Here is a 230,686-nt window from a genome sequence, read left to right on the forward strand (position 1 = left end):
GCCTAAGTAAGTATTACGAGCTGAAAATGGCTCGCTGGTATCGTCATGTTCAAAGCCTTTTACTTGAACTTCGTATTTGAATACTGCTTTTAGCGACTCAGTTAGTTTGTGGCTACCTTTAATACCAATACGAGAAAAAGGTGCTTCTATTTGCGTACCTTCATCTGCATAGCGCATAACGCCTGTATCTGTGTTTGCTATTTGAACTTCTGCTTTACCGTATACCGCGTAGTCTGCTGCCATTGCTGAGCCAGCTGTGCTCGCTAAAATCACAGCCGCTGCTACGCGTGTTTTTGTATGAGTGAATATTGTTGTCATTATGCGCCCCTTATTAGGTTCAAATTGTTGTTCCTAACTATTAAGGCAAGTTGGTTGCCAACTTAGTTAATTTTAAAAAAGCTGTTAAATAACAGTAAATTAACTTTATTGACGTAAAAGAGGCTGTGTTTTATGGGTGGATATCCACACATTTTTAAAAATATGCTGTCACCAGTTCCACCCATTGTGAAGAGTTTAATATGAGAGGGCTGCTCAGTCTTTGAACATTTCGCGATTAATACCGTACTTGGTCATCTTGTCGTAAAGGGTTTTACGGGCAATTTGTAATGTAGCCATAGTCTCTTTTATGCTGCCGTTGTTACGCTCGAGCGCTTCTTCGATGAGTGATTGCTCATAAAAACTAATTTTCTCGGCAAGGCTTAAGTCCTGAGCAAGTTCGTTTTCATTATTTGCATCACTGTACGAGGCAAAGGCCAGATCAGAGCCCAGCAATACCGCACGTTCGGCCTGATTTCGAAGCTCTCGCACATTACCCGGCCAGTCATAAGCAAGTAGTCGCTGCTTTGCTTCACTACTGAGTGGTGCAGGTGGTTTATGAAAACGTGTCGCTGCTATCGAGCTAAAATGCTTAAACAACAGTGGAATATCGGCCTTTCTGTCTCGTAATGCGGGGATACTCACTTTAACTAAGTTTAAGCGGTAATATAAATCGGCTCTAAACTCCCCTGCTTCGACTAGTGTCATTAAGTCTACTTTGGTGGCAGCAACAATACGCACGTCTAAATCAATAGCGTGGTTATCACCTACAGGCGTTACTTTACGCTCTTCAAGCACCCTTAATAACTTTACTTGTAAACTTGCAGGCGTTGACTCTATTTCATCTAAAAAGACAGTACCGCCTTTAGCAAATTCAAATTTACCTTGTCGAGATTGCGTAGCACCTGTATATGCGCCACTGGCTGCACCAAATAGCTCACTTTCAATCAGTTGCTCGGGGATTGCGCCGCAGTTAATGGCAACAAAATTAGCCGCTGATCTGTTACTTTGATCATGTAAGTAACGGGCAACTAATTCTTTACCTGTGCCTGTTTCTCCTTCTATTAGAACATCGGCAGGAGTATCGATTACCGCATTGAGTAAATGCATCATTTGTTGCATTTGCTCGGTTTCACCTAAAATTCGCACACCGGGCGCAGAGGTTTTCTCTACTGCTATTTTTAAGGCGCGGTTTTCCATCACTAGAGCACGTTTTTCTAAAGCGCGGGCGATACAATCTAACAATTGCTCTGTCAGTGGCTTTTCGAATAAGTCATAGGCGCCTAGTTGCATGGCTTTCACGGCCACAGATACATCTGCAAAGCCGGTAAGAAAAATAACCGGTAATTCACTATCAAAGGCTTTCACTTGTTCTAAAAATGCCAAGCCATCCATTTTTGGCATGTTTATGTCGCTTAATACAATTCCCTCAAAACGACGACTCAATTTTGAAAGTGCCGCTGTAGGCTCACTAAAACACTGAACTTGATAACCTTCAATCTCAAGGAGTTGCTTTAATGAATCGCGGATCACCGCTTCGTCATCAATAACGATTACCTGATTACAGGTCGCTGCAACTACACTCATGATGGTTCCTTATTTGTTTGTAAGGTTATTATAAATTGTGCGCCGCCTTCAGGGCGGTTATGCGCCGATAATCGACCGTTAAATGAGTCGATAATTTGTCGTGAAATAGATAAACCCAAACCTAAACCGTTGCTGGTTTTAGTACTGTAAAATGGCTCAAAGATATTACCCAATGCATGTTGATCAATACCCGGCCCTGTATCAAGAATTGATAGCTTAACTCGGTCGTCGAATAGTTCGAGATCAAAACTTAATTCACGCTTTTCAGATTCACTCATTGCTTGGCTAGCATTGGTGATCACGTTAACCAATACTTGTTCAAACTTAACGCTATCGACCCACACTGTTATATTTGCATCAATATCAGCAGCTTTTACCTCGATATCGTCTTGCTTTAACTGGGCGCTGGCGATCATTAACGCATTTTTTAACATGCTCGCTAAGCTTTGCTGCCTAAGTTGAGTTTGCGCCGGTTTACTAAAATGCTTAAGTTGCGCGACAATCTTATGAACACGCTCTATGAGTGACTGCACTAATACCAGATTTTCGCTGGCTTGCTCATTATTGCCTTTGATAAGTAACCGTTTTGCGCTCACTAAATAAGTATTCATAGCACTTAAAGGCTGATTGATTTCATGGTTAATGCCTGCACTTAACTGACCTATCGTTGCAAGCTTGGCTGTTTGGATCAGTGCTTTTTGTGCTTTTTCAAGCGCTTGGGTTCGTTCTATTACTTCTTGCTCAAGGCTATGTCTTGAAAACAAGAGCTTTTTGTAGCCCGCAAAGCGCACCATCGCCATATGAATAAGCACAACAGCAATAGCATAAAACACACTAAACCAAAGCAGCCGAGGTATTTGTGCAAGCTCCACATTAGTTACATCCACCAGCACACTGGCTTTGGCGTTTATAATGTCTATTGTTTCGGTGGCGCTAATGAATCGCGCTTGCTTGCCATTAAGCTGAATGTTTTGCTGTGCGGTTTGTTCACTTAAAGGCTTATGATTATGATTAAGTAAGCTCGGTTTATGAGACAAGTAGCGGCGAGACTTAACCAAAGCAGCCATTTGTTCGTCGTTAAGCGATTCAAGTGACTTTAAACGCCAGTCCTCAACGTCTGACATCACAATAACGCTATCTTCTAGTGCGATATAAAAGTGAGTGCTGTCTGATGCATTAAGTAGCTGACGGTCTTGTTCAAACTTTTTCGCATTCACTTTTAAAGTGACAACAGCAATAACTTTACCCTTATCAATAACCGGCTCTGAAAAGTAGATGCCCCGCTCACTTGAGCGCATGCCTAAAGCAAAATAAGCCACTTTTTCACCTTGCTTGGCTAAATAAAAATAAGGCCGAAAAGCAAAATTACTGCCCAAAAAGGTGTAATCAACTTGCCAGTTACTACTTGCCACAACAGAGCCTGTTAAATCCATTAAATAGACATCTGATGCACCACTGGCACGTTGGATATCTTCTAAATAATAATTAACGGCTTGCTCGCCAATCCCTTGCTTAACCACAAAAGATTTAACTAAATCATTGGCACTAACTAGGGTAGGAATTGTTTTAAAGCGGGCTAATTCGCTTGAAAAATAATGACTTAACTGAGTAGCTTGAACACGGCTTTGTTGCTCTGCTTGTTGATAATCGTGAGCGCGTCCAACGTAAAAAACTAACACAAGCAACAATAAAAGCATTGCACCTGCAATTACTAACTTTTTACTTAATGACGACATTCAAACCTTTGAGATCAGCGCAACTAGAAATTGAACTGGTAGTGTAACGATAAATCTTCTGTTGTACCAGCGACAGCGCCATTGTCCATACGTGGATCAAACACATTATATTTTTTGCCTAACAGGTTTTCTGCTTTAAGCATTAGTTGACTGTTTGCGTTTAACTGCCATTTCAAGCTGCCACCTAATAAGCTATAGGCAGACTGTTCAAAGTGAGCACCTGTAACTGAACTTACCTCTACTTTATCACGCCACAATAGGTTTAAACTCACTTGCCAGCTGTCAGATAGGTTATAACTACTCACTAAGCTTGCAAAACGCTTAAAGCTCGCATTAATTGGATCTTCAAAGTATTGCGTATAGGTACCTGTTACAGAGAACTCTTTACTTGATTGCCAAGTACCATCAAGCTCAATACCACTATTTTGAGTATTAAATGAATTTGTAAAAGTAAATAGTGCATCATTAGATTGCGTTGGCTCAATGTTTATGAAGTCATTGAGTTCATTATAAAAAAGCACCGCATTAGCCTGTAACTCTGAGGTTTGATAATGCCAAACAAGCTCAGTGGTTTTTACCGACTCAGAGCGAAGTGACGGGTTGCCTACGGTGACATCATCATTCGAAAAAAGCTCATTAGTAACTGGGGTTCTGAACGATTCGCCATATTGCACTTTTACGGTATGCTCTGGGTTTATTACATAAACACCCGCAAGGCGAGGCGAAAGTTTACTGTCGATGTCTTTCACATCGTCGTAACGTGCCCCAAAAAATAAATTAAGTGCATCTGAATAAGGTATTTTTAACTGCCCGTAGGCGCTAAATGTTTCGAAGGTATATTTAAGTGATGCAAATTCAGGAAAGTCCATCACAGTCACAATACCTTGCTGATAATAAGCGGGGTCAATAATGACTAACATAGACTCATCATCATAGTAATTAGAACGTACCCCAGCTTCGACTTGTTTAGCCTCTGCGTATTCTATACCCGCTGCAAGCTGCCATTGATTTTCAAATTGATAACTCAGTTCAGTCTCAAATTTGCTATCGGTTGTTTGCCAAGCTGGGCCAAGTAAAAAATCAGGTATATCGTCAAATGAAGCGATTAAACCTGCACTAGCGATATTATGTTTAGTGTACGAGTAACTAGAGTCTAGCTTTAACTTGTCATTATTAATCCAGTTATATTTAATGCCAACAAAGGTGTTATCACTGGTGTGTTGATTTTGCGTTGAATAGCCAGCAAGGTTTAAAAATTCATCGAGGGATGTTTCGTTGTAACGAGCACGTAATTGCAGCTTTTTGTAATCAACACCTGCTTCTAGGTATATTGCTTCAAGAGGGTCCTTTACACCTTGCGGATAGCTTTCGCCATCTTTTTGATCATAAGAAAAACTCGCAAAGAGAGCGGAATCATCACTTAAAGAGGTATTGAACTGCCCTGTTGCCCCGTAGCGACCATTGTTGCCAACAACTAATTGCAGTGCATTTCGCTCTTTAGAGGTAACAATATTCATCACCCCTAAAAACGCATTACTGCCATAAAGCGCCGAGCCAGGACCACGAATAAACTCTATTTTTTCGATAACTTCAATAGGTATATAAGGCATGTAAACAGAAGCTTTACCGAATGATGATTCATTGACACGCTCACCATTAATCATCACCAGCACATTACCGCTATCAAGGTATACACCTCGAGCATGATCTTTAGGCACGGCACCAACCCAATCGCCACGAGTAGATTGCATACCAGGCACAAAGTTCATTACCTCATAGGCGTTATCAACACCCAGAGCTTGAATTTGTTTACGGCTAAATATACTCATGGTTGATGGAACAGATGACAGGGTTTCGCTGGTTTTACTAGCAATATCAACTTGCACATTAAGCAAGTCTTCAAAACTCAAAGAGAATAAGTCTTGTTCTTCAGTCGCGTTTGCAACCAGTGGTATGGTTGAGGCAACTGCAATTGAAAAAAGTGCTGAACATCTTAAAACCTTCACGCTGCGAGATACCTGTACTAATAGCCCATGCTGCAAAAGCAACACCTTGTTTACACTATTAATACAAAAGTTTGGCAAGCTTGCAATGTTTTTATAGTTTTAGTTGAAGAGTTCTCGAAAGTAGATACAAAAAAACCCACTTTCAGCTAAAAATGGGTTTTAATTTTATTGAGCCAACCTTAATTAAGCTGTTTCAACATTAGCAGTACGCTTTGCCTTGATGTACTTATATAAACCAATAAGTGACGCCGCTATCCAGAAAATTTCGATAACAAAACTAGCAAGGTTAAAGTTATAACAAAGACTAATCAGTAACAGAATCGCGCCTGTTAAGTTCATCATGTTATACACAAGGCCGGTTGGCGATGCTTTATTCAGTTGTAATAAAAAGAAAGCACCAACCACTAAGAATGTGCCTGTCATGCCAATAATATCAAATAAAAGTGCTATCACGTGCGTGAGTCCATTTTGTTCAAGTGTTTATACCCATACAACTGGCCCAATCCATGGGGAGGGTTGTTTTCATTCATTGAAACAGCAAACCGGTCAATAGTATCAGAGCATAAGGAATAAACGAGGATAAATGTCCTTAGTTAAAACTAATAATTGGTACACATATCACCCAGCTAAAAGGCTTAGGCATATCTAATTGAACAATTAAAAAACATCATTTTATATATGAATTTTATATTTAAATTTGTAATTCAAATATAAAATGTTAACATCATTTTAACGCGAGTGAGTTTCTAATGCATAAATTGCATAAAAGCTTTTGCAACTTTGTAATTGCAGTCTCTTGCGTAATTGCTGTTTATAAAGAGGAAAAAAAAATGCCGATAGATATGAAGTTATTTATGTATTCAACAGCTCTACCCGTGTTGATGAGTACTCCATTACAAGTTAATGCAGAAGAAACCGAAAATAAAACCAACTCAGAACAGGTAGAAATTATTGAAGTCACTGGTATTAGGGGGAGTTTAGAAAGGTCATTAGATAATAAACGAACAGCTTCATCTGTTGTTGATGCAATCAGTGCAGAAGATGTAGGTAAATTTCCAGATTTAAATATTGCAGAATCTGTTCAGCGTATTACAGGGGTTCAAATTAGTAGAAACCGTGGCGAGGGGGAAGCAGTTAATATTAGGGGCTTACCATCAGAATTTACGATGGTAACACTCAATGGTCGTGCACTACCTAATGCTATTTCGCCTGGTGATTACACCATGACTCGCTCTTTTGACTTCACAATTTTACCTTCAGATTTCATCCGAACGTTAGAGGTTTATAAATCACCAACTGCTGATTTAACTGAAGGAGGATTATCTGGAACAATTAATATAGAAACTCCTAAAGCCGGTGATTTCAGTGAACAAGTTTTCCAATTTTCACTTGATGGTGAATATTCTGATTATGCAGAAACAACTTCCCCACGTGCTTCGGTATTTTTCGCAGATCAATCAGAAGATGGGCGATTCAGCTATGCTGTGGGAGGTGCTTATCAAAAAAGAGATTTCGAAAGTCATTCACATTGGTCTTTTTATATCCCGTACAATGAAGCTGGCGGTTTAGGTGGTGCTGGCCCACAAGATTTAAATTCTAATGGTATTATAGAAGACGGATCTGATGGTAATGACCCTACAACAGTTCGCGCACCGATTAATTTTTATAATCTATACCCTGTTCAAAGTAACAGAACAAACTTATTGGGCTCATTAGAGTTTCAACTGTCGGATGAAGCTAATTTTTATATGGAAGGTCTATATAGTAAATTAGATTTTGAATCTACAAGATATGAGTTCCTTCCTTTTTTAGGTAATTCTAGTGACTTAGTAAGTAGTAGAGCCATAATGATGGAAGGTGCTGATACTGCGGTAGACTTAAGAGTCGCAAATCTTGATTTAAGAAGCGGTGGTCGGTTTGAAGACCGTTCAGGTGACCTTTGGAATATAGTAACAGGTATCAATGTAGACACTGGTGCTTGGCAAGCTAATCTTGAGTTTTCACACTCAGAATCTGCACAGATCCGTAATAATTTAAATCTTGAAAATACAGCAGCCATAGATATTGATGGTGAAGCACTTGTAGCTCAGGGCGATAATGTTGTTAGTCAAATTTTCCATGGTGATTCTGCAAGTAAAATTTTAGACCCTAACAGCTATAAATTATTAAGTTTAAATGGTGAGTTTCTAAAAGAAACCTCTGATGAAATTAATGATATGCGCTTGGACTTAAAATACCTTTCTGATTGGGATATGTTTACTAGCTTATCTTTCGGCATTTCTTATTCTGATCGAAGACAATACCAGGATGCAAAACGCTTAGTTGTTGATGCAAAACAGATAAATGATATTCTGGCAAATGGCGCATTAGAGGTGTCCAATGGAGACTCTGTTTATTACACAGCTGCTCCTTATATGATTCCTATCGAAGCTGCAAATGGCGACTTCCTAGGTAGCTCTGGCGCGGATGTTGTCAAAGCCTGGATTGGTTCAGATACACAAGGGTTTCTTTCTAACTTCAGTAATGACGAACTTATTGCTGCAGGTAGCTTTACTAATAGCGCTACTGGGATTATTGATGTTAGTGAACAAATTGCTGCAGCTTATATACGTACTGACTTTGAATTAGATAATGGCTTTAGTGGTAACATTGGTTTAAGGGTTGTTGAAACAAATCAAAGTAGTGTTGGGGTAAGTCCAGATCTCAACGGTATATCTGTTAACCCAAGTGCAGGTAACGTCACAACGGTTCCTGCTGCAGAAGCTATTGAAGTTAAACGCAGCTATACTGAATTATTACCTTCAGCCAATTTGCGATGGGATCTAACTGATGATCTTTTAATGAGAGCATCAATGTCTAGAACAATTGCCCGCCCTAATTTATCAGATGTATCGCCAACTACGTTCGTTGACGGTGTCACTGCAACAATTACACGTAAAAATCCATATTTGGACCCATTCAAATCTGACAACTACGACTTTACAGCAGAATGGTATTTTGACGAAGGCTCGTTAGCTGGTGCAGCATTATTTTATAAAGATATAAAATCACTTATAAGTGGAAATACTACAAGTGAAACATTACCAGTCACTATCATTAATGGCGATGGTTCAACAACGCCTAGCTCAATCGTTTTCGCAACAAATGAGCTAACCAATGGTTCAGGCGTAAATTTAAAAGGTATAGAACTATACTACCAAACATACTTTAACATGTTACCTGAGCCTTTTGATGGATTAGGCATGCAGGCAAACTACACTTATATTGATAACTCTGACCCAGAGCAATTAACAGCGGCTTCAAAAAACAATGCTAACGTTTCTGCATTTTATGAAAAAGGACCTCTAAGTGTCAGATTTTCATATACTTGGCGTGATAGTTACTTAAACTCATCGCAAGGAGGGTTTAATATGGGAACAGAAAGACAAGCTTATGGAACACTAGATGGTAGTATCTCATATGATATTAATGATAACTTAAGCCTTTCGCTTCAGGCTGTTAACTTAACCGACGAGGCAGATAATTTGAAATTTACAACTAACTTGCCTAACCAAATCACCTATTCGGGTCGCCGTATACTGTTTGGTATCAGAGGTAAACTATAAAGCTTTTCCAATCTCTAGTTATACCGGTTCGCTTACTTAAGTGATCTACTTTGAGGCATATTACCTCGTTTATAACAAAGCAAAAATTTCGTTATTTAGTTGTTCTAAATAACGAAATTTTTTTACGTAGTTAGCGACAGGTTCCATCCTCGAAATGAATAAGGATTTTGCTGGTTTAATTAAATGCAATATACAATGAACCACTTTTAGACATCAAAGTAGCTATATCTATAAAGCTATGTATACCATCACAGTTAAATTCTTCTCTTAGGATCTATAAGTTTTTGAAGCAAATGCATGTTTAACCAAGTTAATGTTTTCCTTCTTGATTTTTTTCCAGTAAGGCCCATCCACAGCAATAGTATTAAATACTCTTTAACTAACATTAAATTAAACATCAAAAATGTGGCAAATACTAATCACTTATGCGTTACCTTACCACCGATGATCTTTAAAGCAGGTGCGCCGCGTATCATAGTTTCGCGGGCGAATTGACGTTGGCAGTCAGGGCAAATACCTGTTTCATTGGTAAAGTCTTGGCTAATACGTTCAACAAAACATTTAACCAATGCCCCTTTACCGCCTTTGCGGTATTTAAATAATTGGCTTTTACATTGTGAGCAAAAAATATCGACTGTTTTGGTCGGGCCTTTTTTGTTTGGTTTTGCCATTACAACTACATTGCTAAAATAAAACCTTAGCTTAACATGTTAAGGCCAGAGCCCCAAAACTAAGCCGATAACAGAAAACTGTAATATTGAATAACTTGCATTAACTAAAAATAATTTTAATGGGCGTTGTTCAAAAATATAGCCAATACCTAAGGCACAGCTAACCCAGCACAAGCCAATAATAAAGCCAGTACCAACAGCCACTCCTACATTGACATTTGCGCCAATAAATAACGATAAACTAAATGCAATTAAACAACATAAAACAAAGCTGCCGCCAAATACCATAACCGGATTAATGCTCTGTAGGTCAAGCTCTGTTAAACCACAGCTTTCCATCCAAATACGTTTAAAAAGCCAAGGTGAATACCACACAGCGCCCAATAGGAAAGATGCAAGGGCAGCAAAAAAGATAGCGAAGTAATTAAGTTCTGAAAAATGCATACGCCAGACTCATACAACTAACAGGTTTAATTTGACTTTAGTTAAGGATCAGCGATGCAGCAAATCAAAAAGGCTGAGTTTTGTACCTATTTATATCTAAATCATACTTTAGGATTAACCGCAGAATTATTTCAGTTTAATAAATAATCAATTTAGTGTTGTACGGGTTTTTTCTGTAATTTGCGTTGAAGGGTTCTTCTGTGCATATTCAGTTGGCGTGCTGTTTCAGAGATATTGCCATCATTGCTATGGAGTACATGTTGAATATGCTCCCACTCAAGACGCTCTGGCGACATTATTTGGCTTGGCTCTGGGTTTTCCAACGAGGCACATGCTTCAACATCACCCAAGATTGTTTTCAATAATGAATTAAAATCGACAGGCTTTGGTAAGTAGTCATCTGCACCGAGTCGTATCGCTTCTACCGCACTGGCTATACTGGCAAATCCCGTGAGCAATACGATACGCGCTGAAGGAAATTGTTCTCTTAAAGGTTTAATTAGCGCAAGGCCGTTATCATCCCCGAGCTTTAAATCCACCAGAAAGTGGCTTGCCTCAAAAGTGGTTGTTTTTTGTAAAGCTTGCTCAGCGTTATGAGCAAGTGAACATGTGAAGCCTTGTTTTGTAAAGCGCCTCGCAAGCGTGCTGGCTAGGTTTACATCGTCTTCAATAATTAAAAGTTTCATACAATTTTTAAACTAACCATCGCAATCGCGCCTTGCTGTGGGTGATTACTTAGTGTTAATGAGCCATTTAAGCGCTCTAAGGTTACATTAGAAAGCATAACTGCCATTCCCATTCCATCGCTACTAGGCATGAGCTGACCGCCTAATGATGCCATTTGTTGCTCGCTAAATCCTTGACCGAAATCACGTAATGACAATGAAAGTATTTGCTCATTGATTTGCCACTTAGCTTCGATGTTGTGTTGCTGATTATGGCTATTTGCCGATACGGCGTTTTGCAACAAGTTTAAGATAGCCGGTAACAGCATAGCATCACTCAAAATCGAACAATCAGGGGCGTCATTTAGCCACTGTAAGCTTTGCTCAGGAAAATGCAGTGTCATCGCATCTTGAATAGTGTTTTGCAGTGTTTGAGCACTAATCACCTGTTGCATTTCACCGGTTCTTAAGGCATTTGAAAGTGATCTAAAATGAGCAAGCTGCTCTTTACACTGGGCTAATGGCTTAGCCATTTCTTGTACAATGGGATCATCAGCTTGTTGCTCTTTAAGCTCTTCAAATAATAGCTGTAAGTTTGCTATCGGCGTTGCAAGTTGGTGCGTTACTTGTGCGGCAGCGCCATCAAGCGTTAATAATTGCTCATGTCTTAATTGTTGCTCGCGGGTACGAGCAATAGTGGCCTCTCTGGCTCTTAACGTGCTGTTTAATGTGCCAATCACAAAAGCAATAACGATGGCGCTGATAACAAAGTTGATCCACATACCAATGAAATGATGAGTCATCTGCATCTGATGCATGGTGTGTTCGGGCATTTTTATCAGTAAAAAACTATAAGCGGCGATTGCCAGCACAGCAGTGTAAGCAAGCCCTTTTGCATTAACAGACACCGCCGCTATCATTATCGGTAACAGTAATAACGAAACAAATGCATTGGTTGCCCCACCACTTAATGAGAGCAAAATAGTTAGAAACAATAAGTCGGCTGTAAGCTGCATCAACACAGCTGCTGGCCTTGCTTTCGTGACATTTCGGTAAGCGAATATACTTAACAGCTGAAAGATTGCTTCAACACAAATTACAGCAAGTAAAGGTAATAATGGAATTTGATATTCAAATAGAAAATATACCGCAATAACAGCAACAAACTGCACGGCGATTGCGGCGCTTCTTAAAATTAGTAGGCGACTGATCGCCGGATCGGTTTGCATAGCGGACTCTTTAAAGCTTAATCATCGTCCATTGAAATTGTAAAAACAGCACAAGGCGTTCCTTGATGAAACACCATTTGCCATTGTTTACCATTAAAACGCCACAGTGACATACGAACTGAGTAGTTAAACTCTGAGCGAGCTGAACGTCTAAAGGCCGCTTGATAGCTTAGCTGTGCAATATCATCACTAAGCATTCGGCCTTTAAAATGTTGATTATAAAACTGCGGTACCACCTCAGTTGGTAGGCGGGTTAAAACTTGGAACTTATTAAATGACGTGCCATCAGCGGCTATTTCAATAAAATCATCATCAAGTAATGCATCAAGCGCTTCAGCAGATTGACGTACCTCTGGCTCAAGGAGCTGTCGCTCTGCATCAATTAAATGATTAAATAACGTCTCTTTAATTTTACCGCCCATAGTAACCCTTACTGTTTGAGCACTTTACCGCCCTTCATAACAAACTGAACCTGACTAAGTTCACTAATGTTATCAAGTACATTCATATTCACGCTGATAATATCTGCTTGTTTACCAACACTCAAGTCACCGAGGTTATCACTTTGACCTAATAGTTTAGCAGCTTCAACGGTGGCTGATCTAATTGCTTGTTTTGGTGTCATGCCGTATTTAACTAATAACTCAAACTCTTTAGCATTATCACCATGCTTAGATACGCCTGAATCTGTACCAAAGGCTATTTTAACCTTGTTTTTTAACGCTAATTTAAATGATGCTTCCATTTTTGGCGCTACTACTTCAACCTTATCAGCAATTGCTTTTGGCATATTTGGGTTATTTAGCACTTCTTCTTTTACTGTCGCGCCAGCGAGTAAGGTTGGAACTAAATACGCGTCTTGCTTTTTGAAAAGCTTAACCGTGTCTTTATCTAAAAAAGAGCCATGCTCGATTGAATCAACACCCGCTCTAAGTGCTGCTTTTATACCTTCTGTGCCATGAGCATGAGCGGTCACTTTGCGGCCTAAATGATGGGCTGTGTTTACAATGGCACTGAGTTCTTCATCAGTAAATTGCTGATTAACCCCTGCCGCTGTATTACTTAATACACCACCTGTCGCGGTAATTTTAATCACATCGGCACCGCTTTTAATTACATCGCGTACTGCACGAGTACAATCGGCTGCGCCATCACACACACCTAAGCCACCCCCTTCTGTCGCTTTGGTAATATCACGACGATAGACATGCATATCACCGTGACCACCGGTCGGTGTGATCATATCGCCTGCAGCAAAAATGCGCGGGCCAACAATGTCTCCACGTTCAACTGCTCGCTTTAATGGGAAGATAACTTGATAGCTGCTACCTAGGTCACGCACAGAGGTAAAACCTGCATCAACCGTACGTTGTAAGTATTTTAGAGAACGCAGAGCGTAATCGGCTTCGTATTCAGTTGTCCACTGGTGTGGGTTACGTTTTGCATCTCGCTCAAAGGTAACATGAACGTGCATATCAATCAGACCTGGCAATACCATCTGATTTTTTAAATCAATAACATCTGCATCACTGAGGTTTAATTGCTGCTTTGTTAGAAAACCAGCTTTTATTTCCGTAATTTTACTGTTTTCAATAACCAGTGTTTGCTGTTCTTTGACATCTTGATCAGTGCCTACCAGCATCTTTCCAGCATGAATAATGGTGGTTTGTGCATTAACCGCAAACGTAGATAATAAAGACAGTACCGATAATGTGCTTATTTTTAGGTTTATTTTTTTCATAATCGCCTCTTTTTTATACTAGGTTTAACTTAAATACTGAGTAAATGCCATTATTTACGACATAGCGCGGTTATGAACTAGTGTTAACAAGTGAATTTTGATATAACTTCGGAAAAATTTAACAAGTCTGACCACATAAAGAGAACACATTATGTCTTATGCCCAAATTACTGGCTGGGGTAAATGTATACCACCAGCAAGCATCAGCAATGATGAAATTAGCAATATTGTTGATACCAATGATGAATGGATCACAACACGTACAGGCATCAAATCTCGCCGTGTCAGCCATGTTTCTACTGCTGATTTAGCGACCGTTGCCGCAAAGCAAGCGCTTGCTTGTGCTGGTGTTGATGGTAAAGACATTGATCTTGTGCTTCTTGCGACTTGTACACCATCAACTATGGTGGCAAATACGGCGTCTTTAGTACAAAAAAATATTGGTGCGGTAGGCGCAGCAGCAATGGATACTAACGCTGCATGTTCAGGCTTTTTATATGCATTACAAGCAGCCACTGCGCAAATTCGTGCTGGTATGATCAAAAAAGCGGTCGTTATCGCTGCTGAGCGGATGACTTGGTACATCAACTGGGAGCGTCGCGACAGTGCTGTATTATTTGGTGATGGTGCTGGTGCCGTTGTGCTAGAAGCCTCAGATACGCCATCTGGCTTACTTGCAACTAAAACAGGCTGTGACAGTGAAGACCGCGATATCTTGCACATCGAAAACTTTGGTAGCGATTTAAATAAATACGAGCCAATTGGCCCGTCTAACCTATTATTCGAAGGTCGCGAAATATTCAAGCGTGCTGTTAAAGGTATGAGTGAAGCTTGTGATGACGTACTAAACCAGGCACAGTTAGAGCTTGATGATATTGACGTATTAGTTCCTCACCAAGCAAACTTACGTATTATCCAAGCTATTCAACAACGCTTGAAAGTAGCTGATGAAAAAGTCATGGTGAACATTGCCGATTACGGAAATACGTCTGCTGCAACAATTGCGATTGCAATTTGTGAAGCTGTTGAGCAAGGCCTTATCAAACCTAACTCAAACATTATGTCAGCAGCTTTTGGTGCTGGATTAACTTGGGCGGCAAGTTACATTAAATGGGGCGAGCGTGTAACACCTATTTCAGTGTCTGATGCAGCTTTACCTGAGTGTGATAAAACAGGTCTTGAACTTGTAGCACCAGCTGTTGCTGCATGTAAAGCGGCAGAATAATACCCTACACTCATTTTGAGAAAGCGCGGCTTAGTCCGCGTTTTTTTATGAGCAAAAAAAGGACTACATAATGGAGCTATTAGGCATACATCACGCTGCAATCATCTGTAGCAACTACGAGAAATCAAAGCATTTTTATAGTGAAGTATTAAAACTGCCGATTCTCCACGAACTATATCGCACTGAACGTAACTCGTATAAGTTAGATTTAGCACTTCCTGATGGCAGCCAATTAGAGTTGTTTTCGTTTCCTGAAGCGCCACAAAGACCAAGCTATCCTGAAGCACAAGGGTTACGCCATTTGGCGTTTAAAGTTGCCGATATTGCAAAATCTAAACAATATTTAGAACAACAAGGCATTTCGGTTGAAGAAATAAGAGTAGATGAAATCACCGGGAAGCAATTTATGTTTTTTGCCGATCCCGATGATTTACCGTTAGAGCTTTACCAACTCTAACTTATTGGAAGCGATCTTGTAGGTAGTTAAATACAGCGCGAATACCCAATGCCTCACCACCTGTAGGGCGACCCGGTAATGCACGTAAGTTCCAAGCCATGACATCAAAGTGAACCCAAGGTGTGCTTGGCTCGACGAACTCTTTTAAGTAAAGAGCAGCAGTGATCGCACCACCAAATGGAGTGGAAGCACAGTTAGCAATATCAGCTACGTCACTTTTTAATAGTGCTTTGTATTGCTCAAATAACGGCAGTTGCCAAACAGGATCATGGCAGCTTTCGCCTGCATCCATCAATTTGTTAGCCACTTCACGGTTGTTTGCGAAAAAGCCAGGTAATTCAGTACCTAGGGCTACACGACAAGCACCAGTAAGGGTTGCAAAGTCAACGATAAGATCGGGGTTATCGTTTTGTGCTTCGGCAAGTGCATCACACAGCACTAAACGACCTTCAGCGTCCGTGTTATCAATTTCTACAGTGATCCCTTTGCGAGTTTTGATCACATCACCCGGTCTAAATGCATTTCGAGAAACCGCATTTTCAACCGCAGGTACCAATACTCGTAAGCGAATTGGTAAGTTAGCAGCCATAATTAACTGCGCAAGACCAATAACATGAGCAGCACCACCCATGTCTTTTTTCATATTACGCATACCTGAGCTTGGTTTTAAATCAAGACCGCCAGAATCAAAACAAACACCTTTACCGACTAAGGTAATTTGCGGTGCATCTTTTGCGCCCCAGCGTAAGTCAAGCAAGCGAGGTTTATTCTCAGATGCACGACCAACCATATGGATCGTTGGGTAATTTTGCTCTAGTAATTCATCACCAACCCACTCGCTAAACTCACCCTCAAAGGTGTCGGCTAAATCTGCCATCACTTGTGATAGATGTTGCGGCATCATATCTGCAGCAGGCGTATTAACTAAATCACGGACTAAATTAATTGCACTTGCATGCTGCGATAAACGTTTAACTAAGCTTTCATCTTCAATAGCAAGTGTGGCACGTGGCGATGGTTTTTCTTTATATTCACTAAACTCGTAACCACCTAACACAAAACCCAGCGCTACTTGCTCTACAAACTTGTCATCGCCTTGAATTTGATAACAACCTGCTGGCAGTTTTGTTGATAAGTCACCCGCTAACCAAAAGTCTTGTAAATCATTAACTAAACAATACACATGCTCAAGTGAACCCGATTCACTATCAGCAATTAAAGCCATGCCTTTGTTTTTGAAATCACAATTTGTTAGCCAATTTTGTAAGGCTTGCGGCTGCTCGGTTAACCAGGTTGATAGGTCAGCTTTAGCAATAAATGACAGGGGAATTCCCGTAGAAGAATGGCGAATTAATGAACTCATTAAACGACTCGATATAAAGAAAAGGTATTTAAGCATACCAATATCTTGATACAAAAGGTATAGGCAAAATCAGATAAGCAAAACCAAATCAGTCTTTGTTTTGCTTCTCTTTTTCTTCTTTTTCTACTTGTTGATCAATCTCTTTAATCGACTTATTGATATTGAATGAACTAGGTAGCACATCAACACCAACCCATTGACCCAGTTTTACAACCAAAGGAATTGTCACTGGCGCAAAGGGTAATACAGCAAATACGCCCAAACCAAGTCCTTTTAATATATCTAAAAATTGTTCATTGGCAGTATGCAATTCTTCTTTAGTAGCTTGGCCTTGGGTGTATCGCCTATAGATATGAAGCATCTCTTTGGTTTCTTGCTTTTCTTGGGCAAGTGCGATTTTAAGTGCTACCATAGCGCGCTTGAAACGTAGTGTCTGACGCTTTTTGGTAATTTTAGCCACTCTGAATGGGGCTCGGTGAATAACTTTGTATAATCGCATTTGGTTATTTTCACACAGCTGAAGAAGTTCACAAAGCACAATTTACTTATATTAGTTTTTGTTCTATTCTTCATACTCTATTCTTAATTATTTTTCAGTATCAAAAATGAGCACACCCGCACAACAGGCCGAGTCAAAACCCCAAAAGCCGGCCCCAGATGAATGTTGTGGTGGTGGTAGCTGTTGCCCATGTGTTTGGGATGAATACCGAGAAAAATTAAAGCAATGGCAATTAAACAACATTCCGCAACAAGCCTAATAGACCGTTCCAAATCCAATTTCGCTTAAAAACCAATCAAAAAATTCCTTTTTTAAAATATTTTTAGATATTTTATATACTTTCTCACACATAAAAGAAAAAATAAGAATAAATTATCCCCTTTAATTTCATACACATAATTAAAAAAACAATAATAACGCGCAAATAAAAACGCCCAAAACAACATCACATTAACAATTTGCAAAATAAATTTACAGGCTGTATAAGAGATTTACACCGAGTTTATTATTTAACTTCGGTGACATAATCATAAATATTCTAACTGGGGAAGTCAGAATGAAATTCAAAAATAATGCGCTACAACAAGCAATTAAATTTGCTTTAGCGACAACAACAGCAGGTCTGTTTGTGTCGGGTTCGGTTGTTGCTGCAGAGCAAGCAGCAGAAGAAACGAAAGTTAACAAAAACGTAGAAAAAATTGCCGTGGTAGGTACTCGTTCTGCGCCACGTTCAATCGGTGATTCACCAGTACCAATTGATATCATTGGTGGTGAAGAGCTAGATAAAGGCGGCAACACTGATATGCTAGAGCTTTTAAAAGGCTCAGTTCCTTCTTTTAACGTTCACCAAAACCCAATTAGCGATGCAGCGTCACTTGTACGCCCTGCTAACTTACGTGGTCTTCCTTCTGACAGCACGTTAATACTTGTTAATGGTAAACGCCGTCACCGTGCATCAGTTATTGCCTTCTTAGGTGGTGGTATTAACGATGGTGCTCAAGGTGCTGATATCTCAGTTATCCCAAGCATTGCCCTAAAGCAAGTAGAAGTACTTCGTGATGGTGCTGCGGCACAATACGGTTCTGATGCAATCGCAGGTGTAATGAACTTTGTTCTAAAAGATGCCTCTGAAGGTGGTTCATTCGAAATTCGTCAAGGTGAATATTACGAAGGCGATGGCGATACAACGCAAATTTCAGGTAACGTGGGTTTACCATTTACCGATAGCGGTTTTGCTAACCTAAGCTTCCAATACAAAACAGCTGATGCAACTAGCCGCTCAGTACAACGCCCTGATGCAGCGGCACTAGATGCTGCAGGTGTGCCAGACGTTTCTTCTTTAGCACAAGTTTGGGGTGCACCAGAAGTAGATGATGATATTACAATCTTTGGTAACATTGGTCTTGAGTTAAGCAATTCATCTGAATTCTACATGTTTGGTAACTACTCTGAGCGTGACGTTCGTGGTGGTTTCTACTATCGTAACCCTCACACTCGCCCAGGTGTTTACTCAAATGACGGCGGTGAAACACTGCTTGTTGGTGATTTAACTGGCGATATGAGCGGTAACTGTCCTACCGATATCATGATTGATGATAACGTTTTAGATAACCAAAGATACATCGATCTAGTTGCTAACAACCCAGACTGTTTTGCATTTAACGAAATGCTTCCGGGCGGTTTTACACCTAACTTCGGTGGAAACATCACAGATACTGCATTAACAATTGGTACTAAAGGTGAATTCACTTCAGGTTTCCTTGAAGGTGCTTACTATGACTTAAGCGGTACAGTTGGTTACAACGAATCTCGTTACTTCATCTATGACACAATCAATGCGTCATTAGGTCCAGAAAGCCCGCGCGATTTCAGCCCTGGTAAATACTCACAGTTAGAGAAAAACTTTAACGCCGATTTATCAAAAGGTTTTGACTTTGGCTTAGCTTACGATGTAAACGTTGCCGGTGGTCTAGAATGGCACGAAGAAACCTTCACTGTTGTATCTGGTGATGTAGCGTCTTTCACAGCAGGCCCACTAACAGAACAAGGTTTTGGTATCGGCTCGAATGGTTTCCCTGGTTTTAAACCATCTGATGCGGGTGAATACACACGCCGTAACTATGCTGCATACGTTGATGTTGAAGCACCATTCACTGAAGACTTCCTAATGGGCCTAGCGCTACGTTATGAAGACTATGACACGTTTGGTTCAACAACTAACTACAAATTAACTGGTCAATACCACGTAACTGAAGACTTGAACATTCGTGGTTCAATCAGTACGGGTTTCCGTGCGCCAACTGTTGGTCAAGCAAACGTAAGTAACGTTCAAACAAACCTAAGCAGCGGTGTACTTGTTGACTCTGCACTTTTACCACCAACAAACCCAATTGCTGTTCAATTAGGTGGTACAGAGCTTGAACCTGAAGAGTCGCAAAGTTACACATTCGGTGCAGTTTGGACCCTTGGCGACTTATTCTTCACAGTTGACTACTACAACATCCAAGTTGATGACCGTATCAGTCAATCAGATAAAATTGAGTTAAGCCAAGCTGACAAAGACACGCTAGAAGCGGCGGGTGTACCAAACGTACAAAACTTAGCACAAGTTAGTTTCTTCACGAATGACTTCGATACAACAACGCAAGGTGTTGATGCTGTTGCTAACTATTCAACTGAATTGTTAGGTGGTAGCTCAACATTCAGCTTAGCGTACAACTGGAACGACACTGAAGTAACTAAGTCGAGCCCTATTACTGGTGAATTTAAAGTAAGCCGTTTAGAAAATGACTTACCAAACCACCGTGCAACACTTAGCTGGGCACAACAATGGGAAAACTTCTCTGCATTTACACGTGTTAACTACTATGGCGAATACCAAGGTGTTCACGTAGATTACGATGCAACAGCGAAAACAGCTGATGCAGCAGTAACTATTGATGCAGAAGTAACTTACTTCCTAACTGAAGAGCTTAGCTTCTCTGTTGGTGCGCAAAACTTATTCGACCAAGAAGCAGAGAAACTTGATTTCGTAGATAGTACTGGCATCCCTAATAACAACTGGGGTGGTAAATACTACGAAACGTCGCCATATGGTATCAACGGCGGCTTCTATTACGTGAAAGCAACGTATACTTTCTAAATAGAATAGCTTTCTAGGTTGAGCAATCAACCTAGAAAGTCGATACCCCGGATATATTCTGGATATTTATAGTTAACCAAGGCGAAAGACATTTCGCCTTTTTCGTTTTATAGTAAATAAAAATAACAAATAACCCGCCATTACTATGCTGTTACAAAAAGCGAATCAACTACTGAATGAAAACAAGCTTAAAGAGGCTGAATTTCATTTTAAAACCATTCTCGATTCAGATCCTGAAAATGGCGAAGCGTTATTTGGATTAGGCCGCATTGCACTGCGTTTAGAACGTTATGATGCTGCGGTTTACCTTTTACAAAGAGCCTGTGAACGATTACCTCACATGCTTGAACCGCTCCATGCCCTTGCCGATGCTTTTAATGGCGTGTATTCACCGCAAGATGCCTTAACCGTACTCGAATATGCTAAATCAATTGCCAGCCATAATCCTGAGCCACATTACTATCTTGCCCAGCATTATTTAACCTATGGTGAGCTAGACAAAGCGTACAGTATTTTGAATCATGCCCTTGGTATGGGAAATTACCCTGTAAAAGCGTACATTTTATTTGAGTTAGTGCAGTTTGGACGCTTTAACAACGAACAAAATTACATAAATGAGCTACACCAGTTTTTAACTTTAACCAATAATCTGCGGTTAAAAATGGTGTGTTATTATGCCCTTGGTAAAAGTTACGATCAGTTAAATGATACAGAACAAGCTTTTAACTACTTCAGCCTAGCTAATAAGCTACAAACAAAGCTCACTCAGTTTAAAACCCGTGACTTAGTGCCCTTTTATCAGCGCATCATAGAGCAAAATACGACCGATCTAATTGATGCCAGAGACAAAACGTTTACCGGTACAATTACACCCATTTTTATTATTGGCATGCCAAGAAGTGGCTCAACCCTAGTAGAACAAATGCTGGCAAGCCACGATGATTTTGCCAGCCTTGGTGAAGATGCCAGTATCAGTAATCAGGTTGTTGCATACCTTGAACAACAAACACAACTCCCTTACCCAGATTGCTTAGCAGAGCTGAACCAAGGGCTAATTAACAATGCCCGCAATATTTATATTGAACGAATTAAACAAGCGCCAGTTGTGCGCCCTTTTATGATCAATAAGCTGCCTGCTAACTATCAGACACTCGGATTGATTTATTTACTCTTTCCTAACGCCAAGTTTATTAATATGCAGCGCGAGTATGATGCAATTGCTTGGTCGGTGTTTAGCAACTATTTTGCTGAAAACGAACCTTATTTTTGTTCACTCCCAGAGTTTAAACAGTACTTTGATTTGTATCAGCAGTTAATGGAACATTGGCAAAACGTGATGCCAGAGGCGGTTTTTGATTTAAGCTATGAAGCACTTATCAGTGACAGCGAACAAACACTAACAGCCTTGTGTAAGTTCTTAAACATTGAGTACAGCACACAGTTTTTAGATTTTTATAAGTCAAAAAAACCGGTGGCAACGCTCAGCAAAACGGCTGTAAGACAGCCGTTAACTGATAAAGCATTAGAGAAATACAAACGCTACGAGAGCGCAATGCACACGCTTATGCGTGAGTCTCAAACCAGTTCAACAAGTCAACAAACTGATCAAAACGCGCCTGTGGGTGAGTAAGCATATTAATGTGATCATAATCGACCTTATGGCCAAACTTACGGCCATAAATGGTCATCGTTTGCTTTCCGATGCCCGACTCTTCCATAAATTTTTCAATATCAATCGGCTGGCATAGGGCTTTATCTTTAACACCCGCCACATGGATAATGGGTGGAAGTGCCTTATCAGCTAATGCGTTGGCGTAATCAAAGCCATCGTCAGTATCGACCCAAGGTTTACGCTTAGCCCACTGCATACTTTGATAATGTGACTTACGGGTTTCATCATCACTGCCCCATTTCAGTTTTTTAGCAGGCACAAAACCATGCTTACGAGCAACTAATGGCGCCAAGCCATACCAAATCAAATTACCTTGAATATACTTGCTTGGATGATGGTTATACAAGGACCGTTTAGAACCAAAATAGCCGCAGGCTTTCACATCATCAATCAACTCAGGAAAACGGGCAAACACACTGTTCATTAACACCCCACCCCATGAGTGCGCCACCCAATAACGCGCAGGTTCGCCTTCAACCTGCTTAATTTTATCTAAAAATGCGGGGATATCTTCTAAAATAGCCTCGGTTTGACCATACTTTGCATGCTTTGAAATCGCAGGTTTACTTTCACCACGACCGCGTAAATCAGCCACATAGCAAACATAGCCATGCTCAGCTAAAAATGGTGCTAAACCTTTATTGCTGTGGGTGTAAAAGATTTTGCCATTTTCAACGGCACCATGCATAAAAAACACCGCAGGGCCTTTCGCATCAGTCTTACTGATACGACGTAAATGTAAAGTTTGGCTTTCGGCGAGTTTAATAAACACCGATTCTTGTTTAATCGTCACGTTTGACCTTTTTATTCTTATAGACTCATCGTACCAGTGTTAAGTTACGCCAGTCTATTTAGCAAAGCAAGTTTTTGGCGTGGCGATTGCCATTCAAAATGAGAATCTCAGGCACGATGAGATTTTGATTAAATAATAACACCAATGCAGAGCCATTATTCATTAATGTTAGAAATTCTAGTTACAGAAGCCTTTGGCTAAATGAGCGCTAATAAAAAGGCTATGAAAAAGTGCTGAAGAAGTTTGTTTGATGATTTCTATATTACGTAATTAACATATGCGGAGGAGACGGCCTTTTGCCATTCGTGGTCTTAAGTTTATCATTGAGTGTGAACAGACGTTGAGCATGATAAATATCTGGACAGAAACGTTTTAGGTCGTTGGCTGTATTAGGTGAATTTCTATGGGCTAACGAGACTGTAGAATAACTCCAACAGCCAAAATTAACTAAAAAACGAGTTCCTGTAATCAATCCTAAGCGCATTTAAGGCATTAGGTAATGCTTTTAGAACCCAAAAAACAGGCTGTTTTTCTTAAAAAATAGTAATTCTACAGCCTCAACGCCGCGCTCACAGGAAAATTGGGAGCGAAGCGAGTAATTTATCCTTGTGCAGCGCCTTGTTATGTGCGCATTATTTGGTGGCGCATTTCAATTAACTGATGTTCACCCACAATCTCTACTTCTTTGATGAACTCAAAACCAAACCTTTCATAGTAACTTTTGAGATAACCATGAGCGTGAATTTCAATAGACTGGATACCAATATTCTGTGCATGGTTCATTAATGCTTGAACAACTTTTGACGCAACTCCAACCCCACGATAAGCCTCAGTAACCGCTACCCTCGCCAGAATAGAGGAACCATCTTCTTTTATGTTGAGGCGAGCAGTAGCAATAGATGCACCTTGTTTCGTTACTAACGCGTGGATTGACTCTTCATCTAATCCATCAAAGTCTAATTCTGTAGGGATCTGCTGTTCAAGTGTAAATACCTGATAACGGATAGATTTAGCCTTCCTTATCAACTCAAAATCATTGCCGATAGTTATTTCCATTACTATTTCCCTCTAAGCACATAACAATTTTATAGTGCGCTCGTCGCGCATATTTCTGCCGATGTTACGCGCATGTATTAATAAATTTATTTTTAACAAATAACGCAATGCATTGCCAACTTTAATTTTTTATTGGTACTAAAGATATTCAGAAAAAAGAAAATGCGCTAGTCGCTCATTTTCTTGAATATGGGAGCACAACAAGAAAACAGTATATTAATATAGTTATTTATGTCATCACCAACATAAAAGTTAGTGGAATATCAGATTATGGAGTAGAGCCAATATCATTAGATGAATAAAAATGTATCTGATAGCTCATAGCCGCCCTTAGAGCATTTACGTTAACTCGTTTTGGGGCAGAAACAAGTTAGCTTTATCATCTGTCCGCTGTTTAGAATCTGACAAATAGTACCGCACGCTCAAAAAATGATGCTTCATAACACCCATATTGCTCAATGACTTGTAGGATTTTTTTCTCTGCTTCATTCATAGTTTAAACTAACTCCTTATTCATAAAGCATTATTTAACGTAACGGCTGCTTCGTATTTCTAACATCAATCAACTGTCGCTATTCTCTATTAGTCTTTACACTCAAAACCTTTAGAGTCGACTTTAGCGATGTTGTCTTTATTGCCACACTCTTTAATTGCCATCTCTGTGTGATTGTGCTCATTGTATTGTTTAGCAATTGCGCCAAGGCTTAGCACAATTACTACAGCTATCACTATTTTTTTAATTTTAGACATAAACATTCCTTTGAAAATAAACTATTTAAATACAACGCGGTTCATCTTTTGATGGGGCATAGAGGTCCACATTACCATTTGCTTGAGACGTAAAAGGTAATAGAACAAAGAAAAATACTATTAGTCATTTTTATAAGCTCCCTTGGTGTTTTTAATATTCAATTAAAATACACACAAACTCGATTCCTTCCATTGTTTTTAGCTAAATAAAGTGCTTCGTCTGCATTTTTAATTGTTTTATCGAGGTTTTTCAAGTTTAAATCAATTTCAGCAACACCAAAACTAGCTGTGAACTTAAGTCTGTTAATAATAAGCTTTTCGGTTTCTGTTCTTAATCGTTCCGCTAGTTTTATTGCATCACTCTGTTGTATTTCAGAAAGCATGATAACGAACTCTTCACCACCAAACCTTGCTAGTAAATCTTCTTTTCGCACAATACTTTTTAAAGTATCAGCAAAGCTTATGATCACACTATCACCAACATCATGCCCATAAGTGTCGTTAATATTTTTAAACTTATCAATATCACACATAATAAAAAAGCCTTCACGATTCTCTCTTTTTAAGTGGTTCAGCAAAATAAGGCTTTGTTCATTAAAGTAGCGCCTGTTAAACAATCCTGTCATTGGATCTTTGATTGAAGTTAGGTAGATATTATTTATCTGATCGTATAAATAGCTGAGTAAAATTGCACAAAACAACAGCAAAAGCATCAGTGAATTACTAGCAATAACTTGATACCAATATTGTGTCTTGTCTTCAATTAGATTTATAGCAACTGGAAAGTAAATCAATGATAAAACTGAAGCATAAGTTAACGCTGTAATTGAATACTTTTCACCGCTATTCTTAAAATTCGCATATTTTATTATTACTATTGTTGCCCAAAGGCAATTTATTCCCATTAAAATCCATGTGCTCTCGGCTGTGAATTTCTTAAAAATTAAACCATTGAAAATACAGAATAGTATTTGAATAGTGAAAACGTAGAACATATACATATGATAAGGTTTTGAATAGCGGGAATAAAATGCTACAACAAGTAACTGAGAACTCAATATGGCAATTATATTTATTAGCCAAACAAAATCTTTAAGCAGCAAGTTGAGTGTTGTTAACCAAAAGAAAGTTGCAAAATAGAGTAATGCTTTTTTATTGTCGTTTTTTTCTTTTAAATAAACAGTGGTGATCGCTATTGAACCTACAATACTAATCAGGAACAGAAAATAGAATGTGTATTTTAAATCAATCATGCCCATCAATCCCTGTTATTTCAGCATTACTATATTTGTAGAATCAGTCTAGTAGATAATTTTATTTAGTCTAACTTTCAGTTACATAGAACATATTGGGTACAAAAAATCATGCCAACTTCGAGTTAAGTCACCTTATTTCGTTTGGACTCATACTTACAATACATTCTATAAAATACACTAAGCAAAAATATCCACCGCAAACTAACTCAGAGCAAAGATTTATTTGGTACAATCAGCCCTTGATATGGCTAACAGATAGGTTTTCCTTAATGCATCCGCGAAATCGCCACTTAAATGGCTACGACTTTACTTTGCTATGCAAAGATACTCCTGCCCTAACACCTTATATAACGCAAACGCCAGCGGGCACTGACACCATTGATTTCACCAATGCATTAGCGGTTAAAACCCTCAACCAAGCGTTATTAAAAAGCCATTATAAAATCGATTTTTGGGACTTGCCCGACAACTACCTTTGCCCGCCGGTTCCTGGCAGAGTAGATTACATTCATCACGTGGCCGATTTATTAGCAAGCGATAACCAAGGTCATATTCCGACGGGTAAGCAAGTAAAAGTGCTTGATGTAGGCACCGGTGCAAATGTGATTTACCCGCTTACTGGTAATCACGAATATGGCTGGCACTTCACAGGCTCAGATATTGATGCCTTGTCTGTTAAAATTGCTAAACAAATCGTGCAATTCAACCGCCTTAAAATTAATGTTAAGCAGCAAAACAATGCCGATAAAATGTTTACGGGCGTGATATCGAATAAAGATGTTTTTCACCTAACTTTATGCAATCCACCGTTTCATGCCAGCGAGCAACAGGCCAAAGCAGGTACTGAGCGTAAATGGAAAAACCTAAACAAAGCGCCACAAAAAGCGCTTAATTTTGGTGGCCGTCAAAACGAGCTTTGGTGTGAAGGCGGTGAGCGCGAATTTATCAGTAAAATGTGCATTGAGAGCCAAGAGTTTGCAGAGCAATGTATTTGGTTTACATCGCTTGTTTCTAAGTCTGACACTTTGCCGCATATAAAAAAGTTGCTTAGCACACTTGATGTGAAAGAAGTAAAAGTTATAAAAATGGCACAAGGCCAAAAAATGAGTCGCTTTATTGCTTGGAGCTATTTTGACCAAGCCGACCGCGAAGCCATTCTTAACGAACTAGTATAAGGATAATAAGATGATCGACTTTCGTTCAGACACAGTTACAAAACCAACAGCAGCCATGCGCGCGGTCATGAATGACGCCCCAGTAGGCGACGACGTTTATGGCGACGACCCAAGCGTTAATCAGCTTGAACAATTTGCTGTTGAGCGTCATGGCTTCGAAAGCGCCCTTTATTGTAGCTCTGGCACGCAAGCAAACTTACTAGCATTGATGGCACATTGTGAACGTGGCGACGAATACATTTGTGGTCAACAAGCGCATAACTACAAATTTGAGGGTGGCGGTGCCGCTGTATTAGGCTCTATTCAGCCGCAACCAATTGAAAATAATGCCGATGGCAGCATAGATTTAAACAAAGTTGTGGCTGCAATTAAAGCTGATGACTTTCACTTTGCTAAAACCAAACTACTTAGCTTAGAAAACACCATTGGCGGCAAAGTTCTCCCGCTAAGTTATCTAAAAGAAGCCAGAGAATGTGTTGATAAACATAACCTTGCTCTGCACTTAGACGGTGCCCGCGTGTATAACGCTGCGGTTAAGTTAGGTGTTGATATCACTGAGATCACTCAGTATTTTGATTCAGTGTCTATTTGCTTATCAAAAGGACTCGGTGCGCCTGTTGGCTCACTATTATTAGGTAGCAAAGCACTGATTGATAAAGCGCGCCGCTGGCGTAAAGTCCTTGGTGGTGGTATGCGCCAAGCGGGTATGCTGGCAGCCGCTGGCCAGTATGCACTTGAGCATCACGTAGCAAGGCTTGCTGAGGATCACGATAACGCAGCGTATTTAGCAGAGCAGTTAAACACGTTAGCTGGTTTTGATACGTCAACTTTTCAAATCGATACCAACATTGTTTACGCAAATGTTGCCGAACATATCGATTTAAAAGCAGTGGCACATGCGTTAAAAGAGCAAAACATGCTGTTTTCACCGGGTAAACCACTGCGCTTAGTGACCCATTTAGGCGTCACTAAGCAAGATATTGATAGCTTTATCTCGGCATTAGCGGCCGAGATTTAACGCTTCTTTATAATGTTTGCGGCACACCGATACATATCGGTCGTTGCCGCCAATTTCTACCTGATTACCATCTGCAATCGCATTGCCATGCTTATCAGTACGCAGTACATGGTTAGCTTTACGACCGCAATGACACACTGTTTTCAACTCAATTAGTTTGTCAGCCCAGGCAAGTAGGTATTGTGAGCCACTAAATAACTCGCCTCTAAAATCGTTACGTAAGCCATAACACAGCACCGGAATACCAAGTTCATCAACCACGTCTGTTAATTGCATTACTTGGTCTTTTGATAAAAACTGACACTCATCAACTAAAATACAATGGCGCTTTTGCTCTGCATTTAATGATTTGATTAGCTCAAATACATCTTTATCTGCATCAAAAATATGCGCATCAGCCTGTAAACCAATACGTGAAGACACCTTGCCAACACCTGCTCTATCATCAATAGCCGCTGTTAAAATAACCGGTTCCATACCACGTTCGCGGTAGTTAAATGCAGATTGTAAAAGTGTGGTAGATTTGCCTGCATTCATTGCAGAATAATAAAAGTACAGCTGTGCCATGATGTTGCCCAAATTTTAAAGTCGCAATATGCTACCTTAATCACGCGACAACATCATCTATTACCTTACTCTTATTACCTCAATCATTGTCCCAGTAAAATTGCTGTTTTATAACAAGCCTTCGTGTTTAAGTAACCACTCTTTTCTTTCAAGGCCACCTGCATAGCCTGTGAGTTTACCGTTTGCGCCAATAATCCGATGGCACGGCACAATAATACTAATGGGGTTTTTACCATTTGCAGCGCCTACTGCACGCACCGCTTTTGGGTTATTCAAAGCAATTGCAATATCTTGGTAACTTTTGCTTTGACCAAACTCAACATCTATCAGCGCACGCCATACTTGCTTTTGAAAGTGGGTACCTTGGGTATCAAGGGGAACTGTAAAACGTGTACGCTCACCGTTAAAGTACTCATTAAGCTCACTTATACAAATTAAAATGGGTGTAAGAGTGTGCTCATCAACAACCTCTGTTTTCATTGTAACCACCGGGTAGAAGCCAACGTAACTGACGCCTTTTGATGTACTTTGAATGGTAATATCGCCAATCGGGCTTGGCATAATAACTTGTTGCATACTCATAATTGTTGCCATAGTTGAAAAGTTAAATAAGAGCGAAATGGCGCGCAGTGCTCGCTATTAAATTCGCTGATTCCAGCGAGGGCTTTTTTAACCCCTAAGTCGCCCGCCAATAGAATATCGGGGTGGCTTTGACCGCGTAGCTTGGCGTAATTAACTGTCCACGGGCCAATACCTTTGAGCTCTAGCCAATTATCAAGCTCTTGATTATCTGGGTTTTGCTGACAATAGGCACTTAAACGCCTTAGCGCATCTTTGCGTGATTGTGGCATTTTAAAAAAATCGAGTTCAGAATTGGCAACCCATTCAGGGCTTGGAAAATAGTGGTTATTACTTTGCTGATTAAACTCACTTACAAGCTGTTTAACAAGATTGTGAGCCGCAGTAACACTCACTTGCTGACCAAGTACCGCACGTATGCCCGCTTCATAGTCTGACCAAATTCCCGGCAAACGCAGCCCAACACAAAGCGGCATGGCGCCTTTAAGCTCTGCAATTAAATGCTGTTCAATAGTGTGCGTGTCGGCGTCTAAATCAAGCACACGGCGAATATTATGGATCACTTGCTGTAAATAACGAGTGTTATCGATATCAATAACCACTTTAAAATGATTTTTATGCTCAACAAAATGCGCTGTGAATTGCCCTTGGCAATATTTGTCTTTAAAAGTGCGACCATAGCTCGTTGCGCTCAACCATTCTAGACCACTAATTAAACGGCGCTGTAAAAAGTCATGGAGTGCTTGCCAGTTATAAGGCGGCCTAAATGCCAGTGTTAGAGTTAATGTTGAGGCTGGTTTTTTATCAGACTTACGTAACTTTGAAGGGGCAATATTTAACTGCTTTAAAAAAGCATCGTTAAAACGGCGAATACTATTAAAACCAGAAGCAAATGCGATATCTGCCACTGATAAGTCTGTTTGTTGTAATAGCTGCTTGGCAAAATTGCATTGGTTAAATAATCGATATTGGGTGATCGAGAGTCCAAAATGTTGGTTAAACAAACGACGTAAATAGCGGCTAGACACGCCGAGTCTGTCGGCTAAAACCTCACAGTCGTAAGCCTCACCTTTATCAATCAGTTGTTTGGCGCGTAATGCAGTGGTTTTAGTACCTAGCCAAGCTGGGCTATTCGGTGCACTATCTGGGCGGCAGCGAATACATGGCCGAAAACCATCTTGCGCAGCCAAGTGCGCGTATTGGTAGTATTCAACGTTCTTTTCTTGTGCCGTTGGTGCAGGGCAAATGGGTCTGCAATAAATGCCAGTACTTTTCACCGCCACAAAAAACACCCCGTCAAATCGTGGGTCGCGGCTTTGCCTTGCTGTTTGCCATTGTTGGCTAGTCATAATTATTCTCGTTACACGCTAATACCGTTAGCTTAACTGAATATTATTTTTTGACTAGCCAGTTTCGGACCTTAACTATTTAAACAGCTATTTAACTGCGGCTAAATATCGGCGTTCAACTTCCGGCCAATTGATCACTTCGTAAAATGCCGCAATATATTCAGGGCGACGATTTTGATACTTCAAGTAATACGCATGTTCCCACACATCAAGCCCTAAAATAGGCGTATGATTATGCATTAATGGGCTATCTTGATTGAGGCTACTTTCAACGACCAACTGGTTATTTTCATCAACACATAACCACGCCCAGCCACTGCCAAAGCGGCTTACCGCGGCATTAGTAAATTGCTCTTTAAATGCGTCAAAGCTACCAAATGTATCAACTATTGCAGTGTTTAACTCTGCACTTGGCGTACCGCCGCCATTAGGAGACATAACTTGCCAAAATAATGAGTGATTATGATGACCACCCACATGCTCTTGCACTGCTTTTTGTAAAGACTCAGGCATTGATGAAATAGTGCGTAGTAATGTTTCAGCATCATGCTCAGAGTAATGACTGCCCTCTAGTGCAGCATTCGCTTTATTGATATAGGTTTGATGATGCAAGGTGTGATGTATTTCCATGGTTTTCGCATCAATGTGCGGTTCAAGTGCATCATAGTCATAAGCTAAATCGGGTAATGTAAAAGGCATACTGATTCCTTATCGTTAATGTAATAACTGCGTTTTATGGGGATAGTCAGCTAATAGCTGGTTGATTCGGTTAATGAGTGTCGGAAATGCCGATGCCATGCTCGCAAACTTAACCAGCTCATAATAGGTTTTATGATGATGGTGCAGCACCAAGGTGCGAACTTGCTGCTCTGGGTGATTTAATAGCACGCTTAATCGTTGATGAGCATGACAAAGCCAGGTGCAGGCTTTATCTGGTTTTTGCATGACTTTAAAAGTGTCGGCAAGATTCAAAGTGGCAACAACAAATGCTGCATTACAATGCTCTAACGAGCGAGTTACCGACTGGTTGATTGGGATATTAGAAAATTGCGCGAGTAGTGTTTCGGCGCAGCTGCTGGCAACCGTGTAATGATCACGCGCAGTAATAAGCTCGCCAGATTCAAATGCTAAGTTGCCTTGATAAATTGCACTTTGCCAAGGGGCCAGCGCGTCATCAATGGCGTTCGAAGTTAACGGTGTGTGGCGTGTTGTTTGAGTCATAAAAATCACCTGCACTTATACCAATCATTCTATGTGTATTTAAACTACACACAGAAAAGGTTAAATGCAAATGATTTTTATTTATATTGTTACTTGCTGATTTTAAGCTATATCAACATTACTTATTGATGCGCAAAGTCGATAAGCTCTTGGCCTGTTAGGCGGTAAATAATCCATTCGTTTTGCGGTTTAGCACCTATGCTGTCGTAAAAATCAATGGCTGGTTTATTCCAATCAAGTACCACCCACTCAAAACGACCACAGTCTTTTTCGAGTGCTTGCTTAGCAAGATATTGCATAATTTGCTTACCAGCGCCTTTACCGCGGCTGTCAGCACTGACGTAAAGGTCTTCTAAATACAAACCATTTTTACCAAGCCAGGTTGAGTAATTATAAAAATACACAGCAAAGCCAATTGGTGTATCGCCCTCTAAACAAATGACACTATGCGCCGTTGCGCCTTCACTGAACAATGTTTTTAAAATAGCTTGCTCGTCTGTTTTAACTGCGTCAGGCTCTTTTTCGTAGATAGCAAGTTCGGTAATAAAATGTAGGATTGTTGCAGCATCACTTGCGACTGCCGGACGAATTGTAATTGCGTTACTCACTCTGTATTCCTTTTTTACATCATTATTGTAACGCCCAGTTTATAAGGGCTTTAGCATGGTGTAAACGCCCTTTACAGAAATACACGGCATTAAAAAGGGGATACATCCAATTAATATTCATTAGTGTTAATTGAGCACTAAATCAAATTCAAGAAACATTATTTATGATCATTAACTGGGGTAAGTTTGCTTTTAATTATGGGCAATTCAATTAAGTTATCAGTTACGTTATGCTAGTGTTTTCATTTAATGAATAAGAAAAGGAATTTTAATGACTATATCTTTAAGAGCTGTTGATGGAACTCCCATTAAAGAAAGACATAAAGCGACGTGTCATTGCGGTAGTGTAGTAATTGAACTCCATTTACCAAATGGTGTTGAGGACATAAGGCGCTGCGATTGTTCTTTATGTAGAAGAAGGGGCGCTATAGTAGCTTCGGTGCCGTTGTCAGGTATAAAAATCATAAAAGGTGAAGAAAAATTAAAGTTATACCAATTCAACACTAAGAAGGCCAAGCACTACTTTTGCAGTGAATGCGGTATATATACTCACCACCAAAGACGGTCTAACCCTAGTCAATATGGTTTCAATGTTGCTTGCCTTGAAGGAGTTAACCCACTAAAAGTAAGTGGGATTCCAACTTACGATGGTGTAAACCATCCCTCAGACATCAAAAAGTAGTTCTATTTTACGTTCAGCATTACCACTGGCATGACACAGTAAAAGGAGAGCATGGCTCTCCTTTTAATTTACTTACTCATCGACTTATAAAGTACCGGAAGTACAAATAAAGTTAAGAAGGTTGCACTGACCAAGCCGCCAACAATCACCGTGGCAAGGGGCTTTTGTATTTCTGCTCCTATTCCTGTGCTAAGGAGCATTGGAATTAGTCCAAGCATTGAAGTAAGCGCGGTCATGAGTACGGGCCTTAGCCTTGAAACAGCGCCATCAAATACTGCTTTGTCTTTGCTATCTCCTGCATTAATCCTTTGATTAATACTTTCGACCATCACCACACCATTCAATACAGCAACACCAAACAGTGTGATAAACCCTACTGAACTGGGTACAGATAAGTATTGCCCAGACACATACAATGCAATCACCCCACCAATCACAGCCAAAGGAACATTGACAAGAATAAGCACCACTTGCGATAGGTTACTAAAAGCAAAATAAAGTAATAACGCAATGAGTAACAAGGCTACAGGCACTACTATCATAAGCCGCTGTTGTGCCCGTTGTTGGTTTTCGAACTGCCCGCCAATCGCCACACTGTAACCACTAGGTAACTGCATTTTATCGGCAATGGTAGCGCGTATATCGGCAACTACAGATCCCATATCTCGCCCCTGCACATTCGCTTGAATAACCACCCGCCTTTGAACATCATCGCGACGAACTTGCGGAGCTCCAGACTCAATTTGTACATCGGCTACATCCCCCACCCTTACAATGGCACCCGTGGGGGTTTGCAATCTAAGATCAGCAATCACATTTGGGTTTTGCCGAAAGCTTTTTGCTATACGCACATAAATATCATAGCGCTCATTGGCATTAATGATTTGCCCTGCAGATTGCCCGCCAATACCGTGCTGAACTACATCCATCAAATCAGCCACCGATAAACCAAAGCGCGACAATGCCAAACGGTTAGGTTTGACTATCAGCTGTGCTTCACCGCCTATTTGCTCCATCGCGACATCTTTAGCACCAGGTATTTGCTGAACTAACTGCTCAATTTGTTGGCCTTTTTCAGTTAAAACGCCTAGGTCACTACCAAATAATTTTATTGCCAATTGCGCTTTAACACCCGATAAAAGCTCGTCTACTCGGGTTGCTATAGGCTGTGAAAAGTTAAACAAAAGTCCAGGGAACTGCTCAAGCTTGGCTTCCATTAGTTGCTGTAATTCGACCCGCGTTTTCGCGTTTACCCATTGCTCATGAGGTTTTAAGCCTAAATAGATTTCAATGTTGTTAACTGGTTCAGGATCGCCCCCCACTTCAGCCCTACCGATTCGGCTCAGCGCATATTCCACCTCACTAAATTCAAGCAACATGGCTTCAAGCTTAGGCGCCACTGAGATTGCCGTATCGAGACTTGCAGATGGGGCAAGTGTCACACGTAGGTTAATAGTGCCTTCTTCAAGCTCTGGCACAAATTCAGTACCCAGCCTAGGTAGCATAACGGCCGCTATAATGAGTAATAACCCTGCTGTAGCTAAAACGCTACGCTTAGCCTGCAATGCTTTTTGTAAAGCCCGTTGATAAAGCATATCGATAGGTTTTAACAAAATACTTTGCTTTACTGTCACGCCTTTAGCAAATAAGTACACACACAGAGCTGGCACCACAACCAAAGCAACAATCACAGCGCTAATAATCGCAAGCATAATACTCACTGCCATTGGCTGAAATAACTTCGCCTCAACGCCTTCAAAGCTAAACAGCGGTAAAAATACCGTTAGAATAATCAAAGAGGCAAAAAAGATGGGCCGTGCGACTTCTTTTGCAGCAATAGCAACCAGCTCCGAAGAATGCTTATGTTGATTATGCTTAAGCCCTAAGTGCCTAAATACATTCTCAACCATCACAACAGAGCCATCTACCAGCATACCGATTGCAACAGCAATCCCACCTAACGACATTAAGTTTGCCGACAAGCCAAGCCATGCCATTACACTCAGTGCTAAACCAATCGAAATAGGGATCGACAACAACACCAAAAATGTTGCTCTTAAATCCAACAAAAATAGCGCCAATACAATGATAATAAACACAAAAGCTAGAAGCAGTGCATCAATAACCGTTTGTACCGCTTGGCTAATAAGCTCTGCTTGGTCGTAAATGGCTTTAAATTCAACCCCCTTTGGCAGTGCTTGATTTATCATCTCGACACGCGCGTTAATGCCATCAATTGTTTGCTTGGTATTAGCGCCCATTCTTTTCAGCACGATACCAGTCACCACTTCACCACGATTGACTATTTCGCCTTGTTCATTGCGTTTAGATAAGGTGACAGCGCCTTGGCGAATTTCACTACCAAGCTCAACATTCGCAACATCAGCCACTTTAACGACCGTCCCATCAATGGTTTTGATAGGTGTTTGCGCAATCTCAACAAGCCCTTTTTCGCCTGGGGTAAACCAACCTGTACCACGAATAACAAGCTGCTCTTGACCACGGTTCATATACCAGCCACCCACATTACTGTTGTTAGCATCTAGTGCGTTACTAACATCTTGCTGTGTTAAGTCATAAGCAAGTAATTTATTCGGGTTTATGTTCACTTGATACTGCTTTACCTCACCGCCAAATGACAGAATATCGGTCACACCATCAATGGGTAATATAAGTAATTTAACAACCCAATCATTTAAACTACGCAGTGCCATGCTATCTATGTTTGCATCTGGCTTTGCTTCAAGTAAATATTGGTAGACTTGTCCAAGCCCTGATGTATTAGGGCCCATGGTTGGCATACCGACACCATCTGGGATCAACTCTTTAGCAGACTGCAAACGCTCAAAAACCAGTTGCCTAGCAAAGTAAATATCAACACCTTCTTTAAACACCACAGTGACACCTGATAACCCCGTCTTAGATATAGAACGCACCTGCTCTACATCGGGCAGCGCATACATAACCGCTTCTATCGGGTAAGTTATCAGTTGCTCTACTTCTTCAGCCGCAAGCCCTGGCGCTTCGGTATTCACCGCAACTTGAACATTCGTCACATCAGGAAAGGCATCTAAATTAAGCTTTGGGATCATAAATGCACTCACTGCAATCGCTGCAAGCAAGGCCAATACAACCAGTAGTCGGTTCTTTATTACCGCCTCTATTAATAAATTAAACATGCGTCACCTCTAGTGGTTATGCGGATCGAATCCGCCTTTAGCTAGCTGTGATGCAATAAAAAAAGCACCTTGGGTTACAACTTCAACCCCGGCTTTAATACCTGTCACCTCACGATAATCACCAAAACTTCTGCCAAGGGTTACTTCTTGGGCAACAAAGCCACCATCGTCATCAACGACAAATAACTGCCAATCACCATCTGCACTGCGTGTTAATGCATTTTCAGGTACGCCGAGCACTGCTTGATCTGTTTCAAAATGAAAATACACATCCGCAAACATGCCTGGATGCAAACTATGCTGCGTGTTTTTTACCTCTAGCCTAACGGTTCGTGAGCGTGTTTGTTCATCAATGGTATGTGCTTCTTGAATAACCCTTGCTTGATAGCGATTGCCGTTAACTTCTAACAGCGCCGTAGATCCATTACTGATAGTACGGTCTTGATTAGCTGAAAGCTGAGCAGCAACCCAAAGCGCAGATTCATCGGCAATCAGCATCAGCTCAATCCCCGAATCAACTCGCTGACCTTGGGCAAAGTTATCGGTTAAAACAGCCCCCGATGTTTGTGCAAACAAGGTGTATTCACCGAGTTTTTCTGGGCTTATGGTGAGTGTTTGTGCAATAGCTTGTTTTGATAAACCAAAGGCAACTAATCGGCTATAAGCCACTTCATACTCGGCTTTGGCAGTTAAGATTTGTTTTTCGCTGACTGTACCCGCGGTCATTTTAGTAACACGTTGCCACTGTGCTTCTGCTAATCTAAATTCTGTTTGCTGGCTGGCTACTTCGCCACTAAATAAAGTGACTAAAGAGTCTCCTTTATTTACATGCTGCCCTAATAAGGCATGGCGTTTTACAACGATAGAATCAACACGCGGTGACACCACATAACTGGCGTAGCCATTGGCTTTAATTTCGCCCGGTGCATACAAGGTTTGATTGTGTTTTTTCAGTACAAGGCGCTCAACCTTGATATTAGCTAGTTGCTGTTGCTGCTCAGTTAAACTGACTTCATTAGCATGTTCAGCTTGCTCATTTTCTTGATGGTTATGCGCTTGCTCTGTCGCATAAATATTTGTCACAGCCATATAGCATACGCACAGTAATGCGTAACGCATAAAATTTCTTAAATACATAGAGTGTCTCTTACTTAAAATGGGCTAAGCCCAAAAAATCTAAAAAGGGTTTTGGATTAAGTAAGAGCTAAAATAGGTGGGCGATGAAGCGGTGCTAAGTCAGCCGATTTGAAGTTGAAATCAAGTGATTCAATTTTAGTGAAATAGACATCTGTAGGTTCAGACAATTGCAGCGAATCAACAAATGCAGGGCTGTGACAAACATGACAATGGCCTTTTTCGGCTGAGTCAGACAACTGTTTGCTAAGCTCGGCATGCTCTGATTGATGTAACAGGTGATCGCCATTGGCTGCGCAATGGGCTTCAAGGTCAATTTCTTCTGATAGCAATACCGAGGTGTGATTAAACGCAGCATTATGATCGGCCACATCAAAGCTATCCAGCAGTGGCTGGAGCAATAATACGCTAATCAAAATAATAAATGCAGCTTTCACATTGAGCCTAAAAATTGGTACAACGGCGCTAAATTAACAAATCCACCCGCATTTGAACAGTAAATTATAATCTGTACACGAACAAATCATTACAAACATTTCAATACCACGGCACGCGTGGTATAAAAATAAAGCAAATCAATAACTCGGTATTTTTATGGGACACGGACATCATCATCACGATACAAATAACCAAAGCACCCGCCAACTCATGCTGGCAGTTGCAATCAATGTGTTATTAACTGTCGCTCAGGTGATTGGCGGCCTTGTTTCTGGCAGCTTGTCGTTAATTGCTGATGCACTGCATAATTTAAGTGATGCCTCGTCGTTATTCATTGCCCTAATTGCCCGAAAAATTGGCGCCAAACCTGCCAACGATCGTTATCAATACGGCTACAAACGCGCTGAAATTTTAGCAACTCTATTTAACAGCTTAAGTTTAATTGTGATTGGTGGTTACTTAATTGTTGAAGCCATCTCCAACTATTTAAATCCTGAGCCCATTGATGGTTGGATCATCATTTGGGTCGCTGGACTTGCGCTCATTATTGACCTTGTCACCGCCCTTTTAACTTACAAAGCAGGTGCTAAAGACAGCATGAATATTCGTGCTGCGTTTATACATAATGTGTCTGATGCATTAGCTTCTGTAGTGGTGATCATAGCAGGTACCTTAATCATTCTTTATCAATGGTATATTGTTGATTTAATTGCCACTATGCTCATTTCTGTGTATGTCATTTACCATGGTATTTTGCTATTAATGGCGAGCAGTAAAATTTTGATGCAGGCAGCCCCTGATAATTTTGCTTTAACAGCAGCTATTACTGAGCTTAAAACCCAATTTGCAATCACTGATATTGATTACCTCAAAACATGGCAGGTAGATGATCATCACGTTCATTGCGAGCTTAAGTTCAGTGCCAAGCACAACATCAATAACGATGAAATACGTCACTTTTTGCATGATAACTTTGCAATTGAAAGCTGCACCATAGAACAAGTTTTAGTGTAAATGTTACGCGTTATCATTTACCATTCAGTTTTGTTTTAACAGCAAACTGAAGGAACAAACCTTGTTGAAGTTGTGGTTACGTCGTACGCATTTATTACTTGCCTTAGTAAGTGGTTTATTTTTAATTTGTTTAAGTTTGACCGGTGCGTTGCTTATTTACGCAAAAGACATTCAATACCTTACTCAAAGCGATAAATGGACTGTAACGCCAGCGGCTTCAGCACTAGATTTCGATAGCCTCATAAAACATGTTTCAGCTTCAACCAAACAACCGGTTACCCTGTTGATGCCTGAGCAGCGCAGGGATCTTGCCTGGCAATTACAGTTAGCAAACAACCGCTATGTCAGTGTTAATCCATACAACGGCCAAGTGTTACATGAGTACGATTACTACACTACGATTTATGGCTTTACCATGGCTTTGCACCGCTGGCTGCTTTATGAAGATGGCGATAAAAACCGCCCGCTAAGAAACTGGGTATCTGTGTGTGCGCTCATTCTTATTTTTGAAATTCTGCTCGGCTTTTATATTTGGGTTAAACCAAAAAATCGTATTAAACGCTTGGCTATTAAGCGTAAAGCAAAATTTAGAGTGCTGATGTATCAGCTGCATACCGTTCTGGGTGTGTACTTTTTAATTCCACTCATTTTAATTGCCTACACAGGTATGGCGTTTAACTGGAAACCACAAACCAAAGCCGTATTAGAATTTGTGATGCAAGGCACTGTTGAAGATAGACCTAAACCACCAGTAGTTATTCCTCCTTCAGCGGATACGCCTTTTCAAGTGCAAAAAGCGTTTGATAACGCAAAAACTGTATTTCCTAAGGGTAAGTTATTTAGAATTTATTTACCGAAAAAGCCAACTGATAACATTGGTTTCAGAATAGAGAACCCAGGTGAAAGCCATGCCTATAGTTGGGTATGGGCAAACCCATATTCTGCAGATATTGTTGCAAGCTATGATGCCAGCCAAAGTTCTTGGACCACGCAAACATGGAACTTTAAATATAAGTTTCATATTGGTGATTTTGCAGGCCCTATTGTGCAATTACTGTGGTTACTATTTGCTTTGTCACCGTTATTTTTCACGATTTCAGGTGTTTACTTTTGGTACAAACGGCACTACAAATAAACAACTGTATCGAAAATACCATTCGCCATGAATAGTGAGCTCAAAAATGCCTTTAACACCGAAATGATATTGGCTAGGACTAGTTACGAGAAAGCAGATTACACAACCGCTTTTTACCACTTAGAGCGAGCTCATATTCTGGGTCAAAGCTATATCATTGCGCATACTTACTCTCATTGGTGGATGTGTAAAATTGGTTTTAAAACCCATAATACCAAGGAAATAGTTGGCCAAATTGCTCGCATGGCAGCTTCAATTGTATTTTCGCGTATTTGGGTCCCTCTCGGTAACACCGGCGGCACTAATGTTAGCCCTTTCAAACCAATGCCTATTCCAGACGACTTAAAACGTTTTTTAAACTAGCGACAGCTAATACCAACCCGCAATAATACTTAATCATTTTGAGGGATTAAGCCTGTCGCTAACTGCGTTAAAAATTTCTCATTTAGAACAACTAAATAACGAAATTTTTGCCTTGTTATCAACGAGGTTTTATTGCCTCAAAATAGACGACTTAATTAAGCGGATTGGTATAAAAACACAGCTACAGTCCAGCTAATCCTAATAGCTATTTGCTTAATAACTAATTTAAATAAGCAGGTACAAAACGACATAATGTTTATTGCAAATAATTATCATTAGCCTTGCCTTTACACTTCTTTACATTTAGACTGCCCCACAATCACATAATAAATACCGATTTAACAAGGACAAGCATGTTAAAAACTTCACTGACTCTGGTCGCTCTTGCAATTAGCAGCCAGGCATTTGCTGATGATGCCATCAATAAAAAACTTACCGCAGAAGAAATGGAACACGTTGTTGTGTCAGGCAGCCGTGTATTTGAAAGCATTGATGAAGTACCCGCTTCTGTAACGATTATTAGCCAACAGCAAATTGAAGAGCATTTAAAAGTTAATCCAGAGCTACAAAGCTTACTTGCGCAAATGGTACCAGGCCTTGCACCAGATACAGGTAGTTCGAGTAATACAGGTCAGAGTTTACGTGGCCGTGCACCACTTGTGATGATTGATGGTGTGCCACAATCTACACCGCTCAGAAACGGCTCTTTGGGAGTTAAAACACTCGACCCAAGTGCCATTGCGCGTATCGAAGTGATCAAAGGTGCTACCTCTGTTTATGGTAATGGTGCATCGGGCGGTATTATTAATTACATCACAAAGCAGGCAACAAGTGATGGTCAGCCAGAAGGTGAGATCAGCCTATCGTCACGCTTTAGTGCAGTTAAGTTAGAAGAAAGCGCCGGTGCGCGAGTCTCTGCTGCGGTTAATGGCCGAGCAGATAAACTCAGCTATTTATTTACTGCAAGTTATGAAGAAAATGGTGTTCAACGTGACGCCGAAGGCGATATTCTTGGCTTACAATATGGTTTATCTGATGCAGTAACAGAAAACTACTTCACCAAACTTGGTTATGACTTTGACGATGAAAAACAACTGCAATTTAGCTATAACTACTTTAGTTCTCAACAAAAAACCGATTTAGGTGACGTTGTTGGTAACCTAAATGATGGCGAAAAAACATATGCCATTCATGTACCTAAAGAGCTGCAAAAGCAAGGTAAACCACAAGGCCCAGATGGTAACGAAAACATTACCATAAAGTACACAGACTACGCCCTGTTTACTAATACCCAAATGACGCTCGACCTTTACATGCAAGATATCGAGAATGTGTTTTTCTTTTCTACAAACTTAGCTAACCCAGACGAAGGCTACGAAGGCGGCCAATCAATTATTCGTTCTGAAAAGAAAGGTGCACGCGCTACATTTAATACCCTTGTTGATTTTGACAATGTTGAAGCTACCTTCATTTATGGCCTAGATGCACTGAATGATGTGACGTCTCAACCACTTGTAGATGGCCGTGTTTGGGTTCCAGAAATGGATATGGAAAGCCTTGCTGGCTTTTTACAAACAAAATGGGTAATCGATAATGATTTAGTCATTAAAGCGGGTGTGCGCCAAGAGAGCATTGATTTAACCGTTGATGATTACAACACCTTAAAGCTTTGCCGCTCTGAAACACAGTGCTCTGTGCCGCTTAGCGTAAAAGGCGACACCATTGATTACGATGCAACCACTTACAATGTTGGTATTAAATACAATTTACTGGATGCTTTCAGTCCGTTTGCCAATTATTCACAAGGGTCTGATATCTCAGATATTGGTCGCCTACTACGTTCAGCGACAGTGAATGATATTGGTCTAATTCAAACAGAAGCATCAATCATCGATAACTATGAAGTTGGTTTTACCTCACAGTTTGATAACTTACGTTTTGAATTTGCAGCTTACCGCAGTACATCAGAGTTTGGCACCACAAATAGCTTTAATGAAGTAACGGGTGTTTATGAGCCGGTACGTGCACCGCAAGAGATTTGGGGTTACGAAACATTGGTTGATTATAAAATTAATCCAACTCTAAAACTGGTTGCAACTTACAGCTATGTTGAAGGTAAAAATACCGAAGACGACATTTACTTAGGTTCGCGCCAAATAAGCCCACCAAAAGGCACTGCTAACTTAAACTGGCAACCTAATGATGAGTTATCACTTACGGTGAGTTATTTATATGTGGGTTCACGTAAACGTTTTGAACCAAATGCAGACGGCGACTATGTTGGCGACCAAGGGCCAATTAGCAGTTACAACCTATTTAACCTAAGCGGTCGTTATAACTTTAGCGATAACTGGCAAGCGTTTATGGGCGTAGAAAACCTATTTAACAATGATTACTACCCTGCCCGCGCTCAGTCATACACCTACGGTGGCTATAACATTAAAGGTTTAGGTACCACTGTTACACTTGGTACAACCTATAGCTTCTAAACTAACTTTTGTTTAGAACAACAAGCCCTTCTTAGTAAGGGCTTTTTTCATTTAAGAATAGAAACGATAAATTGTTCATTTATCAACCATTAACGCAAACTTAAACGAGAATCACACTCAATAGTAAATAACTGATTTACAAAGGAAAAAGTTTGCAATCTTGTTTTAATATACTACAATTACCGCAACTTGGAATTTGAGGACAGCATTATGAAAGGTAATCAAAAAGTCATAGATAGTTTTAACAAACTACTCGCAAACGAATTAGCTGCTATAGATCAATACTTTATTCATTCTCGTATGTATGACGATTGGGGCCTAAATAAGCTGTATGAGCGTCTTAACCACGAAATGGAAGAAGAAAAAGACCACGCTGATTGGTTAATTAAACGTATTCTATTTTTAGAAGGCGTACCAAACATGACTAAGCGTCGTGATCTGTTAATTGGCTCAGACGTGAAAAGCATGATGCAAAACGATTTAACACTTGAACTAGAAGTGGTTGATTGTGTTAAAGAAGCAATTGCAATCTGTGAACAAGAAAAAGACTATCAATCACGCGAAGTGCTTGAAAAGCTATTATTTGATACAGAAGAAGATCATGTTTACTGGTTAGAACAACAGCTTGGTCTAATCGACAAAATTGGTAGCCAAAACTACCATCAATCTCAAATGGGCGAATAGAGGCTAATTGTATGAAAGGCGATAAAAGCGTCATTGCTGCACTTAATAAAGTATTAGCGAATGAATTAGTAGGTATTAACCAATACTTTTTACACGCTCGTATGTTTAAAGATTTTGGCTTTTCAAAATTAGACAAAGCTGATTACAAAGTATCTATTCAAAAAATGAAAAACGCCGACCGTTTAATCGAGCGTATTTTGTTTTTAGAAGGTTTACCAAACCTACAAGATTTAGGTCGCCTACGTATTGGTGAAAACTCTGAAGAAATGATCGAAGCTAACATGAGCTTTGAACTTGATTCATTACCTGATCTTAAAGCGGCAATTAAACTTGCTGAAGAGAAAAAAGATTACATCAGCCGCGAAGCGCTAGATAACATCTTAAATGAGCAAGAAGAACAGATTGATTGGCTTGAAACACAGCAGCAGTTAATCAAAACCGCAGGGCTTGAGAATTACCTGCAATCTCAAATGTAATTTGCTAAAACTTAAAAAAGCAGCCTAGGCTGCTTTTTTTATGTCTAAAATTTGTGATTAATCATCTTCGCGATCAATGATTGACACTTTATTACTTAAAATTAAAGAGTTAGGAATTAAATGCACGGCTCCCTCGCCTTTAATTGTGATATAGCGCAAATTAAGGTCAATCACTGTGCCCTTTGAATTACTCACTTCAATGTAATTACCAAGCTTAATGGGCTTATAAAGCACAATCATCACACCTGCTACTAGGTTTGAAATAGCATCCTTCAACGCAAAACCCAAAGCAAAGCCTGTTAGGCCTAAGCCGGCAACTAACGCGGCTACGTCAAAACCCAGTTTCGATAACGCAAGCACAATACCAATAAATAATAAAATAGCGCGCTGCGAGTTAGATATAAGCCGGAAAGTTTCAAGAGCGGTTGAATCAAAGCGACGTTGAAACTGTTTAATAGCACGGTCAATAATAAGGCTTGCTATGTAAAAAGCAGCTAGTACTAAAAATGCTTGAATAAATTGGCTAGTCATAAGATTTACAAGTAAAAATAAAGCCCATCATAGGCTTAAAATTGCGCGAGGCATACAATTATTGCTTTTCAAACACACAAGAAACGTTAGGTTTACTCAGTGTATAAGTAATATTGCCATTATCTTTAAAACGCAGATCTTCAGTTGTTGAACCGTTGTCGCCTTCATTATCACAGCGAAAGTAGCGCTTAGTTCTAACAATGCCATTTACGAAGTATTTTAACTTCGAACTGACAACGCAAAAGTGTGGTATCTTCTTTACCTGCGTGCCGTTATGTAGGTCACTAAAGTCGATTAACGTACCTAAGCTAAAGCCTTGCGTTGGTTCTTTTATCAATGAAAAAGATGCGTTTTGACAAACCGCATCACTACCCTCTTTTGCTTTGTAGTCACCTTGTTTGTCTTTAATTAAAGTCAAAAATTGGGTTTTATTACTCGGCTTTACATCCAGCAGAGCGCTGGCAAATGACGATGTTGAGAGTAAAAAAGCCACTAAACAAAAGTAATATCTCATTGAAAATCCATAAACTTATAGACACTTTAGTAGCATAGCATGCTGATTAAGGTTGGTGAATTTATAACGTAGTAGTTAATACGATTAAAAAATGCTTTTGGTTCTATTTTATGAACTTTGCATAGGCAACCAATCTGTTTATATGCTATAAATTTTAATGATGATAATTTTTGGAGGGAATCAAATGAAAATAGTCAAACTCATCGCTTTAACCACATTTTTAGCCTTAACCAGTACTCAAAGCCTAGCTGGTGATGACGACTGGAAAACAATCGCAGAAAAAAAAGTTAGTTATAAAAGCGAAACCGATACCGTTAACCCTATCACCAGCAGCCACTACAGCCATATTAAAGTTAAATGCACCCATGGCACAGTGAACCTTAAAAGCATTAAAGTCGTCATGAATAATGGTGAAGAAAAAGTATTTGAAAACCTGGGTGTTCTAACCAAAGGAATGTCATCACGTAGCTTAAATTTGCCAGACAAAAACGACGCCAAACTCGATAAAATTAAACTTGAATATGAATCAGTAGGCAGCACAGCCCTCAGTATGGCAGGTGTAACCGAAAAAGCCGAAGTTGAAATTCTCGCGAAAAAAGCAAAGAAAGATGATTAAAGTTGCGAGCCAATGATGTTTGAGGCCATACACTTTCATAAGTAGCAGCGGCTTTATGCCGCGACTATTTTTAAACAAACGCGCTAAAGCACGACCTACAAACGCGCGAAACAAGTTTCACGCCTACGATGGTGCCCTTGTAGTTCGTCATTTATGGCGACAAAAACCGTGGAGATTTTCAAGTAGGAACGGCTTCAGCCGTGAACCTTAAATGTTCGGCGTTGAAACGCCTCCTACAAGCTTTATTATCGTACCTTGCTTACTTTACTCTTTTAACGCGCTAAAGCACGACCTACAAACGCGCGAAACAAGTTTCACGCCTACGATGGTGCCCTTGTAGGTCGCCATTTATGGCAACAAAAACCGTGGAAATTTTCAATTAGGAACGGTTTCAGCCGTGAACCTTAAATGTTCGGCGTTGAAACGCCTCTTACAAACTTTACTCTCCTATCTTGCTAACTCTCTCAACGCTTATAAAGCGCCTCAATTGTTGCTGAATCAAGCGAATAAGCATTGATCATATAGCCTGCTAACGCACCTGATGCGTTTTCTGGTAATTCAAGTTTTTGTGATAATGCATGTAGTGTAAATTGATATCTGTGAGCGCCATGTCCTTCTGGAGGGCAAGCGCCGCCAAAGCCTTTGAAACCATAATCATTTGTTATCTGCACACTGCCTTTTGGCAATTTGTTCTTCTCTTCACTGCCCGCACCGCTTGCTAAACTTGATACCGACTTAGGAATATTCACAACTTGCCAATGCCACCAGCCACTACCTGTAGGCGCGTCAGGATCATAAACGGTCAATGCGAATGCTTCAGTTCCTTTAGGTGCATTTTGCCAAGCGAGTTGTGGAGAAAGGTTATCGCCATTGCAACCAAAGCCTTTAAATTCTTGCGCACTCCCCATAAAGTCACCATGGGCAATGTCTTTGCTTGTTAGAGTAAATGTCTCCGCGAATGTGGTGCCAGATAAGCATAGTAGAAATAACGGTGTAGCAATTTTCAATGTTGATGATTTCATAATATTCTCCGATTAATAAGAATAATCATAATACCTAGCAAAGACAGATCAAATTAGTGCCAAAACTGTCAATTATTAGCCTGCTTCGCTCATTATTGTTTTACGAAGGGCTGTTGGAGTCGTATTAAACAAAAGTTTAAACTTATCGGTGAATCTAGATTGCGACGAAAAACCACATTGCTGTGCAATGCTGCCAATAGACTGTGAGCTACTTTGAATCAAGTGTAGTCCATGGCTTAAACGCGCGTTATCTTTAATTAACTGAAAACTACTGTCTTCTGCGGTTAACTTTCTTCTGAGTGTCGATTCGCTCATCGCTAACGTAGCTGCAATACTGCTTGCATCCCAATCATGCGTTAAATCACCAGCGATGATAGTATGTACTTTGTGAGTCAGTGTTGGTGGCTCAATAATTGAACCTAAGTCTCTGAAACCCTGAGAAAATAACACTTGCAGCAGCTCTTGTCTTCTAATTGGCCATAATTGAGGTGGCGTTACTGCAGCCCATTCAATAAATTGTTTTAAGGTCATTTTAAACAGTGAATCGACTTGCCCTGTAATAAACTTTTTCTTTGCGCCGGCTTGATATTTCAAACACTCAAAGTCGGTGTAATCAAATTCAATCAATAAAGCAATATAGCCAAAGTTTTGCGGAATGTTACGCATTGCGACCTGCGGTGTATTTGCCATAAAAACAAAATCACCTGCATCGCAGTTAACTTCTTCTGTATCAATTAACGTTTTGCTGCCAGATAACACAACGACAAGTAATGGGTTTGCGATAGGCACATTAACAATATGCTGTTCATCATTAGCGCAGTAAATCGAAAACGGTAAAGACTGATGTTGCTTTACTGTGCTTAAACCTACCTCTATCAATTCATTCATAATTTATAGTGTTTTTTCATTGCTCTGAGCGGAACGGCATCATCCGTGAATTTTAGTTATTCGGCGTTGAAACACCTCCTACAAACAAACTTTTTCGATTATTCCTGTCTTATTTAATATAGGTTGTGCCCATTGATAATAATCAGAAGTACCTTCATCCCATGGCCATAAACCTTTTGTTGTTGGCCATACCATTTGAAGCATCTTAAAATTACTTTCATTATGTAACCACAGGCCATAACCTAAGTATTCTTTATAATGTGAACTATCTACATAGATGAAAGTCACATCGAAGCCTTCAAGAAAATCACTATAAAATTTACCTACTTCAAAAACCTCACCTTTAAGCAATCTATCTTTGTAGTTATTAATCATTGAGTGAGCCAATGAACTATCTAAACCTAGAATGATTAAGTCCGGTTTCTTCTGTTTTTTATTAATACCAATCGAATAAGTAAATTCAGGCGCATCTTCCCCTTCCATAACTTTCAATACATGGCATCCAAAGTGTTCAATGTTGTTTAAAGCAACCTGATCTTGTTCGTTCATGGTAACCTTTGATTTAAGTAATTTTTTTACGGTCGAAAATAAACTATAAAATTTAAACATTATTTGTAAAAAGCAGGCAATCTCTTTGCTCTAAAGTTTTTAGCGTATATCCACCATTTAACTCCTACATCATCAATTAATTGATAAAAGTTAAAATTTATTTCTAGGTAATTCTCATTTAGGTAGCTTGATACAAGCTCATTTGCGATAACAATTTTAATAGGCCCAACTAAACTAAATGCTAAACTTAAAGAATCAACATCTAAAAACTCTACTTCTATTTCCCCGTTGTCTCTAGTACCAATATCACCATTAAACTTTATTTTTAAGGAACCAGAAGCTTGTTCTGTTGGTACATTAATTTTTTCAACTGTTGCCTGCCCATGCAACCTTGCGAGGTAAGCATTTAATTCATCTAAATCCATTTGTGCATTAACCTTTAAATTTATACCTTACGCGCTAAAGCACCACCTACAAACGCGCGAAACAAGTTTCACGCCTACGTTATAAAACATTAGGCACTGGGATTCAGGCTCATGGACGCGATGTAAAATCGCTGCTACTTGTTCGGCGTTGAAACGCCTCCTACCAACTTGTAACTCGCAAACTTTACCCTTGTATGTCGCTAACTTTAACCCAATTAAACAAGCATATTGTTTAACATTATTCCTGGCATTAAAAATACCATTGCAAAAGAGAATGATCCGGTGAATGCAACTGCAAGACAGCAAAATGCCGTTTGCATTAAAAAGACGTTGGGTTTACCAGAGGCACTTTTTTGAAATGACACATAGGCAAGTAGCAGGTTTTCTTTAATTTTTAGAAAATAAGAACGCACTACTCTGATGATAGGCAAGCTGTACATTGCTAAAAAAGCAAATACAACTTCTATTCCACCAAAATGAAATAACAGTGCAATCTCAGGTGAGAACCAACCAACAATAGCGATCAAACACCAAAATGCAGCTTTTTGATATTTATTCAGTTCGTGCCATTTGATCATCGTCTTCCTTGTATTTTCAATTATACTTAAATTAAGTGAGCAGCTGATTCGTCTAATTTAGTTACATAAGCTTTGAGCGCTGCAAGCTGAAGTTTTTCGCCTTGGTGAGCATTCATCGCTTTGGCAAAATAGCTATTGGCTTGCTGCTGATCACCTGCATGCTCATGAATGATTCCAATTCGAAGATAAGTAAAAGCAAGATTATTAGGGCCTAATTCTGTTTGCAGCGTTTTAGCGCTATCAAGCTCAAGAATTCTTGCAAGTGCATTTAACGCATAGAGCGCACTATCGTTCGAACCTTTGATGTACTGAGAATGAGCAAGTTCTAGCTCTTTTTTAAGAAACTCGGCTGTAATTTCATTTGCATTTGTAGGTACTGCTACTGAGACTAAAGCAGCTAAGGTTAAAACTTTAAACATATTAAACCTCCTTTTAAATTGAGTTTTACAGATTAATCAAATTCGATTAACTGGTCAAATTTCACTCTCGTAGCTCGCTAAATTCTCTTTTAACGCGCTAAAGCACGACCTACAAACGCGCGAAACAAGTTTCACGCCTACGTCAGAAAACATGAGGCACTAGGATTCAGGCACTGGGACGCGATGTAAAATCGCAGCTACTTGTTCGGCGTTGAAACGCCTCCTACAAACTTGTGACTCGCTAACTTTACTCTTTAATCAGACTTAATCGCGACCAAAACCAATCAGTTTTTTGCCATTTAAACCTTTTTTATGCCATTCGGTTTGCTCTTCGCAGAATATTTGCGCGTCTAATTCTTTACTTGGCTCTTCATTTAAACTGCCTGCAGGTACAAGTAGATATTTACTGTCTTGTGATTCAAATGGCAGCGCTGAGCCACAGGTTTTACAAAACGCTCTAGACAATGCACGTCCAGGGTAATTAAACCGCGTGATGTGATGTTGACCTTTAACCCATTCGATAGCATCAGGCGAGGTAAACAAATTTGCAGCGTGAGCAGTGCCAGTCAGTTTGCGGCATTGTTCGCAATGACAGAAGAAAAAACGTCTAAAGTTATCAGCGACTTTAAAACTCACTTCGCCGCAGCAGCATCCGCCTGTAAGTAATCTAGTCATATCTATCTCCTTATTCGCCAAGCTAAAAATTTATTCCCTAAACGATGCGCTATTTAATAATTTTTGGCAATAAAAAAGGCCATGTTGCGCTTACAACATGGCCTTTTTGCATTAACACAACTTAGAAATCTAAGTTTGATAAAACCTCATCATCAACGTTATTAGACAAGGTCACTTTAAGTTTAGGGGTACGAGCCATTTCACGTTTAATCGCAAAATTAGCTTCTTCGTTACGCGCCCAACTACGACGAGCAATACCGTTGTTTACATCAAATAATAGCATAGATTTCAAACGACGCTCGGCAGCTTCACTACCATCTAGTAGCATACCAAAACCACCGTTGATCACTTCGCCCCAGCCTACACCGCCACCATTGTGAATAGATACCCAAGTAGCACCACGGAAACCATCACCAATTACATTGTGAATCGCCATGTCTGCTGTGAAGCGGCTACCATCATAGATGTTTGATGTTTCACGGAAAGGTGAATCTGTACCACTTACGTCATGGTGGTCACGCCCAAGTACAACCGGACCAATTTCGCCACGATTAATGGCATCATTAAACGCTTTAGCGATTTCAGCGCGGCCTTGTGCGTCTGCATAAAGGATACGAGCTTGCGAACCAACAACTAGTTTGTTCTGCTTCGCATCTTTGATCCACGTGATGTTGTCTTGCATTTGCTGTTGGATCTCTTCAGGCGAGTCCGCCATGATTTTATTTAAAACGTCTGCAGCAATCGCATCTGTTTTATCAAGATCTTCAGGTTTACCTGACGTACATACCCAGCGGAACGGGCCAAAACCGTAGTCAAAACACATTGGGCCAAGAATATCTTGTACGTACGACGGGTATTTAAAATCAATACCGTTTTCAGCCATTACATCGCCACCAGCGCGTGATGCTTCAAGCAAGAACGCATTGCCGTAATCAAAAAAGTAAGTACCTTTTGCCGTGTGCTTGTTTACAGCATCGGCGTGACGCTTAAGCGTCGCTTGTACTTTTTCTTTAAATACTTCTGGCTCTTCACGAATTAAACGATTTGACTCTTCATAGCTGATATCAACCGGGTAGTAACCGCCTGACCATGGGTTATGAAGTGAAGTTTGGTCTGAACCTAAGTGAATGAAAATATCTTCTGCTAAGAAGCTTTCCCATACATCAACCACGTTACCAATAAAGGCAATCGAAACCACTTCTTCATTTTGCTGAGCAGAACGTACACGCTCAACAAGCTCTGGCATATTATCGATTAGCTCATCAACCCAACCTTGTTGGTGACGCTTAATAGCCGCCTTAGGGTTAACCTCGGCACATACGGTAATACAGTTAGCAATGTTACCCGCTTTAGGCTGAGCACCACTCATACCACCTAAACCAGCAGTTAAGAAGACCTTACCTTGTGGTGATTCGCCTTTTTCGAGCACTTTACGGAATGCATTCATTACCGTAATAGTTGTACCGTGCACGATACCTTGTGGGCCAATGTACATAAATGAACCCGCAGTCATTTGACCGTATTGAGTTACACCCAACGCATTGAATTTTTCCCAGTCATCCGGCTTTGAATAGTTCGGGATCATCATACCGTTAGTCACAACCACGCGCGGTGCTTCAACTGATGATGGAAATAACCCCATAGGGTGACCTGAGTACATGTGTAGTGTTTGGTCTTCTTCCATTTCGCTTAAGTACTTCATGGTTAGTAAGTACTGCGCCCAGTTTTGGAATACCGCACCGTTACCACCGTAAGTGATTAGCTCTTCAGGGTGCTGTGCTACTGCAGGATCAAGGTTATTGTCGATCATTAACATGATAGCGGCAGCTTGTTCGCATTTAGCCGGGTAATCACTGATTGAGCGCGCTTTAAGTTCATAGTTAGGCTTAAAGCGATACATGTAAATACGGCCAAATTGCTTAAGCTCAGCGGCAAATTCAGCGGCTAATTCTTTGTGCCATTCTTTAGGGAAATAACGCAATGCGTTACGAATAGCTAATTGCTTTTCGTCAGCCGATAAAATGTCTTTACGTTTTGGAGCACGGTTTGCATCACTTGGATACGGTTTTGGCTCGGGTAATACACTCGGGATACCTTGCTTAATTTGTTCTTGAAAAGTCATTATTTGCTCCCTTAGTTAACTTTAAACGCTTGCGATTTAACAAGTTCTACCATAGCGTCGATGTCTGGCTTAAGTAAGCGGTCTTCTTCTAGTTTGGTAACTTTGCTACGAATTAGCGCAAAGTTTTCTTCAATGATGTCAGAACACTTGTTAGGACGTCTAAATTCGATTGCTTGCGCTGCATACATCAACTCAATAGCAAAGATTTTATCAAGGTTACCTAAAATCTGGTTTAACTTACGACCAGAAATACTACCCATAGATACGTGATCTTCTTGGCCCATTGATGTTGGTACGCTGTCTGCTGATGGCGGGAAACACAATGATTTATTTTCTGTTACCAATGCCGCAGTCACATATTGCGGGATCATCATGCCAGAGTTTAAGCCACCCGATGTTGTTAATAAACGTGGTAAGCCGTGTAAGCCCTCAAGCAGTAAGTAACAACGACGATCAGCAATGTTACCTAGCTCTGCCGCTGCGATTGATGCGTAATCTAATACCATAGCAAGTGGTTGGCCGTGGAAACCACCGCCTGAAATGGCTTCTTCTTCGCTGATCACAATTGGGTTATCTGTTACAGAGTTCATTTCTGTTTCAGCAAGCTCTTTTAAATGGTTATACGCGTTACGTGATGCACCATGAACTTGTGGAATACAACGCAGTGAGTAAGGGTCTTGAACACGGTCACAATCAGTATGTGAAGCCATGTTTTCAGAGCCTGAAAAAAAGCTACGCATGCGCGCTGCAACTTCAACGTTACCTTTAAAAGCACGAATTGCGTGTAATTCTTCACGGAACGGTGATTCGCTACCTTGCATACCTTCAATACTCATAGCACCTGCGATATCAGCAAGGTCTAATAAGTAACGCATTTTAGTAAGCGCAGTAATGGCATGCGATAAAATAAACTGAGTACCGTTAATTAATGCTAGGCCTTCTTTTGCATGTAAATCTAAAGGCGCTAAACCGTGCTCTTTTAATACGTCTGCTGCTGGCTTGATTGTGTCGTTAACCCAAAACTCACCTTCACCTAAAAGAGGCAAGAATAAATGTGATAACGGTGCTAAGTCGCCCGATGCGCCAACTGAGCCTTGCTCTGGTACAACAGGGATAATATCAAGTTCAATAAACTTAAGCATACGCTCAACAACAGTTAAACGAATACCTGAAAAACCTTGGCTTAATGCATGTACTTTGGTGATTAGCATCAGCTTTGAAATAGGTTTAGCGATTGGCTCACCCACACCAACAGCGTGTGTGATCAATAAGTTCTTTTGTAATAAGTTGGTTTCTTCTGGAGAAATTTGTGTATCACACAATGGGCCAAAGCCCGTATTGATACCATAAATGGCTTTATCTGAGGCAGCCATTTTGTCTACGTTTTGGCGGCTTTTATTAATTTTATCAATTGCTTCTTGGCAAAGCTCTGCCTGTAACGTACCGGCTGCAATAGCATTAACGCTGTCTAACGTTAATTGGTCAACACCATACTTAAATGTCATTTATAACTCCTAAAGAACAGGATTAAGTTTTATTTAGATGGAGTCTAGCTTGCTCTAGTTGTTTTACAAATGCATAATTATCGTTATTCATTCCAGATTTACCGAACTAAAAGAAGAGCTATGCAAGTTCATGACGTAGACCTGCGCTTATTGCGCGTTTTTGTAGCAATTGTTGAGTGTGGCGGGCTTTCAGCCGCAGAGTCACGTTTGAATATTGGCCGCTCAACCATCAGTGCGCATTTATCAGACTTAGAAGTAAGGCTTGGTATTAAATTATGCAAACGTGGCCGCAGTGGTTTTGAAATTACAGACGCTGGCGCCATCACATATCAGGCATCGATTGAACTGCTTCAGCAATGCGAAGCCTTTGCTAATACCGTAGCAAGCTCTAAAAACGAGTTATCGGGGCGTTTAAGTATTGCCATGATAGATACCATGGTTAGTGACCCTCGTTGTGCCATTCCCCGCGCGATAGCAAGGTTAAAAGGCAAAGGTAAAAACATTCAGTTCGATATTAACGTGTGCGAGGCACGAGAGGTAGAAACATCAGTAGCCAATGGCCGCTCGTTGGTGGGGATTGGTGTTAGCCGCCATCATATTCGCGGATTAGATTACACCCCCCTACACAACGAAACTAACTTTTTGTATTGCGCAGTCGGTCACCCATTATTTGAGTGTGAAGACAAACAGATAAATGAGCTCATTAAAGAAGCCGAAGTTATTACCAGTAACTACATGCGCGATAAAGAAAGCCGAAACGACGGTTTAAACTACCAAAACAGTGCTGTTGCTTATCACGATGAAGGTATCGCACATTTAATTTTATCGGGTGAATTTATTGGTTATTTACCCGATCACTACGCACAGTTCTGGGTTGATAAAGGTATTTTTAAAGCTATTCAACCGAGTAAATATCACTACGATATTCCAGTGGTCTTGATCACCTCAAAAACAAATGCCAGCTCGCCTTTAGCAAATGCTATGCTTGACGAAATTAAGCGCTGTTACGCGGTCTAGTGTTTTTGTTTAAAGCTTTTTGCTCATTTATAAGCACTAGACTAAACGCGATAACTGCAAGGTTTGTAGTCACAGGATTAAACGCTTCGATTAAAAGTGCGGGCTGTAAAACAGCAACAAACAGCATTAGCCCAACTAAAGCAGCTATATTGAGAATATTGATTAAGATTGAACGGTAGAAGATAAAAAACAGCACAGCAAATATAATTTCACCTATGCCAGCTGCTCGGGTAATAAGCGTTGAGATTTCAGCATTAAAACCAAAACTTGCCGTCATTTTTAGTTCAAGGGGGGCAATGTGAATAAGTTTTGGCATCAGCCCATGATAAAGCCAACTAAAGCTGATAATAAATCGAGCGATTTGAATCGTAGTTAAATGCTTCATTGGTAAGTTTACTTTGTGTGCTCTGTTATTCAGAGCACACAGTATAGCTTATAAGCTAGTAGGTTGACCGAAACGGTTCTCAGCTTCATCACCTGCTAAAAAGCCATTTTCGATTAACGCCCAGATAGGACCAATTAATGGCACAAAACCAATTAATACCCACCAACCTGATTTATTACGGTCGTGCCAGCGTTTCACTTGAATCGCAAGCGAAATCCATATTAGCGGAATATAAAGAATAAGCATGATTACAGAAATAGCTGACTCATTACCACCTGTTAATAATGCTACTAAAAACATAAGAACAAATGAGGCTAAGATCATACCTAATACTGAATACCAATAAGTCTTACGAGGAATACGACCTTTAAAAGAAAACAAAATTTCTTTGATGCTTAAAGTGGTTGTTTCTGTTGATGCTGAAGCAAGGTTTGATTCTGGGGCTTGATATACGTTTTCTGACACTGTCATTTCCTTTGATATGTGTTGTTGCAAACCAAATTAATCTAGTCTGCTGATTTATGTTGTTAATAGTGCTGAATTAAGCATGAATAAGATAACACAAAATGATTGGATTTGGGTACTAAGAAATTGCTGAAAAACTACGAACAAGTAACCTTAAGACATAAAAAAAGCACCCTTGGGTGCTTTTAATTAACTCGGTTGTTGCCAATATTTGGCGTATAAATTTGGGTAGGTTTGTTTTAAAAACTTAGCTTTATCTTTAAAGCGTTTACCTTTTGGTTGCTCAAGCCCTGATGGCACAAAAGGTAATTCATCATCATTACGTTCTTCGTAAAGCATACCGGCAATTAAATCGTACTCATCTAAATACGGGTAAGGCTGTTCGTTTAAATGATAAACTGGCGTACACTCGGCAATTGAGTCTGGGTTTTCAAGCGCCTTTAAAAAAGCCTGTTCACCACGTGAAATAAGCCAACATAAAAACTCAGAAAAACCATAATCATCGTTACAACCGGCCATTACATAAGCGGCACCAAATAAGTCCCAGGTATAGGCTTTGCGCATACGTAGGTTAAACTGCTTATCAAACTCCATCAGCTGCTGGTCAGATAAATCAGTCAGCTTTGCTTTTAATGCATTACAAACAGACTCAGGCTCGGCAGTTTTATCTTCGGCGGTCACGAGTTGCCAAAAATCACTTTCGCTTAAAACACTCATGATAAAATCTCTTTCACACGCCCTACTTGACCATCATCAAGTTGAACTTTAATACCATGTGGGTGATTCGGTGATTTAGTTAAAATACGTGACACCACACCTTGAGTTAACTGACCTGTTCGTTGATCTTGTTTTAAAACAATGTTGACTTCGCAGCCAATTGAAATTTGTGAACGCGTAGGCACTGCCATTGCTATATCTCTTTCAATAATTTTTGCCGATTATAGCCATTTGCAGCTGGCTTACCAAATTAAACCTGTGTGATTGGGCTGTTTTTAAGCAGCGCCTTTGGCAATATCTCATTTAAACGTTCAATGATTGATTCAGCTTTGCCTTTTATTTGAAAGTCATAACCTTGACCGTTGCCATCTAATATGACGGCTAAATAGTTATCAGCAACTTTCAGTTGCGTAATACGGCTTAATTCAAGAGTCTCTTCTTTATCGCCATAATAAACCTGCTTAACCGTTAAGCTCGTGCCTGTTGCCGTGAGTGTTTTACTAAGCGCTGTTTTGGCTGCAAACTTTTCTGTTGAGCGATAGGCCTGCACCATAAAAGCGATAGCAAATATAAAACCGGTAAAACTTGAAATAGGTAATGAGTCTGATTGCAAGCTGTACACACCTATACAAATAAATAACATTGCAAGGGCTAGATTTAACATAACCATCTGTTTAGGGGTTAAATTTAAGTACATTATTATTCCTTTAAAAACGCAATTGCTTTTGCATTGATAGCTAAATCTATAGTGCTCAATTCTTTGATAATTAAACTTATAATTAACTGGGTTTGTTCAGCGGTTATCGGAAGCTCTTTACAATAACAACTTACTTTTAGTGATTGCGGTAGCTTTTTTAGGTCAGCAGTATGCGTTAACCATGAAAATTCGTGTACTTGTTCTTTTGCTTGTTCGCACGCTTGCGTTAATGCAACTCGAATAGCCTTATCTAGACGTTTTTCAGTTTTAGTCATGTTCTGCTTGTTGTTTTTTAAATTCTTCGTAGCTGTCTTGCTGGCGCTTTACACACTCATGGTACTCTTTATCTGCCATATGATTGCATTCACTTAAACGCGCCGATTGAATTTCATGATAACGGGCATCAGAGCTACAAGCAGATAAAAGCACTGCAAGGGTCGCAATCACGGCCAATTTTAAGGCATTTAAAAACATTAAATTTCCTTTATGTAGTTATACATTGGTGCTGCGTTTTCCTGTATATTGCGTGGGTTTAAATATTATTACCAAAGGGTTCTATATGATGTTGTCGCAGTTACAACAGCTGTTTCAGCGTATCGATAAAAGTAAAATTTTTCAATCATTTGTTATTGCTGTCATTGTTATTTCAGCGCTAACAGTGGGTGCACACACCTACTCTTTACATCCAACTGCTGAGCTTGCCTTACATTGGATGGACTTAGGTATCACCGTTTTCTTTTTAGTTGAACTGGTGATCCGCTTTATCGCAAGCCGTGGTTTTAAAGACTTTTTCACCAAAGGCTGGAATATCTTCGATTTTATAATCGTGTTGGGTAGCCTTTACCCCGCTGCTGGCTCTACGATTTTTATCGCTCGATTACTGCGTATTTTCCGCGTGTTACGACTTGTATCTATGATCCCAGAGCTAAGACTACTGGTTAACTCGCTTTTAAAAGCCATTCCACAAATGGGCTATATCGCCCTGCTCATGTTCGTGATCTTCTATATTTATGCCGCCATGGGTAGCATGCTGTTTGCTGATATAAACCCTGTACTGTGGGGCGATGTGTCTATTTCTATGCTCACATTATTTAGGATTGCCACGTTTGAGGATTGGACCGATGTTATGTATGAAACTATGGCTGTGTATGAACTCAGCTGGATTTTCTACCTAACGTTCATCTTCTTAACAGCCTTTGTATTTTTAAACATGATGGTTGGTGCAATTTTAGAAGTTATGTCTGAGGAGCACCGTAACGCCCGTGAAGAGCAAACATCTGATGCCGACATGCCAGCAACCAAAGGGCAAATTGCTCAGCTGCAAGCTGAAATGGCTGAACTCAAACAACTATTGAAAGAAAAGCAGTAAGGTTTTTAGCGATTAGGCGCTAGGACCTAGCGCCTAGCGCCTAGCGCCTACATTTTAAAACTTACAAATATCAAGCAGCTTTTTGCAATCTAACTCAACCTGAATATTTACGATCCAACTCGATAATCTCTTCTTTTATTGCTTTCACTTTCTCTTGAGCAGCTGGATGCTCTAGCAAACCCAATTCAATAATGCCTGTGCATTTATTTATAAATGTTTCAGTAGAATTATTTTTCGGTATAAAAATTACATATGCAAACCCAGGCATCAAACTTGGTGTACAACCACCTGGTTTAAGCAATATATTTTTAGGTATAGATTTATTAGCCGATAGAGTGTCAGTTAAATCAAAATCAACTTTAACGTTATTAGTCTCAGAGGCTTTTATTAGTTTTAAATTTGTGACCTTGATTAAGTGAACTGACTTAGATTTTTCGTAAAAATGTTCTAATGAATACCCACAATTACAAGCAATAGCTGAAAATGATTCAAAGCTGAGTAATAAAAAAAGCACCCGCCAAACAATTCTTTTAAATGTTATTAAGCCCACCATTTAACCTCAAAGCACTTGTTTAAATTCATGGATTACTCTCAAAATAAGCTTGATATCTGGCCTTCTGCTATTTTTGTATGACATATAAACAATTCAATAGGCATACCAATATACATACCTTGATGAGCAGATGAATCCAACACTTCTATAAATATATCAGCAGTTCCTCCATCAAAGAACTCTTTACTCTCTTCAAAAATAAGTCTACAGCTGGTATCAACACGGTTCAAATATGAAATTCGAGGGTAACAACCACTTCCAGTATATCTAAATGCATGAGGCGGGCGCTCTAAGAATAAGAATGTAACTTTTGCTGTAATATTCATTACACATTACCCTCTTTTTTCTACCTTCCATGGCGGGTTTAAGCGGTTTTCTCCGGCCCAATATAATTTAATTTTATTTCCTGATGGATCTTTTAGAATTGCTTCCGTCCATAAATAACGTTGGGGGGTAGGCGGCTGTTCAAAGCTAATACCTTTTTCAACAAGGCTTGCGTAGAGCTCATCGAGCTGCTCATGTTCAAAGTAAATTACCGCATGATTATTATAATTATCGGTTTCTAATGACAGCGAAAATGTGGCATCACCATCTGGGCATTGAAAGCGTGCGTAATGCGGGGTATCCACAATCTGAATCATTCCCAGCTTTAAGTAAAAAGCCACCGCTTCATTCATATCCTTTACAGGTAACGTCACCTGATTGAGATTCATTTGCTACTCCCATGTAATGCTTTATTCGTTACATCAGCATATCGCGTTCATTAAATTAAGCAAAAGATATGTTATGAGTTAGCGAGTTGCGAGAGTAAAGTTAGCAAGTTAGAAAGCTACAAGGTGAAAGTTTCTAGGATACGTTTCAACGCCGTACATTCATCTTTCCGGTTATTGTTGCCATAAATGATGACCTATACGGCTGCAGCCGTTCCTACACGAACTCCATATGCAATATTGGAAATGGTTTACCCATATCATCTAATGGCGAGCGTGAGGCAACTTTAAAGCCCAAATGCTGATAAAACCCAACTGCAAGTGGGTTTTGCTCATTAACATCCACTTTGTTGGCTGCTAATTGCTCAACCGCATAGTTCAAGAGTGTTTTACCTATCCCCATCCCCATTGCGGCATTTAAAATAAACAACATTTCTATTTTGCACTCATGTACGCCAATAAAGCCTAAAATTACCTGATGCTCATCCTTAATGCACTTTAAAGTAACACTAGGAAACGCTTGCTCAATGATGATTGGCTTAAAAAAGGCTATGTCGTCTTCAGTTATAAAATCATGGGTTGCTCGAACTGAGTTTTCCCATACAGCGAGTAGCTCTGGGTAATCTTCAGCGTTCACACTATGTATTTCCATTGTTTTCCATTTTGTTCTACAGCGATTGCCGGTTAAATACTAATGTGAAACAGCAAAATAAATCTAGAGCGTTTGAGCATTGTCATTACCAACCAAAGCATTTTGTAACTCTTGCAAAGACAATGATTTATAAAAATACCAACCTTGTATTTGGTAATCCTCGTTATGACTCTCGATAAAATTGTACTCGTCCTCAGTTTCAACCCCTTCAAATATAACAGCTCGGTTCAGCTCTGAGACTAATGACATTATCGCCAAAACCATTTTTTGCTTTACACCATCTGTAATTGATTGGGTAAATACCTTATCTATCTTGATTACATCAAAGTTGATTTCTGTAAGCCACACAAGATTAGATACTCCGGTACCAAAATCATCGAGCGCTATTTTAAAGCCATATTTTTTCGCCTTTAAAGCGAAGCAAGCTAATAACGTTAATGGCAAGCCAATGCGCTCTGTTATTTCTATCTTTACTTGCTCATTCCTTAGCTCATACTTACCGCAAAGCTGATGCAAGTAATCTAGAAATTCGGGGTTTTCAATTTCATATGCATTAACATTAATTGCGACAGAAAAACCATGATCGGTTTTCATAATCGGTGCTAATTCTTGAAGGGCCTTAGTCGCGCATTCATAGGCCAATACTGGATACAAAGATAACTGCTCAGCAATACCTAAAAATAGTTCCGGTGAAACCTGGCCATGTATTTCGTCTTTCCAGCGGACTAAACTCTCAACACCAATTATTTTGTTAGTTTTAACATCAATGATTGGTTGATACTCAAGATACAACTGTGCATTTTTGATTGCACTTCGAAGTCTGAATTCCATTGAGTTTCGCTTATCTAAATATGAGCTCACAGAATAGGCTATTAAAAAGCTAATTAAACCAAGCATACATATGATCAATACAGATATGTACAGCGGGAAATACAAAATACCTGGTCGATTATTCTCAGTGATAACACAATAAGAAAATTGTGTACTACACATTTCTACCTGTTGAGTTGGCAATAATGTTTTGCTGTTAAATTGATATTGGGTTTCATAGTGATGAAAAACATACTCTTTATTTTTAGAAATAATTTTAAATGCAAAGTGCTTATTTAATTCATCAATATGTTTAAAAGGTTTGTTTACAGTGAATGCGATGACATCGTCACGTTTAGTGACGTCATACTTTGTTTTTACCGGAAAAACACCAGCAACCTCTGATGCAAAATCATACCCTGAAGATGAATTATATAATTGCTGAGTAAGTAAAGCTGTTTTGTCTAACTTCCCCCAATTTGCAGAGCACTTAACCTTACCTTTTTTAATTAAACCTAGATCATGAACGTATTCATAATTGGCCAAGATTACCCGTAATTTATTAATAGTTTGAGTGTCACATTGACGAGATGATATCTGTGAAGCGGTATTTATTGCTGATGAGATATCTGCAGAGATATGCTCAGCCTTATTTAATAAAACGTTCGAAAATTGCTCTTGGTGTCTTACCTGAAAATAACTTACCGATACATGAAAAATGCAGGTTAGAAAGAACATTAGTAAACAGACAATAAATGGCAATTTGTTAAAGTTGAATGTTCTTCCCTGCATAACTCATTACTGTGTTGTTGGTTGCTGTTAAAAACTTAATCATATTGTATTATTAAATCAAGTCCCAGAACCTAAAACGGGTAATTTTTTGATAAATTGATCCTGCTCGTAAGTCTGCTTAACAACAAATAACAACGAGGTTTCAATAAAGCCTTACTTACACCTTAAACTTACCCACTAAATCAGTCAGATTATTCGATAACAGGTTTAGTTTTTCTCCATTGCCTCTTGCACTATCGGCAATTTCGCTTACATCATCAGCCGCATTTTTTATTTCAACAACATTGCGGTTAATATCTTCAGCTACGTGCTGTTGCTCTTCGGCTGCAGTGGCAATTTGTGTATTTAAATCGCTAATATTGACGATAGACGCGGTTATTTCGCTAAATTGTTGCTGTGCTGAATGAGCTAACTCAACAGTTTTGTTTGTACGGTTTAAGCTGGTTGTCATCTCTTTTGACACTTGATCAGACATTTTACGCAACGTATCTAACTGACTTGCTATTTCTTCTGTTGATTCTGAGGTTCTTTGTGATAACGCACGCACCTCATCTGCAACAACCGCAAAACCTCGACCATGATCGCCTGCCCTCGCCGCTTCAATTGCTGCATTTAAGGCTAACAAATTGGTTTGCTCTGCAATACCTCTTATCACGCTTAATATCGACATGATATTTTCACTTTCAGCGTCGAGTTGGTTTATATCTTGGGTTGCTTTGGTTATCACCTCAGACAAAGATACAACGCTATCAACCGTTTCAGATATAACACTTTGCCCAAGCTCAGAGGCCTGCTGTGTTTGCGATGCAAGTTCGGCTGCATTGGCACAATTAGCAGAAACTTCATTAGCAGTCGCTGCCATTTCATTAATCGCTGTTGCCGCCATTTCAAGGGCTTGTTGTTGCTGTGATGTTGAGCCAGATAATTGCGCCGCCTGTGATGATGTTTGCGCTGAGGTATCACTAACATTTTGCGCACAATCATTAATTTGCGTGACTAAATCCGATATTAGATTCAAAAATAAGTTAAAGCTGTTAGCCAGTTTGGCCGTTTCATCGCGTGTTTTAATCACTAAACGTTTAGTTAAATCACCACCACCTTGCGATATCTCGGTAAGGCCATCACTTACTTCAACAATAGGTGCAGAAATTAATTTAGAAATATAGCTAGCAACTAAAATGAACACAGCAATCAAGATTGCACTGATGACTAAAATGGTAATCGTCATTGCGTTTGCAGCACTCATCACTTCAGATTTTTCAACTAAACCTATAAATTTCCAGCCTAGTTTTTGCGAGGTGTAAATATTCGCTAAGTAATCTTTGCCATTAATGTCAATTTCAAATTGCCCGTGATTATTATCAGCGAGCTGTTTGTATTTTCCGTTATTGACTTGTGCTAGCTGCTTAAACCTGTAATCAGCATTTTTAACGTCAACCAGTACATTGCCACTGTCTTCAATCAACATTAAATAGCCAGTTTCACCAAGTTTAATGTTCGCAATAATATCGGTAAGGCCCTGTAAGGATACATCCATGCCCTGAACACCAATAAACTCACCCGCTTGTTTAATCGCTTTAACAGTAGAAACAATCACCATGTCATCTGCTGCCCAATAATAGGCATTGGTTCTTACCGTTTTACCATTTGCTGCTTTGCCTGTTTCGTACCAAGGCCTCACTCTTGGGTCATAATTCGCTGTGACTTCACCCTCTGGCCATTGAATATAACCGCCTTGCTCATTACCCATGTAGATATAAGCAAGTCCCGGATGGGTGGCGCCAAAGTGATCAAATAAATTAAAGGCGGTTTTTTCGTTGCTGCTACCACTTAAATGATCAAGCATCGCTGCACTAGTTGACTGCATATGAGTTTTAACGCCTTGCTTGGCGTCTAATATAGCGGCATGGGATGCAAGGTAATCGACGTTTTTCTCAATTTCAGCAAAAAACATACTGATACCGTTATCAACTTGTCTCGCTTCTCTTTCACTAAGTTCGGCAAAATTATCGAGGGCTTGCTGTCTTGTTTGTGTAATCACAAGCACTGCAATGATGATGAGCGGCAGAGCAATGGCTGACGCAAAGGCGAGTTTTAATTTTTTTGAAATGTTCATAGCCAACTTCCAACTAAGCACTTAAGAAAATATAGTGAGGCCTTGGAGGTTCGGCAAATAATTAAGTGTTTATTTTTACGGAGCAAAGTAGATTAGGATAAATAAGAACAATGAGTTTTTCATACCTTCTTAGATTGCCTTAACTCGAAACTTACCTTCTATAAATATGACATTTAGTTGACAGACACATGGAATGTACTAACTTTAGCTTTAGTAGTTAACATGCTTTTAACAAAGCAGTGCTTGATACTTTCCAACCAATTGGCAGCATTTGCGGGATGCAAATTAGCTGCCTATTCCTACTTCATGTTTAAGCATATAGCTAAGTAAAGCTTGGGCGTCTGGGTGTTTATCTGATTTTAACCCTGTTACAACACCTTGTTGATCCGCTGCCGATTTATGCTGGCCTAACTTCTCTTTTGCCTGAATTGAATCAAGTTCGATTTTAATACCAACAATGCCACGGAGTAACTTGGCTTGATAATCAACTGGCAACAAACTGCTGTCGTTTAAAATACTAGGCTCGTATTGGCTAATTAACTCATCTAGGCAAGCTAAGGTGTTGTCATCATCGAGGTATTCTACTGTGCCCTTGGCATGCACCGCAGCGTAGTTCCAAGTCGATACAGCTGGCTTCTCGCTATACCAATTGGGAGATATATAACTATGAGGGCCATTAAAAACCACTAAAACACAGGTATCTTGCAAGCTTTTGCCATGACGATTTGCCCGTGACACATGACCATATAAGGTACCAAACTCACCCTCATCGGGTTTATAAACTAAAGGTAAATGAGTTGCCTCAAACTCACTATCAACCATCAGAGCAAAGCTGTAGGTTTTGATAAACTGCGACACTCGCTCTGGTGTCATTTTCCATTTATTGGGGGTATGCATTACTTTCCTTTAGTGCTAAAAAAGGCCAGCAAACTGCTAGCCTTAGTATTGAGATGTGTGATTAATGTTGGCCATCAACAATAATGCGTAACATGCGACGAAGTGGCTCAGCAGCCCCCCATAACAGTTGGTCACCAACCGTAAACGCACTGATATACTCTGGGCCCATCGCTAATTTACGAATACGACCTACCGGAATAGACAGTGTGCCAGTCACTTTTACAGGTGTTAAATCTGTAGCTGAAATGTCACGATCATTCGGGATCACTTTGACCCACTCATTGTGAGAAGCAAGAATTTCTTCAATTTGCTCAACGCTAATGTCTTTGCGCAGCTTAATTGTCATCGCTTGTGAGTGACAACGCATTGCGCCAATGCGAACACATAAGCCATCAACGGGTACAGGCTGTTCGCTGCTTCCTAAAATTTTGTTTGCTTCAACTTGCGCTTTCCACTCTTCTTTACTTTGACCGCTTGGCATTGGTACATCAATCCAAGGAATAATGCTACCAGCTAAAGGCACACCAAACTGGTCTTGTGGTAAATCGCTTGAGGCAATTTTTTCGGTGACTAACTTATCAATCTCAAGAATCGCAGCATTTGGATCTGCAAGCTTGTCTGCCACTGTTTCGTGAATTGCACCCATTTGCGCAATTAACTCTTTCATGTTGCGTGCGCCTGCACCAGAAGCCGCTTGATATGTCATTGGGCTTACCCATTCAATCAAGTCTTGTTCAAATAAACCGCCTAGGGCTAATAGCATAAGTGATACAGTACAGTTACCGCCCACATAGGTTTTAACACCTTGCTCTAAGCCTGCACTGATAACGTCTTTGTTTACTGGGTCTAGCACAATAATACTGTCGTCACTCATACGCAGTGCCGATGCCGCATCAATCCAGTAACCTTGCCAACCTGATTCGCGTAATTGCGGGTAAACGGCTTTGGTATAGTCACCGCCTTGGCAAGTAACAATAATATCCATCTTCGCAAGCTCAGCGATATCATTGGCATCTAAAAGCGGTTTAGCAGGACCCGCAAGATCAGGACCTAATTGACCGGTTTGTGAGGTGGTGAAAAAAGTCGTGTCGATATTAGAAAAATCATTTTCTTGCTGCATACGTTCTAATAACACAGAGCCAACCATGCCCCGCCAACCGACTAATCCTACTTTTTTCATTGTTTGTTCCACTGTTTGATTCATTCAAATTACCTAAACTGTTAAAAATTAAAGTCCATTGCGTGAGAATTTAATTTTTACAGGAGTAATCTAGCATTGCGGCCTTAGCAAAACCAGCGCAAACCGAGTAACATCAAAATTTTTCATCTTAGCATCGGACAAGCTTCTGGCAGCACTAAGTTAAGCGCGCCAGCATGCACTTCAAAACGCTGTTGTTTTGAGGTGATTGGCTCGCCATCTAAGTTTATTGGCATTTCTGTTTGTGTTTGCCATTCAAGCCAAGGCACTTGAAAGCGTTTTACCCACTGTTGAGATGAATTAGGGTAATTGCTGAGCTCTTCGATAACCGCTGGTACATCTGAAATTGCAAATGATGTAAACGCCACTAAATCAACCAAGCCATCATTTATGTACGCATGTGGCGCAAGTGGCTGGCCACCGCCCGCTTTGCGGCCATTACATACGGCAGCGGCAATAATATCGCCCGAAGTACGTTCACCATCAGGCAGCGTTAACTCGCCACTGTAAGGAACAAAACTTAGCGCTTGTACAAGACCAGCCAAGGTATACGCCCCACCACCGAGTAAGTTTTTCAGTGCAGGCGGTGTGGTTGCGGTAATTTTTGCCCCAAAGCCAGCACTGGCAACGTTCACAAAATAACGCTTATCAACCTCTACCGTATCAATTGCATGCGGCTGACCATTTGCGGCAAGTTTCAGCGCAGGCAAGTACCCGTGAGGAATATTAGCGGCTGTAGCAAAATCATTCGCTGTGCCCATAGGTAAAATAGCAAGCTCTAAACGTTGTGACTTTTCCAGTTTCATTAATGCATTAACGGCTTCATTAACGGTGCCATCACCACCAGCTACTACAACACGTTTTACACCCTCTGCGACGGCTTCATTAATAAAACGCTCAATGTCACCGCCTTCATAGGTAACTCGCACTGCAAGTTGCTGACTAGTTCGAAATTTATCAATGGCGTCACGAAGCTGCTCATCTGCCGCTTTTTTGCCATTTATAATTAACCGTAAGTCCATTTTTAATCCCTGTTTTAACACTTAGAACTACCATAACACGCAATGATTTATATACCCAAACCACCTCAAGATGCAGAATTCAGCGTTTCACAGGTGCTTAATATCAAGGCGTTACTTTGCAAGAATGGCAGTCCCTTTTAAGAAGTAACAACGATGAGAGTAAGTGCCTGTGAAGCGCCCAAAGGGTTGGTTTAAAAACGATTTATACTGCGTTATTGATTTTAACAATAGAACCACTATTACTTGCAATCAATGCCTTGCCTAAATCGCTTTTAATTCCAACTGAAACTCGCATCTTGAGGTGGTTTGGGTATACGAAACAAAAAAGCCCTGCTAATGCAGGGCTAAATCAACGTTAGGATTTATTATTGTATCCTTCCTTGGGGAGTTTAATTAAAACTCGTAGCTGAAGCCTAAGCTAAACTTAGTGCCTTCTTCTTTCTTCCAAAGCGATAAACCTTCTTGTTCAATTTCTTTATCTTGACCAAGGATGTTTTCAATTTTGAACTTAACTTTTGTGTTGAAGTTCGGGAAGTAAGAATAAACTAAATCAAGCGAATGGAATGGCTTCTCTTCAGCATCTTCGTTACCGCGAGTACCCGGTACAATAATACGTGGACCAAACACGTTATAGACAAGTGATGTCGAATGGAAACCATCAGCAGAGTCATAACCCATTTGTAAGTTTGCTACCCACTCAGAGTGCCCCACTAAACGGCGCTCATCGTTAGTAACAATGTTAGACACTGTATCTGCATCAAGTGCATCTTTTAATTGCTGCTCAAACAACGAATCAACGCCGTCAGAATCATCGATACCTAGTTTCACAGTTGAATCAGATAGCGTAACGTTACCCGACAAGAACACACTCGACCAATCTGCACTGATAAAGCTAAAGTCAGTCAAGAAATCAACTTCAATACCCGTTAACTCACCTGATTCAGCGTTTGCAGTTAATAACTGTGGCGCAGCACCACCTACACCCGCAAGCTCTACCATTTCAATAGGGTTTGTAATGTCTTTGTAGAACAATGCAACTGATAGATTATTACCCGATGCCATATACCATTCAAAACGGAAGTCAGCATTTTTCAGTTTTGAACTTTGTAGTGTCGGTGAACCACGAACTAGAAACTCTGTTAACGGGTCAACGAAGAACGTAGAACTTACATCACGCATATCTGGACGAATCGTTGTTTCGCTTAAATTTAAACGAAATTGCATCTCTTCATCCATGATATAAGTCACAGCTAAAGAAGGATAAAAATCATCTTCTTTAATTGCTACTTCAGCGAGTTCATCCGTAGTGGCATCAAATAAGTTACTATGCGCCTTAAATGGTACTGATACTTGAGCGAAATCTTCCCAACGCACACCACCGGTAATACGCCACGTGTTGTCTAGGAAGTAATCAGCCATAAAGTAATATGCATCTAACTTATGTGCTGCACTGTATTTATCGCCGTCTGTTGTTCTGTCATCAAAAATGCCTGAACCCGTTGAGCTTGCATAGAAAGCATCATTATTGATGTTATCGTAAGCAAAAATCTCATCTAAACGTGAACCAAATGAATAATCATCTGAAATACCGCGGTGTGTAATCCCAAATGTGGTGTTGTTTGCTGTACGGGTTTTATCTGAGAAGTCGCCACCCACTTTTAGCTCAAGCTCATAGCCTTCACCATAAAATGGCATACCCATGTTCCAACCCCAAGTATCAACTTCGTCATGAAGCACTTGGAATTCACGTGTTACGTTAGTTGCTGAAACGTCTTGTAATTGCTCAGAAACAAACGAACCATTGTCGTAGTTACGTTGGAAAACAGCGTCTACACCACCTGGTGCATCACGGTTTGCACGGCTTGTACCTGCGTACCAATCAACAAACAAGTTGTTAAAGTCGATAAAGTTGTGTGTGCCTTTTAACTGGCTAGAGAACATTTCACGCTCTTCATACACAACATCAACACGGCGAAGATCACGTACACCTTCTTCCGTTTCGTTGGCATCATAAAAATTACGATTACGAACACGGTCACGCATGTCATGCAGGGCAATATTAGTCAGTTCAATTTTATGGTTTGAATTAAACTCATAACCAATATTAAATGTACCGCTCCAACGCACATTTTGTTCAGTCGATGTACCATCGTAATACTGAGCAAAACACTTGTCTTCACACCCTAAGCTACCGAGGTTTGTGCCACTTTTCTCTTGTGCTACTTCCCACTCATTTTCGTAAGAAACCGCAGCTAACACACCAAATGTGCCCATTTCACTTTCAAAGCGATCGCCTAGTGAAACTGAAAAGCTCATTTCAGGATCAACGTCTTTTTCAGTTGCTGAAATGTTCCAATCAAGAGCCGACATCAATGCTTGGCGCTCAGCCAATGTTGTATTGATATCACCTTCAAGGCCCGCACCATAAAAGGCATCGATGAACTCACTAGGTAACGCACGAGTACCATCATCACGCCCCATCCAGTCATCATCACCACCTTCATAGAAGTAGCCTGTATCACTGTTATTGGTGTTATAAGAAGTACCAATATCGACTTTAAATAAAAAATCAGTCGGAATTGATTTAGTTCTAATATTTACGTTACCACCACCAAAATGCGCAGGCATATCGGGTGAAAACGATTTTTGAACACTTAAACTTTCAATAATATCTGATGGAAATAAGTCAAGCGGTACAACTGAGCGAGTTGGATCAGGACTTGGTACATACATGCTATTAAGCTGAGTACTCGAATATCGCTCACCTAAACCACGAACATAAATGAACTTGCCATCAACAAGTGTCAAACCTGTTACACGACGAAGTGCCGATGCAGCATCGCCATCACCAGTACGAGAGATTTGCTCTGCACCCATGATATCGGCAACAAACGCTTGATTTTGACGCTCTTGAAGAACCGCGCCAGCACTCCCTTTTAAACGCTGTCCTACAGCAACCACTTCTTCAATTTCTTGTGCTTCATCCGCTGCATAGGCAGTATTCACTGATAAGCCAACTAATGCTGCAAGCACTGCGTGGTTTATCTTTGAACGCACAAGTTTAGAGGGGGTAAAAGATTTCATTATTATACTCCGAAAACAAAACTAGAAGCTGGCCGGGGTTGCCCCCGACCATGGATTAGAAGGGCTTAGTTAAGACCTACTTTTACCCAACCTGCTGTCCAGTCTGTTTGCGCATCCATTGCACCGATGTAATCTACTTGGTCGAAGAAGCTATTTAGGCTTGAAGCATCGAAACCGCTACCAAGTAGTGCTGATTCAGCACTTGGTTGATAACCGTTGTCGCTAAGACCTAACATTGCTGCGTCCATGATAGAGTTACCTTCTTGGCCTTCGAACCAAGATTGAACATTACCTGTACCAATTGCTTGGCTTGAGAAGTTATTATCTGCTGCACATGCAACTACTGAGTGACTGATAGTAAGTGAACCATCTTCAGCACGAGGTGCTGAATCTGCTCCAACTCGTAAGCAGTTTTTATAACCTTCACCACCTGTTACTACCACGTTTTTCAACATGCCCGCAGTACCTGCACGTAAACGGATACCGTTTACACCATCTGCACCGATGATAGTTACGTTAGAGATAGTAGGTGTAGTTAAAGGTGATGCATCTGAATCAAACTCTGAGTTATCAGCTTCAATTGCATTGTCACCTTCAGATGAAGACTGCTTGATTAATACGTATTGTGCATTACCAGTCCAACCGAATGACCAATCTAGCGAGTCATCACCAATGTTTGTTAGTACTAAGTGGCTGATGCTTGCAGTACCACCGAAGAACTCAACACCGTCATCAAGGTTTTCGTGAACGTGGATATAATCAAGTTCAGTTTGGCTACCAACACCTGCAAGTGAAATACCGTTAAGCTCATCACCGTTACCAAGTGTTTTACCTGCTTGTTTTACAACAACATACTTAAGAGTACCTGAGTTATCTTCAGGTTGGTTACCACCGAATTGACCAGCATCACCTTCTGCAGCAACACCACAGTTTGCTAGTTCATCAGCCGTTGTTTCGCCCACTTGGTCGCCACAAGAGTTCGCTGGTGCGTTACCAAGAAGTACCACACCGCCCCATTGACCAATGCCTGTTTCAGCACCTGTCATATCTTGGATTGATGTCATAACGATTGGTTGAGTTGCAGTACCTACCGCTTCAATCTTCGAGTCACGACGAACAACTAAGAAGTCATCACCGCTTTCACCGATTAGTGTTGTACCAAATTGAACATAAAGCGTTGCACTATCAGTACGGTCACCACCCACTGCCGTGCGGCCTTTAAGGATCCAGTGAGCATCGTTAGTTAATGTCACGTCAGAAGTAAAAACAACATCTTGTGCTAACTGATAAACTGGCTTATCGGTAATTTGTGGGAAGCTTGCAGAAACATCAGTCGCTAAACCTTGCTCCATTGCGTTTGTAATATCAGCAGGGAAACTAGGGTTAACAGCAACTGTCCAACCGTCCATCCAGTTGTTGTCACCGTCAAATGCACCAATGTAGCTTGTTTTAGTGAAGAATGGGTCAAGGTCTGACGCATCAACACCAGCACCTAATAGCGGTGAGCTTGATTTAGGCGTGAAACCATCTGTAGCAAGGTTTAATGTCGCTGCAGTAAGTGTTTGGTTACCAGTTTGACCTTCGAACCAAGACTGAACATTACCAGAACCGATTGCTTCAGAACCGAAGTTATTGTCTGCACTACATGCTACCACTGAGTTCTCAATAGAAAGCTCACCAGACTCAGCATTTGCTACAGAGTCAGAACCTACACGTAAACAGTTTTTGTAACCTTCAGGGCCTGTCACAACCATGTTACGGATAACACCCGCTGTACCTGCACGAAGACGAACACCGTTTTTACCGTCAGCACCAACAATCGTTACGTTTGAAAGTAATGGCTTAGTTAATGGTGTTGCGTTTGAATCGAACTCAGAGTTATCTGCTTCGATTGCATTGTCACCTTCAACAGATGATTGTTGGATATAAACGTTTTGTGCGCGACCTGTCCAACCAAATGACCAGTCAAACGCGTCATCACCAATATCAGTTAGTACAACGTTACGAACGTTGACAGTACCACCGAAGAACTCGATACCATCGTCAAGGTTTTGGTGAACTTGGATGTATTCAACTTTTGTTTTAGAACCAACACCCGCGAATGAAATACCATTTAGCTCATCGCCATTACCCAGTGTTTTACCTGCGTGTTTAACAACAACATAACGAACAACACCCGAGTTGTCTTCTGCATCATCACCACCGAATTGACCTGCATCACCTTCAGCTGCAACACCACAGTTTGCTAGCTCTTCAGGTGTTGTTTCACCTTGTTGGTCACCACATGAGTTAGCCGGTGCATTACCAAGTAATACTAAACCACCCCATTGACCGATGCCTGTCTCTGCACCTGTCATATCTTGGATAGATGTCATAGTGATTGGTGCTGTTGCATTACCATTAGCGTTAATTTGTGAACCACGACGAACAACTAAGAAGTCATCACCTGTTTCACCAATTAATGTAGTACCCGCTTGAACATATAATGTTGCGCTATCAGTACGGTCACCACCCACAGCTGTACGACCGTTTAAGATCCAGTGAGCGTCATTTGTTAATGTTACATCTGAAGTGAAGGTTGTATCTTCAGCTAAACGATAAACCGGCTTGTCAGTGATTTGTGGGAATTCAGATGAAACGTCTGTCGCAAGGCCTTGCGCCATTGCATTTTCAATATCCGTTGGGAAACCGCCATTGATAGCAACAGTCCAACCTTCCATCCAGTTATTTGTTGCGCTAAATGCACCGATTTGACCATTCGCTAATAATGGTGAACCCGCTAAAGGCATATAACCATTATCATCTAGCATTAGATCTGCTGGAGTAAGTGTTTGGTTACCGTCTTGGCCTTCAAACCATGCTTGTACAGTACCACCATTAATTGTTTCGCTACCAAAGTTATTCGCAGCTGTTTGACAAGCAACAACTGAGTTAGTGATAGTTAGAGAGCCGTCTTCTGCTCGAGGCACTGAATCAGAACCAACACGTAAACAGTTTTCATACGTTGCAGGGCCTGTAACGAAAACGTTTTTTAGCATACCTGCAGTACCTGCACGTAGACGAATACCATTGTTACCTTCTGCACCTACGATTGTTACGTTTTCAATGGTAGGGTTAGTTAGTGGTGTAGCGTCTGAATCAAACTCAGAGTTATCCGCTTCAATCGCGTTGTCACCTAAGTTCGCAGCTTGTTGAATGTATACGTTTTTCGCCGTACCAGTCCAACCAAATGACCAATCTAGTGAGTCATCACCAATGCTTGTAAGTACCACGTTACTTACGTTTACTGTACCACCAAAGAACTCGATACCATCATCTAAGTTTTCGTGTACTTGAATGTAATCAACTGTAGTTGCAGAACCAACACCGGCAAATGAAATACCGTTTAATTCGTCACCATTACCCAGTGTTTTACCTGCATGTTTAACAACTAAGTATTTCAATGTACCAGAGTTATCATCTGCAACGTTACCACCGAATTGACCTGCATCACCTTCTGCAGCAACACCACAGTTTGCAAGTTCGTCTGCAGTTGCTTCGCCTTCTTGGTCACCACATGAGTTTGCAGGTGCATTACCAAGAAGTACTAAACCGCCCCACTGACCGATAGACGTCTCAACATTAGTCACATCTTGAATCGAAGTCATTGTGATTGGCTGACTTACAGTACCTACTGATTCGATTTGTGAGCCACGACGTACAACTAAGAAGTCATCACCCGATTCACCGATTAATGTAGTACCTTGTTGGATATATAAAACAGCGTTATCAGCTCGGTCATTACCTACAGCTGTACGACCATTTAAAATCCAGTGAGCATCATTTGTTAGTGTCGCATCAGCTGTGAATGTAGTGTCTGCTGATAAGCGGTAAACTGGTTTATCTGTAATCGTAGGGAATTCTGAAGAAACATCTGTTGCTAAACCTTGTGTTAAGGCATTTTCGATGTCAGTTGGGAAACCAGTAGTCGCATTTTGAGAATCATCACGACCAGATTGGTCGCCGCCGTTATCACCATTGTCACCACCATTATCGATGATGTTAGTGACGTTATCGCCTTCGTTGACAGTGGTGTCGCCTTCTTTAACGACTAAATCACCACCACAACCAGCTAAAGAAACTGCTGCAGCTACCAAACTAACTTTGAATAAGTCAGATAATTTCATTGTTCACTCCGTTAAGATAGATATTTAATTATTGTGTTAGCGCATAAACTCAAGTCACCCAAAAGCACTGAAATTTAATGCTTTTGGGTCACTTGAGTTTTAAACTGCGACTACCTTACGGGAGCTGTATGACAAACTAGTTACACTTTAATAAACATAAAATGACAATATTAATTATTTAAAAAAGAGTTAGTTAGTTAATTTTAGGAACGGAAAAAAGCCGCCCGAAGGCAGCTTTGGTGTTGCGATTATAAATTAGTTCTTTTGTACGCTTACCTGTTGAATACGATTTAGAGTAAAGCGGTACGTAATGTTTCGGCGTGCACTTTTTCACGCTTCACATACTTGATCCATTGCTCAGCTAAACGCTGCGACTTTTTATGTTTTTCCGCTTGTTCAAACGCTAAAATCGAGGCATCAAAGTTTTGTAAATTGTACTGCGCCATACCTAAGGCAACATACACATTCGATTCAAACTCTAAGCCGCCTTTATCGAGGGCTTTACGTGCTGCATCCGCTGCTTCTTCGTATTTTTCAAGGTTAATGCTTACCTCTGCAATACGTTGTTCGTACTGACCATGCGTTACTAAATCAGCAGCTTTTGCAAAGTAAGCAAGTGACTTTTCACCCTCTTTTGCTTGTACCATTGCTTCTGCAACAAAGGCATAATTTTTCGCTGATTTTTCAGCGACACCGTCTTGCATAGCTTTACTCATCACGTTCGCCGCTTTAAAAGCCAGGCCGTTGTATAAATACACTTGTGATAATTGACGTAAATCTGATTTAGATTTCATGAAACCTTGTTGATATGCCGCTTCTAAAATCGCTAATTGCTTTTTCTCTGCGCCCGTTTCACCGTACATGCCACCTAACTGAACCCAGTACTCTGGCTTGTTGTAAAGCTTAACTAAACGCTCAAGTACCTCGACCACTTTGTCAGACTGATTAAGTGAGTAGTACATAGCACGCTGTAAGATTAACCAGTTTTCTTTTGGCATCTCACCTTTACTGTCAGCTTCTGCGATAGCTAGGTTAATGTTTTCAATGCCTTTTTGGTAATCTTTAAGCTGATAATACGCTTGAGATTTCAATACATAATAAGCATCTGTTTTAGGCTTGTCGTTAATCACATCCCACTGTGCTAAATATTTGATTACCTTTTCGTAATCGCTATTAGCCATTGCAAGTTGCGCTAAGCTAAAGGTGGTGCTTACTCGTAATGTTTCTGGAATCGCATCTTCGTTTACTACTTTTTCAAACGACGCAATTGCTTTATCTAGGTCGTTTTCGTTGTAGTAAATAAAACCGTAGAAATTATGCATCATGGCAATTTCATACGAGTTCATGCTCGAAGAGCGCTCTTGAATACTATCAAGTGCTTCTAGCCCTGCTTTTGCATCACCATCATCAGCCAGCTTTTGTGCTCGTGCTAATTGGCTATACACTTTTTCGCGCAGTGCAGGTACTCGTTTAGTTTTTTGCTCTTGAGCGTAAGCTGTTGCCAGAGTGACACCTGGTAACATACTAACAACGCTTGGTACTACAAGGCTGCTTGTGAAAGCAGCCGCGCAAATCACGGCAACTTTTAAAGGTTTCATAATCGCATTCCTCTTTTCTAACCGTTAATTTGGAAAGAAATTTTGTTCTGTACGCCCGCTACTTCAACAGCTTCACCGTTAACAACGCGCGGTTTATATTTAAATTTAAGTGCTGCATCCATCGCAGCGCGGTCAAACAATGACTCTGGTTCAGCTTTAATAACTTTCGGGTCACGTACTGTGCCTTGCTTGGTTACTGTAAACTCAACAATCACATAGCCTTCAATTCCACGCGATAAAGCTCGGCGCGGGTAAACAGGCGCTACTTTTACAATCGGCAGGTATTCACCATCGCTTGATTCAAGGGCTAAGCCGCCAGCTAAGTTAACGTCGGCTTCCACACTGGCACCAAAGTCAAAATTGGCATTGCTCGCGTTAGGATCACTGTTTTGCATTTGCGGTGATTCCATTGGCGGAGGTGGCTCTTTTGGCGTTGGTGGCTTTTGCGGTTTACGTTCTTTCTTTTGCACTGTCTCTTCTTTTTTCAGACGAACAAAATCAAGTACGTTTCCTTTTACGGGCTCAGACATGGCCCCTTCACCACCGCTGATCAGTGCCTGCATGCCTAAAAACAGCATGACAGTCACGATACCAGCGATGATTAATGCAACTATATAACGCATCGCTCACATTCCTTATGATGCTTCTTGCGCAGCAATCGACACATCAAATGCGCCTGCAGCTCGCGATGCATCCATTACTTTAATAAGTACATCAGTTGTGGCTTTCTTATCAGCTTGAATAACCACGCTACCTTGTGGGTTTTCAGCTTTTAAGCGCTCGATATTTGCTTGTACTGCACGAACATCTACTTGGCGTTTGTTGATCCAAATTTCACCTTTGTCAGAAATAGCAACTAAGATGTTGGCACGCTCTTTTTTCACTGCCGTTGCAGCTTCAGGACGGTTTACATCAATACCGGCTTCTTTTACGAATGATGCTGTTACGATAAAGAAGATAAGCATGATGAAAACAACGTCTAGCATTGGCGTCATGTTGATTTCTTCAGCGTCGTCTTCTTGAAATAAGTTACCTAGTGGCGCTCTCATTGTTAGTCTCCTAGTGGGTGATGCTCACATCACCCTAAAATTCGTTTAGTGGTCTAAGACCATTTTGTCTTCAAGTAATTGCACTTCGCGTTTTGCACGACGTTGTAAGAACGTTGACGCGAAAACCCCTGAAAGTGCACCCACCATACCGGCCATCGTTGGGATAGTGGCTTTAGACACCCCTGATGCCATCGAACGTGCACTGCCTGTGCCTGTAATTGCCATTACATCAAATACTTCGATCATGCCGGTTACGGTACCTAACAGACCTAAAAGTGGACATAACGCAACCATTACGTTGATTAGCGCAAGGTTATTATTTAGTTGCATGCCAGCGCGTGAAATCATCGCTTGGCGAATTTGCTCTGCGTTCCAGCTGTTACGCTCTGCTCTATTGCTCCAAGTGCTTTTTACGTCTTTCTTGTAGCGTTTAAAGCCACCAAAGAAATACATAAAACGCTCAAGTATCAATAACCACATCGCGAAGATGAGGACCCCGATGACCAAGAGAACTTGGCCACCTGTGTCGAGGAAATCACGTAGAGCATTGATTGCATCAATCAATAGCACCATGATTTATGCTCCTTTCTCGCTTCGCTCTGCGATGATACCTGCGCTTTGCTCTTGTAAAATCAACAGCATGTTTTTAGAACGCGTGTTAAGAAGTGTGTATAAGAATACTGTTGGGATAGCCACAACCAGACCAAGTACCGTTGTTACAAGTGCCTGAGAAATACCACCCGCCATTAGTTTAGGGTCACCTGTACCGAACAAGGTAATTGCTTGGAAGGTGTTAATCATACCGGTTACCGTACCTAGTAGACCAAGTAGTGGTGCTACCACAGAGATAATCTTAATTAACGTCAGGTTACGAGTTATTTTTGGCATTTCACGAATGATTGCTTCGCTTAATTTAAGCTCAAGCGTGTCGTACGCTACATCTGGGTACTGATCTTTCACTTTCATTACGCGACCAAGTGGATTGTCATCACGTGCTACTGTGTCTTTAAGCTGACGACGGATTTTGCTACCCATAATCATTAGAGATACAAAACGCTCAAGTGCGATTAGTAAAGCGATTAAGCCAACTCCTAAGATGATGTAACCAACCGTACCACCTTGGTGAACTTGCTCTTCAGTATCAGGTGCTTGTACTAAAAGACCTAAGATTGAACCACCTGTAGGGTCAAGTGCGAACGGTACGACACCTGAGTTTGCTTGCTGTAAATCAGCTGCAGTTGCTGTGTAACGGCTGCTAGGCTGACGTGTAAGCTGGCTGATTGTGTTCGTAGCCGGTGTGTACTCAAGGTATTTACCGTCTGCGATTAAGTTAAATGCACCAACACGCACCACTTCTTTTTGTGCTTTGCTGCCACCTTCAACGATAACATCTGTTGTAAAGCGAGATACTTTACCTTGCTCAGTCATTTCGCGTTGTAATTCAAACCATACTTTTTCGATATCATCGATAGAAGCAAGCTTTGACGTTGAACCCATTTTTTGTGCTAGTTCATCCATGAAGTTACTACGACCAGGAAGCTCTGCAGAAACAACTGACGTCATGAATTTATTGCTTGAATCACCCGCTACTTGTTGTAACACACCGAATAGCTCTTTAAGTGAACCCATGCGGTTTGAAAGTGTGTCTGTTAAGTTAGCTAGCTTTACTTCGTTTTCTTCAAATTGAGTTTCTAAACGCTCTGATTCGTTAAGCATTGCAGTACGTTTTGCTTGTGTATCTTTAAGCATTTGTACTTGTTCATTCTGACGCGCCATGAACTCTTGTTCACGTTGTTTATTTTCGGCGCTTTGCTGTGCTTTACCTTGCTCTAATGTTTTTAGTAATGAGTCTAAATCCATTGGCTCAGCTGCTAGGCTGCTACCAGCAAAACCAAGGCCAGCTGCAAACACGGCCATTTTTGTCATTTTCGTTAATAATTTCATCTCAAACCTCTTATTCAGCAGCGTGGACTGGCAGTGTTAACATATCTGGGGCAAGTTGCTTACGAGCAATGCGTAAACCTTTATTGATTTGGCTGATTGCAGAATCTGGTAATTCAACAAACGATTTTGTTTCTTTATCCCAGCTACCTGCTTTTTTGCCGTCGCGTGTTAAATAAATAAGTTCTAAACGACCAATGCGTAAGAAATCCACTTCGCGCTCTTGGCCATCTACATTCAATAATGCTGTGTACGCTTCGATAGTGCGACCGTAATCAACTTCTACTTGGTAAGCTTCAAGTAAGCGGCGGAATTTTTCACTTGAAGTGATGTCTGCGCGGTCCATCATTTCTTTTAATGATGCAATACGCTTACTACGTTCTTCAGTTAAGAAAGGCACGTCTAGTGCAACGAATTGCTCAAGACCTGTGATCATACGCATCATTAACGGCGTAATTTGACGCTCAATAACTGACACCTGATCCATTGACTCGTTTAACGCGTCCATTTCTGCAATTTGGTTATTTAATTGCTTAGTAAGTTGCGCGTTATAAACAGTTAAGCCGTCAATTTCTTTATTAAGGGCTTTAAATTGTTGTAAACGACCTTGCATTGAATCTGCAATCTTGTCGATTTTAGTTTGTGATTGCGCTGCAGATTTGTTTATCTCGCTGCTTTTATCAATTACTTTATCTAGATCGTTTGCATGTACTGCTGCAGATGCCGCTACAATACCTGCTAAAATCAGTGGTTTAACGCCTTTCATCGCATACACCTTTACTCGTTAAGTTAGCTTAATTTGCTAGTTGGGTTGTTTTATTGTGCGAAAGGATAACGATGAAAAATGACAAGCATGTTGCGCAAAAAATACAAAAATATGACAGCTGTAACAATTAGTTTATATTGCGCAAAGATAAGGCAAAAGTTGCAGGGTTTCGGGAACTAAATATGGGATAGGATTTGCTGGTATGTGCTTTGCCAGTCTTGATAATTAACAGGAATAGCAGCGAAGAGCCCTTTATCATCAAGGACTAAAGACGGAAAACCTTGAATAGGTAAGCTTCTGGCTTGGTTTATTTCGGCCATAAGTAACGAATTTATTTTTTCACTTTCAATTTCTTTAATGAATGCGTTTTTTTCTAACCCTATTTGCTCAGCAAGGCTTGCAAGAGTGCTGATGTCAGATGGATTTTGTGCATCTAAGTAGTAGGCTTTTTGAATGGCGTAGAGCATCTCGTGCTCTTTATTGTGCTGCCTTACAACAAGCACAGCACGGCATGCTGGGTAAGTAGAGCGGCGTGGTTGCGCGGTATGCCAAAACTCATGATTAAATGGCGTGCCAAGCTGCTGTTCTATACGTTGCCATGTTTGCTGTAAAAACTGCTGCATCTCTTTTGGCATTGGCTCATCTGAATCAGGCGCGAGGCCACCTACTTTGTATTCAATAGCAAGTTTATCGCCAAGGGCTGCTTTTAGTTTTAACCAGGTTTCTCTGTAGCCCCAGCACCAACTACACATTGGGTCGTATACATAAATTAGCTTTGCCATTTAGCTTATCTCAGTTAAATCAGAGACTACTACATTACGCCCTTTTGCTTTGGCTTTATAGAGGTTGTCGTCTGCTTGTTTAATCGCTTTACTAAATTGGCTGCCACGCTCAAGGCTGGCAATACCAATACTGCACGTAATAGTCACAGACTGCCCAACATCATAAGGGATCTGTTTTTCGGCGACATAACTACGCAGTTTTTCAGCCACAGCATGGGCAATGCTAAGCCCCGCTTTTGGTAGCAAAATAATAAACTCTTCGCCGCCATAACGTGCTTTTATATCTGTACCACGTAATTTATCGTGCAGCATAGAGGTAAAGGCTATTAATGCCTGATCGCCAAAGTCATGACCATAAGTATCATTTAGTGATTTAAAGTTATCTAAATCAATTAATAATACCGACATAGGTAAGTAATTAGCCGCTTCAGCTTCAAGGCGCGGCTGAATATGTTCATAAATATAACGACGATTAGCAAGACCTGTGAGTGGGTCTGTTAATGCATCGCGTTTTTCTATTAAGGTAATATCAGCAATTTTTTGATGGCTTTTTTGCCTAAAGTATTCACTGATCCCAGAGAATAAAATCACCATAGTGAAAGAGGCTAAAAAGCGTGAGGTTTCAACTTGCCCGTAATGTGCTTGCCCAAAGTTGGGGCTAAAGAGCAGTGCAACTGCACTAGCATACATAATTCCAACCAACACACTGCCTACTTTTAACCCTAAAGTGACATAAGCCACAATAGGGTAAAACATGAGCCAATATAAAGCGGTGTTTTCTTTGCCGCCGGTGTATACCAGTGCCACACAGAGCAGCAAAATAATCGATAAAATAATGCAGCTTACAGAGACTAAAGCACCAGTGCGAAAGTAATAGAGCATGCACAGCACAATAGTTATATCGCTCACCACTAACATAATAGTGAGCGGTAAGGCGTAAATTTGATAGTTAGATAACACTAACGAAGTGATTAATACGATGGCAAAAAAAGCCATAGTAAATAGCGTGAAGGCACGGCGCTGTTTATCCGCCGTGTCGACACTGTTTAAAGTAATGGCATTAAGCCAATTTTGATCCAAAATTGCAGTCTCTTAACAACTAAACTTTAAATTTAAGTACCAATTGTTCTAGCTCATAGAACTGGGCTTTTAATTTAGTGCACTCATTCAAGGTGTTATTAAGATTGCTTTGACCTTGATTTGATAGCTCACTAATTGAGTGTATGTCACTGTCTAAGCTTTGAATCACTTGGTTTTGCTCAGTTGTGGCATTGGCAACACTGTGGTTCACCTCATCAATTGACTCAATGGCACGGGTAACCTCAGCCATTTTATCGCCTGCTACATGAGCTTGCTCAACACTCTTTTCACTGTCGCGAATACTGGCCGTCATAACTTCAACTGCAGACGCAGAGCCTTGTTGTAATTGCGAAATGGTGTCTTCGATTTCTTGAGTTGATTGTTGTGTACGGTGCGCAAGTTGACGTACCTCGTCGGCTACAACCGCAAAACCACGACCCGCTTCTCCAGCACGTGCTGCCTCTATCGCTGCATTAAGTGCTAGCAAGTTAGTTTGCTCACTCACACCTTTGATCACTTCAAGCACTTGGCCAATGCTTACAGTGTGTGCATCTAAACTATTAATGGTTTTTTGCGCCTGCTCCATATTGCGAGACAAGGCATTAATAGCTGATAAGTTATCAGCTAATGCAGATTGGCTTTGTAATGATTGGCTGTTAGCACTGGTTGCTAACGTTGACGCATTACTTGCACTATTTGAGATTTCTACCGCACTCGATGTCAGCTCATTGATTGCAGTTGCAACGTTATCAGTACGTTTTGTTTGGTCAGCATACATGTCGAGCGTGCCTTGAGTTTGATTAACTAAACTCTCAACTAAGCGTTCAAGCTCAACGGTGGTATTTTTAACTTGCTCGATTGATGTATGAATTTTCTCGATGAATGCATTAAAGTAATGACTTAGCTCGCCAAACTCGTCATTATTTTCAACCTCAAGACGACGGGTTAAATCACCCTCACCTTGGGCAATATCTTTAATTGCATCGTTTAAGCGCTGCATTGGGCGCATTAAATAGCGAAGTAAAAACTGCATCATTAATACAATCGCGACAATACCCATTAGCATGTAGATAGCCGCCATATTTCTAAATGAGGCCACCGATGAGTAAGCAATTTCTTCGTTGATCACCACACCCAAATACCAATCAACATTTTGAATTCCTTTGATTTTGGTAAACGACACTAATTTGTCTAAGCCACCTACTTGTACTTCTACAAACTCAGATTGTAACGACAAACTTTTACCAAATAAGTCACTCATGTTTTTGTCGTTAAATTTAGTCTCTGGGTGGCTTAAAATGCGCCCTTCACTATCGAGTAAAAAGCCATAACCAAACCCTAAAAAGTCAATTTCGTTGACGATTTTAGTGATGGTTTTCATGTCGATGTCGGCACCTGCAACACCGCTAAACACACCGTTAGCTTGCATAGGCGCTACAGCTGAAATAGTCAGTTCATTGGTGGTTACGTCAATATACGGGGCCGTAAAAGCCGTGTTTGTTTTGTTTTCAACAAGTTTGTACCAAGGGCGTGTTGTTGCATCGTAGTCTGGCGGTAAGACAACAGATTGATCATTCAATACAAAGGTGCCATCAGTGATACCAATATAGGTATTCTTAAAACTCCCCGCTTTGTCGGCTGTGTTCAGCTGAGTAAGTGTAAGCTCTTTGCTATCACCAAGTTGATAGGTATCAGCAACTGACGAAACAATCGCTAATTTAGCATTTAACCAGTTAGCTATGTTTTGCGACACAGACTGAGAAATCTCTTGAAGAACGAGCGAAAGCTGCTCCTGCGTTTGGCTGCGCATAGAGATGAAGTTATTAATGGTGAATAAACCGAGCACTATCACTAAAACCAGTGATGCAGCCACAGTTACCTTGGTGGTAAATTTAAGAGTGCTTTGCATGACAAACCTGTTTGTTATTTTTTTCGTTGTTAGCCTCTTTATATTTAACAAATTTAAAGCTCTTTGTCTTATAAAATTAAGCTAAAACTAGAAAAACGTTCCTTTTATTAAAGTACGCTTTCTTTGAAAATCAATTACTTTGTTAACGGCAGCCAATTTCACTTCTTAAGTCGTATTAATAAAAAAGCAGCAAAAAATTTTTTGGAACGTTCCTATAGATTATTACTTAAACCGCCCCTGAATACGTATTCATTAAATCATTTTGTCATCTAGTTTTTTCGGTATAGCAAAAAAATGGCACAAAAAAACCCCGCAACTCTGTGCGGGGTTTTTATTGATAGTAATTTTAGCCGATGCGTTTTTTCCAGCTATCAGCTAAACGTACAACATTTAAGCCATACCAAGCGATAAATGCATAACAAATCACTGGTACAAAGAAGCTTTGTTGGATGTTTACTGTATCAGCGACTACACCTTGTACTAATGGTACTAAGGCACCACCGACGATTGCTAAACATAACCAACCCGAACCTTTACTGGTTAGTGAGCCTAAACCTTCAATAGCAACAGAGAAAATAGTCGGGAACATAATTGAATTGAATAAACCAATTGCAAGTACTGAGTAAAGCGCCACATCACCTTCAGTGAATATAGTCACTAACAGCAATACAATAACCATCATGGCATTAAAGAATAACGCTTTTGAAGGCGCAATTTTTTGAAGTGCTGCAGAGCCAATGAAACGACCCACCATTGCACCGCCCCAGTAATAAGCAATTAGGCTTGCAGCCGCATGCTCTTCAAGGCCAGCGATGTGTTCTTCGCCAAAATAGTTAACTAAGAAGCTACCAATTGAAACCTCTGCACCTACGTAACAGAAGATACCTACAACACCCATCATTAAATGAGGTGCTTCAGCTAGGCTGTGGCCTTTCGCTTTACAGTCTTGCTCTTCTGTATGCTCTGCAATCACTGGTAATTTAAAGAAGGCAAATACTACAGCAATAGTCAGTAGTGCTGCTGCAAGCATTAGGTAAGGTACTTTTACAGATTCTGCAGTTGCTGCGTTTGCAGCTAGTGTGCCTGCTGTACCAAAGAATAAAATACCACCCACATATGGACCAACTGTGGTACCTAGTGAGTTAAGTGCTTGTGCTAAATTTAAACGTGACGACGCCGTTTTTTCAGGGCCTAACGCCACAACATACGGGTTAGCAGATACCTGTAATACGGTAATACCTGCTGCTAGAACAAATAACGCACCTAAGAATAACCAATATTCATGCACTACAACCGCTGGGTAGAACAACATACAGCCAATTGATGCCACGACTAAGCCGGTTAGTACGCCATTTTTGTAGCCCATTTTTTTAACCAACATACCCGCAGGTAGCGAAACAATAAAGTAAGCACCAAAAAAACAAAACTGAACCAGCATTGCCTCTGTGTAGGTTAAATCGAACACCCCTTTTAAGCGCGGGATCAACACGTCATTTAAAACTGTAATGAAACCCCATAAAAAGAACAGGGTTGTCATTGCTGTCAGTGGTAGCAGGTAGTTTTTATTTTGCTGCGAACCATCGGCGACAAACGATTGGTTTGTATTTATTTCACTCACGTGGTTTTCACTCCGTTAACAAGTTACCTTTGATTCTACACATTGAAGTAAAAATAGCACAAAGATTTACTAGGAACGTTCCAATATTTTTATTTCCTGCTATAGTTGCAAGATGAACACAGATTTATTAATAACCCATGGCCAAAGTTGACTTTAAAAGCCCTGATTTTCTTAAGCAGCATATCCAAGATACTCTTGCTTTTTATCACCCCCATTGTGTTGATCATTCAGCCCATGGCTTAGCGGGCTTTTATCAATTCTTTAAAAATAATGGCGCGGTTTACGAAAAACACACTCGTCATTTAGTCTCGAGCACCCGCTTTGTTTTTAATTACGCGATGGCGTATATCGAGTTTAAAGACCCAGAATATTTAAGCCTCACTAAACATGGTTTAGCTCACCTTGAACATGCGCATAAACAAGCATCTGGTGGTTATGCTTGGCTTATTGAGCAAGATGATAACGGCAAAGTAACCGTGTTAGACGACACCAACCATTGTTATGGGCTCGCTTTTGTAATGCTTGCAAACGCGGTTGCTTTAAAAGCAGGGGTGAACGACTGCAAAAATACCATTTCGCAGGTATGGGATTTATTAGAGCAGCACTACTTTGAACCACAGCATAATGCCTATTTAGATGAGCAAAATGCCAATTTTAGCTGTGCAGATGACTATCGTGGCCAAAATGCCAATATGCATTTATGCGAAGCCTTACTCATGTGTTTTGAAGCGACCAACGAGACCCGTTATTTAAAACGTGCTACAGAGCTTGCCGAAACCTTTACCGTAAAACTGGCAGCTCAGAGCCAGCAGTTGGTGTGGGAGCACTACTCTAAAAATTGGCAAATCGATTTAGATTACAACAAAGATGACCCGCAGCATTTATTTAGGCCTTGGGGATTTCAACCAGGTCATCAAACTGAGTGGGCAAAACTATTACTTATTTTAAACCGCCATATTGATGAACCTTGGCTGGTAACGCGCGCTAAAAGCCTGTTTGATGAAACCCTGAGCATCGCGTGGGATCAGCAACATGGGGGCATTTTCTATGGCTTTGCACCAGATAAACAAATTTGTGATAGCGATAAATACTTTTGGGTGCAGGCCGAATCATTGGCCGCAGCAGCCCTACTCGCTGATGCCACAAATGACGAAAGCTATTGGCAATGGTACGAAAAAATTTGGCAGTACAGTTGGCAACATATGGTAGATCACCAATATGGTGCGTGGTATCGCATTTTATCAGCACAAAACCAACCATACAGTGACGAAAAATCGCCAGCAGGCAAAACCGACTACCATACTATGGGTGCCTGCTACGAAGTATTAAGAACCTTAACCTTGAGGAATGCATAATGAGTTTAGTGTGTTTTGGCGAAGCATTAATCGACTTTTTATCAGATGGTAAACAACCAGAGTCATTTACCAAATACGCAGGTGGCGCACCTGCTAATGTGGCTGTTGCAGCAGCAAAACTAGGCCTAAACACCAGCTTTTGCGGCATGTTAGGCGATGATATGTTTGGTCACTTTATTAAACAAGAGCTTGACCAGCATGCAGTAAACACCCAGTACTGTACATTCACCGATGCGGCTAAAACAGCCTTGGCGTTTGTATCACTTGATGACAGTGGCGAACGCTCGTTTAGCTTTTATCGCCCACCAGCCGCCGATTTACTGTATCGCGTAGACGACTTTGACCATGCAATGTTTGCAAATCACGCCATCATGCATGTATGCAGCAACAGTTTGACTGAGCACAATATCTATCAAACCACTATTTATGGTTTAACTCAGGCGAAAAAAGCCGGTGCAATCTGTAGTTTTGATATGAATCTGCGCGAAAACCTATGGCCAAGTATGCGTCATACTCTAGATAGAATGTGGCATGTTATATCTCTTGCAGATATCGTAAAACTCTCATTTGAAGAGCTTGAATTTTTAAATCAAAAAAGCCATCAAGAAATGCCACTTGAGCATACTATTGATGCCATTTTAAAGGCCGGTGTAACCTGTTTGCTAGTTACTAATGGCGGCGAAGCAATCAGCTTTTATCACGCAGACTTTAAAGGCCAAGTTAACCCACCAGCTACAAAAGTGGTTGATACCACAGCTGCAGGTGATGCGTTTATTGGCGGCATGCTGTCAAAGATTGGTCAGCACTGTGAAAACAAACAAAGCTTTAAAGCGTTTTGCCAAACGCCAGAGAATATCGAACAAACCATTGCATACGCAGCTAAAGCTGGCGCTTTTGCAGTAAGCCGTTATGGTGCATTTGCGTCTTTACCAAGCGCAGCCGATTTAGCCTAGAACTTTGTTTAGCTTGAGTAAAAAGCCCGGCATTAGTAATTAATGCCGGGCTTTTTCGCTATTGCTCAGTTTTACATTTATCGATAATTGGTAAATACCTAAACACCTTCATGCTTGGATCGAACACCACAAGATTCCCTGCTTTTAATGCAATGTTAATCTCGCCAATTCAATGTTAAGTCGTTTACTAGTTGAATAACAAAACGAAAATATTTCATCATCAAATCAAAGCAAAAAACCCCAGCGTTTCTATAATTAATACTGTGATTTACTTAAAAGGATTTGATTATGCTCAATTTAAAACAACCTCGTGTGTTAACGCTTTTATCTTTAGGTTTAGTATTCGCCTCACCAACTGTTTATGCCGACCAATGGCAATTTTCTGTAGAGCCTTATTTAATGGCCACTGCGATTGATGGCAGTTCGGCAATCGGCACTATAGAAGCTCCCCTTGAAGTCGAATTTGATACCATTTTAAACAACCTCGACAGCGCATTTATGCTCCATCTTGAGGGATATCATCAATCAAACTGGGGCTTTATTGCTGACTGGGGCTATATGGATTTAAGTAAATCTCATAGCGCCCCAAAACTTGGCGTGCTCAGTGCCCGGGTGCGTCAAGCCGTGCTCGAATTAAGCGTTGCCTACCGTTTTTCTAGCCCTTCAATGGGTGATTGGGTTAACTATGTGGGTATTCGTCGTTGGGATAACACCTACGAATTCGATCTCGACCCTAACTTTATGTCACAAGTGTCCGTGGTCGACAGAGATGAAGATTGGATTGACCTAATTTTTGGCTTTCACTTTAACAAACAATTAAGCGAACATTGGCAGTTAACAACTGCTGGGGATCTCGGTGGTTTTAACTTAAATGCTAAATTGACCGGCAGCTTAAAATTAGGTGCGGTGTATCAAATAAACCCGCATTGGGATCTGGGTATGAGCTATAAAACCACTTATGTAGATTACCAAACCGGCCAACGCGGAAATAAAAACTTCTTTAGTTATGATACATTTACCCACGGCCCGCAAATAAGCGTGAGCTATCAGTTTTAGTCGTTAGCCTGCTAGTAATTTGTTTCTATTTCATGGTATGTTTTTTAACTAATTAAAGAAAAAGGAATTCATCCTATGAATAATAAGCTTCTTGCTGGGGGCGCGATTGCGATTGTTGCAGGTGCGTTGTTGTACTCACAAAATAAAGCCAGTGTTGATGTAGATTTACCTGAGCTTGCATACGTACCTGCCGACACGGCGGTTTTTTATGGTCAACTTAAACCGTTTCCGTACAGCAAATACTTTGCGCTTATGCCAGATGCAATGAAAGGCACGAGCGATTTAACGCCCATCATTGCTGAGCTTAAAACTGTTGATGATAAGAATGCCCTATTCCTTGCATCACTGATGGAAAAATACCAACAATCACTTAGCTCTTACGATGCCTTCAAATCGATTTGGGGCTTTGGTGATGACTACAAAGGCATGATGTATGCGCAAGGTTTAATGCCGATTGTGCGTTTTCAGGTCGCTGATCAAAGCAGCATTATCAATAGCATTAAGCAATCTGCTGATGAAGCAGGTATTGCTTATACAACTGAAAGCCTTGAAGGCGTAAGCTACACACGCTTTGCCATTGAGCTTGAAGGCTTAGATAACTTCAACCTAATTGCATCAACTCACAACAATTGGGCTACCATCACGCTAACGACTGCGCTTTCTAACGAACAAGACTTACGTATTGCCCTTGGCGTAGAAAAACCGGCTCAATCACTGGCTGAGACTAAAAAACTACCTGAGCTTATTAAAACTTTCTCGCTGGATGGCAATTCAGTTGGCTTTGTTGATCATCAACGTATCGCCAATGCTGTAACAGGCAAAGAAGACTCTCGCTTACACCAGATGCTCAAAGAGCTACTTGATAAAGCCCAGCAATCAAATGCATTAGCAATGATTTCAACTCCTGAGTGTCAAGATGATATTGCAGCCATTGCCGCTAAATGGCCTGCAACAGTATCAGGCACAACAAAAACCCGTATCACCGCCGACTACGCCGACTTTGACGTAAAAGCAGTATTGCAAAGCACAGATCAAGACTTACTTAATACGCTACAAGCCGTGCGTGGTTTTGTACCAAAACATACCACTGAGCTTGACGGGCAAATGATGAGTGTTGCCTATGGTATTGATGTAGCAAAAGTACTGCCGCTTGCCAACACATTAACGGGTGCAATTAAGTCAGCTGAGTTTAACTGTGGCCCAATTGTCGCACTACAAAATGAAATGCAAGAGGTTAGCACAGCTGGCCTTGCAATGATGTCGGGTTTTGCAAATGGCGTACAAGGCATGAGTGTCAGCGTTCAAGATGCTGCATTGACCATTGATGACTACAACGGCCCACAAATAGATAAGCTTGATGCCATCGTTACTCTATCGGCGACCGACGCCCATGGCTTGTATTCAATTGCGCAAGGTTTTGTACCGCCGCTTGCGAACATAAAACTACCAGCCAATGGTGATGCAGTACTGATCAATGAATACATTCCATCGCCTGTGCCACTTAACTTTGATATAAAAATGGCCCTTAAAGGCAATCATATTGTGATTTTCACCGGTGATAAGTCAGCGCAAATCGCCGAAACCTTAGAGTCGCAAAGTGTTACTAAAAATGGCTTTGTGAATATGGCATTCGACGTACAAAAAATCTTATTACCTTTACTTGATACGATTGCATCAACGGGTCAATTAACTGATGAAGAAATGGCTGAGCTTGATTCCCTACGCGACCAACCTGTCGGTGTTTATTTTGCCACAGACATTACCGACAACGGCATTGGCCTTGAAAGTAACGTACAAATTACTAAAAAGTAGTTTTGAGTTTGAATCTAAAAAGAGCGCTATTTAGCGCTCTTTTTTTGTTGCCATTTAAGTGAGTTGTTAGTGTCTCGACTATTACAAATAGTGTCGTTTGAACTCTCAATACCACCGAGTTTGGCAAGTCTGTCGTACAGCACAACATTACAGGTTGCGGCTAGATTCATACAGCCTATGGTTGGCACATACACTACTTCATCACACCATTTCAGCACGTCTTTGCTAACCGAGCCATCTTCAGGGCCAAATACATAAAATGCGTTTTCAGGGTGCTTAAATTCAGGCAGTGGCGTTGCACCTTCAACAAGCTCAATCACCACCGTTGTGGCACCTTCAGGCTTTGCTTGCTCTAGGCTTTCAACTTGCGTTAGGGGAATATGCTCAAGCACATTTTTGGTATCGGTGTGATACTTATTTGCGCGTAAATAGCGGCTACCAGTAAAAAACACCTGCTTAGCGTTGTAACAACCCGCGGCACGTAATACCCCACCCACATTAGTTGGGCTTTTTGGGTTTAACAGGCCAATGCTTGCTTTAAGGGCGCTCATTAATCAATGTCTCTGGTTGGCCACTCGGCCACGTATAGATCAAAGTCATCAAGGTCTACGTCGCAGTCTTTCACTGTTTTGTCACGCACAGAAATACCCAGCTCATGCATCATGTCTTTACTGCCACCGTTCAGTAACGGGTGCCAAGACGCAAGGCCACGGCCTTCGTAAAGGCGGCGGTAGCTACAGCTTTGCGGCATAAAAAAGATATCTTTGAGGTTTTCTTTAGTGAGCTTTACACATGAAGGCACCAAGGTTTGGCGGTTCGCATATTCGCTACACCCACAGGTGTCGTTGTCTAGGTATTGGCAAACGATATTAGTGAAAATGAGCTCTTCACCCTCGCGAAGTTGATCCGTTGCGGTAAATTCATCTTCGTCTTCACTGTCGATAAATGTGTTTAAACAACATTTACCACAGCCGTCACAAATAGCTTCCCATTCGGGTTGTGACATTTGCTCAAGCGAGCGCTTAAGCCAAAATTGATCTTCTAACATGGTATTACTCAAAGCCCCTAAACAGCGCGCATTCTAGCGTAAAGCCAGCATGCGCGCAAAGTTTAGCGAGTTTGAGCTACTTTTGCTCGTTAACCCAACGCTTAATTTTCTCTTCAAGAATTGGCATAGGTAATGCGCCATCAATCAGAACTTGCGTATGGAAAGCTTTAATATCGAACTTATCGCCTAGCTCTTTGCTCGCGTAGTCACGTAGTTCTTGAATTTTGAACTGACCTAACTTGTACGACAGCGCTTGGCCCGGCCATGCAATATAACGCTCAACTTCGGCGATAATGTCGCTTTCGGCCATTGATGAGTTAGCCAACATGTAATCAATACCTTGTTGACGTGTCCAGCCTTTTGCGTGGAAACCAGTATCAAGCACTAAGCGCATTGCACGTAATTGCTCATCTGATAAACGGCCGTACCACATGTAAGGGTCGGTAAATAAGCCAAGCTCTTTACCTAAGCTTTCTGCATACAATGCCCAACCTTCTGCAAATACCGTGTAGCCACCAAATTTACGGAATAACGGTAAACCTTCAATTTCTTGTTGCAAGGCAATTTGAAAGTGGTGACCCGGCGCTGCTTCGTGAATAGACAAGGTTTCAAGCAAAAACTTAGGCTGTGCTTTTAGGTTAAAGGTATTAATATAGAAAATACCCGGACGTGAGCCATCTGGCGCTGGCGACTGATAAGATGCACCCGCAGCTGATTCTGCGCGAAAATCTTCAACTGCTTTTACAACGTACGGCGCTTTTGGCGCAATATCGAACATTTGCGGCAGCTTAGCATCAATCTTTTCTTTTACTGCTTCGTACGCGGCAATTAACTCTTCTGGCGTATCGTAGTAAAACTCATCTGAGGTTCTTAGGTGTTCAAAAAACGCTTTTAAATCGCCTTCAAAACCGACAGTCTCTTTGACTTTTTTCATCTCAGATAAAATACGCGATACTTCGCTTAAGCCAATGTCATGAATTTCATCGGCGTTTAAGCTCAGCGTTGTATGCTGCTTAATTTGATACTCATACCATGCTTTACCATTTGGCAGGTCGCTGTAACCAATGCTTTCACGGGCATTTGGAATGTATTCATTCGCTAAAAAGTCAGCCATTTTTTGATACGCAGGCACTAAACGCTTGTTGATCATTGCCGTGTACGCGCTTGTTAGCTGTGCTTTTTGCTCGTCGCTGAAAGACTCAGGTAACTGAGCAATTGCCCCCCAGAATAATGACTCTTCTGGTTTTTCTACAATATGAGTTTGAAATTGCGGTAACAGTTTTTCAGCAAGCGGTTTAGGAAGAACCACTTTGTCTTTCATGCCTTGGCGCATTGACTGCTCAACACTGTCTAACCAAGCGATGAAACCATCAGCACGTTTTTCAAATGCTTGATAATCTTCAACCGTGTTAAAAGGTTGTGCACTTTGCCCAGAGCCTAACGCAGCAAAAGTATTATGCGCCCCGCCCATTTGGTTAATTGGCATTAAGTAACTTGGAAACTGAGCGCCTTCAATCGCAAGGTCTAAATCGCGGGCTAGAATTTCGTAGCTCAATAATGACTGACCTGTTAATTGCGCTTTGTCGATATTTGCTAGTTTGTTTTTGTATTCTTTAACAAAGTTAAGCTGCTCGTCGCGGTTTGCTTTACTGATAGGTGCAATAAATTGGTCGTTATATTCGCTACGACCAATATAAGTACCACCAATTGGATTAAATTTTAAGCCTGCTTCAAAGTAGTCTGCTAGTAATGTATCAAGTTGCTCTGTGGCTGACGTTGCGCTTGGTGCTTGTTTGCTTACTTCTTGAGTTGGTTTTTCGTTGCTTGGCGTTGATTCATTACAACCAAGTAATGCAAACATCACCGCTGAACTAAGTAGTGCTAGTTTTACGTTTTTCATTCTTTCCCTGCCCTTATATTAAGTACGCGTAAATTATGAGGGTTTAGTTCCCTATTTAGCAAGTATCGCTGCAACTTATCGCAGTTTATTTACACTTTGCAAGCTGATTGCTAGAGTGGCGGCTCGACTTACCAATTTTGAATAAAAATGAAAAAGACAGCTCTTGCTATTAGCCTAGGCCTAGCCTGCCTAACCTCTTTAAATACCTACGCAACCACCTACTTATCGGCAAAAGCCATGGTAGATGTAAATTCAGGTAAACTGATTAAATCACCACTTATTAGTATAGATAACGGTCAAATCACAGCTGTACAAAGTAATAAACAGCCTAGCTTAAAAGACGGCGATAAGCATATTCAATTACTAGAACTGACTTTGGTGCCGGGTTTAATGGATATGCATGTGCATTTAACAAGCGATCCTACCGTGCCGCGCAGTGAGCGAATTGGTCAATCGATTCCGCGTAAAGCAATTAAAGCGGCGCACTTTGCCGAAAAAACACTGTATGCAGGTTTTACAACGCTGCGTAACTTAGGCGCAGAAGGCTACAGCGTGATTGCAGTTCGCGATGGCATTAACGCAGGCGATATTGTTGGCCCACGTATTTGGGCGGCAGGCCCATCTTTAGGTGTTACTGGCGGTCACTGCGATAACAACCGTTTACCACCAGAAATGAAATACACCGCCGAAGGGGTTGCTGATGGCCCATGGGCTGTGCGCGCTAAAGTGCGTGAAAACATTAAGTACGGTGCCAATGCCATTAAGTTTTGCGCTACAGGCGGGGTATTTTCTAAAGGCACAAAAGTGGGTATTCAACAATATAGCCAAGACGAAATGAATGCCATTGTTGACGAAGCTCATTTACGTGGCCTCACCGTTGCAGCCCATGCGCACGGTACCAGTGGTATTAAAGCAGCCATTGTTGCTGGTGTAGACAGTGTTGAGCACGTTAGTTTTGTCGATGACGAAGCTATTAAACTTGCGAAAAAACACGGCACTTGGTTCTCAATGGATATTTACAACACTGAGTACACCCTTGCCTTTGGTGAACAAAATGGGGTTGCAGAAGAAAACCTTAATAAAGAGCGCCAAGTATCTAAAAAGCAACGCGATAGCTTTAGCCGCGCAGTAAAAGCAGGCGTAAACATGGTATTTGGTACCGATGCAGCGATTTACCCGCATGGCGATAACGCAAAGCAGTTTTCGCGTATGGTTGAATTTGGTATGACACCACTGCAAGCATTGCAGTCTGCCACTATCAATAGCGCTAAACTACTTAAAGCTGATGATCAACTGGGGCAAATCAAAAGCGGTTTCTTAGCCGATATTATCGCCGTAAAAGGCAACCCGCTTGAAAACATTGCAGTACTTGAAGATGTACAATTTGTTATGAAAGACGGTAAAGTTTTTAAATAAGCTATTATGCTGGCTTTGCATTAGTGAAGTCAGCAACTCCTTTGTATCTATATCGTAAACAAAATTACCAACTATAAAACCAGTTGTTAGCAACTTGTATCTAAATAAAGAAATTACCCAAAACAGATAAATAAAACTTGAAATGAAAATAGCTCGCATTATCATTGCCGAAAAATTTCGACAATTTACCTATAATGACGACACATAAATACTCAATTTTAGCCCTAGCCTGCTTAAGCGCATTTAATGCAACCGCCAACGATTTAGACTCAGTTGAACGTATTACCGTTTACGACAAACAAAACCGTGTAGTACTTGAATCTGGCCTTGCCACTAAATCAAATATGACCCTAATGGAAACGCCGGCCCCGGTTGTCGTTGTTGATCAAGAGCTTATCAACTCGCAAGGCGCAACAAACTTACAAGACTTAGTACGTAACATCAGTGGTGTAACCCAAGCCGGTAACAACTATGGTATTGGCGATAACTTAGTGATCCGCGGTTTAGGTGCAAACTATACTTACGATGGCATGTACGGCGGTGCAGGCTTAGGTAACACCTTTAACCCAACCCGCTCAATGACCAACGTTGAATCTGTAGAAGTTCTTAAAGGCCCAGCAACGGGCTTATATGGTATGGGTAGCGCAGGTGGTGTTATCAACCTTATTGAAAAGAAACCACAATTCACTGAAAAACACACGGTAAATGCAGAACTTGGTCAATGGGATAGCTACTCATTAGGCTTTGATAGCACAGCAGCATTAACCGATGACCTTGCTTATCGCGTTAACGCAAAAACCGCTCGCAGCGATGGCTACCGCGACTTAAAAGACGACCGTGATGAAATTTATGGCGCGTTAAAATACGTATTAAGCGACAAACAAGATATCATGATTTCTGCCGCTTATATTAAAGATGCCATTGCCGTTGACTCAATTGGCCACCCTATTCGTATTTTTAACAGCGACTCAGTGAATGGCAAAACCGCAGGTGAAGTAACCGCCGCCGATTTAATTAACGACGCAACTGCACAAGGCCTGCAACTAACCGAACAGCAACGCAAGCAACTAGCTGACTCACTGGCAGCAAATGATGGCCTAACACCTTACACCTTTGGTCATAACGGTATCATCTCGCCAATGGCGAATGACAACGAAGGCGAAGAGCTGCGCTTTAAGTTAACCCATAACTACTTTATTACTGATAATTTATTTTTAAATCAGCAACTTCAATACCGTAATTACGAATCGAGCTTTGCCCGCCAAACGGGTGCTTATAACTATGTTTATTGGAACCGTAATGGCGTGATCAATGCCGACCCGCGCGCTCCTTTAGTGGTTGATGACGTACTTTACCCATTTGCAGCGCGTCGCCAAGAATACCGCCAAGTAGAGGCTGACGAAAAATCATGGCAATACTTTGCTGATCTGCGTTATGACTTTAGCTTTGCCGGAATCGATAACGAGCTACTTGTAAACGCCAACTACGAAGACCGCGATATTCGTTTTAAACAATACTCAATTTACGATGCCGACAAGGTCATTAAAAACAAAGATGGAGAGGTAATTTACCAAGGTCAATTACCTTACATTTTTGATATTCGTAACCCGAACTGGGGCGAAGGCAGCTTTTACGACTACGATCCGCTAAAAACCAGCGATTACAACAAAAAGGTTCAAGCTTGGGGTGTGGGTATTCAACATGTTGCCTATATTCACGACACTTTCACAACCCGTGTAGGTGTTGCGTTTAACCGTATTAAACAAAGCTACGAACACTTTGGTGTTGATGCGCGCTACCGTGCTAGTGCCGCCGAGCCAACGCCAGAAGCAGATACATCAGACAGCGGTATGACCTACAACCTAGGTGCAACCTACAAACTTAGCGATGATATCTCGTTCTTTGTAAACCACTCTAAAGGCCGTACTGCCTACAGCGTACTTGGTAGTGTATCGGGTAACGAAGCAGACCGCGATGACGCCGAGTCAGTCAGTAACGACATTGGTATGCGTGTAAAAGCCTTTGACGATCAACTACTGGCATCACTTGTGGTATTTGATAGTGCCCGTACCAACCTTGAGTATGCCAACCCAGATTACGAAGCCGGTGTATCTGATGCTTCAGTACCAAAAAGCTTTTACGATGGTGAAGAGCAAACCAAAGGTGTTGAGCTTGATTTAAATGCCGATTTAAACGAGCAGTGGAAACTTAACGTAAACGCGGTGTATCAAGACGCCCGCGATAAGAAAAACCCTAACTCATCATCTTTCGATACTCGTCAAAAAGGTGTGCCTTACATAACAGCAAGCAGCTGGTTAAGCTATGACGCTAAATGGTTTGATTTAGCCGAGCCACTTACAATCAGCGCAGGCGTGCAATATGTTGATGACCGCAGCACAAACTCAACCTCGTTTGGTATTCCTGATGGCTACGTACCAAGCTACACGGTTTACGACGCCGCAATTCAATATCAAACAGATGATTGGAAACTACAGTTAAACTTAAATAACTTGTTTAACAAAACCTATTACTCAAAAGCAATGTTCTTAGGCGGTATGCCAGGAGAAGAGCGTAATGCTAAATTAAGCTTTAGCTACACACTTTAATTGTAAAATAAGAGCAAAAAGCGCGGCTTAGTTAGGCCGCGTTTTTTTGTTTTGTTTAGTGAGAGCGAGTTTGAGTAGTAGCTTGTTATTGCCCCAGGGAGCTTGAGACCGACTACAGCAGTTTGTTATATGCCAACCACATTAACCTCAAAAAGTTTTACGTTTTCAGATAGTTGTTTTGGCTTCCAAGCTGGCGCATTTACTACAATATTTTGAACACCAAGCTTATTGAGGCTTTCCTTGGGATAATACCAACCTCCAAAATTCTGTTGTTCTAAGTCAGCGTACTTATGATCTTGACCATAAGTTGTAATTCTTTGATTAACACCTATTTTTTTAAAGAAGGTTTGTTCTCGAATGGCTGCTTGTGCTAAATAGTTATTAAATTGCTCTTTTGCTTTTTCTCTTGCCGAATCTGACAGCGCATCTAATTCAGACATATCAAATTCCATACTACTGGCACCACCATGGAAGCCGATTACAGCATCACCTTCGACATATTTAATACGCCCTGCAGTAAAAACGTAGTTGGCGCAAGAAGAAAGGCAGTATGAGGTAACTTCGACATTTAAATTTTTATCAAAAATGAAATTACCTAAATCTAAGCCTAAATTTATTTCGCCACCTTTACTTTTAATGGATATTTTATCCACTACTTTGTTATTTTCTACATAAAGTTTAAATAGAGCATCATTGCTTTCTTTGCTCAAACTGCTCTCATAGTAAATAGTGTCACCTTCCAGCCAGACTGTTTGCTGTTCATTTCCGTAAGACGGAATGCTTATGAGTAAAGTGAGATATATATAATTAGAAATGTGTCGTTTGAGTTTCAAATGTGCCTCCTTGGCATATAACAATTTTATTGTGCGCGCGTCGCGCATCTTTCTGCCGATGTAATGCTCATATATTAGCAAATTTATTTTTAACAAATAACGTAATGTATTGCCAACTATAATTTTTTATTGACGCTAAAGAGGTTCAGTAAAAAGAAAGTTCGATCGTCGCTCATTTTCATGAATATATGCATGAAATACACACTTTGAAAGTCAATTAACTACTACTATTTTAAGTCAAACTCAATATCTAGTTATCATTCAAAACAGGCTTTTAGAGTATTTGCGTTAACTCATAATGGGGCAATAACGAGTTACGGCTCTCGATTTTCTAGCATATGAAAAACTGCCAGATTCTATTGAGTCACTCAAACAAACCTGACAGCGTTAACTGACTCAGCTTAGAGCGTCATCACGATTCGGCCTGTGATATCGCCTTTTAGCATGTCGTCGAAAATATCGTTGATATCTTCTAGTCGTTTTTCTTCAATAATGGCTTTAACTTTCCCTTTTGCTGCAAAGTCGAGGCATTCTTGTAAGTCTTTACGCGTGCCAACTATAGAGCCTACAACAGACACACCATTTAACACGGTATCGAAAATTGGCAATGGCATATCTTCGGGTGGTAAACCTACAAGCACACATTTACCGCCACGGCGTACGCTTTTATAAGCTTGCTCAAAACCGGGTTTTGAAACAGCAGTACACACAACACCATGTGCGCCGCCTACTTGTTCAAAAATGGTTTCTGAAGGTACTTGCTTCATAAAGTCTATGGTGATGTCTGCGCCAAGCTCTTTGGCTAGGGCCAATTTGCTCTCGCCGGTATCAACGGCAATTACATTAAAGCCCATTGCTTTTGCGTATTGCACCGCCAAGTGACCAAGGCCGCCAACACCAACAATTGCCACCCAGTCACCCGCTTTGGCATCAGTCACTTTAAGCGCTTTATAGGTAGTAACCCCCGCACAAAATAGTGGTGCGGCTTCTGAAAAACCTAATCCTTCAGGAATTTTCACCACGTAATCGCCATGGGCAACACAGTATTCCGCATAACCACCATCGACTGAATATCCTGTGTTGTGCTGCTCAAGGCATAAAGTTTCTTTACCTTCTAAACAAAACTCACAATGACCACAGGCGCTATACAACCAAGGAACACCGACACGGTCGCCTACTGATAAGTGTTTAATGTTTGCGCCTACTTTTTCGATAGTACCTACCCCTTCATGGCCAGGTACTAATGGCATTTTAGGTTTGACTGGCCAATCTCCATGACAAGCATGTAAATCTGTGTGACACACGCCACATGCGGCAATTTTAACTAGCACATCGTTAATTCCCACCTCTGGGCATGGGATATCTTCGATAGTTAATTTACCTTTGTACTCTTTATTTACTGCAGCTTTCATAACCTTCCTCCATGGTATTATTGGATTTCAGCCTATACGATAAACTTATTAACTGTCACTATTATTGATCCACATCAAAGAGCCTTTCACTGCGGCATTTAATTAAACTATTATTTAAAATCAATAATTTAAATTTAAAATGTGGCGTATCTACACTTTAGTAGTAGCAGATTGCATAGTGGCTATTTCTTTTAGTTATACCCCGAGCGTGCTAGCATTTAATTTCTGAAATTTTTGAATACTAAAAATTATGAGCCTATCTGAAAAAAACTTAGCTTTTGTTATGCACTGCGGTGAAATGGGTAGCCGTTGGGGCTTTAACCGCACCATTGGTCAAATGTGTGGATTATTAACCATTACTAAAGAGCCAATGACCGCCAATGAAATTGCCGATACTTTAAGTATCTCACGCGGAAACGTCAGCATGGGCATTAAAGAGCTACAGTCTTGGCGCTTAATTAAAGTGCATCATATTCCCGGTGACCGTAAAGAATACTACGGCCCTGCTGGCAGCATTTGGGATATGGCCAACCGCGTATTCGAAGAGCGTAAAAAGCGCGAGATAGACCCAACCCTTAGCCTTCTTCGCGATAACATTTTAGAAGAAGCCCACACTGATGATGAGCGCTTTGCTCAGCAACAAATGCAAGAAATTCACGACCTGCTCGAAACCGTTACTAAGTGGTCAGCAGAGCTACAACGCTTAAGCCCTGAACAGCTCCAAAGCCTAATGAAACTAGGCTCTGGCATTGGCAAGGTACTTGATTTTAAAGACAAGATTTTGAAAAAGCCGGGGAAAGGGGAATAAGTTAACGAGTTTAACCTTGTAGGCGTGAAACTTGTTTCGCGCGTTGTCTTGTAGGTCGTGCTTTAGCGCGTTTTGAATGGATAATCATAACTATACTTGCCTTTGCTATACTAATAACTAAGCGTTTATTTACATTCTGACTAAAAAGGATCTTAGGCTATGTATAAACAGACAGAAATAAATTACTCGTTAATTATTATTTTATTAGTAATTAGTGCCTTTATAATTTTCTCGCCTGAACTGGCTGGCCTCAAAATAATTATATTATCGATAAATCTGCTTGTTACTTTGTTGTTCTTTTCGCTCACAATAGTCATCGATGAGCAAACGCTTCGTTGGTATTTTGGGTTTGGGATTATTAGCAAGGATGTTGAATTATCTCAGATTGCAGAAACCTCAGCTTACAAAACAAAGTGGTATCAAGGGATTGGCATTCGTATGCTAAACGATGGCTGGTTATATAATGCGTCAGTTGGACAAGCCGTTAAAATAACTTTAACTGACGGAAAAAACATATACCTCGGCTGTAAAGACGTTGATGCACTGCAAAAAGCACTCAAAGTAAAGGTTTAAAAATTGTATCGAGGGAAAGTTACAAGGGGAAAGTTAGCAAGTATAGTTTAATAAATTTGTATTTTTCCTCTTAAGCGCAGCGCCTCTTGGCCTCTTTGTGAGTAATTCACTTAGAGATCTTTTGCAGTAGTAATATTTAACATAAAAAGCGCGAGATAAACTCGCGCTTTCTGCAAATCCCCTAGCACCTAGTTACCTAGGCTCTAGTATCTAATCACTTAATCGCTGGGTAACCGATGCGATCTGATAAGTAACCAACACTGGTTGCAAAGTAATACGAGCGATTCCAGTGCATAAGTGCTTTGTAGTTATCGTAGGCTAGATACATACGGCCGTTTACGTCATCTGGCATTACCATTGCGGCTGTAACATCAACGTTTGGTAAGTCGCTACCATCCATTTTACGAACACCGATTGCTTGCCAATCAGCAAGGCTGCGTTCTGAATCTTTCCAATACTCTAACCATTGGCTGCGTGTTCTAGTGCCACGCTTAAGAATATTTGAGTTATCAAAGCCTTCAGGTAGTTTAACTTGGCGACCCCAAGTTAAATCATCGTTCCAACCTGCTTGCTTAAGGTAGTTAGCAATTGACGCAAAGGCGTCTTCTTCTGTGGTCCAAATGTCTTTGCGGCCATCACCGTTGTAATCAACAGCGTAAGCGTTAAATGAGGTTGGCATAAACTGCGTTTGCCCCATTGCACCAGCCCATGAGCCTTTGAACTTATCTAGGGTAATGTGACCCTCTTTTAAGATATCAAGTGCTGCCCAAAGTTGGTTTTTGTACATGGTTTCGCGGCGACCATCAAAAGCAAGTGTAACTAATGATGCAATGACACTGTGACCACCTTGGATTTTACCAAAGTTACTTTCAAGGCCCCAAAGTGCCACAATAAAACGTGCTTGAACGCCGTATTCTTTAGCGACTTTTTCAAGAACGTCTTGGTTTTCTTTGTATAACTTACGCGCGCGGTCAATTTTCCATTGCGGCACACGTTTTGGTAAATAAGTTTCGAGGGTTTCTTTTACTTCTGGCTGATTTTTATCAGCTGAGATCACTTTCTTTTTGAATTTAGCTGTTGCAAGTGCTTGATCAACTAAGGCTTCATCATAGCCTTTTTCAAGTGCTTCTTTTTTTAATGCTGCAACGTAAACGTCAAAATCAGCTTGTGTCTTTTGTTCTGCCAATACTGAAGTACTTAGTGAAGCACTGAGTAAAATGACGGCAAGTTTTTTAATCACTCTCAACTCCCTTGTCTTTTTTAAATTGGGTTAACAGATTTTCTTCCGGCGGAGGTAATTGCAAGTAGAACCCTTGGTCAATTAACGCTTGCTTAACCGCGTCTAAGTCTGCCACACCTAACTTTTCGCGGCTTGCTAGATTAATCATCATCACGTACTTAGGTTGACCAAACGTTTCTAGTAATGGTTCAGGTACGCGTGAGAAATCATCTCTTTTTTCTACAAAAAGGTATGTATCCGCTTTTTTAATACTTTTATACACCGCAGTTAGCATTATGGCCCTATAATATCTTGCTTAACGAAGGCGCACACTATAACATGAGTGATATAATAAGTTAGAAAAAATAGATTAGATTTTTACTGTATATGCCTTGTTCAGCCTGTGTTTATACTTAAATAATGCTAATCCAGACAATTCAATTGAGCGTGTATGTCGGAACAAATTTTTGAATTAAAAGGGAACCTTTTTACGTTATCTGTTTTACATTTATTTTCAGCAGATACAGCCCTTTTAAGTAAGCAGTTAGATGAGAAAATCGCCCAAGCACCTAAGTTTTTTGCCGGTGCGCCTATCGTAATCAACTTAAGCGACGTACAAGATGAAGCGCTTGATTTCTCTTTCTTAAAATCAATGTTAAGCGGCCTTTCGTTAAACCCTGTTGGGGTTTGTAATGGCTCTCAAGAGCAAAATGAAAGCGCAAAAGCTGCAGGCCTGTCGGTGTTAAATTATTCACAAGACGTTAAGGGTGCAACCGCTAAACAACAAACGAATACATCTATCGTTGAAAAAACCGTTCACCTGCCTGCGCAAGTTATTCATGGCACTGTACGTTCGGGCCAGCAAGTGTATGCAAAAGATCGCGACCTAATCGTAATTGGTGCTGTAAGTCATGGCGCCGAAGTGATTAGCGACGGTAACGTGCACATTTATGGCACCCTTCGCGGCCGTGCAATTGCAGGGGCTAAAGGTTACAACGAAGCAAATATATTTTGCCAAAAATTAGAAGCAGAACTTGTTTCGATTAATGGTAGTTATTGGATCAGCGACTCTCTACAAGGTGAACACTGGGGCAGCGCAGTACAAATCCAACAAAAAAATGATTCATTAGAAATTTCAGCTTTGGTTAAAGGATAAATCTCATGGCAAAAGTGATTGTCGTTACTTCTGGTAAAGGTGGTGTTGGTAAAACCACATCGAGTGCTGCGATTGGCACAGGTTTAGCGCTTAAAGGCTTTAAAACCGTTATTATCGACTTTGATATTGGTCTACGTAATCTTGACCTTATCATGGGTTGTGAACGCCGTGTTGTTTATGATTTCGTAAACGTAATCAATGGCGAAGCAAACCTAAATCAAGCACTTATTAAGGATAAGCGCGTTGATAAGCTACATATTTTACCTGCCTCACAAACCCGTGATAAAGACGCCCTAACCCGTGACGGTGTTGAGCGCGTACTAAACGAGCTGAAAAAAGATTTTGATTACATTGTGTGTGATTCACCAGCGGGTATCGAAGCTGGTGCAATGATGGCAATGTACTTCGCTGATGAAGCGATTGTAACAACGAACCCAGAAGTATCATCAGTACGTGACTCTGACCGTATTCTTGGCATTTTACACAGCAAATCAAAACGTGCTGAAGAAGGCCTTGAAAGCGTAAAAGAACATCTACTATTAACTCGCTATAATCCTGAGCGTGTTGAAAAAGGCGAAATGCTTTCGGTAGAAGACGTACAAGAAATCTTAGCGATTAAACTACTGGGCGTTATTCCTGAATCACAAGCTGTACTTAGTGCATCGAACTCTGGTCAACCGGTAATCCTTGATGGTGAATCGGATGCAGGCCAAGCATACACAGATGCAATCAATCGTTTATTAGGCGAAACTGTTGATTTTCGTTTCTTAGACGTAGAGAAAAAAGGCTTATTTAAACGGATTTTTGGAGGTTAATGTGTCTTTACTTGACTACTTCCGCTCAGAAAAGAAAAGCAGTGCGTCATTAGCAAAAGAGCGATTGCAGATCATTGTCGCGCACGAACGTTCACAGCGTGGTACACCAGATTACTTACCACAGCTAAAACAAGATATCCTTGATGTTATTCGTAAATACGTGAATGTAAACACTGATGCAGTTCAGGTGCAGTTTGACCAAAACGAAGATGACTTAGCCGTACTTGAGCTAAACGTCACGTTGCCTGACGAAGAAAAGAAATAGTCAAAATTGGGCGCTTAGTTTTTTAACAGCGCCCTTTTTTATTTTTGCCACTGCATATGAAACTCATAGTCGTCTTCGCCTAGAGTTTTAAACCCTGCCCGTTGATATAGCCCATACGCTGGATTCGCTTTTAGCACCGTTAAATTGATCTCTGCTTTTTGTGCTTTGAGTGCATCTAACACCTTAGTGCCTAACCCTTTGCCCTGCTCTTTAGGTGTAATTTGTAGCTGTAATAAACTGATTGCTTGCTCACTAACGATGAACTTGGCAGCGCCTACACATTGCCCATCATTTAGCACTAAATGACTGTGTTCAAAGTGCTCTGCCACTCTTGCTTGATGCTGCTCAAGTGATAAAAATAATCCCTGATTTTCTAAATGCTCAACCATGGTATTTAATCTTAAGTCGAGTAAATAGGCTTTGTCTTGCTCTGTAGCTGCTACAAATTTAATCATTATTGTCTTTAAAAAGAAAAAGGTACTTTAATAAAAGTACCTTTTTAGGTTGCAACAAACAACATCTCTTGGGTTAGAAATTATAATTTGCGCCTAGGTAAAAACGACGGCCTGAATATTGGTTATAGGTAAAGCGATTGCTTTGTTTCCAATAACCTTCTTCTATTTCTTCAGTTAGGTTCACCACTGACGCGGTAAACGAAAGATCCTCTGTTAGGTTATACGATGCATTCACATCTAGCTGACCATAGTCTTTGGTATACAAGTTGTAGCCTTGGTGAATACCGTTGGCACGGTCATCTTTCCAGTTGTAAGACGCACGAACACTAAAGTCGTCATTCTCAAAGTACACCGACACATTATATTGGTGCTTAGCGGTGCCTGGTATTTCGGCCTCTGTTTTTTGCCCGTCTGTCGAGACTTCGCTGGTGCTGGTATCTGTGTAGGTATAGTTAGTTAAAATACCAAAACCATTATCAAATGAGTGCTGGAAGAACAGCTCTAAACCTTCTGATTTTGCATCACCCCCACCCACTTTGGTGTTCATTTCGACTTCAATTGGGCCGTTACAACAATCGTGTTCACGCTCAACAATTTCTACGGTCGAGATTGGTAAGTTAGAAATATCTTTAGAGAATAACGTCGCACCCAGTGCAGAACCATCGCCGTAATACCATTCAATACCTAAATCAAATTGGTCAGATAACATAGGTTCAAGGCCTGTGTTTACCGAGGTACCATTACCACGGCCTGTCCATGAATCTGGTGAGTTAATGTTCACTGGAGGACCGTAAGACTCGGCTTGGCTTAAGTCTGAATAGCTCACTCTTGCCATGGTGCGTGCTGCTGCAAAGCGCACCACAAGATCTTCGGTTGCATCCCATGCAAGGTTAAAGCTTGGTAGTACTTCACTGCCATCGCTACTGCGCTCGTTTGGATCGGTGTCGTCATCGTCTTGACCAATGACATCATCGTAGGTCAAGGTGCTTAGCTCTGTATTTACATAACGCACACCGACATTACCGCGGAAATCTTGCCATTCAAAATCAGCTTGTGTGTAAACAGACCAAATTTTTTCTTCTAGGGCGTACGTGCCCGAAAGTGTTGGCACCACAGTCTGGTTAAAGTTTTCTTTTAAGTAGCTATCAAGGGCTCCAAAATCGAACGCTAAGAAGTTAAATGCACCTGTATCACCTGCACTGTTATCAACTACATGGTCGCTTACCAATGTTGGTGCATCTGGGTGAAAATCTGGATTATGGAACCACTCAGTCCCTGGTAAGTAGCCGCGGTAGCCACCGTTATCCGCTATACCGTCATCCCAACGAAAGTCGTTACGAATGCCTTTAATTTCGTGGTCGCGGTATTTAGCACCTACATAGACACGGCTGAAAAAGTTGCCATCAAGGTCAAATTTTACATCTGTTTGAATGTAATCTTCTGAGTCTTCATTTTCTGATGAGTAAGAGTCAAACCAATCATAATACTGGTATGCTTCTTTATCGGTGGCTAAATCAGTCGACACTTCGTAGCTTGGTTTACCGTTTTCAATTGACCATAACCAGCTGTTTACTGAGCCTAAACGCGCATCAATATTGGCGTAGGTTTCTTTTGAAGTCCCGCCTTCAGCTTCGGTATGACCCAGTTTTAATGTAACACTGTAAGTATCGCCATAATAAGTGCCTTCAAAATCATAGGTATTTGATTTTGACTCGCCAAAACGCTCACGCCCTGTTAACTGCGGCGATAACAAACCACGACGAACAGCCACACCGCCATTTACATCGGCATCACCCCAGTTATTATCATTGAGTAGACCATTATCGCCATTACCGTACGCAACCACGGTATCGCCATCAAGCACAATGCCGTAATACGGGTTGTGGTTATCGTTCCACTCTGCAAAGGTAATACTTTGTCCTGTTTGGTCGTAGCCTAACTTGGCACCAAAATAGTTAAAGTTTAAATCAAGTCTGTCACTCGGTGCCCACTGAACAGCCACTTGATAACCATCGCGTGTACGGTCTTGGTTTGAGTTATTAACACTCATCGCACGAGGCGCCCACACATTGTTGAACACTTCGCCAGTGGCTTGGTCTACCAGCGCTGGACGCTCTGCGCCTTCAACGGTATCTGAGTGAAAACGCCAGTGTGATGCGTTGTTAGTGATGGTGGTTACAGTGCGATCTTGACGAGTAAAACCGGCCAGTACACCAAAGTTTTCGTCGTCATTTTTCCATGAATACAGCACGTTAACTTGTGGCTTAGTGTCTTCAGACACATCATCGTAAGTTACCTCTGCACTTAATGCCCCTGAGTTTGCTTCCATCTCAAGAGGTTTACGGGTGTGTAAAATAACCGTACCACCAATACCGCCTTCATCAATACGAGCTTCTGCACTTTTGTACACTTCTACACTTTTGATCATGCTTGAAGGCAATAACGTGTAATTAAAACTACGGGTAGGAGTACCTGAACCTGATGAAGCAATATAGTTACCGTTTAATTGGGTGAGAGTCCAATCTGGTGACGTACCACGAATACTCACGCGGCTACCTTCACCACCGTCTCGGTCTATCAAAACGCCCGATACACGTTGCAATGAGTCAGCGACGTTTTTATCGGGAAACTTACCAATATCCTCTGCGGTGATTGCATCAACTGTTGCCGTTGAAAGTCGTTTTATTGCTAAGTTTTCTGCAGTTGAAGAACGAATACCTCGTACTTCAATCACTTCTACATCATCATTTGCTTGCTCTGCTGCATAGCTTGTATTGATTGCAGCCAGTAGCGAAATCAAAATTGCATTACGCTTAAAATGCCTTCCTTGCCCTTTTGTTTTTATTACAGTTTGCTTGCCCATGCCTATCTCCAGTTGTGTGTTCTGTTTTTGTATAAGAGGCTTTAATTCTCAAAAAACGATTTATTGTTGTCGGTTTTTAAACTGATTATTGGTAGTTAACAGCTTGTTAAACTCAAATTCAGAATAGGGTGAGTGGTCAAAAAGTGATAATAAAAATTCGGTGAGAGATATGACAAAATCGGCGTTTGGAATATTTTATATTCATTTTTATATTTTCTGAATTATAGTTAAGCTCAGCGATTTGGAGTTAATTGGCGCAGAGAAATAAACTCAAATATACATTTAAAGCATTGATAATAAATAACAATTATTACTCCGGTATATTTATTAATAAATCTCAAATTGAGTAACTAAAAAATAGGTGTAATAGATATGGTAAAAACACGCCCATGAATAATGGTAAATATCTTGAAGTATGCCTAAACGAAGGGTGCTTAAAGCAGCTTACTAACAACATTTCGGTGGCTAGTAACTTAGGCGCAAAACGCTTTGAATTGTGCAGCAATTTACACCTAGGTGGCCTAACACCAAGTGTTAAAGCGATTGATTGCGCTGTAAAAAGCCTGACTAATAGCGCAGAGTTAGTGGTGATGATCCGCCCCGAAGCAGGCAACTTTATTGTTAGTACTGAGTGTCACCAAGTTATGCAAAAACAAATAACAATGGTAGCGAATGCGGGGGCACATGGCGTGGTATTTGGTGCAGTAAAACACGGCGAACTTGATTTAGAGATGACCCGCTCTTTAGTTGCCACAGCCAAACAGCATGGCCTGATGGTGACCTTTCACCGTGCATTCGATACCCTTACAAACCCGTTAAGCACACTTGATAAACTGATTAGCTTAGGAGTTGACCGCATCTTAACAGCAGGCACGCCATGGCAAAGCGGTCAAAGTGCTGTAGATGGTCTAAATCAGCTCAATACATACTTAGTGCACAGCACTAATCAAATAGAAATTGTTATGGGAGGTGGTGTGACCTTAGAAAACGCTGAAGCTCTTTGGCAATTAATAAAAAACCATTCAGCCAATGCAGCTGTGCATGTACACTCATGTGTGCACAACGAAAACGGTGCAATTAACGCTGAGGCTATCAATAAGCTACTTTCAAAGGATTAAACATGGCAACGTATTTTTTAGGTATTGATGGCGGCGGCAGTAAGTGTAAAGTTCGTTTAGAAAACGAAAAAGGCTCACTAATTAGCGAAGCCATAAGTGGCTCAGCAAACGTGGCTACAAGCTGCCAACAAAGCCAAGAGTCAATACTTCACGCTACTGAACTTGCTTTTCTTGAGGCTGGGCTTGCCTTAAGCGAGCTGAAAAACACCTATGCGCATGCCGGACTTGCCGGTGCTAATATCGACTCAGCTTACCAAGCCATGACCAAATGGCAGCACCCTTTTGCTAAATTTACCCTATCAACAGATATGCTGATTGCCTGTAAAGGCGCACATCAACACCATGATGGCGCGGTGATTATTCTTGGTACGGGCTTTTGCGCAGGCTACCAGCAGCAAAACCAATTTAGCGAATTAGGTGGCTACGGATTATTACTGAGCGATGGTGCCAGTGGTGGTTGGTTAGGCTTACAACTTTGCCGTAAAGCATTTGAAGTACTTGATGGCGTTGCGCAAAGTTCTGCTGCAATAGATACCCTACTCACCCAGCTTAACTGTGACTCAAGCCAAGCGTTAAGCCAGCGTTTAATATCAGCGCGCCCTGCTGAACTTGCCAAATTTGCGCCGCTTGTTTTTAGCCATTCTGACGATGCTTTTTGTCAGCAATTAATCAATGAAGCATGCGCATACATTACCCGCTATATCACTTACTTTGAAAAACAAGCTATTGAAAACGTTACTTTGATGGGCGGTATTGCTAGTGCTATCACGCCTTACTTAACTGATGCCAGTAAAGCGCGTTTAACCCCCGCCCTTGCCAGTGCAGAGCAAGGGGCTATTTTAATGGCAAGAGCTGCAATTTAATCGCCTAATTGCGAGCGCATTTGTGAAGGGATTTCACCAAACAAACGCCGAAATTGTTTGCTGAAGTAACTTGGTTCAGAAAACCCACACTGATAAGCCACTTGTGAAATAGGCAGTTGCGTTTCAATTAGCAGCTTGCGAGCATTTTCGAGGCGTACTTCGTTAATAAATTGATTGGGTGTTTTTGCTAAGTGCTTTTTAAAGCGGCGCTCTAAAGCACTCACTGACAAGTGTGCAAGCTCTGCCAATTCATCAATGCTGATCTGACGATGATAATGCTCGCGAATAAATTTTACCGGCTCTTCAATTGCCCTTACATGAGAAAGCGCTTTTGAGGTTTTTTGTAGATGTCGGGTCACCCCGTAGGTGCCAATCACATTACCATCGTGATCTTTTAAAGCATGCTTTGAGGTTGAAAACCAACCAAGCTCACCTTGTTGGGTTTGGTTAAGCTCTAAACGGTCGGTTACTATGTAGCCTTCCATCACCCGTTTATCGTCATTGACGTACTGAAACGCGAGGTGCTTTGGCGAAAAATCGAAGTCTGTTTTTAGCAATATTTGCTCCAGTGTTTTATAACCCTGATGCTCAATAAAATGCTGATTACAATGCAAGATTCTACTATCTGTGTCTTTTACCCAAAAGAGGATATCTGGCAGTAAATCAAATGCAGCAATTAGCTGATTTACGCCAGCTTTTTTTATTATTTCTTGAATATCCATCGCTTAATTTTGTCTCTATAAAGAACAACCCTATATATTTTAAACGCCGATTTTGTTGCATTGTCAACCGAATTTTTATTAGCGCTTATTGGCTAAGCTTTCCTATTATCAATAACATGACATTAACAGTAGCAGACGCTATTTAAATTTAGGAGCGCTTAAGATGAGCAAAGCTAAGATCCGCATGGCAATGGTAGGCGGTGGCGATGGTGCCTTCATTGGCGCTATTCATCGAATTGCAGCGCGATTAGACGGAATGATTGAGCTTGTTGCAGGTGCATTCAGTTCAGACGCAAACAAATGTAAAGCAACTGGCGAACTACTTGGGCTTGATAGCAGCCGTTGCTACGAAAGTTACCAAACGCTATTTACCGAAGAGGCAAAATTACCCGCTGATCAGCGTATTGATTTTGTGGCTATTGTCACGCCAAACCATTTACATTTTCCGGTCGCGAAAATGGCGCTTGAGTATGGCTTTCATGTGCTCTCAGATAAACCTGCAACGCTCACTCTCGCAGAAGCAGAGCAATTACAAAGCATCATTGCAAAGCAGCAGGTTTTATATGGGTTAACCCACACTTACACCGGTTACCCAATGGTCAAAGAAGCCAAGCATCGCGTAAAAGCAGGCGAGCTCGGCACCATACGTAAAGTGATTGTTGAGTACACCCAAGGCTGGTTATCTCAAAGTGAAGACGAGGGCTCAAAGCAAGCGAGCTGGCGTTTAGACACCAGTAAGGCTGGCATTAGTTGTTGTATGGGCGACATTGGCGTGCATGCAGCTAACTTAGCCGAGTATGTCTCTGATCTCGAAATCACCGAGCTTTGCGCCGACTTAAACCATGTAGTCGAAGGCCGAGCCCTTGATGATGATGGCACTGTGCTACTTAGATTCAATAATGGTTGCAAAGGCGTTTTACTGGCAAGCCAAATTGCAGTTGGTGATGAAAACAACTTACACCTGCGTATTTATGGCGATAAAGCCAGTCTTGAATGGTCGCAACTTGAACCTAATAGCTTATGGCTAAGAGGCCACAATCAAGCCGCAACATTACTTAGAGCGGGCGTAGGAGAATTACACCCTGACACACAAAATGCTCTGCGCGCTCCTGCCGGTCACCCAGAGGGCTACCTTGAAGCATTTGCCAACATTTACCGCAATTTTGCAGCGCAGATCCATGCATTTAAGCAAGGCGACAACGCAACAAATTCAGCATTTGATGTGCCAGGCATCAATGAGGCTGTGCGTGGCATGGCGTTTATTGAGCACGTTGTAGCTTCTTCAAAACAAGATACTAAATGGCACAAATTACAGATTGGATAAAAAAGAATGAATAAAATCAAAGGGCCAGCAATATTTTTGGCGCAGTTTATTTCAGATCAAGCCCCGTTCAATAGCTTTCAAGGTTTATGTGAATGGGCAAGCGGTTTAGGTTACAAAGCGATTCAAGTGCCAACCTCAAACCCGACTATTTTCGATTTAGAAAAAGCAGCTCAAAGCCAGCAATACTGCGATGAAGTCACTGGTATTGCTACAGAGTATGGACTTACAATTTCAGAGCTATCAACACATTTGCAAGGCCAGTTAATTGCTGTGCACCCAGCGTACGATGAAATGTTCGATAATTTTGCCGCAGAGCATGTTAAAGGCAACCCTGCTGCACGTACTAAGTGGGCAACAGAGCAACTGATGCTAGCTGCTAAAGCAAGTAACAACCTTGGCTTATCAACCCATGCGACGTTCTCGGGTTCTTTTTTATGGCATACCTTTTACCCGTGGCCACAGCGTCCACAAGGACTTGTTGAACAAGGCTTTAGTGAGCTAGCTAAGCGTTGGTTACCCATTTTAGATTGCTTTGATGAGCATGGCGTGGATGTGTGTTATGAATTGCATCCAGGTGAAGATCTGCATGATGGTGTGACATTTGAGCGCTTTTTAGCGGCAACCAATAATCACCCACGCGTGAATATTCTTTATGATCCGAGCCACTTCGTACTGCAACAGCTCGACTATTTAGCGTTTATCGATATTTATCATTCGCGCATTAAGGCGTTTCATGTCAAGGATGCCGAATTTATTGCAAATGGCCGCTCAGGTGTTTATGGCGGATTTCAAAACTGGCAAGACCGACCAGGACGTTTTCGTTCTTTAGGTGATGGCCAAGTAGATTTTAAGCAAATCTTTAGCAAGTTAACTCAATATGGTTTTGATGGTTGGGCTGTACTTGAATGGGAATGCTGCTTAAAGCACCCAGAAGATGGGGCAAGAGAAGGCGCTGAGTTTATTAAAGCACACTTAATAAACCCAACAGACAAAGCCTTTGACGATTTTGCCAGTGGCACAACAAACACTGAGCGTAATAATCGAATTTTAGGTTTATAAAACCGACAACAATAGAACACACAGGACACACAATATGGACAACAATAATTATAACCGCATAGTCTTTCGGCTTTGCTGTATAGCACTGATTGTGACCTCTATGACCTTTGCCATTCGAGCTGGTATTTTGGGTCAACTTGGCAGTGAGTTTGACTTAACCGACACCGAATTAGGTTGGGTTAATGCCATGGCATTTTTAGGTTTTCCGGTTGCGACTATGGTCGGCGGTATTATTTATAATGCCATTGGCGCGAAGAAATTAGTGGCGTTAGCCTTTATCTGTCATTTACTTGGCCTTGTTTTGACCATAACAGCTGATGGTTTTTGGGGCTTACTGGTTTCTACCTTTTTAATTGGCTTTGCCAACGGCGCTGTTGAAGCTGGCTGTAACCCGCTGATTGCAGAAATGTACCCTAAAAATACCACCACTATGCTAAACCGTTTTCATGTTTGGTTCCCTGGTGGCATTGTGATTGGCGCGCTTGCGTCTAACTTTATGTCGGGAGCAGGTTTAAACTGGCAATGGCAAGTAGCGTTAATTTTAATTCCTACGGTTATCTATGGCGCTATGCTAATCAAAGCACAATTTCCACGCTTTGATACGCTTACTCACTCTACCAGCAGCAATATTCGCCACTTATTTACGCCGTTATACATCTTTTTAATTGCCTGTATGACGTTTACCGCAACCACTGAATTTGGCACACAACAATGGATTGAGCGTATTTTAGGTTCATCGGGTGCCTCTCCTATGGTGGTATTAGCCTTGATCACTGGCCTAATGGCGGTTGGTCGCTTCTTTGCAGGCCCTATTGTGCATAAGCTCAACCCTACTGGTGTATTACTTGGATCTGCCATTTGTGCAAGCTTAGGTATCTTTATGATGAGCCAAGCCGAGGGCAGCATGATTTATCTAGCAGCGATGCTTTTTGCACTTGGCGTAACCTACTTTTGGCCGACCATGCTTGGCTGCGTTGCTGAATACATTCCAAAGTCAGGGGCGCTGGGTATGTCATTAATGGGCGGTGCAGGCATGTTTGCTATGAGCATCTGGAACCCTGTAATTGGAAGCTGGATAGATACGGCACGCTCATCAGCAGAGGCAAGTGGCGCTAGCGCTGAACAAATTGAAATTTTAGCCGGACAGGCTGTATTACAAAACCTACTGATCTTCCCAATTGTTTTAATCGTCGCATTCATTGGGTTGCATTTAGTAATTAATAACAACAAACGCACCGAAAAATGTGCGTCTTAAGCAAGTAAATCGTCGAGGAACACTATGTTTAAATCTCTTAAAGCACTGACTTTAATGCTCACCGTTAGTAGCTGTGCACTCGCTAATGCGGCTGACAATCAGCTTACACAACAAGAAAAGCAAGCTGGCTGGCAGTTGTTGTTTGACGGCAAAGATATGTCGCAGTGGCGTAATTTTAAAAGCGAATCTTTAAATCCTGCATGGGTCGTTGAAGATGGCGCTATGACATTAACCAAAGGTGGCGGTGATCTGCTTACTAAAAAGCAATACCAAAACTTTGAATTGCAGATTGATTGGAAAATCTCTACCAAAGGCAATAGCGGTATTTTTGTATTAGCTGATGAAACCGGACAGATGATTTACTCTCATGCGCCTGAAATTCAAATTATCGATAACGAAGAACACCCAGATACCGAAATTGACTCGCACTTAGCGGGGTCAATTTACGATTTATTTGCTGCACCAGTTGCGGTGCACAAACCAGCAAATAGCTGGAACCATGTACGCATTAAAATGCAAGACAACCACTTACAAGTTTGGCAAAACGGTATCAGCACCACCAGCATTGTAATTGGTAGTACAACATGGAACACCCTTGTTAAAGGCAGTAAGTTTGCAACCTGGAAAAACTTTGCAACGGCTGAACAAGGTCATATCGGGCTTCAAGACCATGGTGACAAAGTGTGGTTTAAAAATATAAAAATCAAGGAGCTATAAGATGTCTGATTTTAAACATAAGGTATTAGTTGTTGGCTCTGGTGCTGGCGGTGCAATGGCCGCTTATACGCTAACTAAACTTGGCCACAAAGTGTTATTACTTGAAGCTGGCCGTAATTATGACCCGAAAACAGAAAGCCCGATGTTTCGTCGTAACAACGAAGCCCCTCTTATGGGTGCAGGTAACAAAGACAAAAACTTTGGCTTTTACGATGCAACTGTTGATGGCGGCTGGCAAGTACCTGATGAGCCATATACGAGCGCCAAAGGGAGCGACTTTTATTGGTGGCGCGCACGTATGCTAGGTGGTCGAACTAACCACTGGGGCCGCTATTCATTACGCTTTAGTGAACACGATTTTAAAGGCAAAAGCCGTGATGGTCATGGTGCCGACTGGCCATTTGAATACGCTGATTTAGCACCTTGGTACGATAAAACCGAAGAACTTGTGGGTGTATGTGGTACTAATACTGGCCATGAAGATATGCCTGATTCGTCACCGGGTATTTTACAGCCGCCACCAAAGCCGCGTGTTCCTGAGCTTTTAATTGCCGCTTCTGCAAAGAAAATGGGCATTCAAGCAGTGCCGATGCATCGCGCGGTATTAACTCGCCCTAAAGATGATCGCATGGCCTGTTTTTATGCGACGCCTTGTGGCTCTGGTTGCTCAATTGGTGCTGCTTTCCAAACTACGACATCATTACTGCCAATGGCAAAAGCCACCGGAAACTTAAAAGTCATTACCGATGCTATGGTTAAATCAGTTAAGGTTGATGAGCAAGGTAAAGTCACTGGCGTCACTTATGTTGATAAACACACAATAACCGAACATGCTATTGATGCCGATGTGGTTATCTTAGCCGCCAGCGCCTGTGAATCAGCGCGTATTTTATTAAATTCAAAAAATAAAAAGCACCCAAAAGGCCTTGCTAACTCAAGTGGCCAAGTAGGTCGAAACTTGATGGATTCGACAGGTGCATGGTTAGGTGCGCAAATCCCGGCACTCAAAGGTCGCCCACGTTATAACGAAGATGGACACACCGCTAACCACTTATTTATTCCTTGGTGGGGTCATCAAGCACAAGCTAACAATGAATTAGATTTCCCACGTGGCTATCACTTTGAAATTGGCGGTGGCTTTAGACAACCGGGCTCGGGTGTATCGGGTGATAAACAAGGCTATGGCCCTGCCCTTAAACAGCAAATTCGTGATGCATATGGTTCTTACGTTGGTTTTGCTCTGCGTGGCGAGATGCTACCGAACAAGGATACCTACATGGAAATTGACGAAAACGTTAAAGACAAATGGGGTATTCCGGTATCAAAGTTCCACTTTAAGTGGTCAGATAGAGAGTTAAAGCAAATCGAACATGGTTTAAAAACCGCGAAGCAAATTTTAGAAAACATGGGTGCGACCGTTGGCGAACTCCCGCCTGCTGAAAAAGCAATTTCAAAAGGTGGCGAAATCATTCACGAAGTGGGCACGACACGAATGGGGAGCTCAAAGAAAGACTCTGTCACCAATCAATGGGGTCAAACATGGGATTGTAATAACCTATTTGTAATGGATGCCGGTGTATTTGCTTCTAACCCTCATAAAAACTGTACGCTCACCATCATGACACTGGCAATGCGTAATTCAACTTGGCTTGCTCAACAAATTGATAACGGGGTACTTTAATTATGCATCATCGTAACGAACACGACTCATATAACTATGTTTCTAACATGAGCCGCCGTGAGTCTTTAAAATGGCTTGGTCTATTAGCTGCGGGCTCGGCGATTGGTTTAACTGCTGGCTGCACAAAAGCACTGGAAGATGACGTTTCAGTCTCTGCAAAAGAGCATTGGCCTGATTTAGATATCAAGCCTGTAACCGCTAAAGGCTATGGTCAAGATCCAAATTTGGTGATGCCACCAGAATCACCTTGGCCACTGACCTTAACAGCAGACGAACTCACGTTAGTAGCGCTTTTATCTGATTACATTGTGCCGCGCGAAGGTTCTATTCCTTCAGCCAGTGAGCTACAAGTACCGGCAGTTATTAATGAATGGGTGAGCGCACCTTATGAAGGCCAACAACGCGATAGAATTAAAATTTTAAATTCATTAGCGTGGCTTAACGATGAAGCACAGCTTCGTTTTAAAAAGCAATTTGTTGCACTTAACGAAAAGCAACACCGCGCGATTTTAGACGATATTGCGTTTTTAAATGAGCAAACACCTCTGCAATTTCAGCGTATTGGTAAAGCCTTTTTACGCTTTAAAGAGTTAGTGCTTGCTGCCTTTTTCTGTACACCTGAAGGCTGTAAAGACATAGGTTACCTTGGTAATGTGCCTATTGCAGGTGATTACCCAGGTCCTTCTGATGAAGCAAAAACCCATTTAGATCAGGTTTTAGCTGAGCTTGGTTTAAGCGAGTACGCCTATATCGATTAACTTTCCCCCTTGTGTTATTTGTAACACAGTGCAGGGGGTCAGCCCCTGCTTTTTTTTAGGATTGAAGTATGTTTAAAACCCGCATTTTATTGCTCATTATTAGCCTTGTATTTAGTGGTCAATTATTCGCAAAACTGCCAGTGAGTGTGCAGCTATGGTCAGTCAAAGACACCTTAAAAAATGACTTTCATGGTACGCTTAAGTCTCTTGCCGAAATGGGGTTTGACGGCGTGGAGTTTGCCGGAGACTTTGGCCCATACTCAAATAATCCAGCAGCCTTAAAAGCAGAGCTCAGTGAATTAGGCTTAGTTGCCAGTAGTGCCCATATAGGCTTTGATGCACTCAGTGAAAACACTATTGATAGCACCCTGCTGTTTTACAAGACCCTTGGCGTTACTACACTTTATGTACCTTGGGATGAAAGAGCATGGCACCCTGAGGGAGTTAAATCTCTGGTTAAAGAGCTTACTAAAGTCAGTGATTATGCAACTCGCTTTGATATGAAGATCGGTTTTCACAATCATAATAAAGAGTTTAATGCTTTTAATAATGCAACGTTTTGGGATTACATTGCCAGTAATACTCCCAAGACCATGCCATTGCAGTTAGATATTGGCTGGGTCAATTACGCTGCTAAAGATCCAATCTACTTTATTAAAAAGTACCCTAACCGCACTCTTGCAACACACATTAAAGTACGTACGATTCAGGGTAGCAACATGAGCCCGATTATCGGCGAAAACAACATTGATTGGCCTGCCATCATCGATACTTTAGAGTCGCACGGCAACACCAAGTGGTTAGTGCTTGAGCAAGAAGAATACCCAAACGGATTAACCCCACTACAAAGCGTTGCTAAATCAAAACAAAACTTAGATAAGATCTTACTTGGTTTGTAGGGTTTTTTTAGGAATGAGCTCGCTTTAAACACGTGAGCTCATGACTTGGGTTTAATTTAAATAGTCGTTCACTCATAGCTCTTTATTAGGGTTCATCTTGCCAGGAGCTATTGCCTTCAGAACGTTTTGCAAAGCTTTCTGGTTTCCTGATTGGTTTATCTATACTTTTATAGAATATTAAGATTCCAGCACCACCTATGACGGGGAGTAACCAAACCAGAACTATTTGTGCTACTTTTTGAAAAGTTTCAAAATCATTTCTTTTATAAATTACTAAACTAATCAAAATATTGAACACTATTAGCAACCCCAAGCCTGCTAGTGCATAGTTTCCCATACCTTAATCCTATTGATGTCAAAAACATTCAGCAAAAACGACCGAACGACGGCTTAAATTGTTTGTTATACGCTTTAAAACGAACAGCTAATCGTCCTTTCTTCGGTGTTTAAAGATAAATCGCCCAAATTGAAAACACAAAACTAAAAATACAATGAGAAAAATAAGTCCATTTACCCACTCAGGCAAAAACTCCACAATCTTCGGAGCAATGAGTTTTAGAATACCGAAAACTGCTACGATGAGAAGAATGAATGCAGTCCCTTTCACAAAAGCACTCCTAAATTTCCGTTCAATGCATCTGTTTATATTTTAAAAATACCAACGTCAAAGTTAATTGCGGGAATATCCTTAAATGTACCGCCCATCTCGCATAGGGACAAAAAGGGTGGCTATATTAACAAGCGGGGACGATTCACATTCTTTAATCCCAGCATGTTCCTCCCAGATCTACAGCGGTTTGTTATGTGGCTTACCTCTTTGATATAGTTTTAACAAATTACTTAAGGTATTGCTATCACAAGTTTTTTAAAATCTTTTATGTAAAGTTAAATTCATTAATATACTCGCGTCGATCATTTTCATAAAAATATGTGCAAAGAACAGCTTGGCCATTTCAATGACTCATAATCCTTAATGAAGATATATAACGTGGCTTATTCTACCAACCTACTTTACATTTATTATTATATCTTTCATGGTTCAACATCCTATTTAATTTCAAGAAGCTAAATAAAACACAGCATTAAAAATTAATAATAAAACATTAAAAATAGCGTTTACTTTCATTTTTTTGGCAGATTGTATTATCTAAGTTGCGGAGTACTATATTAAAAAAGCCTCTCAAGGACTGAGAATGAAAGTATTGAATTTAAGGAAGAGTTCAGAGAAAAGCACACTTGCGATCCTCGTGACTTTAGCTGTTTTAACATTGTCTATTCTAAAAGCGACATCCCAAAAGCACCCGCTTTATGAGCTACTTTTACTGGCTTTTTCAGTTATTTCGTTTTTGGTTGTATTTTTAATGTTAAGTAGCAAAAAAAAACTAACCATTTGTCGCCACGGTATTTTTTATAGCTCTGCGTTTGGTAAGGTGCATATTGAACCAAACAAAACTAAACTAATTAAACAATATTCTAAATATGGTTTTAATTGCGTTATTATTATTGGTCATAACTACTTTATATTCGCGCCATTTTATTATTTAACATCGAAACAAAAACAACGATTAAAACGATATGATAATAACGTGCTGCATTGGTTAGAGGTTACACGTAAACGCAGCAAGTTTCAGGGCTTTTAGTACGAAGACAAAGCATACGAAAGCCCTTTATAGGTAATTATACCTTACTTAGTTTTGCCACTCTTTAAGTACGTCTTTCACATACTCATAGCGCCATGAATTGAATAGATCTGGCTTTGATGCGGCTTTACGCTCATCAGCATCGAGCTTCCAATTCCAGCTGATCAGCTGGTTAATCTGTTTTTTAGAGGCCAATACATCTTCAGGAATACCCTGCTCTTTTGCAGCTTTAGTAATTTTTTGTTTAATATCTTTAGCCGCTTTTTTATATGCCGGAAAATCGATTAAACGTTTTAATTGTGCAGGTTGTTCGCTTACAGGAACGGCTGTACCACGCTCAATACATTTTAAAATTTCTACGCCCGAACGATTCACTTCCATTGGCTCAACACCTGGCACTCTGCGTAACGCATTTAAACTAGCAGGCTTACGCTTAGCAATTTCAACCATGTTGTGCTCTTTTACCACAAAGTTAAGCGCGAGGTTTTTGCGCTCTGCCTTTTCACGGCGCCATGCGGCAAGTTCGCGTAATACTGCTAAGTCGTGCGGTCGTAATTGCCAAGCATTTTTAATATCTTTATAAAGCTGATCTGCTGGTGGTTGGTAAGCACGTTTTTGCGCGACTAACTCGCTTTCGCTGATCACGATGTCAAAAAAGCCAGCTTCATCAATTTGTTTTTTAATAATTTCAAAACAAGGCAGTAAGTGATACGTATCGGCAGCGGCATAATCTAGTTGTTTTTCTGTTAGCGGGCGCTGTAACCAGTTAGTACGCGATTCACTTTTATCAATTTCGATATCAAGTAACTCTTTAACCATGTGGGCAAAGCCCATGCAGTTACCATGACCTAATATTTGCAGTGCAAATTGGGTATCAAACAGTGGTGTTGGTACAAAGCCAGCGTATTTTTGAAACACTTCAATATCTTCTGACGGTGAATGCAGTACTTTTAACACCTCTGGGTTTTTAAGTACTTGCCAAAAATCAAAAAGCGACAACTCAGCCAGTGGGTCGATTAACGCTAAATGCTCACCATCGTATACTTGAATAAGTGCAACTTCAGGGTAAAGCGTACGACGACGCATAAACTCGGTATCAATTGCCAGTACCTGTTTTCCTGTTATTTTTTCTACAAAATCATTTAATTGATTTTGCGTTTCGATCAGTTGATATTGCACTTATACCCCTTTCTTTACCATAAAAAAGCCGGCTAATGCCGGCTTTAATTATTTTTGTTCGTCCTTTAAGGCTCTTCTTAGAATCTTACCAACGTTTGTTTTTGGTAGTTCATCTCTAAACTCAACGAGTTTAGGCACCTTATAGTTCGTTAAATTATCACGACAGTGCTTTATTATATCTTTTTCAGTTAAAGATTGATCTTTTTTCACGACAAAAACTTTAACTTGTTCACCACTAACCTCATGAGGAATACCGATAGCTGCTACTTCAAGCACGCCATCGTGCATAGCAACAACTTCTTCGATCTCATTTGGGAACACGTTGAAGCCAGATACAATAATCATGTCTTTCTTACGATCAACAATATAGAAGAAACCTTCATCATCGTAAGTTGCAATATCACCTGTTGCAAACCAACCGTCTTTTAAGCACTCGGCTGTTGCATCTGGGCGGTTATAGTAACCTTGCATAACTTGTGGGCCTTTAACCCAAAGCTCGCCTGGCTCACCTTTCGCTGCTTCTTCACCATTTTCAAGCATAAGCTTAATGTCAGTGCTAGGAGCAGGTAAACCAATTGAACCATTATAACCTTCAAGGTCGTAAGGGCTAACAGTTACAAGTGGTGCACACTCAGTTAAACCATAACCTTCCATTAATTTGGTTTTTGTTACAGCTTGCCATTTTTCAGCAACTGGGCGCTGTACTGCCATTCCACCGCCAAGTGACATTTTTAAGCTTGAGAAATCAAGTTCAGCAAAACCTGGGGTATTTAGTAAACCGTTAAATAGCGTATTCACACCCGTTACAGCAGTAAATTTGTGTTGTGCTAACTCTTTTACAAAGCCAGGCATATCACGAGGGTTTGTAATAAGTACGTTTAAACCACCGTATTTCATAAATGTTAGGCAGTTCGCTGTCAGAGCAAAGATGTGATAAAGCGGCAGTGCCGTAATAACCACTTCTTTTCCGCGATCTAACACGTTATCAAGACAACCTGATACTTGTTCAAGGTTACCAACCATGTTGCCATGCGATAGCATTGCACCTTTAGATACACCGGTTGTACCACCTGTGTATTGCAAGAATGCTAAGTCGTTTAAATCAACATCTGGCTTTTTATAGCTCGCTTCGTTACCAGCAAGTGTATCGGCAAATTTGATTACATTTGGCAATGAGTAGCTAGGCACCATTTTCTTAACGTGCTTAACCACAAAGTTAACGATGTGCTTTTTAAGGCCGCCCACCATATCACCCACTTGGGTAACCACAATGTGCTTAACGTTGGTTTTTGGTAATGCTTTTTCTAGAGTATCGGCAAAGTTAGCAAGAATGAAAATTGCTGATGACTCTGAGTCATTTAACTGATGCTCTAATTCACGCACGGTGTAAAGTGGGTTTACGTTCACCACTACACAGCCCGCACGAAGAATACCTAAAATGGTCACAGGTGTTTGCAGTAGATTCGGCATCATCACCGCTACTTTATCGCCTTTTTTCAGACCAAGATCATTTTGAATGTACGACGCAACACGTTTTGTAGCACTGTCTAACTCATTATAGGTCAACACTTTACCCATGTTGGTAAAGGCTGGAAGGTCACTATAGTCAGCAAAACTTTTTTCAAACAAGTCGAGTAGCGAGTGATAATGCTCAGGGTCGATTGTTTCAGGCATACCTTCTGGGTAGCGTTTAAGCCAGATTTTTTCCACTCTTAGCTCCTGTTTATAATTATATTTTTTAATAACCTTAATCTAACTAAGGCCGTTTCTCAATGGAGTAAATACTCTAATGGTGCAGATAATCCCACATTTGGTGCAATTATACAATTAACTTACTTTATACTGCCCAATAAATGCATGAATGTGCTCTAAGGTTAATGCAGGGCTTTGCATATGGCAATGGTGACCTCCAGGTATCTCATGAATTTTTAACTCCTTGTAATATTTACCATATGCCTCTAGGTTATCTTTCACAAAAGGATACCCCTTATCCCCTAGGATAAGCTGACATGGTGCGTTAATTTGTTTGATGGTTGCAATACATTGCGCCTCATCAAATCGAAATCCTGAGTGATTTTTAAGCTTAGGATCGGTTGTTAAATACCACTTACCTGCTTTTTCGTAACTATTGCGTGTCATTAAAAGCTTTGCTTGTGGGTATTCAAGGTCGCCACTTGCAAGCCTTGCACTAATAATGTGCGCTATTGAGTCAAATGCGCGAGGGCCTTTACTGTTTACCCGCGCTCTATTTAATATCGCTTTACGAAGTTGGCCGCTCACTTCATTGCTGTTAGTTGTAACGCAGCCGATTCCCTCAATAAAGTTTACCGATGCTACCTTTTCAGGGAAGCAGCTCGCAACAACCCCAGCAACCATGGCGCCCATAGAATGGCCAACTAAATGCACTTTCGTTACATCGAGTGACTCAATAAACTTATATACATCATCAACATAATCAATAAAGTAATAATGAGCGTCACTGCTTCGCCAATCAGACAAACCATGGCCAGGAAAATCAAGGCAATACCAACGCTGGTTTAACTGCGCGTTTTGTAACATAGGTATGTAACTATGTGCGTTATCAAGCCAACCATGTAAGGCAATCACAACCTCTTCGCCATGACCAAAGGTTAGGCCATGCATTGCCTGAGTGCCAGTTTGAAAAGAAAAAGGTTGCACAATTACTCCTATTTATTAAGCGTTTCAACTTAAAGGCGTTTATTTATCGTCTGGCTAGTATACAATAATCCTCGCAGTATAAATAAGGGCACAATAATAAGGTTACATCAATGAAATTAAAATTAAGTCTTTTAGCATTATTATGCTCAGCAGGCTCAGTAATGGCTGAATCAGCACCAAAAAACATCATTTATATGATTGGTGATGGTATGGGCCCGGCGTACACAACTGCATACCGTTACTTTAAAGATGATCCAAATACTAAAGTCGTTGACCCAACTGTTTTCGATACTATTTTGCGTGGTATGGCACATACCTACCCTGACGATCATACCTATGTAACAGACAGCGCAGCAGGTGCAACAGCTCTAAGCAGTGGTCATAAAAGTTATAATGGCGCAATTGCCGTTGATACTGATAAAAAACCAGTAAAAACCATGCTTGAGGTTGCTAAAGAGCGCGGCATGACAACAGCACTTGTAGCTACATCGCAAATCAACCACGCTACACCAGCAAGCTTTGCTTCACATAACGAATCACGCCGTAACTACGACGAGATTGCTAACGACTATATCGATAACAAAATCGCGGGTAAATTACCGGTTGATTTAATGTTAGGTGGCGGCACGAAATATTACGTTCGTGAAGACCGTAACCTAGTGGAAGAGTTTAAAGCAGCAGGTTATCAGTACAGCGATGACTTTGCAGCAATGAGTGATTTAAAGCAAGTTCCTGCTCTTGGTTTATTTGCTGAAGTAGGTTTACCGTTTGCGCTTGACGAAAATCCAACCCGCCTTACGCAAATGACAACTAAAGCACTTGATTTACTGGATGGTCAAAACGACAAAGGTTTCTTTGTGATGATCGAAGGCAGCCAAATTGACTGGTGTGGTCATGCAAACGACATCGCATGTGCAATGGGCGAAATGGACGACTTTGCTAAATCGATTGAACAAGCAAAAGCGTATGTAGATAAAAACCCTGATACTCTGCTTGTTATCACTGCCGACCACTCAACAGGTGGCTTAACACTTGGTGCTCATGGTCAATATAAATGGGAAACAGACGTTGTTAAAGGTGTTAAAGCAACAGCTGGCACTATCACAAAAGATTTACTTGAAAGTGATGACTTAAAAGCAGTATGGCAAAAGTATTCTGATATCGAATTCACTGATGCAAACAGCATTAAGCTTAGCCAAGCTAAGAAAATGGGTGATAAAGCACTACTACTTGCAGTAAAAGATATCATCAATCATGCCAGCTTCACGGGTTGGACTACTGGCGGCCACACCGCTATTGATGTACAAGTATTTGCCTATGGTAAACGTGCTGAAGATTTTTACGGTTCGCAAAACAATACTGCGATTGCCGACAAACTGATTGATTATATAAAACAGTAAGTTATATTGAATACTGTCCAATCAAAAAATGCCTAAATATTTTGTTTAGGCTTTTTGTGAATTCAGTTTTAGCTTTTATTAATTTATTCCAATTCGCTAAGCATATACATCAACGCCAATAAGGCTTTGCACTTCGGCACGGCGCTCTAAGTTAGCAAATTCTGTGTAGGTTGAAATAGCGCGACTGGTTTTTGGGTTGCTTGGTTTATCATAAATTGTTTGCTGATAGCTTTGCGACTCAGCTTTAAATTCATCTGCAATAGCAACAGCTTGAGGGCTTGATTTAACATACTCTGTTGACGATTTTTGCTCAGCCGTTTGATCTGATATAGCTTTGGGCTTATCAGTAACGGTATTTTTACGGCTATATTGACCGGGAATGTCACCGGTGTAAAAGCCTGAGCCAATTGGTAAAGTCAAACTCGTAATTCCACATCAAACATGACTAAATTATGTGCCATAACTGACGGGCACGCAAGTCCCGTTATTCTCTCAGTTACTCTCGGCCTGGTAGCTTTTTCCAAGTCACTGTATCACGAACATATTTAGGCTGCGCATTGGCTGCAGTCACCGTTTCACCATTAGCGAATGCCGTACCAACCGAGGCCAGCATGTACTGCGCATCAGGCAGTAAAATATTTTCATTTAAACTTACATTTGCCAGATCTGTAACAAGTGCAGGATAGGTTTTCCAACCCGTACCCACCGCTGCCGCCGCAATTTCAGGTAACGTTAGCAACTCAGGTTTAATAACTTGCTCTTCATCAACCAGCGTCATTAAGCCATTATCATCAGCTTTATAATGAGCGTAATAAATCTCACCCATACGTGCATCAATGGCAGAAAACACATCGCTGGCTTGCTCTTGCTCAAATGCTTGTTGCGCCATCATCTGTAATGTTGATACGCCAATCAAAGGTAAACGTGCGGCATAAGCTAAACCTTGAGCAATCGCAACACTGATACGCACGCCCGTAAAACTACCCGGCCCTTGACCAAAACCAATCACATCTAAATCGGTTAGCTTACATTGCGCCTTTGCGAGTAACTCATCAATTAAAGGCAAAATCTTTTGGCTGTGCTGCTGTGGGCACTCTTCAAAATGATGAAATGTTTGCCCTTGATAATGAAGCACCAGCGATAAAGCTTCAGTTGATGCATCTAAGGCAAGAATATTGTGTTTAATCATCTAAGTTACTCTAATTGATCTGTTCTAAAAACGCGTTTGCCATTGCTAAGTCGCGCGTGCGGCGCATAGGTGGCAAACTTTTTAAAAATACTTGGCCGTAATGGCGTGTTACTAAGCGGTTATCGCAAATAACCAGCACACCTTTATCTTTACTATCGCGAATAAGTCGCCCTACCCCTTGCTTTAATGCAATGACCGCTTGAGGTAATTGAATATGTGCAAATGGGTCTTTGCCTTGTAACTGGCAATCTTGCATTTTTGCTTGCAATAATGGGTCATCAGGTGCGGCAAACGGCAATTTATCAATGATAACACAACTTAATGTGCTGCCTCTAACATCTACGCCTTCCCAAAATGAGGCTGTGCCGAGTAAAACGGCATTACCGTGACGGGTAAACTTCTCAAGGATAATGCGTTTAGACATTTGCCCTTGCATATACACCGGATAATCCATTTGTGTGGTTAAACCTTCGGCCACTAAGTGCATCATACGATAGCTAGTAAAGAGCACAAAACAGCGACCTTTTGCTGATTTAATCAATTCAAGGGTCAGCTTGATAATAGCATGGGGCATATTATTCGCATGAGACTCTGGTAAGTAGCGCGGCAAACAAAGTAGTGCTTGTTGTTGGTAATCAAACGGACTTTCAACAATCATGCTTTGCGTTGGTTTTAAACCAAGGCTAGCGTTAAAGTGTTCTAATTCGTTATCGACCGATAGAGTCGCCGATGTAAACACAAAACCTGCTCCTGTGTCTTTCATCATCTGAGCGAATTTAGCCGATACATTGAGTGGTGTAATGTTTACCGTTAGGTATCGGCGAGTGGTTTCGTACCAATAACTATAGCCCGTTTGGGCTGTATCAAATACCCGCTCTAACTGACCTTTAAAGGCCAGCGTACGCTCAAACGGATGCTCTATTTTTTCGCTACGATCTAAGCATAACTTTAATACTTGGTATAAAAAGTCGAGGTCGCTAATGACCCGGTGCAGTGCTGCACAAATATCTTTATCAGCCAGCTTTTCACGCCAATCACCACGGCTACCATCAACCCCAAACTGCAAGCGTAAATCTGCCACGCTAGTTTCTAACTTGTTGAGAGTTTTGCCTAATTGCAGCATATCAGGGATATCGGCACGGTAAATTGCTCGTAAGTCATTAATTAAATCCACCAGCTTTTTGGTGCTAACACTTTCACCAAAATAGTCACTGGCAATTTCACTGAGCTGATGAGCCTCATCAAAAATATAGGCGTCTGCCGTAGGCATTAATTCAGCAAAGCCTGTGTCTTTTACAGCCATATCTGCAAAAAATAAATGATGGTTGATCACCACCACGTCAGCTTCCATGGCATTTAAGCGGGCTTTACGAATATAGCAATCTTGAAAATCGGGGCACTCTTTACCCAAACAGTTATCAGCAGTTGAGCTAACATAAGGCAGTACCTTGGCGTCTTCTTCTATGCCAATACAATCTGCTAAATCGCCTGAACGGGTTTCACTTGCAAACTTTGCCACCATCGCGAGTTGATGCATTACATCAGGATCATCTGTTGGAACATGCGCAACATGCTGACTTAAACGATAGGTACACAAATAATTCGCACGTCCTTTTAAAAGGGCGACTTTTTTAGTGGCGCTCAGTGCTTTGACTAAGTTGGGTAAATCACGGTGGAACAACTGCTCTTGTAATGCTTTTGAACCCGTTGAGATGATGGTTTTGCCTTTTGATTTTAACGCAGGCGCTAAGTAAGCATAGGTTTTACCCGTGCCTGTGCCCGCCTCAACCACTAATTGGTGACGTTTTTTTAAGGCATCGTCAACTGCAACAGCCATGTCAATTTGTGGCTGCCGAGGAGTATATCCATCAAGAGAAAGTGCAAGGGGGCCAGTGGCACTGAAAAGTTGTTTGATAAACTTCGCCAATAGATTAAAAGTGATGGGCAGATTTTACGTAACTGACTTGCCAAGGGCAAGACTAAATGAGGAAGCAAGGCTTCCTCATGGTTAAAAGTATGATTGGGTTTAAATCATTGTCCTTGAATCGTTAATGTAACGCCCGATGCAGCTCGGTAACCTTGTAAATCTATGTACCAAGTACCACTTTGTGGGTTATCAAATTGACAACTTTCTTCGTTACCATTTTTGTACGGCCGACAAAGATAATTTGAGCTTGTTGACGCTGAGCCATAGTTAACATACAAATCAGCATCACCACTACCGCCAGAAATAGTCATCGTTAAGTTACTTAGGCCTGCCGGTATTTGTTGAGTAAAGCGCTGCCAACTTCCGGTAGCCACACTCACGTCTGTCTCAGTTCGGTCAACGTTTTCGCCGCCACCTGAGGTGCTATAACTTCCCGTGAGTGACACATTCGAAATCTCATTCCACGCTTCAACCATGACATGATACTTGCCAGTTTGAACTGACGAGATCAAACAACTTTCATTACTTGTAGAGGTTGTGCTTTTACAATCAAAGTCCTGTAAGGTCGGCTTACTACCAAATTTAACGTATAAATCGGCATCGCCCGAGCCGCCCTCAGTTACAAACTCAAGGTTACTACTCATTGCAGGTACATCAAGTGTAAAGAATAACTGCTCTTTTGCTGCGCCCGACAAACCTGTTTTAGCTACGCCATTTTCAAGCTGATTAGTCGGCTCAGTTACCACATCACCAGCGTTCTTTGCCATTTCAGCAACATAGCTCGCTGCCAATTTTGCAAATTTACTCGCGTGAGCCGCATCAAATTGGGCATCATTTGATGTGTGGATCAAAGGGTTGATATCACTCATTGTTGATTCAAATGGCATTGAGGCGGCAAACCCTTGTTGATACCAAGAGGCATGATCTGAGCAGCCATAACCACATTGATCAAAGCCATAACTCACTGTGGGCTGGTAAGCATCGAGCAACTGCGATAAATACTGATTTTGCGACGAGTTTGTGTAATCGGTCATCATCACAATATCTGTGCTGCTGCCGTTATTACCAGTCATATCAAACTGCACCATGCCTACCACATTCTTACCCTGTGTTTTATAACTTTGGGCAATATCTTTTGAGCCCCTAAGACCCACTTCTTCAGCGGCAAACCCCATAATTTGAATGGTTCGCTGAGGTTTGTAGTTATTTTCCACAATCGCTTTTAAGGTTTGTGTGAGCACTGCAATACCAGAGGCATTATCATCTGCACCAGGTGCTCGACCATTACTTGGATTAGACTGATTGATTGAGTCTAAATGACCACCAATAACGACGATTTCATCTGCTTTTTCTGCACCAGGAATGGTCACAATAACTGATGATTGCGAAAAGCTATGGTTAAAATACTCAACGCTTATATCACTGCGGCTACTGGCTATTTGCTGCCAATGGCTCTTTAACCAATCAGCTGCATCAACACCACTTTGCACTGAATAATATCGGTTATGAAAGTTCATCATGCTATTAACCGTATCGCTCAGTTCGCTACTATCAATCGATGATATTAGTGCGTTAACTGTCGCGGCATTATCAATACTATAGTTAACAAGGTTCGCATTCATAGCTGCCTGAGATACAGCATTTAATTGCTGAGTATAGAGCTCTGCATCTGCTAATGAGTCATGGGCTACAAAACCACCGCAGCGATGATAGTTATCGTGCATAAACTCACTTAATCCAGCGATATCCTGCTTGTTAACGCGCATAAAATTAACTTGATTCAAAGCCGATTTTTGCATCGCAAAATTGCTGCTTTGTTTACGTTTACTCAGTGTATCTTGTTGAAAGTGCTTTGCAGCAAGGGCATCAATGGTGACCCAAATTGTTTCGTCTTGCGCTGCATAACTTAGTTGGCTCAGTGACAGTGTGGCAAAGCCCACTAAGCACTGTGTTAGGCGGGTTGTCATAATCAATCCTTTTATGATGTGTATATTAATAAAAATAAAAAAAAGGGAGCCGAAGCTCCCTAAAAGGGTGGCTAGTTAGCCGAAATGGTGAGAGTTACACCACTTGCAGCCCGATAGCCGCGAAGGTCGATATACCAAGTACCCGCTTGTGGGTTTGTAAATGTGCAGGTTTCACTATTGCCGTTTTTATAAGGACGGCAGTCATAGCTCGATGTTGTCGATTGCGAACCAAAGTTCACATATAAGTCAGCATCACCAGAGCCACCAGAAATAGTCACATCAAGTGATGAATAACCCGCATCTAGGTCTTGCGTGAAACGAGTCCAGCTATTTGTGCCAACACTTAAGTTAGACTCAGTACGGTTAATTGGTGTTACACCACCACCGCTGCCCGAATCAAAGCTACCTGTAAGTGATACACCTGAAATTTGATTCCACGCTTCTACCATTACGTAGTAAGTACCCGCTTGCACATTGCTAATAGCGCAGCTTTCTGTGCTAGTAGATGAAGTGCTTTTACAATCAAAGTTGCTTAGTGTTGGTTTTGCGCCGTACATAACGTAAAGGTCTGCATCACCACTTCCACCAGTTGTATTGAATTGTAAATTCGTTGCGTCTGCTGGCACCTCAAGAGTAAAGAACATTTGATCTTTCGCCGCACCACTGATCCCTGTGCGTGCAACGCCATTGGTTAGCTCTTCATCACCGCCCGGAGGTGGCTCAGTTGTGCCACAGCTACTACCCGCACTTAAGCTCGAAGTCACACCAACCGCCGCAAGTGCCGCTTGAACATCGGCTGGGTCATAGCTTAAATCACAGGCTGCATCCATCACGCCGTTACCTGCTAAATCCCAATTTGTGCTGGCAGTCCAGTAAAGTTGGTTAGCGCGTGCCATCACAACAAATGCCTTTTGCGTATCCCAACCTGGTGTGGTTGCAAGGTTATAAAATGCCTTGTTGAATACACCTGAGCTGTAGTGCACATCCATACCAGAGTAGTAATTGTTTTGATGATCAATTGAGCTACCATCTTGGGTTGGGTTATTCATGTAACGTAATGCACCGTTACCTTTAAAGATCTCCTGACCCACTAACCAGTCATTTGAGCCTTTCATGTAAAACTCGGCCGCTTCACCTGCCATATCAGAGAACGCTTCATTCAAACCACCTGATTTGCCAGAATAAACGAGGCCTGAGTTTTGCTCGGTAAAACCGTGGCTTACTTCATGCGCTGATACGTCAAGACTTACCAGTGGATAGAAGGTATTTTGACCATCACCAAAGGTCATAGCACTACCATCCCAAAACGCATTTTCGTAATTACTGCCGTAATGAACGCGCATTTGCAATTGGAAAGTTAATGGCGCAGTACCGACCCAATCGTTATACATATTAAAAATTACGTTACCGAAATAATGCGCATCATTTAAAGGCGAGTACGCACCGTTAATTTCTTTAAAGGTATTTTCTGGGCATGTAAACGAATATGCTGTCGAACCACTTGTACCACCATTTAGGTTAATGGTTTTTACATTGGTGTTGTTCATCGTACAAGTGCTGCCCGACTGAGCAACATCTAGGCTGTCAAAATCAGTACCATAAATGTACTTACCCGTTTTTAAGTTACCACCTGGGCCTGTTGCACTGGCATGTTGTAAGTTATCGAAGCTAAATAAAACTTCACCGCTGTTAGCATCAATAATTTGATACGGACGAGATGGGTTGTCGCCATACGTCACATAAGATACTTCATACACGAGGTGTGCAACACTGTCTTCATCTAGCCAAATAGCTAAACGTGATTGTTCATTATGCTTTTTTAACCCAACTGATTTAATTGCAGCCGGTGAGTTAGCAAGGCCTTTTGCCATTGCTTTTTTCTTGTTTAGTGCCGGAGACACTGAGTCGATGTCGGCGGCAATATCATACACCGCTGCACCATGTGCGCGCTTTAATTGGCCATTACCATCAAATGTAAGGCTAACCGTATCGCCGATAACAGGTAGACCTTGATACATCTGCTGATAACGGCGCGTGGTGTTGCCGTTACTGGTTTTGATTTCTTTTAATACAACTAAATCATTCCCTGCACCTAAACCAACTAACTGATTTGGATTTGCACTCAATACTGATGATGCATTGGTTTGCAAAGCTTGGTTAATCCCTGTTTGTTCGTTTAGGTATTTCTTGTTCGCAGCTACTGCACTTGTTGCTTGAGTCAAAGCAAAAGCAGCAAGAGTTGCTAATGTGATTTTAGATAAATTCACGTTTACGCTCCGTTAGATTGTTATGTATTTAATATTTTCCTAGTAACCGGACTGCACTGTTCCCGATTAGTGACCAGCCTAGGTTGAATGGAGCGAAATTGAAAATGAAACAAAAAATTTACAAATAAAGTATTAGCTCTAAATTAAAAATCTATAATTAACAGCAAGATAAGAAGTGTTAAGTTTATTAATTGTTAACAGACTAACTTGAAGTGTAAATTTATTGATACAAAATAATAACATTTAATAAACATTTGTACCTTTTATTTGTTTTTTATTTTGCTCACCTCATTATTTGTGATTCACAGCTAAAAGGCTTAGATATCTATAAAAAAGCCTGGGTACATAACTTGCAGTAATAGCAAGTATCTAAGGTTTAAGGACTAAGCATGATTACTGAACTGATACAAAACGAATGGCTAAATGAGCCATGGCTGGTCGTCATTGGTGGTACTATATTAGCCGCCACAGCATTGTTTTTATTAAAGTTTGTAATCATCTATTGCTTAAAAAAATGGACCCAACGAACCGACTTTGTGTTCGACTCGTTACTGGTTGATTCACTCTCTACACCATTGACTTTATGCACAATGATGGTGCTTGTGATCATTTTTGGTCAGTTATTAAACACCACCGGCTTTATGGCTGAGCACCCCTTACCTATTGCGGCCACCGCTAAAGCCATTTGTATTTTTGCCTTAGTGTTATTTTTAGACCATTTCTTATTTGGCACCGTTGATTATTACAGTGCCCGCTCGGTAGTGGTTTCGAATAGTCATAGCATCATTAAAGGCTTGATCCGCTGTGCAATTGTGTGTGTTGGCTTATTGGTGTTATTAGGCACGTTAGGCATATCAATCACCCCGATTATTGCCTCATTGGGCATTACCTCTCTTGCCGTCGCTTTGGCTTTGCAACCGACACTCGAAAATTTCTTTTCTGGCGTTCAGTTGGTGATTGATAAACCGATTCGGGTCGGCGACTTTATAGAACTTGAAAGTGGCGACCAAGGTTTTGTTGAAAAAATTGGATGGCGCTCAACCTGGGTAAAAATGTTGCCGAACAACATGATAGTCATTCCCAATAGTCAGCTGTCTAAATCACGCATCATTAACTATTTTTACCCAGAAAAAGAACTCAGCGTCCCCGTTGAAGTGGGTGTTCATTATGGCTCTGATCTTGAAAAAGTTGAGCAAGTTACGCTGGATGTTGCTAGGCAGATTTTAAAAAGCCATAAATGGGGCGTCGATGATTACGAGACATTTGTGGTATTTCATACTTTTGATCAATCAAGCATTAATTTTACCGTGATGTTAAGAGCAAAAGAGTACTTTAACCGTTTTTGGGTAAAATCAGCTTTTATTAAAGCATTACACCAACGTTACGCAGAAGAAGGAATTGTTATTCCTTACCCAATAAGAGCTATTAATACTAGCCAAGAATCAGCCCATTTAAAACAGGCTGATTGACCTAACTGAACTTATCATAATTGCGCTTTCGTCAGGTTTGTTTTGTCTCTTTTGAGACATTATTAACAGCGATTATACATATGCAATCAGCGCCTTAAATTTTTACTCTAAAATGTCATAAAAATCGCATAAACACTGTGACATAGCTATTTTAGAGGCGTACTATATGCGGCCAGAAAGTGACTGCTTTCTGCGTCTTGTTATACAAATATTTAAGGTCAAACAATGAATGCTTGGTACCTCATTTGTTTTCTTTCAGCATTAGCTATTTTTATTGCTTTTGCTAACCAATACATCCTCAAAATGCAAACCACGATTGCTATAACAACTGGCTCTGTTGTTATTTCCTTACTACTTATTCTTGCCGTTAAAATGCTTGGCGATACCACCGCCCTCGAAATGACCCAAATTGTCTCTAGTATCAACTTTAATCAGTTGCTATTAAAAGGCATGCTAGGCTTTTTACTATTCGCAGGTGCGCTAGAAATCAACTTAGCAGCCCTTCGTAAGCAACGGTGGGAAATTACCGCATTAGTGTTATTTTCAACCATTACCTCAACGGTCATTGTCGGTTACTTAAGCTATTATTTGTTTGCTTTTGTTGGCTGGCCAGTGCCGTTTATTTACTGCTTATTGTTTGGTGCTTTAATCAGCCCAACCGATCCGATTGCAGTGTTAGCCATTATTAAACAAATGCGAGCCCCAGAAGGTATTTCTGTGCAAGTTGAAGGTGAGTCTTTGTTTAATGATGGTATTGGTTTGGTGATTTTCACAACGATATTTTCAGTGGCCTTTTATGGCACCGAAGCCACCTTTACTGACGTTGCTGAATTGTTCTTAGTTGATGCAATTGGCGGTATCGTGTTTGGTCTCGTGATTGCGTTAGTCGGGCATTTTTTAATTATTAATAGCCGCGATGTGAACATTCGTTTGCTACTAACCCTGACCATTCCAACAGCCGGCTTTGCAGCAGCGAATATTTGGGAAATCTCAGGTGCGCTTGCTATGGTCACCAGTGGTATTTTACTTGGCAATATTACTCGTTCAAAAGCAACAGAGCGTACGGGGCCTGAAGATACTCGCTACGTGAAAGACTTTTGGCATGCCACCGATAGTTTTTTAAACGCCTTGCTGTTTTTGATCATCGGTATGCTCATCGTCACCATGCCTATTACTCTTGAAGAAATTGGCTTAGGTTTACTGATGGTACCTGTGGTGTTGCTTGCTCGATTTGTGAGTGTAGGTGCGCCATTTGTATTCTTTAAAAAGTATCGCCAATACGATAAGCACTCAGTGAAAATACTCACTTGGGGTGGCTTAAGGGGTGGTTTAGCGCTGGCAATGGCAGCTGCTATCCCACGCGATCAAGTAATGATTGCAGGCTCAGACCTTCACAACCTAATTGTTATTGTCACCTACGTGGTCGTGATCTTCTCGATTATCGTACAAGGTTTAACAATTTCGCCGCTGATCCAAAGTAGTATTCAATCGGCAGAAGCAAAAAATTAAGCGCTGCTTTTTACTTTAAAGGCTCGATTATCGAGCCTTTTTTTGTGCTTTATCGGCATACATTCGCGCGTCTGCAACAGACAGCAACTTAGTCAGCGAGCAAGGCTGCTGATCAGAAAAATCGGCAATGCCATAAGAAAAGCCAAGTTCAACTTGGTTATTGAAGCTATTAGGTAAATCACTGAATGACAACAACAAGCGCTGCAATATGGTATCGCATTCGCTGGTATTTAAATCTGTAAATAAAATCACAAACTCATCACCGCTCAAACGTGCAAATAAATCCGCTTTGCGGCAACAACTTTCTAGCAATCCAGCAAAATCTTTTAGTACTCTATCGCCCGCAGCATGACCAAATTTATCGTTAATTGCTTTAAAATTATCTAAATCAATAAACACTAATTTTGCTTTTAAATGCTGGCGAATACATAAATCAAGGTAATGCTCTGCAGTACTAATGAAACCGCGACGATTAGGCAATAAAGTAAGCTCATCGGTAGTTGCTAACTGCATGATTGCAAACTCTCGCTCAACGATTGCAGCAAAGTCTTGTAAGGCTTTGATTTCTTGTTTGTTAAAACTGCGTGGTTGATGATCGATAAGGCACAAAGTACCAATCCTATTTCCTGATTTTAGTGTAATTGGGCATCCCGCATAAAAGCGAATGTTTGGGTCTCCCATTACCAGTGGGTTATCAGCAAAGCGCTTATCGTTTAAGGCATTTTCAACCACTAGGGGGTCTTTGTATAAAATTGCATGGGCGCAAAATGAAATGTCTCTTGCGGTCTCTGTCACATCTAGCCCCACACATGACTTAAACCACTGTCGATGCTCGTCAATTAAGCTAATAACACAAATTGGTACAGAGAAAAATTGCTGGGCAAGGCGAGTGATTCGGTCAAAGGCGGGTTCACTTTGAGAGTCTAAAACATCTAATGAGCGAAGCTCTTCAAGCCTAGCTTGCTCATTTAATGGCACTGAGGGTCGCTCCATTGAATTGCCTTGAAAGTTACAACACAAGTGTCTCTTAACGTTAGCAGAAAAAACCACACAATTGCATAAATACAAATTCTTATATGAAGTATTAAGCCCATGTATCTAGGTGTTTATTACCCTCTTCATCTTCTTCAATAGCATTTTTACTGTTTTTATCGCCATTTTCAGCGGCTTTTTTGCGGCGCTCTATTTCACGTTTTTGACGCTTTTCAAGCTCAATTCGCTGCACGTTCGCGTCTTTTATACCCGCAATATGAAACGCACCTTTACTTTCCAACTGTAAGCGCGAAATTCGACCTAAAAAGGGGATCATGATATCCATTTGCACCTCCTGTTGTACCTACTACCCAACCATTATATATCGGCAGTTATAAGATATACTTTAATTTCGCAAAAAAATACTTGCCAAAGATTAGCAAAGCATGTTTATCTATATACGTAACTTATTTAAACAGATATACGCACTGGTTAACACAAACGAGTGCAATACAGGAAAAATTATGCGCTTCAATCTGACAACTATCCATCATCACCATCATTCACCGGAATAGCCTGTCAGGTTTTTCGCTGAGAGGTTATTCCTAAAAGGAACCTCTGGCGAGTAATCAACCAAATTATTTATTTTCGCCCTGAGGTTCCCTCGGGGTTTTTAGTTTTTGAATTAAAGGAAAATGAATAATGAGCAATACCAATCGTTTACGAATCGCCATCCAAAAAGGCGGCCGCTTATCAAAAGACTGCCAAGAGTTACTAAAGCAACTTGGTGTTAAATTAAATCTTCGTGAACAACGTTTAATCGCACACTCTACCAACATGCCAATTGATGTACTTCGTGTACGCGATGACGATATTCCGGGCCTAGTTATGGACGGTGTGTGTGACCTAGGTATCGTTGGTGAAAACGTACTTGTTGAAGTACAAGCCGAACGCGAACGCCAAGGCGTGGCATTCGAGGTAAATAAACTTTCTAAACTTGATTTTGGTTACTGCCGCCTAGCACTTGCATGGCCACAAGAACTTGGTCCACAAGATAAAAGCTGGTTTGAAGGTAAACGCATCGCCACTACTTACCCAGAAATCTTAAGCCAATACCTAAAACGCGAAGGCATCAATGCAAGCACAGTAATGTTAACAGGTTCTGTTGAAGTTGCACCGCGTGCTGGTTTAGCTGATGCAATCTGTGACCTAGTGTCTACTGGCGCAACGTTAGAAGCAAACGGCTTAATGCAAGGCGACACTATCTTAGAATCAAATGCATGTTTAATTCAAAACAAAGACCTTACTGATCAAAGCAAACTTGATTTAATCAACACGTTAATGCCGCGTTTACGTGGTGTGCGCCAAGCAAAAGAAAGTAAATACATCATGCTACACGCACCAAAAGCAAAGCTTGATGAAGTATGCGACTTACTACCAGGCACAGGCCAACCAACTCTACTATCGCTTGCAGGTAGCGACGATTATGTAGCACTACACATGGTTAGCAGCGAAACCCTTTTCTGGGAAACAATGGAACAGTTAAAAGCACTGGGTGCCAACTCAATTCTTGTTATGCCAATTGAAAAAATGATGGAGTAATTATCCATGTTTCGCTGGAATGAGGAAAATCAACAAGCACAGCAGGCGGTACTTACCCGCCCTGCTGTTACTGCAAGTAAAGAGGTTGAAGCAATATGCATCGACATCTTAAATGCAGTTAAAACTGAGGGTGACGCAGCGTTATTAAAGATGGCAAAAGAGTTTGATAAGCGCGAAACACCTCGCTTATTAGTGCCAGTTGAAGAAATAAACCAAGCTGAGCAGTTATTATCAAACGAGTTAAAAGCAGCCATCGAAACGGCCTATGCCAATGTAAAACGTTTTCACCAAGCACAATTACCAAAAGACATTAAGTTAACAACGCAACCTGGCGTATTGTGTGAACTTAAATATCAAGCCATTGAAGCGGTGGGTATTTACGTGCCAGGTGGCAGTGCGCCATTGCCATCGTCAGTGATCATGCAAGGGGTGCTTGCACAGTTAAGTGGCGCAAAAACCGTTGTGCTTACTACACCTGTGAAAGCCGACGAAACCATCAACCCTGCCATTTTATATGCAGCAAAACTATGTGGTATTAAAACCATTGTAGAAAGTGGCGGCGCAGGTGCCATTGCAGCGATGGCATACGGCACAGAGTCAGTGCCAAAAGTGAACAAAATTTTTGGCCCAGGAAATAGCTTTGTTACTATGGCAAAACAACTTGTTGCGCAAACTATTCCGGGCATGGCGATTGATATGCCAGCAGGCCCTTCTGAAGTGCTAGTGATTGCTGATGAGCGTGCAAACCCTGAGTTTATTGCGGCAGATTTATTATCGCAAGCGGAGCACGGCGCTGATTCGCAAGTTATTTTACTATGTAATAGCGAACGCATCATTGAAAAAACACAGCAAGCTTTAACAGAGCAGCTAGCAAAATTAAGTCGTAAAGACACTGCCGAGCAAGCTCTTGCAAACTCAAGCTTGATATTAGTGGACTCGGTTGAACAAGCCTTTGCGGTGTCTGCCGAATATGGTCCTGAGCACCTTATTTTACAACTTGCTGATGCGCAGCCTTTTTTAAGCTTGGTTAAAAATGCTGGCTCAGTATTTGTAGGTGATTACACCCCGGAGTCTGCCGGTGACTATGCATCTGGCACGAACCACGTACTACCAACGTATGGTTACAGCGCGACCTATTCGAGCTTAAACTTACTGGACTTCTTTAGAACTTACACAGTGCAAACCATCAGCAAAAATGGCTTACGTGAATTATCTAAAGCAATATTACCTTTGGCCGCAGCAGAGGGGCTTGATGCTCACGCCAATGCTGTTTCAATTCGTCTTGAGGCTATGAACAATGAGCGATAATTCAAAAATAATGACACTGTTGCCAGAGAACATTGCAGCGCTTACAGCCTACAGTTCAGCTAAAAGTGAAAAACTAACAGGCACTACTTGGTTAAATGCCAACGAAAGCCCGTATTCACGTACGCCAAATATCAATTTAGCTGATTTAAACCGCTACCCAGATCCGCAGCCTCAGCAAGTGATCAATCGTTACGCTTGCTATGCTAATTTAGAGCCAGAGCAAGTACTGATGACTCGCGGTGCTGATGAGGGTATTGAACTATTAGTACGTACTTTTTGTAGCCCAGCTAAAGATAGCATTGCACTCTTTTTGCCAACTTACGGCATGTACAAAGTAACAGCTGATACCCACAACATTGCGATTAACGGTTTAACTCAAGAGCTGTTATTAAAAGGCACGGTTGATGAGGTTGTAACTGCGGTTGCTGATTCAAAGCTGGTGTTTATTTGTAATCCAAATAACCCTACCGGCAGCATGACAAGCCTAGACAAAATCAGAAAAATCACTCAACAACTTGCGGGTAAAGCGATTGTAGTGGTGGATGAAGCTTATATAGAATTTTGCCCAGAACAAACAGCGGCAAGCCTGATCAACGAGTTTAGTAACCTTGTGGTGCTAAGAACCTTATCAAAAGCATTTGCACTAGCGGGTTTAAGAACAGGCTTCACATTAGCCAACAGCGAGCTACTTGCGCCTATTCGTAAAGTGATTGCGCCTTACCCTGTATCAACCGTGGTGGCGAGCATTGCAGCAGACGCATTAAGTAGTGACAACATCGCTTCAATGCGCCGTCAGGTGACGATTCTAAATAGCTTAAAAAGCAAACTAAAAAATTGGCTTGAGCAATCACCTGCTGTTATCAAAGTACTGAGCGGTGAAGGTAACTTTGTCACTTTAAAATTAAAAGACAAACAATCATTTAATATCGCACTTGAGCAAGGACTCGTAATGCGTGCCTTCACCTTATATGGCGAAGATGATTGGTTACGAATTTCTATCGGTAACGAGCAAGAACTAGAACAAGTAAAAGTTTGGTTAGATGGCTTATCACTGACCAGCAAAACAGTAGAACAGGAATTATCATGAGCAACCCATATTTATTTATTGACCGCGATGGCACGATTATCGAAGAGCCTATCACCGACAAACAGGTTGATAGCCTAGAAAAATTAGTGTTTTTGCCAAATGTGATCCCTGCTCTATTACAACTTCAAGCGGCAGGTTACCGCCTTGTTATGGTATCTAATCAAGATGGTTTAGGCACTGATAGCTTCCCAACGGCTGATTTTGATATTGCTCAAGACAAGATGATGGATATCTTAAATAGCCAAGGGATTAAATTTGATGAAGTTCTGATCTGCCCTCACTTTGATGAACAAAATTGTGACTGCCGTAAACCAAAAACTGGCTTACTTACTGAGCTTATGCGCTCGGGTAAAGTCGATTTAGCACGCTCATTTGTGATTGGTGACCGCCAAACTGATATTGGACTTGCCAATAACTTATGTTGTGAAGGCATTTTGTATGACGGCAGCTGGGATGCCATTGTCACTAAGCTGACAACCGCGGACCGTGAAGGCCGCGTCACTCGCAACACCAAAGAAACACAAATCGATGTGCAAGTTAATTTAGACCAAACAAAAAATGGCGAAATTAGCACTGGCCTTGGCTTTTTCGATCACATGCTTGACCAAATTCGTACACACGCCAATATCGGACTTAATATTCAAGCCACTGGCGACTTACACATTGATGAGCACCACCTAGTTGAAGATATCGGCATTGCACTTGGCCTTGCCCTTAAACAAGCGCTAGGTACAAAAACGCAAATTGGTCGCTATGGTTTTGCACTCCCTATGGATGAATGTAAAGCAGAAGCGCAAATTGACTTATCAGGCCGTGCCTCATTTGTATTAAACGCCGATTTTAGCCGTGAAAAAGTGGGCGACTTAGACGTGCAAATGGTTGAACACTTCTTTAAAAGCTTAAGTGATAATGCCGCCATGAGCCTTATTTTGTCGGTTAGCGATGGTAATTGTCATCACCAAGTTGAAGGCCTTTTTAAAGCGTTTGCAAGAGCACTTCGCGCTGCGATTGCAAAAGATGCCTCGCAACAAACAGCAAGCTCTAAGGGGTGTTTATGATTGCCATAATTAATACCGGTTGTGCCAACATTAACTCTGTTCGTTTTGCCTTTGAACGCTTAGGTGAAAAACCAGAGGTGATCACCTCACCTGAACAACTAAAAGGCTTTGAACGTGCGATTTTACCTGGTGTAGGCCATGCTTCCGTTGCCATGAAACGCTTAAAAGACGGTGGTTGGCAGCAAGCAATTGATGAATATCAACGCCCGCTGATGGGCATTTGTTTAGGCATGCAATTACTTTGTGATAGCACAGAAGAAGGCAATGTCGATTGCCTTGGCAAAATTCCGGGTGTTGTTAAGCACTTAGATGTGGGTACATTAACTTCTCCACACATGGGTTGGAACGACCTAAGCGTACTAAAAGAGCATGCCCTTACCAAAGGGTTATCGGCGCAAGATCAAGTGTACTTTGTGCATAGCTTTGCTCACACCGTGAACGATGCCACCCTTGTTAGCGGTGAATACGGGCAAGCTTTTTCAGCGATTGTTGCTAAAGATAACTACGCAGGCATGCAATTCCACCCTGAGCGAAGCGCCAAAGTAGGCACGCGACTTTTACAAAACTTTTTAGATTGGCAGCTGTAAGCGCAGCAGAAAATAAGAGAAATAAACGTGATTATTCCAGCACTCGATGTATTACAAAACCAAATTGTGCGCTTATATCAAGGTAAGTATGATACAGCACAATTTTACCCTTACGAACTTGGCGCACGCTTACAAGAGTACGCAAATAGCGGCGCAGGCAAACTGCACCTCGTTGATTTAGAGGGCGCGCGCGATCCAAATAAAAAACAGTGGCAGCATATTCAAGCTGCAACCAAAGCGCTTAATGTACCTTATCAAGTCGGTGGCGGTATTCGCTCTGAGCAAGATGTTGCTGACTGGCTTGAAGCCGGAGCTAACCAAGTCGTGATTGGCTCAATGGCCGTTGAAAAACGTGAGCAAGTACAGGCTTGGATTGAAAAATTTGGCAGTGAACACTTTGTTATCGCACTAGATGTTAATAAAACTGACAACGGCTGGGCACCAGCAACACATGGTTGGTTAAGTGAATCTGAGTTTGGCTTGTTCGAACTTGTTGATTTTTACGTGGCACTTGGTGTGGTTGATTTTCTGTGTACTGACATCAGTAAAGACGGCACCATGACCGGTCCTTCGTTTGCACTTTATGAAGATTTAACCAACCACAATAGCGAGATTAAAGTTCAAGCATCAGGCGGTGTAAGTTCACTGGATGATATTGCAAAGCTGAAAAAACTGGGCGTTGGCGGTGTTATCTTAGGTAAATCATTACTCGATGGTGCCTTTAATGTTGAGGAGGCGTTAGCATGTTATCAAAACGCATAATCCCTTGTTTAGATGTAAAAGACGGCCAAGTCGTTAAAGGTGTTAAATTTAAAGGCCATGAAGTGGTTGGTGATATTTTAACGCTTGCCAAGTCTTACAGCGATGCCGGTGCGGATGAGCTGGTGTTTTATGAAATCAGTGCCAGCGTCGAAAAACGCCTACTTGATGTCAATTGGGTAGAGAACATTGCGCGCCACATTGATATTCCATTTTGTGTGGCGGGCGGCATTAAATCTGTTGCTGATGCAGCACGTGTTTTAGAACGTGGCGCAGATAAAATCAGTATTAACAGCCCTGCAATTGCTCGCCCTGAGCTTATCAAAGAATTACACGATGAGTTTGGTAAACAATGCGTGGTTGTGGGTATTGATAGCTTTTATGATGAAAACACCGGCGAGTATTTAGTGTACCAGCTGACTGGCGACCCAAATGCATCAAGCCGTACTCGCTATAAAACCGAAGAATGGGTTAAGCGCGTGCAAGACCTAGGCGCTGGTGAAATCGTGCTCAACTGCATGAATCAAGATGGTGTACGAAAAGGCTACGACAATGTTCAGCTATCAAAAATGCGTTCACTGTGCGATATTCCTCTGATTGCATCGGGTGGCGCAGGGACTATGCAAGACTTTGTTGATGTGTTTCAACAAAGCCAAGTTGATGGCGCGCTCGCTGCCAGCGTATTTCACAAGAACGTCATTGATATTGGCGAACTAAAACAATTTTTAACTGATAATAATGTAGCGGCAAGACTATGCAATTAACCAAAGACACTCTTTCTCAAGTCGATTTTGCCAAAAGCGAATTGATCCCAGCTATCGTGCAAGACGCACGCTCTGGTGTGATTTTAATGCAAGGCTTTATGAATCAAGACGCATTAGCTGCCACTTTCGACAAACAAAAAGTAACCTTTTACTCGCGTTCTAAAGAGCGCTTATGGACTAAAGGCGAAACATCAGAAAACTACCTTGAAGTAGTTTCGGTGCACACTGACTGTGATTACGACTCACTATTAGTACTGGCAAACCCACTTGGGCCAACATGCCATCTAGGCACACAAAGCTGCTTCGGCGATGATGCTAAACCTAGCTTGTCGTTTTTAGCTGAACTTGAACAAGTGATTGTTTCGCGTAAAGACGATGACCCAAGCAAAAGCTACACTGCGTCTTTGTTTGCAAAAGACTTAAGCCGTAGTTGCCAAAAAGTGGGTGAAGAAGGCGTTGAAGTTGCCCTTGCAGCCATGAAACATGACAACGATGAATTAACCAATGAATCAGCAGACTTACTGTATCACTTAACCGTGTTATTACAGCGCCAAGGGCTATCATTGGCTGATGTGGTGAGCTGTTTACAAGGCCGCCATAAGTAATCAATATAGAGTGTGGTATCTAAATACCGCACTCTATTGCTGTTTTAATGCTTCTAACACAATTTTAAATGCCGGAGACGGTTGCCTACGGCTTGGGTAATACAAATAATAACCGGGAAATGCGGGGCACCAATCAGCCAACACTTTAATTAAATTACCATTTTTTATATGCTCACCAAACTCTTCTTCAGGTAGAAACGCAATACCTAACCCCTGTAACGCCGCCTCAACAATATGATGAGAGGTATTAAAGATTAATTGACCGCGTACATTCACATTGAGCTCCTCCCCCTCTTTTTCAAACTCCCACGCATATAAACCGCCATGAGTCGGAAAGCGAATGTTGATACAATTATGTGCAGTAAGATCCTTTGGCGTATTAGGCTTTTGATGCTTAGCAAAATACTCAAGGCTTGCAACGGCTGCCATATTGAGCTCTTTACCAATAGGCAGTGCAATCATATCTTTATCTATAGTTTCGCCAAGGCGAACGCCAGCGTCGATACGCTGAGCAACAATGTCTGTGTAGCCATAGTTAACATTAAACTCAATATTAATATCTGGGTATTGCTTTAATACATTGGCCAGTTTTGGGAGTAATGTGCTCTGAATTATAAAATCACCACAAGTAATTTTTACCGTACCCGCAGGTTTATCTCTGAGTTCAGTTAAGGCTTCTAACTCATTTTCAATATCATCAAAACGATGCCCTATTGCATTGAGTAAACGCTCTCCGGCGAGTGTTGGCGATACGCTTCGAGTTGTTCTGGTTAACAAACGAATATCTAAATTTGCTTCTAGTGAACGAATAGCCTGACTCAAAGCTGACTGAGTCACTCCTAACTGCGCAGCAGCTCGCGTAAAACTGCCAGTTCTTGCCACAATGACAAAATAGTTCAATTCATTGAGGTTTTGTTTGATCATCCACCAGCCTATTAATAAGTATTACTAATAAAGCATATTAGTATTCATTAGCTAGTCTATTCAACCTATGTTTGAAAAAATACTCCCTCACATAAAACTGTATGGACTAGCATGACAAATTACTCAACCTATCAAGATGACCAGCCTATCGAGCAGCAAGCTAATTGGAGTGGGGTTTTTGCGATGACATTATGTATTTTCGCCTTAATAGCCTGCGAGTTTATGCCTGTAAGCTTATTAACACCTATGGCTGAAGATTTATCAATTAGTAAAGGCATGGTTGGTCAGGGGCTTGCAATATCTGGCTTTTTTGCGGTGATCACAAGTCTATTCATGAGTCCTTTATTTGCTAAAAGTGATCGAAAGACCTTACTAGTCGCTCTGACCTTGATAATGTTACTGTCAACTTTAACAATCTCTGTAGCTGATAGTTACGCTGTTTATATGCTTGGTCGAGCGTTAATCGGCTTAGTCATTGGTGGCTATTGGTCACTTTCAACTGCTTCTGCAATGCGCTTAGTTCCCGAGGAAAAAGTGCCTAAAGCACTGGCAGTATTTAATGGTGGTAATGGTCTTGCCATGATAATTGCAGCACCACTTGGCAGTTATTTAGGCAGTGTTCTTGGCTGGCGAGGCGCGTTTATGTGTTTAGTGCCATTTATTGCTATTGCTGTATTTTGGCAATGGCAGGCTTTGCCTAGCATGCCAGCTCAGCAGCAATCAAAAGGACCTTTTTCTGCATTTAAGTTATTTAAAAAGCCACTCGTCCGTTTTGGTATGCTAGCTGTCGCGCTGCTATTTATGGGGCAATTTACTTTATTTACCTATGTAAGGCCCTTTTTAGAGTCAGCGTTTCAAGCCACCAGCCAACAAGTTTCTATGGTGTTATTTGTTATTGGTTTTGCAGGCTTTATTGGCACCTTATTGATCAACAAGGTCATAAAGCTCAGTTTAGCGTTTGCATTAATAGCTGCTCCTGCGGTTATGGCTTTAGTTGCATTTTGTTTAGCAAATCAAATATCCCTTTTTAATATCAACATCATATTACTTGGATTATGGGGGTTAATTGCAACTGCTGCGCCTGTTGCTTGGTGGAGCTGGGTAGCTCGTGCTTTACCAAAAGATGCTGAAGTTGCAGGAGGGTTGATGGTCGCAATTATTCAATTTTCGATAGCGCTAGGCTCAACATTTGGCGGTATATTATTTGATGTTTATGACTACCCTATTACCTTCTTTGTTAGCGCAGCTATCTTATTTTTTGCAGCTATTGCCAGCTATTTCACTATAAAAACACCCTAAAAAGCCATTAGGTAGCTCATACTTGAGCTACCTAATATTTATTTTAAGCGCCTAAAAATAAATTCGACACTTTTAGGCAATAAATCGACTGTTCTAATATAACGCTAAACTGCACAAATAACCGACAATAACCTCATCAAAGCTGCATTGTGAAAACAAATTGCAGTCCCTGTTAATCACAAAATAGGAGAGTGTTATGACAACCTCAACTGATAATTTTTACCAAAGCGATGCTGTTAACTTTGAAAAAGTAATTTTCAAAAACCAATTACAAATGAATGTAGTCGGTAATCTTTTTACACCTAAAAATGCAGAGAAAGGTGCGAACCTTCCAGCACTTGTAATTGGTCACCCTATGGGGGCGGTAAAAGAGCAAAGTGCTACTTTATATGCAACTAAACTTGCAGAGCTAGGCTTTGTAACTTTGGCAGTTGATCTTAGCTTCTGGGGCGAAAGTGACGGCGAACCACGTAATACTGTTCTACCTGATTTATACGCAGAGTCATTCAGTGCCGGTGTCGATTACCTTGCTAGCCGTTCATACGTCAACAAAGAAAGCATTGGTGGTTTAGGTGTATGTGGTAGTGGTGGTTTCATCATTAGTGCCGCAAAAATTGACCCACGTATCAAAGCTGTGGCAACAGTAAGTATGTATGACATGGGTGGCGCAACGCGCAATGGTTTAGGCAACTCTATTGATCTTGATATGCGTAAAGGTATGCTTGATGAAGCCACTGAGCAACGTAATGTTGAGTACCTAGGTGGCGAAGTACAATACACAGGCGGTTGCCCGCATCACATCGATGAAAGCTCACACCCAATTGCAAAAGAGTTTTATGACTTTTACCGCACTGAGCGTGGCGAATATACACCTGAGCGCTCATCAGCAGATTTAACAACACACCCAACATTAAGCAGCAATGTGCGTTTTATGAACTTTTATCCATTTAACGATATTGAGACTATTTCACCACGCCCATTACTGTTTGTTGCAGGTGAACATGCTCACTCATTTGAGTTTAGCCAACAAGCCTATGATTTAGCAGCTGAGCCTAAACAATTATTGGTTGTGCCAAATGCAGGTCATGTTGATTTATATGATGATGTGAGTTTAATTCCATTCACTAAAATTTCTGAATTTTTCATAGCAAGTCTTTAAGTAAAACGTGTCATGGTAACGAATGGGACATAGGGATATGCTCATTCGTTTTTTATACCAATGTTCTTAATTAACTATTATTGCCCATTGCTATTATAAGTAGCTGTCTATTTAGCCGTTGCTAAAAACGCTTCAACATCTCGTTTTGGTGATAAACCAAAAAATCGAGAATACTCGCGAGAAAATTGTGAGGGGCTTTCGTAGCCAACCTTAAAAGCAGCACCTGACGCATCCATACTCTCGCCAACCATCAATCTTCTTGCTTCCATTAACCTCAAACGCTTTTGATATTGCAACGGACTCATTGAAGTTAGATCTCGAAAATGATGGTGGAAAGTCGATTTACTCATTTTCGCAAGACCCGCTAAGTCCTCTACACTCAAGGGTTGATCATAGTTTTCTTTTAACCACTTAACACTACGAGCAATTCTAAGCCCTTGGCTACCTGTTGACACTATATGACGAAGCTCCGCCCCATGCTCACTGTTAAGTACACGCCAAAAAATTTCGCGCTTTATTAGTGGTGCAAGCACTGGCATAGACTCAGGATCATCAACCAGCTCAATTAATCGTGTAAAGGCGTTAAGTAGCGGCTCTGTCATCTCACCTAAGGTCATTCCCTTATTAAGTGATTGCTTGTTTAATTTGTCGAGCGGCACTTGCGAAATCAGTTCACCTAACATAGCCAAATCAAGCTTTAACACTAAGCCTAAATAAGGTGCGTCGTCTTTTGCTTCAAGAACTTGCATTTTTGCAGGCAAATCAATAGAGGTGATCAAATACTTGTGAGGGTCATACTTGAACACATCCTCGCCCAAGGTCATGCTTTTCGCCCCTTGTAGAACCAGTGCAATACTTGGTTCAACCACACACATTGAACAAGAGGTGGCGGCCTGTGTTTGTCGATAAAAAAACAAATCCTCAATCACGCTATCAGCAGTTTCTTGCTGACCGATAAGCGGTGCAATTTTATCTGCTAAAGAGGCACTCATTTTAGCAACAGTTTCATAATCTGAATGCATAACCAACCCAATTAAACTTAAGATAATTAACTATACGCTTGGTTATACAATATTGACCAGTGATAAATTTGCCGCCTCGGACTAATAGGCAACAACTTGCGTTAATTGTACTTTTTAAAGGCACAATTTTTAGCCAAAATGAAGATTCGTTCGGTTACAAACACATGGAGAAAAGTATGAAGTATATTATCGGTACCCTTATCTTAACGATGAGTGCATTTAGTCATGCAGAAAACGCCTCTTCACAACGTTTAGAATTACCGCAAATCACAGTACAAAAAAATGGCACTCAGTACCCAATGACTGGGCTCGACAAGTATTTCACGGGCAAAGTACGCGTCGAGCCTAGTTTCCAAGCTCATGGCGAAGCTAAAGCCGCTGGTGCAATGGTAACCTTTGAGCCCGGTGCTCGAACAAACTGGCACACTCACCCTGTTGGCCAAACCTTAATTGTTACATCAGGTATGGGCTGGGTTAATCAGTGGCATGGACAACCTCAGGTTATAAAACCAGGTGACGTTGTACATATTCCTGCTAATGTTAAACATTGGCACGGCGCTACAGATAAAACAGCCATGATGCACTTGGCCATTCAAGAGTCAAAAGACGGTAAGGTTGTTGATTGGTTAGAACCAGTAACAGATAAGCAATATTTAAAAAAGCAGTAAAGATGGTCAGTGAAATGCAAATAAAATTCATCAGTAACGGCAAAACCATGCAAGCGACTCTAGAAAGTAACAATGCCGCTAAGCATTTTTATCAACTTCTACCATTGACTCTTAAAGTAGAAGACTTTGCCAGTGCGGAGAAAATTGCCACTTTACCAGAGAAATTAAATCTACAAGGCTTACCTGCTGGCACCGATGCTAACGCAGGAGACATCACTTATTACGCACCTTGGGGTAACCTTGCGCTCTTTTATAAGCAACAAAGTTACGCAAATGGCCTAATAAAACTTGGCAAAATAACGGGCGATAGTCAGTTTTTTAAAGGGTTAGGCCAGGCAGATGTCACTATAGAGGCCTTGTAGTAGATACTAACTCTCCAGTTAGCAAAGCTGCTTTTGTACGCCACAAAGCAGCTTTTTTATTGCCTGATTTTATCGACCAAGTGCTTTTAAAACATCACGGGTAAAATCATGTTCACTAAAGCCTTTAAGTCCTGCAAGGTCATACCCACGCCTAACAATCACTAACTGCTCGCTTGGAATGATCACTAAAAATTGACCACGGTTGCCTCGCGCTGCAATGGTGTCATTGGGTAATTCAGGGAAACGTTCGTTATAAAGCCACCACTGTGCGCCGTATCCCGGTGCTGTTTCTGGGGGTTGAGCAGGAGCTGGTTTACTAATATAACTTAACCAGTCTTTTGGTAATATTTGCTCCCTTTTCCAGCGGCCATTATTCAGATGTAATAGCCCTAAGCGAGCAAGATCCCGTGAAGTAGTCCACACTTGCGATGACAAAATAAAGTCACTTTGCCAATCTGACTCTAAAAACGTGTGCTGCATGCCGATTTTATCGAGTAAGTTGTCATATGGGTAACGCAAATAGCTCGCCTCATCGTTGAACGTTTCTCGTAAGGTACGTAGTGCTAACATGGTGTCGTTATTAGCGTATTTCCAGCGGCTACCTGGCTTTACTTCTAATGCGGTATGCGTTGCAGTATCAGACACTAAACCGCCGCCCATATATACCCGATCCGTCCGGTTGCCCGCTTTATTACTGTCTAAGCCTGATGCCATATGAAGTAAGTTTTCAAGGGTAATTTCACCACGAGGGTCAAGTGGATGAGACCAGCTTTCAAGGCCCGCAGGCTTTGTAACATCAAGTCGTTTTTGCGCTACCGCCACACCAATAATGCTCGCGCCAATACTTTTTGCAACAGACCAAGTACGCTGGGCGGTTTCAGGGGTAAAGCCTGCTTTATATTGCTCTGCTAGAATGGCCTGAGGGCTTGCTATTAAAATTGCCGAAGTTCGTGCGCCTTCACCATAATGACGAGTAAAAGCCTGTGTAATAACCTCATCAAGCGCCTTATTGCCCGTAGATTTATTAACACCATTTAGCGTTTGCCAAGGCTTACCATCATCCTTTTGGTAAGCTAAGTTTTCTTTAAACGGTGCTTGCACGAGTGTTGCAGCTTTAAGGCTTGCCCCTACGGGTAAATCAACACAGCCTAAACGAGGACGCCACACCGATATGCGCTGTTTATCTTTATCGTAATCAACAATGACTCGTTTGTGCTCACTATCAATGTTCGCTTGCAGTGTTTTTACGGTGTCTGCGATTAAAGGGTAAATACCGGTAAGTTCATCAATATCGATTTGATCTTTGCTTTTACCAGCGTTAAACGTGGCACTACAGGTAAAATTGGCGACGTACCCAGCGGCATAAGCGTTCAAGGTTGTATCTGTTTCTTCGCTACAAACAAAAAAGCTAGTGCACAACAACGTACTTAGGAAGGTTATTTTTTTCATTATTACTCCTTGGGGGCCAAAGAGTTTAAGTTAGCAAAAGAAAAAAATAATGATATGTTTTTACGGTAGTATTCGCTCTTTAAGCGACAAATCACCGAATAAAAAAGGAACAAAAAAAACGCCATACCTGATATGGCGTTTGGCTTACTCAATCTAAACTGAAATTAAAATGTTGAGGCATCAATTACATAACGATAACGCGCTTTTTTATCCACCACGCTTTGCCATGCATTATTAATTTCAGAGGCTTTGATTAACTGGGTTGCTGGCAGAATATTATTCTTAGCGCAGTAATCAACAACTTCTTGCGTTTCTTGCATATCACCAATTAACGAAGCATTAAAGTTTACGCGGCTTGCAGCCAATGCTAATGCATTCATATTTAATGAAAATTCTTCTGGCATACCCACTTGGGTGTACGTGCCAAATGGTTTTACTAATGAAGCATATTTAGCGACATCATATTTCACTGGCAAGGTATTAATTAAATAATCAAGCTGTGATTTATGCTCGTTGTAAGCGCCTTCACCGTCAACAACAACCACTTTAGCGCCAAAAGCTTTAATGTCGGCTACTTTATCTTTAGAGCTAGTGAATGCGTAGACATCAGCACCTTGCGACGCAGCTAATTTAACAGCTAAGTGCCCAAGCCCACCAATACCAACAACACCTACTTTATCCCCTTTTTTCAAGTTGAATTTAAGCAGCGGAGAATACGTTGTAATGCCGGCACATAATAAAGGCGCTGCATGCTCTAAACTAATGTTTTCAGGAATATGCACTGCAAAGTGATCGCGAACGACGATGTTATTCGAATAGCCACCTTGTGTAATACCTGTCGGTGAGCGCTCATCAGGGTAGCCATAAGTGAATTTGGTTTCTGGGCAATATTGCTCGCCCTCATCTTTACAGCTATTACAGTCAAGACAGCTATCAACCATACAACCTACACCAGCACGGTCGCCTACTTTAAACTTAGTCACATTCTTACCGACTGCAGTTACGATCCCTGCAATTTCATGGCCCGGCACTTGAGGGTATTGCTGTGCGCCCCAATGACCTTTCATCTGATGAATATCTGAGTGGCAAATACTGGCGAATTTAATTTCGATTAAAATATCGTTATCGCCTACTGGGCGTCTTTCGAACTCCCATGGTTTTAGTAAGCCTGAATTATCAAAAGCCGCATAGCCACGTGATTTTATATTGCCATTTGCAAGCTGCTCAGATGATGCTGCAAATGAAGGCGCCGCAAAGCCGCCTAATAAAAGGCCTGCACCTAAAGCTGAACTCGTTTTAATAAAATTACGACGTGATAAGTCTTGCGTTTCATGTTTGTCACACATTTCAATGTACCTTATGCTAAATAATCTTCATCTGAAACAGCTTCGAACCAGTCAACAGGTTTACCATCGAGTGCTTCTTGAACTGCTACATGCTTCATTGCACTATCAGCAGTCGCACCATGCCAGTGCCTTTTACCGCAGTTACACCAAATTAAATCACCTGGATTGATTACTGTTTTCTCACCACCCTCGCACTGTGTCCAACCTTGGCCTTCTGTAACTAATAAAACTTGGCCGAGTGGATGAGAATGCCAATTTGTGCGAGCACCTTTTGAAAACTCCACCACAGCAACACCAACGCGAGAAGGTGCTGGTGCATTAAATAAAGTACTAATTTGCACTTTACCTGTGAAACATTCTGCTGGCCCTGCGATTGGATCTTGAGAACCTGACTTAATTACTTGCATATCGTTTGTTTGCGCTGAATCACTCATATGTTTCTCCTTGGGTTGCTTAGGTTTTGCTCTACTATTTCAGTCTAAAGCATAGTTAAAAACCATAAATGCCTGAAGCTCGCGCTTTCTTGCCTATTTGTGTAAAAAAGTTTTTAAAGCCTTTAAACCTTTTTTATCAGCACCTGCGACTAAGCTAATAACACCACACATATAAAAGGGAAGAACCATGTTAAGTACAGTAAAAACACTCTCACTCATTGCCGCAGGCTTATTATCAGCACAAACATTTGCTTGGGGTGATATGCCACTACAAGAAACTAAAAACCTAACGCTAGATGCAGCCTCATTAAGCACTTTAAAAGTAGAAGCGGGCTCTGGCTTTTTACACATTACCGGTAGTGACAGTGATGAAGTAACCGTTAAAGCCGAGATTTATCAAGAAAAGCCTCATGATGAATACTGTTTAGACCTTGAAGCCAAAGGCAATAACGCAGCACTTAGTGCAGGCCAGTGCGATTACCACACCAATAAGCAAACTCGCATTGATTTAACTGTTTCTATCCCTCGTTCATTTAATGTTGATGTGCACGATGGCTCTGGCGAAATTATCATTAGCAAAGTTGCGAATACTGTGATCAACGATGGTTCAGGTTCAATTACCGCAAATGACATTGAAGGCACATTAGAAATCAATGATGGTTCGGGTAGCATAGAGGCACGTAATATCAGCCGTGATATTAAAATTCATGACGGCTCAGGTAATATTGATGTTGCCAACGCACAGGGCAATATTGAAGTACACGATGGCTCTGGTGGTATCGACTTAAATGATATTTCGGGTGATGTCGTCGTTTCAGATGGCTCAGGAAGCATTCGCGTAGATACTGCGGCAAACTTTGAGTTACTAAGTGATGGTTCTGGCTCAGTAAAAGTAACTAACATTGCTGGTAAAACTAAGATGTAAGCTCACGCGTTTACAGTTATTAGAAACTAAAATGCCTTCCTTTACGAAGGCATTTTGCTTTGTAATTACCAATCTTTATTAGCATTTTTACAAGGGCTTAGGTATCCTTTAGGAAACGTTTAAGGAACTGCTATTTAAAAGGATAGCCTGATATGAAAAAGCCACTCGCCGCCTTACTAACTGGCCTTGTTTTAACAGGTTGTACAGGACTAACAACTGAACAACAAACGGCCATTGATAACTTAACCCCATGCGAGAAAATTAACGCCCTATTAGGTGCTTACGACAACCGCTTTGAAGGCTTAAAACGTAGCCGTGTAAATACTAAATACATGGAAACATGGACAGCAAAATACAACCTGATTGCCGATAACTGTCAAATCACGGCGCTTGATAAAGACAATGTTACCTACCGCTGTGTAGGCAACTACGAGCAACAGCAACAAGCTGTCGCTGATCACACCCGTGCGGTTAATTTTACTCAAGCTTGTTTAGCAGGTAATAATTGGCATCAAACACAAAAAGAGTCTGCTGAATCGTTACGCACCACGTTTGTGCTTGACGAAAACAACCCTGTTATCTCAATTCATTCGGGTAAAACCCTATCGCGTAAACAGCCTTGGTCTACTACCCTTGAAATTGGTAAGCCAATTGAAGGTAAGTAATACATTTTGGAAGGCTAATAGACATTAGCCTTCGTATCTCTATGACAAATTCAAAAAAAACAACCAGCCAATTTAAAACAGATTGCATCGGTCAATGTCATCGCCTAAATGGCTTTTGCACTGGCTGTGGTCGCAGTAATGATGAGATTTTTGATTGGATAATTTTATCCGAGCAAGAAAAGCAAGCGATTTTAAATACTCCTCGCCCTGACATAAAAGCGAAATAGTTCTGACACCCAAGCGTCATTAAAGCTTGTTAGCCTGATTCAAACTGACCATCAGGTAACGATAATGACCGCTATTTTTGTAATTAACTTAGCAAGCTCTACTGAACGATTAAACCGTGTTAGCCATGAGCTAAATGCACAAAATTTGGCATTTGAACGCCTTGATGCAATTGATGGTAGAGAGCTGTCTGATACAGCGATTGCCCAGCATTACAGTGCTGATTTAAATCTAAAAAAATACCATAAACCTTTGAGTAAAGGTGAAATTGGCTGTTACCTGAGTCACAGAAAAGCATGGCAAACCATTGTCGATAGGCAATTAGATTACGCCATTATTTTAGAAGATGACTTTGTTCTCGACCGCTCTATTCACAGTGCAATTGAAAACATTAGTACATTAAAACAGCCTTGGCAGCTAATTAAATTGGCCGCTTATAAAGACCGAAATCGAGACATTGCTTTTATAAAACCCCTTGCTGATGAGCAACACTTAGTCATTCATAAAAAGCTTATGTCTGGCTGCTGTGCAACTGCTGTTAGTTTTGAAGGTGCAAAAGCGCTGTTACAAGCCACAGCCACATTTGGCCGCCCCGTTGACTGCGATTTACAACATGTGTGGGAAACCGGTGTTTATGGATACTCTTTGCTGCCCTACCCAGTGTCACAACCGGATAGTTCACAAAGCGATATTCGGGATAGATCAACCAAAGTTAAAAAGTCGTTTTGGCGACGTAAAAAACAGCAACTTCATAGTGCACTACTAAACACAAAGTACACAAAGCAGTTTGTAAAAGCGCAGCTAGTACCGAACAAAAAGAAAGGAGCCGCAGCTCCTCTCTTACCTATCAAAAATCATTAACGATTTATTTTGCCTGGTTTGGGTGGTCAACACCCATCCACGCTTTAAACAATGCCATTTGAGCTGGTGTTGCATCTTTTAATGCTTTGACCTTTTTCTCTTTATCAAAGTCTTCGCTAAGTGTTAGCGTTGTGCTTTGTAATGCATCGCGTCGAATGAAATCAACAGTCACTGTGTCGCCTGCTTTAAACGTTTCGAGGCTGGCTGTTAAATCTTTACCAACATGCTTTTTGTTAAACGCAACAATTTTGTCATCAGTCGTTAAGCCCGCTTGCCATGCAGCGCCACCACGGCGAACATGAGTTAGGGTTAATAACTCACCGCTGTTTTTTGCAAACGAATCAATACTAGGTACTGATTTTGCGCCTTCAGGGCGAATTAAACCTAAGCCTACTTTTGCAAGTAGCTCATCAAAGTCGATAGCAGCTGGCTCATCCACATTCGCTTGCCACCAAGCGCTGTAATCACGACCTGTAAGCTCTTTTAAAATTGCTTTAACATCATCTGGCGTAAAACCATCTGGTAAACGATGCTTGTTATAAAGCGCGCGGTGAACGTCGCGGTAACTGATTTTGCCATCGCTTTTTTCTAGCAAATCAATATCAAGCGCCATTGAAATCAATGAACCTTCTAAATAGATATTAGTGCTGTAGTTGCGTGCATGATCGCCGCCTTGGTTGATCCACTTATCAAAGCTTGTTTCAGTTGCGCTTTGCACTTCGCGACCTGGTGTTTGTAAGTGACGATTAACGGTTTTAGTCAGCGTACCGAAGAACTCATCAGTTGTTTCAATGCCTGCGCGCACCATTAAGTGATCTTCAAAGTAGCTGGTTGAGCCCTCTGCAATCCATAAAGTTTTCGCGTAGTTAATATTGGTGTAGTCATACGGCGCGATACCTTTAGGGCGGTATGCTTTTACGTTCCACGTATGAATAAATTCGTGAGCTGCGGTGCTGATAAACGCAAGGTAATCTTTACGAGAACCAAAACGGTCACGTGGGCGCTGAATAATGGTTGAGTTTAAATGCTCTGTTGCACCGCCTGCACCTGACGTAGCATGTACCATAAATACATAACGCTCATACGGGTAGTTATCCCAAATTACGTTGCCGGTTGTCACTAGCTTTTTAAGGTCAGTTAGCATTTGATCTACGTCGTAGTTACCTTCACCCCAAATAACGAGTTCATATTCACGACCATCAAAAGTGAACTTGTGTAGCTCATTGATACCCGTTTCGATTGGTGAATCAACTAAAATATCGTAATCAGCGGCTTTAAAGCTGTGTTTAGAACCCGCATTTTCCATACCCGATACTGAGCGCCATTCTTTTGGTACATTTAGCTCAACTTTAACTGGGTCTTGGCGGAATGATTCGCTGAACATGAAAAAGCCAGAAGCATCAATGAAAGCATGACTGTCATCAATATGACGAGCACGTTTACCTAGCTCGTTAGCGTAAACTTGGTAATCTACATTGACTTGTGTTGGTTCGTTTAGGTGAACACGCCAAGTGCTGTGGTCAATTTTTTCCCACTTTAATGCCTTACCATCATCATCTTTTGCTTCGAAAAAGCGCACGCCATTGGCAAGATTTAAAATTTCGTAACGGCCAGTACGCCAAGCTGGAAGTTTAATATCTAAATGTGCTTGTGCTGTTTGCGGAAACTCAACACTTACATTACCTAAATGGTGCTCTGGCTGAGTGATAGACAGTGAGTAGTTTACATCTGCAAACACACTGCTAGAACAGGCCGCCAAAATAGACATTGCCAAAAACTTTTTCATAACAACTCTTTTTATTACTATCAAAATTGCGAAATAGCCTAACAATTGCGAGAAAAAATGTGAATTAAAAACCGATAAACAGCCATTGCAACAAGTTTGATAGACAAAATAGCTAAGTTTTTGACTTGGAACCTACATTTCGTATTAATTTGTTGTAAACTTAGCTAATAGAAATTTGAATTTTTGATGGCGGTATTACTAGGTGCAGCAACAGCATGATGTTCTTAATAAAAAGTTAAAGCAAGCGATCGACGCTCGAACAGTGGTCGAAGATGCGCGCAAACATCAAGTTGAAGTTCTTTCTCAGTTTGCAGCGAAACTATCGCTCAGCTGTAAAGGACTAGACATTGAACTAGACAATCGTTTAGCGAAATTTAGAAATGCCCTTAAAAAAGGGGTTAATTTCGAATTACTCACCCCCTTTATCGATGATGTACTTGGCCTGTTAAAACAACAAGAAACCAAGCAAATGTCACTGCAACGTGAGCTAAATGAAAGCGTTACAGATGCAGGTAAGCAGCTGCAAAAAGTACGAGGCTTGCCTGATGATGCCCGTCGTTCGCTACGTTACTTACTCGACAACGAATTAAATAATATTCAGTCTAATCATGACTTTGTGCCACTTCTTTCGAAGCTGATTTTAATTTATCATCAAGCCTTGCAAGCCAAGCTTGCAACAACAAGTACAGCTGAGGAGCAAGTAAGACCAGAACTTGCCACACAGCTGCTTTCTCTTGCCAATGACTTAGTACTCGAAGATGAAAGTGCCGAGCAAATTAAGACTATCAAAAGTAAAATAACCCACAATGATAGTGTTGACGATCTGCTTGATTCTGCACTGAATATTATTAGCATCGTTACGCGTAATATGAGTAAAGAGCGCCAATCAGCGCAAAGCTTTTTGATCTCGTTAAATCAAACAATCGAAGATTTACATCATTCGATTGTTTCTACTAGTAAGCATTCAGAATCTCTGAGCGCTGAATACGACACGCTTAACAAACAAATCGAAAGCAAGATTAAAAACCTGCATACGCAAACACAGCAAGCTACGTCTATTTCTTCGCTTAAAGAGCTTGTAGAAGAAGAGTTAAAATCATTAAGCGATGATTTAATTGCGAAAGAAAAACTAGAACAAACAGAACGCGAAAACTTACTAGCCAGTTTTAACGATATTAATAGCCGCATTAGTCATTTAGAAACCAAGCTTTCGACCTATAAGCAGCGCCTAAATGAGCAGCGTTTTAAAAGCTTACTCGATGGCCTAACTAAGCTGCCAAACCGTGCGGCATTTGATGAACGCTTTAACCATGAATTTAACTTATTTAATGTGCAAGAATCAGATATCACCTTTGTAGTGATTGATGTAGACCACTTTAAATCAATCAATGACCAATATGGCCACAGTGCTGGTGATAAAACACTGCAAGTAATTGCTAAAGCATTACAAAAATCAATTCGTAAATCAGACTTTATTGCCCGTTACGGCGGTGAAGAGTTTGTGTTACTAATGAGTGGAATGTCGATTGAAAATGCCACAGTGCCGCTTGAAAAACTGCGCAAAACAATTCAAGGCATTCCGTTTAAATTTAAAAATAAGCAAGTAGAAATTACCATTTCTCTTGGTGCAACCCAGTTGAAAAAAGGTGATACCCCGCTGATTGCCTTTGACCGTGCAGACGAAGCACTATACAAAGCCAAGAACGAGGGACGAAATAAAGTTTGCATTAGCAAATAAAGGCCTTATCTAGTATGTGAGGTCTTTGACACACAATGATAAAGGCTCATTGACGAGCCGGGAGAGTGCTTATGTTAAAACAACTGAATCCTACAGGTGTACTGGATTTACTATCGCAACTAGAAGTTGATCTACTCGAACAATCATCCACCAGCGAGCGCTATAAATTATTTAGGAACTGTGTGCTCGCGGTTCTCAATGTGGGCAGCCACACCGATTCAAGCTTAGAAATTTACAATAAATACGAAGACTTTGATATTCGCTTATTAAGCCGTGAACGCGGGATTAAGATCGAACTTGAAAACCCACCTGAATCAGCCTTTGTTGATGGCGAAATCATTACCGGTATTCATGAACATATCTTCTCTGTTATTCGCGATATTCTGTTTATTTGTCAAAAGTACGAAAAAGACTTAACAGAGCAAAAAGCCATTACTCATATGGTCTTTGATATGCTGCGAAACGCAGGCGCACTGAGAGTAAATAGTGACCCGAGCATGATAGTTTGCTGGGGCGGCCACTCTATTAACGAAGTGGAATACAAATACACCAAGCAAGTTGGTTATGAGCTTGGCCTTCGTGGCTTAAATATTTGTACTGGTTGTGGCCCAGGTGCAATGAAAGGCCCTATGAAAGGCGCCACCATTGGCCATGCAAAACAACGTATTACTGATAATCGTTACTTAGGTTTAACCGAGCCAAGTATTATTGCCGCTGAGCCACCTAACCCGATTGTAAATGAGCTGGTGATTTTGCCTGATATCGAAAAACGTTTAGAGGCTTTTATTCGTACAGCCCATGGCATTATTATCTTCCCTGGTGGTGCGGGTACTGCAGAAGAGCTGTTATACCTTTTAGGCATCTTGCTACACCCAGATAACGAAAAACAATGTTTACCAGTTATCCTTACTGGCCCTAAAGAAAGTGAAAACTACTTTATTGAGCTGTGTAAATTCGTTGAGAAAACACTCGGTAAAGCAGCGCTAGATAAGTTTGAAGTGATCATCGATGATCCAGAGCGCGTTGGTAAAACGCTTAAAGCAAAAATGGTTGAAGTGCGCGAATACCGCAAGAGCCAAGGTGATGCCTACTACTTTAACTGGACGTTAAAAATCGATCATGATTTCCAACAGCCGTTTGCACCAACTCATGCTAATATGTCGAGCTTAGATTTACATTTAGATCAACCGACTCAGCAACTCGCAGCTAATTTACGCCGTGCGTTTTCAGGCATCGTGGCTGGTAATGTTAAAGACGAAGGCTTACAAGCCATCAAACAACATGGCCGCTTTGTGCTAAGTGGTGAACCTGCGCTTATGGCTGATATGGACAAACTACTAGCAGCATTTGTTGAGCAAGGCCGAATGAAGTTGCCTGGTAGTAAGTACATTCCTTGCTATGAGATCAAAGCTTAACAGGAGCCTATGTGACAACCCAATTACTTTTAATAGATGCGCTAAATCTTATTAGGCGCATCTATGCTGTTGATAGTAATCAGAGTCATCACAGTGAAGAACATATGATAAAAGCAAGCTGTGCCCGAGTGGCACATGCTTGTAAAAAGTTACGCCAGCAAACGAATGCGACTCACGCGATTGCCGTGTTTGATGGTGAAAGAAGCTGGCGTTATCACTACTTTGAGGCCTACAAAAGTACTCGTTCACCAATGCCAGATACCCTCAAACAAAACTTATCACGCTTTAAACAAGCAATTGAAGACACTGGAATTGTGGTGTTTTCACCTGATAATGATGAAGCCGACGATATAATTGCTACTCTTGCTTACAAGGCCGCATCTAATAATGTGCCTTCTACCATTGTTTCTACCGATAAAGGGTTTTTACCGTTTTTATCTGAGCAAATTGCAATTTTTGATTACTTTAAAAAACAGTATATTGAGCTTGAAGATATTAAGCAGCGCTTTGATGTACCAAAGCATCGACTTGCTGATTTTTGGGCTTTAGCAGGTGATAAAACCAATGATATCCCGGGCGTTAAAGGGATAGGTAATAAGTCGGCGCAGCAATTAATAAACGATTATGAGTCGATAGAAGCGGCCATGAAAGATGATGAGCTAAACCCGACTCTTAAACGTAAGCTGAGTTCAGAAATGGACATGTTCGTAATATCAAAAAACCTTGTTATGCTGCGTACCGATATTAACTTAGGCTTTAGTTTAAAGCAGTTAAGGCTCAATTAGTCGCAATCTCGTAGCACAGTTTGCCAACTGAGCGTATACTGAAAATTCGCGTTAGTTTTATAGAGTTACACATGTTTAAAAAGGTTTTCCAATATCTGGTACTTGGGTTAGGTGTTTATGCACTGATAGCAACCCTAGTGATCACTTTTTATAAAGATGATCCACAAGCCATGATCTGGCAAGACCGTGAAGCTTTTAATAAACGCTATATCGCAAAACTATCGATTGATAAGCCTGAAAACCTGAATGCGGTGCTTGATTATTTAGGTAGCCCCGATCTAACCTATGCTAAACGAGTCGAAGACAATGTTTGGCAGATTATTTTTTACCGCACTCAGCATGTTAAATCTGATGGTATAACCACCATCGATGAATGCACAGGCCTACTATTTAAAAATGGTCAGCTGGTATTATGGGGGCCAAGTGCCTATGAAAGCTATCAACAAGAAACCTAACCGCTTATGATGGAAAACGTGACGCCACGGGAATTGGCACGCTTATTTGATAGTACACACCAGCTACTTAAGCTTTATCATCAAAAGCAAAAATGGTCACAAATTTTCCCTTTATTAAGCAACCTAGCTGAGCGTTATTACCTGCTATATCAAGCCTGCCCGAAAGGGATGCAAGCGCAACTAAGCTTGTATGTACCTAACCATGGTTACACTACAAACCTAGTTGTAAACCAATGTGTTATAGCCTGCATTTTGTGCCGCAGCCTTAACTACAACCAAGCCATTAGCGAACAAATTATTAGTTGCTGTTTAGCCAACTACCTCTGCGTTCAATCACAAAGTAATAAGTTAGCAGCAGGACAGGCACTGACGCCTCAAGATAAAAAGCTGTGGCAGTGTCGCCATCAATTAGCAGCAAAATTACTAAAAGACTCAGGCCCACATACGCTTTCTATTCAGCATTTATTAGCGCGTTTAAATAAATATAAGCAAGCACTCTTAAGCGCACCGAAAATTATGATTTACGATGGCGCAACAACCTTAGTTGCCTTGGCTAATATTATTGCCATGAATACGACTTACCGCGAGTCGGGTGGCCACATTAGTGTTCACAAAGCGTTAGCTGATATATATTTACGCACACCTAACGAGTTTGCTCAAAATGCAATAAAAGCACTGATTGCGCATATTGGCCCTTACATTCCGGCCAGTGAAGTAAAGTACGCCGAGCAAGCACTTATTTATTTAGCAACAGATGAACATGGCCGCCATATATTGGTTGATGCTAGCCGCCCTGAAAAAATTCGCTGGCATCGCTTCAAAGCAAGCTTAACGATTTTTGACAAACAAAGACATTGTAAAGATTCTCGTTTGCTATACACAGTTTGGTTTAGTGAAAACATTAACTTTGCTGAGCCACAGCCAATAAATCAGCAGCGTAGGCAGCACTATTTAGAATTAATCAGCACGTTAAAAGTATCGCAAGAATATAGCTACCGCGGCTTAAATAAGCTTTTAAGCCCCTATCCTGAATTGATAACCCAGCTTACCGTTGCCTCTAAACCCTATAATAAAGAGCAGCAAAGAGCTAAAGACTTGCGCCATTGTTTATCTATGGTCGGATACGATAACGCCCCTGCAATTATCCAAAAAGTATTATTTCAACGATTGGTTGCAACCACCTCTCACCCGCTTTTTCAGCATATCTCTAAGCGCCTTGAGAATATGGTGCGCATTATTCAGGCGCTATTTAAGCACATCGATTCTATTCAATTCGAGCAAGTTACTTTACCGTTATATGCCTACGTTCTTTACCTTTGCGAACATCAAGCAACCTGTATTTCTCGTAAAACTGTATTTGAGCAGGCCGAAGAGCAAGTAATAAGCCCACCGCTTGCTTGCTTGTTTGGCGTTAGCCACTTAAATCAAGAGCCACTAACGGCGTATTTAAACCAACTAATTGGCGATAACAGTTGGACACAGCATTTACTTGGTAGTGAGCAACATAAAAAACAAACACTCGATATCAATGAAAAGCATTGGGTCGCGATTAAGCTATTTACTTATTATGTTTTTCAACCAAAAGCACTGTTTAGTAGTTGGCAAGAACAGATTATCTTCGACAGCTTATCGGCTGCTGGTTGGCAATCAAAAGCAGATTTTTATGCATATCTGAAAAACTGTGAATTTGCAGACAATTTTTAGATTGTGTTGTTAAAAAGTGCGAAAACGTTAAATAAATATGAACTTTAGTCTGTTTATAGTCAGTATTCACAGGATAAACTGGCAAAAAGCTGAATAAATTGCTATAAAAGCCGCTTAAATTTTCAAACACATCCACGTGAACCCTCTAACAAGTAAATCGCATGCTATTTCGCGATAAGTTTACGTGTTTATCTACTCATAAATAGGAAAAGTAAATGGCTAAACAAACCATCACAGTGATCAAAGGCGACGGCATTGGTCCTAGCATTATTGATTCAGCACTTGAGATCCTTAAAGCTGCAGGTTGCGATTTTGATTATGAATTCGTTGATGCTGGCCTTGCTGCCCTAGAAAAAACTGGTGAGTTACTTCCGCAAGAAACAATCGACACAATCGCGCGTAACAAGATCACTTTAAAAGGTCCATTAACGACGCCTGTTGGTGAAGGTTTTACTTCAATCAACGTAACTTTACGTAAAAAGTTTGGCCTTTACGCTAACGTTCGTCCTGTTAAATCATTCGCAGGTACACAAGCTCGTTACGACGACATCGACATCATCACTATTCGTGAAAACACACAAGGTATGTACTCAGGTCTTGGCCAAGTGGTTTCTGAAGATGGTAACGAAGCAGAAGCAATGTCAAAAATCACACGTGAAGGTGCAGAAAAAATCGTTACTTTTGCATACGAGCTAGCGGTACGTGAAGGCCGTAAAAAAGTAACTGCTGTACACAAAGCTAACATCCTTAAATCAACATCTGGTTTATTCTTAAAAGTTGCACGTGAAGTAGCTGAGCGTTACCCACAAATCGAATCAACTGAGATGATTGTTGATGCAACTTGTATGAAACTAGTTATGACTCCTGATGAGTTTGATGTAATCGTTACTACAAACTTATTCGGTGACATCCTATCTGACCTATGTGCTGGTCTTGTTGGTGGTTTAGGTATGGCTCCTGGCGCAAACATCAGTGAAGATGCAGCAATCTTCGAAGCTGTACACGGTAGCGCACCAGACATCGCTGGTAAAAACCTTGCAAACCCAACGTCTGTAATCTTAGCATCTATCCAAATGCTAGAGCACCTTGATATGGGCGACACTGCAGAGCGCATCCGTAGCGCAGTTGCTGATGTTATCAAATCAGGCGATCGTACAACTCGTGACCTGGGCGGCAGCCACGGTACTACAGACTTCACTCAAGCTGTAATTGAGCGTCTATAAAAAAACATTGTTTAAGGCTTATGACAAGCTAATAACCCTTAAACACCTCCTTACCAAAAGCCAGTCTACGACTGGCTTTTTTATTCCCTCTACTTAATTGAATACTTATTTAGACATCCACTTTTATCTATTAATGAATACATATTTAGACACCCACTTTAGCCACTAAACTTCCACAAGACTAACTAGACACCCAAATTAAAATTTCTCACTTCTCAATGAATACTTAATTAGACATCCACTTTTATCTATTAATGAATACATATTTAGACACCCACTTTAGCCACTAAACTTCCACAAGACTAACTAGACACCCAAATTAAAATTTCTCACTTCTCAAAATTATGGCTAAACTTAAATTGTTCAACTCATGGAGGAGAAGAGCATGGCAACCCCTCGTAGAAACTTAATTAGCGTTTCAAACACGCCTTATTATCACTGCATTTCACGTTGCGTTCGTCGCGCTTATTTGTGTGGGCAAGACCCACTAACGGGCCGCTCATATGAACATAGGCGGGATTGGGTTGAAAAGAAACTACTTCAACTTGGCAGGATATTTTGTATTGATATTTGTGCCTACGCGGTTATGAGCAACCACACTCATCTAGTCCTGCACATCGATATAGCAAAAGCTAAGCGTCTAAATAATAAAGCGATTCTTATTAGATGGCACAAATTATTCAAAAGTACATTCCTTTGCCAACGATTCTTAAATGGCGAATTGCTAACACAAGCTGAACTCGCTGCGGTTAATACCAGAGTAAATTTATATCGAGAACGGCTCAGTAGTATTAGTTGGTTTATGCGCGTGCTTAATGAAGGTATTGCACGAAAGGCTAATCAAGAAGATGATTGCAAAGGTCGATTTTGGGAAGGTCGCTTTAAGTCACAAGCTTTACTTGATGAAGCAGCACTTGCCGCTTGCCTCGCTTATGTAGATTTAAATCCTGTTAGAGCAAAAGTGGCCGATTTACCTGAACAATCTGACTACACCAGTATTAAATCTAGAATTAATGCAGCTCAAAATAATAAGCAACCAAAATCACTTATGCGCTTTGCAGGTAAACCACGTAAGCATATGCCTAAGGGAATACCATTTGAACTCAAAACATACCTGCAACTTGTTGATTGGACCGGCCGCTCAATCCGGGAGGATAAACCAGGGAAAGTACCAGAAGAGGCATTACCAATACTAGAAAGATTAAACATTTGTACTGAAAACTGGCTTACACTTACCAGCTCATTTACACGCTCATTTAAAAATACGGCAGGTAAAGAGCAGGCTATAACTGCGTATACAAATCACATGAAACGAAAGCGAAGAAGCTCTATAGCTAATAGCTTAGCCTTATTTACTTAGTTACGCATTCGACACAAAGAATCAGCCTTACAAATCCAATCATTTTAATTCTGGAGGCATAACGACTTTTGCAACTAGCGGTGACCAGTGTGTAAAACTAAAAAATAACTCAGCACATAAGGCTTAAATTTAATTAATGACTATGAAAAATCACTACTTTCCTAGCAATTCAACTTGTTCTCAATAATTCAGATATTTCTTTAGCTGATTCTTATTAAAATTAAATTGGGTGTCTTTTTAAAAATTAGCCAAACCTTATGGTAGTGAGCTATTAAAGTGGGTGTCTAATTAAAAAATAAAACCTTTTCTGATAGTAGCTAAGTTATGCAAGGCAGTAACGTAAATGCATTATCTATTGGTATAGTTATCTATTTGCCACACGAACAATTCAATGCATAGTTACACCCTAAAATAATGACAATTAAGCATGTGGATGCAACAAAAATATCAAAAAACAAAAATACAGAAAAATTAATGCAAAAAGCCACATTTGCGGTTGACATCAGTTTCCAAAACGCTTAAAAATACTTCTAACATTTTTTTAAACAGCAGCCATCTAGTCGGCTGTGCATTTTTTAGAAGAAAATAAAAAATAATGAATATTCGCCGTCATCTTTTAGTCGTCAACGTTCTCGTACTGGTCTTAGTTACAAGCCCAGCGGGAGGCTATTAAAAGGTGAAAGTACGCTTTTTAAAAAACCCCCGCCATATGCGGGGGTTTTTTTATGCATCTATGCTTGCACACACAGAGGAATGAGGATGAGTACAACTGAATACAATGGATCCGAACTAGTTGTTCGGGCGCTTAAAGAATTGAATGTTAAGTATATTTTTGGCTACCCGGGTGGTTCTGTTCTTGATTTATATGACGCGTTATTTCAACAAGAAGATATTGAACATATCCTAGTACGTCACGAACAAGCCGCTACTCATATGGCTGATGGTTATGCCCGTGCTACCGGTGAAGTCGGTGTGGTGCTAGCAACTTCTGGCCCTGGCGCTACAAACTGTGTAACAGGTATCGCGACGGCATACATGGATTCTATCCCAATGGTGGTGTTATCTGGCCAAGTTCCTACTGGTTTAATTGGTGATGATGCATTCCAAGAAACTGATATTGTTGGTTGTTCTCGCCCTATCGTAAAGCACAGCTATAACTGTCGTAGCGCAAAAGATATTCCAACAATCTTAGCTAAAGCATTCTACTTAGCCAGCACAGGCCGCCCTGGCCCGGTTGTGGTTGAATTACCTAAAGATATGCTTAATCCTGAGTTAAAGTTCCCATTCGAGTTTCCAAAAACAACTGAGCTTCGAACTTACAACCCGAATACTAAAGGCCACTCAAAACAAATTCGTAAAGCAGTGAGCGCTATTTTAGAAGCTAAAAAACTGGTTATTTACTCAGGTGGCGGCATTATTCTATCAAATACCTCTGAGCAACTTACTCACTTAGTGGAGTCATTAAACGCGCCCATCACTAACACCTTAATGGGTCTAGGCGGTATCAGCGGTACTCACCCTAACTTTATTGGTATGTTAGGTATGCATGGTAGCCTTGAGGCAAATAAAGCCATGGCAAATGCTGATGTTATTTTAGCTTTAGGCGCTCGATTCGATGATCGGGTAACAAATAACGTTAAAAAGTTCTGCCCTAATGCCACTATCGTTCATGTTGATGTTGACCCAACCTCAATTTCTAAAACAATTAAAGCGCACATCCCAGTTGTTGGCTGCTTGAAAACAGTACTTGAGCAGTTACAAACTGCAATTGATAAGAGCCCTATTTCAATTGATCGTTCTGCACAAGAAGACTGGTGGCGTCAAATCATTAGCTGGCGTGAACAAAAATGCCTAAGCTACAGCACTGATAGCGATAAAATCAAACCACAAGCGGTTATCGAGGCAATTTACAAAGCAACCAATGGTGATGCTTACATCAGCTCTGATGTAGGTCAGCATCAAATGTTTGCTGCTCAGTATTATCCATTTAAACACCCGCGCCAATGGATTAATTCTGGTGGCTTAGGCACTATGGGCTTTGGTTTACCTGCGGCAATGGGCGTTAAGCTTGCCTTCCCAGATAAAGAATCTATCTGCGTGACGGGTGATGGTTCAATCCAAATGAACATTCAAGAGCTATCAACATGTTTACAATACAATTTAGCAGTAAAAGTTGTCTCATTGAATAATCGCTCACTGGGCATGGTACGTCAATGGCAAGATATGATGTACTCTGGTCGTCACTCATCTTCTTACATGGAATCACTTCCTGATTTCGTAAAATTAGTAGAAAGTTATGGCCATGTAGGAATTCGCGTTGATCATATTGATGAACTACAGCCTGCTATTGAAAAAGCCATGTCTATAAACGACAGACTGGTATTTTTAGATATCTGTGTAGATGAAAAAGAACATGTTTACCCTATGCAAATCAAGCTAGGGGCAGTCGATGATATGTGGTTACGTAAAGGAGTAAAAGCATAATGCGCCGTATTTTATCAATCTTATTAGAAAACGAACCTGGCTCGTTATCGCGCATTGTAGGCTTATTTTCACAGCGCGCTTACAACATCGACAGCCTGACTGTTGGCACAACTGACGATCATTCTCTTTCGCGTATTACCATTACAACCATGGGTGATGATCGCATCGTTGAGCAAATCACTAAACAGGTGAACAAACTGGTAGATGTTCTTAAGATTATTGACTTAACCGAAATGGCACATATCGAGCGCGAGCTGTTATTGGTGAAAGTTTTTGCCCAAGATGAAACCACTCGAGCAGCAGTAACGCGTGTTGCTGATGTGTTTCAAGGTGCTATTTTAGATATGGGTCGCCACAGTTACACACTGCAGCTTGTCGCGAGCACAGAAAAGATCGAATCTTTCCTTGATACCCTGCGCCATGAATCAGACATTATTGAAGTTGTACGTTCAGGTGCGGTTGGTATTGGTCGTGGTGATAAAGCGTTGAAGGCATAAGCCTTTTTCGCTAGCGCGACAAAACTCCAGATACAAAAAAAGGGCTATAAGCCCTTTTTTCAATAATTAGTAAGTCACCCTATTAAGGATTAACTTGGTCTTTAAGACCTTTACCCGCTTTAAAGCTTGGGATAGTTGCTGCTGCGATTTGGATTTCTGCACCAGTTTGTGGGTTACGGCCAGTACGCGCTGCGCGCTCTTTTACTGAGAAAGTACCGAAACCAACTAATGCTACTGAGTTACCTTCTTTAAGAGAGGTAGTAACTGCGCCAGTGAATGCATCTAGTGCACGAGTTGCTGCCGCTTTTGAGATTTCTGCATCAGTAGCAATTTTTTCAACTAATTGAGCTTTGTTCATTGTTAGATTCCTATTCGTTATTATTTTGCCTTCGCAAAACCTATCTTTATGCATTTTTGAGAAGTTAGCAACAGCAAATTGCTATTTTTACGTAATTTATTCAAAAATGACTACTATTTAACTATCAATCACAAGGTTAGTGACATCAGTATTAATAAAGACTTAATTTAACTTCCATCACAAAATTTTATGATAGCTAAACCATCATTCAATTTTCTCGATAACCAAGGTAACTTCCCCAACCTCAAAGCCAAACTTATCAATAGCGGTACGGTTTATCAAGCGTGATTGTGTTACCAAGTACATCCAATCATCGAAATTTACCACTAAAGTACTACCATCATATGGAAGCTCGACAGAATATGTCCAATGGAACACGCTTCCATTGCTTTCACCCTTTGCTTCGCCAATCACATCTGATGCTGTCCCTGTGATACTGCCATCATCATTAATGGTGATGTACCAAACACGGGTTTGCGTTTCGCCATCATCATAAACAAATTGCTCGTCAATCACTCCCTGATTGCCGTTCCAAGATGCTTGCATGTCAACTACCAGCTTACGAGTTAACTCGCCCTTGTGGTCTTGCACAACGCCGTAAGCTTTGAGCTCACCACTAAAAAACTGCTTAAAATCAAACTTAGGCTCTGTGCCTTGGTAGTAATCAACATCTGGCGCAGAGCAGCTGGTAATTAACAGTACCATAGCGAAAATAAAGAGTGCTTTGAGCTTAATCATGTTTCCCTCCAATAAGCAGTTTACGAAGTGATGGTTCAGACGTGTCGGCACTTAACCAAATTGCTAAGAAGTTGTCAGCGAATTTATTATCATCGATCTGACCTAGCTCTTTGTCATTAAAGTAAAAAGTACCAATTCCTTGCTCGTTTGTTCGAAACGACAACGAATCGTTTTTTTTGATATCAGGCCAAAGGGCTAATAACTGTTTATCGTAAGCACCTACCATGTCATTGAGCTTTAAATGTTGCCATTGCTCGTTGGTTGCTTTGACGATGTCTTTCGCATCGAAATCCCGCAAATAAGTGAGTGTAAGTTTGCTGGGGTGTTGGCCAAATTGATACGAGCCCGATGGGGTCTCTAACTTGGCGTTATACACATCCCAAAACAGATACTCCATTTTCGCTTGGCCCACCGTTTTAAAGCCATTTGCATACACGCCCGCAGAGAACAATAACGCAGTAAATAAACTTAAATTAAGTGATTGTTTCATCAAATAACCCTTAAAGTTGTGTTATTAAACACTACGAAAAACCACTTAAAACTGATCATTCAGCCGCTAAAAATCGCTTATTAATAGCAATTATAGCCATAAACATACTTGCCCAACCCAAGCCGTACACCAGCCAAAACTGCCAAAGAAAGAGCTCAGTATTAAGTACTTCAAAGCGCATTCCAGCGTAGTAACTAGCAGGAGCAAATAACGCGCAAACACCCCATGCAATATACCAAGGCAACTTTTGTAGAAACTTCATCGAAGTATTAATGGTTAAGAGCAGTGCTGCCCAAAGTACAGCAAGCCATAAAGGAAAAGGGCTTACTTTAAAGGCAAGTAAGTTTAAGCTGCTGGCAAGCCATTCAAAGCCCAGAGCAAGAGGCAAGCCACATAAAAGTAGCCAACTATCTTGCTGGCGTTGCTTTGATAGGTAAATCATCAAAGCAACAACAGCTAAAGCGGGGATTAAAGAGTTGTGCTCAAGGAGTAAGGCCATAAACCATACTCCTTGAAACAAAACAAAGTTAATAATCGAGCGCGATATCATCGCTAGAATGGCCAAAACGAGGTTTACGGGCAACTAAATGAACTGTACTTATAGCACGGGTTCTAAACGCACCTTCACAGTAAGCTAAATAAAATAACCATAAACGATAGAACCGTTGGTCAAATTTCACTTTATCTATTTCAGGCCAGCTAGCGACAAAGCGCTCGCGCCAGTCAGCCAGTGTTCTTGCATAGTGAACACCAATATCTTTTACACTATGCACAACCATGTCTGTTTGCTGCTTTATTTGCTTATTCATTTCGTCTAAACAAGGCAAACAACCACCCGGGAAGATGTACTGCTGGATAAAATCAGAATTTTTAAGGTAATGGCTGTAACGCTGATCAGCTATGGTAATTGCTTGAATAAGCATTGCACCACTGTCTTTTAATAAAGACTGGCATTTTGCAAAAAAGCCTGGCAAGAACTCATGACCGACAGCTTCAATCATTTCAATTGATACAAGCTTATCGTATTTACCTTCTAAGAGGCGGTAATCCTGCTTTAATAAAGTGATTTTATGCTCAAGGTTAAGCTCTTTAACCTTTTGTTCAACATAGGCATGTTGCTCGTCAGAAATGGTGGTCGTTGTTACATGGCAATCAAAATGCGTCGCTGCATAAATCGCAAAAGCGCCCCACCCTGTGCCAATTTCAATGACAGAGTCACCGGGTTGTAAATCAACTTGCTCACAAATTAATGCTAGCTTGTGCGCTTGGGCCTGTTCAAGACTAGCTTGTTTTGAAGGGTACACAGCACATGAATACAACATTTCGTCACTTAAAAATGCACTATATAGGTCGTTGCCTAAATCATAGTGCGCCGCAATGTTCTTTTTTGAACCGCTTGCTGAGTTTTTATTTTTTATGTGATTAATTCGGTGCGCAATGCCGCTCAAAAAGGCAAATTTTTTCTCGAACGCATCTAGCTGATCTTGGTTTAGAGCGAATATTTCAATAAGTTTAGTGAGGTTGTCACAGTCCCAATAGCCAAGAATATAAGCCTCTCCGGCACCAACACTGCCAGACAAAGCAAATGACTTATACATACCAGCATCGTTTACCGTGACCGTTGCGTGTAAATCACTGGTTATGTCACCGAATTGCTCTTTTTGATTACCTTCTCTGAGGGTAATGCAACCGACGTTTATACTGTTGAATGCACCTATTACCAGTTTTTTATAAAGCTTTGTCATCCAGCCGGTCGTTTGGGCTTGTGTTATATTTGATACTTTTTCCATCACATCACCTAGTAGAATTCTCTTGTTTGCCAGAGTGGCCAATAAATGGCACACGTTTGCAAAACAACTTCAAGGCATGAAGGTAAATACCCTTAAAAATACTTATCGTCATAGCCGGAAACTGTTTAAGCACAGCACTAACCTGCTCTTTCGTGAGAGGGTGCTTTTGCAAACGCAGAGTTGCATCAAACAAAAGAGTGTCGTCTTTTTTATTTTCAATATGAATCATGGTGTTATCAGAATTCATTCTAATATGCCAATGATAGTTCATATCTAAGTTCATGAAAGGTGATACGGAGAAAACCTTTCTAAAGTTCACTTTTTTTTCAAGGGGGACGACATAATAATGACGCTCATTCCAAGGCGTATTGCTCACTTCAGCAAGCATGTGAGTGAAATCGCCATGACTAGTTTGGAAGAAGAAAAAGTTAACCGGGCTAAAATAAATTCCTAAACAGCGCACCTGTCCGAGCATAAAAACATGGGTAAATTCATCGTCAATGCCAAGCTCTTTAATTTTATTAAGTGCACGCTGCTTGAGTGGCAGCTGCATATCGGTTTGATAATTAAAATAGTCGCTCTGATTAAATTTAAGCGCCTTAAAACCACTCAAGCCAAGCCAAGGATGAACACCATTAAGCTCATCAGGCTTAGCTAAATCAACCCACATCATATAAAGCGGGTACTTAAAGTGATGCTCTTTCACGGCAAAGCGCCTGTGGCGAACATCACCTACATATATGGCGCTATTCAAACTCGACTCCGAGTTGCTTTGCCACGTTTACAGCACTTCTTACACCGTCTTCGTGGAAGCCGTTGTACCAATAAGCACCGCAAAAATAACTATTGTTTTTGCCGTCAATCAATGCCTTTTGCTGCTGCGCTGCAATCGACTGTTTATTAAATACCGGATGATGATAAGTAAACTCACGCAGAATTTTGTCTTTTTTAATGTCGTCAAGGTGATTAAGCGTGACACAAAATTGCGTGTCGCTCTTAATGCCTTGCAAAATATTCATCTGATAAGTCACAACAGCGGCTTTGTCTGTGTTGTTATTTAACAGATAATTCCAGCTCGCCCATGCGGCTTTGCGTTTTGGTAAAAGTGTTGTATCTGTGTGCAGTACCACTGAATTAGCAGTATAAGGTATGGCTGAGAGAACGCTTTTTTCGTCTTCAGTCGGATCTAATAACAGCTTTAATGCTTGATCTGAGTGACAAGCAAACACAACTTTGTCGAATGTTTCACTATGGCCATCATCAAAATGAACATGCACACTGTCATCTTTTCTAGATACCGAGCTGATATTACTATTTAAACGAATTTTATCAGCAAAACCTTGGATCATAGGTTTAATGTATTCGCGAGAGCCACCCGGAATAACATACCACTGCGGGCGATTAGCGATATCCAACAAACCGTGGTTATAAAAGAACTTAACAAAAAACTCTACGCCAACTTGCGCCATTTCTTTAATGCTTGTTGACCAGATAGCAGCGCCCATCGGCAAAATATAATGAAAACGGAAAAACTCGTTAAAGTCATGCTCGTCTAAAAACTCACCTAGAGTTTGATTTTCTTTGTAATTTTTTTCAGCATGTAATGATTTACACACATCATTAAAGCGCACAATGTCTTTTAAAAGCTTCCAAAATTTAGGGCGAAAGATATTGCGCTTTTGTGCGAACAAGCTCCAAAAAGTATGACCATTATATTCAAAGCCCGTTTGCTCATTATGTACACTAAAGCTCATTTGGGTTTTCTGACGCTCAACACCCAAGCGCTCAAGTAGCTTCTCAAAATATGGGTAAGTTCGGTCGTTAAAGACAATAAAGCCTGTATCAACAGCGTAATCAACGCCATCAACTTTTACGTCTATGGTTGCAGTATGGCCACCTATGTAGTCGTTTTTCTCAAATACGGTTACATCGTAGTGTTTATGCAATAGGTGCGCACAGCTTAAACCCGCTATGCCAGATCCAATAACAGCCACTTTTTTCAACGTGATAATCCTTTTGCAAGCTTCAGCCAAAGTGGCGTAGGAAGCATTCTTAAAAATTTTAAAATGAAGGTAAAACGATGCGGAAAGTGCACTTCTTTGCGCCTTTTCTCGACCCCTTTATAAATATAATTTGCCGCTTTATCTGCACTCACAGCCATTGGCATTGGAAAGTCATTTTTGTCTGTAAGCGGCGTTTTAACAAAACCTGGGTGAACTAAAGTGACATCTACATCTTTTAAATCAACCGCTAAGCTATTAGCTAAATAACTTACACCCGCTTTAGACGCACCATATGCTTGGCTACGCGGTAAGGGTAAGTAAGTAACACTTGAACTTACCAGCACCAGCTGACCACCGGGCTTTATTTTTGGTAATAACGCTTCAAGGCAATAGCCCACACTGAGCAGATTGGTCGTGATCACCCGCTCAAACAAACTACTATCAAAATTGCGAGCATCATCAATGTATTCACAGTTGCCGGCATTTAGAATAACCCGGTCAAATTGTGTATAAGCCACTGTGCTCGAACGAATATCTTGAAGGTCTGTTGCGTCAAATTGGCAAGACTCAATATTTTGATGCTGGCTCAATTTAGAAAGCTTTTCTGTATTTCTACCGCATGCAATGACCTGTTCATTATTGTCTGCATAAAGCTTTGCCAATGACTCGCCAATACCTGAGGTTGCACCTGTAATTAATGTCGTCATTATGCACTCGCTCTTTTATCGATGTATTTCACAGCCGAGCCAAGCACGGGAACATGCCTGTAAAGCATAGCGCCTACGTCAAAATAGTCGCGGTGATTAATTATTTTATCGCCAGCAAATTTTAAGCGACTATGGCCTGCGACCGAGATTGCTTGTCCTTTATTGAGCTTTGGATGGCGGTAATGCATGGTCCAATATACAAACGCGGCGTCGTCATTGCTCTGGATGTTTTCAGTGACATAGCTGTCTTCAATAACAAATTCGCAAGAAAGCACATTGGCGTAGAGGCTTTTAAAATAATCTCGCAGCTCCCCAAGACCATTTACCGCATGCAAGGGATCTGCAAACTGAATATCTGGGTGATAAATTTCATCCAGTAGCTGTAAATTGTCTTTATTGAGTGTTTGATAAACATCAATAAATCTATCAAGGATCGCCTTGTCCATGTCACACCTTAAATGCGTTTAGCGCTCGCTCTCGCGCGGCTTTATGATCAACAATTGCTGGCCAATAACTGCTCGACTTACCCTGTTTCGCTAAGTAATCATGCGGAAAATGGATTTGCTTAGCAGGAATTTTTTCCAGCTCTGGTAAATATTTACGGATAAATTCACCTTCTGGATCAAATCGCTCGCTTTGGGTGATAGGATTAAAAATTCGAAAATACGGCTGTGCATCACACCCCGTACTTGCAGCCCATTGCCAGCCACCGTTATTAGATGCAAGGTCACCATCAATAAGATGCTGCATAAAAAAGCGTTCGCCTTTACGCCAATCAATTAATAAGTGCTTCGTTAAAAAGCTCGCGACCACCATGCGTAAACGGTTATGCATCCAGCCAGTTTGCAGGAGCTGCCTCATTGCAGCATCAACTAATGGATAGCCTGTTTTACCTTCGCACCATGCTTTAAAGTCGCTTTCATCATCACGCCATTTAACGGCGTTATATTTATCGTTGAAGTTGTCGTATTTATTTAGGTTTGGATAAATCGCGATAAGATGGCGGTAAAATTCACGCCAAATCAATTCGTTAACCCAACAAAATAAATTACTTTTACTGCTTCGTAGTACATCAGGGTGACGTTGCTGGATCAGTGCCAATAGTTGATGAACGCTAATAATACCAAGTGCTAAGTAAGGGCTTAAACCCGAGGTGCCTTTAATGCTTGGGATATCTCGTTGGTCTTGATAAGTCACAAGTTTTTCTTCAATAAAGCGCGCGCAAACGTGGCTAAGCGTGTCATCATCAACAGGCCACTTTTCTGAACTGCCGTCTGTACTTAATAACTCACTTGGCTGCCACTTAATGGGCTCAAACATCTGTGGCGGCTCAGCAAAATAAAAGTGGGTGTCTTGATAAACTTTTAGCCATGCATTTTTAAATGGCGTGAATACTTTGAACATCTCACCGCTTTGATTTTTGATGCTTCCCGGCGGCGCAATTACATCACCGTCATATGCATAAAAAGCAATTCCGTTGCTATCAGCGTGCTGTAAAAAGGTTTTATCTCGGTTTACTTCGTTAAGCTCATATTCGTTGTTAGCGTATACATTTTTTACTTGATGCTGCTCGCAAAATGACGCTAACTTTTTAACACAACCGGCATAATCGGCTGCATCAATAATATGTAATTCAATACCTTTACTTGCTAAAAGCTCCCCTAAGAAGCTAAGCCTACGCTTTAATAAATCTAGCTGAATAGCAGCCACATCATGCTTTTGCCATTGCTTCTCAGTAATAAAAAACACCGCATTTCGGCAACCATTTTCGATTGCCTGATACAAGGCGTCGTTATTAAAAAGGCGCAGATCGCGCCTAAACCAAAATAATGTGTTCATTAAATTCCGTAGCGTAGTTTTAATTCGTTCGGATAGGGGTCAAGATACACTTGCTTAGCTAGATACTCATTTGGGTGCACTTTTAAATGATGCTTAATTAACGTAAGTGGTACGTAAAGTGGCACTAAGCCTTGACGGTATTCATCAATGGCATCGCGTAGTTCTTGCTTTTCAATCTTAGAAAGTGATTTTTTAAAATAACCTTGCAAGTGCATTAATGTATTGGCGTTATTTTTACGTGAAGCTGGTTTTTTAAGGGCCGTCATTAACCCCAAAATATATTCATCAGCCAAAGTTTGGATATCTTCGCCATCAAAGGTGCCAAGTAGATTTCCTAAGCTACGGTAAGCCTCGTAGTTATGTGCCATCAACAAGTACTTATATTGGGCATGAAACTGAGTCAATCGATGAACTGTGAGTGGTTGTTCGCTTAATGTTTGCCAGTGCTTGTAGGTGTATACACGCATTACAAAGTTTTCACGAAGGTGCATATCATTTAAACGACCGTTTTCTTCGCATGGTAACAATGGGTTATGTGCCATTATTTGCTCTGCAAAAAAACCCACGCCTTCTGAGGTATTACCTGTACCCGCTTCATTGTAGATTTTAATACGTTCCATACCGCAACTAGGACTTTTAGCACAAAACACAAAACCACTTAAATCTGCAGTTTGCTCTGTCGCAACACGTTTGCCGTATTCAGTTAATTTAGGGCCAACATCGCCAGTGCCATCTGGACGGCACACTTTAATAGTATCGCCAACACGCACTTGGCGAATAGTTGGTCGAGGTATTGGTAGCCCTACCGCTACTTCAGGGCAAAACTTTTTATATTCAACATGGTTAGCCAATTCATCCATGCAAAAATTAGATTTCTTATGTCCGCTGTCAAAGCGAACCTTGTCGCCTGCTAAGCAGGCGCTTAAACCGATTTTAATTGTCGATTGCTGCATATAAACTCTACTAATAGATAAGATTTCCAATTGGGTTCAGTAATTTACTAATACCTTTATTGAAGTGTAGGGCACTACTGACAACTGTAAAGCACAAGCACCCTTCAATCGTTTTTGGTGTGTGATTGTGACGACCATCTAACATCATAAAGTCACCTGGTACATAGTGTCCGTCTTCATCACTAAACTCTCCGTCTAATAATAAAGTGAGCTCAAATCCAGTATGTGTATGCTCAGGTATCTCACCACCCGCATCAATATGAAGCAGGCTTGCTCGTAATGGACCATCTTCTAAATCAATACGAGAGCGGGCAAGTTTGCCTATTTGCATAAAATTGCTGTGGCCAATACGTGTAAGCGCTCTAGGTAAAGTGTAGGTTTTATCTTTAACATCAACAGAAACCTGTTCTTGCTCGTACACTTCATCAATTGATTCATCATCGGTGATGGCATCAAAAAGTGTTTTATCGAACATATCATCCATATCAATTGCTGATTCAGTAAATACATTGTCAGCGTTTTTGGCTTCAAGCGCAGCGATCTCTTTTTGACACACAGGGCACATTTCAACATGAATAGCGACTGCAACACTCAACGTGGCAGGTAAATTACCTTCACTGAACTTGGCAAGTAATTCGTTGCTAGGATGGTGCTTAATCATGGTGATCTCCCATTTCATTGCGTAACTTCTGCAAGGCTAAGCGAAGACGAGACTTCACTGTGCCTACGGGGATATTTAAATGCTCAGCAAGTTGCTCTTGCGACATATCTTGAAAGTATACGCCACGCACAACTTCGCGTTGCGCAAGCGGTAATTTATCAAGGTATTGTTTGATTTGCTTATCTTCTAAGTGGTCACTAAATTCGTGTTGGCCCGGCTGAGCTTCATCAATCAAAGGCCAGATATCTTCACTTATACACTCTTCTTTGCTGCTCTTCATTTTTCTTAGCATATCGAAAGAGGCATTACGCATAACTGTGTAAACCCAGGTGGTCGCTGCACCTTTTTCTTTATGGTAAAGGTGTGCTTTACGCCAAACTGAGGTTAGTGTTTCTTGAACTAATTCCATCGCTTGAGCTTCAGAACCGAATTGCTTTATTCCAAAACGTTTAATTTTTGGTGAGAAATATTGGAAAAGTATTGCAAACGCACGTTTATCGCGGTGCGCAGCAACAGCAAATAAAGCATCAGCAAGCTCTTTGCTTGGAGTATCTGGCATGGCAGAGTATTGACCTGTGTTAGGTTTACAACCTGTTTGAAGTTGTTGACTTACCATCTTTATGTCATCCAATTATTGTCGTTAAAAGTAATACGCCAAAAAGTTGATGTTAGATCACATTAATCAGTAAATTCGTTGTTAATTAGAGTATGGAGGAAACTTAGCAAGTTTTCAAAATTAGATTTATAAGCAAGTTGTTGTTTTTTAACTAACGATATAGGCAAAATCTCTAGCCAGCGGGCAACAACCCAAGCAAGGTTATCGAATTGTGGGGCTTTATATAGGCTTGCTAAATCAGGCTGATTTACAAATACAGCACGAAGTGTGTCGCTCAGTAAGGTGTTTTCGTCATTAATTGGCGTGCTTACATACCATGAAGGTGACGTGATTATTTCGATGTCAGCATGGCGAAGCTGTTGCTTATCCTGACTAGCGTTGTGAATAGAAACCGCATGCTCAGCATAAACATCAATTAATAGTTGGCCATTATCATCTTGATTGAAATCGGTTATTTGCATGAAACAACCTATTTCGGGCAAGTTAAGATCTGTGTCGTGTTGGTATGTGCAAAGCACAAAACCTGTATTATCTTGCACAGCTTCTTTGACCATCGTTAAGTAACGCTGCTCAAAAATTCTTAGCTTGGTGAACCCTTCAGGTAAAATAAAAACCGGTAAAGGAAAAATCGCACGCTTCATAAAGTCTACTATTCTAAAACCACATGCCTTTAATTACGTGCGCTTTTAATCCGCCGATCAATATTTCATGAAATCTTAATATCTACTTTGTACCTTAGAAGTTGAACCATTGTGCAACGTTACGAAATAATTCGATAGATGCATATGCACTGAGTAAACTCAAAACCGGTGCAACCATAAGTAAAAATAAGCTGATTTCACTACTCATTGTCTTGCTTCCTTACTGCTTGTTTGTTGCTTTAGGGGCTTGAGCAACTTTTAACTCTTCTTCTTTCGAAGCAATTGCATCTTCACTCATGTAAGTATCTAGTAACTTTTGAGCATCAAACTCAATGCTGTTCATTACGCTTTCCTTCAACTCGTTACTTGCTTGTTGAACATAGCTTTTAACAGATTGTGTAATTGTGTTGCTGATATCTAATTCAAAGTCAGTAGCACTTGCTTGAGTTGACCCTAATACAAGTAACGCAGCAGTAGTTAATTTAAGTGAGTTATTCATAGTGGTATTCCTTGTCTCTTTAAGTAATTAGTCGTAATTACTTAATCAAAGGTTGTGCCACCCTGAAAATAAATTTTAAATTATTGATTTTTAAGATTTTAATTATTAATTGGTTTTTTAACCTTATTCATGGTTGGTTAATAAAACCAATAGGTTTAAATGTTTTGACCAACATTTAGTGAAAAAATAAGCATTGCCAATTTCAGCGCACACTTGTACACTGAAATTGTTTTATTCACTCATTTTTAGTAGATAGATATGACAGAGCAACTCCCTTATTCACGCCAAGAAGAACAACTTAACGTGCTTACTCACGGCATGGGAGTCCTGTTTGCGGTATATGTACTGTGGGACTTAATTTCACAATCTAACGTTTTATCATCTACGGTGAGTGCCATCGTTTATGGCTCAAGCCTGCTGGTATTATTTTTAGCATCGACCTTATATCACGCCAGTACTAAAGAACGTATACGAGCCATTTATAAAAAATGTGACCACTGTGCAATTTACTTGCTTATTGCCGGTACCTATACGCCTTATTTGGTTATTTCGTTATCTGGAGCTTGGTCAATTGCTGCTTTGGTATTTATTTGGTCTTTAGCGCTTGGTGGTGTTACGTATAAATTACTGGTCAAAAACACAAATAAAAAGGTCTCACTTGCTACCTATTTATTAATGGGCTGGTTTGCATTAGCGCTTGTTTACCCTCTTTATTTGAACCTTGATTTAAGTGCTTTATGGTGGCTGCTAGCTGGCGGGATTGCGTACAGTTTAGGCACTGTATTTTACAGCGCTAAAACCCGCCATTACAGCCATGCAATTTGGCATGTATTCGTGCTAGTTGGCTGTGTTTGTCATTACCTATCAATTAGCTTGTATGTTTATTAGTCCCACTGGTGCAGGCGCATATTAATTTTAGCCTTATTAAAGGTAACACCTTCACTGAGTAGTTTTTGTCGTTGCTCAAGGTGTTTATTGCTGCCTTCAGGAAACGATATTTTACCTTGGCTATTAACCACCCGATGCCATGGAATGCTTGAGCCTTCGGGCATCACTTTTAATAACCTGCCCACTAATCTTGAATTATTAGGGTATCCAGCAAGCTTTGCTACTTGCCCATAACTGGCAACTTTCCCCTCAGGAATGGCACAAATAATGGTATAAATTAAATCTTCTTTAGTTGCCTGCTGCACGACTCGACTCCAAATAGTGTTTACTGACCTCACTAAAATCTTGCCAAATGGCTCTTGCAACAGGACCATGATGTACCGGGTGTTGTCTAAAAACTCGAATTTCTGCACCAAACTGGTGTTCACGATCGATAATTTTAATTTGCTGCAATAAACCAGCGTCGATTTCGGCTTGGCAATGTTGCAAACTGATCATTGCCCAGCCCGCACCAGAGAGTAAAAACGACTTAACACTGGTTATATCGTCAATTTTCATTAATGCAGAGCCTAGCGTATAAGAAAGCCTATCACTGTCAAAACTCAAATCACTTTCAAACATGGCTAAACACGGGTAGTTTTGAATATCTGCGAAACTGATTTCACTGGGCACTACATCAGGCGCGCTAACAATACCTATATCAAATTTACCAATAGGTAAACTTTCGAGGTCTCCTGTTGCATGAAACAAATCAAACCAAGGGCCAATTCCTAAATCAGCCTGATGACTATTAACCTGCTCAAGAGATACAAATCGCTTGCCTGAAGAAATACTAAACTCAGTACTGGCAAAACGTTTAAAGGTTTGGCTGATCACTTGGTTATAGCTATTTTGATGGCAAAGTTGCTCGTAACAAATTTTATAATTGGCTTCATTACCTAGTGCCAGCTCTTTAGCAAGTGAGCTTAACTCACTGTTTGCATTTAGTAATTGCTTGGCCTCACGATAAAAAATACGGCCCTTCTCAGTTAAATGTAACCTGTATTGGCTTCGGTCTAGTAGCTCAAACCCTAGCTCTGATTCTAGCTTCTTAATAGCTAACGTGAGCGCTGGTTGAGTCTTATGCAATTTAAGTGCGGCTTGGCTCAAACTAGAGCTTTGCACAATAGCATCTAGAATGATTAATTGATTTAAATTCATTAATGGCAAACTATATAAATAAAATTTATGCTGTTTCTAAAATTTAATAATTTTTATTTTATATCTTTGCAGCGTATCCTGCAGCAAATTTATGCTTTCTTATCTATGGAGAAGACAATGAGATTGGCAACCGCCGCGTTAATGAGCAGCATGTTTTTGCTTCTTGTGGCATGTTCAGAGCAAGCACAGCAAGATGAAGCAGAGCCGGTAGTACGTCCTGTTAAACTTTTTAATATTGGTAATAATTCAGAGCAAAGCATTCGCAGCTTTCCTGCTGAAGTGGTTGCTAACCAAGGTTCTTATCTCGCTTTTAGAGTAAATGGTGAGTTACTTGAGTTCCCTGCTCTTGCGGGCCAACACGTTGAAAAAGGAGACCTTTTAGCAAAGCTGGATCCTGAAGATTTTCAACTGCAGTATGAAGAACGTAAAGCACGTTTTGAACTTGCTGCGTCTCAACTTGAGCGTGTGCAAAAGCTTTTTAACCGCTCTATTGCTAGTCAATCTGAGTTAGACCAAGCCCTTGCCAATAAACAGGTTGCTGAGTCAGCGCTAAAAATTGCCAAAACCAACCTAGATAATAGTGAATTACGCGCGCCATTCGCAGGTACTGTGGCAAAGGTGTTTGTAAAAAACTTTGAAAACATCCAAGCAAAACAAAACATCCTTCGCCTTGAAACTCGCGATCTAATGGACGTGGTTATTCAAGTGCCTGAAAAGCTCATTGCACGTATCGATAAAGACGTACATTACCAACCTGAAGTTGTATTTGATGGTTACCCAAACAAGTCATATCAATTAACAGTTAAAGAGTTTGATACCCAAGCCGACCCAATTACTTTAACGTATAAAGTTGTATTTTCATTACCTGTGCCAGAAGATTTTAATCTACTTGCCGGTATGACAGGCCGCGTTGATATAGACTTAAGCAAAATCACCAGTTCACAATCACCTTATACACTACTGCCTGTTGAGGCGGTATTCTCAGAACCTACCGAGTCTGAAAACGACAACAGCTATGTGTGGCTTTATGACGAAAACACCGGTCTAGTGCACAAGCAAGCTGTTGAAGTTGGCCAATTACACCGTGATGGCATTGAAGTACTCTCAGGTATTAAAGAAGGCCAAATCGTTGTGGCTGCTGGCGTGCACTTTTTAGAAGAAGGCATGAAAGTGCGTCCATGGCAAAAAGAGCGAGGCTTATAATGAGCTTTGCTGCACTCGCTATTGAAAGAAAAGTCATTAGCTGGATGTTCGCGCTGTTTTTACTGATTGGTGGAACCGTCGCTTACTTTGGCTTAGGACAACTAGAAGATCCTGAATTCACCCTAAAAAAAGCCATGGTGATCACCCTTTATCCGGGCGCGTCACCACAGCAGGTTGAAGAAGAAGTCACCTTCCCTATTGAAAATGCAATTCAACAGCTACCGTATGTTGATTACGTAACCAGTATTTCATCACCGGGGAAATCTCAAATTACCGTCGAGATGAAAAGCAATTATCGTAAACAAGACTTACGCCAAATATGGGATGAGTTGCGTCGGAAAATCAATGATCAGGCATCGTCGATGCCCTCTGGTGTTTATCCTAGTAAAATTATGGATGACTTTGGTGATGTATACGGAGTGATGTATGCAGTCACTGGTGATGGTTATTCTTACGATGAGCTTAAAGATTACGTTGATTATTTAAAACGTGAACTGGTTTTAGTCGATGGTGTTAGTAAAGTAACTGTGGGTGGTGAGCAACAAGCACAAGTCATGGTTGAGATTTCAACCCGCAAACTTGCCCAGTTAGGTATTTCGCCTAATCGTATTTATCAGCTTTTACAAACTCAAAATAGCGTGTCGAACGCAGGTAAAGTCCGCGTTGGCGATGAATCAATTCGCTTACACCCAACCGGTGAATTTAAAGACGTAAAAGAGCTCGAAAACTTACTTATTTCTAAGCCAGGTGAAAATGAGCTTATTTACTTAGGTGATGTTGCTACCGTTTTTCGTGAGTATGCAGAAGTCCCTAACAATATTATTCGCTATAACCAACAGCAAGCATTACTGGTAGGCGTATCGTTTAGCACTGGCGTTAACGTTGTTGATGTAGGCGCAAATATTGATGCCCATTTAGCGTCACTAGAATATCAACGACCACATGGTATGGAAATAAACAGCGTTTATAACCAACCTGCTGAAGTAGAAAAGTCAGTAAGTGGCTTTATTATCAGCCTACTTGAAGCCGTTGCTATTGTTATTATCGTGCTTTTAGTCTTCATGGGCTTTAAGAGCGGTGTATTGATCGGTGTAATACTCCTACTGACCGTACTAGGTACCTTCATTTTCATGAAGTTGTTTGCCATTGATTTACAGCGGATCTCATTAGGTGCCTTGATTATAGCCTTAGGGATGCTGGTTGATAATGCCATTGTCGTAACCGAAGGCATATTAATAAACCTCAAGCGCGGACAAACAAAACTGCAAGCGGCGACTAACATTGTTAATCAAACCAAGTGGCCATTACTGGGGGCTACGGTTATTGCTATTACTGCCTTTGCGCCGATTGGCTTGAGTTCAGATGCCAGTGGTGAGTTTGCTGGTAGCTTGTTCTGGGTGTTGTTTATTTCATTGTTACTAAGCTGGATCACAGCCATTACTTTAACGCCTTTCTTCGCTGATTTAATGTTTAAGCAAGCCACTGAAAAACAGCCACATCACGATGAAGACCCTTATCAAGGTGTTATTTTTAATGTTTATAAAGGCGTGTTGCATACAGCAATGCGGTACCGTAAAACTACACTACTGCTGATGGTGATCATGCTTGTTAGCTCAGTTTATGGCTTTAAATTTATCAAGCAGTCGTTCTTCCCTGCATCGAATACTCCTATGTTTTATGTTGATTATTGGCATACGCAAGGCGCAGATATTCATACCACAATGGATGGTGTTGCAAAGCTCGAAAAATTCTTACAAGCCGACCCATTAGTTGAAGAAATAACCACAACGGTTGGTCAAGGTGCACCGCGTTTTATGCTGACTTACGCACCTGAAAAATCATACCCAGCCTATGGGCAATTGATTATTCGAGTAAAAGACCGCGAAGCTGTTACAACCATGATCAAAAAAGTACGCGATTACCAACATGAACATGTACTTGATGCTCAGCTAAAAGTTAAACGTATGGAAATAGGCCCATCAACAGATGCAAAAATTGAAGCGCGCTTTTCTGGTGCTGATCCTGTGGTACTTCGCCAATTAGCAAAAGAAGCGAAAGACATTCTGCATCAAGATGCGGGGGCATTTAATATTCGCGACGATTGGCGTGCTCGCTCGAAGTTAATTCGTCCACAATTTAACGAGCAAAAAGCCCGTCGTTTAGGGATTGCTAAATCTGACCTTGATCAACTGCTGTTAACTAGCTTATCGGGTAAACAAGTGGGTGTTTATAAAGACGGCACACAAATGCTGCCAATTATTGCTCGATCGCCTGCTGAAGAGCGCTTAAACGTTGAAAGCCTGCGAGACTTACAAATTTACAGCCCAGTGTTAGGTGTGTTTGTACCGGTGACACAAGTGGTTGATGACTTTGTTGTTGAGTGGGAAGACAGCTTGATCATGCGACGTGACCGTAAGCGCACCATCACTGTAATGGCCGACCACGATGTTATTGGCGATGAAACTCCAGCGAAGCTATTTGCACGTGTTCGCAAAGACATTGAAGCTATTGAGCTACCTCGTGGCTATGAGTTGCAATGGGGCGGCGAATTTGAATCATCAAGCAAAGCACAAAAAGCTATTTTCGGCTCATTACCGCTAGGTTACTTAGCCATGTTCGCAATCACAGTGTTGCTGTTCAATTCAGTTAAAAAGCCTTTAGTGATTTGGGCAACAGTGCCACTAGCCATTGTGGGTGTATCAGCTGGTTTATTACTAATGAATGCAGCATTTAGCTTTATGGCATTGCTTGGCTTACTGAGCTTAAGCGGCATGCTCATCAAAAACGGCATTGTATTAGTTGATCAAATTAACCTTGAACTTGACAGCGGTAAAGAGCCTTACAAAGCGGTATTCGATTCAGGCGTGAGCCGTGTTCGCCCTGTAGCGATGGCAGCAATTACTACCATCTTAGGCATGATCCCACTGCTATTTGACGTGTTCTTCCAGTCAATGGCGGTAACCATTATGTTTGGTCTTGGTTTTGCGACAGTGCTAACACTGATTGTTGTGCCTGTACTTTATACCATGCTGTTTAAGATCAAAGTACCTAAACAGCGTCACGCTAATTAATACAGATTGACTCTCAACCAAAAGCCCTAGCAGCAAACTGTTAGGGCTTTTTTATTGCTGAGTTAACATCCGAGTTAAGGTGGGTGTCTAGTTATGGTGCTTGACCACTTAGTTTTAATGGGTGTCCATTTTTGGAGTTCGGGTTATGGTTTTAAATAAAGTGGGTGTCTATTTAATGATTAACTTATCAACTTGTGTGCTAACCTATAGCTGCTTTACTACTTGAAGGATTAAGATGTTTAGAAATGGTTTTTACTTATTGATTGCAATACTCAGTGGTACTTTAACTGCCAATGAAAATACATACTATCAGCGTGAGGCTAATGTGCCTTTTCACGTTGCCGTGGAAAGTTTAACTGATGCTGTTTTAGCAATTGAAGGACAAAATGGATTGATATTTAACTCAAGATGGATTTTTGGGGAAATAGGCACACCAATCGCAGATATTTGCGAAGGGCAACAACTAGTCGATCTAGAGCTCGGGTGTGATTCTATTTCAACCACGACTGTTGAATCTCATTACAACTTTCCACAGCACAGTCAGATTGCTCTGTATTTTAGACCTAACTTGAATGTAAATGGATTCAAATTGATTGAAGCAAGCGTTAAAAACAATGAAGTAGCACTATTACTATTTGAAGATGACAATACAAAAGAGCTGTTCTTTGTAAGAAAACATCAACTTAAAGATATTATCGCGAAAAAACTCACTAAAAAAGAATTTCAACCGAAAAGAGACCGTCTTAAAGCTGATACCATTGGCCCTAATAAAGGCTAGGGTTGAAATCAGTATCATTTAGAACCCCGAAGGTAACCAGTAAAGACTAGTCAGGGCTCTAATGAGCTGAGTTTACTTTTTCAGACTTAATGTACCTGTGCGTTTAGTGCTGCTACGCTTCGTTTGATTTGATTTTGATGAGTGTGAATTGCCCGCCTTTGCTCTTGATTGACCTTGTTTGCCATCACTACGTGCTTTTTTTACGTATTTAGAAAAGTCGCGCTTTTTTTCTTCTTCATTGCGTGGCTTTTGCTTGGCACGGGCTTGCGTTGGCAGTTTATTGTCATCAATTGAGCGCTCTTCCGTTTTACCAGAGTCGGCAATTGAGTTATTGATCTCAGCCATTTCTTGTTCGGTTAAGTGACGCCACTGCCCTACTTTTAAACCCTTTAGGGTCACGTTCATAATTCGTGTGCGCTTTAAAGTTACCACTTCATAGCCTAAATATTCACACATACGACGTATTTGGCGGTTTAAGCCCTGTGTTAGCACTATAGTGAATTGCTGTGGGCCTGTTTGTTTCACCTTACACTTTTTAGTAACGGTATCGAGGATTGGGATCCCATTTGCCATCTTATTCACGAACTGGCGATTAAGCGGTTTATCAACCGTCACTACGTATTCTTTTTCATGATTATTACCAGCGCGAAGAATTTTATTAACTATGTCGCCTTCGTTAGTTAAGAAGATTAAGCCTTCTGATGGTCTATCTAAGCGTCCAATAGGGAAAATACGCTCTGGGTAATTAACCGCTTTAACAATATTGCTTTGGATTTTTCGCTCAGTCGTACAAGTAATACCAACAGGTTTGTTATAGGCAATATAAACCAGCTTAGGCTTTGCTTTTAAAGGTTTGCCATCAATGAGTACATCATCAGCGTCACTGACTTTTACGCCCATTTCAGGCAAGTTGCCGTTAACAGTAACACGACCTTCTTCAATATATTTATCTGCCTCTCGGCGTGAACAAAAACCTGTTTCACTGATAAATTTATTTAATCGCTTTAACTCTGTCATGACACACTTCTGTCTGGATTTTAAAGCCGCTAGTTTATACCAGAAGCCTTTACCAAGCTAGGTAGAATCTAGGCTCTTTGACTACACTTTTAGTGTAGTGCTGCGTTTTTGGGCTTTACGCTCAATAAACTATGTAGCGTATCAAAATCGAAGGCGTACTCAGTGCTTTTGCTGTTTTGCAGTAAGAAGGTTTCAAAAGGGATAACCGACCAGTCTTTGATATTTCTTAGCCAGCTGTAACTTTGAATATTGTGCTTTGTGATCACCCCAAGCTGAAACTTAATCGCGTCGTGGTTTTGCCAATAAGGGTTACCATTATGATGATCGACCAAGCTTATTAATGCCCATGCTCCCATCATAAAATGCCCGCCAACACTGGCTGTGAGTTTTTGCTGTTCAATTAAGTTTAAATTATCATCAAGCCAATCAATACCACCAATGAAATAGGCACTATCTGTTTTACCTTTTACTGCTTCAAGGGCGCCTTGTGCCATTAAATCAGAAGCGCACCAAATCACATTCGTATCTGGGTATCGTTGTAATAATCGGCTCACTTTATTCTCGGCTTCTTGCTTACTCCAATTTGCATACACAACTTGCTCAAGCTCAACATCTTGTTTTCGTAGATAGTGCACGAGCCCATCACTACGGGTATCAGATTCAGTGCCATAATGGCCATTGATAGCGACAAAGTGAGGCGTTTGCTGGGCATTTCTTGCCTCATCAAGTAAGGCTTTGCCAAGTTGCTCACCCGCTTTAAAGTTATCGTGAAATACTTCACCTAACCAATACTTAAAGCGCTGACGGGGTTTACCGACTTCTTCACGCTCTACGCCAACAATTGTTTCTTCAAGAGTGATAAAATTCACTTTGTGTTGTTCAAGCAAGCTCATTGACTGCTCTGCACCACCTGGGTAATTAATTAAAATGGCGTAATCAGGTTTAGGGTTATATTGCAGGTATTGTTTGAGTTCGGCTAATTGAATGTGGCGATTTCCACCGCCATAAATTGTTGTGAGGGCAACATTATTTTGCTTGGCAGCAACCTGCATCACATTAGTCACTTTTTGCCAAAATACATCGCTTTTAACTGAGGGATTAACTAACAGCACAGAGAATTGCTCGCCAGCATAAAGTGGTGAACAGCAAAGCAATGTAAAAACCAACAAGCAAACTCGCATTACCACTCCGCTTTGTTTTTCTTTGATTGTAGTATACGAGGAATTATCTAGACAATTTCCGCCAAATTAATTCACACGGACCATGTGTAAAGTACTGACTATACACTTTACAAAAAAACAATTGAAAAACAAGCACAATAGCAATAACCAACCAATAATCTATGCGATCAAAATTAAGTGCTGCAGTTGGGTATGCGACTTTAAAAAACAGGATAAAAATCACTGTTTGCATCAGATATAGCGTCAGTGACATGCGTCCAGCTTGCTGTAGCAGCAACCAGTTTCTGGGGATATTTTTAACTATTTTCACAATAATGTGGCAATAGCAAATGGCCATAGCTAAAGCTGCAAGCCAATTAATCGGTTCAGCAATCGCGTACATAAATACACTTTGGTCAGGCTCTATCATCAACCTTAGAGCCGTTAAACTTATCGCTGCAGTAGTAATCAACTTAAGCTGGGAATTTGTTAAACCCTGAACAAATATCCCTTGTTTATATAAATAAACACCCACCAACATTAACCCTGCAGCCATCCACATAGTGATAAGCGGCACAGCAATAAGCATTATGATAAACATCAAAAAATTACTGACAAACCCGGCGAAGTAAGAAGAATAAGCCGCGTCATACGCCATTAAAAAACTCTCAGAGCTTCTCGTTACAGGGCTAAACTCTGGCTCTACAAAGGCAAGTAAAAATGAAATGAAGGCACCAAGAAGTAAAAACAACATGCCCATACGTAGTATTTTTTCGTTATCTTGCTGGCTAAATTTAAGGGTTAACCAGCCTGCACAAGCATAAATAAACAAAATATCGCCAGCCCACAATAAAAATCCATGGGCAAGGCCAATACAAGCCAAAACTTTTAGTCGCTTATGTTGCTTCTCGACGCTTTGCCAAAGCTGCCATTGAATAACTAAAGACGCACCAAATAACAGGCAAAAAAGGCTTCTAAAACGCCCATCAATAAACACTGTATTTATGGTGTAAATGAGTGAGTCTGAAAATGGTGGCGTAGCACTTGGGGTATAGTCGTACTCGAACACGGCAAAAGTGTAGATGTTCATAAACATCAAGCCGAGTACTGCAATACCCCGTAAAACATCCATATTTATATTGCGCATAAATCCCTTATAGGTTCTGTCTGCAGCTATCGCTCCAATTTACTGCATTTTCGTATATCTTGGGAAGGTCAGCACTTTCAATGCTTAAATAGGCAACAGCCTGTTCAAGCGCCCACCAGCTGCCAGTTTCGTACGCTTTGACCGTTTCAAGTATGTAATAAAGAATATTTTTTTCTTGCATGAGAGCAGCATGAATTTCGTCAGGAAACGGCAATCGATCCAATAGCTTTTCCATAGGCTGATCTAATATGGCATCGAGTAACGAAAACAGTCCAGTTAAAAATGCCTCACCAGTTTGTTGCTTAGCAACACGCTGCGCTATTAATTCGCAAAAGCGCGCTCTAACAACACAAAGCCGAGTAAGCTCGGCTGGTTTTGACTGGGCACTGTGGGCAGTAATAATTAGGCTCACAAACTTTTTCAGTCGTTCATGTCCTAAATATACAAGCGCTTGTTTTAGAGAGCCAATTTTACTTTTGATAGGAAACACGCCGCTATTAATTAAGCGCAGCAATTTATAAGCAAGTGCGGTATCTAACGAGAACAAACCTGCAATTTCACTGATGTCAGGATCTGGGCGCATGACTTCAGCATAAATTGATAATACCAGCGCGTAGTTGTAATCAATATCGCGATGCTGAATCATTTTGGGCTTTGCAAAGAAATAACCTTGGAAAAAATCAAAGCCCATTTTATAGGCTTTGTCGTAATCATCGGCTGTTTCCAGCTTTTCAGCCAAAAGCTTTATTTTTTTATGTTTTTTAAGCTTATTTACAACAGGGGCAATTTCTTCAAAAGGAGTTTGCTGAATATCAAATTTGATAAGGCGAATAAGTTTTAAAAAACGATCCCACTCAGGCTGGTAAACAAAATCATCCAAAGCCAACTTATAGTTGTTATGAAAAAGCTCACGACAAAATTCGTAGTTTTCGTCAGTAGGTTCCATGGTTTCGAGTAACTCAATAACCACATCATGAGTTGGCAAAAACGCGCAAAGGTCCAGCTTCAAAGACTCTGGACCTATATTAATTAATGCTTTTTTGCCCGACGTTATATGGCGGGTACCTAAATTGAGCTGGTTTTCCATAATGAGTCGAGCCGTTGCCGTACTCTCTGACACATCAGGAAAACTATTTTTTAAACTATCTCTAAATAGTAGCTCATAGGCGACAACTTGTTGACGACGATTAAAGACCGCTTGCCTAGCAACAAATACAGCCACTTTACCTACTTTTTACATTTTATCTCACACTAAGTAATTAATAGCTGAAATTGACAAAAAAGTCACTTAATTACCATGAATCACGCATTTTTTATTGATATAAGCCAGATAAATAGCCTTCTGCAACGGATTGCCACGTAAAACGGGCATTTTCAGCCTGTTCACATATTGCACACCATTGTTTTGGTTGTGATTTCTTAAGCTCAAGCGCATCGCTAAAACTAGTAACAAGTTCGTAGCTTTGTGATACTAAACTCTCACCATGGAAACTAAAACCACTCACATTATGCTCAACTGTATCGCGCAAACCACCTACACCATGAACTAAGCACGGCTGTCCTGCGCGCATGGCTAACATTTGACTGATACCACATGGCTCAAACGAACTTGGCATTAAAAATAAATCGCCTAAGTGATACATGTATTCGCCAACAAAATGCGCGTACCCTTTTAAAAATAGCAGGTTTTCTTGGCGAGCCATAACTGATGTCATAATTTGCTCAAGTTCAGCATCACCTGAGCCTAAAATAATCATATAGCCGTTATGTTGTTTTAAGCGCTGACATAACTCATCTAAAACAAGTCCTTTATCATAAGGCTGGCGAAGTAACAGTGCTTTTTGGTCCGTTAAACGACCCACACTGGTTACTAATGGCCCTGAAAACGGCTGAGTTTTAAATTTAAGTAAGCGTTGATGCGCTATGTAATAGCTTGGATCTAATACCGGGCTTTTTGCCATCCATTGAAATAACGCATTTTCGGCATGTTGATAAAGACTTGCTAAGCTAATGTCGTCAAGCTTCATTCCAGGATATTCACAACCATTAAGAATGCCCACTACACGGCCTTGTTCATAGGCAGCTTGTAGGTCAGCTTCGAGCCCCTCACCACCAAAGAAGCCTTTTTCTGCATCACTTGGGCGCAGTACTTCTTGGCAATAAGTTGGCGATACTAGATGTACTTTATCAACCAGATTAATTGCGCTGCGCATTGGGTTAAAACAATCAAAATAACGCGGATCACATAACCGTTCGCCGTTATAACCTAAACCAGGGAACCACGCTTCAAGGCTTGAGCTGTCGCCTTTAAAAGGACGTATCCCTTGCAATGCAAGGTTATGGACTGTGTAGGCTAAGAATAAATGCGCTAGTTTTTTATAGCGGCTATCTGTTTTAAGTAATAGAGCAACACAGGCACTGTGCCAGTCATGTAAGTGCACAACATCCGGCGTGCGGATAAGCCCTTGTAATAAGGCCTCACATACAGCAGCGTTAAAAAGAGCAAACTTACTTGCATCGGTTGCAAAGGGGCGGCCTGGTTCATCGTTACAATAAACAGCACCATTATGGCGACTAAACTCCCAATGAGATATAAGTAGTTGCGTTACACCTTCATCACTTTGAGCGAGCTTCCACACATCCAGTTTTTGCATATGACCTGCAAATGGTACATGCACAACACCTATGTGATGACGCTCCAAATAATCAAAGCCATAATCAGGGATCACCACATCAACACTAAGGCCTTTTTCAACTAACGCTTTAGGACAATCTCTAACAACATCCGCTACACCACCGACTTTTGCATTCGGTAATGCATCATTCTCTGCAGCTACCATCAACACATGCATGCTTTGCAGTACTCCATAAAACTTTTATACCAATCCTCAATAATACTTAATTAAACGAATTGGTATTAATCAAATATAAATAAGGGAGGGACATGCCCTCCCTTTTTGTTTTAGCGCGATTGCTTAAGCAAGTCGTTTATTACCTTGCTCTTGTTGATCTAACTTCTTTGCAAGTTCATTCAACATATCACGAGTTACCAGCACAATCCCTTTTTTCGAGACTCTAAAGCCATTTTCTTTGTCAGCTTTGTGATCGTAACCAATTTCCAGACCCTCAGGGATCTCACAATTACGGTCAATAATAGCACGCCTAATTCGGCAGTTTCGCTGAATTTTTACCCCTGGTAAAATCACTGACTCTTCGATTTCGCAGAATGAGTGTACATATACATTCGAGAACAGCAGTGACTTTTTAACTTTAGAACCAGAGATAATACAGCCACCCGATACTGTTGAATCAACAGCCATACCACGTCTGTCATCATCGTCAAAAATGAATTTAGCAGGTGGTAATTGCTCTTGATATGTCCAAATTGGCCATTGCGGATCATAAAGGTCAAGCTGAGGCTGCGGCATTACCAGTTCCATATTGGCTTCCCAGAACGAATCCAGGGTACCTACATCGCGCCAGTATGGTTGACCATCATGTACATCTCTAAACGGATATGCAAATACGTTATGCTCTTCAATAATAGCTGGGATGATATCGTGACCGAAATCACGGCCAGAGCCCTCAGTTTCTGCGTCTTTTTTCAATTGTTCAAATAAGAACTCAGTATTGAAAATATAGTTACCCATTGATGCTAAGCAGGTGCCTGGCTTACCCGGCACAGACGTTGGTTCAGCAGGTTTTTCATCAAAACGACGAACACGATTGCTTTCGTCAACTGTCATTACACCAAATGTATCTGCAGCTTCTTCGCATGGTACTTCAATACAACAAACCGTCATATCAGCACCTGTTTCAACGTGTTTTGCCAACAAACCACCGTAGTCCATACAATATACGTGGTCACCAGAGAGGATCATCACATACTTAGGTAACTCATGACGAATGATATCCATATTTTGGAATACCGCATCTGCTGTACCACAATACCAATCATCTCCCTTTCGCTGAGATGCAGGAAGTATCTCGACTGATTCTCCGAGTTCTTTTTTGAAGTGACCCCATGCACGGTTTACGTGACGAATTAATGAGTGCGACTTATATTGAGTAGCAATACCAACTCGACGAATACCTGAATTAATACAGTTCGACAATGGAAAGTCGATTATTCGGTGTTTACCACCAAAATAGACTGCTGGTTTAGCACGCCAATCTGTTAATTCATGTAAGCGTGAGCCTCGCCCACCGGCAAGAATTAGGGCATACGTTTCTCTGGTTAAACTACTTATGTATCGGTTTGCATAACTTGGCATAACTCTCTCCGTCTTAAGCTAGCTGCTTTTCTTCTGTGTGTTTTGCTGTGCACTAGTATCCAGTAATGGCTCCAAATGCCAGATGTCGTCACTGTATTGACTAATGGTTCTATCGCTCGAAAACATGCCACTGGCTGCAGTATTCAAAATACTCATTTTGGTCCAGTGAGCAGTGTCTAAGTAGGCTTGTTCAACTTGCTCTTGCGCTTCGACAAAGCTGGCAAAGTCATGAGCGACTAACCATGGATCGTGCGGGCTCTTAATCGCCGCGATAATGTCGTCAAATAAATTAGGCTCAAACAAGTTGAAGTGACCGCTCTCAAGTAATTGCATTACTTTATAGAGGCTGTCAGTTTGGTGAATAATCTGCTCAGGATTATAGTGCGCTTTGATATCATCAATTTGCTCTGCACGTGCACCAAATAAGAAGAAGTTGTCAGCACCTACAGCATCACGAATTTCGATGTTAGCGCCATCTAATGTACCTATAGTCAATGCGCCGTTCATCATGAACTTCATGTTACCTGTGCCAGATGCCTCTTTTCCTGCCGTAGAAATTTGCTCAGATAAATCCGTCGCTGGGCAAATGGTTTCCATTGCTGTTACGTTGTAATTAGGTAAAAAAGCAACTCTTAAATACGGTTTAGCAAGCGGATCTTTGTTGATCACTTCTGCTACATTATTAATTAATTTAATAATTTTCTTCGCCATGTAGTAACCTGGCGCAGCTTTACCGCCCAATAGCACACAACGAGGAACAATGTTTGCTGTATCACCTTGGCGAATTCGGTCGTAAAGGTGAATAACGTGCAGTACGTTTAATAGCTGACGCTTATATTCGTGAATACGTTTAACTTGCACGTCAAACATCATTTCGGCATCAAACTCTACGCCACAGCGGCTTTTCACTAACTCAACAAGGCGTTGCTTATTGCTGTGTTTTACAGCTTGCCATTGTTTATGAAACTTAGTGTCATCATATAAACGGCGTAACTGGCTAATTTTGCTAAAGTCAGCAACCCATTCATCACCAATGTGTTGATTAAGCAGTTTAGCCAACTCAGGGTTACAATGTGCTAACCAGCGACGTGGTGTTACACCATTAGTTTTGTTGTTGAATTTTTCTGGCCATAGCTGATAAAACTCATTGAATAAGCCAGCTTTAAGTAGCTCAGTGTGAAGCGCAGCCACACCATTAACCGAATAGCTACCAACAATCGCTAAATATGCCATGCGAATTTGTGGCTCAGGGCCTTCTTCGATAAGTGATAATGCACGTTGTTTCTCAACATCACCTGGCCACGCTAACGCAACTTCAGCGAGGAAACGCGCATTGATTTCGTAGATAATTTCTAAAATACGCGGTAATAATCGGGCAAATAAAGATACTGACCACTTCTCTAATGCTTCAGGAAGTAAAGTGTGGTTTGTATAAGCCATAGTCTTAGTCGTGATAGACCACGCTTCTTGCCAATCTAGCTCATACTCATCAACCAAAATACGCATAAGCTCAGCGACAGCAATACTTGGGTGCGTATCGTTTAATTGGAAAACATGGTAATCAGCAAAATCAGAGAAGTCTTCGCCATGTTTGCTAACCCAAGTGTCGATGATGTCTTGTAAGCTCGCTGATGATAAGAAGTATTGCTGACGTAAGCGTAGCTCTTTGCCGTTTTCACTGCTGTCATTCGGATAAAGAACCATGGTGATTTGTTCAGCTAAGTTTTTACGCGCTACAGCTTCTGAGTAACTACCCGCATTAAACTCACTCAAATCAAATTCGTCTGTGGCTTCTGACTTCCATAACCGTAGGGTATTTACAATATCGTTTTTGTAACCCGGAATTGGCACATCATAAGGCACAGCTAAGACATCGTGAGAATCTAGCCATTGACGGTGCTCACGACCAAATTTATCAGTATAACTTTCAACATGACCAAAGAACTTTACACGCTTTGATTGCTCAGGTGCACTCAGCTCCCACGGGTGCCCTTCACGTAACCAGTTATCTGGTTGTTCAATCTGATTACCATTTTCAATAGCTTGATTAAACATGCCGTACTCATAACGAATACCATAGCCTACCACTGGCAATGCAAGGCTTGCACAGCTATCTAAGAAACAAGCTGCTAAGCGTCCTAAGCCACCATTACCAAGGCCTGCATCATGTTCAGCCTCAGCAACCTGCTCAAGCTCTGTGCAATATTCTTGTAACGCCTTAGCGACTTGCTCATCTAAGTCTAAGTTTAAAATCGCATTACCAAGGGCACGCCCCATTAAAAACTCAAGTGATAAGTAAGCTGTTTTACGGCGTTTTTGTTCATGAATTTGCTGATTTGTTACACGGCAACGTGCGACTAGTCGGTCACGAATAGTTAATGCTAATGCATGGTATAAATACAGTTGTGATTTACCTACTTTGTCACGCCCAAGGGTGTAATAAAAATGGCGTGATAAATCATCGTCTAAGGTACTTTCATCAACTGTAGGCGCATCCTGCCAGCCCTTTACAATACATACTTGATCGGCATTTTTAGCCATGATTTAGATCCTCTGAATTGGCGGTAAAAACCCAGCTGCTCATTGCAGCAATCTGGTGTTCCTTATCAACAAATTGTGTTGACATAGGATGAATGCTGGTCAGCGCTAACTGCCACTTTCCTTTTTCTAAACTCGGAAGTTGGCAAGTAACCGGCTCTGATCCTGCATTTAATATGATCAATAAAGCTTGATTTGTATGCTTGTCGGTCAGGCTGTATATCAACACTTGGCGATCGCCTTGATGCCAATCGTCTTGTTGCATATTGGTGCCTGATTCGGTGAACCAAGCGACGTCATAACGCGGGTCATTATCGTGAACAAAAAAGCGGTGTTTAAAAATACTGAAATGCTTACGAATGCGCAGAACATCGTCAATAAATCGAGTTAGAGGATGACTGAATTGTGAGTCTTTCCATGCAAGCCAGCTTGTGCGATTATTTTGACAATAGGCGTTGTTGTTACCACCTTGTGAGTGTGCCATTTCGCTCCCTAAAGAAAGCATAGGCACGCCCTTCGAAAGTAACAAAGTTAACAACATATTTTTTTGTTGTTGTAAGCGTAATTTGCTCACTTGTGGGTCGTTGGTAAACCCTTCTACACCACAATTGAATGAATGATTACCACTGTGGCCATCACGATTTTGCTCACCATTGGCTTCGTTGTGTTTATTCTCGTAGCTGACTAAATCAGCAAGTGTGAAGCCATCATGGCTGGTGATAAAGTTAATACTGTTAAGTGGCCCGCGTAGGTTATGCTCAAACAAGTCGAACGACCCATGTAAGCGTTTTGCAAGCTCGCCAATTACGCCCTGCTCTTGTTTCCAAAAGCGTCTTATCGTATCGCGATACTTATCATTCCATTCACGCCATGGCGCAGGAAAAGCCCCTAATTGGTAACCACCTGGGCCAATATCCCATGGCTCTGCAATCAGTTTAACTTGGCTTAGTACTGGATCTTGATTAATCGCTTGGAAAAACGCATGTGCCTGATTAAAGCCATTTGGATTACGCGCTAAAATGGTTGCTAAGTCAAAACGAAAACCGTCGACCCCCATCACTTCAACCCAATAACGCAAGCTATCAAGTACCAGCTGTAAAGAGCGAGGCGAATCAATATTTACGGTGTTTCCACAGCCGGTATCATTAATATAATGTTGTGGTTTATCAGCAACGGTACGGTAGTAACCTAGATTATCTAAGCCTCGTAGCGACAAGATAGGTCCATCTGTGCCCGCCTCAGCGGTGTGGTTATAAACCACATCGAGTATTACTTCGATATCCGCTTTGTGAAGCGCCGCCACCATTTCTTGAAACTCACTAATATCATCATTAACCAGATAATCTTTATGCGGCGTAAAGAAGTTAAGCGTGTTGTAGCCCCAGTAATTTTGTAAGCCTTTAGCTGTTAAAAACTGCTCGCTGATAAAAGCATGAACGGGTAATAACTCTAAGCAAGTCACACCAATAGTACGTAAATGCTCTATAAAACTAGGGTGGCTTAAACCTAAAAACTTACCTTGTAACGATTTTGGAATTTCAGGGTGGCGACAGGTTGCGCCAACTACATGGCACTCGTAAATAACCGTTTTTCCCCAGCAGTGATTCGGTTTTTTACCTGTGTAAGGTGCAAGTTCACGGACTCGTGATTTCGGCATATCAATGGCATTGTTAACCTGACTTAACTTTCCTACAGGCATTTGCCCATAGTGACGTTCACTCCAAGTAAACTCACCATACAAATCTCGCGCATAAGGGTCTAACAGCAGTTTGTGGTTATTAAAAAATAGTCCCTTTTCGGGTGCGTATTCACCATCAGCGCGAAAACCATACAAGGCGCCACTTTTCAAAGGGCTCACTTTCAGTGTCCAGATACCGCCTTCGTTCATATGCATCGCAAGGGTGAGAATTTCTGAATGACCGCTGCTATCAAATAAGCACAGAGACATATGTTGTGCTTGTGGTGCGTACACAGCAAAGTTTACGCCCTCACCAACAACAGACGCCCCTAAAGGCGAGCTCACCCCAACTTCGAGTTCGACACTATGACTCATCGCTCACCTTCTTAAGGTAAATTGTCGCAAGGCCAGGTAAAGACACGCTAATGCTTTGATTAAAGCCATGACTTTCTTTCCCTTGGCTTACGATGATTTGCTCTGCATGATTGGTTGCTTCAACGCCAGAACCAAAATAGTCCGCTTTATCGGTGTTCAAAATAACTTGGTAAGCGCCTGCTTTTGGTACACCTATCACGTAGTCGTGGTACACCTGTGGCGTTAAATTACAGATCACCACTACAAAATCTTCTGCTTTCTTTGCATAACGAATAAAGCTAAACATACTTTGCTCAGCATTATTGTTATCGAGCCATTCAAAGCCTGCTGGGCTAGTATCTTGCTCGTATAAAGCTGGCGTGCTGGTGTAAACAGCATTTAAATCTTTAATCGTTTGCTGCATGCCACTGTGGCTAATATGCTCAAGTAAATGCCAGTCAAGCGATTGGTCGTGATTCCACTCTTTACGCTGGGCGATTTCAGCACCCATAAACAATAATTTTTTACCTGGATGCGCCCACATAAACGCATAATATGCACGTAAGTTCGCAAACTTTTGCCAGTCATCCCCTGGCATTTTTTCAATTAATGAGCCTTTACCATGCACAACTTCATCGTGGCTAAGCGGAAGAATGTAGTTCTCACTGTAGGCATAAACCATTGAAAACGTCATTTCATGGTGGTGATGCGAACGGTAAATGGAATCACGCTGCATATAATGCAAACTGTCGTTCATCCAGCCCATGTTCCACTTATAACCAAAACCTAACCCATCATGGTCAACTTGACGCGTAACGCCCGGCCATGCTGTTGATTCTTCGGCCACCATCATAATGCCTGGATTTTTCGCATAGCAGCGCATATTGACTTGTTTTAAACACTCAATGGCGCCTAAGTTTTCTCGGCCACCGTATTGATTCGCAACCCACTGCCCTTCTTCACGGCTATAGTCTAGATAAAGCATTGAGGCAACTGCATCCACGCGTAAACCATCAATGCCAAATTCATGCAGCCAGTACATTGCATTCGCAATTAGGAAGCTACGAATCTCTGCGCGGTCATAATTGTAGATATAGGTATTCCAATCAGGGTGAAAACCTTGTCTAACATCAGCATGTTCGTATAAATGGGTGCCATCAAAACGATGTAAACCATGTGGATCACTTGGGAAATGACCAGGAACCCAGTCAAGAATAAGGCCAATATCGGCTTCGTGACATTGCTCGACGAAGTAAACAAAATCTTCAAAGCTGCCATAGCGACTGGTCGGGGCAAATAATCCAACTGGTTGATAACCCCATGAACCATCAAAAGGGTATTCACTAATTGGCATTAATTGCAGGTGCGTAAAGCCGAGTTCTTTAGTGTAAGGAATAAGATTATCAGCAAGTTCACGCCATGTTAGATAGCGCTCCCCGTCATCTCGTCTTTGCCAAGAACCCGCATGCACTTCATAAATACTGACAGGCGCATCAACACTGTTCCGTTTTGCGCGATTTGCTAACGCCTTTTCAGAAAGCTGAATTCCTGTTTTCAGCTTTTGTAGTACTGACGCCGTACCCGGTGCTTGTTGCATCTTAAACGCAAATGGATCGGCTTTATCAAGTACTTCACCGGTCAGAGTGGTGATAGCAAATTTATAGCATTGATGCTCTTTAAGCCCTGGGATAAATAACTCCCATACCCCACTGGCAGGATGAAAACGCATAAAATGACGATTACGCTGCCAATAGTTAAATTCACCAATAACAGATACACTACTGGCATTCGGCGCCCAAACTGTAAAACGAACACCATCAACGCCTTGTTGAGTCACAAAATGTGCACCAAAATGTTGATAAGCATGCTCTAAACTGCCTTCATTAAACAGATACATTGCCTGTTCATCTAAGCTGCTTTCAAAGCTATACTCATCATATTGTTGATGGCTAAATTCATTGCTATAGCTAACATCTAGCTGGTAGTCAGGGTTAGTTTTTGATTTGATATTTGCGATAAATAAATGACTATCACCTTGTTGCTGCGCAACGATTTTTTCTGTACCAAGCAGAACCGAAACACAGCTTGCGCCAGGCAAAAAGCAACGAATTTCATAGCTTGAATCGCCACTTTTATGCGCTCCAAGAAAGCTGAAAGGATCTCTAAAACAACCACTGGCTAATGCATCTATTTGTTTTTGATAAATAACAGGTTGTGCACTTTGCTCTTGACGAACACGACTTCGCATTATTGATTCCTTATCGAAATTAAATTGGCTAAGAATGACTGTTGCGCTTCGATAATCTGCGCCGCTGGACGCGACAATGAACGCCGCCAATTTGGGTACTCTTTATCAGTACCGGGGATATTTACAGGCAGTATTTGCTGATCTAAGTCATCTATTTGAATAGTAAATAGCTTTGCTGGTGCTGCCGCTAATGAGGATGCCAACGCTCCATAAACCTTAAAGGCATCTGTTTCTAACGATAAATGCTGGTTTGACTCTCGTGCGATAAAATTAAGCATACGATGCTTTTCAATGTTTCTCGCATCAAATTGAGCCCGAGTTTGCTCATCATCAAGCAAACCATATTGTTGTTTAATCGTAATATCATGGCCAATCCACCAGCCTTTGAATGGTGGTACGTCATGATTGGCTATCATTAGTAGACTATGAGGAGCAAAATGCTCAGCCGCTAAAAACTCGCCTTGATGATCTTTTTCAAAGTAAAACAACCCGTTTGAATAGATTGCACTTGCTTTTAGTGCTTCACGCACTTCATTAGGTACAACACCTAAATCTTCGCCAATCACCACACATTGATTAATGTGAGATTCAATCTTTAGAATTGCTAATAATTGCTCAAAGGGATAATAGACATAACAGCCATCTTGCTGGGAATTATTTTCAAAACACCACCAAAGTCGGCGTATCGCCATAACGTGGTCAATTCTAAGACCACCAACATCTTCCATATTGGCGCGGATAAGTGAGCGATAAAAAGCAAAGTTGTCTTTACTTAACTTTTGTGGATTGAGTGCCGGCAAGCCCCAGTTCTGACCATGTTCAGCCCAAGGATCTGGCGGAGCTCCAACATGTGCATTTTCTGCAAATAGCTCATTTTGGCTCTTAAACTCACTGCCATCACCTGCACAGCCAACAGCTAAGTCATTTATAAGGCCAATTGCCATACCACAATCACGGGCAGCTTGCTGGCAGATATTTAATTGAAGGTGAGCTTGCCATTGTAAGTAGCTTGCATAATCACGGTCCCCAACCAACATGGTCGACAGGCTATGTTTATGGGTTTCACAAAAACGAGTGAACTGCTGTTTTCGCTCTGCTGAAGCGAATTCACAAAAGTGCTGATACAAGAGACTAAACACTTGGTACTTGAAATCACTTACCGAAGTGTAATCAATGTAAGGTGCACTATTTTGGGGCTTATCTGCCAATAATTTATCAAGTGCATTATTATTTTTGGCGTCTTCGCATAATGACACAGCAATATACAGCGGGTTCAATAATGCTCGGCTATTTGGACTATAAGGACTTGCTCGCTCGGGGCTGTGTTCAAACAGTAAATGCAGCGGATTAAGTAACACATAATCCATATTTCGAGTTGCTGCTGATTTAATAAGCTTTGTTAAATCAGCGAAGTCACCAATTCCTAACCCTGCTTCATTGCATAAGCTATAAAGCTGAATCGATAAGCCTAAACGCTTTTTGTCATCAATAGAGAAGCTTTCTTTAGGTGTGATCCATAGCTGACTGTGAGATTGCTGATCTGCCACAGTTATGAGCGCATCATGATAACCAATTGGCATTTCAGGAACTGGCAATGCAAGCTCAAGATAACGAATACCGTTTAGACCATAATCACCAAGAACGGCTAAACCTTGTAAGTTTTCACAAGTAAAATGAATATCAAGCGAAGGCACGCTTAGAGTACATGAGCGTGTTAGCAAACGTTCATCAACGCGTACTTTCAAAATTGGATGGTGTGCCTCAATAATGCTTGTATGAGGCAACAAGTTCAGCCATGTACCTGCATCTAATGCAAAATTAAGTTGGTTAATTGCATCAGTATCTTGAGTATCTACACCACAACAACTAAGCGCTTGCATGCGTGTACTTTCATCGAAAATAACATGCTCACCGGTGTATTTGGTATATTCATAGCCTATGCCATGCAGGTAATATAACTGCGAAAGTGACTGCATCAAAACACCTAAGCGCGTTGGGTATTAACAATGCTGTTATCAGTACCAAAACCATTAGGAATATAACCATCAGCTTGGTGATCGTTGTCCCATGTTTCGCCATTGATTAAGTAACGGAAGTGAAATTCTTGATCAAGCGGTAAGCGCTGTTTGCATTTGAACACTTGTTCTTTTTTATTAAACTTCATAGGCACTGGCTGCCAATCTGTGAACTCTGCAACTAATTGCACATCATCAGCGTCAGGGTGTTGGAATTCAAAGGTAACTTCTGTTTCGTCTTTAGTTTTAAAAAAACGTTTACTTAGCATAGTGGGCTCCAATTCAACCAATTGGTAAATTAATCCTTGCCACAGTACCGCATTCGACGACTCATTTAGCGGAAGCTGTGCGCTCCAGGTTTCATGACTTGTTTACTAAAACGTCAAGTTGTATCTAGTAAACCAAACCTATATTTACGCATTATGACAGTGCAACTGTACATTTTTCGCACCACCATAGTGCATAAAACACACAAAAGCTACAACAATCATATTGCTGTATTGTTACGAGCAATAACTGAACCAAGTTGATAATAAAATATACTTTATTTTCAGTACCTTTTTTATCAGCTATCGTCGCAACTTATAAAAAGTAGATAACAATTTAGGTTGGGTAAAGTGAATAAAATTGAAGTGATAAATTAGAGTTAAAACACTAAAAGAAACACTACCTCATTCGGTAACAAATATTACTAATCACTTATTTTAAATAACATATATTTAGTTAAAAAACCTCGTTAATGACACTAAAAATAGATAAAGAAAACTTTTCACCGTTGACCATCTACAGTATTCACATCAATAAATTCAAAAAAAACGTTTTTAACCTTTAAAACCAACCGCCAATTAAAAACCTAATTAACGTTTTTAAAAATTATCCCAATACAAATGTAAAAACAATAAGTATAAAAGCGTAAATATAAATTAAACAACCAACCCAGAAAAGAAGAGAAAACGCTACTTTTTAGCTGTGTAATAGCTCGTTTTTCTTACAGTCACATTTATTTGGAATAGTCTTTATTTTTGAAAGTAACAAATTTACAAATCACTAATCACAAACAAAAAAAACAATAAACCACTGTTTTAAATTTAAATATCAAAAATCAAAGTCACCTACTTGCATACAACTAAAAGAAACATTAAATCTCTTTCATGTGTTTCTCATTAGTTTATAAAAGCGGTAAAACATAATAAAAAGGTAACAGCCAAGCTATTTTTTATAAATATATCTACCTAGTTTAATAACACAGGTTACTATGAATTTTCACATTCCGTTATCATCCAAACCCCAAAGTATGAGAAAGGCTTTGTCTATCTCAGTCACACACAATATACTCACATTATTCACTGGTGAGGTTTTATAGTAAAACAATAACACCATAACGGTAGTAATGTATGACCAATGCTCTTCGAACTTTATCAATAAGTATTATAACTTTAATTGCTTTTATATACGGCTTAAATATCTTTTTGACTAAACAGGTCAATGATTTGATGTACGCGCCAAAAGGCTTAGAACTTCATACTTTCTCAGGTACAGATGTCACTGTGATAGCGGCGCCTTGGTATAACCTCGTTTTAAGTGGTCAGCATTTAGTTTACGATAATAATATTTCTTATATTGTTATTAATACAACAAAAGAGTCAGTTGTAACCGCTACAACTTCAGAACTTATACTCGCAACATTATTTTCACCGGTAAACATTATCACTTTAATCTTGTTAGCATTAGCCATCAGTTGGTTAGTTAACTTAAGATTCCAAAACAATCATGAGAAATACGCTCTCAAAATGCTAAATACTAAAGCAATTGAGTTACTCAACAGCCTAAATTTAGCCAGTGAATCAGGTACAAGCAAGCATACGCAACTTGAACAATTGCAATTTAACTTTCAAACACTTACAACCCATATAACTAATTACACACGTGAATCTGAAGTCAGTATTTATCAAGATAAATTAACTCACTTAATTGACCGACATGCCTATATAGAACATCTTGCCAAACAATTGAGACTTGCTGAGATGGATAAATTCAGCTGTGCTTTACTATTTATAGATTTAGATGGGTTCAAACAAGTTAATGATTCATTTGGACACAGTTTTGGTGATGATGTCTTAATTCAAGTTGCAACACGCTTGAGCAGTGTTTTACGCCATCATAAAATAAGTAATATTTCCCCAATTAGTCAATTAGAACAAAACTTAGCACGCCTTGGAGGTGATGAGTTCTCTATTTTCATTAACTTAAAAGATGATAAAGACAAAGCATTAGAGGTTGCACAAAATGTATTGCACGAAATCGAACGTGATTTTGTCTTAGGTAACAAGCTAATCAAAATTAGCGCCAGTATAGGTATAGCGGTTTACCCAGATAGTGCATCCACCCCACAAGCATTACTGCAAATGGCTGATGTTGCCATGTACCGAGCCAAAACAGATGGTCGTGGAATTTTTAAAGTCTACTCTCCGGAAATGGGTAAAAAGATTAGACGCTATCATTACTTGCTAGAAGAAATGCGTCTTGCTATTGCCAGCAGCAGTTTTCATATGTCTTTTCAACCTATTGTACATGTGGATGATTGTGCCATTGACTACTTCGAAGCGTTAGTTCGCTGGGATCACCCTGTTGAAGGCTCAATCACGCCTGACGAGTTTATTCCAATTGCTGAAGAGTCTAATCTGATACTAGAGCTTGGTGATTGGATCATGCTGGAATCATGTAGACAGATGTCGGCCTGGTATAATGCCGGAATGAAAAAAGTCGCTATTTCCGTGAATATTTCTGGCGTGCAATTAAAGCATTACGATATTTATGAGTGGGTCATGGAGAAACTTGCCAAAACAGGGCTGCCTGCAAAAGCATTAATGCTGGAAATAACCGAATCAACCTTAATTAAGGCCAGCAACAAGATCATTCAATCGTTAGAAAAGCTGAGGGGCGAAGGGATCACCATTGCGATTGATGATTTTGGTACAGGTTTTAGTTCGTTAAGTACCCTCGCAGACTTACCTATCGATGTGATCAAACTCGATAAACTGTTTGTTGGGCAAGCTAACGACAACCTTAAATACAATGAAATCATGCATTCAATCAGCGAACTTGGCAGTAAACTTGGTCTGAAAGTAGTGGCCGAAGGTGTTGAAGAACTCGCTCAATTCGAACTAGTTAAATCGATGGGCATTAACAGTGTTCAAGGCTATCTAGTGAGTCACCCTGAGTCTTCAGTTAATGTTGGCCATAAAGTATTGCAAGATAACATTAACTTTATGTCTGTTACCGGAACAGGGGTTTGGAATATACAGCAGCCGCTTAAGTAAGTTATAATAATCACATTATTCAAAGCCACTTCCTTGTTAATGTTAAAAAAAAGCTTACTTACGGTTTTTATCTTGTCAGTCACCATTATTGGAGTACTGGTTGGCTCTTCTATCTATACCCTTTACAGCAAAAAGCGTTTAACTGTGGATCCAAAACTGAGAGAAATCTCCGGTATTGAATTCGATAAATTTAATCGACTTTGGGCTATTAACGACAGTGGCGACCTACCTAAGCTTTATCGCCTTAATGAAGATGGCTCAATAGCAAAAGAAATTTTAGTTACCAATGCTAAAAACATTGACTGGGAAGACATGACACAAAACAAATTTGGTCATTTCTTCTTAGGGGACTTTGGCAATAATAAAAATGATAGAAAATGGTTAACCATTTATAAAATAGAAAACCCTATCGACATCAAAAGCGATACCACAGAAGCTGAGATAATCAAGTTTACTTACCCAGAAATGGATGGCAGCCCTATTCAACCAGACCAACGTAATTTTGATTTAGAGGCTTTTGTAGCGCTTGGCCGACACCTTTATTTATTTACCAAAAATCGTACTGAACCATTCGATGGAATCACAAAAGTGTATAAAGTTGGCGATCATGCAGCTAACTTTGATGCACAATTAATAGATTCGTTTCAAACTTGCACTACAATGGAGAAACTTTGCTGGATTACATCTGCGGCTCTTAGCCCTGATAGAACCAAGTTAGTTCTTCTTGATTCCACCAGCATTTGGCTTTTTGAAAACTACCAAGGCGATAAGTTTTTTTCTGGGGATGTATCACGGATTGATTTAGGCATTGTTACGCAAAAAGAAGCAATCACTTTTTACGATGACAATACGATTGTGTTTACAGACGAAGAGTTTAAAGGCATTGGCGGTAATGCCTATGTTATAAAACTAGATGAAATCGAAAAGAAAGTCATTCGCAAAGCGCCCAAAACCAATCAATGACTGAGTGCGTTATTTAGAGAGCGCTTTTTCGATATCTACACCTAATATCAGCACTCCCATGTGCTGATTTTCCTTATCAAATATGGGCACACTAAACTGTACCTGAAAGTGTTTAGTCGACTCATCGAACTCCACTGTATCAATATAATAGTCATCATCTTGCTGGTACATATTTAAATATTTGGCTTCATCACCCTGCCAATAGTCAGTTGTGACTTCACTAATAATGACATTTTTACCTTGTTTATCGGTGACTATTATTTCTGTAATAACACCTTGCATCTGCTTTTGCCATACTTGTAAGAATTGTGAACCTTCAAGTTTTAAGTAGCGCTCTGCCAGTATAGGTGTATTGTCACGAACTTGTTGTGCCCACTGATGATCAAGCTGATCGAGGTCTTGCTGCGCGAGCGGTTGCCGATTACTTTTAATAACTGCTTGTTGCACCTGTTCTGAATTAGCTAATTGCTGTATTTTTTCTAAAAGCCCTTGCACTAAAGTAAGTTTTTCAATTTTTGACAACACAAAAGGGCTTTGTGAGCAGCTGCTTATGTGGCTGTTAAAGGCATTTAAAAAGTCAGGAAACTCCTCAAGCGTTTTATTTGCAGCAAATAAGCCCAAAGGTACATAACGATAGAATGTTTGTGTGTATTCATCAGGCTTTATTTGTAACTGTACAGCATTGAATTCAAACTCTTCTAAATCAAGCAAAATTCTATCTACCCGCTGCTTTTTAAATACTTTTATAAGCTCTTGGGTGGTATTGACTTCGACTTCAATTTTCCGATTGGTTAATTGATACCAATCCGCCTGATGACTCCCTCTTACGACGCCATAACGAAGATCGTGTTTGGCTATTGAAGCCGAATCTACATGGGTAAACCAGTACCAGTTTTCTAAAAACATCGGTGCTGAGAGCTCACCATATTGCTGCATTTGTGACAACAGGTTCGCAGTAAAATAACCATCAAGACGATTTAGCTGCACTTCTCTTTTTGCCCTTAACCAAGGTAGCTTCTGTAACTTAAATGGCACATTGATTTGCTTAAAAATACATTCAACATGCGTAATTGCATTGTTCGGTGCGTTAATTGGCAGGTTAGTACCCAACTGAAAAGGCTGAGCTACTGTAAGAGAAAGCAATAATGAAGCAAGCATATAAACAAGCCTAAATAACTAACGAATTACAATTATTATAGACAATAGAGTCGGTTTTACCTGATATAGGGTTAACGCTTAAACTTCGTTTCTAAAATCACTGACGACGTTGTTCGCTCAACGCCATCTAAATTACCAATGTCATCTAATAGGTGGCTTAACTTTTCAAGGTTTTGCGCTTGCACAACAGCAATCAAATCAAATTCACCGCTAATTGCGTAGAGCTGTGAAATAGCATCAATCTGCTTTAGTTCAAGATTCGTTTTGGTTGTCAGTTTTTGTTTCACTTTAATCGAAACGTGGGCCGATACCATTTGGCTCAAATAGGCATCACCATAGTCTACGCTGTAGCCTTTGATCACCCCGGTTTCTTCTAATTTTAGCATTCGGCTTTGAACAGTTGAGCGCGATAAATTAAGCGCTCTCGCTAGGTCAGAAATACTTGCACGCGCGTTGGTTCTTAAGATAGCTAATAGTTTTTCATCTTGTGAAGTTATCACTTTGACTACTCTTTTCGTTAATTTGCTTTTTATTTTAGTCATTTTTCACAAAATAGCACTGCAAATTTAAGTCCCTAACCCAGATAATAAGAAAAATAGATAAGAAAAATAATCTCATCGTGCTTAATTAGGCAGGAACGGCTTAACTGACCTACTTTTTGCAATTTAACTTTTTTCATACTAAGCCAGATTTAGGTGCAACAAATGCAAGTAACAAGAGAACTTTTTAACGACGTAATGGTACCAAACTACAACCCATCAGAGGTGATTCCTGTTCGCGGTGAAGGCTCACGTGTTTGGGATCAAAACGGTAAAGAATTTATCGATTTTGCAGGTGGTATTGCCGTTAATTGTTTAGGCCATTGTCACCCAGCTCTTGTCAATGCCCTAAAAGAGCAAGGCGAAAAAATTTGGCACTTATCAAACGTAATGACAAACGAGCCTGCACTTCGCTTAGCTAAAAAGTTAACTGACGCTACATTTGCAGATAAAGTATATTTTGCAAACTCAGGTGCAGAAGCCAACGAAGCGGCATTAAAATTAGCGCGTCGTTGGGCATTAGATGTACACGGCGAGCAAAAGAACCAAATCATCGCGTTTAACAAAGGTTTCCACGGTCGTACATTCTTCACTGTTACCGTAGGTGGTCAAGCGGCATACTCAGATGGTTTCGGTCCTAAGCCTGCTGCTGTTGATCACTGTGATTATAACGATTTAGCTGCTTTTGAAGCGCTTATCAGTGACAACACATGTGCCGTAATGATGGAACCACTACAAGGTGAAGGCGGTATCATTTCGCCAACGAGCGATTTTATCAAAGGTGTTCGCGCATTATGTGATAAACACAATGCTTTACTTATTTTTGATGAAGTACAAACAGGTGTTGGCCGTACAGGTGATTTATACGCATACCAAGGCTTAGATGTAACACCAGATATCCTAACAACAGCAAAAGCGTTAGGCGGTGGTTTCCCAATTGGCGCGATGATCACAACAGCTAGCATTGCAGAGCATTTAAAAGTAGGCACACATGGTTCTACTTACGGCGGTAACCCACTTGCATGTGCTGTAGCAGAAGCGGCTTTTGATACTGTTAATAATGAAGAAGTACTTGCAGGTGTTAAAGAGCGTGAACAGCTTTTACGCGATGGCTTTGCAGCAATCAACGAAAAATACGACGTATTTAGTGAAGTACGTGGTAAAGGTCTATTATTAGGTGCAGTTCTTAACAGCAAATTTGAAGGCCGTGCACGTGATTTCCTAGTAGCAAGCACTAAACACGGTTTAATGAGCCTTGTTGCTGGTACAAACGTTGTGCGCTTTACGCCATCTTTAGTGATTCCATTAGAGGATATCAAAGAAGGTTTAGCTCGCTTTGAAAAAGCGGTTGCAGACGTTGTAAACGGTTAATCCTAGTTGGCGCATGCTTTAAGCATGCGCCATTGGAGTGCACTTAATGCAAGTATTACGTCCTATAACAGCAAATGATTTTGCTGCGTTAAAACAAATTGCTGTTGAATCTGGTCATGGTTTTACCTCTTTACCGGTTGACGACAATTTACTACAAGAAAAAATTGAACGCGCTGAACGCAGTTTTGCAAAAGATATTAATAAACCACAAGACGAAACCTATTTATTTGTATTAGAAGACAATAAAACGGGTGACGTTATCGGCACAACGGCTATCGAAGCTGCTGTAGGAATGTCGGTTCCTTTGTATCATTACCACCAAGGTAAAACTGTTCACCATTCACCTACTCTCAACGTATATAACACTGTTGATATTCTGAGTATGTGTAATGACTATACGGGTTGCTCTGAAATTTGTACCTTGTTCTTACGTGAGCAAAACCGCAAAGGCTTAACGGGTCGCTTTTTATCACGTTCTCGCTTTTTATTTATGGCCCAGCACAGCGAACGTTTTGCTGACACCATTATCGCAGAAATGCGTGGTGTGAGTGATGAAGACGGTCATTCACCTTTTTGGCAGTGGTTACAAGAACACTTTTTTAGCATTGAGTTCCCGCAAGCTGATCACTTAGTAGGTTTAGGCGATAAAGTCTTTATCAGCGAGTTAATGCCTAAGTACCCTATCTATGCCAACTTACTGAGCAAAAAAGCACAAGCTGTGATTGGTAAGGTTCATGAAAAAACCAAGCCTGCACTTAAACTTCTAGAAAAAGAAGGGTTTGAGCACCGAGGTTATGTTGACCTATTCGATGCAGGGCCAACTGTTGAAGCAAAACTTGGCAACATTCGTAGTGTTCGTGAGTCACAAGTGTGCCCTATCACTATTGGTGAGCTTGCGCATATCAATGAGCAAAGCTCAGATACATTAGCTATCTGCAACCATGGTGTGAATGACTTTAGAGCCACATTTACCAAACATGCTCATTATAACCACGCCAAGCACACCTTAATCATCAGCCAAGAAGTGGCAGATGCACTTAAATTAAAACAAGGGGATGCAGCACGGTTCTTCCGTTTGTAACCACTTAAGGAGTTTAAAATGAGTGTCACAACTCAACTTATCGATAACCAATGGCAAGCTGGCCTTGGTCATGATTTTAGTTCAATCAACCCAAGTAATGGCGAGGTTGTTTGGCAAGGTAAAACAGCCACGGCTGAACAAGTCGCTGATGCAATAAAAGCAGCTCGTAGTGCGCAGCTAGGCTGGGCTGATATGACTCTTGAAGAGCGTATCGTTATTCTTGAAAACTTTGCTGCAGAGCTTAAAGAGCACAGCGAAGAGTTTGCAACGATCATCGCCCGTGAAACAGGTAAACCGCTTTGGGAAACACGTACTGAAGTAGGTGCAATGACGGGTAAAATCGCCATTTCAATCAGAGCCTACAACGAACGTACTGGTACCACAGAAAACCCAATGCCTGGCGCTAAAGCGTTTATTCGTCATAAGCCACATGGTGTTGTTGCGGTGTTTGGTCCTTATAACTTCCCGGGTCACTTACCAAATGGCCATATTGTGCCAGCTATTTTAGCGGGTAATACAGTTGTATTTAAGCCATCAGAACTAACGCCTCATGTTGCTGAGTTCACCTTAAAACTTTGGCTAAAAGCAGGCTTACCAGCCGGTGTCATCAACCTTGTTCAAGGTGAAGTAGACACAGGTATTGCTTTGGCATCTCACCAAGATATTGATGGCTTATTCTTTACGGGTAGCTCAAATACAGGTCACCTATTGCATAAGCAATTTGCAGGTCACCCAGGTAAGATTTTAGCGCTGGAAATGGGTGGTAATAACCCACTGATCGTAAAAGATGTCGCAGATGTAAGTGCGGCTGTTCACGATATTGTTCAGTCTGGTTTCATTACTTCTGGCCAACGTTGCACGTGTTCTCGTCGTTTATTCATTGAGAACTCGGCAAATGGCGATGCAATTTTAGAAAAATTAATTGCTTCAACAAAAAATATCAAAGTAGCCGACAGCTTCAGCGAAGATCAACCGTTCATGGGTGCAATGATCAGCGAAAAAGCAGCGTTAGGTATGGTTGCAGCTCAGCAGCAGTTACTTGATATGGGAGCAACCTCTCTTGTCGAACTTAAGCATCTTGAACCGGGTACTGGTTTTGTAAGCCCTGGTATTATTGATGTAACGGCTGTTAAAGATATGCCTGATGAAGAGCACTTTGGTCCTCTTATCAAGGTTTATCGCTACACAGATTTCGATAGCGCGATTAATGAAGCAAATAACACCTCATTTGGTTTATCTGCTGGTTTATTAAGTGATGATAGCGATGACTACCAGTATTTCTTAAAACGTATTCGTGCCGGTATCGTTAACTGGAACCGACCAATTACTGGCGCATCAAGCGCTGCACCATTTGGTGGTATTGGTGCCAGTGGTAACCACAGAGCGAGCGCTTATTACGCTGCTGACTACTGTGCATACCCTGTTGCTTCTGTTGAAGCCGAAAAAGTTAACTTACCACAGACCCTTGCGCCGGGCTTAATTATTGAATAATTGATTGGCGGCCTCGCCGCCTTAATTGAAGGAATTAAACATGCACACAGATGTAAATGCCCTATTTGAAAACCTATGGGACAACTATTTATCAGTTACGCCATCGGCGGTAAAAGTACATGAGTTACTTGGCTCAACACAAAAAGATGACGTGATTAACGATCACATCGCACTACGTACTTTTAACCATGAAAAAATCGGTTTAGAAAAACTAGCTGCACACTTTTTAGCTGTAGGCTACAAAGAATGCGGCGAGTATCACTTCGAAGCGAAAAAACTATACGCAAAGCACTTCGAACATTCAGATCCTAAGCAACCTAAAGTTTTCATTTCTGAATTACTTGTTGAGCAATGCTCAGAAGAATTACAAGCTATCGTTAACGACATGGTTGAACAGATTGACGAAGACGCTGTAACAGCGGATAATTTCCTATATTCAGGTACACACTGGCAAGTAAGTTCAGACACTTACAAAAAGCTGCTAGCAGAAAGCGAATACGCAGCATGGATGTCAGCATGGGGTTACCGTGCTAATCACTTTACTGTGAGCATCAATGAATTAGCGAAATTCGATGATATCGAAGGTGTAAACCAAGCACTTAAAGATGCGGGTTTTGCGCTAAATACATCTGGCGGCGAAATCAAAGGCTCACCAGAAGTATTACTCGAGCAATCTTCAACGCTGGCTGATGACAGCGAAGTTGAATTTAGCGATGGTGTTGTTGCTGTACCGAGTTGTTTTTATGAGTTCGCTCTGCGTTATGCAAAACCAGATGGCGAGCTTTACACGGGCTTTGTAGCAGCATCTGCCGACAAAATTTTTGAGAGCACCAATGCTCGATAAATAAGTTATATTTTAATACTCAGGCCATTATGAATAAACTAGCGTTTAACTATCAAAAAAATCGTTTTTTTTATCAAATGGCTTGGGTATTTAACCTTCCTTTAATACTTGTTATAACATTTATTAGTATAACTGTTAAAGCGAATGAAAAGAGTGCTTTAACTATTCTATCTCCTTCCTATTTTGCGAATGAGTATGACGAAAAGAACATTAATCAACACTTTTATAAAGTGATTGAACCTGCGTTAAGTGATGAATTTCAGCTCAGTGTCCAATTCACTAATCACGCTCGGTTAATGAAACGCCTAGCAAGCGAAAAAACGAGTTGTACTTACAATGCGATTAAGACTCCCGAACGAGCTAAAAACATGTTGTTTTCAAACGTGCCCACTTATATGCACATGCAAAGACAACTGTTCGCTTTAAAGCCAAATATCGACAATCTTCCATCTTCTGTATCCGTTGAAAGCCTTTTAGCAAATAAACAAATTTTTGGTGTTATAGGCTCTACAAGCTATCAACACCTGGATCCTATTTTTGAAAAGCATAATGCGAAAATAGCCCACATCTATGGTGAAAACCCGTTTTTACAATTAAGTAAGTTACTACTAAATCGTCGAATTGATTATATGGTCGCGTATCGAGAGTCAATATATTCCCACTTAGACGCGAAGCAATTAACGCTTATAAACTCACGACCTATAAAAGAATACCCTCAATTTATTAATGGTTTTTTTACCTGCAGTAAAACCGCAGCAGGTTATCGTGCAATTAAACTTTTTAATAATTATATGAAAAGTGCAGAAATGGCCGCCTATATTCAGCAATTACACAGCCAAAGTAATAACCCCGATGATGCAAAAGCCATGCTCAAAATTTATACGAAAAGCTATGGGATACGCTTTGAAAACAGTGACTAAGCCAACTTTATTTACTGTATAAAAATAACTCGAAATATTATTAAAAAATACTTGCGCAAATAAAAAAGCAGATCTATTATCTCGCCGCTTCTTGATGATAGCCAATCCGAGTACATTACAAACACTGTTTGTAGCAAGGCGATAGAGCAACTATCCAAGAGTGTATTTGATTGCACAGAACATACTGTGCGCTTAATAACACTCAACTGACTCGGGCTTCCATTTTTTTCCGAGCTGTTGCTTAATTGCCGGAGAGTAAAATGGCTATTTCAACCATTACACAAGACTTAACAATCAAAGTACCTGCAGCGTCGGTTGCTGCAAACGAACCAGTAGCACAACCATCAAACCAATTTATTGAACAACTTGTTGCACAACATGGCGCGCCATTAATGGTGCTTGATTGTGAATCTGTCCGTCATCAATACCGTGCATTAAGCCGTGCTTTACCTGGCGTTGTTTTACACTTTGCATTAAAGCCACTTCCTCATCCAGCGGTTGTTCGTACGCTTTTAGAAGAAGGTGCCAGCTTTGATTTAGCAACCAGCGGCGAAGTTGACTTAGTCGCCAGCCAAGGCGTACCGAGTGATCGTACAATTCACACGCACCCTATCAAACGTGATCGTGATATCCGTGATGCACTTGAATACGGTTGTAATGTGTTTGTCGTTGATAACATCAATGAATTAGAAAAGTTCATTGCATACAAAGACCAGGTTGAGTTGCTTGTTCGCTTAAGTTTTCGTAATGCGGAGGCATTCGCAGATTTATCGAAAAAATTTGGTTGCACCCCAGCAATGGCCGTTGAAATCATTAACTACGCACAACAATTAGGTATTCGTATCAAAGGGTTGTCGTTCCATGTTGGTTCGCAAACAGCGAGCCCAGCTAAGTATGTCACTGCTATTGCTGCATGTAACCAAGTGATTAACGACGTAGCCGCATTAGGGTTACCTGCGCTTAGTACGCTTGATATCGGCGGTGGTTTCCCTGTGCCTTACAACAAAGATGTGCTGCCAATTGAGGAATTTTGTGCGCCGATCAATGATGCCTTAGCACAGTTACCAGAGACAGTTCGCGTAATTGCTGAACCAGGTCGCTTCATTGTTGCTAGTGCTGTAACCAGTGTTGCATCGGTAATGGGTCAAGCGATACGTGATGGCAAGCCATGGTACTACTTAGATGATGGAATTTACGGGTCATTCAGTGGTTTATTGTTCGATGAAGCCTCATACCCTATCGACTCGTTCAAACAATCAAACGAACGTGTTGAGTCAGTGTTAGCAGGCCCGACTTGCGATAGCATCGACGTAGTAAGTGAGTCAATCATGCTACCAAAATTAAACAATGGTGATTTAATCATCAGCCGTATGATGGGTGCTTACACATTAGCAACCGCAACAGATTTTAACTTCTTCAAACGTGCAGAAGTTATTGTACTGAATGATATACTGCGGGTTGACGCACTCACCGGTTAATCGTTTCCTCGACTAAAAGCATGTAAGGCAACATGCTTTAACTCTTAAAATGCAGCTGCTCATTCCAGCTGCATTTTTTTGTGTTTAAAGAAAGAGTGGTTTGTAGTCGTTTTCTAATTGTTCAAACGACAAGTTACCAATAAAACGGCCAAAGCTTAGCCAGGTTGCTAGCCCTCGTAAGTCTTTAAAGTGTGGCGGAATAAATTTAGGGTCTTCAATCACACCTAAATCATGTAATTGTGATATCAGTCTGAAATCATCAATCGAAATTTTACCTACCAATAATAAGTGCAATTGATCAATTCGACCTAACTGAATAGCAACCCGAATAAGGTTATACACCAACACAAAACCTTTGATGTAGGCGATATCTTTGGTAAATGGTAAGCCTGTTGCTGTACTGCCTCGAAACACCCGCTGAGTAAGTGTATAACTATCGTCTTTACTCAAACCTTGCGCTACATAATCACGATAAATATCAACAAACTCCGCACCATCAATGACCTTGGTTATACCTTGAATACGGTTCACTAATTTTGCTAAACGTCGTGGCGTCGACTTTAAGGTAATAATTTCTGTCAACACCGCAAGGCCCTCTTGGGTCACTGTAGAGCTCGGTGTGCCTTTACTTAAACAGGTTAAATATGGCTGAGCAAGACCGTTTTGCGTGGTTCCGACATGGATCCAGCCTTCATGCACCTCAAGAATATCTAGCTCTCTTTGAGAAAATTTAACATCTTGATTAAGTTTGATATTATTTGCACCTGCCGCAGCATCACTGACAATACCGTCGCTCAGAATAACCTCAACATCGATGCCCGGCATCGTTTGAGTCACTTGCGATGCTAAAATTTTCACTGCATCTTGCGCATCTATGTTTTTTGGATCATCCGGTAAAATATCCGCATCAAGCATACTCTTTAGCGGCTGTTCAAGCATGGTTGCAAGCTCAGAAAGTGAAGGCTCTCCAGCATGGAATAAATCTTTTGGATGACCGAACAGCTCAACAGACAAATCATGAAATTCAGGAGTACCACGATATTCAATCATACTAAGTACTGTTTTATATTCAGTGCACATCTTGCTCATGTATTGCGCAATCGGGTTTAGTTGCCCTAATTGGCTGATGATATCGCGATTTAAATCAGAAAACGCACGGCGCAGTTCGCTTGGTACAAAACCAAGGTCACGCTGTTGGTAATAGGCTTGATCAACCGTTGGGTTCTTTTGGCATTTATGCTTAAAAAACTCTTCTTTGATTTGTTTATCCCAGTTGATCGCATCAAGAATACGAATGGGTGTTTGCAATGCGATTAATCGGTCAGATAACTCGCGTGTTTTTGCTAATAATGCCTTATCTATCATGCTCTAGGCTCACTGTAAAATGAGCCTAGAGCATAGGCTAAATTTGCATAATTACAAAGCAAAATTAAGCGGTTTTGAGCTAAAATTTAGCATGCTTAGAAACTAATTTTCCATCGTTGTAGAGAAGTAAACTGGGAACCGAATTAATGCCATTTTCGATAAATAAATCATTACCATAATCGATTGAAACCGGCATGGTTGCAGCGAATTTATCAACATATTCTTGCACTGCACTTTGGTCAGTCCACAACTGACTCACTTTGACCTCGACATCAACTCCTTGCTTTGCCAACTGATTAACATGTTGCTGCGCTAATACACACTGTTTTGCCATTGCAGGGCGCGTGTCGGCTAAGTACCAGTCGCACCACGTTGCGGTGAACAGCACGGCTTTTTTGCCTTGTTTCGGAATAACCAAAGGAGTCGCTTGGCCGTGCTTTTCGCCTAGTAAACGCGCTTTATCAACTTTGCCATTGTGTGATAACAAACGTAACGTGTTATCAAGCGGTTTATCAGCTTCGTGGCCTTGAAAAATCACCTTTTCATCACTATCGATCAATACATGAAAGGGGGTGCCCATAAATTCATAATGTTTAGCAACTTGGGCTGTGTGATCTGTAAATAGTGGCATAGTGAGTGAAAAACGCTCTTTAACCTTAGCAACAGCGTTTGCGTCATCATTAAGGTCAATATTAATAGCCACAAATTGAATTTTATCGCCATATTGCTCATAAGCATGCTGAAAATGCGGCATTTGCTCCATACATGGCTTGCACCAAGTAGCCCAAAACTTTAAGTAAACGGGTTTTTCGCCCAAGTAACTGTCAAGTTTGACTATTTTCCCTGCTTCATTTTCTAACACCAAAGGGGTTGTATTCGCCGATGTGTCTTGGCTCACAAGCAACAAACCTGTTAGCAGTATCAGGGGTATAAACTTATATTTCATTGTGCGTCCCTCAAATAAAATCTATCTTAAGTTTAAGGTAAGAGAAAATATTGTAAATTTTCGACATCTACTGACTAAATGTGAGTTTAGTGATTTATCGCAAAGTAAGGTTTTAAAAATACACATCACAGTTAAGACCTGCATAAAATAGCAGTAAACTTTTTACAGGTCTGAAACGTATTACTTCAAAAAGGAGTCATCATGAAAAATGAGCTAGACGGTAAATTAATTCTATCTGTGTATGAAAAAATCATTCAACACGGTGAAGATCATGAAGATGGAAAGCTTTATGAGGGTATTTGCGCTTTTTCGGATATCGATGGTTATACGGTCTATCTAAAAGGCAGTGGCGTGTTACTGCGCTTTGGCTTTCATAATACCTATCACCTTGACTATCAACATGAAAAGAACAAAGAAGACTTTTTAAAGAAAGTGCTTTATATCGCAGAACAGGAACTGTAAAGAAGTAATGAAACGACGGGTAAAAGCTGAGTCAAAGCAACAGCAGGCATTTATCAACCAAGTTATTAATGAGCTAAAATCTAACCCAGATAAGTTAGATATCATTCGCGAAAACCTTAGCTACTATCGCGAACAACAGTTCCTCAAGCGTGGCTTTTTGCTTGCTATTGAGCGCTTTGATTGGGTATTTGAAGCAAGTAACGATGTAGAGCAAATCTGTGCGCAAATTTTAGCCGATGATTACATCGGCAAACGTTTGCGCCGCTACCCCTTGCTATATAAGGGTGTATTGGAACGTACCTATTAGATATCCCACCGCTAAAACATGATCTGTCCGGTAAAAAATGCTAGGTTAGCGCCATTTTGAAATAACGAGAACTGGACATGTCAAAAACTATAAACTCTCACAACACCCATGAGGGTGGTAATAATGGGTTGTTTAACCGATTTTTAGCCACTGTTGAATTTTTGGGTAATATGCTCCCTCACCCTATCACTTTATTTGCAATGTTCTGCGTTGCCATTATAGTTTTTAGCGGCATTGCCGATTGGTATGGTTTAAGTGCTATCGACCCACGCCCAGAAGGTGCTGCTGGTCGCGATCCTGATGGTGTTATTGAAGTTGTCAGCCTACTTAGCGCCGAAGGCCTGCAGCGTATCGTCACTGGCCTTGTTACTAACTTCACGAGCTTTGCACCACTTGGCACGGTACTGGTTGCTTTATTAGGTGTGAGTGTTGCAGAGCACTCTGGTTTACTCTCTGCTGCTATGCGCGGCATGGTAATGGGCGCATCTAAGCGTCTAGTTACTTTTATGGTAGTGTTTGCTGCGATTCTATCAAATACGGCATCAGAACTTGGCTACGTTGTACTAATTCCATTAGCAGCCATGATATTCCACAGCCTTGGTCGTCACCCTCTTGCCGGTCTTGCTGCGGCATTTGCCGGCGTTTCAGGTGGTTACAGTGCCAACTTATTACTCGGCACCATTGACCCGCTACTTGCAGGTATCACTACACCTGCTGCACAAATGATTGATCCGAACTACCAAGTTGGCGCTGAAGCAAACTGGTATTTCATGATGATTTCGGTATTTTTAATTGCCACTCTAGGTACTTTGGTTACTGAAAAAATCGTTGAACCACGTCTTGGTAAGTACAACCCTGAAGAAGCAAGCAATGATTTGCCAAAGAACGACATTGCCGGTCTAACCGATAAAGAAAAGTCAGGTCTTAAGTGGGCGGGCGTTTCTCTGTTAGTGGTTTCATTATTACTTGCTTGGACAATTGTTCCTGAAGACGGCATTTTGCGTAACCCAGAAACAGGCCTTGTTGCACACTCGCCATTTTTAAAAGGCATTGTGGTATTTATCTTTGTTACTTTCGGTATTCCAGGCTTTGTTTACGGCCGTGTCGTAGGCACCATGAAAAACGATAAAGATGTCATCGATGCCATGAGTAAAAGCATGAGCTCGATGGGGATGTATATTGTGCTGGTTTTCTTTGCAGCACAGTTCGTTGCCTTTTTTAAATGGACCAACCTAGGTACGATTTTAGCCATTAACGGTGCTGCTCTGTTACAAGCATTAAACCTAACAGGCCCAGAAGTTTTCGTGCTATTCATTTTAATGTGTGCATTAGTAAACTTAAGCTTAGGCTCTTCATCAGCGCAATGGGCTGTAACTGCACCTATCTTCGTACCAATGTTAATGCTAATAGGCTACGCGCCAGAAACTATTCAAGCGGCGTATCGAATTGGTGACTCGGTTACTAACCTTATCACCCCAATGATGAGTTACTTTGGCTTGATACTGGCTGTTGCCACTAAGTATAAGAAAGACATGGGTATTGGTACATTGGTTGCGACCATGCTTCCTTACAGCATGATTTTCTTTGTTGGTTGGGTCGCGTTATTCTACTTATGGGTGTTTGTACTGGGCTTCCCTGTTGGCCCTGAATCACCAATTTATTATCAGCCTTAACCTATTTTATACCAATTCGCTTAATTAAGTGATCTATTTTGAGGCAATAAAACCTCGTTGATAGCAAGGCAAAAATTTCGTTATTTAGTTGTTCTAAATCAGAAATTTTTAACGCAGATAGCGACAGGTTTAATCCCTCAAAATGATTAAGTATTATTGCGGATTGGTATTACAAAAGATGTAAAAAGCCAAGCGAATGCTTGGCTTTTTGCTTGTTAACGGCGAGCCCGATACTGATAGCATCTAATAAACGCTAGCAGTAACAACAATGAGATTAAGCTCAGAGGTAGCGCTCCCCCACTTGTTTTATGCTCAACAATCACTTTTTTATAGGCTTTAACAACCACATTAAACTGCCCTTGGGTTGTTCCGCCATCACCATCAGAGATAATAAAGGTTACTGTATCAGTGCCATCAAAACCGACATTTGGAGTATAGGTAAGTGTGCCGTCATCATTGATAACAACCACCCCATTATTAGCTGATGCAGAAATAATGGTGAAATCATTATTATCATCATCAGTAACATTGCCTACTATGTCGATGTTAATTGGGTTTTGATCATCTGTTGTAACATCAATAATTGCACTCACTTGTGGTGCTGTGTTTTCAACAACCTCAACAGTCACAGCTGCAAATGCTGAGCCGCCATTACCATCAGATACGCCATAGTTTATTGTGGCTGTACCTAGATGTTCAGCTTGTGGACTAAAGTGCAGTTCATTATTAACAATACTCACTTCACCAATATCAACAGTTGCCGATGTTAGAGTTAATAAATCGCCATCTGCATCTGTATCATTAGCTAAAACATCAAGGTATGCACTGATATTACGTTTCACCGTCATAACATCATCCATAGCTACTGGTTGGCTGTTATTCGTATCTAAAGTTGCGATACCGCTTGGATCTTCAATTGCACGATTAACTTGGCCATCGGCATCATTTGGACCACCATCTTCAATCGTAAGTTGAACACACCAGTGACCTTCGGTAAGCCCTTGTGTGTACTGCGCATCCTGTGGTGGTGGGCAGAATCCTTCAGCACCTTGTGCTGATGCAATACTATTACGACTATCGACTGCAAATTCAGTCCAGCCAGTAGGCATCAGTTTACGATAAACAGCATTGCTCGGAATTGGACTAAACTGTGCTATCACTATGCTCACAGACTGACCCGCAACTGGAATTTCATTTACATTGAAATCAAATACGCCGCTGATGTAGTCAAACCCATCGTCAGCATTCGCACCTAAGCCGTTATGTCCATACTTCACTGCATCGTCTTCAGTAATAGCGGTGTTGCTACCAGAGGCTTTAAAAGCAACGTTACCTAAGCTAAAATGAAGTCCTGGTTCTGTCTCCATCAAGAAAAATTCGCTTTCGACCAGTTTCTCTTGAACAACATTAGTTGCTAGTGAGCTGGCATCTAGATAATCTGGAATACCGTCGTTATCGCTGTCGGCGTAACCCTCTTCATCATCATTGATCCCATCAAAGTCTGAATCAATAGCTGATAACTCAGGTAATGAATCAAGCACTGTCAGTGAAAGCTTCACTGTGCCAGTCTTGTCACCATCATCAACAGTGACCATAAATTCATAAACACCTTCAGCGAGTATGCTTGGGTCAAAACTAAGTTGGTCATCAATTACATCTGCATCAATGATTGCTTCATCAGACACTTGCCAGTCAAATACATGGATATCGGCGAGGTTTGCATCTGTCACTAATGCACTGATAGTTACTTCACCGGCCTGTTTATCAATAAGACGCGTACCCACACCTTGCTGAGCTGCAAATAATTCTACGCTTGGCGCAACATTACCCTCTGCAATTGTTAGTGTATGTGAACCTAACGGACCCACAACTGCATTTTTAGGCTCTTGAAAATGCACAGTTAATGTTTCTGTGTTTTCTGGTAAGTCATCTTCAACAAGGTTAACTATCAATTGAGCTTCACGTTGACCTTGCTTAAAGGTAAATTCACCTTCAGATAAGTCATGGTCGTCTCCCATAATTGCATCCCCCGAGACTGTAAATGGCACTACTACAGGGTAAGTTACTGCATCACCATTGAGAATCGCTTTAATGATGACGCTTGTTCCTTCAGTTGCAGTTTGATCTTTACTGAAATTAACTTGTGGGATTACATGGATCAATTGCGTTGCTGTAACTTGGTCACTCCCTTCACCGGCACTCCAGACAACGGTATGCGTGCCCGATGCGAAGAAGCCTTTAGAGCTTGCCGTAACTCGCACTGGATTACCTAGTGAATCCAATGCAACAGCCGTCCCCATATTCACTTTAGTGAACAGTCCTTCTGATGCAATCGTTTTATCTTCAGGTGCTGTGATAGTTATATCAGACACCGTTGATACCACTTTAACGATAAGTGTTACATCTATCACTTCACCACTTGCATCTTTAATTTGATAAGTAATAGTTACATCTGCGTTTAAGCCAACAGGCGGTAAATATTCAAGCTTATTATCAACAATTCGAATACTACCAACACTTGCAAGCGCTTTAACTAATGTCAGTGCATCACCATCAACATCAATGTCATTCGCTAACACATCAAGTACGACATACTCATTTAAGTCAGCATTAACCGTAAAGTTATCTGGTGTAGCAACAGGTGCATCATTAACTGGGTTCACTACAATAGTGACTGTTGCTAGCTCAGAGGTTAAAACACCATCAGAGACGCTATAACTAAAGCTATCAGAGCCACTAAAATCTGCATTTGGTTGATACATAAAACGATTAGCATCCATCGTTAACGTACCATTGCTAACAGGTGTGACTAAGTTGAATGTCAGCTCGTCACCATTCTCATCAAAGTACCCGAGTGTAAAGGTGATGCTCTCGTCTTCATTGGTACTGAATTGCTCACCACTAGCCACAGGCGCAACGTTAGCAATAATAACTGGGCTAGTAGCACCTGATGTAAAGGTCTCAGTATTACCGTTGCCATCAACATAGGTTACGACAACAGTAATCGTCGCACCGATATCAGCATCGGTTAGCATATACTCAGACAGTGTTGCGCCTGTAATTAACACCCCGTTGCGCATCCATTGGTAGGTAAATTCACCCAATCCATCTGCATCTTCAATGGTTGACTCAACACGCAAAGTTTCACCTTGTTTTGCCTCACCACTGATACTGATACCACCCGTTGCTTCATCGTTAACATCGGCCACTGTGATAACAAAGGTTTGTGTATCAGTTAATCCTTCAGCATCAGTTACTAATAAGGTAACAACATGAGTGCCCACATCATCATTACTTGGTGTACCACTTAGCTCACCTGTGTCAGGGTTAAAGTCAAGCCAGCTTGGCAGTTCTGTAGCACTCAATTTATAGCTATCAGCACTGTCTACATCATTGACAACAAGTACATAGCTATACGCTTCATCTTGTGTCGCTGAAGTGACTGGCGCTGACTCAATCAGTGGCGCATCATTTACAGCGAGTACAGTAATAGTCACTGATGCCGTATTTGACTCTGCACCTTCATTATCAACTACTGAGTAAGTAAAGCTATCAAAGCCGACGTAATTGCTAACTGGGGTATAAGTAACTGTACCATCTATATTATTGATAATGTTACCAAATGCAGGTTCAGTAACAATCTTAACTGAGTCCTCGTCAATACTACCATCGACATCAGAATCATTGCCTGTCACATCGATGATAACGCTCTCATCTTCATCAATTTGTGTTGCATCATTATTTGCCAGCGGTGCATCATTCACAGCTGTTACTGTGATGAATACAGTTGCATTATTTGACCAAATACCCAAATCATCTTTAACACGATAACTAAAGCTGTCTTCACCATTGCTATTAGCATTAGGCGTATAGCTGATCATGCCGTCAACAATTTGTGTACTACCATGTTCTGGCTCAGTAAAAACCTCAAGGCTTGATTTATTAAGCGAACCATCTACATCTAAGTCGTTACCCAGTACATTAATGCTATGAGCTGTATCTTCGAGCAATTGAGCAACATCATTATTAGCCACTGGTGCATCATTCACACTATTCACGGTTAATTTCACTTCGGCGATATTTGAGATTAATGATTGGTCATCTTTCACGCTATAAGTAAAGCTATCGCTGCCAAAGAAATCAGCGTTTGGTTTATAACTGATGGTTCCTGATGCACTATTAATGCTGACTTTACCGTGTGCTGGTGCTTGGGTAATAGTCACATTGTCAATTGTTAAATCGCTATCTACATCAAGGTCATTGTCTAAAATCGACAGCTCAATCGAGGCATCTTCATCAAGCTCAGCTACATCGTTTAATGCAATTGGCGCATCATTAACTTCACCTACTGTGACCATTACGCTGGCCTGATTAGACATGGCTCCAGATTCATCTGCCACACGATATGTAAATGTGTCACTGCCATTAAAGTCCGTGTTTGGGGTATAAAGAATACGCTTGTTTTGCACACTCGCCTTACCATTTTCTGGCGCTGTGACGACTTCTAAACTAGATAAATCGAGTGAATCACCTTCATCTAAATCTGAATCGTTTAGTGCGACATCAATTTCAATTGCCATGTCTTCTTCAGTTATGGCCGTATCAATTTTAGCAAATGGTGCATCATTAACCGGGTTGATGGTAATAGAAACAGTCGCAATAGCTGAGCGCCCATTTTCTAAATCATCGACGGTATAAGTGAAAGAATCAGAGCCATTGACATTTTCATTCGGCGTATAGGTAATAACCCCATTCGCAGTATTTAAACTCGTTTTACCAAGCGTTGGTGCTGTTACTACGCGAACACTGGCAGGGTTTAAGTCATTATCAACATCTGAATCGTTCTCTAAAATATTAATAGCAACACTATTATCTTCATCAACGCTTGCTTTATCATCATGTACATCTGGCACATCATTAACATTCACAACATTCAGGGTAAACTCCTGCTTTGCTTCCTCTTTACTTGCATCAGTGACAATAAGCGTAATGTTGTACGTACCTACATCATCATTCGTGGGTGTGCCGCTCAGGGTAAGTGTAGTATCATCAAAGGTTAACCAGCTTGGCATACCAAGAGCTGTATAAGAAAGACTATCATCAGCATCCACATCAGTTGCAGAAACGGTATAGCTGTACTGCTCATCTTCGGTTGCGGTTGTAATCGGCGTAGATGAAAATACAGGGGCATCGTTTACATTCTCAACGGTAATAGAAAACATTTGAGAATCAGACTCTTTTGCACTATCAGTAACCGTTAAACTTACCGTATGCGTGCCAACATCATCATTGCTTGGCGTACCAGACACTAAACCTGTCGCAGCATTTAAGCTTAACCAACTAGGAAGCGTCTTAGCTGAATAAGTCAGCGTATCGCCTTTGTCAACATCAGTTGCACTCAATGTATAGTTATAAATGCTGTCCTCTGTCGCTGTTGTGATAGGTGTTGACGAAATAACAGGTGCATCATTTACATTCATTACCGTCAACGTAAACTTCTGAGTACTTGTTTCTTTCTTTGAATCAACAGCAAGCAAGGTAATCGCATGTTTCCCAACATTTTCGTTCGTGGGAGTACCACTTAAGATTTGGCTGACACTATTAAAGGTTAACCAAGAAGGCAGATTTAAACCTGAGTATGTGATCGAATCACCAGGATCAACATCTACTGCAGTAAACTTATAACTATAGAGCTCGCCCTCTGTTGCTGTTATGACAGGGCTAGATGTGATAGTTGGTTTATCATTTACATTAGCAACATTAATCACAAAATCCTGCTTGTCAGATGCATTTAAAGAATCTGTTACAACCACTGCAACCGCATGCGTGCCTAAATCATCATTTGTCGGCGTGCCTGATAAAACGCCAGATTTAGCATCCATTGTTAACCAACTAGGTAGACCAATTGCACTAAATGTAAGCGTATCACCCATATCGGCATCACTTGCCTTAACTGAATATAAATATTCAGTGTCTTCAGTTGCCCAAACCGGAGCTGAAGATGTTATCACAGGTGCCTCGTTCTTGCGGATTACATTTAAAGAATATTCTTGTTTAAGTTTTTCAACTCCATTTTCAGTTACATAAATCGTGATAGGGTAAGTGCCAATATCCAATTGCTCTGGAAAACCTGTTATCGTTCTCGTTGTCGCATTATATCCGATCCAGTGAGGATAGGAGTCGCCGAAAGAAACCGTTATTATTATCTCATCATTTTCAGCATCGGTTACTATAATTTTATATGTATATGACTGACCAGCTTGCACAACTGTAACAGGTTCAGATTCAATGACGGGTAGATCATTAACCGGCGTAATTGTGATACTAAACATTTGATTTGTTATTGGTTCGGCAGAGTCTTCTCCCCCATCAGCTAAGTCGAAATTAAAACTATCTGACGTAGTTTCACTACCATTATGCTCATAATAAAGAATAGAATCATCTAGTGTTTGCTGGGTAAACGTTGAGTTTAATGCAAGTCCCTCACCTGAGTCTAAACTGCCATTATCATTGGCATCTACAAACAAGCTGCCATTAGTAGGTACTGATTTAAGCGTAAATGTAAGCCCTGTACCAGAGTCATCAGGATCAGTTGCAGATAAATTCAAAGTAGAAATTACTTTTGCTGCACCTTCATCAATTAAAAGGCCTTTATTAACACTAATAGACGGGGCTTTGTTAACTTTAACTACGTTATAAGTTAAAGTTACAGGCGAGGCGCTCTCAGTGCCATCAATCAGTTCGCTCGTGAATGTGAATTCACCTGTGTAGTTACTATCAAGAGTAAAGGTTAAGTTATCAATACTCGCATTTACATCACTGACACTGCCCGAGATTGTTAATACACCTGAACTTGCATCAAAGTTATAAACTGCGCTTCCACTAGCACTACCTGAAAAGTCACCTGCATTAGTATCCGAAAGTGAAATGGTTAATAAAATACTATCGCTATCATTATCAGAAACTTTTACACCTTGAAGCGGGTTTCCTATTGATTCTCCTTGATTAATAGAATTAGATGAATCAGAGAATGATGTTGAAGTAAATTTTTTTACAGTGCCTAACGCAATTGAGCTACCGTCGGCATAAAAAACATAAGGTGTGTTTTGGCTATCAAGGGCTATACGGTTAAAGTCAGTGAACTTTTCGGTAAATCCCCTAGCTCCAACAAACTGCCAAGTGCTATTTTGATAAGTTACAACACTCCCTCTTGCTGGATCAACTCCATAGTCTGTGGCAAATATAAAGGGAATGTCGTTTTCCCCCAATACAAAATCAGGATAAAATACTTCATTACCTGTGATATTCTCGTGAAGTGATGTCCAGCTTGTGCCATCAAATTTATAAAGTGTAAGCCCCTTTGTAAATCGGCTGTTCTCAGTTGGAGCACTCAATAAAACATTGTCTTTGCTGTCAATTGCTATTGTCGTGTAGTTTGCATCGACATTTGAAATACCTGCTTCGCCTACATATCCCCAAGATAAGCCATTAAACGACATAACTGAAGCACCAGAGGAAGCTAGAGAAAAGTCTCTAAATGAAACGTAAGGAGTATTTGTGCTATCAAAAGCAAGATCAGTATAACCAACTTTTGAAGGTGAAAACCCTTCAACACCAATCCCTACCCATTTAGCACCATTATATTTTTTTAAAACAGCTTTATTGCTGAAATTGCTATCGTTATAAACAATATGTAAGACACCATTATTATCAAATGCTAAATTAGAGAAAAAACCTAAGCCGCTCGATATAAGTGAACCTACATCATTCCAAGTACTCCCATCAAAACTCAACACTCTTAGCCTGCCAGAGTTACCTTCATCAGCAAAAGAAACGTACGGAGTATTATTACTATCAAAAATTAGATCTGTGTAATAAATGTTTCCATTTGCAATATTTTTATTTCCGACATACTCCCAATCTGTACCATTGAACTTCATGACACTGCCATTTTTCGTTGATGTATCAGCGAAAATTACCCAAGGCACATCGTTAGCATCAAGCCTAATTCTTGAATGGATACCACTTTTAGATGACCCCGCGAATTTAGCACTGCCAACTAATTCCCAGGCACTAACGCTCAAGCTAGGCGCTTCATTCGATTTGGTTACATTAAGTGTTGAATTTTTTTGCACATTGTAATCTGACAACGAACGACCATTTTCTAATGTTTGACCATTAAAGGTGATGATCTGCCGAGCTTGCTCAATACTCGTCTGCTGCTCAACAAGGCCTTTTACCGTTTCAATGCTGTCGCTTGGCTCAACATCGAGTGTGAAGGTCTGAGTAGGTGCGATAATTGTAATCGGCATAGCCAATATAGACATAGGCGCAATAAGCGCTATGAGGTATAGGTATTTAATAATTGTTGATAGCATGACGTCGTGTTCCTGTAAAAATTTTAAGCTGTGAGTAATGTCATCAACAATGATTTACTCATGTTCTCAGCTATTCCTTGAGGTAATTTAAAATGTACGCCTCTTGCGTACATCGATAATGGGTTAGTCGAAGTAATATCTTGCGCCAATTGAGAGCATCGAAGCATCAGTTGAATCCAGCGCTGCATGGTCGTAACTTAGAAAAATCTGGGTATTTTTAAAGAGGTCAAAACTTGCTTCAACGCCATAGGTGACACTGTTACCACTGC

General features: G+C 40.9%; 208 protein-coding genes (2 of these 208 cut by a window edge). 82 read left to right on the forward strand and 126 right to left on the reverse strand.

The window, feature by feature from the left end; translation table 11 throughout:
- The 5 genes from KQP93_RS20230 to KQP93_RS20250 form a co-directional block, all read right to left on the reverse strand.
- Positions 1 to 318 carry the beginning of a porin gene (locus KQP93_RS20230; protein WP_054563982.1) on the reverse strand. Its footprint begins 642 nt before the window's first position, so 318 of the gene's 960 nt are visible here — the first part of the coding sequence; it begins with the start codon at positions 316 to 318; the stop codon falls past the left edge of the window.
- Positions 319 to 531: 213 nt separating this feature from the next.
- The gene (locus KQP93_RS20235) at positions 532 to 1,902 is read right to left on the reverse strand and encodes a sigma-54-dependent transcriptional regulator (RefSeq protein WP_217876943.1); all 1,371 of its coding nucleotides are present in this window, start codon (positions 1,900 to 1,902) and stop codon (positions 532 to 534) included.
- The gene (locus tag KQP93_RS20240) at positions 1,899 to 3,638 is read right to left on the reverse strand and encodes a sensor histidine kinase (protein WP_217876944.1); all 1,740 of its coding nucleotides are present in this window, start codon (positions 3,636 to 3,638) and stop codon (positions 1,899 to 1,901) included. The genes KQP93_RS20235 and KQP93_RS20240 overlap by 4 nt, the downstream gene beginning before the upstream one ends.
- 23 nt (positions 3,639 to 3,661) lie before the next feature.
- A complete protein-coding gene (locus KQP93_RS20245; RefSeq protein ID WP_254907761.1) occupies positions 3,662 to 5,644 on the reverse strand; it encodes a TonB-dependent receptor plug domain-containing protein in 1,983 nt (660 codons plus the stop codon).
- Between the two features lie 183 nt (positions 5,645 to 5,827).
- The gene (locus KQP93_RS20250) at positions 5,828 to 6,097 is read right to left on the reverse strand and encodes a CBU_0592 family membrane protein (protein ID WP_054563978.1); all 270 of its coding nucleotides are present in this window, start codon (positions 6,095 to 6,097) and stop codon (positions 5,828 to 5,830) included.
- Between the two features lie 296 nt (positions 6,098 to 6,393).
- On the opposite strand from KQP93_RS20250, the gene KQP93_RS20255 reads away from it, so the two are divergent.
- Positions 6,394 to 9,249, forward strand: coding sequence for a TonB-dependent receptor (locus KQP93_RS20255; RefSeq protein WP_217876945.1), 2,856 nt, complete (start codon positions 6,394 to 6,396; stop codon positions 9,247 to 9,249).
- 419 nt (positions 9,250 to 9,668) lie between these two features.
- On the opposite strand, the gene KQP93_RS20260 is transcribed toward KQP93_RS20255, so the two are convergent.
- The 6 genes from KQP93_RS20260 to KQP93_RS20285 all read right to left on the reverse strand — a co-directional run bounded on the left by KQP93_RS20260 (position 9,669) and on the right by KQP93_RS20285 (position 13,999).
- Positions 9,669 to 9,920, reverse strand: coding sequence for a hypothetical protein (locus KQP93_RS20260; protein ID WP_055021979.1), 252 nt, complete (start codon positions 9,918 to 9,920; stop codon positions 9,669 to 9,671).
- A gap of 39 nt (positions 9,921 to 9,959) precedes the next feature.
- Complete coding sequence (locus tag KQP93_RS20265) at positions 9,960 to 10,364, reverse strand: DUF1761 domain-containing protein (RefSeq protein WP_054563975.1); 405 nt, start codon at positions 10,362 to 10,364, stop codon at positions 9,960 to 9,962.
- A gap of 152 nt (positions 10,365 to 10,516) precedes the next feature.
- A complete protein-coding gene (locus tag KQP93_RS20270) occupies positions 10,517 to 11,050 on the reverse strand; it encodes a response regulator transcription factor (RefSeq protein WP_217876946.1) in 534 nt (177 codons plus the stop codon).
- Entirely contained in the window at positions 11,047 to 12,258 is a 1,212-nt protein-coding gene (locus tag KQP93_RS20275) for an ATP-binding protein (protein WP_217876947.1), read from the reverse strand. The genes KQP93_RS20270 and KQP93_RS20275 overlap by 4 nt, the downstream gene beginning before the upstream one ends.
- A 17-nt stretch (positions 12,259 to 12,275) precedes the next feature.
- A complete protein-coding gene (locus KQP93_RS20280) occupies positions 12,276 to 12,680 on the reverse strand; it encodes a nuclear transport factor 2 family protein (RefSeq protein ID WP_054563972.1) in 405 nt (134 codons plus the stop codon).
- 8 nt (positions 12,681 to 12,688) lie between these two features.
- Positions 12,689 to 13,999: a metal-dependent hydrolase family protein gene (locus tag KQP93_RS20285; RefSeq protein WP_217876948.1), complete on the reverse strand. Its 1,311-nt coding sequence runs from the start codon at positions 13,997 to 13,999 to the stop codon at positions 12,689 to 12,691.
- 151 nt (positions 14,000 to 14,150) lie between these two features.
- Between KQP93_RS20285 and KQP93_RS20290 the strand changes: the two genes are divergently transcribed.
- Positions 14,151 to 15,224: a ketoacyl-ACP synthase III gene (locus KQP93_RS20290; RefSeq protein WP_217876949.1), complete on the forward strand. Its 1,074-nt coding sequence runs from the start codon at positions 14,151 to 14,153 to the stop codon at positions 15,222 to 15,224.
- Positions 15,225 to 15,294: 70 nt separating this feature from the next.
- Positions 15,295 to 15,681, forward strand: coding sequence for an SMU1112c/YaeR family gloxylase I-like metalloprotein (gene gloA2, locus KQP93_RS20295; protein WP_217876950.1), 387 nt, complete (start codon positions 15,295 to 15,297; stop codon positions 15,679 to 15,681).
- Between the two features lies 1 nt (position 15,682).
- Here gloA2 and KQP93_RS20300 read toward each other — a convergent pair whose 3' ends face one another.
- Entirely contained in the window at positions 15,683 to 17,044 is a 1,362-nt protein-coding gene (locus KQP93_RS20300) for a leucyl aminopeptidase family protein (RefSeq protein WP_217876951.1), read from the reverse strand.
- A gap of 88 nt (positions 17,045 to 17,132) precedes the next feature.
- On the reverse strand, positions 17,133 to 17,543 hold the full coding sequence (locus tag KQP93_RS20305) for a hypothetical protein (protein ID WP_054563995.1): 411 nt from the start codon (positions 17,541 to 17,543) through the stop codon (positions 17,133 to 17,135).
- Positions 17,544 to 17,649: 106 nt separating this feature from the next.
- On the opposite strand from KQP93_RS20305, the gene KQP93_RS20310 reads away from it, so the two are divergent.
- From KQP93_RS20310 to KQP93_RS20320, 3 genes are all read left to right on the forward strand, one after another.
- Positions 17,650 to 17,802, forward strand: a complete 153-nt coding sequence (locus KQP93_RS20310; protein WP_217876952.1) for an oxidoreductase-like domain-containing protein — start codon at positions 17,650 to 17,652, stop codon at positions 17,800 to 17,802.
- 297 nt (positions 17,803 to 18,099) lie between these two features.
- On the forward strand, positions 18,100 to 20,685 hold the full coding sequence (locus KQP93_RS20315; RefSeq protein ID WP_217876953.1) for a TonB-dependent receptor plug domain-containing protein: 2,586 nt from the start codon (positions 18,100 to 18,102) through the stop codon (positions 20,683 to 20,685).
- Between the two features lie 145 nt (positions 20,686 to 20,830).
- Complete coding sequence (locus KQP93_RS20320; RefSeq protein ID WP_217876954.1) at positions 20,831 to 22,315, forward strand: tetratricopeptide repeat-containing sulfotransferase family protein; 1,485 nt, start codon at positions 20,831 to 20,833, stop codon at positions 22,313 to 22,315.
- Here the strand turns inward: KQP93_RS20320 and KQP93_RS20325 are convergent.
- From KQP93_RS20325 to KQP93_RS20340, 4 genes are all read right to left on the reverse strand, one after another.
- Entirely contained in the window at positions 22,248 to 23,150 is a 903-nt protein-coding gene (locus tag KQP93_RS20325; RefSeq protein ID WP_217876955.1) for an alpha/beta fold hydrolase, read from the reverse strand. The genes KQP93_RS20320 and KQP93_RS20325 overlap by 68 nt on opposite strands.
- Positions 23,151 to 23,771: 621 nt before the next feature.
- Complete coding sequence (locus KQP93_RS20330; protein WP_217876956.1) at positions 23,772 to 24,206, reverse strand: GNAT family N-acetyltransferase; 435 nt, start codon at positions 24,204 to 24,206, stop codon at positions 23,772 to 23,774.
- A 582-nt stretch (positions 24,207 to 24,788) separates the two neighbouring features.
- Entirely contained in the window at positions 24,789 to 24,956 is a 168-nt protein-coding gene (locus KQP93_RS20335; RefSeq protein WP_165385119.1) for a hypothetical protein, read from the reverse strand.
- Between the two features lie 158 nt (positions 24,957 to 25,114).
- Complete coding sequence (locus tag KQP93_RS20340; protein WP_217876957.1) at positions 25,115 to 26,209, reverse strand: GGDEF domain-containing protein; 1,095 nt, start codon at positions 26,207 to 26,209, stop codon at positions 25,115 to 25,117.
- Positions 26,210 to 26,481: 272 nt separating this feature from the next.
- Here KQP93_RS20340 and rlmF point away from each other — a divergent pair, with 272 nt between their 5' ends.
- Together rlmF and ltaE are read left to right on the forward strand one after the other, a co-directional pair.
- Positions 26,482 to 27,387, forward strand: coding sequence for a 23S rRNA (adenine(1618)-N(6))-methyltransferase RlmF (rlmF, locus tag KQP93_RS20345; RefSeq protein WP_217876958.1), 906 nt, complete (start codon positions 26,482 to 26,484; stop codon positions 27,385 to 27,387).
- A gap of 10 nt (positions 27,388 to 27,397) precedes the next feature.
- Entirely contained in the window at positions 27,398 to 28,405 is a 1,008-nt protein-coding gene (gene ltaE, locus KQP93_RS20350; protein ID WP_217876959.1) for a low-specificity L-threonine aldolase, read from the forward strand.
- Here the strand turns inward: ltaE and KQP93_RS20355 are convergent.
- The 6 genes from KQP93_RS20355 to KQP93_RS20380 all read right to left on the reverse strand — a co-directional run bounded on the left by KQP93_RS20355 (position 28,388) and on the right by KQP93_RS20380 (position 32,729).
- Positions 28,388 to 28,972: a thymidine kinase gene (locus KQP93_RS20355; protein WP_217876960.1), complete on the reverse strand. Its 585-nt coding sequence runs from the start codon at positions 28,970 to 28,972 to the stop codon at positions 28,388 to 28,390. The two genes, ltaE and KQP93_RS20355, sit on opposite strands and share 18 nt — an antisense overlap.
- 108 nt (positions 28,973 to 29,080) lie before the next feature.
- A complete protein-coding gene (locus tag KQP93_RS20360; RefSeq protein ID WP_217877481.1) occupies positions 29,081 to 29,548 on the reverse strand; it encodes a methylated-DNA--[protein]-cysteine S-methyltransferase in 468 nt (155 codons plus the stop codon).
- 2 nt (positions 29,549 to 29,550) lie between these two features.
- Positions 29,551 to 30,900, reverse strand: coding sequence for a DNA-3-methyladenine glycosylase 2 family protein (locus KQP93_RS20365; RefSeq protein ID WP_217876961.1), 1,350 nt, complete (start codon positions 30,898 to 30,900; stop codon positions 29,551 to 29,553).
- An 87-nt stretch (positions 30,901 to 30,987) separates the two neighbouring features.
- Complete coding sequence (locus KQP93_RS20370) at positions 30,988 to 31,599, reverse strand: superoxide dismutase (protein ID WP_217876962.1); 612 nt, start codon at positions 31,597 to 31,599, stop codon at positions 30,988 to 30,990.
- 15 nt (positions 31,600 to 31,614) lie between these two features.
- Positions 31,615 to 32,121 (reverse strand): hypothetical protein, encoded by a 507-nt coding sequence (locus KQP93_RS20375; protein ID WP_217876963.1) that lies wholly within the window; start codon positions 32,119 to 32,121, stop codon positions 31,615 to 31,617.
- Positions 32,122 to 32,243: 122 nt separating this feature from the next.
- Positions 32,244 to 32,729 (reverse strand): GNAT family N-acetyltransferase, encoded by a 486-nt coding sequence (locus KQP93_RS20380; protein WP_054552102.1) that lies wholly within the window; start codon positions 32,727 to 32,729, stop codon positions 32,244 to 32,246.
- Positions 32,730 to 33,000: 271 nt separating this feature from the next.
- On the opposite strand from KQP93_RS20380, the gene KQP93_RS20385 reads away from it, so the two are divergent.
- Positions 33,001 to 33,411, forward strand: coding sequence for a GFA family protein (locus KQP93_RS20385; RefSeq protein ID WP_217876964.1), 411 nt, complete (start codon positions 33,001 to 33,003; stop codon positions 33,409 to 33,411).
- Positions 33,412 to 33,479: 68 nt separating this feature from the next.
- On the opposite strand, the gene KQP93_RS20390 is transcribed toward KQP93_RS20385, so the two are convergent.
- Genes KQP93_RS20390 through KQP93_RS20400 form a run of 3 tightly spaced genes read right to left on the reverse strand, consistent with a single transcriptional unit; the run spans position 33,480 to position 38,161 of the window.
- Positions 33,480 to 36,590, reverse strand: coding sequence for an efflux RND transporter permease subunit (locus tag KQP93_RS20390; protein WP_217876965.1), 3,111 nt, complete (start codon positions 36,588 to 36,590; stop codon positions 33,480 to 33,482).
- 9 nt (positions 36,591 to 36,599) lie between these two features.
- Positions 36,600 to 37,727, reverse strand: coding sequence for an efflux RND transporter periplasmic adaptor subunit (locus KQP93_RS20395; RefSeq protein ID WP_217876966.1), 1,128 nt, complete (start codon positions 37,725 to 37,727; stop codon positions 36,600 to 36,602).
- A 56-nt stretch (positions 37,728 to 37,783) separates the two neighbouring features.
- A complete protein-coding gene (locus tag KQP93_RS20400) occupies positions 37,784 to 38,161 on the reverse strand; it encodes a hypothetical protein (RefSeq protein ID WP_217876967.1) in 378 nt (125 codons plus the stop codon).
- 157 nt (positions 38,162 to 38,318) lie between these two features.
- Between KQP93_RS20400 and KQP93_RS20405 the strand changes: the two genes are divergently transcribed.
- The 6 genes from KQP93_RS20405 (at position 38,319) to bfr (KQP93_RS20430) (ending at position 44,323) form a co-directional block, all read left to right on the forward strand.
- The gene (locus KQP93_RS20405) at positions 38,319 to 39,176 is read left to right on the forward strand and encodes a cation diffusion facilitator family transporter (RefSeq protein WP_217876968.1); all 858 of its coding nucleotides are present in this window, start codon (positions 38,319 to 38,321) and stop codon (positions 39,174 to 39,176) included.
- 64 nt (positions 39,177 to 39,240) lie between these two features.
- Complete coding sequence (locus KQP93_RS20410; RefSeq protein ID WP_217877482.1) at positions 39,241 to 40,311, forward strand: PepSY-associated TM helix domain-containing protein; 1,071 nt, start codon at positions 39,241 to 39,243, stop codon at positions 40,309 to 40,311.
- Positions 40,312 to 40,338: 27 nt separating this feature from the next.
- Positions 40,339 to 40,674 carry a DUF3703 domain-containing protein gene (locus KQP93_RS20415; RefSeq protein WP_217876969.1) on the forward strand — a complete coding sequence of 112 codons (336 nt, stop codon included), beginning with the start codon at positions 40,339 to 40,341 and terminating at the stop codon, positions 40,672 to 40,674.
- Positions 40,675 to 41,027: 353 nt separating this feature from the next.
- Complete coding sequence (locus tag KQP93_RS20420; protein WP_217876970.1) at positions 41,028 to 43,163, forward strand: TonB-dependent receptor; 2,136 nt, start codon at positions 41,028 to 41,030, stop codon at positions 43,161 to 43,163.
- A 210-nt stretch (positions 43,164 to 43,373) separates the two neighbouring features.
- A complete protein-coding gene (gene bfr, locus KQP93_RS20425; RefSeq protein WP_054552096.1) occupies positions 43,374 to 43,847 on the forward strand; it encodes a bacterioferritin in 474 nt (157 codons plus the stop codon).
- 11 nt (positions 43,848 to 43,858) lie between these two features.
- On the forward strand, positions 43,859 to 44,323 hold the full coding sequence (gene bfr / locus KQP93_RS20430) for a bacterioferritin (RefSeq protein WP_054552095.1): 465 nt from the start codon (positions 43,859 to 43,861) through the stop codon (positions 44,321 to 44,323).
- Positions 44,324 to 44,380: 57 nt separating this feature from the next.
- On the opposite strand, the gene KQP93_RS20435 is transcribed toward bfr (KQP93_RS20430), so the two are convergent.
- Both KQP93_RS20435 and KQP93_RS20440 read right to left on the reverse strand, forming a co-directional pair.
- Entirely contained in the window at positions 44,381 to 44,854 is a 474-nt protein-coding gene (locus tag KQP93_RS20435; protein WP_054552094.1) for a mechanosensitive ion channel family protein, read from the reverse strand.
- 58 nt (positions 44,855 to 44,912) lie between these two features.
- Positions 44,913 to 45,368, reverse strand: a complete 456-nt coding sequence (locus KQP93_RS20440) for a hypothetical protein (protein WP_217876971.1) — start codon at positions 45,366 to 45,368, stop codon at positions 44,913 to 44,915.
- Between the two features lie 184 nt (positions 45,369 to 45,552).
- Here KQP93_RS20440 and KQP93_RS20445 point away from each other — a divergent pair, with 184 nt between their 5' ends.
- A complete protein-coding gene (locus KQP93_RS20445; RefSeq protein ID WP_217876972.1) occupies positions 45,553 to 45,984 on the forward strand; it encodes a hypothetical protein in 432 nt (143 codons plus the stop codon).
- Between the two features lie 464 nt (positions 45,985 to 46,448).
- Here the strand turns inward: KQP93_RS20445 and KQP93_RS20450 are convergent, their stop codons facing one another.
- The 9 genes from KQP93_RS20450 to hutH all read right to left on the reverse strand — a co-directional run bounded on the left by KQP93_RS20450 (position 46,449) and on the right by hutH (position 54,167).
- Entirely contained in the window at positions 46,449 to 47,006 is a 558-nt protein-coding gene (locus tag KQP93_RS20450; RefSeq protein WP_217876973.1) for a YbhB/YbcL family Raf kinase inhibitor-like protein, read from the reverse strand.
- 75 nt (positions 47,007 to 47,081) lie between these two features.
- A complete protein-coding gene (locus KQP93_RS20455; RefSeq protein WP_217876974.1) occupies positions 47,082 to 47,894 on the reverse strand; it encodes a helix-turn-helix domain-containing protein in 813 nt (270 codons plus the stop codon).
- 78 nt (positions 47,895 to 47,972) lie between these two features.
- On the reverse strand, positions 47,973 to 48,443 hold the full coding sequence (locus KQP93_RS20460; protein WP_217876975.1) for a DUF4262 domain-containing protein: 471 nt from the start codon (positions 48,441 to 48,443) through the stop codon (positions 47,973 to 47,975).
- A 59-nt stretch (positions 48,444 to 48,502) separates the two neighbouring features.
- On the reverse strand, positions 48,503 to 48,868 hold the full coding sequence (locus KQP93_RS20465) for a hypothetical protein (RefSeq protein ID WP_217876976.1): 366 nt from the start codon (positions 48,866 to 48,868) through the stop codon (positions 48,503 to 48,505).
- A gap of 215 nt (positions 48,869 to 49,083) precedes the next feature.
- Positions 49,084 to 49,446 carry a hypothetical protein gene (locus KQP93_RS20470; protein WP_217876977.1) on the reverse strand — a complete coding sequence of 121 codons (363 nt, stop codon included), beginning with the start codon at positions 49,444 to 49,446 and terminating at the stop codon, positions 49,084 to 49,086.
- A gap of 26 nt (positions 49,447 to 49,472) precedes the next feature.
- The gene (locus tag KQP93_RS20475; protein ID WP_217876978.1) at positions 49,473 to 49,865 is read right to left on the reverse strand and encodes a hypothetical protein; all 393 of its coding nucleotides are present in this window, start codon (positions 49,863 to 49,865) and stop codon (positions 49,473 to 49,475) included.
- A 264-nt stretch (positions 49,866 to 50,129) separates the two neighbouring features.
- The gene (locus KQP93_RS20480; RefSeq protein WP_217876979.1) at positions 50,130 to 50,540 is read right to left on the reverse strand and encodes a GFA family protein; all 411 of its coding nucleotides are present in this window, start codon (positions 50,538 to 50,540) and stop codon (positions 50,130 to 50,132) included.
- A gap of 121 nt (positions 50,541 to 50,661) precedes the next feature.
- Positions 50,662 to 52,662 (reverse strand): urocanate hydratase, encoded by a 2,001-nt coding sequence (locus KQP93_RS20485; RefSeq protein WP_217876980.1) that lies wholly within the window; start codon positions 52,660 to 52,662, stop codon positions 50,662 to 50,664.
- Positions 52,663 to 52,673: 11 nt separating this feature from the next.
- Positions 52,674 to 54,167 (reverse strand): histidine ammonia-lyase, encoded by a 1,494-nt coding sequence (gene hutH / locus KQP93_RS20490; RefSeq protein WP_217876981.1) that lies wholly within the window; start codon positions 54,165 to 54,167, stop codon positions 52,674 to 52,676.
- Between the two features lie 120 nt (positions 54,168 to 54,287).
- Here hutH and KQP93_RS20495 point away from each other — a divergent pair, with 120 nt between their 5' ends.
- Positions 54,288 to 55,184: a LysR family transcriptional regulator gene (locus tag KQP93_RS20495; protein ID WP_217876982.1), complete on the forward strand. Its 897-nt coding sequence runs from the start codon at positions 54,288 to 54,290 to the stop codon at positions 55,182 to 55,184.
- Here KQP93_RS20495 and KQP93_RS20500 read toward each other — a convergent pair.
- The 7 genes from KQP93_RS20500 to KQP93_RS20530 form a co-directional block, all read right to left on the reverse strand.
- Positions 55,162 to 55,569 carry a DoxX-like family protein gene (locus KQP93_RS20500; RefSeq protein ID WP_217876983.1) on the reverse strand — a complete coding sequence of 136 codons (408 nt, stop codon included), beginning with the start codon at positions 55,567 to 55,569 and terminating at the stop codon, positions 55,162 to 55,164. The genes KQP93_RS20495 and KQP93_RS20500 overlap by 23 nt on opposite strands.
- 48 nt (positions 55,570 to 55,617) lie before the next feature.
- On the reverse strand, positions 55,618 to 56,034 hold the full coding sequence (locus tag KQP93_RS20505) for a DUF805 domain-containing protein (protein WP_220094644.1): 417 nt from the start codon (positions 56,032 to 56,034) through the stop codon (positions 55,618 to 55,620).
- 189 nt (positions 56,035 to 56,223) lie between these two features.
- Positions 56,224 to 56,751 carry a DUF4240 domain-containing protein gene (locus tag KQP93_RS20510; RefSeq protein ID WP_217876984.1) on the reverse strand — a complete coding sequence of 176 codons (528 nt, stop codon included), beginning with the start codon at positions 56,749 to 56,751 and terminating at the stop codon, positions 56,224 to 56,226.
- Positions 56,748 to 56,942: a YwbE family protein gene (locus KQP93_RS20515; protein WP_036971837.1), complete on the reverse strand. Its 195-nt coding sequence runs from the start codon at positions 56,940 to 56,942 to the stop codon at positions 56,748 to 56,750. The genes KQP93_RS20510 and KQP93_RS20515 overlap by 4 nt, the downstream gene beginning before the upstream one ends.
- A 59-nt stretch (positions 56,943 to 57,001) precedes the next feature.
- Positions 57,002 to 57,448 (reverse strand): hypothetical protein, encoded by a 447-nt coding sequence (locus KQP93_RS20520; RefSeq protein ID WP_217876985.1) that lies wholly within the window; start codon positions 57,446 to 57,448, stop codon positions 57,002 to 57,004.
- A gap of 2 nt (positions 57,449 to 57,450) precedes the next feature.
- The gene (locus KQP93_RS20525; RefSeq protein ID WP_217876986.1) at positions 57,451 to 57,723 is read right to left on the reverse strand and encodes a hypothetical protein; all 273 of its coding nucleotides are present in this window, start codon (positions 57,721 to 57,723) and stop codon (positions 57,451 to 57,453) included.
- Positions 57,716 to 57,922: a hypothetical protein gene (locus tag KQP93_RS20530; RefSeq protein WP_217876987.1), complete on the reverse strand. Its 207-nt coding sequence runs from the start codon at positions 57,920 to 57,922 to the stop codon at positions 57,716 to 57,718. Before KQP93_RS20530 ends, KQP93_RS20525 begins: the two co-directional genes overlap by 8 nt.
- A gap of 88 nt (positions 57,923 to 58,010) precedes the next feature.
- On the opposite strand from KQP93_RS20530, the gene KQP93_RS20535 reads away from it, so the two are divergent.
- On the forward strand, positions 58,011 to 58,817 hold the full coding sequence (locus tag KQP93_RS20535) for an ion transporter (RefSeq protein WP_217877483.1): 807 nt from the start codon (positions 58,011 to 58,013) through the stop codon (positions 58,815 to 58,817).
- A gap of 94 nt (positions 58,818 to 58,911) precedes the next feature.
- On the opposite strand, the gene KQP93_RS20540 is transcribed toward KQP93_RS20535, so the two are convergent.
- From KQP93_RS20540 to fucP, 21 genes are all read right to left on the reverse strand, one after another.
- Positions 58,912 to 59,370, reverse strand: coding sequence for a hypothetical protein (locus KQP93_RS20540; protein ID WP_217876988.1), 459 nt, complete (start codon positions 59,368 to 59,370; stop codon positions 58,912 to 58,914).
- Positions 59,371 to 59,408: 38 nt separating this feature from the next.
- The gene (locus tag KQP93_RS20545; RefSeq protein WP_217876989.1) at positions 59,409 to 59,696 is read right to left on the reverse strand and encodes a hypothetical protein; all 288 of its coding nucleotides are present in this window, start codon (positions 59,694 to 59,696) and stop codon (positions 59,409 to 59,411) included.
- Between the two features lie 6 nt (positions 59,697 to 59,702).
- Entirely contained in the window at positions 59,703 to 60,083 is a 381-nt protein-coding gene (locus KQP93_RS20550; protein WP_217876990.1) for a VOC family protein, read from the reverse strand.
- Between the two features lie 214 nt (positions 60,084 to 60,297).
- A complete protein-coding gene (locus KQP93_RS20555) occupies positions 60,298 to 60,732 on the reverse strand; it encodes a GNAT family N-acetyltransferase (protein WP_217876991.1) in 435 nt (144 codons plus the stop codon).
- 63 nt (positions 60,733 to 60,795) lie between these two features.
- Positions 60,796 to 62,334 carry an EAL domain-containing protein gene (locus KQP93_RS20560; protein WP_217876992.1) on the reverse strand — a complete coding sequence of 513 codons (1,539 nt, stop codon included), beginning with the start codon at positions 62,332 to 62,334 and terminating at the stop codon, positions 60,796 to 60,798.
- A gap of 157 nt (positions 62,335 to 62,491) precedes the next feature.
- Positions 62,492 to 64,450, reverse strand: a complete 1,959-nt coding sequence (locus KQP93_RS20565; RefSeq protein ID WP_217876993.1) for a methyl-accepting chemotaxis protein — start codon at positions 64,448 to 64,450, stop codon at positions 62,492 to 62,494.
- A gap of 285 nt (positions 64,451 to 64,735) precedes the next feature.
- Positions 64,736 to 65,347 (reverse strand): FMN-binding negative transcriptional regulator, encoded by a 612-nt coding sequence (locus KQP93_RS20570; protein ID WP_217876994.1) that lies wholly within the window; start codon positions 65,345 to 65,347, stop codon positions 64,736 to 64,738.
- Positions 65,348 to 65,408: 61 nt separating this feature from the next.
- On the reverse strand, positions 65,409 to 66,551 hold the full coding sequence (gene asd, locus KQP93_RS20575; RefSeq protein WP_217876995.1) for an aspartate-semialdehyde dehydrogenase: 1,143 nt from the start codon (positions 66,549 to 66,551) through the stop codon (positions 65,409 to 65,411).
- 119 nt (positions 66,552 to 66,670) lie between these two features.
- Positions 66,671 to 67,567, reverse strand: a complete 897-nt coding sequence (gene yegS, locus KQP93_RS20580) for a lipid kinase YegS (RefSeq protein WP_217876996.1) — start codon at positions 67,565 to 67,567, stop codon at positions 66,671 to 66,673.
- A 393-nt stretch (positions 67,568 to 67,960) separates the two neighbouring features.
- Positions 67,961 to 70,651 carry a TonB-dependent receptor domain-containing protein gene (locus KQP93_RS20585; RefSeq protein WP_217876997.1) on the reverse strand — a complete coding sequence of 897 codons (2,691 nt, stop codon included), beginning with the start codon at positions 70,649 to 70,651 and terminating at the stop codon, positions 67,961 to 67,963.
- A 65-nt stretch (positions 70,652 to 70,716) separates the two neighbouring features.
- Positions 70,717 to 74,817, reverse strand: a complete 4,101-nt coding sequence (locus tag KQP93_RS20590; protein WP_217876998.1) for a hypothetical protein — start codon at positions 74,815 to 74,817, stop codon at positions 70,717 to 70,719.
- 290 nt (positions 74,818 to 75,107) lie between these two features.
- Complete coding sequence (locus tag KQP93_RS20595) at positions 75,108 to 76,415, reverse strand: tetratricopeptide repeat protein (RefSeq protein ID WP_217876999.1); 1,308 nt, start codon at positions 76,413 to 76,415, stop codon at positions 75,108 to 75,110.
- 17 nt (positions 76,416 to 76,432) lie between these two features.
- Positions 76,433 to 77,038: an energy transducer TonB gene (locus KQP93_RS20600; RefSeq protein WP_217877000.1), complete on the reverse strand. Its 606-nt coding sequence runs from the start codon at positions 77,036 to 77,038 to the stop codon at positions 76,433 to 76,435.
- A gap of 12 nt (positions 77,039 to 77,050) precedes the next feature.
- The gene (locus KQP93_RS20605) at positions 77,051 to 77,464 is read right to left on the reverse strand and encodes an ExbD/TolR family protein (RefSeq protein ID WP_036971869.1); all 414 of its coding nucleotides are present in this window, start codon (positions 77,462 to 77,464) and stop codon (positions 77,051 to 77,053) included.
- Positions 77,465 to 77,509: 45 nt separating this feature from the next.
- Positions 77,510 to 78,037, reverse strand: coding sequence for a MotA/TolQ/ExbB proton channel family protein (locus KQP93_RS20610; RefSeq protein ID WP_217877001.1), 528 nt, complete (start codon positions 78,035 to 78,037; stop codon positions 77,510 to 77,512).
- A gap of 3 nt (positions 78,038 to 78,040) precedes the next feature.
- Positions 78,041 to 79,408: a MotA/TolQ/ExbB proton channel family protein gene (locus KQP93_RS20615; RefSeq protein ID WP_054552069.1), complete on the reverse strand. Its 1,368-nt coding sequence runs from the start codon at positions 79,406 to 79,408 to the stop codon at positions 78,041 to 78,043.
- A gap of 10 nt (positions 79,409 to 79,418) precedes the next feature.
- On the reverse strand, positions 79,419 to 80,171 hold the full coding sequence (locus KQP93_RS20620; protein ID WP_062565605.1) for a DUF3450 domain-containing protein: 753 nt from the start codon (positions 80,169 to 80,171) through the stop codon (positions 79,419 to 79,421).
- 176 nt (positions 80,172 to 80,347) lie between these two features.
- On the reverse strand, positions 80,348 to 80,953 hold the full coding sequence (locus KQP93_RS20625; protein ID WP_217877002.1) for a DsbA family protein: 606 nt from the start codon (positions 80,951 to 80,953) through the stop codon (positions 80,348 to 80,350).
- Entirely contained in the window at positions 80,954 to 82,033 is a 1,080-nt protein-coding gene (locus KQP93_RS20630) for a GGDEF domain-containing protein (RefSeq protein ID WP_254907762.1), read from the reverse strand.
- A 19-nt stretch (positions 82,034 to 82,052) separates the two neighbouring features.
- Positions 82,053 to 83,942, reverse strand: coding sequence for a methyl-accepting chemotaxis protein (locus KQP93_RS20635; RefSeq protein ID WP_058584207.1), 1,890 nt, complete (start codon positions 83,940 to 83,942; stop codon positions 82,053 to 82,055).
- Positions 83,943 to 84,288: 346 nt separating this feature from the next.
- Positions 84,289 to 85,560 (reverse strand): L-fucose:H+ symporter permease, encoded by a 1,272-nt coding sequence (fucP, locus tag KQP93_RS20640; protein ID WP_055021632.1) that lies wholly within the window; start codon positions 85,558 to 85,560, stop codon positions 84,289 to 84,291.
- 137 nt (positions 85,561 to 85,697) lie between these two features.
- Here fucP and KQP93_RS20645 point away from each other — a divergent pair, with 137 nt between their 5' ends.
- From KQP93_RS20645 to KQP93_RS20660, 4 genes are all read left to right on the forward strand, one after another.
- Positions 85,698 to 86,915 (forward strand): AGE family epimerase/isomerase, encoded by a 1,218-nt coding sequence (locus KQP93_RS20645; RefSeq protein ID WP_217877003.1) that lies wholly within the window; start codon positions 85,698 to 85,700, stop codon positions 86,913 to 86,915.
- Positions 86,915 to 87,868 carry a carbohydrate kinase family protein gene (locus KQP93_RS20650; protein WP_217877004.1) on the forward strand — a complete coding sequence of 318 codons (954 nt, stop codon included), beginning with the start codon at positions 86,915 to 86,917 and terminating at the stop codon, positions 87,866 to 87,868. Before KQP93_RS20645 ends, KQP93_RS20650 begins: the two co-directional genes overlap by 1 nt.
- 288 nt (positions 87,869 to 88,156) lie before the next feature.
- Positions 88,157 to 88,924 carry a hypothetical protein gene (locus KQP93_RS20655; RefSeq protein WP_217877005.1) on the forward strand — a complete coding sequence of 256 codons (768 nt, stop codon included), beginning with the start codon at positions 88,157 to 88,159 and terminating at the stop codon, positions 88,922 to 88,924.
- Between the two features lie 75 nt (positions 88,925 to 88,999).
- The gene (locus tag KQP93_RS20660) at positions 89,000 to 90,736 is read left to right on the forward strand and encodes a hypothetical protein (protein ID WP_217877006.1); all 1,737 of its coding nucleotides are present in this window, start codon (positions 89,000 to 89,002) and stop codon (positions 90,734 to 90,736) included.
- Positions 90,737 to 90,762: 26 nt separating this feature from the next.
- On the opposite strand, the gene KQP93_RS20665 is transcribed toward KQP93_RS20660, so the two are convergent.
- From KQP93_RS20665 to KQP93_RS20675, 3 genes are all read right to left on the reverse strand, one after another.
- Positions 90,763 to 91,287 (reverse strand): RNA methyltransferase, encoded by a 525-nt coding sequence (locus KQP93_RS20665; RefSeq protein ID WP_054552060.1) that lies wholly within the window; start codon positions 91,285 to 91,287, stop codon positions 90,763 to 90,765.
- Entirely contained in the window at positions 91,287 to 91,784 is a 498-nt protein-coding gene (locus KQP93_RS20670; protein WP_054552059.1) for a YcgN family cysteine cluster protein, read from the reverse strand. Before KQP93_RS20670 ends, KQP93_RS20665 begins: the two co-directional genes overlap by 1 nt.
- Before the next feature lie 76 nt (positions 91,785 to 91,860).
- Positions 91,861 to 93,684 (reverse strand): DUF885 domain-containing protein, encoded by a 1,824-nt coding sequence (locus KQP93_RS20675; protein ID WP_217877007.1) that lies wholly within the window; start codon positions 93,682 to 93,684, stop codon positions 91,861 to 91,863.
- Positions 93,685 to 93,831: 147 nt separating this feature from the next.
- Between KQP93_RS20675 and KQP93_RS20680 the strand changes: the two genes are divergently transcribed.
- Together KQP93_RS20680 and KQP93_RS20685 are read left to right on the forward strand one after the other, a co-directional pair.
- On the forward strand, positions 93,832 to 95,100 hold the full coding sequence (locus KQP93_RS20680) for a Xaa-Pro dipeptidase (RefSeq protein ID WP_217877008.1): 1,269 nt from the start codon (positions 93,832 to 93,834) through the stop codon (positions 95,098 to 95,100).
- A gap of 194 nt (positions 95,101 to 95,294) precedes the next feature.
- Entirely contained in the window at positions 95,295 to 97,706 is a 2,412-nt protein-coding gene (locus tag KQP93_RS20685) for a TonB-dependent receptor (protein ID WP_217877009.1), read from the forward strand.
- A 125-nt stretch (positions 97,707 to 97,831) separates the two neighbouring features.
- Here the strand turns inward: KQP93_RS20685 and KQP93_RS20690 are convergent, their stop codons facing one another.
- Both KQP93_RS20690 and adhP read right to left on the reverse strand, forming a co-directional pair.
- Entirely contained in the window at positions 97,832 to 98,539 is a 708-nt protein-coding gene (locus tag KQP93_RS20690) for a hypothetical protein (protein WP_217877010.1), read from the reverse strand.
- A 401-nt stretch (positions 98,540 to 98,940) separates the two neighbouring features.
- Positions 98,941 to 99,951, reverse strand: a complete 1,011-nt coding sequence (gene adhP, locus KQP93_RS20695) for an alcohol dehydrogenase AdhP (RefSeq protein WP_054552054.1) — start codon at positions 99,949 to 99,951, stop codon at positions 98,941 to 98,943.
- Positions 99,952 to 100,201: 250 nt separating this feature from the next.
- On the opposite strand from adhP, the gene KQP93_RS20700 reads away from it, so the two are divergent.
- On the forward strand, positions 100,202 to 100,759 hold the full coding sequence (locus tag KQP93_RS20700; protein ID WP_055021667.1) for a GbsR/MarR family transcriptional regulator: 558 nt from the start codon (positions 100,202 to 100,204) through the stop codon (positions 100,757 to 100,759).
- A gap of 159 nt (positions 100,760 to 100,918) precedes the next feature.
- Positions 100,919 to 101,332, forward strand: coding sequence for a hypothetical protein (locus KQP93_RS20705; RefSeq protein ID WP_217877011.1), 414 nt, complete (start codon positions 100,919 to 100,921; stop codon positions 101,330 to 101,332).
- 214 nt (positions 101,333 to 101,546) lie between these two features.
- Here the strand turns inward: KQP93_RS20705 and KQP93_RS20710 are convergent, their stop codons facing one another.
- The gene (locus KQP93_RS20710; protein ID WP_055021669.1) at positions 101,547 to 102,572 is read right to left on the reverse strand and encodes a lytic murein transglycosylase; all 1,026 of its coding nucleotides are present in this window, start codon (positions 102,570 to 102,572) and stop codon (positions 101,547 to 101,549) included.
- Positions 102,565 to 102,846: a YcgL domain-containing protein gene (locus tag KQP93_RS20715; protein WP_054552050.1), complete on the reverse strand. Its 282-nt coding sequence runs from the start codon at positions 102,844 to 102,846 to the stop codon at positions 102,565 to 102,567. The genes KQP93_RS20710 and KQP93_RS20715 overlap by 8 nt, the downstream gene beginning before the upstream one ends.
- Positions 102,847 to 103,002: 156 nt before the next feature.
- On the opposite strand from KQP93_RS20715, the gene minC reads away from it, so the two are divergent.
- The 3 genes from minC to minE are packed head-to-tail and all read left to right on the forward strand — an operon-like array spanning position 103,003 to position 104,787.
- A complete protein-coding gene (gene minC, locus KQP93_RS20720) occupies positions 103,003 to 103,707 on the forward strand; it encodes a septum site-determining protein MinC (protein WP_054552049.1) in 705 nt (234 codons plus the stop codon).
- A 5-nt stretch (positions 103,708 to 103,712) separates the two neighbouring features.
- Positions 103,713 to 104,522, forward strand: a complete 810-nt coding sequence (gene minD / locus KQP93_RS20725) for a septum site-determining protein MinD (RefSeq protein ID WP_054552048.1) — start codon at positions 103,713 to 103,715, stop codon at positions 104,520 to 104,522.
- 1 nt (position 104,523) lies between these two features.
- Positions 104,524 to 104,787 (forward strand): cell division topological specificity factor MinE, encoded by a 264-nt coding sequence (minE, locus tag KQP93_RS20730; protein WP_054552047.1) that lies wholly within the window; start codon positions 104,524 to 104,526, stop codon positions 104,785 to 104,787.
- A gap of 38 nt (positions 104,788 to 104,825) precedes the next feature.
- On the opposite strand, the gene KQP93_RS20735 is transcribed toward minE, so the two are convergent.
- Both KQP93_RS20735 and KQP93_RS20740 read right to left on the reverse strand, forming a co-directional pair.
- Positions 104,826 to 105,242, reverse strand: coding sequence for a GNAT family N-acetyltransferase (locus KQP93_RS20735; protein ID WP_254907763.1), 417 nt, complete (start codon positions 105,240 to 105,242; stop codon positions 104,826 to 104,828).
- A gap of 73 nt (positions 105,243 to 105,315) precedes the next feature.
- Positions 105,316 to 108,105 (reverse strand): TonB-dependent receptor, encoded by a 2,790-nt coding sequence (locus tag KQP93_RS20740; RefSeq protein ID WP_217877012.1) that lies wholly within the window; start codon positions 108,103 to 108,105, stop codon positions 105,316 to 105,318.
- A 389-nt stretch (positions 108,106 to 108,494) separates the two neighbouring features.
- Here KQP93_RS20740 and KQP93_RS20745 point away from each other — a divergent pair, with 389 nt between their 5' ends.
- Positions 108,495 to 109,223, forward strand: coding sequence for a copper homeostasis protein CutC (locus KQP93_RS20745; protein ID WP_217877013.1), 729 nt, complete (start codon positions 108,495 to 108,497; stop codon positions 109,221 to 109,223).
- A gap of 2 nt (positions 109,224 to 109,225) precedes the next feature.
- Positions 109,226 to 110,086, forward strand: coding sequence for a BadF/BadG/BcrA/BcrD ATPase family protein (locus KQP93_RS20750; RefSeq protein ID WP_217877014.1), 861 nt, complete (start codon positions 109,226 to 109,228; stop codon positions 110,084 to 110,086).
- On the opposite strand, the gene KQP93_RS20755 is transcribed toward KQP93_RS20750, so the two are convergent.
- Positions 110,083 to 110,808: an AraC family transcriptional regulator gene (locus tag KQP93_RS20755; RefSeq protein ID WP_054552042.1), complete on the reverse strand. Its 726-nt coding sequence runs from the start codon at positions 110,806 to 110,808 to the stop codon at positions 110,083 to 110,085. The genes KQP93_RS20750 and KQP93_RS20755 overlap by 4 nt on opposite strands.
- 163 nt (positions 110,809 to 110,971) lie before the next feature.
- Here KQP93_RS20755 and KQP93_RS20760 point away from each other — a divergent pair, with 163 nt between their 5' ends.
- The 7 genes from KQP93_RS20760 to KQP93_RS20790 all read left to right on the forward strand — a co-directional run bounded on the left by KQP93_RS20760 (position 110,972) and on the right by KQP93_RS20790 (position 118,501).
- Positions 110,972 to 112,132, forward strand: coding sequence for a Gfo/Idh/MocA family protein (locus KQP93_RS20760; RefSeq protein ID WP_217877015.1), 1,161 nt, complete (start codon positions 110,972 to 110,974; stop codon positions 112,130 to 112,132).
- Between the two features lie 6 nt (positions 112,133 to 112,138).
- A complete protein-coding gene (locus tag KQP93_RS20765) occupies positions 112,139 to 113,191 on the forward strand; it encodes a sugar phosphate isomerase/epimerase family protein (protein WP_217877016.1) in 1,053 nt (350 codons plus the stop codon).
- A gap of 34 nt (positions 113,192 to 113,225) precedes the next feature.
- Entirely contained in the window at positions 113,226 to 114,446 is a 1,221-nt protein-coding gene (locus KQP93_RS20770; protein ID WP_217877017.1) for an MFS transporter, read from the forward strand.
- A gap of 24 nt (positions 114,447 to 114,470) precedes the next feature.
- A complete protein-coding gene (locus KQP93_RS20775) occupies positions 114,471 to 115,163 on the forward strand; it encodes a 3-keto-disaccharide hydrolase (RefSeq protein WP_217877018.1) in 693 nt (230 codons plus the stop codon).
- Position 115,164: 1 nt separating this feature from the next.
- Entirely contained in the window at positions 115,165 to 116,844 is a 1,680-nt protein-coding gene (locus KQP93_RS20780; protein ID WP_062565634.1) for a GMC family oxidoreductase, read from the forward strand.
- A 2-nt stretch (positions 116,845 to 116,846) separates the two neighbouring features.
- Positions 116,847 to 117,602, forward strand: a complete 756-nt coding sequence (locus KQP93_RS20785) for a gluconate 2-dehydrogenase subunit 3 family protein (protein WP_217877019.1) — start codon at positions 116,847 to 116,849, stop codon at positions 117,600 to 117,602.
- A gap of 68 nt (positions 117,603 to 117,670) precedes the next feature.
- Entirely contained in the window at positions 117,671 to 118,501 is an 831-nt protein-coding gene (locus tag KQP93_RS20790; RefSeq protein ID WP_217877020.1) for a sugar phosphate isomerase/epimerase family protein, read from the forward strand.
- Between the two features lie 85 nt (positions 118,502 to 118,586).
- Here KQP93_RS20790 and KQP93_RS20795 read toward each other — a convergent pair whose 3' ends face one another.
- A complete protein-coding gene (locus tag KQP93_RS20795; RefSeq protein WP_217877021.1) occupies positions 118,587 to 118,838 on the reverse strand; it encodes a hypothetical protein in 252 nt (83 codons plus the stop codon).
- An 856-nt stretch (positions 118,839 to 119,694) separates the two neighbouring features.
- On the opposite strand from KQP93_RS20795, the gene KQP93_RS20800 reads away from it, so the two are divergent.
- Positions 119,695 to 120,141 carry a hypothetical protein gene (locus KQP93_RS20800; RefSeq protein WP_217877022.1) on the forward strand — a complete coding sequence of 149 codons (447 nt, stop codon included), beginning with the start codon at positions 119,695 to 119,697 and terminating at the stop codon, positions 120,139 to 120,141.
- A 48-nt stretch (positions 120,142 to 120,189) separates the two neighbouring features.
- Here the strand turns inward: KQP93_RS20800 and rnd are convergent, their stop codons facing one another.
- From rnd to KQP93_RS20815, 3 genes are all read right to left on the reverse strand, one after another.
- Entirely contained in the window at positions 120,190 to 121,320 is a 1,131-nt protein-coding gene (gene rnd / locus KQP93_RS20805; RefSeq protein WP_217877023.1) for a ribonuclease D, read from the reverse strand.
- A gap of 48 nt (positions 121,321 to 121,368) precedes the next feature.
- Entirely contained in the window at positions 121,369 to 123,030 is a 1,662-nt protein-coding gene (fadD, locus tag KQP93_RS20810) for a long-chain-fatty-acid--CoA ligase FadD (protein WP_217877024.1), read from the reverse strand.
- A 117-nt stretch (positions 123,031 to 123,147) separates the two neighbouring features.
- A complete protein-coding gene (locus KQP93_RS20815; RefSeq protein WP_217877025.1) occupies positions 123,148 to 123,999 on the reverse strand; it encodes an alpha/beta fold hydrolase in 852 nt (283 codons plus the stop codon).
- A gap of 110 nt (positions 124,000 to 124,109) precedes the next feature.
- Between KQP93_RS20815 and KQP93_RS20820 the strand changes: the two genes are divergently transcribed.
- Complete coding sequence (locus KQP93_RS20820) at positions 124,110 to 125,399, forward strand: alkaline phosphatase (protein ID WP_217877026.1); 1,290 nt, start codon at positions 124,110 to 124,112, stop codon at positions 125,397 to 125,399.
- Positions 125,400 to 125,495: 96 nt separating this feature from the next.
- Here KQP93_RS20820 and KQP93_RS20825 read toward each other — a convergent pair whose 3' ends face one another.
- From KQP93_RS20825 to KQP93_RS20845, 5 genes are all read right to left on the reverse strand, one after another.
- Positions 125,496 to 125,819 carry a hypothetical protein gene (locus KQP93_RS20825; RefSeq protein WP_062565644.1) on the reverse strand — a complete coding sequence of 108 codons (324 nt, stop codon included), beginning with the start codon at positions 125,817 to 125,819 and terminating at the stop codon, positions 125,496 to 125,498.
- Positions 125,820 to 125,895: 76 nt separating this feature from the next.
- On the reverse strand, positions 125,896 to 126,588 hold the full coding sequence (gene tsaB / locus KQP93_RS20830; RefSeq protein ID WP_217877027.1) for a tRNA (adenosine(37)-N6)-threonylcarbamoyltransferase complex dimerization subunit type 1 TsaB: 693 nt from the start codon (positions 126,586 to 126,588) through the stop codon (positions 125,896 to 125,898).
- Positions 126,589 to 126,598: 10 nt separating this feature from the next.
- Positions 126,599 to 128,515, reverse strand: a complete 1,917-nt coding sequence (locus tag KQP93_RS20835; protein WP_054563876.1) for an ATP-dependent DNA helicase — start codon at positions 128,513 to 128,515, stop codon at positions 126,599 to 126,601.
- Positions 128,516 to 128,619: 104 nt separating this feature from the next.
- Entirely contained in the window at positions 128,620 to 130,482 is a 1,863-nt protein-coding gene (locus KQP93_RS20840; RefSeq protein ID WP_217877028.1) for a M28 family metallopeptidase, read from the reverse strand.
- Positions 130,483 to 130,553: 71 nt separating this feature from the next.
- Positions 130,554 to 132,749 (reverse strand): M4 family metallopeptidase, encoded by a 2,196-nt coding sequence (locus tag KQP93_RS20845; protein WP_217877029.1) that lies wholly within the window; start codon positions 132,747 to 132,749, stop codon positions 130,554 to 130,556.
- A gap of 389 nt (positions 132,750 to 133,138) precedes the next feature.
- Between KQP93_RS20845 and KQP93_RS20850 the strand changes: the two genes are divergently transcribed.
- Together KQP93_RS20850 and KQP93_RS20855 are read left to right on the forward strand one after the other, a co-directional pair.
- Positions 133,139 to 134,218 (forward strand): mechanosensitive ion channel family protein, encoded by a 1,080-nt coding sequence (locus KQP93_RS20850; protein WP_217877030.1) that lies wholly within the window; start codon positions 133,139 to 133,141, stop codon positions 134,216 to 134,218.
- 225 nt (positions 134,219 to 134,443) lie between these two features.
- Positions 134,444 to 135,727 carry a cation:proton antiporter gene (locus KQP93_RS20855; protein WP_217877031.1) on the forward strand — a complete coding sequence of 428 codons (1,284 nt, stop codon included), beginning with the start codon at positions 134,444 to 134,446 and terminating at the stop codon, positions 135,725 to 135,727.
- A 27-nt stretch (positions 135,728 to 135,754) separates the two neighbouring features.
- On the opposite strand, the gene KQP93_RS20860 is transcribed toward KQP93_RS20855, so the two are convergent.
- Positions 135,755 to 136,720: a sensor domain-containing diguanylate cyclase gene (locus tag KQP93_RS20860; RefSeq protein WP_217877032.1), complete on the reverse strand. Its 966-nt coding sequence runs from the start codon at positions 136,718 to 136,720 to the stop codon at positions 135,755 to 135,757.
- A 91-nt stretch (positions 136,721 to 136,811) separates the two neighbouring features.
- Positions 136,812 to 137,045 carry a hypothetical protein gene (locus KQP93_RS20865; protein WP_217877033.1) on the reverse strand — a complete coding sequence of 78 codons (234 nt, stop codon included), beginning with the start codon at positions 137,043 to 137,045 and terminating at the stop codon, positions 136,812 to 136,814.
- A gap of 356 nt (positions 137,046 to 137,401) precedes the next feature.
- Here KQP93_RS20865 and hisG point away from each other — a divergent pair, with 356 nt between their 5' ends.
- The 8 genes from hisG to hisIE are packed head-to-tail and all read left to right on the forward strand — an operon-like array spanning position 137,402 to position 144,469.
- Positions 137,402 to 138,301, forward strand: coding sequence for an ATP phosphoribosyltransferase (gene hisG, locus KQP93_RS20870; RefSeq protein WP_054563881.1), 900 nt, complete (start codon positions 137,402 to 137,404; stop codon positions 138,299 to 138,301).
- Positions 138,302 to 138,307: 6 nt separating this feature from the next.
- Positions 138,308 to 139,609: a histidinol dehydrogenase gene (gene hisD / locus KQP93_RS20875; protein WP_217877034.1), complete on the forward strand. Its 1,302-nt coding sequence runs from the start codon at positions 138,308 to 138,310 to the stop codon at positions 139,607 to 139,609.
- A complete protein-coding gene (gene hisC / locus KQP93_RS20880; RefSeq protein ID WP_217877035.1) occupies positions 139,599 to 140,696 on the forward strand; it encodes a histidinol-phosphate transaminase in 1,098 nt (365 codons plus the stop codon). Before hisD ends, hisC begins: the two co-directional genes overlap by 11 nt.
- On the forward strand, positions 140,693 to 141,754 hold the full coding sequence (gene hisB / locus KQP93_RS20885) for a bifunctional histidinol-phosphatase/imidazoleglycerol-phosphate dehydratase HisB (RefSeq protein WP_217877036.1): 1,062 nt from the start codon (positions 140,693 to 140,695) through the stop codon (positions 141,752 to 141,754). The genes hisC and hisB overlap by 4 nt, the downstream gene beginning before the upstream one ends.
- Positions 141,751 to 142,341 (forward strand): imidazole glycerol phosphate synthase subunit HisH, encoded by a 591-nt coding sequence (gene hisH / locus KQP93_RS20890; protein WP_135926405.1) that lies wholly within the window; start codon positions 141,751 to 141,753, stop codon positions 142,339 to 142,341. Before hisB ends, hisH begins: the two co-directional genes overlap by 4 nt.
- Positions 142,342 to 142,368: 27 nt before the next feature.
- Positions 142,369 to 143,103: a 1-(5-phosphoribosyl)-5-[(5-phosphoribosylamino)methylideneamino] imidazole-4-carboxamide isomerase gene (locus KQP93_RS20895; RefSeq protein WP_054563886.1), complete on the forward strand. Its 735-nt coding sequence runs from the start codon at positions 142,369 to 142,371 to the stop codon at positions 143,101 to 143,103.
- On the forward strand, positions 143,085 to 143,864 hold the full coding sequence (hisF, locus tag KQP93_RS20900; RefSeq protein ID WP_217877037.1) for an imidazole glycerol phosphate synthase subunit HisF: 780 nt from the start codon (positions 143,085 to 143,087) through the stop codon (positions 143,862 to 143,864). The genes KQP93_RS20895 and hisF overlap by 19 nt, the downstream gene beginning before the upstream one ends.
- Positions 143,855 to 144,469, forward strand: a complete 615-nt coding sequence (gene hisIE / locus KQP93_RS20905) for a bifunctional phosphoribosyl-AMP cyclohydrolase/phosphoribosyl-ATP diphosphatase HisIE (protein WP_054552013.1) — start codon at positions 143,855 to 143,857, stop codon at positions 144,467 to 144,469. The genes hisF and hisIE overlap by 10 nt, the downstream gene beginning before the upstream one ends.
- Before the next feature lie 33 nt (positions 144,470 to 144,502).
- Here the strand turns inward: hisIE and KQP93_RS20910 are convergent, their stop codons facing one another.
- Positions 144,503 to 145,393 (reverse strand): LysR family transcriptional regulator, encoded by an 891-nt coding sequence (locus KQP93_RS20910; protein WP_217877038.1) that lies wholly within the window; start codon positions 145,391 to 145,393, stop codon positions 144,503 to 144,505.
- Positions 145,394 to 145,504: 111 nt separating this feature from the next.
- Here KQP93_RS20910 and KQP93_RS20915 point away from each other — a divergent pair, with 111 nt between their 5' ends.
- On the forward strand, positions 145,505 to 146,692 hold the full coding sequence (locus KQP93_RS20915; RefSeq protein ID WP_217877039.1) for an MFS transporter: 1,188 nt from the start codon (positions 145,505 to 145,507) through the stop codon (positions 146,690 to 146,692).
- A 196-nt stretch (positions 146,693 to 146,888) separates the two neighbouring features.
- Positions 146,889 to 147,851 (forward strand): alpha/beta hydrolase, encoded by a 963-nt coding sequence (locus KQP93_RS20920; protein WP_217877040.1) that lies wholly within the window; start codon positions 146,889 to 146,891, stop codon positions 147,849 to 147,851.
- A gap of 107 nt (positions 147,852 to 147,958) precedes the next feature.
- Here KQP93_RS20920 and KQP93_RS20925 read toward each other — a convergent pair whose 3' ends face one another.
- On the reverse strand, positions 147,959 to 148,873 hold the full coding sequence (locus tag KQP93_RS20925) for an AraC family transcriptional regulator (protein ID WP_217877041.1): 915 nt from the start codon (positions 148,871 to 148,873) through the stop codon (positions 147,959 to 147,961).
- A gap of 176 nt (positions 148,874 to 149,049) precedes the next feature.
- Between KQP93_RS20925 and KQP93_RS20930 the strand changes: the two genes are divergently transcribed.
- Positions 149,050 to 149,541, forward strand: coding sequence for a (R)-mandelonitrile lyase (locus KQP93_RS20930; RefSeq protein WP_105181850.1), 492 nt, complete (start codon positions 149,050 to 149,052; stop codon positions 149,539 to 149,541).
- Positions 149,542 to 149,555: 14 nt separating this feature from the next.
- Positions 149,556 to 149,903, forward strand: a complete 348-nt coding sequence (locus KQP93_RS20935) for a cyclophilin-like fold protein (RefSeq protein ID WP_217877042.1) — start codon at positions 149,556 to 149,558, stop codon at positions 149,901 to 149,903.
- A 69-nt stretch (positions 149,904 to 149,972) separates the two neighbouring features.
- On the opposite strand, the gene KQP93_RS20940 is transcribed toward KQP93_RS20935, so the two are convergent.
- The 3 genes from KQP93_RS20940 to KQP93_RS20950 all read right to left on the reverse strand — a co-directional run bounded on the left by KQP93_RS20940 (position 149,973) and on the right by KQP93_RS20950 (position 153,132).
- Positions 149,973 to 151,352: a serine hydrolase domain-containing protein gene (locus tag KQP93_RS20940; protein WP_217877043.1), complete on the reverse strand. Its 1,380-nt coding sequence runs from the start codon at positions 151,350 to 151,352 to the stop codon at positions 149,973 to 149,975.
- 164 nt (positions 151,353 to 151,516) lie between these two features.
- A complete protein-coding gene (locus KQP93_RS20945) occupies positions 151,517 to 152,698 on the reverse strand; it encodes an NAD(P)-dependent alcohol dehydrogenase (protein ID WP_217877044.1) in 1,182 nt (393 codons plus the stop codon).
- Between the two features lie 11 nt (positions 152,699 to 152,709).
- Positions 152,710 to 153,132 carry a (R)-mandelonitrile lyase gene (locus tag KQP93_RS20950; protein ID WP_217877045.1) on the reverse strand — a complete coding sequence of 141 codons (423 nt, stop codon included), beginning with the start codon at positions 153,130 to 153,132 and terminating at the stop codon, positions 152,710 to 152,712.
- A gap of 187 nt (positions 153,133 to 153,319) precedes the next feature.
- On the opposite strand from KQP93_RS20950, the gene KQP93_RS20955 reads away from it, so the two are divergent.
- The 4 genes from KQP93_RS20955 (at position 153,320) to KQP93_RS20970 (ending at position 155,808) form a co-directional block, all read left to right on the forward strand.
- Complete coding sequence (locus KQP93_RS20955; protein ID WP_217877046.1) at positions 153,320 to 154,057, forward strand: hypothetical protein; 738 nt, start codon at positions 153,320 to 153,322, stop codon at positions 154,055 to 154,057.
- Between the two features lie 152 nt (positions 154,058 to 154,209).
- Entirely contained in the window at positions 154,210 to 154,722 is a 513-nt protein-coding gene (locus KQP93_RS20960) for a hypothetical protein (RefSeq protein WP_055021702.1), read from the forward strand.
- Positions 154,723 to 154,763: 41 nt separating this feature from the next.
- Positions 154,764 to 154,949, forward strand: a complete 186-nt coding sequence (locus KQP93_RS20965; RefSeq protein ID WP_217877047.1) for a DUF1289 domain-containing protein — start codon at positions 154,764 to 154,766, stop codon at positions 154,947 to 154,949.
- Positions 154,950 to 155,013: 64 nt separating this feature from the next.
- Positions 155,014 to 155,808 carry a glycosyltransferase family 25 protein gene (locus KQP93_RS20970; protein ID WP_217877048.1) on the forward strand — a complete coding sequence of 265 codons (795 nt, stop codon included), beginning with the start codon at positions 155,014 to 155,016 and terminating at the stop codon, positions 155,806 to 155,808.
- A 4-nt stretch (positions 155,809 to 155,812) separates the two neighbouring features.
- Here KQP93_RS20970 and KQP93_RS20975 read toward each other — a convergent pair whose 3' ends face one another.
- Positions 155,813 to 157,594 (reverse strand): M61 family metallopeptidase, encoded by a 1,782-nt coding sequence (locus KQP93_RS20975; RefSeq protein WP_217877049.1) that lies wholly within the window; start codon positions 157,592 to 157,594, stop codon positions 155,813 to 155,815.
- A 202-nt stretch (positions 157,595 to 157,796) separates the two neighbouring features.
- Here KQP93_RS20975 and KQP93_RS20980 point away from each other — a divergent pair, with 202 nt between their 5' ends.
- The 9 genes from KQP93_RS20980 (at position 157,797) to ilvN (ending at position 169,255) form a co-directional block, all read left to right on the forward strand.
- Positions 157,797 to 159,332 carry a GGDEF domain-containing protein gene (locus KQP93_RS20980; RefSeq protein ID WP_217877050.1) on the forward strand — a complete coding sequence of 512 codons (1,536 nt, stop codon included), beginning with the start codon at positions 157,797 to 157,799 and terminating at the stop codon, positions 159,330 to 159,332.
- 71 nt (positions 159,333 to 159,403) lie between these two features.
- Positions 159,404 to 160,747 carry a nucleotide 5'-monophosphate nucleosidase PpnN gene (gene ppnN, locus KQP93_RS20985; RefSeq protein ID WP_217877051.1) on the forward strand — a complete coding sequence of 448 codons (1,344 nt, stop codon included), beginning with the start codon at positions 159,404 to 159,406 and terminating at the stop codon, positions 160,745 to 160,747.
- Positions 160,748 to 160,758: 11 nt separating this feature from the next.
- Complete coding sequence (xni, locus tag KQP93_RS20990) at positions 160,759 to 161,532, forward strand: flap endonuclease Xni (protein ID WP_217877052.1); 774 nt, start codon at positions 160,759 to 160,761, stop codon at positions 161,530 to 161,532.
- A 71-nt stretch (positions 161,533 to 161,603) separates the two neighbouring features.
- Positions 161,604 to 161,987, forward strand: a complete 384-nt coding sequence (locus KQP93_RS20995) for a DUF3192 domain-containing protein (RefSeq protein WP_054563904.1) — start codon at positions 161,604 to 161,606, stop codon at positions 161,985 to 161,987.
- Positions 161,988 to 162,005: 18 nt separating this feature from the next.
- The gene (locus tag KQP93_RS21000; RefSeq protein WP_217877053.1) at positions 162,006 to 163,691 is read left to right on the forward strand and encodes a hypothetical protein; all 1,686 of its coding nucleotides are present in this window, start codon (positions 162,006 to 162,008) and stop codon (positions 163,689 to 163,691) included.
- A gap of 215 nt (positions 163,692 to 163,906) precedes the next feature.
- A complete protein-coding gene (locus KQP93_RS21005) occupies positions 163,907 to 164,914 on the forward strand; it encodes an isocitrate dehydrogenase (protein ID WP_217877054.1) in 1,008 nt (335 codons plus the stop codon).
- Positions 164,915 to 165,299: 385 nt separating this feature from the next.
- Positions 165,300 to 166,274 carry a transposase gene (locus tag KQP93_RS21010; protein WP_217877055.1) on the forward strand — a complete coding sequence of 325 codons (975 nt, stop codon included), beginning with the start codon at positions 165,300 to 165,302 and terminating at the stop codon, positions 166,272 to 166,274.
- A gap of 759 nt (positions 166,275 to 167,033) precedes the next feature.
- On the forward strand, positions 167,034 to 168,758 hold the full coding sequence (locus KQP93_RS21015; RefSeq protein ID WP_217877056.1) for an acetolactate synthase 3 large subunit: 1,725 nt from the start codon (positions 167,034 to 167,036) through the stop codon (positions 168,756 to 168,758).
- Positions 168,758 to 169,255 (forward strand): acetolactate synthase small subunit, encoded by a 498-nt coding sequence (ilvN, locus tag KQP93_RS21020; RefSeq protein WP_054551998.1) that lies wholly within the window; start codon positions 168,758 to 168,760, stop codon positions 169,253 to 169,255. Before KQP93_RS21015 ends, ilvN begins: the two co-directional genes overlap by 1 nt.
- An 82-nt stretch (positions 169,256 to 169,337) precedes the next feature.
- Here ilvN and KQP93_RS21025 read toward each other — a convergent pair whose 3' ends face one another.
- The 15 genes from KQP93_RS21025 to KQP93_RS21095 all read right to left on the reverse strand — a co-directional run bounded on the left by KQP93_RS21025 (position 169,338) and on the right by KQP93_RS21095 (position 180,550).
- Positions 169,338 to 169,613 (reverse strand): HU family DNA-binding protein, encoded by a 276-nt coding sequence (locus tag KQP93_RS21025; protein ID WP_089349732.1) that lies wholly within the window; start codon positions 169,611 to 169,613, stop codon positions 169,338 to 169,340.
- Between the two features lie 204 nt (positions 169,614 to 169,817).
- Positions 169,818 to 170,351 carry a DUF3833 domain-containing protein gene (locus KQP93_RS21030; protein ID WP_054562353.1) on the reverse strand — a complete coding sequence of 178 codons (534 nt, stop codon included), beginning with the start codon at positions 170,349 to 170,351 and terminating at the stop codon, positions 169,818 to 169,820.
- The gene (locus KQP93_RS21035; protein ID WP_217877057.1) at positions 170,344 to 170,841 is read right to left on the reverse strand and encodes a chalcone isomerase family protein; all 498 of its coding nucleotides are present in this window, start codon (positions 170,839 to 170,841) and stop codon (positions 170,344 to 170,346) included. The genes KQP93_RS21030 and KQP93_RS21035 overlap by 8 nt, the downstream gene beginning before the upstream one ends.
- A gap of 55 nt (positions 170,842 to 170,896) precedes the next feature.
- Positions 170,897 to 171,391, reverse strand: coding sequence for a DUF2878 family protein (locus KQP93_RS21040; RefSeq protein ID WP_217877058.1), 495 nt, complete (start codon positions 171,389 to 171,391; stop codon positions 170,897 to 170,899).
- Positions 171,369 to 172,631, reverse strand: a complete 1,263-nt coding sequence (locus KQP93_RS21045) for an SAM-dependent methyltransferase (RefSeq protein ID WP_217877059.1) — start codon at positions 172,629 to 172,631, stop codon at positions 171,369 to 171,371. Before KQP93_RS21045 ends, KQP93_RS21040 begins: the two co-directional genes overlap by 23 nt.
- A 4-nt stretch (positions 172,632 to 172,635) precedes the next feature.
- Complete coding sequence (locus KQP93_RS21050; RefSeq protein ID WP_217877060.1) at positions 172,636 to 173,385, reverse strand: DUF1365 domain-containing protein; 750 nt, start codon at positions 173,383 to 173,385, stop codon at positions 172,636 to 172,638.
- Positions 173,378 to 174,634: an NAD(P)/FAD-dependent oxidoreductase gene (locus tag KQP93_RS21055; RefSeq protein ID WP_217877061.1), complete on the reverse strand. Its 1,257-nt coding sequence runs from the start codon at positions 174,632 to 174,634 to the stop codon at positions 173,378 to 173,380. The genes KQP93_RS21050 and KQP93_RS21055 overlap by 8 nt, the downstream gene beginning before the upstream one ends.
- On the reverse strand, positions 174,631 to 175,341 hold the full coding sequence (locus KQP93_RS21060) for an SDR family NAD(P)-dependent oxidoreductase (protein WP_217877062.1): 711 nt from the start codon (positions 175,339 to 175,341) through the stop codon (positions 174,631 to 174,633). The genes KQP93_RS21055 and KQP93_RS21060 overlap by 4 nt, the downstream gene beginning before the upstream one ends.
- Positions 175,341 to 175,787, reverse strand: a complete 447-nt coding sequence (locus KQP93_RS21065; protein WP_217877063.1) for a nuclear transport factor 2 family protein — start codon at positions 175,785 to 175,787, stop codon at positions 175,341 to 175,343. Before KQP93_RS21065 ends, KQP93_RS21060 begins: the two co-directional genes overlap by 1 nt.
- 1 nt (position 175,788) lies before the next feature.
- Positions 175,789 to 177,180, reverse strand: coding sequence for a deoxyribodipyrimidine photo-lyase (phrB, locus tag KQP93_RS21070; protein WP_217877064.1), 1,392 nt, complete (start codon positions 177,178 to 177,180; stop codon positions 175,789 to 175,791).
- Positions 177,180 to 178,133 (reverse strand): YbgA family protein, encoded by a 954-nt coding sequence (locus KQP93_RS21075; protein ID WP_217877065.1) that lies wholly within the window; start codon positions 178,131 to 178,133, stop codon positions 177,180 to 177,182. Before KQP93_RS21075 ends, phrB begins: the two co-directional genes overlap by 1 nt.
- Positions 178,134 to 178,143: 10 nt before the next feature.
- Positions 178,144 to 178,794 carry a ChrR family anti-sigma-E factor gene (locus tag KQP93_RS21080; protein ID WP_217877066.1) on the reverse strand — a complete coding sequence of 217 codons (651 nt, stop codon included), beginning with the start codon at positions 178,792 to 178,794 and terminating at the stop codon, positions 178,144 to 178,146.
- Positions 178,787 to 179,410, reverse strand: coding sequence for a sigma-70 family RNA polymerase sigma factor (locus tag KQP93_RS21085; protein ID WP_217877067.1), 624 nt, complete (start codon positions 179,408 to 179,410; stop codon positions 178,787 to 178,789). The genes KQP93_RS21080 and KQP93_RS21085 overlap by 8 nt, the downstream gene beginning before the upstream one ends.
- Before the next feature lie 62 nt (positions 179,411 to 179,472).
- The gene (locus KQP93_RS21090; protein ID WP_217877068.1) at positions 179,473 to 180,051 is read right to left on the reverse strand and encodes an LON peptidase substrate-binding domain-containing protein; all 579 of its coding nucleotides are present in this window, start codon (positions 180,049 to 180,051) and stop codon (positions 179,473 to 179,475) included.
- 220 nt (positions 180,052 to 180,271) lie between these two features.
- Positions 180,272 to 180,550 (reverse strand): hypothetical protein, encoded by a 279-nt coding sequence (locus KQP93_RS21095; RefSeq protein WP_054562366.1) that lies wholly within the window; start codon positions 180,548 to 180,550, stop codon positions 180,272 to 180,274.
- Positions 180,551 to 180,808: 258 nt separating this feature from the next.
- On the opposite strand from KQP93_RS21095, the gene trhA reads away from it, so the two are divergent.
- Complete coding sequence (trhA, locus tag KQP93_RS21100) at positions 180,809 to 181,438, forward strand: PAQR family membrane homeostasis protein TrhA (RefSeq protein WP_217877069.1); 630 nt, start codon at positions 180,809 to 180,811, stop codon at positions 181,436 to 181,438.
- On the opposite strand, the gene KQP93_RS21105 is transcribed toward trhA, so the two are convergent.
- Together KQP93_RS21105 and KQP93_RS21110 are read right to left on the reverse strand one after the other, a co-directional pair.
- Complete coding sequence (locus KQP93_RS21105) at positions 181,435 to 181,743, reverse strand: MGMT family protein (protein WP_054562368.1); 309 nt, start codon at positions 181,741 to 181,743, stop codon at positions 181,435 to 181,437. The two genes, trhA and KQP93_RS21105, sit on opposite strands and share 4 nt — an antisense overlap.
- Positions 181,727 to 182,638 carry a LysR family transcriptional regulator gene (locus KQP93_RS21110; RefSeq protein ID WP_217877071.1) on the reverse strand — a complete coding sequence of 304 codons (912 nt, stop codon included), beginning with the start codon at positions 182,636 to 182,638 and terminating at the stop codon, positions 181,727 to 181,729. Before KQP93_RS21110 ends, KQP93_RS21105 begins: the two co-directional genes overlap by 17 nt.
- A 117-nt stretch (positions 182,639 to 182,755) precedes the next feature.
- Between KQP93_RS21110 and KQP93_RS21115 the strand changes: the two genes are divergently transcribed.
- The 3 genes from KQP93_RS21115 (at position 182,756) to KQP93_RS21125 (ending at position 187,690) form a co-directional block, all read left to right on the forward strand.
- On the forward strand, positions 182,756 to 183,841 hold the full coding sequence (locus KQP93_RS21115) for an efflux RND transporter periplasmic adaptor subunit (protein ID WP_217877072.1): 1,086 nt from the start codon (positions 182,756 to 182,758) through the stop codon (positions 183,839 to 183,841).
- Positions 183,841 to 186,912: an efflux RND transporter permease subunit gene (locus KQP93_RS21120; protein WP_217877073.1), complete on the forward strand. Its 3,072-nt coding sequence runs from the start codon at positions 183,841 to 183,843 to the stop codon at positions 186,910 to 186,912. The genes KQP93_RS21115 and KQP93_RS21120 overlap by 1 nt, the downstream gene beginning before the upstream one ends.
- 235 nt (positions 186,913 to 187,147) lie before the next feature.
- Entirely contained in the window at positions 187,148 to 187,690 is a 543-nt protein-coding gene (locus tag KQP93_RS21125; RefSeq protein ID WP_217877074.1) for a hypothetical protein, read from the forward strand.
- A gap of 72 nt (positions 187,691 to 187,762) precedes the next feature.
- Here the strand turns inward: KQP93_RS21125 and rluF are convergent, their stop codons facing one another.
- From rluF to KQP93_RS21180, 11 genes are all read right to left on the reverse strand, one after another.
- A complete protein-coding gene (gene rluF, locus KQP93_RS21130) occupies positions 187,763 to 188,707 on the reverse strand; it encodes a 23S rRNA pseudouridine(2604) synthase RluF (protein WP_217877075.1) in 945 nt (314 codons plus the stop codon).
- An 89-nt stretch (positions 188,708 to 188,796) separates the two neighbouring features.
- Complete coding sequence (locus tag KQP93_RS21135; protein WP_254907764.1) at positions 188,797 to 189,888, reverse strand: ABC transporter substrate-binding protein; 1,092 nt, start codon at positions 189,886 to 189,888, stop codon at positions 188,797 to 188,799.
- A 43-nt stretch (positions 189,889 to 189,931) separates the two neighbouring features.
- Positions 189,932 to 191,014, reverse strand: coding sequence for a DUF418 domain-containing protein (locus KQP93_RS21140; RefSeq protein WP_217877077.1), 1,083 nt, complete (start codon positions 191,012 to 191,014; stop codon positions 189,932 to 189,934).
- Positions 191,015 to 191,021: 7 nt separating this feature from the next.
- Positions 191,022 to 192,236 (reverse strand): EAL and HDOD domain-containing protein, encoded by a 1,215-nt coding sequence (locus tag KQP93_RS21145; protein ID WP_217877078.1) that lies wholly within the window; start codon positions 192,234 to 192,236, stop codon positions 191,022 to 191,024.
- A 91-nt stretch (positions 192,237 to 192,327) separates the two neighbouring features.
- Positions 192,328 to 193,866, reverse strand: a complete 1,539-nt coding sequence (locus KQP93_RS21150; protein WP_217877079.1) for a glycogen synthase — start codon at positions 193,864 to 193,866, stop codon at positions 192,328 to 192,330.
- A gap of 123 nt (positions 193,867 to 193,989) precedes the next feature.
- The gene (glgC, locus tag KQP93_RS21155; RefSeq protein ID WP_217877080.1) at positions 193,990 to 195,288 is read right to left on the reverse strand and encodes a glucose-1-phosphate adenylyltransferase; all 1,299 of its coding nucleotides are present in this window, start codon (positions 195,286 to 195,288) and stop codon (positions 193,990 to 193,992) included.
- A gap of 18 nt (positions 195,289 to 195,306) precedes the next feature.
- The gene (locus KQP93_RS21160; RefSeq protein WP_217877081.1) at positions 195,307 to 197,829 is read right to left on the reverse strand and encodes a glycogen/starch/alpha-glucan phosphorylase; all 2,523 of its coding nucleotides are present in this window, start codon (positions 197,827 to 197,829) and stop codon (positions 195,307 to 195,309) included.
- A complete protein-coding gene (glgX, locus tag KQP93_RS21165; RefSeq protein WP_217877082.1) occupies positions 197,822 to 199,879 on the reverse strand; it encodes a glycogen debranching protein GlgX in 2,058 nt (685 codons plus the stop codon). The genes KQP93_RS21160 and glgX overlap by 8 nt, the downstream gene beginning before the upstream one ends.
- The gene (glgB, locus tag KQP93_RS21170; protein WP_217877083.1) at positions 199,869 to 202,106 is read right to left on the reverse strand and encodes a 1,4-alpha-glucan branching protein GlgB; all 2,238 of its coding nucleotides are present in this window, start codon (positions 202,104 to 202,106) and stop codon (positions 199,869 to 199,871) included. Before glgB ends, glgX begins: the two co-directional genes overlap by 11 nt.
- Entirely contained in the window at positions 202,106 to 204,082 is a 1,977-nt protein-coding gene (malQ, locus tag KQP93_RS21175) for a 4-alpha-glucanotransferase (protein ID WP_217877084.1), read from the reverse strand. Before malQ ends, glgB begins: the two co-directional genes overlap by 1 nt.
- Positions 204,083 to 204,090: 8 nt before the next feature.
- Positions 204,091 to 204,390 carry an isoamylase early set domain-containing protein gene (locus tag KQP93_RS21180; protein ID WP_054562386.1) on the reverse strand — a complete coding sequence of 100 codons (300 nt, stop codon included), beginning with the start codon at positions 204,388 to 204,390 and terminating at the stop codon, positions 204,091 to 204,093.
- 1,224 nt (positions 204,391 to 205,614) lie between these two features.
- On the opposite strand from KQP93_RS21180, the gene KQP93_RS21185 reads away from it, so the two are divergent.
- Both KQP93_RS21185 and KQP93_RS21190 read left to right on the forward strand, forming a co-directional pair.
- A complete protein-coding gene (locus KQP93_RS21185) occupies positions 205,615 to 207,441 on the forward strand; it encodes a putative bifunctional diguanylate cyclase/phosphodiesterase (protein WP_254907765.1) in 1,827 nt (608 codons plus the stop codon).
- A 39-nt stretch (positions 207,442 to 207,480) separates the two neighbouring features.
- The gene (locus KQP93_RS21190; protein WP_217877087.1) at positions 207,481 to 208,404 is read left to right on the forward strand and encodes a hypothetical protein; all 924 of its coding nucleotides are present in this window, start codon (positions 207,481 to 207,483) and stop codon (positions 208,402 to 208,404) included.
- Positions 208,405 to 208,413: 9 nt separating this feature from the next.
- On the opposite strand, the gene KQP93_RS21195 is transcribed toward KQP93_RS21190, so the two are convergent.
- Together KQP93_RS21195 and KQP93_RS21200 are read right to left on the reverse strand one after the other, a co-directional pair.
- On the reverse strand, positions 208,414 to 209,562 hold the full coding sequence (locus KQP93_RS21195; RefSeq protein WP_217877089.1) for a PDC sensor domain-containing protein: 1,149 nt from the start codon (positions 209,560 to 209,562) through the stop codon (positions 208,414 to 208,416).
- 71 nt (positions 209,563 to 209,633) lie between these two features.
- Positions 209,634 to 210,062 carry an Lrp/AsnC family transcriptional regulator gene (locus KQP93_RS21200; RefSeq protein WP_054554593.1) on the reverse strand — a complete coding sequence of 143 codons (429 nt, stop codon included), beginning with the start codon at positions 210,060 to 210,062 and terminating at the stop codon, positions 209,634 to 209,636.
- Positions 210,063 to 210,266: 204 nt separating this feature from the next.
- On the opposite strand from KQP93_RS21200, the gene KQP93_RS21205 reads away from it, so the two are divergent.
- The 6 genes from KQP93_RS21205 to KQP93_RS21230 all read left to right on the forward strand — a co-directional run bounded on the left by KQP93_RS21205 (position 210,267) and on the right by KQP93_RS21230 (position 217,286).
- A complete protein-coding gene (locus KQP93_RS21205; protein ID WP_217877090.1) occupies positions 210,267 to 211,472 on the forward strand; it encodes an aspartate aminotransferase family protein in 1,206 nt (401 codons plus the stop codon).
- 46 nt (positions 211,473 to 211,518) lie between these two features.
- Positions 211,519 to 212,553 carry an arginine N-succinyltransferase gene (astA, locus tag KQP93_RS21210; RefSeq protein ID WP_217877091.1) on the forward strand — a complete coding sequence of 345 codons (1,035 nt, stop codon included), beginning with the start codon at positions 211,519 to 211,521 and terminating at the stop codon, positions 212,551 to 212,553.
- A gap of 18 nt (positions 212,554 to 212,571) precedes the next feature.
- Entirely contained in the window at positions 212,572 to 214,044 is a 1,473-nt protein-coding gene (gene astD / locus KQP93_RS21215) for a succinylglutamate-semialdehyde dehydrogenase (RefSeq protein WP_217877092.1), read from the forward strand.
- Positions 214,045 to 214,084: 40 nt separating this feature from the next.
- Positions 214,085 to 214,888, forward strand: coding sequence for a DUF1338 domain-containing protein (locus KQP93_RS21220; RefSeq protein WP_217877093.1), 804 nt, complete (start codon positions 214,085 to 214,087; stop codon positions 214,886 to 214,888).
- 29 nt (positions 214,889 to 214,917) lie between these two features.
- A complete protein-coding gene (locus KQP93_RS21225; RefSeq protein ID WP_217877095.1) occupies positions 214,918 to 215,808 on the forward strand; it encodes a transporter substrate-binding domain-containing protein in 891 nt (296 codons plus the stop codon).
- A gap of 260 nt (positions 215,809 to 216,068) precedes the next feature.
- Positions 216,069 to 217,286, forward strand: coding sequence for a type III PLP-dependent enzyme (locus KQP93_RS21230; RefSeq protein WP_217877097.1), 1,218 nt, complete (start codon positions 216,069 to 216,071; stop codon positions 217,284 to 217,286).
- An 84-nt stretch (positions 217,287 to 217,370) separates the two neighbouring features.
- Here KQP93_RS21230 and KQP93_RS21235 read toward each other — a convergent pair whose 3' ends face one another.
- The gene (locus tag KQP93_RS21235; RefSeq protein WP_217877099.1) at positions 217,371 to 218,651 is read right to left on the reverse strand and encodes a flavohemoglobin expression-modulating QEGLA motif protein; all 1,281 of its coding nucleotides are present in this window, start codon (positions 218,649 to 218,651) and stop codon (positions 217,371 to 217,373) included.
- Between the two features lie 79 nt (positions 218,652 to 218,730).
- Positions 218,731 to 219,597: a TlpA family protein disulfide reductase gene (locus tag KQP93_RS21240; protein ID WP_217877100.1), complete on the reverse strand. Its 867-nt coding sequence runs from the start codon at positions 219,595 to 219,597 to the stop codon at positions 218,731 to 218,733.
- 201 nt (positions 219,598 to 219,798) lie between these two features.
- Between KQP93_RS21240 and KQP93_RS21245 the strand changes: the two genes are divergently transcribed.
- The 3 genes from KQP93_RS21245 to KQP93_RS21255 all read left to right on the forward strand — a co-directional run bounded on the left by KQP93_RS21245 (position 219,799) and on the right by KQP93_RS21255 (position 222,039).
- Positions 219,799 to 220,059 carry a DUF3081 domain-containing protein gene (locus tag KQP93_RS21245; RefSeq protein WP_054554528.1) on the forward strand — a complete coding sequence of 87 codons (261 nt, stop codon included), beginning with the start codon at positions 219,799 to 219,801 and terminating at the stop codon, positions 220,057 to 220,059.
- A 7-nt stretch (positions 220,060 to 220,066) separates the two neighbouring features.
- Positions 220,067 to 220,366 carry a hypothetical protein gene (locus tag KQP93_RS21250; RefSeq protein ID WP_217877101.1) on the forward strand — a complete coding sequence of 100 codons (300 nt, stop codon included), beginning with the start codon at positions 220,067 to 220,069 and terminating at the stop codon, positions 220,364 to 220,366.
- A gap of 77 nt (positions 220,367 to 220,443) precedes the next feature.
- Positions 220,444 to 222,039: an AbgT family transporter gene (locus KQP93_RS21255; RefSeq protein ID WP_217877102.1), complete on the forward strand. Its 1,596-nt coding sequence runs from the start codon at positions 220,444 to 220,446 to the stop codon at positions 222,037 to 222,039.
- A gap of 215 nt (positions 222,040 to 222,254) precedes the next feature.
- Here the strand turns inward: KQP93_RS21255 and KQP93_RS21260 are convergent, their stop codons facing one another.
- Both KQP93_RS21260 and KQP93_RS21265 read right to left on the reverse strand, forming a co-directional pair.
- Positions 222,255 to 230,417, reverse strand: a complete 8,163-nt coding sequence (locus KQP93_RS21260; protein ID WP_217877103.1) for an Ig-like domain-containing protein — start codon at positions 230,415 to 230,417, stop codon at positions 222,255 to 222,257.
- A gap of 123 nt (positions 230,418 to 230,540) precedes the next feature.
- Positions 230,541 to 230,686 carry the 3' portion of an outer membrane beta-barrel protein gene (locus KQP93_RS21265; RefSeq protein WP_217877104.1) on the reverse strand. It continues 529 nt past the right edge of the window, so 146 of the gene's 675 nt are visible here — the last part of the coding sequence; its start codon lies off the right edge, out of view — the gene reads right to left on this strand; it ends in the stop codon at positions 230,541 to 230,543.

The sequence above is a fragment of the Pseudoalteromonas shioyasakiensis genome (genome assembly GCF_019134595.1).
GTDB lineage: Bacteria > Pseudomonadota > Gammaproteobacteria > Enterobacterales > Alteromonadaceae > Pseudoalteromonas > Pseudoalteromonas shioyasakiensis_A.

Excerpts from the sequence above, each read along its gene's own strand:
- KQP93_RS20235 (WP_217876943.1), bottom strand. The coding sequence starts at position 1,902 with ATGAGTGTAGTTGCAGCGACCTGTAATCAGGTAATCGTTATTGATGAC.
- KQP93_RS20240 (WP_217876944.1), bottom strand. The coding sequence starts at position 3,638 with ATGTCGTCATTAAGTAAAAAGTTAGTAATTGCAGGTGCAATGCTTTTA.
- KQP93_RS20255 (WP_217876945.1), top strand. The coding sequence starts at position 6,394 with ATGCATAAATTGCATAAAAGCTTTTGCAACTTTGTAATTGCAGTCTCT.
- KQP93_RS20260 (WP_055021979.1), bottom strand. The coding sequence starts at position 9,920 with ATGGCAAAACCAAACAAAAAAGGCCCGACCAAAACAGTCGATATTTTT.
- KQP93_RS20265 (WP_054563975.1), bottom strand. The coding sequence starts at position 10,364 with ATGCATTTTTCAGAACTTAATTACTTCGCTATCTTTTTTGCTGCCCTT.
- KQP93_RS20270 (WP_217876946.1), bottom strand. The coding sequence starts at position 11,050 with ATGAAACTTTTAATTATTGAAGACGATGTAAACCTAGCCAGCACGCTT.
- KQP93_RS20275 (WP_217876947.1), bottom strand. The coding sequence starts at position 12,258 with ATGCAAACCGATCCGGCGATCAGTCGCCTACTAATTTTAAGAAGCGCC.
- KQP93_RS20280 (WP_054563972.1), bottom strand. The coding sequence starts at position 12,680 with ATGGGCGGTAAAATTAAAGAGACGTTATTTAATCATTTAATTGATGCA.
- KQP93_RS20285 (WP_217876948.1), bottom strand. The coding sequence starts at position 13,999 with ATGAAAAAAATAAACCTAAAAATAAGCACATTATCGGTACTGTCTTTA.
- KQP93_RS20290 (WP_217876949.1), top strand. The coding sequence starts at position 14,151 with ATGTCTTATGCCCAAATTACTGGCTGGGGTAAATGTATACCACCAGCA.
- gloA2 (WP_217876950.1), top strand. The coding sequence starts at position 15,295 with ATGGAGCTATTAGGCATACATCACGCTGCAATCATCTGTAGCAACTAC.
- KQP93_RS20300 (WP_217876951.1), bottom strand. The coding sequence starts at position 17,044 with ATGAGTTCATTAATTCGCCATTCTTCTACGGGAATTCCCCTGTCATTT.
- KQP93_RS20305 (WP_054563995.1), bottom strand. The coding sequence starts at position 17,543 with ATGCGATTATACAAAGTTATTCACCGAGCCCCATTCAGAGTGGCTAAA.
- KQP93_RS20310 (WP_217876952.1), top strand. The coding sequence starts at position 17,650 with ATGAGCACACCCGCACAACAGGCCGAGTCAAAACCCCAAAAGCCGGCC.
- KQP93_RS20315 (WP_217876953.1), top strand. The coding sequence starts at position 18,100 with ATGAAATTCAAAAATAATGCGCTACAACAAGCAATTAAATTTGCTTTA.
- KQP93_RS20320 (WP_217876954.1), top strand. The coding sequence starts at position 20,831 with ATGCTGTTACAAAAAGCGAATCAACTACTGAATGAAAACAAGCTTAAA.
- KQP93_RS20330 (WP_217876956.1), bottom strand. The coding sequence starts at position 24,206 with ATGGAAATAACTATCGGCAATGATTTTGAGTTGATAAGGAAGGCTAAA.
- KQP93_RS20335 (WP_165385119.1), bottom strand. The coding sequence starts at position 24,956 with ATGTCTAAAATTAAAAAAATAGTGATAGCTGTAGTAATTGTGCTAAGC.
- KQP93_RS20340 (WP_217876957.1), bottom strand. The coding sequence starts at position 26,209 with ATGATTGATTTAAAATACACATTCTATTTTCTGTTCCTGATTAGTATT.
- rlmF (WP_217876958.1), top strand. The coding sequence starts at position 26,482 with ATGCATCCGCGAAATCGCCACTTAAATGGCTACGACTTTACTTTGCTA.
- ltaE (WP_217876959.1), top strand. The coding sequence starts at position 27,398 with ATGATCGACTTTCGTTCAGACACAGTTACAAAACCAACAGCAGCCATG.
- KQP93_RS20355 (WP_217876960.1), bottom strand. The coding sequence starts at position 28,972 with ATGGCACAGCTGTACTTTTATTATTCTGCAATGAATGCAGGCAAATCT.
- KQP93_RS20360 (WP_217877481.1), bottom strand. The coding sequence starts at position 29,548 with ATGCAACAAGTTATTATGCCAAGCCCGATTGGCGATATTACCATTCAA.
- KQP93_RS20365 (WP_217876961.1), bottom strand. The coding sequence starts at position 30,900 with ATGACTAGCCAACAATGGCAAACAGCAAGGCAAAGCCGCGACCCACGA.
- KQP93_RS20370 (WP_217876962.1), bottom strand. The coding sequence starts at position 31,599 with ATGCCTTTTACATTACCCGATTTAGCTTATGACTATGATGCACTTGAA.
- KQP93_RS20375 (WP_217876963.1), bottom strand. The coding sequence starts at position 32,121 with ATGACTCAAACAACACGCCACACACCGTTAACTTCGAACGCCATTGAT.
- KQP93_RS20385 (WP_217876964.1), top strand. The coding sequence starts at position 33,001 with ATGACTATATCTTTAAGAGCTGTTGATGGAACTCCCATTAAAGAAAGA.
- KQP93_RS20390 (WP_217876965.1), bottom strand. The coding sequence starts at position 36,590 with ATGTTTAATTTATTAATAGAGGCGGTAATAAAGAACCGACTACTGGTT.
- KQP93_RS20395 (WP_217876966.1), bottom strand. The coding sequence starts at position 37,727 with ATGTATTTAAGAAATTTTATGCGTTACGCATTACTGTGCGTATGCTAT.
- KQP93_RS20405 (WP_217876968.1), top strand. The coding sequence starts at position 38,319 with ATGGGACACGGACATCATCATCACGATACAAATAACCAAAGCACCCGC.
- KQP93_RS20415 (WP_217876969.1), top strand. The coding sequence starts at position 40,339 with ATGAATAGTGAGCTCAAAAATGCCTTTAACACCGAAATGATATTGGCT.
- KQP93_RS20420 (WP_217876970.1), top strand. The coding sequence starts at position 41,028 with ATGTTAAAAACTTCACTGACTCTGGTCGCTCTTGCAATTAGCAGCCAG.
- bfr (WP_054552096.1), top strand. The coding sequence starts at position 43,374 with ATGAAAGGTAATCAAAAAGTCATAGATAGTTTTAACAAACTACTCGCA.
- bfr (WP_054552095.1), top strand. The coding sequence starts at position 43,859 with ATGAAAGGCGATAAAAGCGTCATTGCTGCACTTAATAAAGTATTAGCG.
- KQP93_RS20435 (WP_054552094.1), bottom strand. The coding sequence starts at position 44,854 with ATGACTAGCCAATTTATTCAAGCATTTTTAGTACTAGCTGCTTTTTAC.
- KQP93_RS20440 (WP_217876971.1), bottom strand. The coding sequence starts at position 45,368 with ATGAGATATTACTTTTGTTTAGTGGCTTTTTTACTCTCAACATCGTCA.
- KQP93_RS20445 (WP_217876972.1), top strand. The coding sequence starts at position 45,553 with ATGAAAATAGTCAAACTCATCGCTTTAACCACATTTTTAGCCTTAACC.
- KQP93_RS20450 (WP_217876973.1), bottom strand. The coding sequence starts at position 47,006 with ATGAAATCATCAACATTGAAAATTGCTACACCGTTATTTCTACTATGC.
- KQP93_RS20455 (WP_217876974.1), bottom strand. The coding sequence starts at position 47,894 with ATGAATGAATTGATAGAGGTAGGTTTAAGCACAGTAAAGCAACATCAG.
- KQP93_RS20460 (WP_217876975.1), bottom strand. The coding sequence starts at position 48,443 with ATGAACGAACAAGATCAGGTTGCTTTAAACAACATTGAACACTTTGGA.
- KQP93_RS20465 (WP_217876976.1), bottom strand. The coding sequence starts at position 48,868 with ATGGATTTAGATGAATTAAATGCTTACCTCGCAAGGTTGCATGGGCAG.
- KQP93_RS20470 (WP_217876977.1), bottom strand. The coding sequence starts at position 49,446 with ATGATCAAATGGCACGAACTGAATAAATATCAAAAAGCTGCATTTTGG.
- KQP93_RS20475 (WP_217876978.1), bottom strand. The coding sequence starts at position 49,865 with ATGTTTAAAGTTTTAACCTTAGCTGCTTTAGTCTCAGTAGCAGTACCT.
- KQP93_RS20480 (WP_217876979.1), bottom strand. The coding sequence starts at position 50,540 with ATGACTAGATTACTTACAGGCGGATGCTGCTGCGGCGAAGTGAGTTTT.
- KQP93_RS20485 (WP_217876980.1), bottom strand. The coding sequence starts at position 52,662 with ATGACTTTTCAAGAACAAATTAAGCAAGGTATCCCGAGTGTATTACCC.
- hutH (WP_217876981.1), bottom strand. The coding sequence starts at position 54,167 with ATGACATTTAAGTATGGTGTTGACCAATTAACGTTAGACAGCGTTAAT.
- KQP93_RS20495 (WP_217876982.1), top strand. The coding sequence starts at position 54,288 with ATGCAAGTTCATGACGTAGACCTGCGCTTATTGCGCGTTTTTGTAGCA.
- KQP93_RS20500 (WP_217876983.1), bottom strand. The coding sequence starts at position 55,569 with ATGAAGCATTTAACTACGATTCAAATCGCTCGATTTATTATCAGCTTT.
- KQP93_RS20510 (WP_217876984.1), bottom strand. The coding sequence starts at position 56,751 with ATGAGTGTTTTAAGCGAAAGTGATTTTTGGCAACTCGTGACCGCCGAA.
- KQP93_RS20515 (WP_036971837.1), bottom strand. The coding sequence starts at position 56,942 with ATGGCAGTGCCTACGCGTTCACAAATTTCAATTGGCTGCGAAGTCAAC.
- KQP93_RS20520 (WP_217876985.1), bottom strand. The coding sequence starts at position 57,448 with ATGTACTTAAATTTAACCCCTAAACAGATGGTTATGTTAAATCTAGCC.
- KQP93_RS20525 (WP_217876986.1), bottom strand. The coding sequence starts at position 57,723 with ATGACTAAAACTGAAAAACGTCTAGATAAGGCTATTCGAGTTGCATTA.
- KQP93_RS20530 (WP_217876987.1), bottom strand. The coding sequence starts at position 57,922 with ATGTTTTTAAATGCCTTAAAATTGGCCGTGATTGCGACCCTTGCAGTG.
- KQP93_RS20535 (WP_217877483.1), top strand. The coding sequence starts at position 58,011 with ATGTTGTCGCAGTTACAACAGCTGTTTCAGCGTATCGATAAAAGTAAA.
- KQP93_RS20540 (WP_217876988.1), bottom strand. The coding sequence starts at position 59,370 with ATGGTGGGCTTAATAACATTTAAAAGAATTGTTTGGCGGGTGCTTTTT.
- KQP93_RS20545 (WP_217876989.1), bottom strand. The coding sequence starts at position 59,696 with ATGAATATTACAGCAAAAGTTACATTCTTATTCTTAGAGCGCCCGCCT.
- KQP93_RS20550 (WP_217876990.1), bottom strand. The coding sequence starts at position 60,083 with ATGAATCTCAATCAGGTGACGTTACCTGTAAAGGATATGAATGAAGCG.
- KQP93_RS20555 (WP_217876991.1), bottom strand. The coding sequence starts at position 60,732 with ATGGAAATACATAGTGTGAACGCTGAAGATTACCCAGAGCTACTCGCT.
- KQP93_RS20560 (WP_217876992.1), bottom strand. The coding sequence starts at position 62,334 with ATGCAGGGAAGAACATTCAACTTTAACAAATTGCCATTTATTGTCTGT.
- KQP93_RS20565 (WP_217876993.1), bottom strand. The coding sequence starts at position 64,450 with ATGAACATTTCAAAAAAATTAAAACTCGCCTTTGCGTCAGCCATTGCT.
- KQP93_RS20570 (WP_217876994.1), bottom strand. The coding sequence starts at position 65,347 with ATGCATACCCCCAATAAATGGAAAATGACACCAGAGCGAGTGTCGCAG.
- asd (WP_217876995.1), bottom strand. The coding sequence starts at position 66,551 with ATGAATCAAACAGTGGAACAAACAATGAAAAAAGTAGGATTAGTCGGT.
- yegS (WP_217876996.1), bottom strand. The coding sequence starts at position 67,567 with ATGGACTTACGGTTAATTATAAATGGCAAAAAAGCGGCAGATGAGCAG.
- KQP93_RS20585 (WP_217876997.1), bottom strand. The coding sequence starts at position 70,651 with ATGAAATCTTTTACCCCCTCTAAACTTGTGCGTTCAAAGATAAACCAC.
- KQP93_RS20590 (WP_217876998.1), bottom strand. The coding sequence starts at position 74,817 with ATGAAATTATCTGACTTATTCAAAGTTAGTTTGGTAGCTGCAGCAGTT.
- KQP93_RS20595 (WP_217876999.1), bottom strand. The coding sequence starts at position 76,415 with ATGAAACCTTTAAAAGTTGCCGTGATTTGCGCGGCTGCTTTCACAAGC.
- KQP93_RS20600 (WP_217877000.1), bottom strand. The coding sequence starts at position 77,038 with ATGCGTTATATAGTTGCATTAATCATCGCTGGTATCGTGACTGTCATG.
- KQP93_RS20605 (WP_036971869.1), bottom strand. The coding sequence starts at position 77,464 with ATGAGAGCGCCACTAGGTAACTTATTTCAAGAAGACGACGCTGAAGAA.
- KQP93_RS20610 (WP_217877001.1), bottom strand. The coding sequence starts at position 78,037 with ATGGTGCTATTGATTGATGCAATCAATGCTCTACGTGATTTCCTCGAC.
- KQP93_RS20615 (WP_054552069.1), bottom strand. The coding sequence starts at position 79,408 with ATGAAATTATTAACGAAAATGACAAAAATGGCCGTGTTTGCAGCTGGC.
- KQP93_RS20620 (WP_062565605.1), bottom strand. The coding sequence starts at position 80,171 with ATGAAAGGCGTTAAACCACTGATTTTAGCAGGTATTGTAGCGGCATCT.
- KQP93_RS20625 (WP_217877002.1), bottom strand. The coding sequence starts at position 80,953 with ATGGCAAAGCTAATTTATGTATACGACCCAATGTGTAGTTGGTGCTGG.
- KQP93_RS20635 (WP_058584207.1), bottom strand. The coding sequence starts at position 83,942 with ATGCAAAGCACTCTTAAATTTACCACCAAGGTAACTGTGGCTGCATCA.
- KQP93_RS20645 (WP_217877003.1), top strand. The coding sequence starts at position 85,698 with ATGGCCAAAGTTGACTTTAAAAGCCCTGATTTTCTTAAGCAGCATATC.
- KQP93_RS20650 (WP_217877004.1), top strand. The coding sequence starts at position 86,915 with ATGAGTTTAGTGTGTTTTGGCGAAGCATTAATCGACTTTTTATCAGAT.
- KQP93_RS20655 (WP_217877005.1), top strand. The coding sequence starts at position 88,157 with ATGCTCAATTTAAAACAACCTCGTGTGTTAACGCTTTTATCTTTAGGT.
- KQP93_RS20660 (WP_217877006.1), top strand. The coding sequence starts at position 89,000 with ATGAATAATAAGCTTCTTGCTGGGGGCGCGATTGCGATTGTTGCAGGT.
- KQP93_RS20665 (WP_054552060.1), bottom strand. The coding sequence starts at position 91,287 with ATGAGCGCCCTTAAAGCAAGCATTGGCCTGTTAAACCCAAAAAGCCCA.
- KQP93_RS20670 (WP_054552059.1), bottom strand. The coding sequence starts at position 91,784 with ATGTTAGAAGATCAATTTTGGCTTAAGCGCTCGCTTGAGCAAATGTCA.
- KQP93_RS20675 (WP_217877007.1), bottom strand. The coding sequence starts at position 93,684 with ATGAAAAACGTAAAACTAGCACTACTTAGTTCAGCGGTGATGTTTGCA.
- KQP93_RS20680 (WP_217877008.1), top strand. The coding sequence starts at position 93,832 with ATGAAAAAGACAGCTCTTGCTATTAGCCTAGGCCTAGCCTGCCTAACC.
- KQP93_RS20685 (WP_217877009.1), top strand. The coding sequence starts at position 95,295 with ATGACGACACATAAATACTCAATTTTAGCCCTAGCCTGCTTAAGCGCA.
- adhP (WP_054552054.1), bottom strand. The coding sequence starts at position 99,951 with ATGAAAGCTGCAGTAAATAAAGAGTACAAAGGTAAATTAACTATCGAA.
- KQP93_RS20700 (WP_055021667.1), top strand. The coding sequence starts at position 100,202 with ATGAGCCTATCTGAAAAAAACTTAGCTTTTGTTATGCACTGCGGTGAA.
- KQP93_RS20705 (WP_217877011.1), top strand. The coding sequence starts at position 100,919 with ATGTATAAACAGACAGAAATAAATTACTCGTTAATTATTATTTTATTA.
- KQP93_RS20715 (WP_054552050.1), bottom strand. The coding sequence starts at position 102,846 with ATGCTAACTGCGGTGTATAAAAGTATTAAAAAAGCGGATACATACCTT.
- minC (WP_054552049.1), top strand. The coding sequence starts at position 103,003 with ATGTCGGAACAAATTTTTGAATTAAAAGGGAACCTTTTTACGTTATCT.
- minD (WP_054552048.1), top strand. The coding sequence starts at position 103,713 with ATGGCAAAAGTGATTGTCGTTACTTCTGGTAAAGGTGGTGTTGGTAAA.
- KQP93_RS20735 (WP_254907763.1), bottom strand. The coding sequence starts at position 105,242 with ATGATTAAATTTGTAGCAGCTACAGAGCAAGACAAAGCCTATTTACTC.
- KQP93_RS20740 (WP_217877012.1), bottom strand. The coding sequence starts at position 108,105 with ATGGGCAAGCAAACTGTAATAAAAACAAAAGGGCAAGGAAGGCATTTT.
- KQP93_RS20745 (WP_217877013.1), top strand. The coding sequence starts at position 108,495 with ATGAATAATGGTAAATATCTTGAAGTATGCCTAAACGAAGGGTGCTTA.
- KQP93_RS20750 (WP_217877014.1), top strand. The coding sequence starts at position 109,226 with ATGGCAACGTATTTTTTAGGTATTGATGGCGGCGGCAGTAAGTGTAAA.
- KQP93_RS20755 (WP_054552042.1), bottom strand. The coding sequence starts at position 110,808 with ATGGATATTCAAGAAATAATAAAAAAAGCTGGCGTAAATCAGCTAATT.
- KQP93_RS20760 (WP_217877015.1), top strand. The coding sequence starts at position 110,972 with ATGAGCAAAGCTAAGATCCGCATGGCAATGGTAGGCGGTGGCGATGGT.
- KQP93_RS20765 (WP_217877016.1), top strand. The coding sequence starts at position 112,139 with ATGAATAAAATCAAAGGGCCAGCAATATTTTTGGCGCAGTTTATTTCA.
- KQP93_RS20770 (WP_217877017.1), top strand. The coding sequence starts at position 113,226 with ATGGACAACAATAATTATAACCGCATAGTCTTTCGGCTTTGCTGTATA.
- KQP93_RS20775 (WP_217877018.1), top strand. The coding sequence starts at position 114,471 with ATGTTTAAATCTCTTAAAGCACTGACTTTAATGCTCACCGTTAGTAGC.
- KQP93_RS20780 (WP_062565634.1), top strand. The coding sequence starts at position 115,165 with ATGTCTGATTTTAAACATAAGGTATTAGTTGTTGGCTCTGGTGCTGGC.
- KQP93_RS20785 (WP_217877019.1), top strand. The coding sequence starts at position 116,847 with ATGCATCATCGTAACGAACACGACTCATATAACTATGTTTCTAACATG.
- KQP93_RS20790 (WP_217877020.1), top strand. The coding sequence starts at position 117,671 with ATGTTTAAAACCCGCATTTTATTGCTCATTATTAGCCTTGTATTTAGT.
- KQP93_RS20795 (WP_217877021.1), bottom strand. The coding sequence starts at position 118,838 with ATGGGAAACTATGCACTAGCAGGCTTGGGGTTGCTAATAGTGTTCAAT.
- KQP93_RS20800 (WP_217877022.1), top strand. The coding sequence starts at position 119,695 with ATGAAAGTATTGAATTTAAGGAAGAGTTCAGAGAAAAGCACACTTGCG.
- KQP93_RS20820 (WP_217877026.1), top strand. The coding sequence starts at position 124,110 with ATGAAATTAAAATTAAGTCTTTTAGCATTATTATGCTCAGCAGGCTCA.
- tsaB (WP_217877027.1), bottom strand. The coding sequence starts at position 126,588 with ATGATTAAACACAATATTCTTGCCTTAGATGCATCAACTGAAGCTTTA.
- KQP93_RS20840 (WP_217877028.1), bottom strand. The coding sequence starts at position 130,482 with ATGACAACCCGCCTAACACAGTGCTTAGTGGGCTTTGCCACACTGTCA.
- KQP93_RS20850 (WP_217877030.1), top strand. The coding sequence starts at position 133,139 with ATGATTACTGAACTGATACAAAACGAATGGCTAAATGAGCCATGGCTG.
- KQP93_RS20855 (WP_217877031.1), top strand. The coding sequence starts at position 134,444 with ATGAATGCTTGGTACCTCATTTGTTTTCTTTCAGCATTAGCTATTTTT.
- KQP93_RS20860 (WP_217877032.1), bottom strand. The coding sequence starts at position 136,720 with ATGGAGCGACCCTCAGTGCCATTAAATGAGCAAGCTAGGCTTGAAGAG.
- KQP93_RS20865 (WP_217877033.1), bottom strand. The coding sequence starts at position 137,045 with ATGGATATCATGATCCCCTTTTTAGGTCGAATTTCGCGCTTACAGTTG.
- hisG (WP_054563881.1), top strand. The coding sequence starts at position 137,402 with ATGAGCAATACCAATCGTTTACGAATCGCCATCCAAAAAGGCGGCCGC.
- hisD (WP_217877034.1), top strand. The coding sequence starts at position 138,308 with ATGTTTCGCTGGAATGAGGAAAATCAACAAGCACAGCAGGCGGTACTT.
- hisC (WP_217877035.1), top strand. The coding sequence starts at position 139,599 with ATGAGCGATAATTCAAAAATAATGACACTGTTGCCAGAGAACATTGCA.
- hisB (WP_217877036.1), top strand. The coding sequence starts at position 140,693 with ATGAGCAACCCATATTTATTTATTGACCGCGATGGCACGATTATCGAA.
- hisH (WP_135926405.1), top strand. The coding sequence starts at position 141,751 with ATGATTGCCATAATTAATACCGGTTGTGCCAACATTAACTCTGTTCGT.
- hisF (WP_217877037.1), top strand. The coding sequence starts at position 143,085 with ATGTTATCAAAACGCATAATCCCTTGTTTAGATGTAAAAGACGGCCAA.
- hisIE (WP_054552013.1), top strand. The coding sequence starts at position 143,855 with ATGCAATTAACCAAAGACACTCTTTCTCAAGTCGATTTTGCCAAAAGC.
- KQP93_RS20910 (WP_217877038.1), bottom strand. The coding sequence starts at position 145,393 with ATGATCAAACAAAACCTCAATGAATTGAACTATTTTGTCATTGTGGCA.
- KQP93_RS20915 (WP_217877039.1), top strand. The coding sequence starts at position 145,505 with ATGACAAATTACTCAACCTATCAAGATGACCAGCCTATCGAGCAGCAA.
- KQP93_RS20920 (WP_217877040.1), top strand. The coding sequence starts at position 146,889 with ATGACAACCTCAACTGATAATTTTTACCAAAGCGATGCTGTTAACTTT.
- KQP93_RS20925 (WP_217877041.1), bottom strand. The coding sequence starts at position 148,873 with ATGCATTCAGATTATGAAACTGTTGCTAAAATGAGTGCCTCTTTAGCA.
- KQP93_RS20930 (WP_105181850.1), top strand. The coding sequence starts at position 149,050 with ATGAAGTATATTATCGGTACCCTTATCTTAACGATGAGTGCATTTAGT.
- KQP93_RS20935 (WP_217877042.1), top strand. The coding sequence starts at position 149,556 with ATGCAAATAAAATTCATCAGTAACGGCAAAACCATGCAAGCGACTCTA.
- KQP93_RS20940 (WP_217877043.1), bottom strand. The coding sequence starts at position 151,352 with ATGAAAAAAATAACCTTCCTAAGTACGTTGTTGTGCACTAGCTTTTTT.
- KQP93_RS20945 (WP_217877044.1), bottom strand. The coding sequence starts at position 152,698 with ATGTGTGACAAACATGAAACGCAAGACTTATCACGTCGTAATTTTATT.
- KQP93_RS20950 (WP_217877045.1), bottom strand. The coding sequence starts at position 153,132 with ATGAGTGATTCAGCGCAAACAAACGATATGCAAGTAATTAAGTCAGGT.
- KQP93_RS20955 (WP_217877046.1), top strand. The coding sequence starts at position 153,320 with ATGTTAAGTACAGTAAAAACACTCTCACTCATTGCCGCAGGCTTATTA.
- KQP93_RS20960 (WP_055021702.1), top strand. The coding sequence starts at position 154,210 with ATGAAAAAGCCACTCGCCGCCTTACTAACTGGCCTTGTTTTAACAGGT.
- KQP93_RS20965 (WP_217877047.1), top strand. The coding sequence starts at position 154,764 with ATGACAAATTCAAAAAAAACAACCAGCCAATTTAAAACAGATTGCATC.
- KQP93_RS20970 (WP_217877048.1), top strand. The coding sequence starts at position 155,014 with ATGACCGCTATTTTTGTAATTAACTTAGCAAGCTCTACTGAACGATTA.
- KQP93_RS20975 (WP_217877049.1), bottom strand. The coding sequence starts at position 157,594 with ATGAAAAAGTTTTTGGCAATGTCTATTTTGGCGGCCTGTTCTAGCAGT.
- ppnN (WP_217877051.1), top strand. The coding sequence starts at position 159,404 with ATGTTAAAACAACTGAATCCTACAGGTGTACTGGATTTACTATCGCAA.
- KQP93_RS20995 (WP_054563904.1), top strand. The coding sequence starts at position 161,604 with ATGTTTAAAAAGGTTTTCCAATATCTGGTACTTGGGTTAGGTGTTTAT.
- KQP93_RS21005 (WP_217877054.1), top strand. The coding sequence starts at position 163,907 with ATGGCTAAACAAACCATCACAGTGATCAAAGGCGACGGCATTGGTCCT.
- KQP93_RS21010 (WP_217877055.1), top strand. The coding sequence starts at position 165,300 with ATGGCAACCCCTCGTAGAAACTTAATTAGCGTTTCAAACACGCCTTAT.
- KQP93_RS21015 (WP_217877056.1), top strand. The coding sequence starts at position 167,034 with ATGAGTACAACTGAATACAATGGATCCGAACTAGTTGTTCGGGCGCTT.
- ilvN (WP_054551998.1), top strand. The coding sequence starts at position 168,758 with ATGCGCCGTATTTTATCAATCTTATTAGAAAACGAACCTGGCTCGTTA.
- KQP93_RS21025 (WP_089349732.1), bottom strand. The coding sequence starts at position 169,613 with ATGAACAAAGCTCAATTAGTTGAAAAAATTGCTACTGATGCAGAAATC.
- KQP93_RS21030 (WP_054562353.1), bottom strand. The coding sequence starts at position 170,351 with ATGATTAAGCTCAAAGCACTCTTTATTTTCGCTATGGTACTGTTAATT.
- KQP93_RS21035 (WP_217877057.1), bottom strand. The coding sequence starts at position 170,841 with ATGAAACAATCACTTAATTTAAGTTTATTTACTGCGTTATTGTTCTCT.
- KQP93_RS21040 (WP_217877058.1), bottom strand. The coding sequence starts at position 171,391 with ATGATATCGCGCTCGATTATTAACTTTGTTTTGTTTCAAGGAGTATGG.
- KQP93_RS21045 (WP_217877059.1), bottom strand. The coding sequence starts at position 172,631 with ATGGAAAAAGTATCAAATATAACACAAGCCCAAACGACCGGCTGGATG.
- KQP93_RS21060 (WP_217877062.1), bottom strand. The coding sequence starts at position 175,341 with ATGACGACATTAATTACAGGTGCAACCTCAGGTATTGGCGAGTCATTG.
- KQP93_RS21065 (WP_217877063.1), bottom strand. The coding sequence starts at position 175,787 with ATGGACAAGGCGATCCTTGATAGATTTATTGATGTTTATCAAACACTC.
- phrB (WP_217877064.1), bottom strand. The coding sequence starts at position 177,180 with ATGAACACATTATTTTGGTTTAGGCGCGATCTGCGCCTTTTTAATAAC.
- KQP93_RS21075 (WP_217877065.1), bottom strand. The coding sequence starts at position 178,133 with ATGCAGCAATCGACAATTAAAATCGGTTTAAGCGCCTGCTTAGCAGGC.
- KQP93_RS21080 (WP_217877066.1), bottom strand. The coding sequence starts at position 178,794 with ATGATTAAGCACCATCCTAGCAACGAATTACTTGCCAAGTTCAGTGAA.
- KQP93_RS21085 (WP_217877067.1), bottom strand. The coding sequence starts at position 179,410 with ATGGTAAGTCAACAACTTCAAACAGGTTGTAAACCTAACACAGGTCAA.
- KQP93_RS21090 (WP_217877068.1), bottom strand. The coding sequence starts at position 180,051 with ATGAAGCGTGCGATTTTTCCTTTACCGGTTTTTATTTTACCTGAAGGG.
- KQP93_RS21095 (WP_054562366.1), bottom strand. The coding sequence starts at position 180,550 with ATGAATAACTCACTTAAATTAACTACTGCTGCGTTACTTGTATTAGGG.
- trhA (WP_217877069.1), top strand. The coding sequence starts at position 180,809 with ATGACAGAGCAACTCCCTTATTCACGCCAAGAAGAACAACTTAACGTG.
- KQP93_RS21110 (WP_217877071.1), bottom strand. The coding sequence starts at position 182,638 with ATGAATTTAAATCAATTAATCATTCTAGATGCTATTGTGCAAAGCTCT.
- KQP93_RS21115 (WP_217877072.1), top strand. The coding sequence starts at position 182,756 with ATGAGATTGGCAACCGCCGCGTTAATGAGCAGCATGTTTTTGCTTCTT.
- KQP93_RS21120 (WP_217877073.1), top strand. The coding sequence starts at position 183,841 with ATGAGCTTTGCTGCACTCGCTATTGAAAGAAAAGTCATTAGCTGGATG.
- KQP93_RS21125 (WP_217877074.1), top strand. The coding sequence starts at position 187,148 with ATGTTTAGAAATGGTTTTTACTTATTGATTGCAATACTCAGTGGTACT.
- rluF (WP_217877075.1), bottom strand. The coding sequence starts at position 188,707 with ATGACAGAGTTAAAGCGATTAAATAAATTTATCAGTGAAACAGGTTTT.
- KQP93_RS21135 (WP_254907764.1), bottom strand. The coding sequence starts at position 189,888 with ATGCGAGTTTGCTTGTTGGTTTTTACATTGCTTTGCTGTTCACCACTT.
- KQP93_RS21140 (WP_217877077.1), bottom strand. The coding sequence starts at position 191,014 with ATGCGCAATATAAATATGGATGTTTTACGGGGTATTGCAGTACTCGGC.
- KQP93_RS21150 (WP_217877079.1), bottom strand. The coding sequence starts at position 193,866 with ATGCATGTGTTGATGGTAGCTGCAGAGAATGATGCATTACCGAATGCA.
- glgC (WP_217877080.1), bottom strand. The coding sequence starts at position 195,288 with ATGCCAAGTTATGCAAACCGATACATAAGTAGTTTAACCAGAGAAACG.
- KQP93_RS21160 (WP_217877081.1), bottom strand. The coding sequence starts at position 197,829 with ATGGCTAAAAATGCCGATCAAGTATGTATTGTAAAGGGCTGGCAGGAT.
- glgX (WP_217877082.1), bottom strand. The coding sequence starts at position 199,879 with ATGAGTCATAGTGTCGAACTCGAAGTTGGGGTGAGCTCGCCTTTAGGG.
- glgB (WP_217877083.1), bottom strand. The coding sequence starts at position 202,106 with ATGCGAAGTCGTGTTCGTCAAGAGCAAAGTGCACAACCTGTTATTTAT.
- malQ (WP_217877084.1), bottom strand. The coding sequence starts at position 204,082 with ATGCAGTCACTTTCGCAGTTATATTACCTGCATGGCATAGGCTATGAA.
- KQP93_RS21180 (WP_054562386.1), bottom strand. The coding sequence starts at position 204,390 with ATGCTAAGTAAACGTTTTTTTAAAACTAAAGACGAAACAGAAGTTACC.
- KQP93_RS21185 (WP_254907765.1), top strand. The coding sequence starts at position 205,615 with ATGTACGCGCCAAAAGGCTTAGAACTTCATACTTTCTCAGGTACAGAT.
- KQP93_RS21190 (WP_217877087.1), top strand. The coding sequence starts at position 207,481 with ATGTTAAAAAAAAGCTTACTTACGGTTTTTATCTTGTCAGTCACCATT.
- KQP93_RS21195 (WP_217877089.1), bottom strand. The coding sequence starts at position 209,562 with ATGCTTGCTTCATTATTGCTTTCTCTTACAGTAGCTCAGCCTTTTCAG.
- KQP93_RS21205 (WP_217877090.1), top strand. The coding sequence starts at position 210,267 with ATGCAAGTAACAAGAGAACTTTTTAACGACGTAATGGTACCAAACTAC.
- astA (WP_217877091.1), top strand. The coding sequence starts at position 211,519 with ATGCAAGTATTACGTCCTATAACAGCAAATGATTTTGCTGCGTTAAAA.
- astD (WP_217877092.1), top strand. The coding sequence starts at position 212,572 with ATGAGTGTCACAACTCAACTTATCGATAACCAATGGCAAGCTGGCCTT.
- KQP93_RS21220 (WP_217877093.1), top strand. The coding sequence starts at position 214,085 with ATGCACACAGATGTAAATGCCCTATTTGAAAACCTATGGGACAACTAT.
- KQP93_RS21225 (WP_217877095.1), top strand. The coding sequence starts at position 214,918 with ATGAATAAACTAGCGTTTAACTATCAAAAAAATCGTTTTTTTTATCAA.
- KQP93_RS21230 (WP_217877097.1), top strand. The coding sequence starts at position 216,069 with ATGGCTATTTCAACCATTACACAAGACTTAACAATCAAAGTACCTGCA.
- KQP93_RS21235 (WP_217877099.1), bottom strand. The coding sequence starts at position 218,651 with ATGATAGATAAGGCATTATTAGCAAAAACACGCGAGTTATCTGACCGA.
- KQP93_RS21240 (WP_217877100.1), bottom strand. The coding sequence starts at position 219,597 with ATGAAATATAAGTTTATACCCCTGATACTGCTAACAGGTTTGTTGCTT.
- KQP93_RS21245 (WP_054554528.1), top strand. The coding sequence starts at position 219,799 with ATGAAAAATGAGCTAGACGGTAAATTAATTCTATCTGTGTATGAAAAA.
- KQP93_RS21250 (WP_217877101.1), top strand. The coding sequence starts at position 220,067 with ATGAAACGACGGGTAAAAGCTGAGTCAAAGCAACAGCAGGCATTTATC.
- KQP93_RS21255 (WP_217877102.1), top strand. The coding sequence starts at position 220,444 with ATGTCAAAAACTATAAACTCTCACAACACCCATGAGGGTGGTAATAAT.
- KQP93_RS21260 (WP_217877103.1), bottom strand. The coding sequence starts at position 230,417 with ATGCTATCAACAATTATTAAATACCTATACCTCATAGCGCTTATTGCG.